This window comes from Psychrobacter fulvigenes, from assembly GCF_904846155.1.
In the GTDB taxonomy this organism is placed as follows: Bacteria; Pseudomonadota; Gammaproteobacteria; order Pseudomonadales; family Moraxellaceae; genus Psychrobacter; species Psychrobacter fulvigenes.
The window spans coordinates 749,730-980,415 of the sequence record NZ_CAJGZP010000001.1; the positions used below are offsets into that span (position 1 = coordinate 749,730).

At 44.0% G+C, this 230,686-nt stretch carries 199 protein-coding genes, 2 tRNA genes, 12 pseudogenes, 1 CRISPR repeat array and 1 other annotated feature (2 of these 215 only partly in view); of the genes and pseudogenes, 115 read left to right on the top strand and 98 right to left on the bottom strand.

What is annotated here, in order from left to right; all coding sequences use genetic code 11:
- From JMX03_RS03305 to JMX03_RS03315, 3 genes are all read left to right on the top strand, one after another.
- Positions 1–1,058, top strand: the 3' portion of a protein-coding gene (locus JMX03_RS03305) for a DUF58 domain-containing protein (RefSeq protein WP_227695235.1). 31 nt of this gene lie to the left of the window's left edge; only the last 1,058 of its 1,089 coding nucleotides appear in the window; its start codon lies beyond the left edge, outside the window; its stop codon occupies positions 1,056–1,058.
- Positions 1,055–3,292 (top strand): transglutaminase family protein, encoded by a 2,238-nt coding sequence (locus JMX03_RS03310; protein ID WP_201594462.1) that lies wholly within the window; start codon positions 1,055–1,057, stop codon positions 3,290–3,292. The genes JMX03_RS03305 and JMX03_RS03310 overlap by 4 nt, the downstream gene beginning before the upstream one ends.
- A 116-nt stretch (positions 3,293–3,408) precedes the next feature.
- Positions 3,409–3,485: transfer RNA gene (locus JMX03_RS03315), tRNA-Val, on the top strand.
- A 230-nt stretch (positions 3,486–3,715) separates the two neighbouring features.
- Here the strand turns inward: JMX03_RS03315 and JMX03_RS03320 are convergent.
- Positions 3,716–3,940 carry a helix-turn-helix domain-containing protein gene (locus JMX03_RS03320; protein WP_201594464.1) on the bottom strand — a complete coding sequence of 75 codons (225 nt, stop codon included), beginning with the start codon at positions 3,938–3,940 and terminating at the stop codon, positions 3,716–3,718.
- Positions 3,941–4,089: 149 nt separating this feature from the next.
- Between JMX03_RS03320 and JMX03_RS03325 the strand changes: the two genes are divergently transcribed.
- The 4 genes from JMX03_RS03325 to JMX03_RS03340 are packed head-to-tail and all read left to right on the top strand — an operon-like array spanning position 4,090 to position 6,134.
- Positions 4,090–4,305, top strand: a complete 216-nt coding sequence (locus tag JMX03_RS03325; RefSeq protein WP_011959964.1) for a hypothetical protein — start codon at positions 4,090–4,092, stop codon at positions 4,303–4,305.
- An 11-nt stretch (positions 4,306–4,316) separates the two neighbouring features.
- Positions 4,317–5,507 (top strand): Arm DNA-binding domain-containing protein, encoded by a 1,191-nt coding sequence (locus tag JMX03_RS03330; RefSeq protein ID WP_201594466.1) that lies wholly within the window; start codon positions 4,317–4,319, stop codon positions 5,505–5,507.
- A gap of 2 nt (positions 5,508–5,509) precedes the next feature.
- Positions 5,510–5,800 carry a hypothetical protein gene (locus tag JMX03_RS03335; RefSeq protein WP_011959966.1) on the top strand — a complete coding sequence of 97 codons (291 nt, stop codon included), beginning with the start codon at positions 5,510–5,512 and terminating at the stop codon, positions 5,798–5,800.
- A 13-nt stretch (positions 5,801–5,813) separates the two neighbouring features.
- On the top strand, positions 5,814–6,134 hold the full coding sequence (locus JMX03_RS03340; RefSeq protein ID WP_068037380.1) for a hypothetical protein: 321 nt from the start codon (positions 5,814–5,816) through the stop codon (positions 6,132–6,134).
- A gap of 108 nt (positions 6,135–6,242) precedes the next feature.
- Positions 6,243–8,251: a CRISPR direct-repeat array (repeat unit 28 nt; unit sequence TTTCTAAGTCACCTATGCGGTGATGAAG).
- Between the two features lie 178 nt (positions 8,252–8,429).
- Here JMX03_RS03340 and cas6f read toward each other — a convergent pair.
- The 9 genes from cas6f to JMX03_RS03385 form a co-directional block, all read right to left on the bottom strand.
- A complete protein-coding gene (gene cas6f / locus JMX03_RS03345) occupies positions 8,430–9,035 on the bottom strand; it encodes a type I-F CRISPR-associated endoribonuclease Cas6/Csy4 (protein WP_227695244.1) in 606 nt (201 codons plus the stop codon).
- 3 nt (positions 9,036–9,038) lie between these two features.
- Positions 9,039–10,049, bottom strand: coding sequence for a type I-F CRISPR-associated protein Csy3 (gene csy3, locus JMX03_RS03350; protein WP_201594468.1), 1,011 nt, complete (start codon positions 10,047–10,049; stop codon positions 9,039–9,041).
- Between the two features lie 68 nt (positions 10,050–10,117).
- Complete coding sequence (gene csy2, locus JMX03_RS03355; RefSeq protein ID WP_201594470.1) at positions 10,118–11,089, bottom strand: type I-F CRISPR-associated protein Csy2; 972 nt, start codon at positions 11,087–11,089, stop codon at positions 10,118–10,120.
- Complete coding sequence (gene csy1, locus JMX03_RS03360; protein WP_201594472.1) at positions 11,086–12,465, bottom strand: type I-F CRISPR-associated protein Csy1; 1,380 nt, start codon at positions 12,463–12,465, stop codon at positions 11,086–11,088. The genes csy2 and csy1 overlap by 4 nt, the downstream gene beginning before the upstream one ends.
- Positions 12,466–12,693: 228 nt before the next feature.
- On the bottom strand, positions 12,694–14,508 hold the full coding sequence (locus JMX03_RS03365) for a P-loop NTPase family protein (protein ID WP_201594474.1): 1,815 nt from the start codon (positions 14,506–14,508) through the stop codon (positions 12,694–12,696).
- A complete protein-coding gene (locus JMX03_RS03370) occupies positions 14,502–16,175 on the bottom strand; it encodes an HD domain-containing protein (RefSeq protein ID WP_201594476.1) in 1,674 nt (557 codons plus the stop codon). The genes JMX03_RS03365 and JMX03_RS03370 overlap by 7 nt, the downstream gene beginning before the upstream one ends.
- A gap of 3 nt (positions 16,176–16,178) precedes the next feature.
- On the bottom strand, positions 16,179–17,171 hold the full coding sequence (gene cas1f / locus JMX03_RS03375) for a type I-F CRISPR-associated endonuclease Cas1f (RefSeq protein ID WP_201594478.1): 993 nt from the start codon (positions 17,169–17,171) through the stop codon (positions 16,179–16,181).
- 697 nt (positions 17,172–17,868) lie between these two features.
- Positions 17,869–18,261: a Cu(I)-responsive transcriptional regulator gene (gene cueR, locus JMX03_RS03380; protein WP_036600606.1), complete on the bottom strand. Its 393-nt coding sequence runs from the start codon at positions 18,259–18,261 to the stop codon at positions 17,869–17,871.
- A 65-nt stretch (positions 18,262–18,326) separates the two neighbouring features.
- On the bottom strand, positions 18,327–20,804 hold the full coding sequence (locus JMX03_RS03385) for a heavy metal translocating P-type ATPase (protein ID WP_201594480.1): 2,478 nt from the start codon (positions 20,802–20,804) through the stop codon (positions 18,327–18,329).
- A 151-nt stretch (positions 20,805–20,955) separates the two neighbouring features.
- Between JMX03_RS03385 and JMX03_RS03390 the strand changes: the two genes are divergently transcribed.
- Positions 20,956–21,150, top strand: coding sequence for a heavy-metal-associated domain-containing protein (locus JMX03_RS03390; RefSeq protein ID WP_025646094.1), 195 nt, complete (start codon positions 20,956–20,958; stop codon positions 21,148–21,150).
- A gap of 192 nt (positions 21,151–21,342) precedes the next feature.
- Here the strand turns inward: JMX03_RS03390 and cadR are convergent, their stop codons facing one another.
- A complete protein-coding gene (cadR, locus tag JMX03_RS03395) occupies positions 21,343–21,753 on the bottom strand; it encodes a Cd(II)/Pb(II)-responsive transcriptional regulator (RefSeq protein ID WP_406947691.1) in 411 nt (136 codons plus the stop codon).
- Positions 21,754–21,904: 151 nt separating this feature from the next.
- Here cadR and JMX03_RS03400 point away from each other — a divergent pair, with 151 nt between their 5' ends.
- Positions 21,905–24,058, top strand: a complete 2,154-nt coding sequence (locus tag JMX03_RS03400) for a heavy metal translocating P-type ATPase (protein ID WP_191692465.1) — start codon at positions 21,905–21,907, stop codon at positions 24,056–24,058.
- 114 nt (positions 24,059–24,172) lie between these two features.
- Here JMX03_RS03400 and JMX03_RS03405 read toward each other — a convergent pair whose 3' ends face one another.
- On the bottom strand, positions 24,173–25,153 hold the full coding sequence (locus tag JMX03_RS03405) for a GlxA family transcriptional regulator (protein WP_201594482.1): 981 nt from the start codon (positions 25,151–25,153) through the stop codon (positions 24,173–24,175).
- 106 nt (positions 25,154–25,259) lie between these two features.
- Here JMX03_RS03405 and JMX03_RS03410 point away from each other — a divergent pair, with 106 nt between their 5' ends.
- From JMX03_RS03410 to JMX03_RS03420, 3 genes are all read left to right on the top strand, one after another.
- A complete protein-coding gene (locus JMX03_RS03410; protein ID WP_192993343.1) occupies positions 25,260–25,808 on the top strand; it encodes a cysteine hydrolase family protein in 549 nt (182 codons plus the stop codon).
- Positions 25,809–25,872: 64 nt separating this feature from the next.
- Positions 25,873–26,787 carry an MBL fold metallo-hydrolase gene (locus tag JMX03_RS03415; protein ID WP_201594484.1) on the top strand — a complete coding sequence of 305 codons (915 nt, stop codon included), beginning with the start codon at positions 25,873–25,875 and terminating at the stop codon, positions 26,785–26,787.
- Positions 26,788–26,880: 93 nt separating this feature from the next.
- Entirely contained in the window at positions 26,881–27,948 is a 1,068-nt protein-coding gene (locus JMX03_RS03420) for an LLM class flavin-dependent oxidoreductase (protein ID WP_007394859.1), read from the top strand.
- A gap of 122 nt (positions 27,949–28,070) precedes the next feature.
- Here JMX03_RS03420 and JMX03_RS03425 read toward each other — a convergent pair whose 3' ends face one another.
- Both JMX03_RS03425 and JMX03_RS03430 read right to left on the bottom strand, forming a co-directional pair.
- Positions 28,071–28,691, bottom strand: coding sequence for an NUDIX hydrolase (locus JMX03_RS03425; protein WP_201594486.1), 621 nt, complete (start codon positions 28,689–28,691; stop codon positions 28,071–28,073).
- Positions 28,692–28,916: 225 nt separating this feature from the next.
- Positions 28,917–29,045: pseudogene (locus tag JMX03_RS03430) on the bottom strand (plasmid replication DNA-binding protein); the annotation flags it as partial.
- 139 nt (positions 29,046–29,184) lie between these two features.
- Between JMX03_RS03430 and JMX03_RS03435 the strand changes: the two are divergent.
- Positions 29,185–30,404, top strand: a protein-coding gene (locus JMX03_RS03435) for an IS3 family transposase (protein ID WP_201594488.1) whose coding sequence is annotated in 2 segments (ribosomal slippage) — positions 29,185–29,470 and positions 29,470–30,404 — 1,221 coding nt in all. Because the reading frame shifts where the segments join, the coding sequence is not laid out codon by codon here.
- Positions 29,460–29,576 (top strand) — a sequence feature (AL1L pseudoknot). (Overlaps the previous gene by 117 nt.)
- A 39-nt stretch (positions 30,405–30,443) precedes the next feature.
- Here the strand turns inward: JMX03_RS03435 and JMX03_RS03440 are convergent.
- From JMX03_RS03440 to JMX03_RS03465, 6 genes and pseudogenes are all read right to left on the bottom strand, one after another.
- Positions 30,444–30,662 (bottom strand): annotated as a pseudogene (locus JMX03_RS03440) (type I-F CRISPR-associated endonuclease Cas1f); the annotation flags it as partial.
- Positions 30,663–31,309: 647 nt separating this feature from the next.
- Complete coding sequence (locus JMX03_RS03445; protein ID WP_201594490.1) at positions 31,310–32,251, bottom strand: lantibiotic ABC transporter permease; 942 nt, start codon at positions 32,249–32,251, stop codon at positions 31,310–31,312.
- A 373-nt stretch (positions 32,252–32,624) separates the two neighbouring features.
- Positions 32,625–33,906 (bottom strand): annotated as a pseudogene (locus tag JMX03_RS03450) (IS256 family transposase).
- 289 nt (positions 33,907–34,195) lie between these two features.
- Positions 34,196–35,952: pseudogene (gene tnpC / locus JMX03_RS03455) on the bottom strand (IS66 family transposase).
- A gap of 42 nt (positions 35,953–35,994) precedes the next feature.
- Positions 35,995–36,339, bottom strand: coding sequence for an IS66 family insertion sequence element accessory protein TnpB (gene tnpB, locus JMX03_RS03460; protein WP_201594492.1), 345 nt, complete (start codon positions 36,337–36,339; stop codon positions 35,995–35,997).
- Complete coding sequence (locus tag JMX03_RS03465) at positions 36,336–36,731, bottom strand: transposase (RefSeq protein ID WP_201594494.1); 396 nt, start codon at positions 36,729–36,731, stop codon at positions 36,336–36,338. The genes tnpB and JMX03_RS03465 overlap by 4 nt, the downstream gene beginning before the upstream one ends.
- An 81-nt stretch (positions 36,732–36,812) precedes the next feature.
- On the opposite strand from JMX03_RS03465, the pseudogene JMX03_RS03470 reads away from it, so the two are divergent.
- From JMX03_RS03470 to JMX03_RS03480, 3 genes and pseudogenes are all read left to right on the top strand, one after another.
- A pseudogene (locus JMX03_RS03470) lies at positions 36,813–37,252 on the top strand (recombinase family protein); the annotation flags it as partial.
- Between the two features lie 57 nt (positions 37,253–37,309).
- Positions 37,310–38,589 (top strand): annotated as a pseudogene (locus JMX03_RS03475) (IS256 family transposase).
- A 23-nt stretch (positions 38,590–38,612) separates the two neighbouring features.
- Entirely contained in the window at positions 38,613–40,055 is a 1,443-nt protein-coding gene (locus JMX03_RS03480) for a site-specific integrase (RefSeq protein WP_201594496.1), read from the top strand.
- Between the two features lie 272 nt (positions 40,056–40,327).
- On the opposite strand, the gene JMX03_RS03485 is transcribed toward JMX03_RS03480, so the two are convergent.
- Complete coding sequence (locus tag JMX03_RS03485) at positions 40,328–41,449, bottom strand: Fic family protein (protein ID WP_011960001.1); 1,122 nt, start codon at positions 41,447–41,449, stop codon at positions 40,328–40,330.
- 318 nt (positions 41,450–41,767) lie between these two features.
- Between JMX03_RS03485 and JMX03_RS03490 the strand changes: the two are divergent.
- The 3 genes and pseudogenes from JMX03_RS03490 to JMX03_RS14930 all read left to right on the top strand — a co-directional run bounded on the left by JMX03_RS03490 (position 41,768) and on the right by JMX03_RS14930 (position 43,894).
- Positions 41,768–42,515: pseudogene (locus JMX03_RS03490) on the top strand (IS5 family transposase).
- 429 nt (positions 42,516–42,944) lie between these two features.
- The gene (locus JMX03_RS14925; RefSeq protein ID WP_455233739.1) at positions 42,945–43,688 is read left to right on the top strand and encodes an IS256 family transposase, variant Zn-binding type; all 744 of its coding nucleotides are present in this window, start codon (positions 42,945–42,947) and stop codon (positions 43,686–43,688) included.
- Positions 43,685–43,894 (top strand): hypothetical protein, encoded by a 210-nt coding sequence (locus tag JMX03_RS14930; RefSeq protein ID WP_227695251.1) that lies wholly within the window; start codon positions 43,685–43,687, stop codon positions 43,892–43,894. Before JMX03_RS14925 ends, JMX03_RS14930 begins: the two co-directional genes overlap by 4 nt.
- Before the next feature lie 203 nt (positions 43,895–44,097).
- Here the strand turns inward: JMX03_RS14930 and JMX03_RS03500 are convergent, their stop codons facing one another.
- From JMX03_RS03500 to JMX03_RS03535, 8 genes and pseudogenes are all read right to left on the bottom strand, one after another.
- Entirely contained in the window at positions 44,098–45,603 is a 1,506-nt protein-coding gene (locus tag JMX03_RS03500; protein ID WP_201594498.1) for a tripartite tricarboxylate transporter permease, read from the bottom strand.
- A gap of 5 nt (positions 45,604–45,608) precedes the next feature.
- The gene (locus JMX03_RS03505; protein WP_201594500.1) at positions 45,609–46,064 is read right to left on the bottom strand and encodes a tripartite tricarboxylate transporter TctB family protein; all 456 of its coding nucleotides are present in this window, start codon (positions 46,062–46,064) and stop codon (positions 45,609–45,611) included.
- 97 nt (positions 46,065–46,161) lie between these two features.
- Entirely contained in the window at positions 46,162–47,193 is a 1,032-nt protein-coding gene (locus tag JMX03_RS03510) for a Bug family tripartite tricarboxylate transporter substrate binding protein (RefSeq protein WP_201594502.1), read from the bottom strand.
- 269 nt (positions 47,194–47,462) lie between these two features.
- A complete protein-coding gene (locus tag JMX03_RS03515) occupies positions 47,463–48,236 on the bottom strand; it encodes a sulfite exporter TauE/SafE family protein (RefSeq protein ID WP_227695253.1) in 774 nt (257 codons plus the stop codon).
- 911 nt (positions 48,237–49,147) lie between these two features.
- A complete protein-coding gene (locus JMX03_RS03520) occupies positions 49,148–49,390 on the bottom strand; it encodes a DUF3817 domain-containing protein (RefSeq protein WP_227695255.1) in 243 nt (80 codons plus the stop codon).
- A gap of 27 nt (positions 49,391–49,417) precedes the next feature.
- Positions 49,418–50,166 (bottom strand): annotated as a pseudogene (locus JMX03_RS03525) (IS5 family transposase).
- Positions 50,167–50,546: 380 nt separating this feature from the next.
- Positions 50,547–51,407 carry a glutaredoxin gene (locus JMX03_RS03530; protein ID WP_265090443.1) on the bottom strand — a complete coding sequence of 287 codons (861 nt, stop codon included), beginning with the start codon at positions 51,405–51,407 and terminating at the stop codon, positions 50,547–50,549.
- A 295-nt stretch (positions 51,408–51,702) separates the two neighbouring features.
- Positions 51,703–52,398, bottom strand: coding sequence for a hypothetical protein (locus JMX03_RS03535; RefSeq protein WP_201594504.1), 696 nt, complete (start codon positions 52,396–52,398; stop codon positions 51,703–51,705).
- Positions 52,399–52,589: 191 nt separating this feature from the next.
- Between JMX03_RS03535 and JMX03_RS03540 the strand changes: the two genes are divergently transcribed.
- A complete protein-coding gene (locus JMX03_RS03540; protein ID WP_201594506.1) occupies positions 52,590–53,003 on the top strand; it encodes a PaaI family thioesterase in 414 nt (137 codons plus the stop codon).
- Between the two features lie 143 nt (positions 53,004–53,146).
- On the opposite strand, the gene JMX03_RS03545 is transcribed toward JMX03_RS03540, so the two are convergent.
- The 3 genes from JMX03_RS03545 to JMX03_RS03555 form a co-directional block, all read right to left on the bottom strand.
- Positions 53,147–53,641, bottom strand: a complete 495-nt coding sequence (locus JMX03_RS03545; protein WP_201594508.1) for an META domain-containing protein — start codon at positions 53,639–53,641, stop codon at positions 53,147–53,149.
- A gap of 366 nt (positions 53,642–54,007) precedes the next feature.
- Positions 54,008–54,700: a VIT1/CCC1 transporter family protein gene (locus JMX03_RS03550; protein WP_201594510.1), complete on the bottom strand. Its 693-nt coding sequence runs from the start codon at positions 54,698–54,700 to the stop codon at positions 54,008–54,010.
- A 183-nt stretch (positions 54,701–54,883) separates the two neighbouring features.
- A complete protein-coding gene (locus JMX03_RS03555; RefSeq protein ID WP_201594512.1) occupies positions 54,884–55,633 on the bottom strand; it encodes a siderophore-interacting protein in 750 nt (249 codons plus the stop codon).
- Positions 55,634–55,939: 306 nt separating this feature from the next.
- Between JMX03_RS03555 and JMX03_RS03560 the strand changes: the two genes are divergently transcribed.
- A complete protein-coding gene (locus tag JMX03_RS03560; protein WP_201594514.1) occupies positions 55,940–58,000 on the top strand; it encodes a TonB-dependent receptor domain-containing protein in 2,061 nt (686 codons plus the stop codon).
- Between the two features lie 155 nt (positions 58,001–58,155).
- Here the strand turns inward: JMX03_RS03560 and JMX03_RS03565 are convergent, their stop codons facing one another.
- The 4 genes from JMX03_RS03565 to JMX03_RS03580 form a co-directional block, all read right to left on the bottom strand.
- Positions 58,156–58,914 carry an iron ABC transporter ATP-binding protein gene (locus tag JMX03_RS03565; protein ID WP_201594516.1) on the bottom strand — a complete coding sequence of 253 codons (759 nt, stop codon included), beginning with the start codon at positions 58,912–58,914 and terminating at the stop codon, positions 58,156–58,158.
- Positions 58,915–58,942: 28 nt separating this feature from the next.
- Entirely contained in the window at positions 58,943–60,088 is a 1,146-nt protein-coding gene (locus tag JMX03_RS03570) for an iron chelate uptake ABC transporter family permease subunit (RefSeq protein ID WP_265090444.1), read from the bottom strand.
- Positions 60,089–60,234: 146 nt separating this feature from the next.
- Positions 60,235–61,317 (bottom strand): ABC transporter permease, encoded by a 1,083-nt coding sequence (locus JMX03_RS03575; protein ID WP_201594518.1) that lies wholly within the window; start codon positions 61,315–61,317, stop codon positions 60,235–60,237.
- Between the two features lie 114 nt (positions 61,318–61,431).
- Entirely contained in the window at positions 61,432–62,469 is a 1,038-nt protein-coding gene (locus tag JMX03_RS03580; protein ID WP_201594520.1) for a siderophore ABC transporter substrate-binding protein, read from the bottom strand.
- 497 nt (positions 62,470–62,966) lie between these two features.
- Between JMX03_RS03580 and JMX03_RS03585 the strand changes: the two genes are divergently transcribed.
- The 7 genes from JMX03_RS03585 (at position 62,967) to JMX03_RS03615 (ending at position 70,460) form a co-directional block, all read left to right on the top strand.
- Positions 62,967–63,929 (top strand): energy transducer TonB, encoded by a 963-nt coding sequence (locus JMX03_RS03585; RefSeq protein WP_201594522.1) that lies wholly within the window; start codon positions 62,967–62,969, stop codon positions 63,927–63,929.
- A 120-nt stretch (positions 63,930–64,049) separates the two neighbouring features.
- Complete coding sequence (locus tag JMX03_RS03590) at positions 64,050–64,700, top strand: MotA/TolQ/ExbB proton channel family protein (protein ID WP_201594524.1); 651 nt, start codon at positions 64,050–64,052, stop codon at positions 64,698–64,700.
- 111 nt (positions 64,701–64,811) lie between these two features.
- Positions 64,812–65,213: an ExbD/TolR family protein gene (locus tag JMX03_RS03595; protein ID WP_201594526.1), complete on the top strand. Its 402-nt coding sequence runs from the start codon at positions 64,812–64,814 to the stop codon at positions 65,211–65,213.
- A gap of 504 nt (positions 65,214–65,717) precedes the next feature.
- Positions 65,718–66,878: a M20 aminoacylase family protein gene (locus tag JMX03_RS03600; protein WP_201594528.1), complete on the top strand. Its 1,161-nt coding sequence runs from the start codon at positions 65,718–65,720 to the stop codon at positions 66,876–66,878.
- Between the two features lie 82 nt (positions 66,879–66,960).
- Positions 66,961–68,274 carry a DUF3100 domain-containing protein gene (locus JMX03_RS03605; protein ID WP_201594531.1) on the top strand — a complete coding sequence of 438 codons (1,314 nt, stop codon included), beginning with the start codon at positions 66,961–66,963 and terminating at the stop codon, positions 68,272–68,274.
- 290 nt (positions 68,275–68,564) lie between these two features.
- Entirely contained in the window at positions 68,565–69,500 is a 936-nt protein-coding gene (locus JMX03_RS03610) for a DMT family transporter (protein WP_265090445.1), read from the top strand.
- A gap of 168 nt (positions 69,501–69,668) precedes the next feature.
- Entirely contained in the window at positions 69,669–70,460 is a 792-nt protein-coding gene (locus JMX03_RS03615; protein WP_201594533.1) for a SpoIIAA family protein, read from the top strand.
- Here the strand turns inward: JMX03_RS03615 and JMX03_RS03620 are convergent.
- Entirely contained in the window at positions 70,435–71,976 is a 1,542-nt protein-coding gene (locus JMX03_RS03620) for an ATP-binding protein (RefSeq protein WP_201594535.1), read from the bottom strand. The genes JMX03_RS03615 and JMX03_RS03620 overlap by 26 nt on opposite strands.
- A 130-nt stretch (positions 71,977–72,106) precedes the next feature.
- Positions 72,107–72,784, bottom strand: a pseudogene (locus JMX03_RS03625) (heavy metal response regulator transcription factor); the annotation flags it as partial.
- 319 nt (positions 72,785–73,103) lie between these two features.
- Between JMX03_RS03625 and JMX03_RS03630 the strand changes: the two are divergent.
- The 7 genes from JMX03_RS03630 to JMX03_RS03660 all read left to right on the top strand — a co-directional run bounded on the left by JMX03_RS03630 (position 73,104) and on the right by JMX03_RS03660 (position 82,957).
- Positions 73,104–73,730 carry a DUF411 domain-containing protein gene (locus JMX03_RS03630; RefSeq protein ID WP_201594539.1) on the top strand — a complete coding sequence of 209 codons (627 nt, stop codon included), beginning with the start codon at positions 73,104–73,106 and terminating at the stop codon, positions 73,728–73,730.
- 74 nt (positions 73,731–73,804) lie between these two features.
- The gene (locus JMX03_RS03635) at positions 73,805–75,508 is read left to right on the top strand and encodes a copper resistance system multicopper oxidase (protein ID WP_201594541.1); all 1,704 of its coding nucleotides are present in this window, start codon (positions 73,805–73,807) and stop codon (positions 75,506–75,508) included.
- Between the two features lie 25 nt (positions 75,509–75,533).
- Positions 75,534–76,661, top strand: a complete 1,128-nt coding sequence (locus JMX03_RS03640) for a copper resistance protein B (protein ID WP_058025616.1) — start codon at positions 75,534–75,536, stop codon at positions 76,659–76,661.
- Between the two features lie 95 nt (positions 76,662–76,756).
- Positions 76,757–77,233 (top strand): DUF305 domain-containing protein, encoded by a 477-nt coding sequence (locus tag JMX03_RS03645; RefSeq protein WP_037059145.1) that lies wholly within the window; start codon positions 76,757–76,759, stop codon positions 77,231–77,233.
- A 419-nt stretch (positions 77,234–77,652) separates the two neighbouring features.
- Complete coding sequence (locus tag JMX03_RS03650; protein WP_227695257.1) at positions 77,653–80,307, top strand: copper-transporting P-type ATPase; 2,655 nt, start codon at positions 77,653–77,655, stop codon at positions 80,305–80,307.
- 249 nt (positions 80,308–80,556) lie between these two features.
- Positions 80,557–81,300, top strand: coding sequence for a CopM family metallochaperone (gene copM / locus JMX03_RS03655; protein WP_201594543.1), 744 nt, complete (start codon positions 80,557–80,559; stop codon positions 81,298–81,300).
- A 361-nt stretch (positions 81,301–81,661) separates the two neighbouring features.
- On the top strand, positions 81,662–82,957 hold the full coding sequence (locus tag JMX03_RS03660; RefSeq protein WP_201594545.1) for an iron-containing alcohol dehydrogenase: 1,296 nt from the start codon (positions 81,662–81,664) through the stop codon (positions 82,955–82,957).
- A 206-nt stretch (positions 82,958–83,163) separates the two neighbouring features.
- Here JMX03_RS03660 and JMX03_RS03665 read toward each other — a convergent pair whose 3' ends face one another.
- From JMX03_RS03665 to JMX03_RS03685, 5 genes are all read right to left on the bottom strand, one after another.
- Complete coding sequence (locus JMX03_RS03665; protein WP_227695259.1) at positions 83,164–84,357, bottom strand: low temperature requirement protein A; 1,194 nt, start codon at positions 84,355–84,357, stop codon at positions 83,164–83,166.
- 193 nt (positions 84,358–84,550) lie between these two features.
- Positions 84,551–85,168 carry a YceI family protein gene (locus JMX03_RS03670; protein WP_201594547.1) on the bottom strand — a complete coding sequence of 206 codons (618 nt, stop codon included), beginning with the start codon at positions 85,166–85,168 and terminating at the stop codon, positions 84,551–84,553.
- 254 nt (positions 85,169–85,422) lie between these two features.
- On the bottom strand, positions 85,423–86,226 hold the full coding sequence (locus JMX03_RS03675) for an SDR family NAD(P)-dependent oxidoreductase (RefSeq protein ID WP_201594549.1): 804 nt from the start codon (positions 86,224–86,226) through the stop codon (positions 85,423–85,425).
- On the bottom strand, positions 86,226–87,332 hold the full coding sequence (locus JMX03_RS03680) for an MBL fold metallo-hydrolase (protein WP_201594551.1): 1,107 nt from the start codon (positions 87,330–87,332) through the stop codon (positions 86,226–86,228). Before JMX03_RS03680 ends, JMX03_RS03675 begins: the two co-directional genes overlap by 1 nt.
- 401 nt (positions 87,333–87,733) lie before the next feature.
- On the bottom strand, positions 87,734–88,642 hold the full coding sequence (locus tag JMX03_RS03685) for a LysR family transcriptional regulator (protein WP_201594553.1): 909 nt from the start codon (positions 88,640–88,642) through the stop codon (positions 87,734–87,736).
- Between the two features lie 200 nt (positions 88,643–88,842).
- On the opposite strand from JMX03_RS03685, the gene JMX03_RS03690 reads away from it, so the two are divergent.
- The 3 genes from JMX03_RS03690 to JMX03_RS03700 all read left to right on the top strand — a co-directional run bounded on the left by JMX03_RS03690 (position 88,843) and on the right by JMX03_RS03700 (position 90,598).
- On the top strand, positions 88,843–89,241 hold the full coding sequence (locus tag JMX03_RS03690; protein ID WP_201594555.1) for a DoxX family protein: 399 nt from the start codon (positions 88,843–88,845) through the stop codon (positions 89,239–89,241).
- 48 nt (positions 89,242–89,289) lie between these two features.
- Positions 89,290–89,844 carry an NADPH-dependent FMN reductase gene (locus JMX03_RS03695; RefSeq protein ID WP_201594557.1) on the top strand — a complete coding sequence of 185 codons (555 nt, stop codon included), beginning with the start codon at positions 89,290–89,292 and terminating at the stop codon, positions 89,842–89,844.
- 70 nt (positions 89,845–89,914) lie between these two features.
- Positions 89,915–90,598, top strand: coding sequence for a YoaK family protein (locus JMX03_RS03700; RefSeq protein WP_201597776.1), 684 nt, complete (start codon positions 89,915–89,917; stop codon positions 90,596–90,598).
- A gap of 95 nt (positions 90,599–90,693) precedes the next feature.
- Here JMX03_RS03700 and JMX03_RS03705 read toward each other — a convergent pair whose 3' ends face one another.
- Positions 90,694–91,029, bottom strand: coding sequence for a GNAT family N-acetyltransferase (locus JMX03_RS03705; RefSeq protein WP_201594559.1), 336 nt, complete (start codon positions 91,027–91,029; stop codon positions 90,694–90,696).
- 285 nt (positions 91,030–91,314) lie between these two features.
- On the opposite strand from JMX03_RS03705, the gene JMX03_RS03710 reads away from it, so the two are divergent.
- The 3 genes from JMX03_RS03710 (at position 91,315) to JMX03_RS03720 (ending at position 93,914) form a co-directional block, all read left to right on the top strand.
- Positions 91,315–92,022 (top strand): pirin family protein, encoded by a 708-nt coding sequence (locus JMX03_RS03710; protein WP_201594561.1) that lies wholly within the window; start codon positions 91,315–91,317, stop codon positions 92,020–92,022.
- A gap of 161 nt (positions 92,023–92,183) precedes the next feature.
- On the top strand, positions 92,184–93,122 hold the full coding sequence (locus JMX03_RS03715; RefSeq protein ID WP_201594563.1) for a pirin family protein: 939 nt from the start codon (positions 92,184–92,186) through the stop codon (positions 93,120–93,122).
- A 183-nt stretch (positions 93,123–93,305) separates the two neighbouring features.
- On the top strand, positions 93,306–93,914 hold the full coding sequence (locus tag JMX03_RS03720; RefSeq protein ID WP_201594565.1) for a nitroreductase family protein: 609 nt from the start codon (positions 93,306–93,308) through the stop codon (positions 93,912–93,914).
- 125 nt (positions 93,915–94,039) lie between these two features.
- On the opposite strand, the gene JMX03_RS03725 is transcribed toward JMX03_RS03720, so the two are convergent.
- From JMX03_RS03725 to JMX03_RS03735, 3 genes are all read right to left on the bottom strand, one after another.
- On the bottom strand, positions 94,040–95,110 hold the full coding sequence (locus JMX03_RS03725) for a helix-turn-helix transcriptional regulator (RefSeq protein WP_201594567.1): 1,071 nt from the start codon (positions 95,108–95,110) through the stop codon (positions 94,040–94,042).
- 158 nt (positions 95,111–95,268) lie between these two features.
- Positions 95,269–95,757, bottom strand: a complete 489-nt coding sequence (locus JMX03_RS03730; RefSeq protein WP_201594569.1) for a hemerythrin domain-containing protein — start codon at positions 95,755–95,757, stop codon at positions 95,269–95,271.
- Between the two features lie 63 nt (positions 95,758–95,820).
- A complete protein-coding gene (locus tag JMX03_RS03735) occupies positions 95,821–96,750 on the bottom strand; it encodes a LysR family transcriptional regulator (RefSeq protein ID WP_201594571.1) in 930 nt (309 codons plus the stop codon).
- A gap of 269 nt (positions 96,751–97,019) precedes the next feature.
- Here JMX03_RS03735 and JMX03_RS03740 point away from each other — a divergent pair, with 269 nt between their 5' ends.
- The 6 genes and pseudogenes from JMX03_RS03740 to JMX03_RS03765 all read left to right on the top strand — a co-directional run bounded on the left by JMX03_RS03740 (position 97,020) and on the right by JMX03_RS03765 (position 104,618).
- On the top strand, positions 97,020–97,409 hold the full coding sequence (locus JMX03_RS03740) for a RidA family protein (protein WP_201594573.1): 390 nt from the start codon (positions 97,020–97,022) through the stop codon (positions 97,407–97,409).
- A 154-nt stretch (positions 97,410–97,563) separates the two neighbouring features.
- A complete protein-coding gene (locus JMX03_RS03745; protein WP_201594575.1) occupies positions 97,564–99,027 on the top strand; it encodes an aldehyde dehydrogenase family protein in 1,464 nt (487 codons plus the stop codon).
- A gap of 187 nt (positions 99,028–99,214) precedes the next feature.
- Positions 99,215–100,204, top strand: a complete 990-nt coding sequence (locus JMX03_RS03750) for a membrane dipeptidase (protein ID WP_201594577.1) — start codon at positions 99,215–99,217, stop codon at positions 100,202–100,204.
- A gap of 398 nt (positions 100,205–100,602) precedes the next feature.
- Positions 100,603–101,969 (top strand): annotated as a pseudogene (locus JMX03_RS03755) (BCCT family transporter).
- Between the two features lie 153 nt (positions 101,970–102,122).
- On the top strand, positions 102,123–103,880 hold the full coding sequence (locus tag JMX03_RS03760; RefSeq protein ID WP_265090446.1) for a hypothetical protein: 1,758 nt from the start codon (positions 102,123–102,125) through the stop codon (positions 103,878–103,880).
- Positions 103,881–103,892: 12 nt separating this feature from the next.
- Positions 103,893–104,618 carry a DUF3726 domain-containing protein gene (locus JMX03_RS03765; protein WP_201594579.1) on the top strand — a complete coding sequence of 242 codons (726 nt, stop codon included), beginning with the start codon at positions 103,893–103,895 and terminating at the stop codon, positions 104,616–104,618.
- Between the two features lie 66 nt (positions 104,619–104,684).
- Here JMX03_RS03765 and JMX03_RS03770 read toward each other — a convergent pair whose 3' ends face one another.
- The 6 genes from JMX03_RS03770 to pstS all read right to left on the bottom strand — a co-directional run bounded on the left by JMX03_RS03770 (position 104,685) and on the right by pstS (position 110,513).
- A complete protein-coding gene (locus JMX03_RS03770; protein ID WP_201594581.1) occupies positions 104,685–105,047 on the bottom strand; it encodes an MliC family protein in 363 nt (120 codons plus the stop codon).
- Positions 105,048–105,222: 175 nt separating this feature from the next.
- Complete coding sequence (phoU, locus tag JMX03_RS03775; protein WP_201594583.1) at positions 105,223–106,017, bottom strand: phosphate signaling complex protein PhoU; 795 nt, start codon at positions 106,015–106,017, stop codon at positions 105,223–105,225.
- A gap of 77 nt (positions 106,018–106,094) precedes the next feature.
- Positions 106,095–106,853, bottom strand: coding sequence for a phosphate ABC transporter ATP-binding protein PstB (gene pstB, locus JMX03_RS03780; RefSeq protein WP_227695883.1), 759 nt, complete (start codon positions 106,851–106,853; stop codon positions 106,095–106,097).
- Between the two features lie 364 nt (positions 106,854–107,217).
- Complete coding sequence (gene pstA, locus JMX03_RS03785; RefSeq protein ID WP_227695261.1) at positions 107,218–108,120, bottom strand: phosphate ABC transporter permease PstA; 903 nt, start codon at positions 108,118–108,120, stop codon at positions 107,218–107,220.
- Between the two features lie 66 nt (positions 108,121–108,186).
- Entirely contained in the window at positions 108,187–109,140 is a 954-nt protein-coding gene (gene pstC / locus JMX03_RS03790; protein WP_201594589.1) for a phosphate ABC transporter permease subunit PstC, read from the bottom strand.
- Between the two features lie 209 nt (positions 109,141–109,349).
- Positions 109,350–110,513 carry a phosphate ABC transporter substrate-binding protein PstS gene (gene pstS, locus JMX03_RS03795; protein ID WP_201575336.1) on the bottom strand — a complete coding sequence of 388 codons (1,164 nt, stop codon included), beginning with the start codon at positions 110,511–110,513 and terminating at the stop codon, positions 109,350–109,352.
- 348 nt (positions 110,514–110,861) lie between these two features.
- Between pstS and ccmI the strand changes: the two genes are divergently transcribed.
- The 6 genes and pseudogenes from ccmI (at position 110,862) to torD (ending at position 118,031) form a co-directional block, all read left to right on the top strand.
- On the top strand, positions 110,862–112,112 hold the full coding sequence (gene ccmI / locus JMX03_RS03800; protein ID WP_227695891.1) for a c-type cytochrome biogenesis protein CcmI: 1,251 nt from the start codon (positions 110,862–110,864) through the stop codon (positions 112,110–112,112).
- Positions 112,113–112,814: 702 nt separating this feature from the next.
- Positions 112,815–112,988: a periplasmic nitrate reductase, NapE protein gene (locus JMX03_RS03805; protein ID WP_201575332.1), complete on the top strand. Its 174-nt coding sequence runs from the start codon at positions 112,815–112,817 to the stop codon at positions 112,986–112,988.
- A gap of 194 nt (positions 112,989–113,182) precedes the next feature.
- A pseudogene (gene torC, locus JMX03_RS03810) lies at positions 113,183–114,451 on the top strand (pentaheme c-type cytochrome TorC).
- Between the two features lie 165 nt (positions 114,452–114,616).
- Entirely contained in the window at positions 114,617–116,233 is a 1,617-nt protein-coding gene (gene torA / locus JMX03_RS15100) for a trimethylamine-N-oxide reductase TorA (protein WP_265090447.1), read from the top strand.
- A 30-nt stretch (positions 116,234–116,263) separates the two neighbouring features.
- Positions 116,264–117,157 (top strand): molybdopterin dinucleotide binding domain-containing protein, encoded by an 894-nt coding sequence (locus JMX03_RS15105; protein WP_265090448.1) that lies wholly within the window; start codon positions 116,264–116,266, stop codon positions 117,155–117,157.
- Positions 117,158–117,320: 163 nt separating this feature from the next.
- On the top strand, positions 117,321–118,031 hold the full coding sequence (gene torD, locus JMX03_RS03820) for a molecular chaperone TorD (RefSeq protein WP_201594591.1): 711 nt from the start codon (positions 117,321–117,323) through the stop codon (positions 118,029–118,031).
- A gap of 121 nt (positions 118,032–118,152) precedes the next feature.
- On the opposite strand, the gene JMX03_RS03825 is transcribed toward torD, so the two are convergent.
- Positions 118,153–118,572, bottom strand: a complete 420-nt coding sequence (locus JMX03_RS03825) for a hypothetical protein (protein ID WP_201594593.1) — start codon at positions 118,570–118,572, stop codon at positions 118,153–118,155.
- A gap of 384 nt (positions 118,573–118,956) precedes the next feature.
- On the opposite strand from JMX03_RS03825, the gene JMX03_RS03830 reads away from it, so the two are divergent.
- The 16 genes from JMX03_RS03830 to JMX03_RS03905 all read left to right on the top strand — a co-directional run bounded on the left by JMX03_RS03830 (position 118,957) and on the right by JMX03_RS03905 (position 131,876).
- Positions 118,957–120,246, top strand: coding sequence for a molybdopterin molybdotransferase MoeA (locus tag JMX03_RS03830; RefSeq protein WP_201594595.1), 1,290 nt, complete (start codon positions 118,957–118,959; stop codon positions 120,244–120,246).
- A gap of 213 nt (positions 120,247–120,459) precedes the next feature.
- Positions 120,460–121,560, top strand: a complete 1,101-nt coding sequence (gene moaA / locus JMX03_RS03835) for a GTP 3',8-cyclase MoaA (RefSeq protein ID WP_201594597.1) — start codon at positions 120,460–120,462, stop codon at positions 121,558–121,560.
- A gap of 76 nt (positions 121,561–121,636) precedes the next feature.
- Positions 121,637–122,167: a molybdenum cofactor biosynthesis protein B gene (gene moaB, locus JMX03_RS03840; RefSeq protein ID WP_201575323.1), complete on the top strand. Its 531-nt coding sequence runs from the start codon at positions 121,637–121,639 to the stop codon at positions 122,165–122,167.
- A 3-nt stretch (positions 122,168–122,170) separates the two neighbouring features.
- Entirely contained in the window at positions 122,171–123,007 is an 837-nt protein-coding gene (gene mobA / locus JMX03_RS03845) for a molybdenum cofactor guanylyltransferase (RefSeq protein WP_201594599.1), read from the top strand.
- Between the two features lie 20 nt (positions 123,008–123,027).
- The gene (moaC, locus tag JMX03_RS03850) at positions 123,028–123,549 is read left to right on the top strand and encodes a cyclic pyranopterin monophosphate synthase MoaC (RefSeq protein WP_201594601.1); all 522 of its coding nucleotides are present in this window, start codon (positions 123,028–123,030) and stop codon (positions 123,547–123,549) included.
- A 92-nt stretch (positions 123,550–123,641) separates the two neighbouring features.
- On the top strand, positions 123,642–123,923 hold the full coding sequence (locus JMX03_RS03855; RefSeq protein WP_201594603.1) for a MoaD/ThiS family protein: 282 nt from the start codon (positions 123,642–123,644) through the stop codon (positions 123,921–123,923).
- Positions 123,924–123,984: 61 nt separating this feature from the next.
- Positions 123,985–124,449 (top strand): molybdenum cofactor biosynthesis protein MoaE, encoded by a 465-nt coding sequence (locus tag JMX03_RS03860; protein WP_406947737.1) that lies wholly within the window; start codon positions 123,985–123,987, stop codon positions 124,447–124,449.
- Between the two features lie 17 nt (positions 124,450–124,466).
- Entirely contained in the window at positions 124,467–125,297 is an 831-nt protein-coding gene (modA, locus tag JMX03_RS03865; protein WP_201594608.1) for a molybdate ABC transporter substrate-binding protein, read from the top strand.
- A gap of 58 nt (positions 125,298–125,355) precedes the next feature.
- A complete protein-coding gene (gene modB / locus JMX03_RS03870) occupies positions 125,356–126,054 on the top strand; it encodes a molybdate ABC transporter permease subunit (protein WP_201594610.1) in 699 nt (232 codons plus the stop codon).
- Between the two features lie 145 nt (positions 126,055–126,199).
- Positions 126,200–127,063 carry a universal stress protein gene (locus JMX03_RS03875; protein ID WP_201594612.1) on the top strand — a complete coding sequence of 288 codons (864 nt, stop codon included), beginning with the start codon at positions 126,200–126,202 and terminating at the stop codon, positions 127,061–127,063.
- Between the two features lie 37 nt (positions 127,064–127,100).
- Positions 127,101–127,838 (top strand): SDR family NAD(P)-dependent oxidoreductase, encoded by a 738-nt coding sequence (locus tag JMX03_RS03880; RefSeq protein WP_201594614.1) that lies wholly within the window; start codon positions 127,101–127,103, stop codon positions 127,836–127,838.
- Positions 127,839–127,988: 150 nt separating this feature from the next.
- Positions 127,989–129,080, top strand: a complete 1,092-nt coding sequence (locus JMX03_RS03885) for an NAD(P)-dependent alcohol dehydrogenase (protein WP_201594616.1) — start codon at positions 127,989–127,991, stop codon at positions 129,078–129,080.
- 226 nt (positions 129,081–129,306) lie between these two features.
- The gene (locus JMX03_RS03890) at positions 129,307–129,846 is read left to right on the top strand and encodes a DUF924 family protein (RefSeq protein WP_201594618.1); all 540 of its coding nucleotides are present in this window, start codon (positions 129,307–129,309) and stop codon (positions 129,844–129,846) included.
- Between the two features lie 83 nt (positions 129,847–129,929).
- Positions 129,930–130,883, top strand: a complete 954-nt coding sequence (locus tag JMX03_RS03895; RefSeq protein ID WP_201594620.1) for an arsenic resistance protein — start codon at positions 129,930–129,932, stop codon at positions 130,881–130,883.
- A gap of 108 nt (positions 130,884–130,991) precedes the next feature.
- Positions 130,992–131,528 carry a cytochrome b gene (locus tag JMX03_RS03900; protein ID WP_201594622.1) on the top strand — a complete coding sequence of 179 codons (537 nt, stop codon included), beginning with the start codon at positions 130,992–130,994 and terminating at the stop codon, positions 131,526–131,528.
- Between the two features lie 57 nt (positions 131,529–131,585).
- On the top strand, positions 131,586–131,876 hold the full coding sequence (locus tag JMX03_RS03905; RefSeq protein ID WP_201594624.1) for a DUF4031 domain-containing protein: 291 nt from the start codon (positions 131,586–131,588) through the stop codon (positions 131,874–131,876).
- A gap of 162 nt (positions 131,877–132,038) precedes the next feature.
- Here JMX03_RS03905 and JMX03_RS03910 read toward each other — a convergent pair whose 3' ends face one another.
- Positions 132,039–132,554 (bottom strand): DUF302 domain-containing protein, encoded by a 516-nt coding sequence (locus JMX03_RS03910; RefSeq protein ID WP_201594626.1) that lies wholly within the window; start codon positions 132,552–132,554, stop codon positions 132,039–132,041.
- 412 nt (positions 132,555–132,966) lie between these two features.
- Between JMX03_RS03910 and JMX03_RS03915 the strand changes: the two genes are divergently transcribed.
- A complete protein-coding gene (locus JMX03_RS03915) occupies positions 132,967–134,757 on the top strand; it encodes a potassium/proton antiporter (RefSeq protein ID WP_201594628.1) in 1,791 nt (596 codons plus the stop codon).
- 16 nt (positions 134,758–134,773) lie between these two features.
- On the opposite strand, the gene JMX03_RS03920 is transcribed toward JMX03_RS03915, so the two are convergent.
- Positions 134,774–135,466 carry a haloacid dehalogenase type II gene (locus JMX03_RS03920; RefSeq protein ID WP_201594629.1) on the bottom strand — a complete coding sequence of 231 codons (693 nt, stop codon included), beginning with the start codon at positions 135,464–135,466 and terminating at the stop codon, positions 134,774–134,776.
- Positions 135,467–135,655: 189 nt separating this feature from the next.
- Here JMX03_RS03920 and JMX03_RS03925 point away from each other — a divergent pair, with 189 nt between their 5' ends.
- Complete coding sequence (locus JMX03_RS03925; protein WP_201575303.1) at positions 135,656–136,264, top strand: TetR/AcrR family transcriptional regulator; 609 nt, start codon at positions 135,656–135,658, stop codon at positions 136,262–136,264.
- A 146-nt stretch (positions 136,265–136,410) separates the two neighbouring features.
- On the opposite strand, the gene JMX03_RS03930 is transcribed toward JMX03_RS03925, so the two are convergent.
- Positions 136,411–137,064 carry a DsbA family oxidoreductase gene (locus tag JMX03_RS03930; RefSeq protein ID WP_201594631.1) on the bottom strand — a complete coding sequence of 218 codons (654 nt, stop codon included), beginning with the start codon at positions 137,062–137,064 and terminating at the stop codon, positions 136,411–136,413.
- 33 nt (positions 137,065–137,097) lie between these two features.
- Positions 137,098–137,652: a carboxymuconolactone decarboxylase family protein gene (locus JMX03_RS03935; RefSeq protein ID WP_201594633.1), complete on the bottom strand. Its 555-nt coding sequence runs from the start codon at positions 137,650–137,652 to the stop codon at positions 137,098–137,100.
- A gap of 776 nt (positions 137,653–138,428) precedes the next feature.
- Here JMX03_RS03935 and JMX03_RS03940 point away from each other — a divergent pair.
- From JMX03_RS03940 to JMX03_RS03955, 4 genes are all read left to right on the top strand, one after another.
- Positions 138,429–138,812 carry a rhodanese-like domain-containing protein gene (locus tag JMX03_RS03940; protein WP_201594635.1) on the top strand — a complete coding sequence of 128 codons (384 nt, stop codon included), beginning with the start codon at positions 138,429–138,431 and terminating at the stop codon, positions 138,810–138,812.
- 110 nt (positions 138,813–138,922) lie between these two features.
- Positions 138,923–140,302 carry an NAD(P)/FAD-dependent oxidoreductase gene (locus tag JMX03_RS03945; RefSeq protein WP_201594637.1) on the top strand — a complete coding sequence of 460 codons (1,380 nt, stop codon included), beginning with the start codon at positions 138,923–138,925 and terminating at the stop codon, positions 140,300–140,302.
- 250 nt (positions 140,303–140,552) lie between these two features.
- Complete coding sequence (locus JMX03_RS03950) at positions 140,553–140,900, top strand: hypothetical protein (RefSeq protein ID WP_201575299.1); 348 nt, start codon at positions 140,553–140,555, stop codon at positions 140,898–140,900.
- A 103-nt stretch (positions 140,901–141,003) separates the two neighbouring features.
- Positions 141,004–141,552 carry a Spy/CpxP family protein refolding chaperone gene (locus JMX03_RS03955; protein ID WP_201594638.1) on the top strand — a complete coding sequence of 183 codons (549 nt, stop codon included), beginning with the start codon at positions 141,004–141,006 and terminating at the stop codon, positions 141,550–141,552.
- 96 nt (positions 141,553–141,648) lie between these two features.
- Here JMX03_RS03955 and JMX03_RS15390 read toward each other — a convergent pair whose 3' ends face one another.
- Both JMX03_RS15390 and JMX03_RS15395 read right to left on the bottom strand, forming a co-directional pair.
- Complete coding sequence (locus JMX03_RS15390) at positions 141,649–142,089, bottom strand: LysR substrate-binding domain-containing protein (RefSeq protein ID WP_265090492.1); 441 nt, start codon at positions 142,087–142,089, stop codon at positions 141,649–141,651.
- Positions 141,987–142,526: a LysR family transcriptional regulator gene (locus tag JMX03_RS15395; RefSeq protein ID WP_265090449.1), complete on the bottom strand. Its 540-nt coding sequence runs from the start codon at positions 142,524–142,526 to the stop codon at positions 141,987–141,989. Before JMX03_RS15395 ends, JMX03_RS15390 begins: the two co-directional genes overlap by 103 nt.
- Before the next feature lie 195 nt (positions 142,527–142,721).
- On the opposite strand from JMX03_RS15395, the gene JMX03_RS03965 reads away from it, so the two are divergent.
- Positions 142,722–143,846: an S-(hydroxymethyl)glutathione dehydrogenase/class III alcohol dehydrogenase gene (locus JMX03_RS03965; RefSeq protein WP_201594640.1), complete on the top strand. Its 1,125-nt coding sequence runs from the start codon at positions 142,722–142,724 to the stop codon at positions 143,844–143,846.
- A 144-nt stretch (positions 143,847–143,990) separates the two neighbouring features.
- Here JMX03_RS03965 and JMX03_RS03970 read toward each other — a convergent pair whose 3' ends face one another.
- From JMX03_RS03970 to JMX03_RS04010, 9 genes are all read right to left on the bottom strand, one after another.
- The gene (locus tag JMX03_RS03970; RefSeq protein WP_201594642.1) at positions 143,991–145,730 is read right to left on the bottom strand and encodes an ATP-binding protein; all 1,740 of its coding nucleotides are present in this window, start codon (positions 145,728–145,730) and stop codon (positions 143,991–143,993) included.
- 3 nt (positions 145,731–145,733) lie between these two features.
- Complete coding sequence (locus tag JMX03_RS03975) at positions 145,734–146,444, bottom strand: response regulator (RefSeq protein WP_201594644.1); 711 nt, start codon at positions 146,442–146,444, stop codon at positions 145,734–145,736.
- A 131-nt stretch (positions 146,445–146,575) separates the two neighbouring features.
- Entirely contained in the window at positions 146,576–147,142 is a 567-nt protein-coding gene (locus JMX03_RS03980) for a PepSY domain-containing protein (protein WP_201594647.1), read from the bottom strand.
- 142 nt (positions 147,143–147,284) lie between these two features.
- A complete protein-coding gene (locus JMX03_RS03985) occupies positions 147,285–147,953 on the bottom strand; it encodes a class I SAM-dependent methyltransferase (protein WP_201594649.1) in 669 nt (222 codons plus the stop codon).
- A 369-nt stretch (positions 147,954–148,322) separates the two neighbouring features.
- Positions 148,323–148,928 carry a hypothetical protein gene (locus tag JMX03_RS03990; RefSeq protein WP_201594651.1) on the bottom strand — a complete coding sequence of 202 codons (606 nt, stop codon included), beginning with the start codon at positions 148,926–148,928 and terminating at the stop codon, positions 148,323–148,325.
- Between the two features lie 89 nt (positions 148,929–149,017).
- Positions 149,018–149,668 (bottom strand): hypothetical protein, encoded by a 651-nt coding sequence (locus JMX03_RS03995; protein ID WP_201575287.1) that lies wholly within the window; start codon positions 149,666–149,668, stop codon positions 149,018–149,020.
- 92 nt (positions 149,669–149,760) lie between these two features.
- Entirely contained in the window at positions 149,761–150,510 is a 750-nt protein-coding gene (locus JMX03_RS04000) for a PhnD/SsuA/transferrin family substrate-binding protein (protein ID WP_201594653.1), read from the bottom strand.
- Positions 150,511–150,513: 3 nt separating this feature from the next.
- Positions 150,514–151,008: a PAS domain-containing protein gene (locus JMX03_RS04005; RefSeq protein WP_201594655.1), complete on the bottom strand. Its 495-nt coding sequence runs from the start codon at positions 151,006–151,008 to the stop codon at positions 150,514–150,516.
- A gap of 108 nt (positions 151,009–151,116) precedes the next feature.
- Positions 151,117–151,479 (bottom strand): roadblock/LC7 domain-containing protein, encoded by a 363-nt coding sequence (locus JMX03_RS04010; protein ID WP_201575284.1) that lies wholly within the window; start codon positions 151,477–151,479, stop codon positions 151,117–151,119.
- Positions 151,480–152,127: 648 nt separating this feature from the next.
- Between JMX03_RS04010 and gdhA the strand changes: the two are divergent.
- A pseudogene (gdhA, locus tag JMX03_RS04015) lies at positions 152,128–153,473 on the top strand (NADP-specific glutamate dehydrogenase).
- Between the two features lie 593 nt (positions 153,474–154,066).
- The gene (locus JMX03_RS04020; protein ID WP_201594657.1) at positions 154,067–154,657 is read left to right on the top strand and encodes a PepSY domain-containing protein; all 591 of its coding nucleotides are present in this window, start codon (positions 154,067–154,069) and stop codon (positions 154,655–154,657) included.
- A gap of 101 nt (positions 154,658–154,758) precedes the next feature.
- Here the strand turns inward: JMX03_RS04020 and JMX03_RS04025 are convergent, their stop codons facing one another.
- The 6 genes from JMX03_RS04025 to hutU form a co-directional block, all read right to left on the bottom strand.
- Positions 154,759–155,265, bottom strand: a complete 507-nt coding sequence (locus JMX03_RS04025; RefSeq protein ID WP_201594333.1) for an IS630 family transposase — start codon at positions 155,263–155,265, stop codon at positions 154,759–154,761.
- Between the two features lie 44 nt (positions 155,266–155,309).
- A complete protein-coding gene (locus tag JMX03_RS04030; RefSeq protein ID WP_201594188.1) occupies positions 155,310–155,795 on the bottom strand; it encodes a winged helix-turn-helix domain-containing protein in 486 nt (161 codons plus the stop codon).
- Between the two features lie 76 nt (positions 155,796–155,871).
- Positions 155,872–157,203 carry an imidazolonepropionase gene (hutI, locus tag JMX03_RS04035; RefSeq protein WP_227695269.1) on the bottom strand — a complete coding sequence of 444 codons (1,332 nt, stop codon included), beginning with the start codon at positions 157,201–157,203 and terminating at the stop codon, positions 155,872–155,874.
- Between the two features lie 290 nt (positions 157,204–157,493).
- Positions 157,494–158,609 (bottom strand): formimidoylglutamase, encoded by a 1,116-nt coding sequence (locus JMX03_RS04040; protein ID WP_201594659.1) that lies wholly within the window; start codon positions 158,607–158,609, stop codon positions 157,494–157,496.
- Positions 158,610–158,850: 241 nt separating this feature from the next.
- Positions 158,851–160,413 (bottom strand): histidine ammonia-lyase, encoded by a 1,563-nt coding sequence (gene hutH / locus JMX03_RS04045; RefSeq protein ID WP_201594661.1) that lies wholly within the window; start codon positions 160,411–160,413, stop codon positions 158,851–158,853.
- Between the two features lie 55 nt (positions 160,414–160,468).
- Positions 160,469–162,184, bottom strand: coding sequence for a urocanate hydratase (hutU, locus tag JMX03_RS04050; protein WP_201597785.1), 1,716 nt, complete (start codon positions 162,182–162,184; stop codon positions 160,469–160,471).
- Positions 162,185–162,484: 300 nt separating this feature from the next.
- Between hutU and JMX03_RS04055 the strand changes: the two genes are divergently transcribed.
- The 4 genes from JMX03_RS04055 (at position 162,485) to JMX03_RS04070 (ending at position 165,903) form a co-directional block, all read left to right on the top strand.
- A complete protein-coding gene (locus tag JMX03_RS04055) occupies positions 162,485–163,216 on the top strand; it encodes a UTRA domain-containing protein (RefSeq protein WP_227695285.1) in 732 nt (243 codons plus the stop codon).
- 333 nt (positions 163,217–163,549) lie between these two features.
- Positions 163,550–164,368 (top strand): amino acid ABC transporter substrate-binding protein, encoded by an 819-nt coding sequence (locus tag JMX03_RS04060; RefSeq protein ID WP_201575276.1) that lies wholly within the window; start codon positions 163,550–163,552, stop codon positions 164,366–164,368.
- Positions 164,368–165,105: an amino acid ABC transporter permease gene (locus tag JMX03_RS04065; protein ID WP_307781399.1), complete on the top strand. Its 738-nt coding sequence runs from the start codon at positions 164,368–164,370 to the stop codon at positions 165,103–165,105. Before JMX03_RS04060 ends, JMX03_RS04065 begins: the two co-directional genes overlap by 1 nt.
- A gap of 54 nt (positions 165,106–165,159) precedes the next feature.
- Positions 165,160–165,903 carry an amino acid ABC transporter ATP-binding protein gene (locus JMX03_RS04070; protein WP_201594665.1) on the top strand — a complete coding sequence of 248 codons (744 nt, stop codon included), beginning with the start codon at positions 165,160–165,162 and terminating at the stop codon, positions 165,901–165,903.
- Between the two features lie 150 nt (positions 165,904–166,053).
- Here JMX03_RS04070 and JMX03_RS04075 read toward each other — a convergent pair whose 3' ends face one another.
- The gene (locus tag JMX03_RS04075) at positions 166,054–167,001 is read right to left on the bottom strand and encodes a DMT family transporter (RefSeq protein WP_201594667.1); all 948 of its coding nucleotides are present in this window, start codon (positions 166,999–167,001) and stop codon (positions 166,054–166,056) included.
- 300 nt (positions 167,002–167,301) lie between these two features.
- Here JMX03_RS04075 and JMX03_RS04080 point away from each other — a divergent pair, with 300 nt between their 5' ends.
- The 3 genes from JMX03_RS04080 to JMX03_RS04090 all read left to right on the top strand — a co-directional run bounded on the left by JMX03_RS04080 (position 167,302) and on the right by JMX03_RS04090 (position 169,650).
- On the top strand, positions 167,302–168,507 hold the full coding sequence (locus JMX03_RS04080) for an energy transducer TonB (RefSeq protein WP_201594669.1): 1,206 nt from the start codon (positions 167,302–167,304) through the stop codon (positions 168,505–168,507).
- Between the two features lie 131 nt (positions 168,508–168,638).
- Positions 168,639–169,232 (top strand): MotA/TolQ/ExbB proton channel family protein, encoded by a 594-nt coding sequence (locus JMX03_RS04085; RefSeq protein WP_201594671.1) that lies wholly within the window; start codon positions 168,639–168,641, stop codon positions 169,230–169,232.
- Positions 169,233–169,248: 16 nt separating this feature from the next.
- Positions 169,249–169,650 (top strand): ExbD/TolR family protein, encoded by a 402-nt coding sequence (locus JMX03_RS04090; protein WP_201594673.1) that lies wholly within the window; start codon positions 169,249–169,251, stop codon positions 169,648–169,650.
- Between the two features lie 210 nt (positions 169,651–169,860).
- Here JMX03_RS04090 and JMX03_RS04095 read toward each other — a convergent pair whose 3' ends face one another.
- Complete coding sequence (locus JMX03_RS04095) at positions 169,861–170,406, bottom strand: DUF2799 domain-containing protein (protein ID WP_227695293.1); 546 nt, start codon at positions 170,404–170,406, stop codon at positions 169,861–169,863.
- Between the two features lie 421 nt (positions 170,407–170,827).
- Between JMX03_RS04095 and JMX03_RS04100 the strand changes: the two genes are divergently transcribed.
- Positions 170,828–171,400, top strand: a complete 573-nt coding sequence (locus JMX03_RS04100; protein WP_201594675.1) for a hypothetical protein — start codon at positions 170,828–170,830, stop codon at positions 171,398–171,400.
- Between the two features lie 325 nt (positions 171,401–171,725).
- Positions 171,726–174,377, top strand: a complete 2,652-nt coding sequence (gene topA / locus JMX03_RS04105) for a type I DNA topoisomerase (RefSeq protein ID WP_201594677.1) — start codon at positions 171,726–171,728, stop codon at positions 174,375–174,377.
- Positions 174,378–174,485: 108 nt separating this feature from the next.
- Here topA and JMX03_RS04110 read toward each other — a convergent pair whose 3' ends face one another.
- The 4 genes from JMX03_RS04110 to lon form a co-directional block, all read right to left on the bottom strand.
- The gene (locus JMX03_RS04110) at positions 174,486–175,043 is read right to left on the bottom strand and encodes a superoxide dismutase family protein (RefSeq protein WP_201594679.1); all 558 of its coding nucleotides are present in this window, start codon (positions 175,041–175,043) and stop codon (positions 174,486–174,488) included.
- Positions 175,044–175,235: 192 nt separating this feature from the next.
- A complete protein-coding gene (locus tag JMX03_RS04115; protein WP_201594681.1) occupies positions 175,236–176,345 on the bottom strand; it encodes an META domain-containing protein in 1,110 nt (369 codons plus the stop codon).
- A 39-nt stretch (positions 176,346–176,384) separates the two neighbouring features.
- Positions 176,385–177,464 carry an META domain-containing protein gene (locus tag JMX03_RS04120; RefSeq protein ID WP_201594683.1) on the bottom strand — a complete coding sequence of 360 codons (1,080 nt, stop codon included), beginning with the start codon at positions 177,462–177,464 and terminating at the stop codon, positions 176,385–176,387.
- A gap of 147 nt (positions 177,465–177,611) precedes the next feature.
- The gene (lon, locus tag JMX03_RS04125) at positions 177,612–180,149 is read right to left on the bottom strand and encodes an endopeptidase La (protein ID WP_227695300.1); all 2,538 of its coding nucleotides are present in this window, start codon (positions 180,147–180,149) and stop codon (positions 177,612–177,614) included.
- A gap of 351 nt (positions 180,150–180,500) precedes the next feature.
- Between lon and JMX03_RS04130 the strand changes: the two genes are divergently transcribed.
- Positions 180,501–181,862: a Na+/H+ antiporter family protein gene (locus JMX03_RS04130; RefSeq protein WP_201594685.1), complete on the top strand. Its 1,362-nt coding sequence runs from the start codon at positions 180,501–180,503 to the stop codon at positions 181,860–181,862.
- Positions 181,863–181,962: 100 nt separating this feature from the next.
- Here JMX03_RS04130 and JMX03_RS04135 read toward each other — a convergent pair whose 3' ends face one another.
- Positions 181,963–182,835 carry a 5-formyltetrahydrofolate cyclo-ligase gene (locus JMX03_RS04135; RefSeq protein ID WP_227695309.1) on the bottom strand — a complete coding sequence of 291 codons (873 nt, stop codon included), beginning with the start codon at positions 182,833–182,835 and terminating at the stop codon, positions 181,963–181,965.
- Between the two features lie 131 nt (positions 182,836–182,966).
- Here JMX03_RS04135 and fumC point away from each other — a divergent pair, with 131 nt between their 5' ends.
- Together fumC and JMX03_RS04145 are read left to right on the top strand one after the other, a co-directional pair.
- A complete protein-coding gene (fumC, locus tag JMX03_RS04140; RefSeq protein WP_201594687.1) occupies positions 182,967–184,367 on the top strand; it encodes a class II fumarate hydratase in 1,401 nt (466 codons plus the stop codon).
- A 426-nt stretch (positions 184,368–184,793) separates the two neighbouring features.
- Positions 184,794–185,225 carry an ACP-like domain-containing protein gene (locus tag JMX03_RS04145; protein ID WP_227677801.1) on the top strand — a complete coding sequence of 144 codons (432 nt, stop codon included), beginning with the start codon at positions 184,794–184,796 and terminating at the stop codon, positions 185,223–185,225.
- 89 nt (positions 185,226–185,314) lie between these two features.
- Here the strand turns inward: JMX03_RS04145 and JMX03_RS04150 are convergent, their stop codons facing one another.
- Positions 185,315–186,109 (bottom strand): hypothetical protein, encoded by a 795-nt coding sequence (locus JMX03_RS04150; protein ID WP_201594689.1) that lies wholly within the window; start codon positions 186,107–186,109, stop codon positions 185,315–185,317.
- A 269-nt stretch (positions 186,110–186,378) separates the two neighbouring features.
- On the opposite strand from JMX03_RS04150, the gene JMX03_RS04155 reads away from it, so the two are divergent.
- Both JMX03_RS04155 and JMX03_RS04160 read left to right on the top strand, forming a co-directional pair.
- Complete coding sequence (locus tag JMX03_RS04155; protein WP_201575262.1) at positions 186,379–186,657, top strand: type II toxin-antitoxin system RelE/ParE family toxin; 279 nt, start codon at positions 186,379–186,381, stop codon at positions 186,655–186,657.
- Positions 186,658–186,715: 58 nt separating this feature from the next.
- Positions 186,716–187,015, top strand: coding sequence for a HigA family addiction module antitoxin (locus tag JMX03_RS04160; protein WP_201594691.1), 300 nt, complete (start codon positions 186,716–186,718; stop codon positions 187,013–187,015).
- On the opposite strand, the gene JMX03_RS04165 is transcribed toward JMX03_RS04160, so the two are convergent.
- The 5 genes from JMX03_RS04165 to JMX03_RS04185 form a co-directional block, all read right to left on the bottom strand.
- On the bottom strand, positions 187,012–187,881 hold the full coding sequence (locus tag JMX03_RS04165; protein WP_201594693.1) for a DMT family transporter: 870 nt from the start codon (positions 187,879–187,881) through the stop codon (positions 187,012–187,014). The two genes, JMX03_RS04160 and JMX03_RS04165, sit on opposite strands and share 4 nt — an antisense overlap.
- A 211-nt stretch (positions 187,882–188,092) precedes the next feature.
- Positions 188,093–188,902: a MipA/OmpV family protein gene (locus JMX03_RS04170; RefSeq protein ID WP_201594695.1), complete on the bottom strand. Its 810-nt coding sequence runs from the start codon at positions 188,900–188,902 to the stop codon at positions 188,093–188,095.
- A 112-nt stretch (positions 188,903–189,014) separates the two neighbouring features.
- Positions 189,015–189,938: a rhomboid family intramembrane serine protease gene (locus JMX03_RS04175; protein WP_201594697.1), complete on the bottom strand. Its 924-nt coding sequence runs from the start codon at positions 189,936–189,938 to the stop codon at positions 189,015–189,017.
- A gap of 120 nt (positions 189,939–190,058) precedes the next feature.
- A complete protein-coding gene (locus tag JMX03_RS04180) occupies positions 190,059–191,249 on the bottom strand; it encodes an alpha-hydroxy acid oxidase (RefSeq protein WP_201594699.1) in 1,191 nt (396 codons plus the stop codon).
- Positions 191,250–191,329: 80 nt separating this feature from the next.
- Complete coding sequence (locus tag JMX03_RS04185) at positions 191,330–191,644, bottom strand: glutaredoxin family protein (protein WP_201594701.1); 315 nt, start codon at positions 191,642–191,644, stop codon at positions 191,330–191,332.
- A gap of 294 nt (positions 191,645–191,938) precedes the next feature.
- Here JMX03_RS04185 and mtgA point away from each other — a divergent pair, with 294 nt between their 5' ends.
- The 6 genes from mtgA to JMX03_RS04215 all read left to right on the top strand — a co-directional run bounded on the left by mtgA (position 191,939) and on the right by JMX03_RS04215 (position 196,533).
- A complete protein-coding gene (mtgA, locus tag JMX03_RS04190) occupies positions 191,939–192,616 on the top strand; it encodes a monofunctional biosynthetic peptidoglycan transglycosylase (RefSeq protein WP_201594703.1) in 678 nt (225 codons plus the stop codon).
- Positions 192,617–192,816: 200 nt separating this feature from the next.
- Positions 192,817–195,012 (top strand): polyphosphate kinase 1, encoded by a 2,196-nt coding sequence (gene ppk1, locus JMX03_RS04195; RefSeq protein ID WP_201597792.1) that lies wholly within the window; start codon positions 192,817–192,819, stop codon positions 195,010–195,012.
- 308 nt (positions 195,013–195,320) lie between these two features.
- Positions 195,321–195,506 (top strand): hypothetical protein, encoded by a 186-nt coding sequence (locus tag JMX03_RS04200; protein ID WP_201594705.1) that lies wholly within the window; start codon positions 195,321–195,323, stop codon positions 195,504–195,506.
- Positions 195,507–195,620: 114 nt separating this feature from the next.
- Entirely contained in the window at positions 195,621–195,872 is a 252-nt protein-coding gene (locus tag JMX03_RS04205) for a hypothetical protein (protein WP_201594707.1), read from the top strand.
- An 86-nt stretch (positions 195,873–195,958) separates the two neighbouring features.
- On the top strand, positions 195,959–196,288 hold the full coding sequence (locus JMX03_RS04210; RefSeq protein ID WP_201575251.1) for a hypothetical protein: 330 nt from the start codon (positions 195,959–195,961) through the stop codon (positions 196,286–196,288).
- 44 nt (positions 196,289–196,332) lie between these two features.
- Complete coding sequence (locus JMX03_RS04215) at positions 196,333–196,533, top strand: hypothetical protein (RefSeq protein ID WP_201594709.1); 201 nt, start codon at positions 196,333–196,335, stop codon at positions 196,531–196,533.
- Between the two features lie 179 nt (positions 196,534–196,712).
- Here the strand turns inward: JMX03_RS04215 and miaE are convergent, their stop codons facing one another.
- Positions 196,713–197,423: a tRNA-(ms[2]io[6]A)-hydroxylase gene (miaE, locus tag JMX03_RS04220; RefSeq protein WP_227695311.1), complete on the bottom strand. Its 711-nt coding sequence runs from the start codon at positions 197,421–197,423 to the stop codon at positions 196,713–196,715.
- A gap of 843 nt (positions 197,424–198,266) precedes the next feature.
- Between miaE and JMX03_RS04225 the strand changes: the two genes are divergently transcribed.
- The 12 genes from JMX03_RS04225 to JMX03_RS04280 all read left to right on the top strand — a co-directional run bounded on the left by JMX03_RS04225 (position 198,267) and on the right by JMX03_RS04280 (position 213,969).
- Positions 198,267–200,477 (top strand): malate synthase G, encoded by a 2,211-nt coding sequence (locus JMX03_RS04225; protein ID WP_201594711.1) that lies wholly within the window; start codon positions 198,267–198,269, stop codon positions 200,475–200,477.
- 620 nt (positions 200,478–201,097) lie between these two features.
- A complete protein-coding gene (locus JMX03_RS04230; protein WP_201594713.1) occupies positions 201,098–202,132 on the top strand; it encodes a porin in 1,035 nt (344 codons plus the stop codon).
- A 209-nt stretch (positions 202,133–202,341) separates the two neighbouring features.
- Complete coding sequence (locus JMX03_RS04235; RefSeq protein WP_201594715.1) at positions 202,342–203,532, top strand: porin; 1,191 nt, start codon at positions 202,342–202,344, stop codon at positions 203,530–203,532.
- A 230-nt stretch (positions 203,533–203,762) separates the two neighbouring features.
- Positions 203,763–205,397, top strand: a complete 1,635-nt coding sequence (locus JMX03_RS04240) for a CTP synthase (RefSeq protein ID WP_201575246.1) — start codon at positions 203,763–203,765, stop codon at positions 205,395–205,397.
- 274 nt (positions 205,398–205,671) lie between these two features.
- Complete coding sequence (gene kdsA / locus JMX03_RS04245) at positions 205,672–206,547, top strand: 3-deoxy-8-phosphooctulonate synthase (protein WP_201597794.1); 876 nt, start codon at positions 205,672–205,674, stop codon at positions 206,545–206,547.
- Positions 206,548–206,647: 100 nt separating this feature from the next.
- Positions 206,648–206,893 carry a hypothetical protein gene (locus tag JMX03_RS04250; protein ID WP_201594717.1) on the top strand — a complete coding sequence of 82 codons (246 nt, stop codon included), beginning with the start codon at positions 206,648–206,650 and terminating at the stop codon, positions 206,891–206,893.
- Between the two features lie 99 nt (positions 206,894–206,992).
- Positions 206,993–207,217, top strand: coding sequence for a heavy-metal-associated domain-containing protein (locus JMX03_RS04255; RefSeq protein ID WP_201575243.1), 225 nt, complete (start codon positions 206,993–206,995; stop codon positions 207,215–207,217).
- 338 nt (positions 207,218–207,555) lie between these two features.
- On the top strand, positions 207,556–209,904 hold the full coding sequence (locus JMX03_RS04260; RefSeq protein WP_201594719.1) for a heavy metal translocating P-type ATPase: 2,349 nt from the start codon (positions 207,556–207,558) through the stop codon (positions 209,902–209,904).
- Positions 209,905–210,238: 334 nt separating this feature from the next.
- Entirely contained in the window at positions 210,239–211,555 is a 1,317-nt protein-coding gene (eno, locus tag JMX03_RS04265) for a phosphopyruvate hydratase (protein WP_201594721.1), read from the top strand.
- A 145-nt stretch (positions 211,556–211,700) separates the two neighbouring features.
- On the top strand, positions 211,701–212,009 hold the full coding sequence (locus tag JMX03_RS04270) for an FtsB family cell division protein (protein WP_201594723.1): 309 nt from the start codon (positions 211,701–211,703) through the stop codon (positions 212,007–212,009).
- 164 nt (positions 212,010–212,173) lie between these two features.
- Positions 212,174–212,920 (top strand): 2-C-methyl-D-erythritol 4-phosphate cytidylyltransferase, encoded by a 747-nt coding sequence (ispD, locus tag JMX03_RS04275; RefSeq protein ID WP_201594725.1) that lies wholly within the window; start codon positions 212,174–212,176, stop codon positions 212,918–212,920.
- A gap of 428 nt (positions 212,921–213,348) precedes the next feature.
- Positions 213,349–213,969: a BLUF domain-containing protein gene (locus tag JMX03_RS04280; RefSeq protein WP_227677793.1), complete on the top strand. Its 621-nt coding sequence runs from the start codon at positions 213,349–213,351 to the stop codon at positions 213,967–213,969.
- A 381-nt stretch (positions 213,970–214,350) separates the two neighbouring features.
- Here the strand turns inward: JMX03_RS04280 and JMX03_RS04285 are convergent.
- The 3 genes from JMX03_RS04285 to pyrC all read right to left on the bottom strand — a co-directional run bounded on the left by JMX03_RS04285 (position 214,351) and on the right by pyrC (position 216,934).
- Positions 214,351–214,426: transfer RNA gene (locus JMX03_RS04285), tRNA-Glu, on the bottom strand.
- A gap of 483 nt (positions 214,427–214,909) precedes the next feature.
- Positions 214,910–215,569, bottom strand: a complete 660-nt coding sequence (gene rnt, locus JMX03_RS04290; protein WP_227695904.1) for a ribonuclease T — start codon at positions 215,567–215,569, stop codon at positions 214,910–214,912.
- A 294-nt stretch (positions 215,570–215,863) separates the two neighbouring features.
- The gene (gene pyrC, locus JMX03_RS04295; protein ID WP_201594727.1) at positions 215,864–216,934 is read right to left on the bottom strand and encodes a dihydroorotase; all 1,071 of its coding nucleotides are present in this window, start codon (positions 216,932–216,934) and stop codon (positions 215,864–215,866) included.
- 504 nt (positions 216,935–217,438) lie between these two features.
- Between pyrC and JMX03_RS04300 the strand changes: the two genes are divergently transcribed.
- Positions 217,439–218,677: an argininosuccinate synthase gene (locus JMX03_RS04300; RefSeq protein ID WP_201594729.1), complete on the top strand. Its 1,239-nt coding sequence runs from the start codon at positions 217,439–217,441 to the stop codon at positions 218,675–218,677.
- A gap of 130 nt (positions 218,678–218,807) precedes the next feature.
- Here JMX03_RS04300 and JMX03_RS04305 read toward each other — a convergent pair whose 3' ends face one another.
- Positions 218,808–220,139: a hypothetical protein gene (locus tag JMX03_RS04305; protein WP_201594732.1), complete on the bottom strand. Its 1,332-nt coding sequence runs from the start codon at positions 220,137–220,139 to the stop codon at positions 218,808–218,810.
- 135 nt (positions 220,140–220,274) lie between these two features.
- Between JMX03_RS04305 and JMX03_RS04310 the strand changes: the two genes are divergently transcribed.
- Positions 220,275–220,790 carry a L,D-transpeptidase gene (locus JMX03_RS04310; protein ID WP_201594734.1) on the top strand — a complete coding sequence of 172 codons (516 nt, stop codon included), beginning with the start codon at positions 220,275–220,277 and terminating at the stop codon, positions 220,788–220,790.
- 183 nt (positions 220,791–220,973) lie between these two features.
- On the top strand, positions 220,974–221,594 hold the full coding sequence (locus JMX03_RS04315) for a nitroreductase family protein (RefSeq protein WP_201594735.1): 621 nt from the start codon (positions 220,974–220,976) through the stop codon (positions 221,592–221,594).
- 197 nt (positions 221,595–221,791) lie between these two features.
- On the opposite strand, the gene JMX03_RS04320 is transcribed toward JMX03_RS04315, so the two are convergent.
- The 4 genes from JMX03_RS04320 to JMX03_RS04335 all read right to left on the bottom strand — a co-directional run bounded on the left by JMX03_RS04320 (position 221,792) and on the right by JMX03_RS04335 (position 226,679).
- On the bottom strand, positions 221,792–222,721 hold the full coding sequence (locus JMX03_RS04320) for an IS3 family transposase (RefSeq protein ID WP_201597723.1): 930 nt from the start codon (positions 222,719–222,721) through the stop codon (positions 221,792–221,794).
- Positions 222,625–223,140, bottom strand: coding sequence for a helix-turn-helix domain-containing protein (locus tag JMX03_RS04325; RefSeq protein WP_201594307.1), 516 nt, complete (start codon positions 223,138–223,140; stop codon positions 222,625–222,627). Before JMX03_RS04325 ends, JMX03_RS04320 begins: the two co-directional genes overlap by 97 nt.
- Before the next feature lie 132 nt (positions 223,141–223,272).
- Complete coding sequence (locus JMX03_RS04330) at positions 223,273–224,847, bottom strand: CYTH and CHAD domain-containing protein (protein ID WP_201594737.1); 1,575 nt, start codon at positions 224,845–224,847, stop codon at positions 223,273–223,275.
- A gap of 245 nt (positions 224,848–225,092) precedes the next feature.
- On the bottom strand, positions 225,093–226,679 hold the full coding sequence (locus JMX03_RS04335) for an isocitrate lyase (RefSeq protein ID WP_201575231.1): 1,587 nt from the start codon (positions 226,677–226,679) through the stop codon (positions 225,093–225,095).
- Positions 226,680–227,299: 620 nt separating this feature from the next.
- Between JMX03_RS04335 and JMX03_RS04340 the strand changes: the two genes are divergently transcribed.
- Positions 227,300–228,289 carry a LysR family transcriptional regulator gene (locus JMX03_RS04340; RefSeq protein ID WP_201575230.1) on the top strand — a complete coding sequence of 330 codons (990 nt, stop codon included), beginning with the start codon at positions 227,300–227,302 and terminating at the stop codon, positions 228,287–228,289.
- A 281-nt stretch (positions 228,290–228,570) separates the two neighbouring features.
- The gene (locus JMX03_RS04345) at positions 228,571–229,959 is read left to right on the top strand and encodes an NAD-dependent succinate-semialdehyde dehydrogenase (protein WP_201594739.1); all 1,389 of its coding nucleotides are present in this window, start codon (positions 228,571–228,573) and stop codon (positions 229,957–229,959) included.
- Between the two features lie 238 nt (positions 229,960–230,197).
- On the opposite strand, the gene purN is transcribed toward JMX03_RS04345, so the two are convergent.
- Positions 230,198–230,686, bottom strand: partial view of a phosphoribosylglycinamide formyltransferase gene (gene purN / locus JMX03_RS04350; protein WP_201594741.1) — the 3' portion only. 225 nt of this gene lie beyond the right edge of the window; only the last 489 of its 714 coding nucleotides appear in the window; the start codon falls outside the window, past its right edge; it ends in the stop codon at positions 230,198–230,200.

Consider the following 230,686-nt stretch of genomic DNA (forward strand, 5'->3'; position numbering starts at 1 on the left):
CGCCAGACTCTGCTCAACCTAAAAAGGCAGCCTCGGAAACATCTGGCGTATTGGCGCGTTGGTTTGCCAAGCGCGCGCCCAAAAGCGATAGTGTTAAGTTGAACTTGCGCAATGTCTATATTTTCTTTAGCCGAGAAGGGGCGCTGTTCGCCTTACTATTAGTGATAACCTTTATCGCTGGTATTAACTATGGCAATAATTTGGTGTTGGGTTTGTTTTTTTATCTGGTCAGCGTTTGGTTGATCAGCTTTCATGTGACCTTTGCGCATATATCGGGTTTGCAAATCGATTTGCTTGACGTTACGACAGCAGAGGTAGGCTCAGCCGTCTGGGTGACGCTGCAAGTACGGAGTGAGAGCCGACAACCCAGACGTCAGCTAAGCTTTAGCTTTGAACAAGCGAAAAGTAACAAAAAAAACAGACGTAAGCGTAACGCTCAAAGTCAGCTCAACCTCAACAGCGAGACAAAAGTATTGCTACCAAGTCTAAAAGACCAGCAAATCATTCGCTTGCCTGTCATGACGGATAGGCGTGGCCAGCTTGAGCTGCCAAGACTGAAGATTAGCAGCGTCTATCCGCTAGGTATTATGCGTGCTTGGTCATATGTATACTTTGCGCGCCGCGCATGGGTCTATCCTAAACCGTTAGCGTTTGATTGGCAGGCGCAGTATATGACGGCCAGTGTCGATGATTTGCCTGTGGATGCGCATTATAGTCAGCATACTCAGGGTCAAGATGACTTTGAAAGTTTGGATAACTATATCGAAGGCGAGTCATTGGCGCGTGTATCTTGGGCGCATGTGGCACGCGGTCAGGGCATGCTTACCAAGCACTTTGCTGATCCAGTCGGTGTGGAGCAGGTGCTAGATTATGCAGACATGCCAGCTGCCCATCATGAGCAGAAGCTCGCGCAATTGGCGCACGGCGTCATTACCCTTGGTAAGCTTGGTGTGCCTTTTCAGATGCAGCTACCCAACGAAGTCCACTCTGTCGCTACCGTCGGTCAAGGTGAGTCGTTTGCACAGGTCTGCCTATTACGATTGGCAAAAGCACCATGAGCGATTCTCGTAATACTTCCAGTACAGCTACTTTTTCAAATTTGGCAAAACAGCCAAGCTTTGAGCAGTTGGCGCTCGGTCAGTATCAGAAGATAGATGATAGCTCAACCACAAATAAAAAATGGCATAGCAAGTTATTAGCATTACCAGCTTATTATTGGGTGCTATTGGCTCAGATCGTGGTGATATTTCCGCATGCGGCGCACCTGCCCTTATGGTTGATGGGCTTTGCGGTAGTCAGTATCATGGCTCAGCTACCACCGATTAAGGCCAGATTTAGACAAGCACGCCATCTAAAACGCCTTTATCAAGGCATGCAGATGCTTGGGTTTTTGTTAGGGCTGGCGGGTTTGTGGCTCACTTATAACGCAGCGTTTGGGCTGGATATGGGCGTGGCATTTTTGGTGCTGTGCTTGATTAGCAAGTTGTGGGAGCTGTATAAGCGCCGCGACGCCTATGTGGTATTGAACTTATCGCTGTTTGTGCTTGCGGCGCTGTTTTTGATGGATCAAGGGCTGATCACTACCTTAGAGGTCATCATAGGTACTGTCGTTGTGTTACTGGTCTTTATTGCTCTTAATGATGATGGCAATAGACGCGGTGATGGACGCTTGCGGACGCTTGGGGTATTAGGAATTGGAGCATTACCGTTATTAGTGGTGCTGTTTTTATTCTTCCCACGTTTGCCGCCGCTATGGTCAGTGCAATTATCAGGAAGTCAGGCGACTACAGGTGTCTCAGACAGTATGTCACCTGGCGACTTTGCCAATTTGGGTCAATCCACTGCGCTTGCCTTTCGGGTTGAGTTTGCAGAGGAGCGCCCACCTCAAGATGAGCTGTACTGGCGCGGCTTGGTGTTTAGCGACTTTGATGGGGTGACATGGCGACCTAACAGAAGTGCACAGCAGCAGTGGCAATCGCAGCAAACACAGCCGCAATGGCTGAATAGAGCACTGGCCACCGCACCCAGTAATGTGCAGCTTGAGCCCAATCACTACGAAATCATACTAGAACCAACTCAGCAGCACTGGCTATTTGGGCTGGATTATCCGTTTGCTCAGCGCTCAGATGTCAGTATTACCTCAGACTTTACCTTATTAAAAGATCAGCCTGTCACGCAGCAGCTGCGCTATGATGTATTGCGTTTTGCACCCATGCGTATCGATCCAGTGCTTGATGCAGCCTCTCGGCGTGTCAACTTGGCATTGCCTGACAATGGCAATCCACAAGCGCGCGCCCTTGCTCAGCAGCTATTTGCCGAGTCAGGCTCAGATCCTGTGCGCTATATGCAAGCACTTGAGCGCTGGATCAATCAGAGCGAGTTTCGCTATACGCTATCACCGCCACGGCTGAATGATAACCGTATCGATGAGTTTTTATTCGATACCAAAGCAGGGTTTTGTGAGCATTATTCTTCTAGCTTTACCTTTATGCTGCGTGCAGCTGGTATCCCCGCACGAGTGGTAGCAGGCTATCAGGGCGGTGAGCCGAGTCGGGGCGGCAGCGTGTGGGAAGTGCGGCAGATGGATGCTCACGCTTGGACGGAGGTATGGCTTGAAGGTCAAGGTTGGCTACGCGTAGATCCGACAGCTTTTGTCGCGCCTGAGCGGGTCGAGCAGGGGATGGACGCACTGACTCAGAGCCAAGGCGCGGCGATGTTTGGCGATGGTGCGGGCGCACAGCTCAGCTATCAGCAGTATCAAATGCTGCAAACTCTGCGCCGTTTCTCTGACCAAGCCAGCTACTATTGGCAAAAAGACATCGTCGGCTATGATCAGGACAAGCAAGCAGGCTCGCTACTCAAATGGTTCAATATCAGCTCGATCATGCAGCAGATTGTCTGGCTGGCTGCCAGTGCCGTGACCGTGGTCAGTATACTTGCGCTGATGATCTGGCAACGACGACGTAAGCGTTGGCATCCAGCAGACCTGCCACTAGTGACACTGTCTAAACGCTTGAGTAAACATGATCCGTTGTTGGCTCGTGATGAGAGTGAAGGGCAGCTAGCATGGCTTGAACGCTTAGCAGCTAGCCTTGCTGTCCCTGATAACTCTGACACCCTAGATAATAGCCTAGAGACAGACAACCTAGATGTGACTCAACAGCATATAGAGCAAATTAGACAGGATTATCGGCAGCTACGCTATGGGCGAATGAGTACGTTTGATGCTAATAGCGCTGAGTACCAACGACTACTTAAGCAGCTCAAAGAAAACGTACGTAAGCTATTGTAAATAGCCAAATGATAGTCGGATAATGCGTGATTTTGTGTTTATTTAATAATAAATCACAGTTTCGATAGAAAGTGCTTGCAAAGTCCCAAAAACTTGCTAAAATGCTCAACCTAAATAGGCGTATAGCTCAGTTGGTTAGAGCGCTACCTTGACATGGTAGAGGTCGCTAGTTCGAATCTAGTTACGCCTACCAGATTCGAAAGCCCCAATCTTTATGATTGGGGCTTTTTTTATGCCCATTTTATAGGGGTTGTAGCGCAAAACTTCTATTTGATTAGTGTTGTAGCTGCTCTATTTTTGTCAGCATTCTTTTTTCTTAAAAAAGCTCGGTGACCAAATGGTGACTAAAACGTGACCAACCTAAAATATCACTATCTCGTTTTCTCCGATATTTGACCTCTACTCCAAACTTTTCTGTACCGCCTATTTATCTTCTTCTGATGCCTCGTTAGGGACATAAGTAAATAGGTCTCCCACACCTACATCTAGTGCTTCACAAATCTTATCCATGGTTTCAAAATCTATTCGTGAGGTCTGCTCATTGTAGATTTTGTGCATCGTTGATTTACTGATGCCTGTCATCCTTATCAGATCAGCCACCTTCATTCTGCGCTCTGCTAATAAAACTGGCAAGTTAGACACAATCATAATAAAAACCTTTATTTCGTAAAAAGTACTTGTATCGAATAACAAATAGCAGCATATTAAGCACATCGAAGTACTTTGTTATTTTATAGAAGTACATTTATACTCGATAGAATCGTAAAGTAGCTTAATTAACTTACAAGGAATCTATTATGTCACATACTTACCTGACAACCCAAGAGCTTTCTGAGCGTATCAAATACAATCCGCGCACTATCCGTAATGAGCTTAAGGATAGCGTACTTATTGAGGGCATTCATTACATACGTCCTTTCGGTGGTCGCAAGATTTTATACGTTTGGGAAGAAATTGAAAAAGACATGCGCACTGGTATCACCGGTAGCATCAACGCCATGGCATTGCAATAAGGAGAAATATGATGGCTAGCATTAGAAGCAGGTATAAAAAGCTTGTAGTTGATTTTCGCTATATGAGAATACGCTGTAGGGAGACGACAAACCTTGCAGACACACCTGAAAATCACAAGAAGCTTGAGAAATCTATTGAGAAAATGGAAGCGGAAATTACTTTAGGTACCTTCAATTATGCTAATTACTTTCCAAAAAGTGATAAAGCAGAAGAGATGATGGCATTAAACGATCGAAAGGAGTGTATTCAAACGGACGTCCCTTCCTTCAAGCAGTTCGCAACACTATGGTTTTCTGAAAAAGAAATTGAATGGCGCGATACTTACAAGCGCAAAATACAGGAGATTATTGATATGTATTTGCTTCCTGAGTTTGGTACTAAACCCATTCATCTCATAAAAAAGACAGATGTATTAGCCTTCCGTTCATCGCTCGGCAAAGTAACGTACGGAAAAGCTAACAAACATCTGTCAGCGGCACGCATCAATTCTATAATGGTACCTTTAGGTATGATACTAAAAGAAGCCGCTAAACGCTATAAGTTTGATAACCCTTATTATGATATCAAGGCACTCAAACAGCCTAAAACTGATATTCAGCCTCTCACACTGGAGGAGGTTTGGACGTTTATTAATGGCGTGAGGGAGGATTATCGCCATTATTATCTGGTGCGATTTTTTACAGGTATGCGTACTAGTGAGATTGATGGGCTGACATGGGATAACGTTGATTTTAATCGTCGTGAAATTGTCATTAAGCAGGCGTTAGTCAAAGGCAAGATTGTTCCTCCTAAAACACAGGAGTCTTATCGTGCTATTCAGATGTCTCCATGGGTCTATGATGCGCTGAAAGAGCAAAAAGAAATCTCCTATAGTCGTTCGGATTATGTGTTTTGCTCACATACGGGTGAGCCATTGGATTATAACAATGTGAATAAGCGTATTTGGCATCCCACACTTAAAGTTTTACGGTTGAAGAAGCGTAACGCCTATCAAACACGCCATACGGCAGCGACTTTGTGGTTGGCGGCAGGTGAGAGTCCTGAGTGGATAGCCAGTCAAATGGGGCACTCAACGACTAAGATGTTATTTAACACTTATAGTCGCTATGTACCAAATATGACACGGCAGGATGGTAGCGCTTTTGAGGCGCTCGTAAATCGAAGCCAGATGGCTCAATTATCTACTGACAAGGAGACGTAAAAATGAAAATTATTGATTACGATAAGCTATTTGCCGAGTTTAAGCCTAATGGCTATGTCAGTGAGGATGCCCATACTATCGCTAATATGTTGATTTATGATTTGTGTATTCAACCTGGTTATAATCTAGCACGCTTTTTAGAAATCAAGCCTTGCTTTGATAACCATATGGCAATACGTATATGGGTACAGAAGCGCTTGGATGCGAGTCTTGGATATTTGGTTGATGATATGTATGTTCAACTACAAAGCGAGATTTACGAGCTACTACCGCCGTCTGGTTATGGCTACTAACGAGGAGAATATCATGAGTGTTAACTTTGTGTTCGACTCAAGCCTAGATGATGTAGCAAAGCGTTTGTGCTATCAGTATTGGTCATACGTATCACCCAATGACTATATCGCTCATCTAAAGATACTTTGCTACGATTACAATATAAGGTCTGATGAGTTGTTTGCTACGCTTGCAAAATGCCAGGTTTATTTGGGTGATATACATTGCGAGTATTGCGGTCGTCCTTATCAACTCGATGTGCCAGCAGATATCCCCCATGCAAGACAACATAAATCTTGGTTTTGTGATGGATGCATCAGTTTTTCTGGGGGACAGCTTACGGTTAGTAGGTAGGTATTTGATAATACTTGATAACCAGATGGCCTAGGCTGTCTGGTTTTTTATTGTTTGTTATTTTTTTCTATGTCAAAAGCTTAGCGTTTAATCAGTCTTTTTGCGAGACTTCTAAGTCACCTATGCGGTGAGGAAGCTAAGGCTGCTGAGTGGGGTGTTAAGCACGTTTTTCTAAGTCACCTATGCGGTGATGAAGCAGTCGTTAAAGCGCGGCCTTGCTCATCAGTTTTTCTAAGTCACCTATGCGGTGATGAAGGGGTGTGCTCTAACACTAGCTCGATAGTCTCATTTCTAAGTCACCTATGCGGTGATGAAGTCATGCCTTAATTGGTGTGGGCTTTTTTTGTGTTTCTAAGTCACCTATGCGGTGATGAAGCAAAGCTAGCGAAAAAACTAGGAATAACACAATTTCTAAGTCACCTATGCGGTGATGAAGCGGGGGCAAGATACGATAAATAGTTACACATATTTCTAAGTCACCTATGCGGTGATGAAGAAAGCGGAAAGTTTGCCCGTTTCTATGAGAAATTTCTAAGTCACCTATGCGGTGATGAAGGGCAAGTTGGCAAAGTGATGTTGGCGTTCGAGTTTCTAAGTCACCTATGCGGTGATGAAGACCCCACCGCTCATCATCGCAGACTAAGCTGCTTTCTAAGTCACCTATGCGGTGATGAAGAAAGCTATCTGAACGTATCGACCATTACACGCTTTCTAAGTCACCTATGCGGTGATGAAGAAGGGTCATAAATGCCACTAGATGCAGTGACATTTCTAAGTCACCTATGCGGTGATGAAGTTTGAACATTACATCAACATCACGCTTTACATTTTCTAAGTCACCTATGCGGTGATGAAGTTCCAAAGTGCATCGCAAGCTAAAGGTTTATTTTTCTAAGTCACCTATGCGGTGATGAAGGCGGCTGGTTGGTGCCGTCCATAGTTGGTATTTTTCTAAGTCACCTATGCGGTGATGAAGATCGTTAATCGTGTTGAGCGTGTTTTGCGTTCTTTCTAAGTCACCTATGCGGTGATGAAGGAGAAAAGAATCACGAAACAGGATTTATAACATTTCTAAGTCACCTATGCGGTGATGAAGGAATACCTTATTAAGCAGTTAGCATTTCAGCATTTCTAAGTCACCTATGCGGTGATGAAGCGAAGTAGGGCAGCGAGTCCACTCTATCTAATTTTCTAAGTCACCTATGCGGTGATGAAGAACCGCTATAACTACTAGGCAAACTATCATAATTTCTAAGTCACCTATGCGGTGATGAAGCTATCATGTCAATGTCAGAGCACTGGCTGCATTTTCTAAGTCACCTATGCGGTGATGAAGGTGAGCTTGTCGCACTGTGCAAAGCAGCATAATTTCTAAGTCACCTATGCGGTGAGGAAGTGTAGGGATTCGGCTGTGTCGAGACCCGCACGTTTCTAAGTCACCTATGCGGTGAGGAAGCATCGGTGAATGGAAAGTACCATCTATTATGTTTTCTAAGTCACCTATGCGGTGAGGAAGCTGTCACAAGTAGTCTTGCCTGATGCGGGACTTTTCTAAGTCACCTATGCGGTGAGGAAGAGCTGACGTATAGCGAGGTTAAAGTCGTCGGTTTTCTAAGTCACCTATGCGGTGAGGAAGAATAATCGCATGAGTACACTTAATGACATTAACTTTCTAAGTCACCTATGCGGTGATGAAGTCGTGCCGTCAAGACAATGAAGGCTTTTTATATTTCTAAGTCACCTATGCGGTGATGAAGATTGCTAAGAACAGGCAAGGACAGGTCGGCAATTTCTAAGTCACCTATGCGGTGATGAAGTTACTCGCTTAGTAATCGCTAATGAGGGTGCTTTTCTAAGTCACCTATGCGGTGATGAAGCATAATATCGGTGATGCCGGTCTAAACATCGATTTCTAAGTCACCTATGCGGTGATGAAGTTAGCGGCTGTCTGTATAAGATTATGATTAAATTTCTAAGTCACCTATGCGGTGATGAAGTGACTTTACTTGATGATCTTAGCTCTCAGATTTTTCTAAGTCACCTATGCGGTGATGAAGATGCTGAGCTGCTCATCACAGCTGGTGTGGACATTCTAAGTCACCTATGCGGTGATGAAGAGGAATTATACCTCAAAAAATTCAGTTACAACAAGGCGTGGAGAGTAAAACACCCTATTTTACCCTCCGTTTTTAACCCTATCGTAACTATTTGATTTTACTAAAAGTTTTTAAATATCTCAAAAAAAGGGTTTCTAAGCCCTTTTTTTGGGTAATTCGTCATTACCATTAAATTAGCTTACCAATGAGGTACAGTAACCTTATCTGCCACATTGTTAATGCCATAACTATTAAACGACCCTTGAGTTTCGTTATCTGCCATTTCTTGAATGATAGATAATGCGTAGGGTTGATTGTTGCTGATGCTCCTTAAGTTGATATAGGGATAGGGTTTATTATCCTGCTTATGTTTCGCGCAGTGTATCAGCGCCGTCTCCAGCGTAATGCCTTTATGCTCAGCGAATACTTCAGCTTGCTTGAGCACGTTTTTGTGACGGTAGCGCTTAACCACAACGTGCCCTTTGGATTTGTCACCAACCTCATTGATGCGCTTAACATGCACATAGTCGGTTAATCGCTCTAGCCATTTATCAAGATCTAAAGTTTCTAAATCCTGCTGACTGGGAGCAAAGACGCGAAGTTTTAGACCAAGCTTGGATGATTTTCCTTTTTTATCAAAATGATAATCAGGGAAGCTAACACCGATAGATTCGATGCTGTGCTTGTTTTTCATCTCCGCTAATGCAATATGAAATTGGGTAAATAGCTTACTCCAAATGAAGTAAGGCGCAATCTCAGGGTCAGGGATGATGGTGATTTCTTGGAAATGGGTCATCTGACTCATAAGTTACTCCTTGCCGCTGGCACCGAATACGCCGCCACGAATAAGTACGCCCATGACATAATGCTGCTGGTTTACGTCTGGCGATTCATCTTTTAATACCCAGTTATCAAACAGGCTGTAGAAGTCCATTTTATCTTTAGGTTGGCGAAACGCTGTACCCAAAGTCGTGACTGCACCATAAGGTTCGATAGCGATAGGGAACTCGGCTTCAGGATACCAGTCATCGATAGTGCGAATGGCATTGCTGACTTTTTGAGAGTGCATGCCTGCTTTGCCATTAATCTCATACAAGATTTTACTTTTGCTCTTGCCCGTATCGAGTACCAGTTCTTGCGAGGGATAAACTTCTTGACCGTAACCCATTATGGCAGCGGCTTTGACGTATAAAATGATAAAAGCGTCACCATTTAAGCCATTTTCAATCAGCTTAGCCAATTCATTGATTTTGCTATCGTCTGTATTGAAGTCTTTTAGTGAAATGGACTTTGCATCAAATTCGAAGTCGTGTTTAGTGCCATCAATATCACATTTAACATTAACCTTAATGCTTTCAGCGCCTACACGATTGCGCCACAACCAGCGGGCATTGGCAATATTACTAGCGTAGCGACGAGCCAACTCATTAACGCCTTGGTTATCCAAATAATCCTGTACCGTTGAGACTAAGGCCTGTTGATAATCTTGGTCGTTACAGACGCTAGGTTTACCGGTGAACGGCAACACCTTACAGCTCCACGTTACAATCAGAGTATCATTGGTTTCATCTAATGAGGCTGAATCTACCGTTTGTAGATTGGCTTTTTGAATTTCGGCATCGAGCTTGGCAGGGTCTTTAGCAATGGCGCTTTTTTGACGGTTGCTAATCGTACCTCTGACAGATTTTTCGTTAATGGTTACAGGACTAATTTTAGCGTTAACAGTTTGGCTGTCTGTTTGTGCAAAGAAACCATCTGAGATATCAAGGTTACGCTCGAAGGCTAGGACGGATGCGGTTTTTAGGGCTGTTTTTGACATGTGATTCTCCATAATAAAAAGGATTAAAAAGTTAAATGGAACGGGTTATTGATTAGAACAAAGTAAAATTAAAACTCTTCATTTTGGGTGACTAAATAAAGTGATTCATCGGCGTCATAGTGATAGCGCCAAAACGCATTAGCGATATCATCGTTACCACCGACACTATTTAAACGCTGCGGATAGACCCACTTGCCAAGGCTGTAGATGGCTTCGACATATTGGCTAGGATATTCTGGATTACGCACGTTTTGCATCATGCCAGCATCGTATAAATCAGAGATGCCTTGATAACCTATCGGCATAGGCACGAGCCAGCCATGACCGCTTTTACGTGAGGTAGTTAGCCACTTTGTTTCGCCGTTTTTTTGGGTTTCAGGGATATGATGCAACGCACAAACATCTATCAAAGCATCTAAAGACGTCGCGTCTGGATTGTCTGTTTGTACCTTATTGATAATCTCAGAAAAGTCTTCCTGCGCGTCCATCAACACAAAAGCAGGCAGTAACTGTGGAATGATGGAGCTGACGTCATCTTTATCAAAGAACTGCACCGGCTCAAACCTTGCCAAGCCGCGTACGCTACCACCAGCCATGCGCTGCTGTTGAAGCCACTGCTTGGTTTTCTGCATGGCATAATCTTGCTGCTCATGGCTTAAGGTATCTGTACCTAATATCTCGACCACAAAGGTCATCACCAATCGGCATTTGCCTTCTTCAATTATAGAGGCGGTTTTGCCATCTTTTTTGATGGGATTGCGCGTTTGGTTAAAAGTGTAGTTGTTATAACTATTAGGACGATACATTTGTGGTTGGCAGTCGTGACAGGCAAGCAGTGCACCGCCTAAGCAGACATCAGAGAGCAGCTCATCATCTGCCATTTTTCGTGACATCGCATGAAAGCTACCCAAAAACCCAGTGATAGCAGGGAAGCCATAAGTCAGCGGACTTGAGATAGTATTCGCTCCTTCAATGACGACCTTTTTAAACATCAAATAGCCAACCACACCAATACTATTGTCATCATCTATGCGGCTCATAAAAATACTCCTTTGCCTGCGCGCTCGTAGCGTTTTTTCATATCCTCAATCTCACGCTCCCATTCCAAATGCTCAGCATCACCAAAATCGCTGGCTATTTGCTTAAATTCAGCTTGCATTAAGGTATTGAGCCAACGCGCAAAACGATGAATAATTTGACTATGCCAAGCGTCATCTTCTTCACGTTCTGCTTTGAACTCAGCTTCACCATCAAGGTCGGCGCGTTTGGGGTCGAGCCAAAGCTTCTCAATGCGGTCAAGCTCATAGTCTTTTGACCAGCCAGCATGTAGGGTAGTGCGGATATCTTCTGCTGCGGCAAATATCTGATATAACACTTCATCGATAGCTCGTTTGCGCGCGTCTCTGACATCGACAATATTGCGCGTATCTTTAATGGACTTAAAAATATTTTGGATGGCTTCACGGGCGTTATATTCCATGCCAGTGCTAAAGATACTATTGGCAAATTTGGATAATTTAAAAGCGCGGTCTTGCTTGATGATTGGCGGCAGAGAGGAGAGGAGGTAATTACGGCCACCTTGTTTACTCATGAGCAGGCTGACGTTTTGCGGCTTAGTGCCACCAAGCTGAACGGTTGCCAAATTATTCAAGCTCACATAAGGACGCTGTTCGGCAGCTTTCTTAAAGCGATTATCGCGTGCGGCTTTATTCTCATCAGAAAATTTAAGATGATTGACGCGTTGGTAAACTTCATGGGTAAGTACAGAAGGATAAAGCGGGACGATATTAATATAATTAAGCTGCTCAATGTCGGTCTCTTCATAAGCGTTGGTCACCCATAAGGTCTGTTTATTACGCTCATGAGTGACAGGCTCAATAATGTTGTTTTGTAGTGCCTCTTTAAAGGTCTGTTGGTAAGTATTTGCAAGAGTCTGGTCACTGTTAAGTGAAGCAACAAAGTCAGTATTATCGTCTAGAATAAGATCACGAATTTTAGTTGTCTCATTTATTTCAAAATCGAAAAAAGCCGCAAGGGGCAGGGCAGCAGCATTACCATTAGCATCAATATAGCTACTATCTATTGAGTGCGTACCGACGATGGTTTCTGATAAATTATTTATGACTTCAAAACTGACGTTATCGCCCTTGGCGTCAGGGTGTACCCCTTTTGAGATATGCGTACCAAAATTTAATTGCTTTGCCATGCGCGTTGCAGCGTCAGCAATCCAATTATTGACGCTATATTTATCTTTAGCATCTGCTAAGGTTTCTTTTAACTCTGAAGCCTTTTCATGCTCCTTACTTTCAACGGCTTTAGCGAGCTGCTTTTGCTCGGTTTCAGTTTTTTTGTCGTATTGGCTAGCAAGAAAGGCGTTGACCGCATTGCTTGCTAGCTCTGGGGGTATATCGTTCATAAACAACATCCTAAATAGTTGTAGGCTGGGTTTTTAACCCAGCTTCGAAACTTTGCAAAAGCTAAATGCTGGGTTAAAAACCCAGCCTACGCCAAGAACGTTAGATAGTTGAGAGTGCAGCCATTCAAATTGTTAGTCTGTGATGCTGTCTTTAGCTGAAGTATTTGTAATTATTAGCAAAAAATAAAAAGTATTTACTTAGAATCATGCTTTTTCCATGCCAATAACTCACTCCCGCACAAAACCAAAAAACTCATGAAACGCCCAGCCGCGACTGTTATTAGCCTTGATGCTATCAAGTGACACTGACGAGTAGGTAATGGCTAACGAACGCAGACTCTTATCAGGCTGAGCCACTTTTAAGTCCTGCAAGACGTCATTTAATGAAGTGCTTAACCATGGCTTTATTTGCGCGTGTTCAAAGTTAAAATTCAGCGGCTGAATAGTTTTATTATGAATAGTAGATTTAACTAAACCTTTTTCAAATACATCTTCTGCATAATAAGCATCAAATCCTGTCGTAGGCGCGTCAGTTTCTTCGTCATCATTAACCATGCGCGGAATTAATAACCAATCGTCTTGCGGAGTACCCGCTCGAAAAGGACTGATTTGCTGTAAATGAGTATGCGCACGATTGGCTGTGGCTTTGCTATCCCAATAGGCATTGACGTAGTTGAGCTTGGGATTATTAAGTAGATGCCGCATAACTTGGTGTTCGAGGTCGCTCAGCGTTTCTACTGTTTTACCATGCGCTGCTTTAATTCTAGGTCTGGCATCAACTTGTGCTAATTGTTCTGCTGTCATTAGCTCATTTAGGTCATAGCTTGGTGATTTAAACAGCGTGGTCTCAAACCCTGGATGGGTAAAGATAGGGCGCTTGCCATTAGGGTGCTTAAAGTAGCGAATATTGTATTGCAGCAGTAAGATATTTGGCTCATTAGCAACCTTGTCAGGACGATGCCGCCACACACGCCCAGCCAGCTGAATAATGGAGCGTATGGAGGAAGGTTCTACGATTGCCCAATCATAATCATGGTCACGCCCGACTTCGGCAACAGGAGTGGCAAGCACCATAAAGATATGATTTTTGGCAGGGTTATTAGCAATGGCTTGCTTAATCTCAGAATGATCAAAAATACTAACTTTATTATCGCTACGGTCTAAAATTCTATCCAGCTTATTCTCTAAAGCATTGCGCAGTAGTAAAAGCTGCTTGGCGTGATAGCATGCCACATGTAGGACCGTGTCGTCTGGCACCGTTATGCCGTCTGCTTTAAATAACTGCATGGCGATATTGTTGATGTTATTAATATTGGCAACGCGAATGAGTCCAATGCTTGCCCGCACATCTTTATCAGTTTGAAGTTTATTATCAGACAATTCACGATGCTTATCGTGCAAGCCTATTGAAGCATCAACCAAAGTCTGCGCCAAACTGCCGTAAAACTGCGACGCTTTATCCTTTGTATAGTTGGCTGAAAAAGGCAGTATTTCTGCCTGTCGTCTAATAGGTTGCTGGGATAAATAGCTGGCACGTTTTTCACAAAATTGTTTATGAACGTCTTGAAAGTCATTAACGTCGCTGCATTGATCGGATAGCATCGCTTTGGGCTGCTCGTCATACCAAGCACAAACCACTTTTGGCGTAGGTTTATTCTGACTTTGATTAAACAATTTGCGCCCTTCCATATAAGCCTCAAACAATCCTGTTACCAAGTCAGGCGTCAAGGTTGCAGATGAAAGCAGCACTCGCGTACCAAAAAGTCCTGCTAGATGCACCAAACGCGAAAGCGCAGGCAAATCCGCTTGATCAAAGTCATCAGGCTCATCGAGTATCAAATCACTACTGAGCAGTCGCAGCATAGGAGCGATATATTTGCCGCCACGTTTGCACTCAGAGGCTTGGATAATATGGTCAACGGTGCAGGTCACAATAGGCGCAAATATTAAATCGCGTGCTTTAGAACTGGCGATGACGGTATCGAGATTCAGCGCCTCATAGTCTTGATAGTCAATGTCGCTATCAACGATTTCATTTAACAAATCTTCGCTAGATTCACTACCAAAGCTCGTAGATTCATTATCAGGTTCATCGTCCTCTTCATATTCACCGAAATATCAGTAATATCATTAGTCTTATTATCGTATGCTAGTTCAAACAGTTTTTTATTAGCACTGCCACCTACCAGTATAGCTAACTGGTCACCTGCCAATTTTAAATTTTTACGAAAACTTAAGCCGGTCTGCAAAGTTAGAATCCGCAGTCCTAAAGCGATAGTAAAGCGCGCCCCTTTTTTTGGATCAGCTAGAGCGTACATGATACGTGCATTACCGATGGTTTTACCTGCGCCTGTCGATGCCATATTAATTCCAAAAAACCCATGCTCGCGCGTGGCTTCTTGCAAACCATAAGTCATCTTGAAAGCTTGATTCTGCCATTTAAAACGTTCAATCCCAGTAGGTTTAGCTAATGGATCGTGATTACGTAGTGTTGGCATTTCACTGGCAATGATAGGAAGTGCACGACAAAAATGTGCTGTAAAAGCGCCAACACCTAGTAAATGTTCTTCAAGAGATTGTTTGACTGTTGGGGTGTTAGCGCTGCGGTCAGTATTAGCTGCTAGATTTTTAAAGCTGCTATCAACCTTGATGCAGCGAGAATCGTCTTCTTTGAGACTAGAATAATTGTGGTCACCTACCATTAAACACAGACGTGATAAATGCAATAAAAACGGGTTGCTGATGGCTTTATTATCATCAACCGCTTGTTGGCTTAATTGCATTAAGGTCGGGTCATTTAAGGCTTTTTTAGACCAACGCCTGATATTCTTTTGCCAAGCTGGACTATTAATGACTAAATGCTCAAATTGCCAAAAGTCCTTTAATTGCGCTTTGGTCATACCCTCTAACGACTTAGGATTTTTTACCCAATAGTCGAACGGCTCAATTTTTCCATAAAACTGATTTAAGTCTCTTTTAATCTCTAACGTATTTTGAGGTAATTGCAAACGTTGAATATCTTTGTAAGGGTAAAAAACCTTTTTGATAGGTGGCAAGCGGTGATGAGTGACAATCAGCCAAGCGACCCACTGTGCTAGGGGTGGCATAGCTTTTATATTGACGACATCTTTATTAGCATTAGATAGTAGATTTTCTATATTGTTATTTTCTAACCATTTATTTAAATTCATTAAATGATCAAGCCATGCTTCGTCAGTGCTGCAATCGCCAATCATTAGCTCAAACAGTTTTAATGATATCCATTCATGCCGATAAGAATCGCCTTGTTTACTACCGACAAGGAGTTTCTTTTGAAAACCAACCGTTGATTTGCCAATGTCGTGGAGTAATGCAGCAAGTATAGCGATAATTTGAATACTACTGGCATAACTCCATTCATTCTCCCACTCACTGTGCAGAATATTTCTTTTGGTACGGTTCACAGGAACCACCCCAACCTCATTAAACTGACGTTTATTACCTACCACCCATACCAGCTCCATCAGCTGACGAGTCTTATTACGATGACAGCTGACCGCCGTAGTTTTGGTCGCTGACTTACGCAAGAGCTGCTTAACCGTCTGTAGCCCATCCTCAGTAATAGCCGTCTGCCAAACGTTATCACCAATGCGGTTAGCAAAGGAGTCTAAGATACGCCGTGTGCGCTTAAGTGATTTTTTCTCACATTGGGAGACAAAGGTAACAATCATTTTCTACACCTTCCACTTAGTCATCGCTAACTGTTTAACCACCTCAAACTGATAATCCAGCGCTTTGTGCTTGGTAAACATATTAATGCACTCTTGGCGAAACTCTTGCTCGCTCATATTTTCACTAGCACAGATAAAGGCAAGGGGTAGCACTAACGCATCTTTGATGATATCTGCAATATCGAACACCAAGGCACCGCGTCGCGTCTTACCATGCATCACCGCGAAACCATGCGGAATGCCGAGTGTCCACGCTGTGGTTGCTCCAAGTCCATAAGCCAGATAGTTGCCATGATTTAAGAAACCATTGGCTTTATCAATACCTTCATGCTCACGAGTAAAGCCATCATAACCAGTATTTTTCGCTGCTAATTTATACAGCTGTTTGGTCAGGCGAGCTTCCAGTTGCAATAAATGCATGACCTCGGTCTGCTTATCGATTTGCTGGATATTATCATTAAGCAATATTTCTACCGCATCGATATTGCTATCAAAACCCCAGCGTTTAAAATCACTGTCTTTATTCCATACCGCTTGCAGATAAGCAATGCGGGCTATTTGCAACTGTTTGGCAGCGGCAAGACGTTTATCATCGTCCCACCACCAGCTCATCCAGCTTTGAACATATTCTGTTGGTCGATACTCGCTTTGCGGAGTCATCCATTCGACATAGACTTCACGCTCGCTGCCCATAAATAATGGCATGCCACCACCACCACAAAAGCCCACTAATACACCCGCTTGAGAAAGCAGGCGCATCGCTGCTTGGGTAATAGATGTGCCAGTACCAAGCAATAGTGAGGTAGTGTTAGCAATCGGAATGTTATAGTAGAGGTTCGCTTTATCATCTTCGGTAAGATACAACACACGCCCGTCTTTTTGCATGACTCGACAATGCGATAGATAATAGATATTGGCACGTTTAGAGTGCAAAATGGTTTTAAGGTCTGAAGAGGCAAAGCTATTATCAGTATAAGGGTTGCTAGGTTTGCTCATTATATTTCCATTTCGCGGCAAAAAGCCATATCATATGTATGGGTTTAATATAGTTAAGATAGTACTATTAAACAATAGTCAGTCAGAGATAGCACGACACTTAGTGTCGTTTATATTATGAGTGTTTACTAAGATTGGATTTTAGAATAGAGATACTACAAATTTAAAAGACTATAAATTAACTGAGTTTATGAAATAGAGAAATGATTAATGAAAATTCTCACACTTGCAGACCTTAGAAAGAGGTCCCTCCATGATCAACGTAATAGTACTGCGTTATTCACGCCCATCAAGGATCCGTGGATTTAAATGCTTAAGTCGGTCTATTTTTTCAACCAAAATCACATCGTTTGCATTAGCATTTTCGATCAGCTGCATCAGCTGCATCAGCTTTGGAAGTACTAGCTTTGCTCCTGATTTATTCTAGACATAAACGCAGCAATTTTATGATCATTAGCAAGATGTATAAGCTCATTTTTGGCACGCTTAGCGTCTTGTTCTTTGGTAGACGCTCGTAGATACGCTCTGATAAACATAAACATCTAAAATAGCCTGTTATAAGTGATTCCATTATAGCAGTCTGTTTTAAGTGGTTTGTTAATAGGTTTGAAGGGTCAAATAGCTGGTTCCCTTGGGGTATACGTTTTTCAGACTGATATATAGATAAGGAAATAGATAAGATCAAATGCAATTTATTTTATTCACCCTGTTCAAGATCTTCTAATATGGCGCACTCTGCGTTTTCATCACCTGAGCAATGATCAGCAGAAATCTGTAATAAGCTCACCATATCTTGCAATTGAGCTATTTTTTGTTTCAAAGTTGCGATATGTTGCAGTGTCAATTGTTTAACATCAGCACTCTGCCGATCTGTATTTTTCCACAAATTAAGCAATTCTTTCATCTGTTTGGAGGAAAAACCTAAATCACGAGCCTGTCTTAAAAAGCATAAGTTTTTTATATCTTGATTAGAGTAGATTCGATAACCTGAATTCGAGCGTTTGGCGGTATCAAGCAAACCGATTTGTTCATAATAGCGAATCATTTTGGGAGAGATTCCTGATCGCTCTGACGCTTGACCGATATTCATAACTTTCCTCCTGATATAAAAAGGGTTAAAGCCAAACGGCTACTTTAACCCTATCTTAATATAATCTATGCTTTAATCGCTGGCACCTGAAAGTACTTTAAACGTAAGGCATTACCTAGCACAAAAACAGAGGATAGCGCCATTGCTCCTGCGGCAAAAATGGGTGACAGCAAAATACCAAATGCTGGATATAAAACCCCTGCGGCAATTGGTATCAGGGCAATGTTATAGAAAAATGCCCAAAATAGATTCTGTCGAATATTTTTGATAGTCGCTTTACTTAAAGCAATCGCATTAGGGACGCCTTGTAGACTACCTGACATCAACACCACGTCTGCTGCTTCAATTGCCACATCTGTCCCTGTCCCAATTGCCAGACCGACATCCGCTTGAGCAAGAGCAGGGGCATCATTAATCCCATCACCAACAAAAGCCACTCGTCCATACTGTTGTTGCAGCTGACGTAGTGCATCTACTTTTCCATCAGGCAACACTTCTGCGACCACCTGATCAATATGTAGTTTTGCTGCAATTGCTTGGGCGGTATGCCGATTGTCGCCTGTAATCATTGCCACTTTTAAGCCCAGTTGATGTAAACCTGCAATAGCAGTATAAGTGGTATCTTTAATAGGGTCTGCAACGGCAATAATGGCTGCTAGCTTTTGGTCAATCGCGACATAAAGTGGGGTTTTACCTTCTTGTCCTAAGCGTGCAGCCTCATTTTCAAAAGGTGTAACATCAAGCTCTAATTGCTTCATATAACGATCAGCACCAATATGAATGGTTTGACCTGTCACTTCCGCTTTAATCCCTAGTCCGGTCACAGAGTCAAAGGCGGTAATCGGTAATAAGCTGATATTTTGTTGTTCTGCGGCTTGAACAATGGCTACGGCAATGGGATGTTCAGACTTTGCTTCAACCGATGCCACAATACGCAAGACTTGCTCATGTTGAAACCCTTGTTGGACATGAAAATCCGTTAAGGTTGGTTTACCTTCGGTCAAGGTGCCGGTTTTATCGACCGCAATGACTTTAACTTCCTGTAAAGCTTGTAACGCTTCACCTTTACGGAATAAGACGCCCATTTCTGCACCGTGACCTGTACCAACCATAATGGAGGTAGGGGTTGCCAATCCCATTGCACAGGGACAAGCAATGATTAAGACAGCAACGGCATTAACGAGACTAAACGTCAAAGCAGGCTCAGGACCAAGAACAAACCACACAGCAAAAGTCAGAGCTGCTAAGAACATGACCATGGGAACAAACCACATAGTGACTTTATCAACCAATGCCTGAATCGGTAATTTAGATCCTTGAGCCTGTTCAACCATGCGAATGATTTGCGCCAATACCGAAGAGTCGCCAATGGCCGTTGCCCGAAAATTCAAAGTTCCATTCTGATTGATCGTCCCTCCTACCACTTGATCACCCACTTGTTTTTTAACAGGAACGGGTTCACCCGTAATCATGGATTCATCAATATAGCTTTGACCTTCAACCACTTCACCATCAACAGGAACACGCTCACCGGGACGAATCTCAACGATCGTTTCTGTGGTTACTTCTGCAATCGGTACTTCATTCACTTGCCCATTATGGTGAACACGCGCTGTTTTTGCCTGCATACCCACTAGATGTTGAATGGCTTGAGAGGTACGTCCTTTGGCTTTTGCCTCAAAATAACGCCCTAATAAAATTAAGCTTACAATCACAGCGGCCGCTTCGTAATAAACATTCACAGTGCCCTCGGGTAGAACTTGTGGAATAAATGTTGCGACTAGCGAAAAACTATAAGCCGCCAGTGTTCCAACCGCCACCAATGAATTCATATCCGGTGCAAAACGCCATAATGCCGGAATACCTTTTTGATAAAAACGTCGCCCTGGAAAGATAAGAACCAGCGTCGTCAAAACAAATTGAATCAACCAGCTTTGTTGCGTGCCGATATTGTCCACGACCCACATATGAAAAGCTGGAATCATATGTGACCCCATTTCTAGAATAAAAACCGGAACGGCCAAAATCAAAGAGATGATTAAATCTCGTTTCAGCTGCTGCTGTTCCGTGGCTTTCTTGTCCTGTTGGTCACTTTGATCCTGCTCAACCAGCTTCGCATGGTATCCCGCTTTTTTAACGGCCTGAATCAGATCGCTACTCTGTACCTGAGTGTTGCCTTGTACCCATGCTCGTTCAGACGCAAGGTTGACGTTTGCTTGTTGTACACCCTCAACCTTTTTTAATGCTTTTTCTACCCGACCAACGCAAGAAGCACAGGTCATACCTTCGATTGAAAGCTCAATCGGCTGAGATGCCAAGATCTTATAACCGGCTCGTTCTACGGCTTTGGTTACTGCGATAAGGTCTAAAGGTTGAGATGAGGAAATCATGGCTTTTTCAGTCGCAAGATTCACCTCAGCATTTTCAACACCTTCAACTTTTTTTAATGCTTTTTCTACTCGTCCCACACATGAAGCACAAGTCATACCCTCAATGGGCAATGTCTCACTATAAAGATAAGACTTACTATTTTCTGAATTCATAACAGCCTCTATCATGTTCAATCTATTATCAACAGCATATAGGTTGACATCATGGTAAGGTCAAGTATATTTTTTCAAAAATGTGTTTGACCTTACCATTATGACAAGGCTTAAGCTTAGTGATGAAATAAAACTTATTTGGAGAAAGGGTATGAAACTATTGATTGCAAATATGAACTGTGGCGGTTGTGCCCGTGGTGTGACAGCAGCTATTCAGAATATCGACTCAAAGGCCAAGGTTAAGATTGATTTAGCAGCCAAAGTGGTCAGTATCGAAACCATCGCCAGTATTGAGCAGATGACAGCTGCTTTAGCAAAAGGCGGTTTCCCTGCACAAGCGCAATGAATCAGCCTTATAAACGCGCAGCCTATCTGTTTGACAGAAAGGACGATGGGCTGAATCACATCTGAAAATATTGACCAGTTGAAAAAAATCTGACATGGGCAACTGCATCTTAGTGATGCGTTTGCCCCGCGCCTTTGGTTATAGGTCTACTTTTAATGATAAAAAGTGGACAGTGTTATCAAAATGAATACTTTATCTATGACACGAGTTATCGGCAAGCGCATGCAATATTCCGCAGGATTCAGCTAGCGCTTCACTTGTGCATTTTTGCCGCAACGCTAGTAGATGTTGCTTTAATTGTATCAGCTCTTCGATACGTGTCTCTACCGCATCGATATGCTCATCCAATAGCACATTGACCTCACCGCAGTTTTCATCAGGTTTATCTCTATATTGAAGCAGGGTTCGTACTTCATCCAAAGTCATATCGAGCGTACGGCAGTGCAGGATAAATTGTAGACGCTCAAAATGCGCTTCATTATACAAACGATAGTTGCCTTGGCTACGCGCAGGTTTTGGTAATAACCTCTCTTTCTCATAATAGCGAATGGTTTCGACCGTCGCACCGGTGCGCGTGGCAAGCTCACCAATTTTGATTAGCATGTGTATCTCCTTAAATAGTATTTTCTATTATCTAAACAATAAAGTAACTATAAGGTTTGCTGATAAAAAATCAAACCTCTTTATCGTTAAAAGTCTTGACCCTAAAGTTACTATAGGGTTCATACTGCCTTTAACAAGAGGAGAAGTGATTATGCAATATCATATTGAAGGTATGGACTGTGCCAGTTGTGTTGGTAAAATCGAGCGGGCGTTAATGCGAATACCTGGTGTCTCTGAGGTTCAGTTAAACTTTGCGACTCAAAAGCTAGAGCTAACCTTGGCGCCTGATACGAATACTGGCGTTAAAGATATCGAGAAAACCATTAAAAGCCTAGGGTTTGGTGTGTCAGCGTTAACGGGTCAACAAAATGAGAGGGGCAATGATGGTAATCAATCAGCGGTGGACAATCAGCGCTGGTGGCAAACCATAAAAGGCAAACAGGTCATTGGTACGGGGCTTTTGATGGGTGCCGCATATGTATTGTCTTTAATTTTCCCTGAATATGGCGCATGGGCTTTTATTGCCGCTGTGGCTATCGGTGTCCTACCATTTGCTCGCAAAGCTTCTGCACTGGCGTTAGCAGGATCGCCTTTTTCAATTGAAATGCTCATGTCTGTTGCGGCTATTGGCGCGCTTATCATAGGTGAAGCTGAAGAAGCGGCTGCCGTGGTCTTTTTATTCTCGGTTGGGGAGCTATTAGAGAGTGTCGCAGCTAATCGTGCGCGCGCAGGAATCAGAGCATTATCGTCGCTTGTGCCAAAGACAGCTATTTTACTGGACGCGCAAGGACAACAACGTCAGGTGGCAGCGACTTCACTACAAGTGAATGATAAGGTGCTTGTGCGTCCTGGTGATAGAGTCTCTGCTGATGGCGTGATTGTTCAAGGTACGTCTAGCCTTGATGAGTCACCTGTGACGGGAGAATCTGTTCCTGTTGCCAAAACCATAGGCGATGAGGTCTTTGCTGGATCTATCAACGTTGATGGGGTACTACAAATACGCGTAGAAAAAACAGCGGCAGATAATACAATTGCTCGTATTATTGAGCTTGTGGAGCGGGCACAAGCATCCAAAGCACCGACTGCACGCTTTATTGAAACCTTTAGCCGCTACTATACGCCTATCGTTATGGCGATTGCGGCTTTAGTGATTATTATCCCACCTCTACTGATGGGAGCAGAATGGGGAGTATGGCTATACCGTGGTTTAGCGCTATTACTGATCGCCTGTCCTTGTGCTCTTGTGCTGTCAACACCTGCCGCTATTGCCTCAGGTTTGGCTGTCGGCACGCGCCATGGACTGCTTATCAAAGGAGGTAATGTCATGGAGTTGGTGGGTCAGGTCAACACTGTCGCTTTTGATAAAACGGGTACTTTGACCGAGGGCAAACCTCGAGTAACCGATATCATTGATTTTAAAACAGTACATGGCGATGCTGAGGGTCGCGATAAACTACTGTCACTGTTTGCAAGTGTCGATGCTACCTCCAGTCATCCGCTTGCTATCGCTATTGTGGATCATGCCAAAGCCGCTAAGGTAGTCATACCTGGATCCTCCAACGCCTTTGCGACCGCAGGTAAAGCGGTTCATGCAACGGTTGCTGGACGCTCTTTGGCCATCGGCTCACCAGTCTACGTCGCTGAGAAAGTGATGTTGCCAGCTGAGCAGCAGATTCAAATTGAGATGCTACAAAATGATGGTAAAACGGTTTCTATTTTGTTTGATGAGCAAACGAGGGAGGCGCTCGGATTGGTCGCTCTACGTGATGAGTTACGAGAGGATGCAAAGCAGGCCATTGCCCAGCTTAACAAGATGAACGTGCGCTCCGTCATGCTCACAGGTGACAACAGTCGTACGGCAAAAGCGCTTGCCAGTCAGTTAGATATAGAGTGGAAAGCTGAGCTGTTACCTGAAGACAAGCTACGTCTACTCAGTGAGATGCAAAGCAATAGTAAAATAGCGATGATTGGTGATGGTATCAATGATGCACCCGCTTTGGCAGCGGCAGACATTGGCATTGCGATGGGCAGTGGCACGGATGTGGCTATCGAAACGGCTGATATTGCCCTATTAAAAAGCCGCGTGATAGACGTTGCTAACCTTATTGCCTTATCCCGCGCCACCATGAGAAATATCCATCAAAATGTCATATTTGCACTTGGGTTAAAGGGCATATTTCTGATAACCACTGTGCTCGGCGTGACAGGGCTTTGGATTGCTGTGCTAGCGGATACTGGTGCTACAGTACTGGTGACGCTGAATGCATTGCGTTTACTGCGTTTTAAAACAAGATCTTCCGATTAATTATCATTAAAGGATAAGGCGGTCGCAACTACATTGGGACCGTTTTATTAAACCTATCTCCTGCCTACAAGCAGTCAATGCACCTACCTTTAATCCAGAAATCGCCTAAACCTATCACTCTTCATCCAGAGTAAATCTGCGCCGATATTCGCTAGGGGTCAAACCAACAATGCGCTTAAATATTTTACGAAATGCACTAACATCACTATAACCCACCTTCCACGCTATTTGCTCAACAGGCATTAAAGAGAACTGTAGAAAGTCTTTTGCACTACCAATGCGTAATCGCTGACAGTATTCTGTTGATGTCATGCCCGTCGCCTTATGGAAACGGCGCAGAAAAGTGCGCTCCTCTAACTGCGCACAACTGGCTAGGGTGGATAAATCAATAACCCGTGCTTCTGTTTTTTGTAGCCAATGCTGCACCTTTAATATGGCCGCGTCACCATGGGTGAGGTTGGGTGAGAACGCACTGTAATAGCATTGTTCACGCCTTGAGGGGTCAATTAACAATGCACGAGCGGTCTCATTCATCACTTGTGAGCCAAGAAAGCGATCTACCATTCTAAGTCCTAAATCTGTCCAAGCCATCGCGCCACCAGCGGTCACAATATCGCCGTCTTCGATAATAATGCGATCCACATCAAGATCCACATCAGAAAAGCGCTGCTTAAAATCCTCTGCATAACCCCAATGCGTAGTCGCCTTGCGCTTAGATAGTAGTCCTGTTTCGCCCAACAAAAAAGCACCGGCGCAAACAGATGACATTATCACACCTCCTGAATGATGCTCTTTTAGCCATTCAAGCCAAGGTGCTGCTGCTTGCTTTGCAGTAGGCGCCTCTAACGTGGGTGGAATGATGACGGCTTTTAATTTTCCTACACTATCGGGATTGCTCGAAAAAGTGCAGGTAGGCTGCTGCTCAGAACCCGTAATCTCCCAGTGACTGACCTGTAAAGGCAGATCGGTTGTATCTTGACGTTCGGCAGCGATTTTACTGGCCACCATCAGTAAATCAGTCAGCCCAAGGATGGCCGCCATTTGTGCTTTCTCATAGACAATTAAGCCGATTTCAATAGCATATTTTTGATTCATATGTCGTTATTAACCTCTTATGTGTCGATGTAGCCACTCGTTAGTGTAGCACAGAGCTTGTAAAATAGACGCCTATACAGTCACTTTGATAAAAAAAGGAATCATCATGAGCACAAAAGCACTGATCGTTGTCGATATTCAAAATGAGTATTTTCCGCAAGGTAACTTATCACTCGTAGGTATTAACGAAGCCGCTGCCAATGCGGCGTTGGTTATTGCGTCTGCTAGAGAAAAAGGCCATACCGTCATTCATATCCGTCATGAAATGCCTTCTGCTGACGCACCAATCTTTACGCCTGGTACTGATGGTGTAGAAATCAATGAGAAAGTAAAGCCTATAGAAGGTGAAGCCGTTGTTGTGAAGCATTACCCCAATTCGTTTCGTGAGACCTCTCTTAAAGATCTGCTTGATAAAGAAGACATCAAAGACGTTACCGTGATTGGCGCCATGAGCCACATGTGTATTGATGCAACCGTTCGTGCTGCGGTTGACTTTGGCTATACAACGACCACCATCCATGATGCCTGTGCCACGCTTGATCTTGAATTTAATGGCACGACCGTACCCGCAGCTCATGCTCATGCCACCATTATGGCAGCGATTGAGTTTCTATATGGCGAAGTGATTGATACCCAAACCTGGATTGCGCGTTAGTTATAAGTTTTTAAGCAAACCATTATTAACTCATAATATAGACTCATCAATAAGGCATCAAATTATGAATATAGCGAAATCGCTCACCAGTACCACGCTGTTAAGTGGCGTGCTGTTGTTAACCGCATGTACCACCTTTGCCACTCCAGCGGCTAATCCTAACGCTGACAAACAGACGGCGACTAATACGGTGGAATTTCAGCAAATCCGTAATGCCACGATTAAGCTTGATTATGACGGTACCACGTTTTTAGTGGATCCTATGCTCGCGGCTAAAAACGCTTATCCAGGGTTTGCAGATACGTTAAATAGCCAAATACGCTATCCAATGGTAGATTTGCCGGTATCTGTTGCAGAGGTGCTAAAGGCTGACGCCATTATTTTAACCCATCTACATGCGGATCATTGGGACGATGCTGCACGCAACCTGGTCCCTCGTAATATGCCAATTTTTACCCAAAATGAAGCCGATGCGGCAATCGTGCGTAAAGATGGCTTTACCGATGTCAGAGTGTTGACAGAGCAAGGGGTGGTGTTTGAAGGCACTAGAATCAATAAAACCATCGGACAGCATGGCACTGATGCGATGTACAAAGTTCCAGCGCTTGCTCAGGCACTTGGTAAAACGATGGGTATTGTGTTCCAAAAGCCAAACTACAAGACCGTCTATGTAGTAGGGGATACCATTTGGAATAAAGACGTAGAGAATGCGCTGACTCGCTACAAGCCTGATGCGGTCATCCTTAATACAGGCTATGCAAAGCTGTCTACCTTTGTCGATGACTCTATTATTATGGGTAAAGACGATGTATACCGTGCGTATCAATTCTCACCTAATGCTCAGATAATTAATGTGCACATGGATACGGTCAATCATGGCGCACTGTCGAAGGCAGAGCTGCGCCGTTTTATCGAAGAAAAACACTTAGACAAACAGCGTGCGCTTGTTCCTAATGATGGTCAAACCTATAAATTCTAGTTCTTTAGAAGTCAATTTTTAGAAGCTTCCCTGTGTGGCAATGCTCAAAGTGTGTTGCCACATATAATAAACACTGCATAACTGAGACAGTTTATGAATATGCCAAATAATTCTGGCAACGCACCTTTCGTTCTCTCGGTACTCGACAATGCCTTCACCGGCGTTGGCCACACAGTAGAGAACACCTTTCAAGAGATGATTGCGCTTGCGAAACTGGCGGATAAAAGGGGCTTTCAGCGGTTTTGGATGTCTGAACATCATGCCATGCCTGGCGCCGCGGTTCCTTCGCCACAGATGATGGTGGCTCGGCTTACTGGTGAAACCGAGCGCATTAGGCTTGGTGCAGGCGGTATCATGCTACCGAATCATGTGCCTCTGGTGGTCGCTGAGCAATTTGGTATGCTTGATGCGCTGGCGCCAGGACGGATTGATCTGGGTTTGGGAAGGGCACCAGGTACGGATGGCGCAACAGCTTCAGCTTTGCGTCGTCACCATGCGGCAAACGATGAGTTTCCTCAGCAAGTCGCAGAATTGTTGGGCTTTTTAGAAAACAGCTTTCCACAAGACCATCCTTATAGTGAGGTTCATGCGGTGCCAGGCCCATGGCAGGCCGAGCAAAACCGAGTACCCCCATCGAAGACTACTGCTGATGTTTGGATCTTAGGGTCATCGACTTATTCAGCGCATTTGGCAGCACAGCTTGGCAGACCTTATGCGTTCGCTTTGCAGTTTGGCAGTGCTGATGTTTTAAATGCCATGCGAATTTACCGAGAGAATTTCCGTCCATCAAAAATCCTAGCCAAGCCATACAGTTTGGTCAGCATTGGCGCTATTGCGGATAAAGATCCTGTAGAGGCACGTCGCCAGTCAACTTCGTCTGCCATGGCAATGTTGAGAATGTTCCAACGCAAGCCTTTTGCTTTACTGCCCCCTGATGAAGTAGCGGCTTTTCAAGGCAATACGCAAGAGCGCCAGATTATTGAGCAGTATACTGATCAAACCCTCCATGGTACTGCTGCCGAGGTCGCAAAAAGTTTGGAGAGCCTTCAGGAGCAGACAGGGGTCGATGAGATAATGCTGGTTGTTCAAGGCTATTCGCGACGCACCCAATTGCGCACTGTTGAACTAATCGCAGATCACTATAGTATGCCAAGTCACTAGATCTTGTTAAGATTAGCGATATTAAAAGGTTAGCAAAGAGCTTAATGCCTAACCATTAGGCTTGTTGTTAGGTATGCCAGCAGTAATCCTTATTCCTATAACAGCCATTATGTTAAATGGACTTAATCAAAGTAAGTTTTTTCTGGCAACTCTTCTAGATAATCGAAGAATTGTTGTATTTGATCTTCTGTAACTCGTGCTGTCGATATAGGAGGCAGTTCATCTCTTCCAAAAAAACCTACTTCTGGAGTTTCAATACTAGGTGCTAATTCACCACCTACAATCTCACACCAAAAAAATGCTTTATAAACGTGGAGAAACATTGGGGGGTGAGGATGCTTTCTTCTGTCTGTTAGAGCTAAAAGCTTAACTGCTTTAACTTCTAACCCAGTTTCTTCAAAAACTTCCTTTTCAGCATTTTCTGCTGCTGAGTACCCAACATCAGCCCATCCTCCAGGAACAGACCATAATCCATCTTGAGTTTCTCTAGCTAATAAAATCTTATTTTCTTTGAAAACTACAGCACGGACATCCATTTTTGGCGTTGCATAGCCGATATCCTGAAGCACATTAGAAGTGAAGTCTTTTGTGTCTATTTCTTTTAGGTCAATTAAAGTTCGCACATATTCAATTAACTGCTCATATCGTTCTTTATCATAAACATCTTTTGAATAGTACAAACCTGATTGTGCTAATCCAGTAATCTTGTTCAGAGTTTCAATCCATTCAACAGAATCTTTCATATCGTTTTTTCAATCTCGATGAGCAAAAGAATAAGTGTAGCACTATTCAATTTAGCTAAAATTAACATAATACACCTTATACGAAATGCTTGATATTTCTCTTTAAATATCAGTATATTAAAGTAAGCCGTTCTGGGGTATAGGGCACCAGAACGGCTTTTTATTGATTATTCACGTTCCACGCTTACTATTTGATCATTGTTCCACGACTTTGTGTAGTTCAGATTAACCATATGGCAGGAAAAAACGGCTCAGAAAGCCACGTTTTTTAGGCTCAGGCTCTACATGCTCAGGTACTGGGAGTCGCTTATTTTCAATGTGGCTATTGGTAGTCAATCCGTCATGTTTCGGCTGAGTTTGGATCTCCGCTTCTAAATGAGCTTCTTTTGATTTAGTAGTCAATCCATCATAGTTCGACTCACTTTGTGACCTATCGTCTGTTGTGAACCGCCCCAGTATTGTCGGAGACTCAACATTCTGAGAGAATACAACGATGAAAACACGACACTACACCCCCGAGATTAAAGACCGCGCCGTTCGCATACTGATTGAAGCATTAAGCGACTATCCTTCCACCTGGTCAGCTATTCAAGCAATTGCACCTAAGATTGGCTGTACGCCTGAAACCCTGCGGTCATGGCATAAAAAGCACATAGATCAAACTATTCCTGCCTCAGTGCAAGCCCAAAGCCAAGAGCAACGTATTAAAGAGCTTGAACGCGAGAATAAAGAGCTCAAGCAAGCCAATGAGATTATACGTAAGGCTGCTGCTTTTTTCGCCCAGGCGGAGAAGGGCCGTCCACCCAGATAATGGTTCAGTTTATTGATGACTATAGAGGTAGTTATGGGGTCGAGCTGATTTGTAGAGTACTACCGATTGCCCCATCAACCTACTACCGTGCTAAAGACTTAGAGGACTGCCCTGAGAAGCGCTCATTACGCAGTCAGCATGATGACTATTATCTCAGAGAGATTAAACGTATTTGGCAGGACAGTAAATGCCGTTACGGTGCGCGTAAAGTATGGCAGCAAATGAAAGCTGACGGGTTAAAGGTTGCTCGTTGTACCATAGAGCGTTTAATGAAGCAGTATGGTATGCAAGGCGTTTGGCGTGGTAAGGGTAAGATGACCACCACCAGCCGTGATGACCAAAAGCGCGCTGATGACTTGGTCAATCGTAACTTTAATGCCCGTCGTCTTAATCAGCTTTGGGTTGCAGATTTTACCTATATCAAGACACTGAGTGGCTGGGTTTATACTGCTTTTATTATTGATGTGTTCGCTCGTGCAATTGTGGGCTGGAAAGTATCCAATCGCATGAACACCGATATGGTGATGGCCGCGCTCAATCAAGCGATAGCAGATAGGAATAATCCCAAAGATGTGATTCATCACAGTGATCGAGGGGCTCAGTACTTATCTATTCGCTATACTGACAAGATGACGGACTCTGGCGTGATTGCCTCTGTTGGTACAACAGGCGACTCTTATGACAACGCATTGGCTGAAACGGTCAATGGGCTTTACAAGTCTGAGGTGATTCATTATTTAAAGCAGAACTGGACTGGTGTGAACGATGTTGAACTGGCAACCCTAGAATGGGTCGATTGGTTCAACAAGAAGCGTCTACATAGCACGATTGGATATGTGTCACCCTTTGAGTTTGAAAAGCAGTATTATGATAATTTAATCCTGTCAGGTGTTGCTGCCTGACTCAAGTAGATCAGCCTCCGATAAAGTCGGGGCGGTTCATGTGCCAGTACCAAGCAATAGTGAGGTAGTGTTAGCAATCGGAATGTTATAGTAGAGGTTCGCCTTGTCATCTTCGGTAAGATACAACACACGCCCGTCTTTTTGCATGACTCGACAATGCGATAGATAGTAGATATTGGCACGTTTAGAGTGCAAAATGGTCTTAAGGTCTGAAGAGGCAAAGCTACTATCAGTATAAGGGTTGCTAGGTTTGCTCATTATCTTTCCATTTCGCGGCAAAAGCTATATCAGATGTATGGTTTTACTATAGTCAAGATAATATAATTAAACAATAGTCAGGCTGGTAAAACACGACACATAGTGTCGTTTAGGTATGAGTATTTACTAGAATTGGCTTTTTAAATAGGAATAATACAAATTTAGAATGCTCTAAATAAACCGAGTTTATAAAATCGGGAAGTGATTAATGGAGAGCATCGCACTGTCAAATCTTAGAGATCACTTTATGATTAACGTAATAGCCTATGGTATTTACTTCTATCACGGGCGCGTGGATTTAGATAATTAAGTCTGTCTATTTGTTCAACCAAAATCACATCGTTTGCATGAGCAGCTTCGATCAGCTGCATCAGCTTTGGAAGTACTAGCTTTGCTCCTGATTTACTCTAGACATAAACGCAGCAATTTTATGATCATTAGCAAGATGTATAAGTTTATTTTTGGTACGTTTAGCGTCTTATTGTTTTATTGATGCTCTAAGATACGCTTTGATAAACATAATCACCTAAAATAGTCTGTTATAAGTGGTCTGTTAATACGTTTGAGAGGTAGAAGAACTGTTTTCGCTAGGGGATACCCAAAAAAATCCTCTAAACGATAACTTATCTGTAAGTAGTCAGGGCGATTCAGAAACCTGATTTTAAATCTATAGGTCGAGTCGTATGGCGTTTTGCCATATATTTGCCCAGTAAGGGTAAGCAAAACATTGGTAATTGAAAAGCACCCAGTAACGGTAGAAAAACCGCACCCATAAAGGGTACAGTTATGGTGTAAGAAAGTAATACATTGCGTCCGCCACACACCAGCGCCGCGACAATAGCATTCTCATAGCCAAGACGCCGATATATTATATAAGCGGTAAAATAAAATACCAATGCCAATACCGAACTTAGCACTAGTAATAACAACGCTTGCCAGGGATTGTGGTCAAAGGTGGTACGAAATCCTGCCATCAGTCCCAGTGGAAACAACATCAGCAGTAAAATATTAAACTGCCCAATTTTGGGATAATAACGTAACAAAATAGCAGGTGGAACGAACCGACGCACTCCCACAGCTAGTAGCATTGGCATAAAAATATAAACTAACAAGCGTTTGACATAAAGACCAACGTCTAAATTCGAACTTTCATTGCCTAATAGCCATAATACGCCTAATAATGTGAATGGCATAATGAGCGTAGCAGCGATAGTTTTTGCCGTTGCCAGTTGTGCATCAAACCCCACCGCATTGACCAACGCACCACTACCAAACAATGGGGCAGTGGCACCAAGACCTGCAATCGCCAATAGCCAATCGTCACGTACACCGAGTGCATAAGCAGTTACTATTAAAGCTAGACTCATACCTCCGCTTTGTAATAAGGCAAAAACCCATACATAGCTTGTCGCTATACGCTTTAACAGCGCATATTGATCAATGCCTAGTAAAGTAAAAAACATCAAGAAGAACAATATTTGGGATAAATATACTAATACGGCATTGGATAAGTTTGGAAAAACAAAGCCCACAATGGCGCAAACTGGCATAATTAATGTGCTATGGCGCGCAATAAAACTAAGAAGCATGGCCTTTCCTAATAAAATTTTTTTCTTCGATACGTATGTTGAACCACGCTGGGATTATTTGATATTCAACAATCTTAGAGAATATGAAAATACCGAAGTGTCTCATATGTCTGCCACATCGATGCAAGACCGTCGCATATTCCGTGTAAGTGTCACTTATCTTGTATCAGTACTTCCACAAAACTTAGAATACTCTGGAACTTACATAGTGAGCAAAGCTTTCGCAATGTATGTTTATGCAACCAGTTTTCGATAATGCTTATACAAACTGTTTTTGAACCTAGGTATGTCAATGTGAAAGTAGAACGGTAAGGTGTTCAACGGTCGTCAGGGTACGAGCTCGAGCCCATCCCAGATTCTGTGTAACTGCCCTTTAGATTAAATGCTTACTAATACGGTCATCAAACATAATCATAAAGCGATTCAAAGCAGACGTCCAGTTACGGATTGGCATCGACCACTTTTTGGATGCCTGCTGAGTTGCTAAGTACACCACCTTGAATGCTGCCTGATCGGAGGGAAACACCTTACGCTTATTCACCGCTGTTCGAATGACACTATTTAGCGACTCTATCGCATTGGTGGTGTAAATGACTTTTCTGATGTCTTTAGGGTACTCAAAGAACACCGTTAAGCCCTCCCAGTTATTGCGCCACGACTTAACTACGTGCGGGTATTGTGTACCCCAAGTCTCATCGAACCTCTCAAGGTTAGCTTTTGCAAGCTCTATAGTATTAGCATCGTAGATGGCTTTTAAATCAGCGGCTACCGCCCTTTTATCCGTCCACGGTACGAACTTCATTGAATAGCGCACCATATGCACGATACACAGCTGAACCTTGGCTTTGGGGTAAACGGTGTTGATGGCATCAGGAAAGCCCTTTAGACCGTCAACACAAGCGATTAAGATGTCTTGTACCCCACGGTTTTGTAGCTCAGTGAGAACGCCTAGCCAGAACTTAGCGCCTTCATTCTCTGAGAGCCACATGCCAAGCAGCTCTTTTTTACCATCAAGTCCCACACCCAGCGCCAAATAGATCGCCTTGTTGATGATCTGCTTGTCTTGACGTATCTTCACAACGATGCAGTCCAAATAGACGATAGGATAAACACTACTCAGCGGCCGGTTCTGCCAAGCGGTGATGTCCTCTAATATGTTGTCCGTGACTCTTGAAACCAAGCTGCTTGAAATGTCGACATCGTAGAGCTCTTTGATACTCTCTACAATCTCGGTGGTGGTTTGACCTTTGGCGTATGAGCGAGGATCAGCAAGTGTCTGGGAGACACTTGCCCGAAGCGCAAGACGGAAGGCTATGCCTGTAGTGAAATATGATCTTGTCATCAAGGCCACTAATACGGGTTTGATGCTTACGCACTAAGGCAGGTTCAAAAGCGCCATCACGGTCTCTTGGGGTGGATATCTCAAGATCGCCTGTGTCACTGCGGACGGTCTTTTTAGTGTGCCCGTTGCGCTTATTAGGTTTATCCGCCTTCTCATGTTTGGGATAGCCAAGATGGTCTTCCATCTCGGCTTCAAGAGCGGTGTCGATAAACGACTGCATGAGCTGCTTCTGAAAGTCTTTGATGTCATCGAAGCTGTTCATACTACCAGCCATTTGCTCGGCCAGTTTCTTGATATCGGATTGGTTAGTCATTGCTTATTCTCCTGTTAGGGGATTATAAGCAGTTACACACTTTTTAGGAAAGGCTCACGAGCCATCCATCACACAGAGGATTTAGAAACCAGTAAATAATTTAGCAATAACAATAGGTAACTTTATAGTTTACTAACAATCATTAAGACGTATCCCAAACCACGCTCTTTGTTCTACCTTTTATCATGGTTTTACCAAACCTCTAATCCAGTTACTCATACTTCTCAAAGCTCAATTCACGTACTCATTCGTAAGCATCCGTAAGCATCCGTAAGCATCCGACCATCCCCTATTGCGATGGCATCCAGAGATGAGGTAACAACTCATCTAGATCATCTTGAATAGGCAGGCGTCTTAGCACGTCTGTCAAATAGGCAGACACATCCAAGCCATTTAAGCGAGCGGATTGAATGATTGACATAATATTCGCAGCACGCTGCCCACTTCGTAGCGAACCGGCAAACAACCAGTTTTTACGCCCAAGCGCCCACGGGCGCATCTGATTTTCCGCCCAATTATTATCAATCGGCAACCTCCCATCATCCAAATAACAAGTCAGCGCTTGCCAACGTTTTAGGCAATAATCAATCGCCTTAGTAATACTGGCATTCTTAGTGGTTAACTGTCTTTTTTCTTGTAACCATTGGTGCAGCTTATCCGCAATCGGTTTGGCTTTCTCTTGCCTGATTTTCCGGACTATCTGGGGATCTCTTGGCATTAGGGATGTGTTTTTGTCAAATCGCTCATCAATCTCACGTTCAACCGCATACAACTGCCTAAATAACGCTAATGCGTCAATGCTAATAACACTTTGTCCAGTAACGTGCAATTCATGAAACTTACGCCGTGCATGGGCCATACAACCGATTTCGCTCACGCCTTGATGAAATAAAAACTTATATCCACTGTAATCATCGCAAATCAGCTTACCGTGCCATTTGTCTAAAAAGGCTTTAGGGTGCTCATTACGACGGCTCTGGGCAAAGTCATACACCACCGCTTTTAATGAGTTGTGCTGTGGCGTGAGATACGCCCAAATATAGCCTTTCTTTAATGATTTACTGCCGGCTTTCACAGGGTTTTTCATGATAGACACCGGTGTTTCATCGGCATGTAAGATAGGCTCAGACTGTAATAGTTCATGCAAGCGACTGACTAAAGGCTCAAGGGCAACGCCGCAGCGTCCTACCCAGTCTGCCATAGTAGCATCGGGGATAGTTACCCCACTTCGCTGATAGATAATATTCTGCCGATATAGAGGCTGATGGTCTGCATACTTACTAATGAGAATGTGAGCAAGCAGCTCAGGGGTGGCGATGCTCTTGTTAATGATTTGCTTGGGTGCCGCCGCTTGATGAATGATCTCACACTCACGGCATACCCATTTTGGGTAGATGTGACGCTCAATATAAAACTGCTTAGGGATAATGCCAAGTTTGTCCTGTTTATCCTCCCCAATTCGCTTCATTTGACAGCCGCAGTCACAGACGGTGGTGAGTGGTTCATGAACCCAGGTTTTCACCTCAAGGTTGTCAGGAATAACCGTGTATTTAGCACGCTTTGCTTTTTAGGCTGATCAGTGGCTGAAGCTGGCAGCTCATCTGTGATCTCTTTGGCGGCTTTAAGCTCACCCTCATTAATGAGGGTTTCTGCCTCAGTACGTTCAATCGCAGGCAGCTTGGCAAGCTGATCTTGGGTTAAGTCGCTGCGGTAGTCATCTCGGATTTGTTCTAGTGCAGATAAATCTTCTTGCGCAGCTTCCTGATTTAAGTGGGTTTGTTTGGCACTTAAGCCTTCGCTCTTTTGTCCATACAGTTGATGGATGAGCCGCTTTTGTTTTTCGATGAGTTCAAGCACTTGTTCATATAGCTTGTGGTTTTCTTCAACCACTTGGTTAAAAAGCTGCTGTAGTTGATCGTGGCTTGTGTTCGTTTGAACAATCTGTTGTTGCAGGTGCTCATTACGCTGTTCAAGCAGGTGGATTTTCACCAGGAGCTCGGCGTAAATGGGGTCTTTCGATAAGTCGGATAGAGTGGCAACAGTCATGGTGCTATGTTGCCAGAGTTTTATTTGCCTGTCATCGGGTATTTATAGGATGGGGGTCAATGTATCTTTGCCCATGTTACGCCAAGGCAATCCACTGATTAAGGCATTAAATTGCTCACGGTTGATGCTGATGCCGGTTTGAGTGGGGGTGAGCTGCTTGGTTAAGCCATGAAACTTGCTGTCGTCTAGCTGACGGCTGCAAAGCCAAACCCCAAGTCCGTCATGAATGAATACTTTTAGGCGTGTGCCTGCTTTGTTGTAAAACAGGTAGGCACAGTGAGGGCGGATGCCTTGGTGCTGGGTGATGATGTGCGCCAGTAGTTTGCCGCTGCCACATCGCATGTCCATGGGCGCGGTGGATAGCCAGATGTGAGTGATGGGTATCATTGTAGGCCTCGTAGTAGGTCAATCAAACTTTGGGTGTCTATTTGGGCAATAGTAAGGCTTATGGACCCAGGTCCTGGGGCTCTGATTTGCAGCTTGATGTTTTGTATGACGGAGGGTGAGGACAGATGAGTTGCTTGAGGTTCAAGGCGGATTGGGATAAAGCAGGGGTTTGGATCATGAGGACTGTTTATGGCAGCAGGTAATATGCCAGTTTGAGTCTTTTTGCGGTGATGCTGACGTTTCCAATTATGTAGAAGGTTCTGGTTGATGCCATGGTCTCGAGCGATACTGGCAATTGATCGCCCTGAACTTTCAGCTTCTTGTACTAAAAGTTCTTTAAACTCAGCACTGTAAGTTCTACGTTTGGGTTTGTTAGGTGGTTGTGTTGTCATATTAGTGTCCACGATTATTAATCGTGGACACTATCTCGCATTTTTTAAGTGAGGAAAAGATGGGATGGTCGGATGCTTACGTTAAAGGACGCTGAGCAAGGCGATATTCTGCTGGTTGAAAGCGTGGATAGATTAAGTAGATTATCTCAAGATGATTTTGCGATTCTAAAGCAGCGTATCAAAGACAAGGGTTTACGATTGGTGGTGGCTGATCTACCAACTACGCATACGGTAAGTAAAGGCATGACAGGTGAGATCCTAACAGTGATTAACCATATGCTGATCGACTTATTAGCAACGATGGCAAAGCTTGATAACGATAAGCGTAGAGAGCGTATTAAGCAGGGATTGGCTAACAGTGGCTATAAACCTACTGGAAAGAAAGCCAATGTAGCAAAACACAATCGTATTAGAGAGTTAGATAGTTAGATAGTCAAAACAATATGACAAAGGAGGAGATCGCTAAGGCAGTTGGTGTTGGGGTGGCTACCGTTTATCGAGTATTAAAGCAAGGAGGATGATGAGCCTTTCCTAAAAAGTGTGTAACTGCTTATAATCCCCTAACAGGAGAATAAGCAATGACTAACCAATCCGATATCAAGAAACTGGCCGAGCAAATGGCTGGTAGTATGAACAGCTTCGATGACATCAAAGACTTTCAGAAGCAGCTCATGCAGTCGTTTATCGACACCGCTCTTGAAGCCGAGATGGAAGACCATCTTGGCTATCCCAAACACGAGAAGGCGGATAAACCTAATAAGCGCAACGGGCACACTAAAAAGGCCGTCCGCAGTGACACAGGCGATCTTGAGATATCCACCCCAAGAGACCGTGATGGCGCTTTTGAACCTGCCTTAGTGCGTAAGCATCAAACCCGTATTAGTGGCCTTGATGACAAGATCATATTTCACTACAGGCATAGCCTTCCGTCTTGCGCTTCGGGCAAGTGTCTCCCAGACACTTGCTGATCCTCGCTCATACGCCAAAGGTCAAACCACCACCGAGATTGTAGAGAGTATCAAAGAGCTCTACGATGTCGACATTTCAAGCAGCTTGGTTTCAAGAGTCACGGACAACATATTAGAGGACATCACCGCTTGGCAGAACCGCCGCTGAGTAGTGTTTATCCTATCGTCTATTTGGACTGCATCGTTGTGAAGATACGTCAAGACAAGCAGATCATCAACAAGGCGATCTATTTGGCGCTGGGTGTGGGACTTGATGGTAAAAAGAGCTGCTTGGCATGTGGCTCTCAGAGAATGAAGGCGCTAAGTTCTGGCTAGGCGTTCTCACTGAGCTACAAAACCGTGGGGTACAAGACATCTTAATCGCTTGTGTTGACGGTCTAAAGGGCTTTCCTGATGCCATCAACACCGTTTACCCCAAAGCCAAGGTTCAGCTGTGTATCGTGCATATGGTGCGCTATTCAATGAAGTTCGTACCGTGGACGGATAAAAGGGCGGTAGCCGCTGATTTAAAAGCCATCTACGATGCTAATACTATAGAGCTTGCAAAAGCTAACCTTGAGAGGTTCGATGAGACTTGGGGTACACAATACCCGCACGTAGTTAAGTCGTGGCGCAATAACTGGGAGGGCTTAACGGTGTTCTTTGAGTACCCTAAAGACATCAGAAAAGTCATTTACACCACCAATGCGATAGAGTCGCTAAATAGTGTCATTCGAACAGCGGTGAATAAGCGTAAGGTGTTTCCCTCCGATCAGGCAGCATTCAAGGTGGTGTACTTAGCAACTCAGCAGGCATCCAAAAAGTGGTCGATGCCAATCCGTAACTGGACGTCTGCTTTGAATCGCTTTATGATTATGTTTGATGACCGTATTAGTAAGCATTTAATCTAAAGGGCAGTTACACAGAATCTGGGATGGGCTCGTTAGGATTACGGTACATTGATATAGAAGGCCTAAATTCATCGTCTCCGTCACTTGTTGTTCGTAGTAATCCTTATCGTGATTTAAAAACAGCTGGCAGCAATCGTAGAATCCCTATTTATGCTTTGTTGCAGCCAGACGAGTTGGCATTATTTATAAGATACACACAAAGTACTGTCGGTCTTAATCCTAGAAGCTTTATATTCACACTATCTTCTGAAAAGACGCCAATTGATGATCACGTACCGCTACAACTGCTAAGACGTATCTTACAGGACATCCCAAAAAAGCCAGGTAATAAGCCGGAGCAAACCTTTCATGCGTTTCGACATACGGCGGTTACTAATTTATCACTTGTACTATGTGGTGATACTGAGCTTGTTAAAGCTTTGACTGATTATAACGAAGAAGACATTAAACGGATCAAATATGGCGTTCTTGGTGAGCATCTTAATGCGCAAGATCGCTGGTACGCTCTATCTGGAATCATGGGTCATTTATCACCGCAGCGCAGTTTTGAGTATTACAACCATATCGCTGTTTTAATGGCAACTTATGCGCTAAGCGGCGCTAATATTAAGCTGCCAGTTGTTGCCATTAACAACGTCACTGGCATCAATAGAAAAAGGCTTAAAGAGAATGATGCCATTATCGACCATAACGACGTCAGCCTAACTAGCGTCCGAAAGTTGTTGTTTCGAAGTCTTAGTCAGCGCAAATATGAAGCGCCTCGCTTATGTATTAAAAACACGACCCTTTTAGTCGATTCACAAAGTAGGACAGAAACGTTATTTATGCGCTATGGCATGAATAGCATTTGGTTCTTATTACAGCAAAATGCTTTAGGCATAGCTTTAAACCAGGCTGCAATAATGGTTAATATTGATTTACACGACGCAGATATCATTATAAATCGAGCGCGAAAAGTAGCCAATGTGACCTCGAGCCATGATAACCCTAGATTCATTGGAACAAATGGCCTTCCAAAAAGTATTCAGTACAAAAGTGATTATAGATTACTGTCTTCACTGCAAAGCAGTGCTCAAAAACTACGAGATAACTCATTAGATGATTGGCAGTGGTTTATAGCTCTATGCCAAGAGCATCTATCTTACAGTAAGGCGTTTGTTCCTTTTTCAATCAAAGAAAAGAAAGCGTTACGACGTTTTATCAAAATTGCCAAACAATTACTGCCAGCGAAAAATTGGCTAGTTGCTCATCCTGCGGCATCACAAGTCCATCTTAATTTAGCTGATATGAAGGGATTGCGTAGCATCAGTAAAGATAGTATGGGTACGTTCAACATTGGAATCGCTTTGATTGATAACAGATCCTCTGTAAATGATAAATGGCAATTTTCTCCGTTGCTGCGATTTTTTGTTTATATGGTATTGATTACGGATGAAGAGTTAGTGATTTTAGATAATGCGTCATAAGTTATTTAAGTTTGCTTCGGTGTTCGACAGCGACGCCTAGAATTTAAAAATCAGTGAATCTACTATCAATAATGGGGTAGGCAGGGTTATGAGCAATGAGCTGAGTGAGCTATGCTGAAGAAACCGTAGAGGTAAACTTGGTAAACTAAGCGTATTAATCGGAGCTTACCAGAAACAAGAAAACTACCTCCCAGAGCCAAATTTAAGAATGAAGCTGTCAAGAAGGTTGCGGGAGGGTATAACTAGGACTAGCTGTCAATCAGTGCCCAAGCTTATAAAACAATCTCATAATTTGTACTACGCCCTGAAGCAGCGGACTTCTCTAACATTCCTTTTTCTATCAAATCATTGATATCTCGAAGTGCGGTATCAATCGAGCACTTATTAATAGTCGCCCATTTTTTAGTGGTCAACTTGCCGTAAAAGTCACTCATCAAACTATTAAGCATCTTAATCTGTCTATCATTTAACGCATGATGTCGATGCATCTGCCAAAAGTTGGCTTTATCCATAATTTTATCGGTGGTCGCTTGAGCTGCAAGTAAAGCGTCTTTCAGCGTTTCTAAAAACCAAACCAGCCACAAAGTAATATCGCGATCGCCTTTTTGTGTACGTTCCAACACCTTATAATAATCATTGCGCCGATTTAGAATTTGCGCGGACATACTATAAAAGCGCTGAGCGCTACCATCACTTTTTGCTAGCATTCGCTCCGTGATTGCTCTTGTCAGCCGTCCATTACCATCATCGAAAGGATGCAACGTCACAAACCATAAATGCGCGATACCCGCTTTAATGACCAAATCTAAATTATCTTGCTGGCTAGACGGCATATTAAGCCACTGTAAAAAAAGATCCAACTCATCAAAAATCCTGTCTGCATGAGGAGCAACAAAATGCACTCGCTCTCGGCCATAGCCTCCTGAAACTACTTGCATAGCGCCTTGACTATCATCCCGAAGCTTGCCAACTTTAATACGATAAAGCCCGCTATAGCCTTCTGGGAACAGAGCTCGATGCCAACCGAGCAAATCTTCTAACAATAAGGGCTTTTGATAGTGGAATGTTGCATCTAGCATCATCTCAACCACTGCATCAATTTCTCGTGAGGCTGCAGGCATATTATGGTCATCAACCCCTAAATGCCGAGCAACAGAGGATCTTACTTGATCTGTTTTTAAAATTTCACCTTCGATCTCAGATGTTTTAACGATTTCAAGAGTAACGGCGTCTAACTGAGCTTCAACATTTAAATCAAATCCTAGTGTCAGCAATTTTCCGAGAAGCTGACCTTGAAGCAATCGCACTTGGCTTACCAGCGGCAACAGTTTTTTATCTGACCATTGCCAATCTGTCCAATTGGGGTGTTCATGAATATAAGTAACGTGTTTCATAATAAGACCAAAACCTGCAGAAGTTAGAGGGCTATTCTCCTTATATTATGCAGAGATTAAACTTAATAAACAAGGAAAGTCATCGCCGAAATGATGAGTTAAACCTAGCCTTTTTAGTAAAAAGGACAGAAAAAGTGGAGAAAATATAGGTAATTAGCTCAAAAAACCGAGGAGGGAGTGGAGGTAAAAACACTATAATTTTATAGTGCCTATTTACGAAATAAATCTAATATGATTTTAGGGCGTGTCATCAATTAGCGTAGATATTTCAGAATAAGCTATACTTAGATCGTATTTAGGAATTTGAGCTCAATGACTATGACAAGACGACATGCCCTACGTGATGACCAATGGGAGAGAATTAAAGACATTCTACCTGGTAAACCAAGTGACGTTGGTGTTACTGCAAAGGATAACCGCTTGTTCGTAGAAGCGGTTCTGTACCGTTACAAGACCGGCATACCTTGGCGTGACCTACCTGAACGCTTTGGCGACTTCAGAGTGATTCATACTCGTTTTAGTCGCTGGTCAAAAAAAGGCGTATGGGAGCAGGTTTTTAATCAACTCTCTGAACAATCCGATGACGAATATGCCATGCTAGATGCCACGATTGTTAAAGCCCACCAGCACAGTGCTGGAAAAAAGGGATCAAGCCATTGGACGCAGCAAAGGTGGACTGACGACTAAAATACATACTCGAACAGATGCGCTAGGCAATCCTACTGGCTTTTATCTAACAGGTGGGGCAGCTCATGACCTGTGTGGCTCAGATGAATTGCTTGATGTCAGTATTAGCCAAACGTGGCTTGCCGATAAAGCTTACGATGCTGATGCCCGCGTTATTGAACCGATTAAAGCAGTGCAAGGTAATGCAGTTATACCATCTAAGTGTCATCGGCTGCAGCCAAGAGACTTCGATAAAGAGCTTTATAAAGCGAGGCACCTAATAGAGCACTTCTTTGCCAAGATTAAGCAGTATCGTGCGACTGCCACACGCTATGATAAGTTAGCCAGTCATTTCCTTAGTGCCATTCACTTAGTTTCTTGTGTCGTTTGGCTTAATTGATGACACGCCCTAAATAACTTTGCGTTTTCGTGAAGTTAAAAATCGCTGTAGGCATTATAAATAAAGGGATGTAATATAAGATACATTTATGGGTTTTGGTTGACCTACCTTGACATGGTAGAGGTCGTTGGTTCGAATCCGATTACGCCTACCAGATTCGAAAATCCCCAATCTCATGATTGGGGATTTTTTTTGCCTGTAATATAAGGGCTGTCGCGGAAAAATTCTGCTCGCAGCGCTTTGTAGGTAGGGGAGAGGTTATAGTAGTCGCATCTTACTTTGCTGATGCTAGCAACTAATGCAATTTTAATAAGAAACACAGATATCGCTATAGGATCGTTTGCTATTGCACTGACATTGCTAGATTTGATTATGAGGTGTAATGGACATTATTCATGCTGACACAGGGTCTAACGCTATATACTGTCTATATTTGCAAGGAATCAACGCTATGAATCAAAAAACTGCCCTTTTTGTAGTGATAAACACACTAAAAAGAATGGACGCAAACTAGGCAAACAACAGTACCAATGCCTATCTTGCAAACGGCAGTTTTTAGGGGGCACAAGACTCAATAACCAAATGCTTTGGACTGAATATACGCAAGGGAAACAGACGTATAAACAACTGGCTGACAAGTACCACTGTAGTCTTAAAACCATTCAAAGACGCTTAGACAAAGTGAGTATTGAGTACCAAATCAAACGACCTAAGCGTGCTAATATCATCATGGACACGACCTATTTTGGCCGTGGGTTTGGTCTCATGGTATTTATGGACAACGCTACTAGAATGGTTCTCCATTACGCTATAGTCAGTCATGAAACCAATAGTGCCTATAAGCAAGGGATTGATTACTTAAAGGTGCTAGGCATTGATATACAAAGCATCACCTGTGGTGGTAGACGAGGACTTAGAACGCTATTTACCAGTACTCCTTGTCAGATGTGCCAGTTTCACCAGATACAAATAGTGACTCGCTACCTGACTCGTCGCCCTAAGAATATCGCTAGCATTGAGCTTAGGCAGCTTACTTTGACCCTAACACAGCTTGATAAAGCCGCGTTCATAAAGTGCTTAGATCACTGGTACCTGACTTACGAAGCCTATCTCAGTGAACGTAGTACCAATGAGGATACGGGTAGAACTTGGTACACGCATAAGCGTCTTTGAATGGTGGTTATAGTAGCCTGCGAACCAACAGTGATTGGCTGTTTACTTATCAAGAATATGAGCACTTAGATATACCAAATACAACCAATACGCTTGAAGGTTTATTTAGTGAGCTCAAGCGGCAATTACACAGTCATCATGGCTTAAATGAGCACCGTAAGTTACGGTTTATTAAAGACTTTTTACTCTCAAAGTCACGCAAATAGCATGAATTATGTCCATTAGCGACTACCTTCTACTTTTTAGCATGAATTTTGTCCATTACACCGATTATGATGATACTGTTTTCAGGCTATACAGTAATTATGTTGATAGTAAGGCATGCAGTGACTTTAGCTAAAAAAACGGTGGTTATACATAGGGTACAACCACCGTAGAAAAAAAATTTAAAGAATAATATAACTTAAGCCTAAATGGCAGACTTCTTAAAGCGTTTACGATACATTTTACGAATGATAGGCATAAACACCATCATCAGAGCCAGAATCCATAATGATATGGTAATTGAGCTACTCCATAAAATAGACAGCTCGCCTTGAGAGATGGATAGCGCTCGTCTGAGGTTAGACTCCATCAGCTCGCCTAATACATAACCCAAAATAAGCGCTGATAATGGAAAGTTGAGCTTGCGTAAAAAATAACCAAATATGCCAAGAGCAACCATGAATACCAAGTCAAAGGTGGTACTGTTGATAGAATAAACCCCAACAAAACTAATAGCAGCAATGGAAGGTATAAGGATATAGTTTGGCACATCAAGTAATTTGGCAAAAAAACCAACCAAAGGTATGTTCATCACTAATAAGATGACATTACAAATAAACAAAGATGCGATAAGGCCCCAAACAATATCAGGCTGCTCAGTAAATAACTGCGGACCAGGTGTAATATTATATAAAGTCAAAGCGCCCATCATGACCGCTGTCGTACCAGATCCTGGTACACCTAAGGTTAGCATCGGTACGAATGAACCACAGGCTGAAGCATTATTTGCTGCCTCAGGTGAGGCCAAACCGCGCAGATCACCTTCGCCAAACTTGCCGTCATCGCCAGCGATTTTGCGTTCACTCGCATAAGTCATGGCACTGGCAATCGTAGCGCCTGCACCAGGTAAAATACCGACGACGAAACCCATTAGGCCACTACGTATCATGGCGCCTAAAGTAAACATCAACTCCTTTAAGTTGAATAAGCTACGCTTACCTTGTTCGACTACTTTTTGACCAGTACTGGTTCTTTCAAGTAGTATCAAAATCTCACTAATACTAAAGAATCCGATAACGATAGTGGTGAATTGAATACCATCAGAGAGATTGACGGAATCAAAAGTAAAGCGATAAATACCAGTAACGGCGTCGACACCGACAGTGGCAAGACCTAGACCTATCAGCGCTGAGACTGCTGTTTTGATAGGCTGATCACCTACTAAACCACTTAAACAAGTGATAGCAAATACCATTAATACAAAGTATTCAGCAGGTCCAAAGGATACCGCCCATTTGGCCAATAGTGGTGCAAACAGTACTACACCGATGGTTGCAATAGTGGCACCAACGAATGAAGCAACTGCTGATATTGATAAAGCAATACCTGCTTTGCCTTGTAGGGCGAGAGGGTTACCATCCAACGACGTCATGACAGCAGCTGCAGATCCTGGTACGTTTAGCAAAATCGCAGAAATACGTCCGCCATACTCACAACCAAGATAAACTGCCGATAGCAGAATTAGAGCACTCTCTGGTGGTAAGCCAAGTGCGAATGCGAACGGTAGTAATATCGCCACACCGTTAATAGGGCCAAGACCAGGTAACATACCTACAACAGTACCAATAAAAGCACCAATGAGGGCTATTAATAAGTTCTTGGGTGTCGATGCAACAGCAAAGCCTTGCATTAAAAAGTCAAAGGTTTCCATAATAGTTATCCCATTATTCCTGATAGTAATCCTAGTGGCAAAATGACATCTAAAGCCATATCAAACAGGGCGTACAAGGCAATACTAATTACAACTGAAAAGATAAGGCTTCTAATAGGATTACCTGCAAATAGTAAACCAATGGCAAAACACATCAATGTGGTGGCAATAACAAAACCTAAGGGCTCGAATATAAGACTATAAATTAGCAAGGTGATAACACACAAAACTAAATTTCTAAGAACTACCTTGTTATAGCCCAATTCAATAATTTTAGTAAATCGCGCGGGACGGAAGGCAATAATCAAGAACAAAAGCGCCATTAGAGAAAAAATCAAAATAGGATAAGGTCGGGGACCTATTGGATCATAGGCGACGGGGGCAACATAGCCAATGGCTAAGTATATTAAGAATAAGCTAAATAGTCCCATCACCCCAGAAAATGCGCGTTCCATTGTCATAAGGAGTACTCCTTGAGTTTTAGGGCAAAAAGGCTGACAAATAAATACATTGTCAGCCTTCAAAAAATACTATGAATACATAGTATTTGATCCATGGTTATTGGGCTTCAACAAGACCATACTCAGCAGACAATTCGCGTAGCTCACTAGTACGCTTATAGACGTAAGCTTGCAGCTCTTCTCCAGTCATAGAGAATGGTAGTAACTCCTGCTGCTCGCGTATTTCAGCGAACTTTGGGTCGGCAAGCATGGTATCAAAGCTCTGCTTCCACCAGTCATAGGCTGCAGGGCTAACATCTGGACCCATATAGAATCCACGTACTACTGGCCAAGTGACATCATAGCCCTGCTCTATAGCAGTTGGGATATCAGCCATAGAGCCGCCCAATCTTTCTTCTGAAAACACGGCTAGTACGTTTAATTTACCAGCACTGGCTTGTGGCATTAGCTCAGCGATACCAGCGCTAACAACGTTGACATGATTGCCCATTACTGCTGTGACAGCCTCACCACCACCTTCCATCGCGACATAGGTCATGTCACTAGGATTGACGCCAGCTGCTTTCGCTAAAATAGCTGTCTGCATCCAATCTTGACCACCAACACTACCACCAGCTGCGAAACTGACCGCTTTTGGGTCTGATTTGAGAGCGGACATTAGATCTGGCAGAGTCTTGATTTCTGACTCTGCATTGACAGCGATAGCGCCGTAATCAGTACCAACGCCCGCGAGCCATTTTACGTCTTGTTCAGTGAATTTACCGAATTTACCTTGAGATAAGTTCAAAATAGACCCTGTGGAAAAGGCAATAATAGCGTCTTCATTAGAGCGATCATTAGCCACGATTTTGTTGTAAGCCACAGCGCCTACACCACCTGGCATATAGGTGACCCGCATTGGGTCTTCTAGGATGCCAGTATCTTTCAAGCCCGCTTGAGCAAGCTTACAAGTCAAGTCAAAGCCGCCGCCTGGTTTTGCTGGAGCAATACATTCTGGACGTGAAGGCCCAGCAAACTCGCTTGAGCCATCTGTCGCGGCTGCATCTGTACTTGCAGTTTCATTGGCGTTATTACAGGCAGTCAAAGAAAGTATAGAAAGACCAAGGGCTAGATAGGATAGTTTTTTCACACGACACTCCTTGTGTGTATTAACATTCGATAGAATCTTTATTAAAATAATCTAATCGTTACCGTTGAAGTAAAGATTAGGTTAAAAAAGAGTTACTCAGCTACGTAACAGGATATTTCCTCTTCACTTTGCAAAAGTAACAGAATATCCTGAAAATAACAAGAAATATATATATACATATAGTTATAACAAGAAATAAAAGGGTTCAAAGACTCATTATGAAGTGGTTATTACTATAACTCGATAGGATAAGTAAGGTGATGTAGTGGTTACAGCAGCATATCGATGTTTCTAATAATCATGATGAGACCACTGATGACCATTAGTATGAGTAGCATGACTCTAAATTGGCCGATGCTCATTCCCGCCAAAAACCGTTTGCCAATGACATTGCCAATAATGGCACCTAGCCCTAGTACAAAGGCATACAACCAGAGCTTGGCAGTAAGTGCGCCAAAAAAAGTATAGCCACTGATTTGTATAATACCCACAAAGAAAGAGTTGGCGGTTTTGGTGGCGATTAGGGTTTCTTTTTCTAATCCTGCGTTCATATAAAAAGGGTTTAGTATAGGGCCGAGACCACCTACTAGGGTACTCATAAAAGCAATGAAAAAGCCCAAAGGAATAAACCCAGCTTTTGGCATATCAAAAGTTTTGCTCACTTTACCAAACTTATATTGGAAGATAGTAGATACTAAAAAGACGCCAACCAATAACTGAATCCAGTCTGCGTCCAAACGACTAAAAACCAATGCTGCCAGCCATGCCCCCACGGTAGCACTTGGTACGTAGTATTTGGTCAACGACCAATCGATATCATGCCAGAATAAATAAAGCCGTGAGGCGTTACTCATAAAGGTAGCCGAGTTAATTACAGGTGGGGCAACCGCTGCTCCTAGCATCCAAGAAGTGACTGGTATGAGTAGCATGGCACCGCCACCACCCGATATGGTGGAGATGATAAAAGCCACCATGCCAGCGATAAATAGGCCTACTAAATGCCAATTTGGGATGGCTTGCAATAGATCTAAAACAATGGACACTATGAAATCCTATTCTAGGAATTACACCAAGTAGTGATTTTTTACATAATCAATGTACGGCTCATAAAAAGCTTAGGCTGGCGGGAGATAGTTTTATTTGCCAGCTTAAATGTGGCTATCTGTTTGTTTCAAAGATTGAGCAACTCTATTCAGGTCAATTCCAGCTTATTAGAAGAAAGTTCTAGTAAGGTGGTGATAGAAAAATCATATCGCAATAATGAAAATAGTGAAGTGATATTTTTACCCTGTATTGAACCATGCCATTAAATTCTTCTGCATAGGTGTTATCGAGGGTGTTGGCCGAAGAGCAAGGTGAAAGGCTGCGAGCCTAAACTAAAATTAGTATACAACCTTTTAACGCTGCTCATAACTCACCTATGCGGTGATAGAGCCCTAAACTTAAAGTTTCTCGATAGATGATTATAAGTCATCGTTAAGCTTCCATTAATTTAATACACTGACAGTTAAATGGGTAGCTTGAAGCTGTTTTAATAGATAAGGCTGACCATAAATGAGTTAGTCAGGATGCTGCGCGTTATGACAAGCGGATAGAATGTTAACTTATAGCCATGATTTTCAGTAACTACTCTTTGAGTAGTTTATAACTTAATTAAAGTATTAGGAAAGGGCGCTATGTTATCTAGTTATAGAGAAGATAATTACTTTATTACCAGAGCACTCCCAGTCTTGGTAAGTTTATTAGTGATTTATGCTGTGCTTTTATTTTTAGTAGTTCCTGTTAATGCAGTAGCTTTGGCTATTTTATTATAGTGTGATCCCAACTTTTCTGCATGCAAACGTAGGTATGCTGCTTTTTACTTGGGTAGCAGTAGTCTGGTTTTTGAACTAGCTTTAGAGTGTTTAAAAGTCAGACAGGCTTTAAAAATAACCAGACCTCTTAAAGCAGCATTTTAAGAGGTTTTCTTCAAACTCTTTTTTAATAGATGATCGAATATAAACGGCCCAAAAGGTAAAAAGGAGCCGAGCACGCCTGCGGGCATAGCCCAGATAGGCATTTTGATTTTGGTGGTTGCTCCTAGCAGTATCAAGATGTAGGCGATGAATAATACACCGTGTGCCATACCGATATATTTGACAGCTTCTGGGATGCCCATCATGTACTTTAGTGGCATGGCAATGAAGAGTAATAACAAAAAAGAGGTGCCTTCTAGGGCGTGTCATCAATTAAGCCAAACGACACAAGAAACTAAGTGAATGGCACTAAGGAAATGACTGGCTAACTTATCATAGCGAGTGGCAATCGCACGATACTGCTTAATCTTGGCAAAGAAGTTCTCTATTAGGTGCCTCGCTTTATAAAGCTCTTTATCGAAGTCTCTTGGCTGCAGCCGATGACACTTAGATGGTATAACTGCATTACCTTGCACTGCTTTAATCGGTTCAATAACGCGGGCATCAGCATCGTAAGCTTTATCGGCAAGCCACGTTTGGCTAATACTGACATCAAGCAATTCATCTGAGCCACACAGGTCATGAGCTGCCCCACCTGTTAGATAAAAGCCAGTAGGATTGCCTAGCGCATCTGTTCGAGTATGTATTTTAGTCGTCAGTCCACCTTTGCTGCGTCCAATGGCTTGATCCCTTTTTTTCCAGCACTGTGCTGGTGGGCTTTAACAATCGTGGCATCTAGCATGGCATATTCGTCATCGGATTGTTCAGAGAGTTGATTAAAAACCTGCTCCCATACGCCTTTTTTTGACCAGCGACTAAAACGAGTATGAATCACTCTGAAGTCGCCAAAGCGTTCAGGTAGGTCACGCCAAGGTTTGCCGGTCTTGTAACGGTACAGAACCTCTTCTACGAACAAGCGGTTATCCTTTGCAGTAACACCAACGTCACTTGGTTTACCAGGTAGAATGTCTTTAATTCTCTCCCATTGGTCATCACGTAGGGCATGTCGTCTTGTCATAGTCATTGAGCTCAAATTCCTAAATACGATCTAAGTATAGCTTATTCTGAAATATCTATGCTAATTGATGACACGCCCTAGGTAACCCATAATCGTCAGGCTCTTTAATGTACGGTTTTGTTTGTTGGTGAGGGTGGGTATTTGTTCGAGAGTTGGCTGCGCCTGTAGCACTGTGTTTTCCTTTTATGATGACCAATCAATAACTTGGCGAGTGTTTCAATGTCGCGTTTCAATGTCGGTATGATACGGGATATGCTTAGCGCTTTGAAGGTTTAATTGATTGCAGCTGTCACTGCTTATGTCACGCCTTACTCGGATGGTTTTGAAATACTAGGACTATTCTAAGAAGGCGGCTTCTCTTTAAACGTTTTTTAGCACTTTTATATAAAGGCTCGAAGCAACATATAACTGCCCATACCAAACATCATGACATTTTCTGTTAAGGAGATAGCACCCAAGGGCACCTTGCTGTCGCCGCCCATACAGGCACAGGTCAGCTCGCGCTTATCAATGTATACCGCTTTAATAACTGAAATGCCGCCTATCAGACCGATAGTCAGCGCTACCGCACCCGCTATTGGATTGAGCCACGGCTGATTGGCAAGCATGGCGATACCTGCAAAGGCTTCAAAAAACGGATAAACATAGGCATAACGAACTACCCGCTGAGCCAATAAATCATAGCCCAAAAAGCTGGTGGTAAAGCTTTCTAAATCTTCTAGCTTTTTGATGGCGAGCACACACATAGAGAGCGCTACGAACCACATGAGCGCCTGCATCGACAGGACGTTGACAGATAGCGCCCAACATAATGCCAAGGTCATTAAGGCAGTGACAGAAAATATGGCAATGACTGGTGTGTAAGTCTTTTCATCTTCTGCTTTTGGCTCGCTATTGCCCAAAAATACCTGCAGCTCATCATTGCCACCGATGCGCTTGCCATCGATAAAGGTTTGCGGTGTGGTCTCAACGCCTAAGTTGTCTTTGACTAAGCTGTTTTGCTCGTCATTGGTGATATGACGATCGATGATATCGTAACCTGCGCGCTTGAGCGCATCTAATGACTTTAGGCCAAATGGGCATAAATGATCGGACATCACCATGCGAAAGATGATTGCTGATTGACCAGCATCTTGCGTGATATGTTCACCAGGCAGGGTTTCGATAAGCTGCTGTACTTTAGGATCATGGCTATCAGCAATAGGCTGGCTAGCAGACGATTTATTAGCCTCTGTAATCATGGCAGACCTCCCTTCTGTTTTATCACTCGCTACTCGTTATTTATCACAAGCTACTGATTATTATGAGCTACTGATTATTTACGAGTTGCTCACTATCAGCCTATAAGCGTGTCTAACTATAGTCTTTACCAATCTTGTTATTTTTCTTAGGTTTCATGATAAGCAAAACACCGATTCGTTTTTTAAGGCAGTAACTTATTTTTAAAACAAGAATAAGGGGGCTAAATCAATTGATCTAGCCCCCTTATTTCATACCAGTAGCACTGTACCTATTTTAAAGTGTGTTAACTATAGATTACTGTTCGGTAAATACTATAGCTTTAGTACCTTCAGCAGTGGGGAGGTTAATAGTCAGCCTGCTCGTCAAGATATCGCCTCGGGCATTGATTTTGTAGCATTCTGCCGTTGTTCCCTTAGGCTCAGCACCTAGCAAAGCATTTTCTGAGCTATTGATACAGAACCATGCCGTGTTGTTGCTGTCTCGCGTCAGAGACCAGTCTTGGCTATAACTGCCTATCTTGTTACGTTTGCTGCTATCGCTATAGACATTTTCCGTGATCAATTGATCGGAGTCGCCGACCTGAGCCATCTTGGGTATGGTACTCGTTTGAGTGGCCAGCGAGTACTCGCCTGAGCTGTCAGTGTAGCCGTGGAATACTAAGGGGTTCAGGGTGAAGTAGTTGATAGCGACTGATTGATCGGTGATTTGATTGTTCGACTTAGTGATGGTGTTTATCTCGCTACCTTGAACTTGTTTATTATTGAACAGCATATTGCCTTTGGGCGTGACTTTTATCTCTGCTGTAATGGTTTGGTTGCCTACCACCGAGACCAAATTTTGCTGACGCTCTTTGGTATAGATATTGAGCATGGCGGTCTCAACAGGGTACTGAGTCACGACTTGACTGCCAGTCGTTGTTCCACTATTCATACCTGTTGCACAAGCGCTTACGCTTAGTCCAGCCACAATACACAATCCTAGTGCTTTCATTGTTTAATCCCTCAGTTTGTTTGAATTAATGCTATAGTCGGAGCACTTTTAAACCGCTACAGTGTTATCCGCCCTAGATGTACTTAGTGTACTATCTGTGGTCGGTCGCCTTGTAGCGATTTTAAAATTCCTTGACTATATAAATGTCTACTATAATAGAATTTTAGGATAATGACACTAAAGGAGTAGGTATGTCTGCGAGTAAAGAAGAGATTGTTGCCTTTTTGGCAGCGGAGTTTCCCCAAACTAAATGCAAGGTCGAGGCAGTAGGGGAGAATGGCGCAACCTTGTCGCACGATATTGGGATAGACGAGCTGCGTCCGGGTGGCACGGTCTCTGGCCCTGTATTGATGAGCATTGCCGATGTCGCCATCTATGTAGCGATACTCGGTCGGATTGGTATCGTACCCTTGACCGTGACGACGAGCTTGTCTATTAATTTTTTGCGCAAACCCTCTGCAGCAGCCCGCATCATTGCAGAATGTACTTTGATGAAAGTGGGGCGTACGCTCATCGTCGGCGAGGTGGCTTTATATTCAGAAGGTTCTAGCGATATGGTCGCACACGTGGTCGGCACCTATTCTGTGCCACCCAAACGTGACTAAGTGGCTGTCAGACAAGATGGCAGTTATGTACATTCACAATAACGCCCCACGTAGTCGTGAGGCGTTATTTTTTATTATTATCCAAGAGACACTTTATCAAAGAGATATTTTGTCTTGTCTTTCAGTGAGCAGTTAATGTACTGCTACTGGGTTTTTGCGACTGCTTTAAACTGTACGACTTGGTTTGCGTTGGTAATGGTTAATACTGGCACGTTGTTAGCATTTTTACCCAAGCTGTATTTACCATCTACGGTAGCAAGGGTGGCGGTATCAAAGCTGGCTTGTGGCTCTGGGCATGCCATCATCGTGCTTCTGCCGTGACCCAGCTGTACATCACCATTTACCACCTCATAGCTAGCTGCTATGTTGTTGCAAGTGTTCATAAAGCTGACAAGGTTGTTGCCATCCACTTCCATAAAGTTTAGCGTCAAAGGTTTGGCGGGATCATAAAATAATTGAGAAACCTTTTCGCCATTGCTACGTTTTGCGTCGACAAGTTGCCAATTATGAGCCTGTAGGATATCTGAAGTGATGGGCTGTGTACTTGGTGTGGTAGAGCCAGGCGTCGTTTGGCAACCCGCTGCCAGCGCACTAATAGCAAGGGTACTGGCCATTATTATTTTAGTCATGTTTTTCATAAAGATCCTCTTAAAAGTATTAATTTATTATTTTTGCATAAATGCTCGTTATAAATTTTTGCTAACAACGATTGCTAACAACCAATGACCAAAAGCATAGTTAGGCGCTACTGTGTAGGCGCTGATGCTGTTGTTAAATGTCGGCATCGTTGTTAAGCGCCTGCATTCTTGCAGAGGTGTCAGCGAGATACAAGGAGGAATTACTTTTTGAATACCTTAATAGGTCTTTACTTACAAACGCGCGCTGATACAGACGTATCGTTCTAGGATGCGTTACGAAAAAGTAATGAGCGCTAAAAATAAACTGGGCTCTAAACCGTTCTAGTCATTTGAAAATAAAACTGTCATACTTTTAAATTGAATCTGCTACACCCCAAGTAATCGCCCAATAAGTGATGTTGCGACCATGGCCAATACACCCCACACGACGACGCGAGTGACAGCAGGGAGAGTGGGTGCACCGCCCAAGCGCGCCGATACCATGCCAAGTAGGACTAAGCCGACTATGGTCAGCGCGGCCAATGACCAAACAAGGATCTGGGCTGGAAACACCAAGATGCCGATGACAGGAAATATGGCACCAGTAATAAAGGCCAATGCGGAGGCAATGGAAGCTTGCAGGGGCTTTGCTTGACTGATTTCGGTTAGCCCTATCTCGTCACGGGCATGAGCTTCAAGTGCATCGTGCTCAGTTAGGGCGACGGCAACTTGATGTGCTAATTCTTGATCAAGTCCACGCTGCTCATAGATTGTTGTCAGCTCGACAAGCTCCCGCTCAGGATTATGCGTCAGCTCGTAAAGCTCTTTTTTTAAATCAGCCTTTTCAGTATCTGCTTGTGAGGACACAGAGATATACTCACCAGCCGCCATCGACAAAGCCCCTGCAGTCAGTGACGCCAATCCTGTCAGTAATAAGGTTTGGCTGCTCGCGTTTGCGGCGGCAACACCAACCAGTAAACTGGCGGTAGAAATGAGTCCATCATTGGCGCCAAGTACCGCTGCTCTGAGCCATTGACTTCGGTTACTTAGGTGCGGCTCATCGTGAATAGAGTATGACATAGACATCCTCAAAAAATACAAACGCTCAGAGGACAGTTTAACCTGTAACGGATCACAGGGTTAGAGCGTGTTGCATATTTTGTATGAATGTTTGTATGAATGAGCGCTTCAGCCGTATAATTTTTTTGCCACCTCTGTAATTCTTCGCCGCTACTCCAAACAATTTTAACGAGCCCCTGACTGTTAATTCAGCAGCTCGGTCTGCGCATCCTGACGCTTTTCTACTTTATGCTGATCTTCGGTGTTGTCGACTTTCCAGTAGCTCGATATGTATAAATGCGTTTTGGGCAGTTGTTGGATGGTTTTAAAGTAATGCCTGAGCGCGCGCATGCTATGGAACTCGCAAGCTGCCCACACCGCAGGTTGTCCATCAAGCCAAGCAAGCGCTTTGACACGCTCAAGCAAAGGACAATCGTTAGCATTGGGGCTGGCATTGATAACCCAATGTATCTCCATGTTTTTCGGTTTATTTAATATCTGCATGTCCAATTCAGTGGTTACTTCCAGCACTGCATACCCTCGTGCGTCATCGGGCAATTGAGCAAGGTTGACCGAAATAGCTGGTAGCGCCGTCATATCTCCTGCCAACAAAAACCAGTCTGCCGCATTATTGATGAGCTTCTTTGGCCCAGGGCCACCCACCAATATTTGCTGACCAGGCTGAGCATTGCGTGCCCACATCGATGCAGGGCCTTCAGCGTCATGAAGGGCAAAGTCGACATCTATCGCGTCATCGCGTTGCGCGCTTACGGTATAGGTACGCATCAGTGGTCGCGTGTCATTAGGTTGAGGAAACAGCAGTTTGATATAAGCGCTTTCTTGATCTTCTGGAAAGTCTGATAATCCGTTCCCGCCGAGGGTGACGCGGCGCATATTTGGCGTGATGTATTTAGCATCAAGCACCTCTAGCATTCTGGGTGTCGGTTTTGCCATCTTAAGGTTTTCCTTTATTTAGGGGTGAGCGTTTGCTGTATATGAAAGTTTACCTAAGGCATGAGTGCAACCTTATCGATACAGCGTGTGTTACGCATGATTTATTGTGTTAATTCTTACAAGAATTTTATTACGCTTATTTTTCTATTGAAATTTTAATAGCGTTCAGTTATTATCTGCAACGGTCATTATAAATGATAATCATTACTATTAACATTAATATTTGTTTTTACGTGATTTTGACAGTAATTATTGCTTGATAATTTCTAACGCTTATATATAAGCCCTATTACAGAGTGAGTTTTTATGCATAATTCATTACCCAGCCGTCTATCGACATTAACCTTAGGTGTTGCCACTGCTATGTTTGCGCAAGTTGCAATGGCGAATGACACGCCGAGCATGACCGCGCAAACCATTACGGTGACCGCCAATAGTTCAGTCCGTGAAAACATGCAAGAGGATTCAGTTTATATCGATGACTACACGCCAGCGGCGCAAGCCAGTCATTTAAGTGACTTTTTGGACGTCGTACCAGGGGTAACCGTGGGTGGCACATCAACCGTGAACCAGCGCGTGCGCGTACGTGGCCTTGACGATACCAACCTAAAAGTCACGATTGATGGCGCCCGTCAAGAAGGCGCGATGTTTTACCATATGGGTGATATCACGATCGATCCAGATTTATTAAAACAAGCAGAAGTCGCGGTCGGTAATAATTCTGTGACTTTGGGTAACGATGCTATTGGTGGCGCCGTGGCGTTTGAGACGGTAGATGCTGCTGACTTGCTCAAGCCTGGTCAAAAAATCGGTGCAAAAATACATGCAGGCTATGGCAGTAACAACGATGAGCTATTAACGTCAGCAACGGTCTATGGCGCACCGTCTGATAATGTGGATTTATTGGCCTATTACGGCAAGCGTGATGCAGATTCTGGCGAAGATGGGGAAGGCCGTGAGCTTTTTGAAGACAGTAAAGGCGAGAATGTCTTATTAAAAGCAGGCGTTTTTATCCTCGATGATCACCGCGTAGGCGCAAGCTTTAGCCGTACTGAAAAAAAGGGTATCTTTCCGTTTCGTCCAGACTTTCCGAGTTTGAGTGACGAAAGAATCCCGCAAAAGGTAAAGCGAGATACTTATACAGTGGATTACAACTTTAATCCATTAAACTCTCTGATTGATGTTGATGCCAATATTTATCAAACCGAAACAGAAATTTCGCGTAACAATAGTGCTGATATATCGTCAAATTATGATTGGAACGCTAAGGTAAAAACCACTGGCGCCAAAATTGAAAACACCAGTGTGATTGATACTGCTACCGGTAGCCATAAGTTGATCGCAGGGGCAGAGCACTACAAAAAAGAGTCGGAGATGGCACGAGACAATCAGGGTGCAAACAGTGACAGCGCAAAAAACACCTCAGTGTATTTAGAAGACCAGTGGCAAATGGGTAAATTTACCCTAACGCCAGGCGTGCGTTATGACCGTTACGAATCACCTGAGTTTGTGTCAGGTGGTAAGACCTATGACAATGTCGTTGGTGCCTTGGCTGCCAGCTATGAGATTGCGCCGCGTACGCAAGTATTTGCCAGCTATACGCAATTGTTTAATGGTCCTGACTTAGGACAGGCTATATTCAATAGCAATGGCGAAGGTATTTATGTCAATAATGATCTCAAGCCAGAAGAAGGCTATAACTCTGAAGTGGGTATTGCCACGACACTGCGCGGACTAACGACCGCTGATGATGCCATGCAATTAAGCGCAAAATACTTTAAGTCTAATATCGAAAACTATCAGCAGTTTGTCAGAACAGGGGATCGTGCAGGTCGCTATGGTCTAAACTGTAGCACTGGCGAGCGCGGTTCGGCAGGCAACCTGCAAGACTGCCAAGGTATGATCAACAGTGATGAAGACTATGAAATCAAAGGCGTTGAGCTGGCAGCGAACTATAGAATGGATAACTTTGGTATGGGTCTCAGCTATTCACGTGCCCGTAGTGAAGGTAGCGAAACAGGCGATAGCATTCCATCCGTAAGCGGCAGTAGTGCTGACTCGGGCGACCGCTACATGGTGAACCTGAACTATGAACCAAGTGATGAGCTAGGGCTTGGCTGGCGCAGTACCTATGTGGCATCCATCACCGATAATAGTGGAGATACCAAGCCAAACTATGATGTGCATGATGTGTATATGAACTATTCACCACGTCAGCTTGAGGGTGTGAAAGCTACGGTTGGGGTCTATAATCTGTTCGATGAAACTTATGCTAGCCACTCATCGCGCTTAAATATGGCTGATGCGACGGCTACTGACTTTGAAATGGGTCGTAATATCAAAGCGTCACTAACCTATCAGTTTTAAAGAGTAATTATAAATAGTTCTAAAAAAACCAGCCATCTAACATTTAGGTGGCTGGTTTTTTATGCAGCGTTTTATCAAGGTTTTGTTATTAAGGGCTTGTTATTGAGAGCTTTTTATTAAAGAGTTTTTGATCAAAGTCTCTTTGTCGAGAGAGTTTAAACCGTATCCACAATGACGGGGCGACCATTGTGCGTCAGCACAGTAACGTCTACGCCATATAAGTCATCGATGGCGTCATGAGTCAGTACATCGGTAGGGTGACCGGTCTGGATAATTTTGCCTTCCTTCATCATGACCACGGTATCGGCAAACTGCGCTGCTTGATTGATATCGTGCAAGACAATGACCACAGTTTTGCCCGCTTGATGCGTCAGCGACCGCAGCTCACGCATCAGCCTGCCGGCATGATACATATCGAGGTTGTTTAGTGGCTCATCGAGCAGTAAGTAAGGTGTATCTTGGCAGACAATCATGGCGATCAATACCCGTTGCCGCTGTCCACCAGAGAGGGTAGAGAGAAAGCGCTTGGCCATGTCGAGCAGCTCAAAACGCGCCATAATGGTTTGTACCATTTGCCGATCCTTATCTGTAGGGCGGCCTTGGTGATAGGGATAGCGGCCAAACATCAACAGCTCTTCTACCCGCAATCGTCCTTGAATGTGGTTTTCTTGTGCCAACATGGCGACGGTTTTGGCAAGGGTCTGGCTATCGGTGCTTTCGATATCATGCCCGTCAAAGCTGACAACGCCTTTTTGTAAAGGTGTCAGCCGTGACATTAAGTTAAACAGGGTCGATTTACCCGCACCATTGGGTCCAATAAGGGCGATGACTTGGCCTGTCGCTAGGGTTAAATCCACATCATCGAGGATGGTGTGTGAGCCAATACGATGGCTGACGTGAGAGAGGGTTATCATAATGACATTCGCACTTTATATGAGTAATTTATACGGGTGATTTATGTTGACGGAACTGACTGAAAATTAACGCGATAAAGACAATGCCTCCTAGCAGCTCAATAACGACTGAGAGCACACCTGCCATACCTAATATGCGCTCGAATATGGTCTGACCCAATACCAAGCAGAGCATGGCCATAAAACTCACCAATACCAAGCGTTCGCTGTGGTGCATGGTTTTGCAAATACGATTGGTCAGCGCGCATACCAGCAGTCCTAAAAATATCACGGGGCCGACAAACGCCGTTGCCGTCGCGACCAATACGGCGATGACTATTAATAAACGCATCGCTAACGATCGGTAGTTGATACCTAGATTGATGGCATGTGCTTGCCCCAACATCAGTACATCCACTTGATGCCGCCACCGCCAAATCAAAACCGCACTCACCAGACAAACGACCAAACTTGCCATCATCATCGCTGAATTAATCGTATTGAATTGCGCAAAGCTGGCTGATTGAATAACGACGTAATCTTCAGGGTTGATCAACCGTGCGACCAAAGACGATAAACTGCGGAACAGCACCCCAAATACGATGCCGACCAGAATCAACCTTGCCAAATCATGATTGGAGCGTGTAAAAAGTAAGCGAAATAATAGCAGTGATGCTCCTACCATTAACCCCACTTCCAAGGCAAATTTTAGCAAAGGCTGGCTGCTAAACAGATTGCTGGTGCCCAAAAAGAAAACCAGCAGGCTTTGGATGAGCACGTAGAGAGCGTCAAAGCCCAGTAGAGAAGGGGTCAAAATAGGATTGTGCGTTAAGCTTTGAAATAGCAGAGTTGAGACGCCAATCGCATAGCCAACAATTAATAGTGCTAACAGTTTTTTGCCACGGAATTCGAGTACAAAATCCCAATTACCATTGGCACCGATAGTCATAAATAAGACTGAACTGACGATGAGTAGGCCAAGGACGATCATTACAGGCTTGGTCCATATCTCGTTAGAAAGTAGCTTTGATAGCCGCTTTGATGACTGCTTTGATGACTGCTTTGATGACTGCTTTGATAGCTGTTTTTGTAATAGGGAATGCTTGCTCATGGCTTGCTTAGAAGCTTTTCGACTGTCTAAAAAGTCATGGTCAGTATTATCAGAATGGATGTTGTGGTCAGATGATGTCGTCATTGGCTTGATTCAACGTGGCTATGATAAGTTCAAAAAAAGAGGCGTACTTCTAAAGGGAAAGTCACTTCAATAGTGCACTGCTACTGTTATGGGTGTATGGGTTTTCTCGCTTACTGTGCGTTTTTTACTCCAAAGACTTCGAAAAACTAACTGGCTTTGGGTTGACGTAATAGCAACCATAAAAACACTCCCGCACCAATAACGCCAAAAATAGTCGCCACTGGCACCTCATAAGGATAGCGAATACTGCGCCCGATGATGTCGCATAGCAGTACAAAACTCGCTCCCATCAAAGCGACCGCAGGCAGACAATGGCGCAGCTTATCGCCCATGATTCGGCTAATGATATTGGGCACTATTAGCCCCACAAATGGAATGGCGCCGACGGTCACCACGACCACTGAGCTAATGATGGCGACGGTCATAATGACAAACCAAGTCATCAGGTTTTTATTGACACCAAGATTGATCGCAATGGCGTCGCCAAGACCAACGATGGTCAGCCGATCTGCTAAGATATAAGCGCCTATCGCTAATGCCCCTGTCAAATACAGCAGCTCATAACGACCTGCTAAGATAGTAGAGAAGTCCCCAAAACGCCATACTGAGAGCATTTGTACCGATTCAGTCTGATAAGCAATAAACAACGTCACCGCTTCGATGATGGCACCAAACACAATACCGACCAACGGCACCATCAAGTAATCAGTCGGCGGTAAGCGCTTAATAAGGCGCATAAATATCACCATACCAACCACCGCACATAGCGTAGCCACTAGCATCTTGTTCAGTAAGCTGCTAGCTGGCAGGTATAGACTGATGAGTAATAACCCTAAACCAGCACTTTGAGTCGCCCCCACCATAGAGGGCTCGACAAAGCGGTTTTTTAGTACGGTTTGCAAGATCATCCCTGCGACCGCCAACGACGCTCCAGTCAAGATAATGGCAATGGTGCGCGGTATACGGCTGACCATTAACAGCTGCATGTCAGTACTGGCTGCTTGGCTGATGGTTTGGCTCGCCGTGCCACTATTGAACATGGCGAATAAAGGCGAGGCACTATCGACAAGCCATTGCCAAAACCCTTGCCACGAAAAATCAGCGACGCCAATAGACAAGCTCAGTAAAATCAAAGCAAATAGCAATACCAAGCTGAGAGCATTTAACAGCCTTGGTGATAAAGACCATGATAATCGCGGAGACTGAGTGAGCGGTACGCTGCGTGCCATAGGGATATCTACACATTACATAACTGGCTAACGGTTAACTAAAGATTTACGTAAAGAGTTAAGTCAGCCAGCGACTTGTTTGCTTGTTAATAATTTTACTTATTAACAATTAATCTATTGGGTGCTGTCTGCCTGAGTAAACTTTTCGGTGACAAGATTGGCATCTTTTAGCCATTGGTAGTAACCACCAAACGCTAAGTAAGAGTCTGGGCTAAGATAAACGATGTTGTCGTTTTTCCAGGCGGTGGTTTGATGCACCAGTGGGTTATCTAGCACCACGTCTGCGCCATCACCTTCTTCACCAATGGCAGAGGTTCTGTCTAGTACAAACAGCCAGTCGGGATTGATTTTTTGTAGGTACTCAAAAGACACTGGCTGTCCGTGTCGGGCCTCTTCAATCTGAGCGTCTGCCACCGGAATATCAAACACGGTGTGTATAAACCCAAAGCGTGAGTCTGCACCATAAGTTGAGATTTTATTACCGTTGACCAGTACCACCAAGCCATTACCTTTGCCTGCGCTGGCAGTCTTGGCTTTTTCGATAGCATCATCGATGTCTTTTTGTAGCGCTTGTGCTTTATCCGCTTTACCAAACAAACGGCCCAAATCCGCTAGGCGCTGCTTGCTGGATTCGTAAATATTGGCGGTATCTAAGGTAAGATCTAGCGTCGGTGCCATTTGGCTTAAGGTGTCGTATTTTTCTGCCATACGTGAGCCGACCAAGATGGCTTTTGGCTGCATCTCGTTCAAAGCTTCCATATCTGGCTCAAATAATGTGCCTATTTTTTTGCTCTCTGGATTTTTACTCTCTGAAGTATCAACAGCCATTAAGTTGTCTAAGGGTAGATTGTCAGGCAAGCCATCGACGGGCACGCCCAGCGCTGCTAAATCCTGCATCAACGTCATGTCATAGACAGCGATAGGGTGAGGGTTAACAGGCAAATCCACATCACCACGAACGGTATCAATCGTGACCACTGTATCGTCACTAAGTGCAGAGTTTGCTTCTATATTGCCATCTGCGTTAGTCGATTGGGTTTGTTCGGTGTTAGTTATAGCTTTGGCTTGATCCGTGTTTTCTGTTGGTGTGCAGCCAACAAGGCTGGCGCTGACGGCAAGTCCAATTAGAGTCTGTTTTATTTTAAGGGTCATATGGCAGGCCTATTGTTTATAGATGTTGTATCGGTACAACGAATAAGGTGTGATTTATTAAAATAAAAGGCCTATCATACGCTAAAAATACTCATAATGAAATGAATGCCGTAAACCTTTTTCCCTCCACGATTTTTTTATAGTTATAAAAAACCATCTATATCAATACTTTAATCTTGCTGTTTTAAAGTATTGATATAGATGGTTTTTTATAACTATAAAAAAATCGTGGAGGGAAAAAGGTTTACGGCATTCATTTGATTAGGAGTAGTTACAAGATATTAAAATGATAATAATAATGATTCTTATTTACATTGCATGAGTTTTATATTATTATTCTTCGGACTAGGGTGAGATATGACCTTAGTACATGAACGTATAACGCTTATGAGTCATCATAACGTCAGGCATCATGCGACGCTACTAACCGTATGTGTTAAAAGTAGGTTTTGATTCTCACAAACTTGCCAGTGCTGTCACGATTAAAAAGTGCTTCTATGACCAAACAATATAGCCACAAAAAAAGTCTCACAACATTTAATGTCGCCACTGCGATCGTCGTCGTCACTTTGCATGGGGTTACTGCTGCTGCGTTAGTAAATATGAATAGCCCTAAGCCGCCTGATCAGCAACCTGATGACATCTTGCCTATGGAAGTTCAGCTGATTAGTCCTCCTGCTGAATCAAAGCCTGAGCCAGAAGCTGAGCTAAAACCAGCGCCTAAACCAGACACAGCACCGAAAGTAGTCACCAAAGCAAAAGTTGAGCAGGAGCCCAAACCGAAAGCTAAGCCAGTGTTTGAGCCTGAGCCTGTAAAACCACCTGCAGAAAAACCTCCGCCAGAGCCAAAACCCGAACCAAAGACAGAGCCAAAACTACAGCCAAAACCAGCCCCTAAACCAGAGGTGAATACTGTAACTGTTGATAACAGTAACAGTGAGATAAAACAGCAAGCTGCAAGAGAACAGGCTGCAAGGGAACAGGCTGCAAGAGAACAAGCTGCAAGAGAACAAGCTGCAAGAGAACAAGCTGCAGGAGAACAAGCTGCAAGAGAACAAGCTGCAAGAGAACAAGCTGCAAGAGAACAGGCTGCAAGAGAACAGGCTGCAAGAGAACAGGCTGCAAGGGAGCAAGCTGCAAGAGAACAAGCCGCTGCCAGTAATACACCAATATCGGTATCAGCCTCTGAAGCAAGTTGGCAACGCGCCCCTAATATTAGCTTGTCTAAAAGAACCAGAAGCAAGGTATTGCCAGGTGACTCTTATAGCGTATTGCTAAAAATGACGGTTGATAAGCAGGGCAACATCCAAAACGTGGCAGTAGTGTCTTCATCGGGCAATGCTTTGGTCGATAAAGATGCTTTAAAAGCAGTTAATCGCGCTAAGTTTAACCCTTTTAAACGCAATGGTATGGCTGTGGTTGGGATTGTTGAGTTACCCATAAATGTTAACGTCGATTGAACAGCACATGGCAAAATGTATCATTTTTATTTAGCATCGACTAGACCTAACAAAGAAGAGTAGCTAAGAACAGTATTTGAATAATTAAGGCATATATTTTATAAAACACGAGGATTGGTCATGGACTTCGCAGAATACTGGCAATATACCGATGGTGTCACTAAGTTTTTGTTTTTTACCTTACTGGCATTGTCAGTCGCTTCTTGGTTCACCGGTATCATTCGTCTTTACCAAAGCTATCAGTTAAAAAAAGCAGTGGCAGGGGACTTGGTAAGAGCGGTTGATTTGCAGTCTACAGAGCTTGAGAGTCTGAGTAGCGCAGAGCGTAAAACGGTCACTGAGCAGACGCTCATGCAACAAATCGGTCGTTACCGTGATAAAGGCGAGCAGGGTATGTCCATTCTTGGAACGACGGCAGCCATTGCGCCATTCATCGGTTTGTTTGGCACAGTCTGGGGAATATTTCACGCCCTACATAGTATCGGCCAGTCGGGGCAAGCAGGTCTGAGTCAGGTAGCAGGCCCTGTCGGTGAAGCGTTGATCATGACTGGCTTGGGTCTAGCTGTTGCCCTCCCTGCGGTGATTTTTTATAACATCGCCCTTCGTCTCAATCGCCGAACTTTATATGTGGCCAATGATACTGCTTATGGGCTGCTCAGAGAGACCGCCAAACAAGGTGGTGTTAGTACGCCTGATACCAAACAGACGATAGCACAAGTGAATAAAAACAAATCGTATGTTGGCAGTATGTCTGCATCAACGGCGGGCTAAATCAATCTTGATTATGCGCCTCATAGATTTGCTTTGAGCAAATAGCGGCAACATCCACAAAAGTATTAAATAATCAGACCTTAGACTCTAAAGAGACAGTAGGAAGTTAAGATGGCGTTTCAATTAGGCGAAGATGACATGCAAGGCATGAGTGAAATGAACCTCATTCCTTTGATTGATATCATGCTGGTATTGATGATTATATTTTTGGTCACGGCAACCGTATTAAATCCGTCGGTGCCCTTAGACTTGCCCAAGACCAGTGCGAGCGTACAAGAGCAGCCACCTGAAGTCATTCAAATCAGTGTGGACAAAGATGCGGGTGTGTACTGGGATGATGCTTCTATTTCATTAGAGGAGTTAGAAAAACGACTCATAGCGCAGTCAGGCCTTGAAACAGAGCCAACGATACATCTGCGGGCAGATAAAGATGCCAGATATGATACGGTCGCACAAATATTGGCGCTTGCCAGCAAGGCACAATTAAGCAAAATTGCTTTCGTTAATGAGTAGTGGTGGATTACTACTTGAGATTAAAAATTTGCATTGAATAATTTAGGAGTTTAAAGAATAAGCCATCGTTTGATGGGCAATAGATATAACAATAATAATAGTCAGTATGAATGCTATTCTCCACGCCCTGCTGGTGTCATCACTGGCAGGGTTTTTTTTATGATGAATATCTGATGGTTAAGTCATTCAGGTTTTGTCTTAATAGTAGATGAAAGCTGGTCGTAGATTTATAAAAAATCTAGACAAGCCAGATCGTATCGCAGAGCGGTATCTGAATGGGAGAGAATAGGCTAGAATAGAGTATTACAAAAAATATAGAAGCCGTCCACCGCTCGTCATAAGCAAATAAGCCATTCTATGTGGCTTATTTATTTTGAAAGTACTGATAAGTAAAAAGTGTATGTTTAAACGTGATGAAGGATGTTTTCATTGTTCAATAGACCCTAAGTTCAACAGAAACAGACCCTTATAACTCCCTCAAAATAATCTTAAGGAAGCAAGCAGATGTTAATCAATGAAGAACTGTTAGCTGATGTCAAACAATGGCGTCAACATATTCATAGCCAGCCTGAGCTTGGTTTTAAAGAGTTTAAAACCGCCGCATTCATCGTCGAAAAACTACAATCTTTCGGTATCGAGGTGCATCAAGGGCTGGGCGGTACTGGCGTGGTTGGCACATTGAAAAATGGCTCAGGCCCTACGATTGGGATACGCGCGGATATCGATGCGTTGCCGATAGAAGAGCAAAGTGATATTGATCACAAATCTACTCATACCAACTGTATGCATGCCTGTGGTCATGACGGTCACACCTCTATGTTGTTGGGTGCTGCCAGACATTTAAGCCAACACAAAAACTTTAGCGGTACGCTGCATTTTATATTTCAACCTGCTGAAGAAGTCTTGGGCGGTGCCAAAGCCATGATTGATGACGGGCTGTTTGATCAATTCCCCATGGATGCCGTATATGGCCTGCATAACTGGCCAGGCTTGCCGCTGGGTGAGGTGGCAGTCAATAATGGGCCTATGATGGCGTCCTTTGATACCTTTGAGATTACGTTGACGGGTAAAGGAACACATGCTGCCATGCCGCATCTAGGCGCTGATCCGATAGCAGCAGGCGCGGCCTTGATTACCAATATCCAATCTATTATTTCTCGCCGAGTATCGCCATTGCAGTCAGGGGTGATTAGCGTGACGCAGATGAATAGTGGCGATACCACCAACGTCATTCCTGACTATGCGATTCTAAAAGGGACGGTTCGTAGCTTTGATATGGATGTGCGCCAATCGATGCAGGATATGCTCACAGAGATGGTAACGACTTTGCCGCCTTTATATGGTGTCAAAGGAGAAATAGACTATCACATTCGCTATCCGGTCACTATCAATGACGCTCAGGCATATCTTGAGATTAAAGAGGCTGCGACCAAAGTGCTGGGCGCTGATAAAGTAAAAACGGATGTAGAGCCGTCAATGGCATCTGAAGACTTTTCATTCATGAGTCAACAGGTCAAAGGCGCTTATTTTTGGTTGGGGGTAGATGGTAGTACGCCTTCTAAACCTTTGCATAATGCACATTATGATTTTAATGATGATGCCATCGAGATTGGTATTAAGGTTTGGGTATCTTTGGTTGAGTCTGAGCTGCCAAAACAGGCTTAACTGACTGAGCTATAGTCAGTCTCAAATAAAAAAGAGACGGCCATTAAAGCGTGCAGTAGCACTAAAAATAAAGGGAATTGATATGAATGATAAAAGCGTGCTGTCATCTACCATGACCAAGCACCTACTTGATTGGAAGCTACATTTATTAGTGATAGCGGTGTCACTACTGGCAGAGTGGATAGGCATCATTAAGATTCCTATCGGAATTGGTACTTTGGTCCTACTGCCTTTGTTATATGCTTTCATTTTTGCCATATTACTCAACCCCAACGTCATCCCTTCGATGAAAGCGGTCATAACCAAAAAGCGGGCAAAGTTTGCCAGTTATGCGGTTCTGTTAAGTATCATGCCTTTTATTGCCAAATTCGGCGTCGGCGTCGGTCCTAATATCGATGAGATCATAGCGGCAGGGCCTGCACTGTTACTACAAGAGCTTGGTAACGTTGCTACTGTCTTGATAGCACTACCAGTTGCAGTATTGGTATTTGGTATGGGGCGAGAAGCTATCGGTGCCACTCACTCCGTTGCTCGTGAGCCGAACGTGGCTTTGATCGCTGATAAGTATGGCTTGCAGAGCGCCGAAGGTATCGGTGTCATGGGCGTTTATGTGATGGGCACCTTATTTGGTGCGATCTATTTTTCATTGCTGGCAGGTGTCATTGCTTCTATGAATATCATGGATGTGCGCGCACTGGCCATGGCTTGTGGTATCGGCAGTGGCAGTATGATGGGTGCGTGTTCGGCTGCGCTTGCAGAAGCTGTGCCTGCGCAAGAAGAAACGATCACCGCATTTGCAGCGACTTCTAACTTACTCACTTATGCGACAGGCTTGTTTGTGAGCTTATTTATCGCCCTGCCTTTTACCGAGTTTTTGTATAAGATGGTCAGCAAGTTTAAGAAAAAAACCGTGGATGTCGCTACCGAAACAGACTTCGGTGCGGTGATGCAAGAGCAGGCGCCTTTGTCGACAGTACAGTCTTTTGCATTACTGGCTGTAATATGTGTGGTGCTATTATTAAGCAACTGGGTGGGACAAGGCGTCGGTCCATTCGATGCTTTACCCGCGATGCTTATTCTATTCGCCTGCTGTGTGGTTGGGATTTTATTAAAACGAATTATCCCGTTCAATGTCCCAGCGATTGCTTGGATATCCATTGTGGCTATCTTGATATCGTTACCACAGTTCCCGTTCAATGCCTATGTCTTAGAAGAGACGGCTAAGCTTGGTGTATTGCAACTGCTGACGCCAGTGCTGGCTTATGCAGGCTTTGCTATCTCGCAGATGGAAGTGGATCTATTCAAAAAGTCTGGCTTTAAGATTGCTATTGTTGCCATCCTTACCTTTACAGGGACTTTTTTAGGGTCGGCACTCGTTGCTCAAATCATGCTATAAACCGCTGGTCTTTATAGTCAGTTTTTAGTCTTATTAGCCATATCACAGATATTAGTCAAAAGAGGAGGGGCTTAGCAGTTTATAAAACTGCTAAGCTCATTTTTTTTCAGCTCGTTTGGACTGGCTTACCGTTCTGGCTTACCGCTCTGACTGCCCAGCAGTATGTCAGCATCTTTGTGCTTTTTTATTTTGAACCTGCCTCTTTTAACGTCAATCAACTATGGCTAGTAGCGCTCATCGTTAGTAGACTGTTTGAGCAGGATTGATATGATCAGCCATTAAGATAATTTGTGAGTGCATCTATGCAGCAGGTCTCTAACAGTAAACAGTCGTGGCTGGTTCCGTTCACCTGTCTTTTAGCGGGCGGCGCATTAATAGGCATCTCTACCAATCTCGCCAAATATGTAGGCGAAGTAGGGCTGACACCATTGGCTTTTTTGTTTTGGTCTATTACTGGCGCTGCCATCATTCTGTTGCTGGTTTCCTTTTTACGCCAACAGCCACCGCCACTCAGTGCGCGTAGCTTTGAGTATTATTTTGTCGCGGCACTGGTTAGCGTGGCAGGTTCCAACTTGCTGCTTTTTTCAGCGATTCCTCATGTTGGCGCAGGTTTCGTCGCGCTTATCATTTCTCTACCACCACTACTGACGTATCTTGGTGCCTTGGTCATGCGGATAGAGCAGTTTACGGTTATGCGCGCTTGCGGGGTAGTGGCAGCACTGATGGGTGCAGGGGTACTGGCCATCCATAAGTTTTCTGCGCCAGATGCGAGTGTCTTTTGGATTGTGATGGCGCTCTGTGGCCCTGTACTACTCGCGATTGGCAATATCTATCGCACGTTACGCTGGCCAGATAATGCGTCGCCGAGCGCACTGGCACCAGGTATGTTGATTGCGGCTGCGCTATTGCTAGGCATGATGGGTGTTTTGCCAAGTTTCTCGGTAGCTGTGCCGCTAGGAGAGCTGCTGCCGCTAGGTTTGATCCTAGCGCAAGCTTGTATATTCGCTGGCCAGTTTTTACTGCTGTTTTTATTACAAAAAACTGGCGGTCCAGTATTGCTGAGCTTGCTTGGCTCGGTAGGGGCGGTCGTCGGGGTGCCTGTGGCTATATTCTTACAAGGTGAGGCCCCACCAGAAGGACTTATCTTGGGCGCTTCTCTGATCGCGCTTGGTATCGCTTTGGTCACATGGGGCGGGGTAAAAATGGCAACGGCGCCTTCAAAATAGCAAAATATCCAAAAGAACAAAAAAAGTAGAGGTAAAGTAGCTGTAAACGCATCACTTTTTGGTTATATAAGTGCCTATTAAAGCAACACTTAAAGGGCCAGTGCTATGCTAAGTTAGAAGTAGAGTCATTAGCGTATCTAAAAACTTAATCAAAATAAGGACAGAGTGATGTTAAAACAATTATCTGCTCCAAATCATGTCATTGCATTCACGATTGATGGGGCATTGAGCGCTGAAGGTGTCCAAGAATATCGCAGTATCTTTGACGAGAAACGACAACAGTATGAGCAAATTGGCCTCTATGTTGAATTCTTAGAACTTGCTGATATCAATGCAAGCACATTATTAGAAGGCGTCAAGGCTGATATTGAATTATGGCGTCATCTTGATCAGCTGAGTAGATGTGCGATTGTATCGGATAAAAAATGGCCACAAACATTAGTCTCTATTATAAAGCGCATAGTTCCTAAGCTTGAGATGCAGGTTTTTGCTACAAGCCAAAGTGCAGAGGCCTTGCAGTGGGCAGCGACCATACCAAAAAAACCAGCAGCCAAGCGCGCTGCTATTCACTTTTTGCCAACCAACAAAGCCAATGTACTGGCTTTCGAGATTGACGGTACAATGTCTGCAGACGAGATGCCCGAGGTGATAGACAGTCTAGAAAGCTTTTTTGCCGATCACGAAAAGGTGCGTTTGCTCAATCGCATGACGCATTTTGCAGGTTTTGATCCAGCCATTCTTATTCAGAGGCAGGGCTTATTTTCAATGAAGCTTGCGGCGATAAAAAAGGTCGAGCGTTATGCGATAGTCGGCGCACCTAATTGGATGAGTAAACTGATTCATGCCATGCAGCCAGTCTTTCCTAATATGCAGATGCAGACCTTTGCTGCAGATCGTGAAGATGAGGCATTACAATGGCTCGAGGCTGAGCTGATTAAGACGGATGAGCTGATGACGTAGCCAATAACTGCACATTAACTTGAAATTCGTAGTCATCTTTGATGGTAATACTGACCTTGCCGTTATGGGCATGTGCGATCGCTTGTACGATAGATAAACCCAATCCTGTACCCGAGTGCTGACTGTTGCTTTTGTCATGACGATAAAAACGCTCAAACAGTTTATTGGCTTCTGCTTGCGTAAGAGGTTCGTTTAAACGATTGGTAATGGTGATTATTGATGACGGTTGCTGCATGGTTTCTTTTAGCACGTGCGTATTGTTTGTAATGACGCTATCAGTGCTAGAGACTGCCGCAATAGTAATGACGCTGTCACTGGCGGCATAGTAAATCGCATTGGATATCAGGTTAGCAAACAGCCTTTGTAATAAGCTCTCATCACCCAACACCGCATCAAAGTGGCCTTTTTTTTCAAAAGATATACCTCGCTCTTCGGCTATCAGCTCAAAATAATCAATAAGCTTGGCCATCAATGACTCGGTATCGACAAGATTGAGCTGTGAGTCATAGAGTCGTTTTTGGGTTTTTGCGAGCAACAGCATGTTATTAATCAAAGCCGATAGCTGCTCGAGTGTATCGTGTTGATGATGGAGCTGTTCGACATATTCCTGACTGTCTCTGGGCTTACTGAGCATTACCTGAGTCTGAGTGCTCAAGGTCGCCAGTGGCGTGCGCAGCTCATGAGCGATATCGTCTGAAAACCGCGATAGCGAGTCAAAGTTGTGCTCAAGCTTATCCATCATGGCATTGTAAGCGTTAGCCAATGGGCGCAGTTCGCTAGGCATCTCGGCGACGATGATTCTATCGTCTAGCTGTTCGGCATTGATGCGAGTCATCTTGTGACTGATGGTAGATAAGGGCGCAAATCCCAGATACACACTAAGCGCCGCCACTGACACCAATATCAAGGTAATCGCACTGAGTATCAGAATGAGATGGCGATTGAATTGTACAAGATACTGATGATGCACATCAATCGGTAGCACGATTAATGCTAAGCGCGTGGAGTGCTCAATGACGATGGCGCGGAAATGACGGTTATCGAGTTGCAAGTCAAAGGGTTGGTCGTGGTGCTGCTGCCATAATTCTTGTACCAATCGGCTATCATTGAACGTATTAACAAAATTTGTCGGCAGACTGCTAATCACTTGTCCGTTAAGGTCGGTGATGACAGTCTTGACCTCATAGCCCAGCCCAGAAGTTTCTAACGCTGATGGCTGCCTATTAATTGGGTTATGCTGGTCGTTTAAGTTATGTAAGTTAGACGGGCTGGATGAATCTGTCAGGTTGGATAAGTCGCTAGAGGTCTGGTCATCGGGTGAGATGTCCATGATATGTTGGCGCAAATTAAACGCTGCATGAGTCAAAATCTCTGCGTCCATTTGTTCAAAGTGGTCGTTAACCGAGCGCTGTATCCAGGTGTATAAAAAGACTTGGGAAATCAGTACGCATACCGTCAGCAGTAGGATAGTGCGCCACAGTAATGATAAGCGTCGATTATGCGAGTGATATCCCATGCTACTTCACTTCAGGGTGATTGGTTTTAGAGGCTAGGTTGGTATCCATAGAATTAGTAGCGTTAGTAGTATTTATATTGCTTTGAGTATTTTTATTATTGTTGGCTTCATTAGTCGTTTTAGAGTCGACATCGATAGCTTCTAATTTATAACCCATGCCGCGTACGGTATGAATGAGCTTAGTTTCAAAGTCATCATCGATTTTGATTCGTAAGCGTCTTATGGCAACGTCAATCACATTAGTATCGCTATCAAAATTCATATCCCATACTTGCGAGGCGATCACAGAGCGCGGCAATACCTCGCCTTGACGCTCAAGCATAAACTGCAATAGAGCAAATTCTTTTGCGGTTAATTTAATGGGCATCTCACCTCTCTGTACGCTACGCTTAGCGATATCCATCTTTAAATCAGCACTATGCAGCACTGTGCTGGCGTAGTCTGCTTGATTGGCACGGCGCAGTAGGCTCTTGATTCTAACCAGCAGCTCAGCGAAGGCAAAAGGTTTGGTCAGATAGTCATCACCGCCAATCTCAATGCCTTTTATGCGGTCGCTGAGGTCATCTTTTGCGGTCAAAAACAATACAGGAGTGGTGTTACCCGCTGCTCGATAATTACTGACTAACTCGAATCCACTCACATCAGGCAGCATCACATCCATCACCACGACAGTGAAGTCTTCCGTCATAAGGGCATGATAACCATCTAAGCCGGTTGTTTTATGCTCAACGAGAAATCCCGCCTCGCTTAGACCTTTCTTAATATAGTCGCCAAGCGATAACTCATCTTCGACTAACAATACTTTCATAGCATACTCGCGCCGATTGTTTGGGGTGATATCAATATATGTGCCAATTGTTATAGTGAATTCTAAATAAAAAGAGTACAGCTTTTACAGCGTGCTACTGGTATAAGTTTTCTTTGCTTGCTGTGCGACTGCGTCACTCCAGAGGCTGCAAAAAACTCATCCCAGTAGCACTGTATTTATTTCATAGTGGATCGACTATATTTATGATAAAGCAATATTCAGCGCTGGAAGATGACAAAATTGTCATCTTGGCGTCATCTGCTTGTCAGAGTCATTCTGCTAATTTGACTTTATATTAAATAACTCATGAGAAGTGACCATGATGCCTTTCGCTACTAAGTCTACTTTGAAATCTGATAGTCATATGCCCAAGCTTATTCGAGGGTCAGCCATTTTATTAACCGCTGCCATATTATCAGCTTGCGGACAGTCTGACATCAATGCGGCTAGTGGCAGTACTTCTAATGCTAGCACTGCTGAGACAAACTCTCTACAAGTAACGCAAACCATGACAAATACTCAGGTCATCAATCCAGGCTTATTAAAGAACGTATCAGCCACTGTTTATAAAGATGCCAATTGTGGCTGCTGTAAAGAGTGGATAGGCCACGCAGAAGACAATGGTCTAAATGCAACGGCGAATGATGTTGCAGATTTGGCATTGTTTAAAGACCGCTACGGTGTGCCGACTGATATGCGCTCTTGCCATACCGCGGTTACCACCGATGGGTATGTATTTGAGGGCCATGTCCCTGCTAAGTATGTGGCTGAGTTTTTGGCCAATCCGCCAAGCGATGCCATTGGGCTGGCGGTACCTGGTATGCCAGTCGGTAGCCCTGGTATGGAGTATCAAAACCAATTTATGCCGTATCAAATTATGCAAATTAATAAAGACGGTACGACAAGCGTTTATGCTGATGTTGAGTCGCCGCAACAGCAATTGTAGTTTGATTGATGTTTACAGTAGCTCGTTTGGTACAAACTCAATTCCCATTTTATGGATTAAGTTAGGTCATCATTATGAATAATAAAAACATGCTTAACCGTCGACGTTTTTTGACAGGGTCATCTACGCTACTTGGCGCGTCTATGCTATCGACGTTACCAACCATTGCCAATAGTGCGTTGGGTGCAAATCAAAAAAATGCCGTCATTAACAGTGACAAACCCGATCATAAAGTACCCATACTGACAGGCAAAGAGTTTGATCTTTATGTCAGCAAAAAACCCATCATTGTTGATGGCAAGTCAAGCACGGCGACGCTCATTAATGACTCATTACCAGCGCCAACGCTAAAAATGCGCGAGGGCGATACGGTAGTGATACGCGTCCATAACCAAATGAATGAGTCGACCTCTATTCATTGGCATGGTCTACTAGTACCGTTTGAGATGGATGGCGTGCCCGGCATTAGTTTTGATGGTATACCAGCAAATAGCACCTTTACGTATAAATTTACGCTGAAACAATCTGGCACTTATTGGTATCACTCGCACACTGGATTCCAAGAACAAACCGGTATGCGCGGGGCCATCGTCATTGAGCCGAAAGGGCGCGAACGTCATCCTATCGAGGAAGACCATGTCATTTTGCTCAGTGATTGGACGCACCGTGACCCGCACAACTTGGTTAAACTATTAAAGCAACGCGCAGACTTTGATAATTATCATTTACCAGATTTTAAAAAGCTACTGTCCGATATTGCCGCAACAGATCTAAAAGCTGCTTTTGATAAGCGCAAAATGTGGAATCAGATGCGGATGATGCCGACAGACTTTACTGATCTGTCTGGTGAAAAAACCTTTACCTATCTGATGAATGGTAAAACCACAGCGGCTAACTGGACGCAACTTGTCAAGGCTGGACAGCCTGTCAAACTACGTTTTATTAATGGTTCAGCGCAGACGATATTTGATGTACGCATCCCCGGCCTAAAAATGAAAGTCGTCGCGACGGATGGGATTGATGTCAGTCCCGTCGATATCGATGATTTCCGTATTGGGGTGGCCGAGACTTATGATGTCATCGTGACGCCCACTAAAGACGCGCATACCATATTTGCTCAAAACATAGATCGGTCAGGCTATGTTGCGACAACGCTTGCTACCAAAAAAGGTGCTCGTCCTGCGATACCTGCTATGGACAAAATCGAATGGCTGACGATGGCCGACATGATGGGCGCCATGGGATCGAATGGCTATAACGCTAAACATGCCAAAACAGAATATGACTTTAAGTCTGATATGCGTGTGGACAGTCCGCGTATGAACCTTGATGACCCTGGTATTAATCTACGTAACATTGATAGAAAGGTTTTGAATTATAGTCAGTTGCGCTCTGTCGGCGATGAGATAATGGCAGAGCAGCGCAAACCCACCAGAGAGATTGAAATACATCTGACGGGAAACATGGAGCGCTATATTTGGGCTCTAGACGGGGTTATGTTCAAAGATGCCGCACCGGTCAATATTAAGCCCAACGAGCGCGTACGTATTACCTTAGTCAATGACACCATGATGAATCATCCCATGCATTTGCATGGTATGTGGAGCGATCTGCGGATGCCTTCAGGTGAGTTTCAAGTACGTAAGCATACGATAATGGTACAGCCTGCACAAAAGATAAGCTTTGATGTCACCGGAGAAGCTGGCAGATGGGCATGGCATTGCCACTTGCTCTATCACATGGAAGCAGGGATGTTTAGAGAAGTTGCCGTTGTTTAATAAACCTTCGAATATGAGCCTTATTATGAAAATATATAAAGTAGGTCTACCGTTTATTGGCATGTCATCTTTGATGCTACTAATGTCACCTTTAGCAAACGCTGCTGAGATGTCGAACATGGATCATGGCAGTATGGACATGTCTGGTATGGATATGTCAGATATGGATCACAGCAGCATGGATATGTCGGGCAATATGTCAGATATGGACCATAGTGGCATGGATATGTCAGGCGATATGTCGGATATGGATCATAGTGGTATGGATATGTCAGGCGATATGTCGGATATGGATCACAGTGGTATGGATATGTCAGGTGACATGTCAGATATGGATCATAGTGGCATGGATATGTCGGGCGATATGTCAGGTATGGATCATAGTGGCATGGATATGTCGGGCATGGATCATGGCAGTATGGACATGTCAGGAATGCAAGGTGGCGAAGCACCAGCCGATGCTCGAAGCCCTGACTACTCGAACGGTGTTCCCTATGGTCGCTTTGGTAAGCCTGTGATGATGGGTAGCTTACCGTTATGGGGCGTATCAGTAGACGATTTGGGCTATCAATTTGACGATGATCAAATCAATTATGAGTTTGATACGTGGTACGGTACAGACAGCAACCGCGTAACGCTACGTAGCGAAGGTAGTATCCAAACTAAAGATGATAAAGAAATTGATAGCTTAACCTCACTATCTTACTGGAAGCCACTTAGTATTTTTTGGAATGGGGAAGCCGGTGTTGCTTATGATACCGAAAATGATAAATCTGCCGTGATGGCTGGTATTGCAGGCACTGCACCTTACTTCATCGAAACCGATGCTAGAGCTTATTTATATACTGATGGGCAAGTTCGTCTAGATCTAGGTGCGGAGTATGAGTGGCGCTTAGATCAACATTGGGTAGTGATTCCAGAAGTAGAGCTGACGGCATTTAGCAAAGATGATACAGATAACCATATTACTAAAGGCTTTAATGAGTTTGGGGCTGACGTTAGGCTTACTTACGAGATGTTAAGTCGTCAGCTCGCGCCTTATGTGGGTATCAGCTATGAGACCGCTTTAGGCAACGCAAGAGATTTGCGACGTCAAGAAGACGAAGCTGTTGATTCTAGTAGCGTTACAGCTGGTGTGAAATTTTGGTTCTAGTGTTAACCATGTAAGTAACAACAGTTTATAACACTAGCTCTAAAAAAAGGCACCTCTTTATTTAGGTGCCTTTTTACTAAATTAAGGACAAGAATATGAATAACCATATGGATAATAAACAGAAGCAAATGAACCCTTATGTAAAGTTCACAATCATGATTTTAACATCGACAGTCGTGATGTTTATCATGATGTATTTTAATACTTATCAATGGGATCATGTTTATTTTAGCGAAACCAGAGCTTATATGGCGTTATATATGGGCGCTATGATGGCTATTATTATGCTCGCCTTTATGACCAATATGTATAAAAAGACTAAGGTCAATCTAATGGTTTATGGGATTAGTGTCGTGCTATTTGCCTTTGGTTTATGGGGCGTTAGATCACAACAAACGGTAGATCAAGTGGATTGGATGCAGGCGATGATACCGCATCACTCGATTGCTATTTTGACCAGTTCGCGTGCTGATATCGAAGATCCACGTGTACGTCAGCTTGCTGATGACATTATCGAAGCACAAAAGCGTGAAATCGGTGAGATGCAAGCACTTATTGATGAGTTGGAATAGGCAGTCACAAATTTTGAGCACTTTGTATTAGGCGTTATTAAGTAAGCAGACTATTGAGAGGTGTACGTTCACACACTAGCACATATCATTACTTATACTAAGGAAATAACAAATAAGGAGTCCTTGTAATGGTTATTATGATGCACGGTATGATGAACGCGCCTATGCACGGTATGACGAATGGATCAATGCATGGTATGGGTTGGGGAGGATCTATTGTCTCCCTATTGTTTACGGTACTGGTTTTTGCGGTACTGATATTAATTATTATGTCGCTGATCAAATATCTGCGTAAACCAGACTAAGTCTTATGCTTAACTAAGTTGTTAGGCATGTAAAGCAAGAGTAGAGACAACGGCTATCAGCGGTTGATATAACTGATTCAAAATCTCTACTCAGGGTCTTCAAGGAGTGGTTTTATGAAACATATTGACGATACAAAGTCTATAGAAGGTGGACAGTACGATAAAGTACCTGTTGGCTATAATGGCACAATCTATACCTGCCCGATGCATCCTGAGGTTAGGGATATTGAAGATAGTGGCTGTCCAATATGCAACATGGCACTCAAACCTGAAGACGAAGTTGTTAAAGAATACGAAGTTGTTAAAGAGGTCACTGACTCCAAAGGCAATGAAGACAGTCATGCGCATGGTCACAGAGCGGATGCTACTAATAATAGTGCTGAGGTAAAGTCTATCAAAGGAAGTAAATACGATAAAGTACCGGAAAATTATAACGGTACGGTCTATGTCTGTCCCATGCATCCTGAAGTCAGAGATGTTGAGGATAGCGGTTGTCCGATATGCGGTATGTTTTTACAACCTGAAGATAAGGTCGCTAATTCAGACCAGCATGACCATACCCACTGTCACGGAGATACCGAAGGCGGTGACATAAAACCCGTCAAAGGTGGCAAATACGACAGAGTGCCTGATGATTATGATGGCACGGTTTATACTTGCCCGATGCACCCTGAAGTTAGGGATGTCAGAAATAGTGGTTGCCCGCTATGCGGTATGGCGCTTGAGCCTGAAACCATCACAGCAGGTGAAGAAGATACCGAAGAGCTTGACGACATGACTCGTCGGTTTTGGATTTGTACCCTGCTGACCCTGCCGCTATTTATTTATGCCATGGGCGAGATGGTCGGTCTTAACTTTGATCAGATTGGATCACTGGATCTTTCGGGTCAGCTCGGTCAAATAATACAATTAGTGCTCGCTACTCCGGTTGTACTTTGGGGCGCCGCACCTTTCTTCGTTCGAGGCTGGCAGTCTATCAAAAGCCGCAATCTCAACATGTTTACCTTGATTGCGCTAGGCGTCGGTGCTGCTTATATTTTTAGTATTGTCGCGACCTTTTTTCCTAATATTTTTCCAGACAGCTTCAGAGACGCTAATGGTCAAGTCGGTGTGTATTACGAAGCGGCAGCTGTCATTGTAACCTTAGTACTGTTGGGTCAGGTATTAGAGCTCAAAGCTAGAAGTCAAACTTCAGGTGCGATTCGAGCGTTACTTGAGCTCGCACCACCAACCGCAAGACGTGTCGATGAAAATGGCAACGAAGTCGAAGTCTCACTTGATGAGGTCGTCAGTGGTGATCAGCTACGGGTCAGACCCGGTGAGAAGTTACCAGTAGATGGTACGGTCATCGATGGCAATAGTAATGTTGACGAATCAATGGTTACGGGTGAGCCTATTCCAGCCTCAAAAGTAGCAGGAGATACAGTCACTGGCGGTACGGTGAATGGTACTGGCACGCTATTGGTCGAAGCGGTCAATGTCGGAGCAGATTCGGTATTATCCAAAATTGTGCAAATGGTCGCCGAGGCCCAGCGTAGCCGAGCCCCTATCCAGCGGTTGGTGGATCAGGTGGCTGGCTGGTTTGTGCCCATTGTGATTGTCACCTCCATCATAACCTTTATTGTGTGGGCGACATTTGGACCTGAGCCGGCTATGGCCTATGCACTGGTCAACGCTATCGCGGTACTCATTATCGCTTGTCCTTGTGCGCTCGGACTTGCCACGCCAATGTCAATCATGGTTGGTACGGGTAAAGGCGCGCAAAATGGCGTCCTCATCAAAAACGCTGAAGCGCTTGAGACGATGGAAAAAGTCGATACTATTGTTGTCGATAAAACCGGCACACTAACCGCGGGTAAACCTGAACTGACTGCGATTGATGCGCTGGCAGGTCAAGATGAGGACGAGTTCCTCGCGCTAGTAGCTGCCGTAGAAAGCGCCAGCGAGCATCCTTTAGCAGAAGCTATCGTGAGAGCCGCGCAAGATAGATCACTCATTATTCCTAAAGCTCAAGACTTTAATTCGACTACCGGTGAAGGCGTACAGGCCGTGGTCAATGGTAAACAGGTCGCTATCGGTAACTCAAAGCTTATGGAGAGTTTAAACAGCTTCGATCAGGATTTATCTACTAAAGCCGACGTCCGTAGAAAGGACGGTGAAACGGTAATGTTCGTGGCTATAGATAGTAAAGCTGTTGGTATTATTTCAGTTGCTGATCCTATTAAACCAAGCACCAAAGAAGCTATTTCACTGCTTCATGACGCGGGACTAAAAGTCGTTATGCTAACGGGCGATAACGAAAAAACCGCGCAGGCAGTCGCCAATAAATTAGGTATCGATGAAGTCCATGCCGACGTCTCGCCAGAGGACAAAAACCGCATCGTTAAAGAGATGCAAGACAGCGGTAAATTGGTCGCTATGGCAGGTGACGGTATTAACGACGCGCCCGCACTAGCGCAAGCGAATGTTGGTATCGCTATGGGTACCGGCACTGATGTAGCAATGGAGAGTGCAGGGATTACCCTACTAAAAGGTGATTTGATGGGTATTGCCAAAGCCTATAAGCTTAGCCACGCAACTATGCGCAATATCAGACAGAACCTGTTCTTCGCCTTCATTTACAATGCGCTTGGTGTTCCAATTGCCGCAGGTGTGCTCTATCCCGTATTTGGGCTTCTTCTTAGTCCTATGATAGCAGCGGCAGCTATGAGCTTGTCGTCAGTATCGGTGATTGGTAACGCGCTGAGATTGAGTCGTTTGGAGCTCTAGATTCCAGAGTGGAAAATCGTAAATAAAGGAGATGCAATCGTTGATTGATGAGCTAGAGTAGTCACCTTAAAGCCTTGCTTTTAAGAGCTTTTAACTTTCAAGAACTTTTAATACATAACAAATTGAATGAATTTTTTCCTAAGCTGACCAATCTTAATCGATTTGTCGGTTTTTCTTTGAGCTATTACGGTTAAACATAATAACTGAATTTAGTAACTAACTCTATTAATTAAAAATTAAGGATGTACCATGAAAACCCTAAAAAATTCATGTCTCGTCGTTCTTACTGTCAGCATCAGTGCGGCACTCATGCTTAGCGCTTGTCAGTCTGCCAACGATGCAGTTGAGACCACCGATGCAAGTACAACAACAGCCACTACAACCGAAAACGTGGCAGCAGCGGATAATGCTGCTACAGATGCGCATGCCAGTCATGATATGACAAGTGGGTCGATGACAGCCATGCATAAAGAGTACAATGACTCCATGACGGTGATGCATGATGAGATGATGGTTGGCATGGGATACAATGATCCTGATGCTGCCTTTGCTCAAGGCATGCTCGGTCATCACATCGGTGCCGTCGACATGGCAGAGATTCAGCTAAAGTATGGCACTGATGCCGAGATGCGTCAGCTCGCACAAGAAATCATAGATGCGCAAAAAGCTGAGATTGAGCAGATGCAGACTTGGCTTGCCAGCAACCCTGATGCTGCTGAACCAACGGCTGATACTGCAGCCATGCAACAAGCTTATGCTGACGGCATGGATGCAATGCATGATGATATGATGGCTGGTATCGCTGATCCTAACCCTGATATGGCATTTGCTCGCGGTATGTTGCCACATCACGTTGGGGCGATCGATATGGCAGAAGTACAGCTTAAATACGGTAAAGATGCAGAAATGCGTAAATTGGCAGAAGAAGTTATCGCTGCACAGAAAGCTGAAATTGAGCAAATGCAAAACTGGATTGCCACTCATAGTAGTTAATTACTTAGTGGTTAATTACTGAATGATTATTTTTAATCTTTCTTCTTAGAAGGTTTGGCATTGTTAGAAAGTATAAAGCAGCACTCTAAATTTTAGAGGGCTGCTTTTTTATGGTCATCATAAAATGGCTATTTTATGAGAACACATCAGTCATTAGTAATAGCGACATACCAAAAACTTTAATGGCACAATAAGACTATATCAGTAGCCAATGCTTTTATCTGCCGAAACGCTTGTCAGCGCTTGCTTCACACAGTCGCTATTATTTTACTATGGTTTTTTAATATTTTTGACAGCTCTGGTAGATAGGCCATAAGACTGTTTTTATTGCCCTAAAAAGCCTCATCAAAAAGGATTTTCTATGCTCATAAATAACCCGACCAGTATTGCTAAATTAATGAACAATGACACTTTGCATCATGCAGGCTACTTAGCCGTTGCTAAGACTCGTGCAAAGGTACTCAAGGTGTTCTCACTTGTCATTCCTATGCCGCGACCTTTGTTATTCGTCGGCGAAAATGCTTGTGATGAGCTGTGTGACATGATCATCAATGAAGGCGCTAGCAATGTATTCATCGTCACTGATGCGGTACTAAACAAGCTGGGCGTCCCCTCAAAAGTGACCGACTACTTAGATAAAAATAATATTCGCTATCACGTTTATGATGGCATTACTCCAGACCCTACTTTTGAAGTGGTCAATGATGGGCTGAGTGAATCTGTCAATGCAGGCTGTGATGCAGTACTCGCGATTGGTGGCGGCTCGGTGATTGATGCCGCCAAAATGATTGCGATGGCTCAAGGCAATAAGTGTCAGCCGAAGCAGCTTATCGGACTGTTTAAAGCCAGAAAGCCGTCTGTGCCTTTATATTGTATTCCTACCACAGCAGGCACAGGATCAGAAGCAACGATTGGCGCTGTGGTATCAGATGATAAAACCCATCAAAAAGAAATCGCTATCGATCCCAAGATGGTGTCACTGGCAGCGGCCATTGATCCAAACATCATGAAAGGCATGCCTGCCCACATTACAGCCGATACGGGTATCGACGTGCTCACCCATGCGCTAGAGGCATGGATGAGCGTAAACGCTGGTGCTGAGACAGATTATTACGCTGCCTCTGCTGCCAAAGCGGTGATGCAATATCTACCGACTGCCTACAAGAATGGTGATGATCTTAAAGCAAGACAAGAGATGGGCGTGGCGGCGCACTATGGTGGCATTGCTTTTAACAAAGCGGGTCTTGGCTATGTCCACGCCATCGCGCACCAGTTAGGCGCACATTATAGTATTCCTCATGGTCGTGCCAATGCCATTGTGTTGCCTTATATCCTTGATCTAAACCGCAAATCAAGTGAAAAGAGACTGGCAACTTTGGCAAAAAAGATTGGTCTTGTGAAAACGGGGCAAGCGGGTAGTAGTGATGGTGAGTTAGCAGACCATCTGATCGCGCAAGTGCGAGAGCTGCTAGAGACAGTAGGCATTGATCCGACGGTTAAAGGCATGCAAGAAAGCGACTTTGACAGCATCGCAAAAGCCGCCGCCAAAGAAGTCAGCGATACCTACGCCGTTCCGACCTATATGCAAGCATCAAAAATCAAAGACATCTTGATGAAGATTAAGACCGCCAGTGATGAGCGTGCTGATAAAAGCTAAAGATGGCTTTTCGTGACTGGTTTTTAAATGAAGTGCATATGACCGCTAAGGTGGTATGCGCTTTTTTTTGTTTTATGCAGTCGATCTACTATAAAATAAACACAGTGCTACGGGGATGAATTTTTTGCAGCCTCTGGAGTGACGAAGTCGCACAGCAAGCAAGGAAAATTTATACCCGTAGCATGCCCTAATAGGCTAAGTGCTTTTTATGCCAACCAGTGCTTATTGTCTTGAGTAAAATAACCAATCATCACCACAGGGGCTAGGATGCTCAGCCAAACGCCATAGGTAATCGGCAAGCCCAGTACGACAGCGATATAACTAAAGCCAATGAGTGCGGCTGCGATGGTCATAGCAAGGATATTATGGCTGGACTTGCGGCAAATCAGCGAGCGCAGGGCGGTTAAGGTGAGCAAAAACGCGAGCAACATCGCCATCAGCAAGCCCATTGCGTAGGGCTGCAAGACCGCTTGCTTAGCAACGTCAGTATCAACGGCGTCGGCAACCAAGTTAAGCGCACTGCCGAGGCCTGCTAGCGATGCGAACACAAAAAAGTGTCCATAGCCAAATAAAAACAAATCATGGCGGCGGCGTTGATTGGCCAAGATAGTATCAAAAGGAATGGTGAAATATAGCCACCATAAGGCAAACAACAAAGCTACTAAGCTTGAGCCTAGCAAGATAATGGCGTTGGCTGGATAGATGGAGTTGACCATAAAGTGATGAATAGTATTACTCACACCCAGTACACCCTCACCCAGTACAATAATGGTCAACAGACCATAACGCTCAGCGATATGCTGAGGGTGCCAGTTATTAAATTGCTCTGTGCGTGCCCACAGCGGCATCAATAGCTCAGCGGAAATAAATAAAAATAAGGCAGGAGTCTGTAGGGAAGTTGGTAAAAATAACCAACTTATCCATATAGCCTGCAAGGTCAATAGCCCGAAAATACTGCGTTTAGCGATCTTTTGATGCCCTGGCACCTGCCGATATACTCGCCACCATTGACTGCAGCTGGCCAGACGCATAATAGCGTAACCCGTCACCCCAACCCATGTCAGCCCTTGTTCAAAAAACTGATTGATATTGGCCGCTATCATCAGGGAGCCAAACATCTGCATCATGACCGACAGACGATAATACCAGTCGTCAGGATCATAGCCTGAGGCAAACCAAGTAAAGCTGGTCCACGCATTCCACAAAATAAAAAATGCCACGATAAAGGTCAAAAAACCTGAAAAATCATGCTCACTTAAGCGCTGATGAAAGCCGCTTGCCGCTGCAGAGACCGCAATGACATAGACCAAATCAAACAATAGCTCAAGTGTGGTTGAGGTGCGGTTTGGCTCGTACGTATCTCGCGCTTGGATTTTTTTGACGGTAGGCAGAGCAATCATGTGGTGTTTTCCGGCAGGCTTTAATAAAGATCAGATGACTAGATAGTTTAAAGTACAGGGTATTTTAAAACATAGGGCAGCAAACAAAAAGGTCAAGAAAACAAAAAGCGCCACTTTTAAGTAGCGCTTTTTGCGTCAGTTAGATAGGGTACCTCTAACTTATAACTTAGTTTTTCAGGACCAACAGATACCGTTATTTACTGTCGTCTTTTACACTGGCTTCTACCTGAATGACCAGTTTGACGTCTTTCATGATACCGCCATCTGTAAAGGTATCGATACCCCACTTAGTTCTGTCGATAGTGGTTTCGAAGTCACCACCACAAGCCTCAGTACCGAGTACAGGGCTGTCGTAGCAGCCGAACTTGGTGGCTGTTAAAGTGACAGGATGAGTTTCATCAAGTAGGGTCAAGTCACCTTTGACAGATTTGACTTTATCGCCGTCAAACTGCCATTCAGTTGACTTGAAGTAAGCGGTTGGATACTTTTCGACATTAAAAAAGTCAGCAGATCTGAGGTGTTTATCAAAGGTTTTAATCCCTGTGCTCAAGCTGCCCATAGGAATGGTGATGCCTATAAAGCCTTTTTTATCTTCAGGAGCGTATTCAAGAGTCCCTGATAAATTATAAAAACCGCCTGCGTTGGTAGAGGTGCCAAAGTGATCTACCGTAAAGCGTGCGGCTGTATGATGAGGATCAATCTCATAGGTAGCAGCGTGACCTACAGCACTCAGCATACCCAATCCGCTAATAGCGGCAATAGCGATGGCGCGATTTGTTTTTTTAAGAAAAGCGTTTTTTGATAGAGCCATGGTAAATAATCCTTATACAGTAATTAAAAAGTGCAGTAAGTAAAAAGTACAGTGAATGAACAATCGAATCAAATTGTTAAGCATGTCTTATACAACAAGCCACTTAGTTTAGCAAATACTCACCCTATTTGATGCCAGATTATATCAAGAAATGTGTGTTTCCGTTATCTTTTGGTTACTGTAGCCAATCTTAAGCTTTAGTCAACATAGCTTGTTTTCTCGTGGCTTACTTTTATGCCTTACTTTCTCATGCTTTATTTTTTCATAGACAGGGCTACCGCAGTATTGCCTATCCAGTTCACCCATTTGACTGGGAAAAAGCGCAATTGTAGCCTGATTAAATTTGCCATTACTCCAGGTACGACCAAAAACTCGCGGTTTTCTACGCCTTTTAGCATGGATTTGACGGCTTCCTCAATCTTTAGCTCACCGGCCAGTTTTTTCATGCCGACCCCCGCTTTGGACATCACTCCGACTTCAGATTGGGTGAGTGGCGTGTCTATCGGTGGCGGCGCAAAGACGGTGATATCAATACCCAATGGTTTCCATTCAAAACTTATCGACTGCATCATGCCCCAGATGGCAAACTTCGACGCACTATAAGAGCTGTAGCCATAGCTACCAGTAAACGAAGACATGGAAGCGGTCACCATTACCTGTTTGCCACGTGACAAAAACGGTCGCACGGCCGCCAGTACATTGCGCGTCCCAAATAAGTTGATGTTCATCACCCGCTCAAACTGCTCTTGACTCATGTCATCAAATGTCCAAGGCACTGTAATTCCAACGAAGTGCATCAAGATATCTGGCGATAAGTCGCTTGCAGCCGCAGCGATTTGCTTGGTGGTCTTACCAGCATCGGTCACGTCCAAATCATAGCTGGCAATCGACGCATCGTGTTTATTCATGGCTTGTAGGGTCGATACGACCTCATCAAGCGCTTGTACATCAAACAGCACAAGGTTAGAGCCTTGTTTGATAAGCTGCTTGGCGGTCTCAAGCCCAATACCTGAGGCGGCACCCGTGATATAAACGGTCTTTTTAGAAAAATACCCCATTAGCCACCTACCTTTTGTGCTGAGCCTGTTTGTAATGAACCAAACTTGGCTTCTCCGATTAAGTGGCTGACTTTGTGACCAGGAATCAGCCAATAAGGCGTGGCTTCACTGCTCGACGCGCAATTGGGGAAATCAGGGTTGCTTGAGGGGCCAGCGATGGTTTTTTCAACGACCATAGAGATATATTGGTCATTACTGCCTTCGAGAGTATTGCCATTTAAGATGACCTCCATACCTGTCTCTTTAGCATAACGACGGATGGCGTTAACTTTTGAGTTCATCGGCGCATAAGCATCTGCGCCTACGCCATTCTCAGAAGTCACTCTGATGCCGTCTGGTACGCGCGCAACTAAGGAGTGATTGCCCTCGGTATGACCTGGGGTATGTACCAGCGCCAACCCTTCACCTAACTGGATGCTGCCAGTAAACTTAATCACTTTATCAGGATCAACACCTTCGATACCGTTGGGGCAGTACCAGTCTGCTTGTACTGGCAATAACGAAGTTGTACTGAGCCATTCTTGCTCGTGAATGAGCAGCTTGGCATTGGGGAAGTAGGCGGGCTTGTCTGTCGTAGCAGTGCTGGTACCGAGCCAGCGGCGTATGTCTTGGGTGTGCAAATGATCATAGCTAATATAGTCAATGTCTTCTGGCGTCAGTCCTGCTTTGGCAATGGCTTCAGTCACATCTTGCATGACGGGGGCGACCACGCTCTCAAGCGGCGACCAGTTTGGCATTTTGTCCGTCAAACGCTTAAAAAATGGCGTCTCACGGTCAGCATCAATGTCAGAGGGAGAGAATAGCAACGTCTTTAATTCGCCCAAAAAATCATGATACTGAATGATAAAGAGACGATTTAGAATGTGTAAGTAGGGAAATTTATAGGTGCTTTGGGTATAAACCCCGCTGTAAGCGTACCACGTTGGGTAGGGCACTCTGACCATATTGGCGCTTTGATAAAACGGCACACACGGCTCATTCATAAAGCGCTCTCTGAATGTCTCGGCTTGCGTGCGTGCTGCCTTTAGACGCTTTTGGGGTAACGGGCTTTGACGAATGTCATCAAACTCATGAATGGCTTTCATGCCTAGTGCTTGCAAATCCATAATGCATTTCCTTATGATTGATGGAGGTTTTTAGAGAGTTTTAGGGCGTGTCCTCATTTTGAAAATGATGATAAAAATGAGATAAATTGAAGTCAAACAAGGAAAATAACGCAGATAATATCGGGATACTAGCCAGTTATTTGACGCCGTTTGGCAAAATTTAGCCATTTTTAGTCCATTTAGATGCAATCGTTCAGATTGAGGACACGCCCTAGTTGTTGCCTTAATGGTTGCCTTGCTGATTGCCTTAATGCTCGATTGATAGGCTACTTGACAGATGAATGAGGTCATCTAACTATCAGCGTAAATAGGGCTTAAACGATAGTAGCAATATTGTTTTAAGCTTGGTAGTCGCTTTAGAGTACTCTTTAGTTTTTTAAAAACAGTATTCTAAAAAAGGCCTAATCAAGCTGATCCCAGTAGGGATTATCACCAAAACGCTCAGCAATAAAATCAATCAGATAGCGGCAGCGCTGCGATAAAAAACGATTTTTTGGATAGACGGCATAAGCGTTTAAGGTGGGCAGTTGATACTGCTCAAGTATGGGTACCAGCTCACCACGTGCTATCTCTTGATAAGCTATGAAAGTCGGTATAAAGATAATGCCATGGCCTTTGACCGCCATATCGACTAAGAACTCGCCATTGGTGGCTTTGATTTTGGCGTTTATCGTGTGGTTATGCTTTTTTCCTTGGTCATCTATCAATTCTAGATTGCTTGTCTTGCTAAGACCATACTGCAAAAACTCATGTTCCTCTAACTCTGCCAGTGTGCTCGGTGTGCCATTCTTACTTAGGTACTCAGGGCTGGCACAGAGCGCGTAACGAATCAGCGCTAAGCGTTTGGCTTGATAGCTCAAGTCTTGCAGCTCTCTGATACGAATGGCCAGCTCATAACCTTCTTCTACCAAGTCAACGTGCCGATCGGAGAAGTCCAGCTCAAAGTTCAAGTGCGGATGCAAAAGGGCATACTCATCAATCACTTCACCGAGGTGCATCAGACCGAACGACAGCGGTGCCGTCATCTTCAGCGTGCCTTCGATACGAGTGGGGGTGCCGCTGGTTTGTTCATTTAACTCATCTACGTCATTCAAGATGCTGTTTGCCCGCTGATAGTATTGCTCACCCGCTTCGGTTAAGTTGGATTGACGGGTGGTACGGTTGATTAATTGACTGCCCAAGCGTGTTTCCAAATCCTTTAGCCGCCTGCTCACGGCAGATTTGGCGATATTGAGTTGCTCAGCGGCTTTGGTAATGCTACCTGCATCGACAATACGTACAAACATTGCCATGTCTTCTAATTGCCCCATATTGGCTGCTCCTTTGCTGATTTTTACGATTGCTTTTTATACTGACCTGCCGATATCACTGCTGCGGTATAGCTGACTCATTGTTGCTTATAATAGAACTATTAATTGTAATTATTGCTGTTTATTGAAGCACAGTCAACGAATATAATAGCGCCATAATTTGATTGCCCGCTTATTCAAACCTTTTTTGGAGAATACTTATGAACAAGTTACAAGCGCTTAGTGCCCTAGTTGGTCGTGTGTTTCTATCACTGATTTTTATTGTGTCAGGGCTTAATAAGATTGGTGGCTACGCTGCGACCCAAGGTTATATGGAAGCCATGGGCGTACCAGGATTTATGCTACCTTTAGTCATTGTGCTTGAGTTGTTTGGTGGTATCGCTATTCTTATCGGCTTTAAGGCGCGGTTGGTTGCATTGCTATTTGTTGGCTTCAATATCGTATCTGCTATTTTATTCCATAACTTTTTGGCAGATGCTTCAGAGATGAATAACTTTATGAAAAACATTGCAATGGCAGGTGGGTTTTTACTGATATTTGCTCATGGCGCAGGGGCTTATGCCATAGATAATCGCAATACGTCAAAAATATCGTCATAATGACGCTTGATTAACGCCTGAATACATCCTCACTAACAAGGAGTGACTATGACCGCATCAACGAATATTGCCCTAATCATCGGTAGTTTGCGCAAAGCGTCGATCAATCGCAAATTTGCAGAGCACATCGTGTCACAAATACCGAATAGCATCAGGGTATCAGAGGTCAATATCGCAGATTTGCCGCTTTATAATCAAGACTACGATGATACGACGATCGACAGTTATGAGCGTGTACGTGCGCAACTAAAAGCGGCTGATGCGGTACTGATTGTCACACCAGAGCACAATCGTACCATGCCAGCCGCCCTAAAAAACGTGGTCGATATCGCTTCTAGGCCTTTTAAAGAGAGTGTGTGGACGGGCAAAAAAGTAGCGTTAGTGACGGCATCACCGGGCAGTTTCGGCGGCATTAATAGCGGGCTTGATGTGCGTAAAAGTATGCAAATGCTCTCTGCGCAAATGATAATTAACCCTGAGATAAATCTAAGCCGAGCGACTGAAAGCTTGGATGAACAGGGTGTCAGCAGTGAGAGAACGCAAAAATACTTGCAAAGATTTGTCGATGAATTGGTAGAGTTTGTGGGAAACACAGGTGCCTAATTCTAATAGCTCCGTACAACAGCACAACTCTGAACAGAGTAATAATCCAAATGACAGTCAGTCAACGCAGTTGAGCTTTTGGCAGCGTTATCAGACGCCTGTGTTGCTGACGGTCGTTGGCGGTGCCATTGATACCATTGGTTTTATCACTTTATTTGGTTTCTTTACCGCGCATGTCACGGGTAACTTGGTGATGGCGGGTAGTGGGCTGGTTAAAGGGGAGGACGGTCTGTGGATTAAGCTTGCTGCCTTACCGCTGTTTATCTTGACCGTCATGGTGACCAAGGTATTCATCGACAAAAGTAAAAAGCAGCACTTGATACTGAGCCATCTGTTCTTAGCTGAAGCGGTATTTTTGACGGCCTTTATGGTCGTGGGCTTATACTTTCAACCCTTTATTGATGCTGGAGATATCACCGTGGCCATCACTGGTGGCCTAGGTTTGATTGCGCTGGCGATTCGTAATACGGCCAGTAAAACGGTGATTAAACACATGAGCCCGACGGTGCTGATGACCGGTAATACCACGCAATTGGGGATTAATCTTACCGATTACTTGGTCAATCGCAGCGCCAAAAACGCCAATGATCTGGGACATAGCTCGGCCTTGGTATTGAGTTTTTTGATAGGCGCACTGGTGGGTGCTTTGCTATATATTAAGCTCAGCTTTTGGGCGGTCGGGGTGTTTGTGCTGCCCGTATTGTATTTATCTTTTAAAGCACGCGACAAAGCCTTTTTAGAACACATTGCTTAAGGCTTTGCGATACTAAAATATTTTGCTCATTATAAAAATAGAACCGCCACGCTTGTATTAAGCTTGGCGGTTTTTTAATGCTCTAAAAATATCAGTTAAGCCTTTGCGTTATGAGCCACAGAGATATCCTGATATTCAGGATGCTTATCGATATAAGATTTGACATAAGGGCACGTGGGTTTGACGACCAGACCCTTAGCGGCAGCGTCATCCAAGATATGCTTGACCAAGTAGCCGGCAATACCTTGTCCACCAAGCTCTTTTGGTACTTCGGTATGCTTATATTCGATACCTTTTTTGCCTTCTGAGCTGGTAAAAAACTCGTAATCTTCGAGCGCGATTTGCTCACCAATATGAATCTCAAAACGTTGTTTGTCGGTATTATTGATGACGTCATAGTTTAGTGGCTGTTTGTTTGTATCATTTGACATGGCTTGTCTTCCTTGTTGTTAAGTGTCTTATTATTCATTGACTTGTTGATTGGCTCATTGATTGTACGAGTGATCACACTTTATAAGCGCTGTTTTAATGAGCACCAGTCATGTTAGCAGCTAATGCTAATCGCCGTGTTATAACAATATTACGCTATCTTTATTCCTTCATTGTTCTTATTATAAGAATGGTTAATTGCTATTTACCGTATTTATCTGCTTTTGAACAACAATTATAATGGTTCCATTGTTTTAGACAACCCGATTAAAAATTAAGGACACATTATGCAAACGATTTATCATGCAGCAGACTCTCGTGGCAACGCCGATCACGGCTGGTTAAAAAGCCGTCATACCTTTAGCTTTGCCAACTACCACAACCCACAGCGCATGGGCTTTGGCGCATTACGAGTGATTAATGATGACTTTGTCACGGCAGGCCAAGGCTTTGGTAAGCACTCACATCGTGACATGGAAATTATCAGCATTCCTTTATTAGGTAAGCTGGCGCACGGTGATAGCATCGGTAATGAAGGGGTTATCGAGACTGGCGAGATTCAAGTCATGTCTGCGGGTACAGGTATTATCCATAGTGAGATGAATGGTGATAACGAAGAAGCGGTTAAGTTTTTACAAATTTGGGTCATGCCAAACAAAATGAACGTAGAGCCACGCTATCAGCAGATACGCATGGATGACCTCATGCAGCCAAATACGTTCAATCAAGTATTGTCACCAAACGCTGATGATGCGGGTGTGTGGATTCATCAAAACGCTTGGTTTAGCATGGGTGATTTTGATAAAGGTTTGACCGAGACTTATCAGCTAAAAGATCCTAACAACGGTGTCTATATATTTGTCATCAGCGGTAAAGTCGTTGTAAACGGTAACACTTTAGATACTCGTGATGGGCTTGGTGTTTGGGATACTAAGAACTTTACCATGGATGTAGAAGAAGATGCTAAAGTGCTACTAATGGAAGTACCTATGTAGGTTTATGTGGTAGGTTTATGTGAATTTTAGTAGCAAACTCTAGCATTAAGTCTTAGGGCTAGCTTAGGTTGGGTCAAACGCCCAGCCTTGTATCTTGACTAGATGCTAAAACATATCATTAAAAAATACAGTAATAAAAAACAAGTAAGGAGAGCTGAATAATGAGTATCGAAATCCTAGAACCACGGTTAGCAGATGTTGGTGGTATTCCTATCGCGCGTCTTTTACCGAATAAAGGCAAAAAGCCAATTGGTGCTTGGTGCTTTTTGGATCATGCAGGCCCTGCTGAGTTTGGTGAAGATGAGTCAGGCATGCAAGTTGGCCGTCATCCGCATACTAACTTGCAAACCTTTAGTTGGATGTTGAATGGCGAAGTGCTGCACAAAGACAGCTTTGGTAATGAGCAAGTCATTACCAAAAACCAAGTCAACGTCATGACCGCTGGTACAGGACTCAATCAAGGCATCAGTCATACTGAACAAAGCGTCTTTCCAGATACTGGTGGCTCACCAGATTCCGCACGGGCACTGAGCATGGTGCAGTTGTGGATTGCGCTACCGACGGATCAGCAGATCGAACGCGGTTTCCATCATTATCCAGAGTTGCCAACTTGGACGGAAGATAGCGTCGAAATGATATTGACGACGGGAAGCTATACCAGCGTCTCAGGCGAGCGTTATGAAGCACCGACGATACAGTACTCGAAGATGGTCGGAATCGATGTGTATTTCCTGCAAGACGGTGAGGTCACGCTCAACCTAGAGCCAGGGTTTGAATACGGTATCTTGGTCACAGAAGGCGAGATCGAGTCTGAAGGCAAAGTCTGTCCGCAAGATCAGCTACTACGCTTCCATGATAGCGATGTTGCTAATAATGAAAGCATCAAGCTGGTCGCCAAGAAGGGCACCCGTGTGATGTTTATCGGCGGCGAGCCATTGAATAACCAAGTGCTGCTGTGGTGGAACTTTGTTGCTGATAACAAAGAAGAGATTGAGCAATCTATCATCGACTGGAACAATGGTCATGAGCGCTTTGGTGAAGTTGATTCTGATATGAAACGTCTAGAAGCACCAGCATTGCCTGAAGGTTTTAAAGGCTAGGTGTTTAATATGGCTTTTATAATTGTTTTAATTATTAAGTTTCATTACAAAAAAAGAATACGGGTTCTATCCATTTATTCTTATACTAAAGCAGATTAAAGGGTATGGTTACTTGAGGCAACTCATTCAACCTACCTCCTTATTTTTACTTATTTACATTCATTCATATTTTGGAGAAAGTCTATGTCAGATTTACAAACACTACAACAACTTGCTGAGAAGCGTCGTTCTATTTATGCTTTGAGCGATCAATTACCCGTATCAAATGACGAGATTGTAAAGTTGATTGAGCATGCAGTATTGCATACCCCATCAGCGTTTAATTCACAATCATCGCGTTTGGTGGTCCTGTTTGGTGAAGAACATAATAAACTGTGGGACATCACTGAAGAAACATTAAAGGTTATCGTTGGCGATGACGAGAAGTTTCAAGGTACTAAAGATAAAATCGCAGGCTTTAGAGCGGGAGCGGGTACGGTATTATTCTTTGAGGACAAAGGTGTCGTTAGAAACATGCAAGAAGCCGCGCCTTTATATGCTGACAAATTCCCAATTTGGGCGCATCAAACCAGCGCTATGCATCAGTATGTGATTTGGACAGCATTGGCGAGCATTAATGTCGGCGCAAACTTGCAGCATTATAACCCTGTGATCGATCAGAGAGTCGCTGAAGCATGGAATATCGATAGCGATTGGGAGCTGAACGCACAGATGGTATTCGGTGCTATTGAGCAGCCAGCAGGCGACAAAGAGTTTAAGCCTATCGAAGAACGCATGGAAGTGTTTGGTTAGTCCTTTAGCTTGTGTCAATACCGTATAAAGTACGGTATTGATGACAATCAATGTGCCGCAGTAATATGAGCGATACCCCGTAAGTTGGATACAGCTTATGGGTTTTTTTATAGGTAATTGTCGTTCTATTTACGATCTATAAGATTGTTTTGATAGGTTTTTGGTGTTATTCCAAACCAAGTTTTAAAAACTCTGAAAAACTGACTATGGGATTTGTAGCCTAGTAAGTATGCGACATCGGTGGTTGATAAGTTTTTTTCAGTCAAATACAGTTTGGCCAGTCGCTTCCTAGTTTCTTCTAGAACCTCTTGAAACGAGGTACCTTCTTCATCGAGCCTTCTTTGCAAAGTACTGACGCTGATGTTCATCGACTCTGCGACATGAATACGAGTTGGAGGGATCATACCTATCACTGTCTCAATGACTATCTGACAGCGCTGTTTGTAACTAAACCCAGAAAACTGAGTGGATAGCATGTTAAATAAGGGATTAATAAAAAACTTTCTACCAAGTTCCTCTTCAGATTTTATCAATAAACCAGTCGCGTTTTTATAATGATTGTTACACTTTAAATCATAGATCAAGCTTGTTCTATCAGCAGGTTCGGCAGGTACACCAAAGATGGATTGGTAATACTCCAACTCGTATGTGCTATTACGCTGCGCCACAGTTATTTTTTTCAAAACATTAGGGCAAAAAGTTTCTACGATTCTATAAACCAACACCATAACGCCATCAATTTGATGTTTATTCATCAAGCTTGGATCATTAGGAACAAAATCAAATCGAAGCAAGCCTTTCTCTGGAATAATTTTGAGATTAATAGACTCCGTTATTAGAAAGAAAAAACGCAGTACGAGTCGACTGACTAATAAAAAGGGCAGTTCATTATTTGTATGGGTGAAAGGTCTGACACAGTCGCTAATAGCTTTATAAAAAGGCAATGATTCAATATTAACCAATGAATGTAGTTTTAAGCCCAAGTAATTATCTTGTAATACACTACATAGATAGTCGACTTCCTCAATAATAATAGGAATAGGGATTCTGTCGCCCCTATAGTTGTCAACTGTTGAAAAACACTCTGAGATTTTGGGGATATCTTCTTCACGGTTTTGATCTAATAAGTATAACGCCACTGCCTCTCTGACAGCCAGAACCATACTTCTATGAGCACTATATCCAGCTTTTATCATTCCATTTTCAACTCAATTACGATCAGCCATTACTTGTCTTGGTTTAAGTCCAAACCACAGACCTTAACCTCTCAAACGGTTAGTTTAAATAACTTTAGCTGTCTATGATAGCCCCAATCTTATTCTAAAAAGTACTGTTCTAAGCGCCATTCTTTATCTTAACGCTCCTCATCCATGCGCTTAATACTGTCTGGACTGGCAGCATAAATAGCATCTAACTCCTCTTCTGTTAAATAGCGCTCAACGATAGGAAAAAGCTCGCGTTCTTCGAATCGTATGTGATCGTATAGCAAAGTGCCAAGCTCTTTGACTTCAACGACCGTCACCTCACTATTTTTACTATCTTTGGCTGCTGTTGATGTTTTGATTTTCGCCATGAACTCATATAGTGACTTATGCTGCTTCTCAAGCGTTTCAAGGACTGAGGCTATCTCTGACTGAGTCTCTTTATAAGGGAGTAGCGCATTGGCAATCAGAGTATCTTCAATATGGAAGTGTTCATGCATGTCGCTGAGATAAGCGGTTAGGGAGCTCCAGTGCTTCGTAATGGCTGTATGATCATCAGGACACTCTTTGGCGTGACGAGCGATGTTTAGGCCAAGGTGATGTTGGCGTGATAAGGGCTGTAATTGATTGGCACGTTTCATGGGTAGATACCTCGCTGTGTGGATAAAAATGACGATAGCTGTTCACAAACTATAGCAGTATTTTTATAGCAAATAGTGATCCTGAACATAGGCAATACATAACTCATAAAAGGCTTGCGCTGGCGGTGAGATAGTTTTATTCGCCAACTTAAAGATACCAATTTGCCTGTCCAAAGCTGGCTCAAGTAGGTCAATCCAAACCAGCTCTGGCTCATTAGCAGGGAAGGCCAGCTTGGGCAAAGTCGTGATACCAAGGTCATTGCGCAGTAGTGAAAATAAGGATGTGATGTTTTCGACCGTGTAGCGCGCATTGCGATTGAGCACTTCTGCAGGCGTGTTTTCAAGCAAGCGGCAAGTACCATTATAAATAAAAGGCTGCGCGACCAGCTGTGGCCATTTAAGCCCTTTTTTTCGTTGGCTGTTTGTCTGACTGTTTGTCCGACTGTTTGGCTGGTTTTTTAATTGGTTTAAAGAATTACTTTTTAAGTAAACCACACCGATTGGGTCTGATAGTAGCAGGGTGAAATCTATATCTGCCTGATCCATACTGGTACAGTTGCCCAGTGCTAAATCCACCTCTCCTGTCAGCAGCCGATTGGCTACTCCGACAGCGTTATCATCTATCAATACAATCTCAATATCTGGGTATTTCTTGGAGTATTCGACCAGTACACTGGGCAACAGCTTGGTCACCAATGAGGGCACACTGGCAATCCTTATTTTACCCTTGCCACCTGCTGCCGCTGCCTTTAGGTCCTCTTCTAATGCTCGATAGCTATTGAGGAACTGTTCAATCTTTGGTAAACAGGTTTCGCCAAAAGGGGTCAGTGTGGCTTTATTACCACTTTCAAACAAACGCTGACCGAGTGTTTTTTCCAGCTCTTTGATAGACGCTGACAACGCTGCTTGCGTGCGATGGGCATGGTGAGCGGCGGCACGAAAACCGCCTTCTTCTACCACCAATAAAAAATGCCGTAATTGCTGTAGTTTCATGATTGTCTCACCTGTCTGTGATTGCTTGTCTATGCTGTCTCATTTTTAATTTTGAAAACTTCTCTGGTATTTATTATTTGTTACTTATCAAGTGCTTAAGAATTGACCTAAGCATTCGGCACTCAAAAATAATGATAGATTTAATCTATCATATCTAAAGTTTAATTAGTTAGATTTATCACTGGTAATTGCGTAGGATAAAGCACATACCAAATGAACAGGCTAAAACAAAGATTTGGTGCCACCAGTTATTGAAAGGATAAGACAGTATGGCGACTCCCTCAACCAAGCAAGCGGTTAACACCTCACTTTATGCCTCTAAGTCACCGTTAGAGTGGGCGATTACTCATAACGGTACGTTGTATACCGCACAGATTCCTATCGATGAAAATGGTGAAGTGGTCGCAGGTGGTATCGAAGCGCAAACTCGGCAAACGCTAGACAACCTTAAGCACACACTAGAATGTGCGGGTATTGGAATGGATGCGGTATTGCAGGTCCTTATTTATGTGACCGATCGCGAGTATCTAAAAACCGTTAACCAAGTGTATGCTGAATATTTCACCGCACCTTATCCAAACAGAGCGGCTCTAGTGATATCAGGACTTGCTCGTGAAGAGATGCTGGTAGAGCTGGTCGTTTATGCCGCTGTGCCTTAAGCTTTGAAAGTCGGTGAACACTAAGTTTTTAATTCAATATGAGCTGTTGTAGGCTGTGGCTTTAGCCCAGCTTAAGACTTTGTACAATAACAATGCTGGGCTAAAGCCACAGCCTACGCCTCAAACTTTTAACCACTTCATTAAGGATTCTATTATGTCAACTCAAGCCCTCAAACAAGACCCAACTAAATCAATCTATATCAATGGTGAATGGCAAGCGGGCGTCGATACGATTGCCAATATCAACCCATCAGATACCAGTGAAGTCGTTGGTGAGTTCGCACAAGCCAGTCAGGAGCAAGTCAAAGATGCTATCGCTGCTGCGCGTCAGGCCCAGCCAAAGTGGGAAGCGACGCCACTCGAGAAGAGACAGTCTATTCTGCAAGCGATCGGCGATGAAATGATTGCCCGCTGTGATGAGTTGGGTACATTGCTCTCACGTGAAGAAGGCAAACCATTTGCGGAAGGTCGCGGTGAGATTTATCGCGCGGGTCAATTTTTTCATTACTACGCTGCCGAAGTGTTACGCCAAATCGGTGATACGGCAGATTCAGTTCGTCCTGGGGTCAAAGTGGAAGTCACTCGTGAAGCCGTCGGTGTGGTCGCAATTATCTCGCCTTGGAACTTCCCAACCGCGACAGCCGTATGGAAAATCGCGCCCGCTTTAGCCTTTGGTAACAGTGTTATCTGGAAGCCTGCGAACTTAACGCCTGCCAGTGCGGTGGCGTTAGCTGAGATCATTCATCGTCAAGGCATGCCAGAGGGTACGTTTAACCTCCTATTAGGCGGCGGCTCTAGCGTAGGTGATGCGCTTATCAATTCAAAAGATATCGATGCAGTCAGTTTTACAGGTTCTGTCGCCACAGGTCGCAAAGTCGCTGCTGCTACCGCTCCGAACTTCATCCGTTGCCAGCTTGAGATGGGCAGTAAAAACGCTTTGGTCATCGCTGATGATGCTGATTTGCAACTTGCCATTGATATGGCGGTTTCTGGTGTTTTTGGTGGTTCAGGCCAGAAGTGTACCGCTTCTTCTCGTCTCATCGTCATGGACAGTATCCATGATGCCTTCGTCGAAGGTGTGGTCGCAAAAATGAAGACGCTAAAGGTCGGTCATGCGCTTGAAGACGGCATCTTTATGGGGCCTGTGGTTGATGACAAGCAGCTGGCGTCAAATATGGACTGGGTCGAAAAAGCCAAGCAATCTGGAGCCAATTTAGCTTTTGGTGGTGAGCGTTTGGAGATGGCGCATGATGGCTATTATATGGCGCCGACCTTGTTTACTGAGACCGATAATAGCTGGGATGTCAACCAAGAAGAAGTGTTTGCCCCGCTTGCTTGTGTCTTGCGTGTCAATAGCTTGGAAGAGGCGATCGCGATGACCAATGATACACGCTTTGGTCTGACTGGCGGCATTATTACTCAGAGTTTGCGTAGCAGTGCGATGTTTAAAGAGCAAGTACAAGCGGGCTGTGTCATGGTGAACTTAGCAACTGCTGGTACCGATTATCATGTGCCGTTTGGTGGCCGTAAAGAATCGAGCTTTGGCCCGCGTGAGCAAGGTCAGTATGCCAAAGAGTTTTATACCATCGTCAAAACCGCTTATCAAAAAGCGTATTAGTCTATAACGGATAGTAAAGGTGATTTTGCGTAGGGTGGGTTAGTTTTTCAAACTCTTGCAAAGAGTGCCGACAAAACGTAACCCGCCACTTTAAATATAAATTGTCAAATATCGGCGGGTTACGCTACCGCTAATCCACCCTACGACAGAGTTCAGTCGAAAAACGAGTCATAAGAAGGATAACAAGATGTACCAAGATCATATCGTCATTGACGGATTACAGTATAGCCATTGGGATCGCGACTACTTCAAAATGCTAAGAGATAGTGGTATCAATGCGGTACATGCCACCTTGGTCTATCACGAAGATGCGCGTCAGACCATGACCCGCTTCGCTGAATGGCACGCGCGCTTTGAGCAAAATAGCGATTTGATTTTGCCTGTGTATTCGACCAGTGATATCAAAACGGCAAAAGAGCAGGGCAAAGTCGGTATCTTTTTTGGCGCGCAAAACTGCTCACCAATTGATGACGAAATCGGCCTGATTAGTGTCATGCGCCGCTTGGGTCTACTGATTATGCAGCTGACGTATAACAACCAAAGCTTACTAGCGACCGGCTGTTATGAGCAGAACGATAGCGGCGTTACGCGCTTTGGTCAGCAAGCCATCGCTGAGATGAATCGCGTTGGGATGATTATCGATATGTCGCACAGTGCTGAGCAGTCTACGCTTGAAGCGATAGAAGTCTCCTCACGTCCGATATGTATCAGCCATGCCAACCCGACCACGGCGCATGATGCCTTGCGTAATAAATCGGATACGGTCATCAGCGCCTTAACCAAAGCGGGCGGGCTATTAGGCTTTAGTTTATATCCGTTCCATTTGCCCAATGGTAGTGACTGCACGCTTGATGATTTTTGCAGCATGATTGCTAATTGCGCTGATAAATACGGCGTCGAGCATTTAGCCATTGGCAGTGATTTGTGTCTCAACCAGCCGCAAGCGGTACTTGAGTGGATGCGCAATGGACGTTGGTCAAAAGCGATGGATTATGGTGAAGGTAATGCCAGTAATTCAGGTTGGCCGGATACTTTGCCGTGGTTCGCTGGCAAGGACGGTATGGAAAACATCTATAACGGTCTGCTCAAGCATGGCTTTAATGAAAGTGATGCTGGAAAGATCATCGGTCAGAACTGGTTTGATTTTTTGGAGCAAGGCTTGAAGCCTTTGGCTTAAATATTAAGACTCTAAAGCTCATTTTTGAAGGCTCGTTTTTCAGAGGTTCGTTGTTCAAATATGAGCTTTGCAAGCTATCACTCGAAAGCGCTATAAGACGAACGACGTTTTATAGCGTTAAACCTCCTTTCAGATAGAAAGGTAATGAGATTACTTAGATATATCCAAATAATATAACGCCTGATTTAAAACGTAACGTTAGCATATGGAGCCGCATCATGGCCGATTTAAAGGGATTTAACAACGATGAGCAAGGACGCTCAGCTGCCGCCAATATAGCAGCAGATAGCGCGCATCATGTATCGCCCCCTATACAGACAGAGACCGAAACCGATACTTTAGGGCTCAAAAACCCAGCGTTTTGGTACAGTGGTGGTTTTATTGTTGCTTTTGTTCTGATGGCTATCTTTGCAGAAGAGCGCTTGGCAAAAATAGTGGAAGTGGGTTTTGCTTGGTCGGTCAATATCTTTGGTCCTTTTTGGCAAATACTGCTCCTAGCGACCTTTGTGATTGCGTTAGCCGTTGGCGCTGGTCGTACTGGACGTGTCATTTTAGGCAACTTACCTGTGCCTGAGATGGATAGCTTTAAATGGATGGCTATCTTGTTTTGTACGCTACTTGCTGGCGGCGGGGTATTTTGGGCAGCTTGACCGCTATTGTGGTGATGCATTTGCACTACGACAAAGGCTTGCCGCTGAAACCGCGTACCCTGCTTTATCCTATGTTTGGCGAGCGCGTGCTCACAGGTCAGACGGGCGCGATCATCGATGCTTGTTGTATCGTCGCGGTTGCTGCTGGCACGATCGGCCCTATCGGCTTTTTGGGTTTACAAACCAGCTATGCACTCAATGCTTTGTTTGGTATTCCTGATACCTTCACTACCCAGCTGATTATTATCATCTTCGCTATTGTACTTTATACCATTTCAGCGATTAGTGGGCTGGCTCGTGGTATGCAGCTCCTTAGCCGCTTTAACGTCATATTGGCCTTTGCGCTGATGGTCTTTATTTTAATCTTTGGACCAACCAATTTTATTGTCAACGGCTATATTCAAGGTATCGGCACCATGGTTGATAGCTTTATCCCGATGGCAACTTTTCGCGGTGATGAAGGCTGGCTCAGTTGGTGGACGGTGTTCTTTTGGGGTTGGTTCTTGGGTTATGGCCCGATGATGGCTATCTTTATTGCCCGTATTTCACGTGGTCGTACCATTCGAGAGCTTATTACCACCGTTTGTATCATTGCGCCACTGGTCACCTGCTTTTGGTTCACCATCGTTGGTGGTTCGGGGCTTGCGTTTGAGATTGCCAATCCCGGTAGTGTCAGTAGCGCTTTTGAAGGCTTTAACTTGCCAGGCGCGCTATTAGCGGTCACGCAGCAATTGCCGTTTCCATTGATTACCTCGATACTGTTCTTGATTTTGACCACCGTCTTTATCGTAACTACTGGTGACTCGATGACTTATACCATCAGTGTCGTCATTAGTGGCGAGCGTGAGCCGAACGCTATGATTCGTACTTTCTGGGGCATCATGATGGGGGTTACCGCTATCGTGTTAATCTCGCTTGGTTCGGGCGGTGTGACGGCGTTGCAATCGTTTATCGTGATTACCGCTGTTCCCGTTTCTTTTGTATTGCTGCCGTCGCTATGGAATGGGCCGCAGATCGCCCAGCAAATGGCACGTGATCAAGACTTATATCGTCCGAATCGAGTTGAGACAAATTATAAAATCACTCAAGAAAAAATCTTGAAAGGGGAAGAGTGAGATGATGACGCACTGCCTGTCAAAAGAGAGGACAAGTAGTGCGTCACAAAAAGCCAGTAACTAAATTATTGATTGAAGTCGTAAAATGGCCATCACGGGTTAAAAGTAATCACCAAGTTGCTGGCTTAATATATTATCTAAGGTGGTGAGATTATGAACATGTTTTATGCAGCAGATGAAAGCATTGACGTAGCGAAGCAGACTCTACTCAGCGCTAATTTAAGATCGCCAGATATAGTCATGAATGCTGAAAGACTGGGCGCCATGCACCAGACGCGCATCAGCTTTGTGCGTACTTTATTACGTAAAATTGATAGAGAAAAATGGACGCTGAGCACGCATCTTTGGGATTTGGATGACAATGGTTATGGACAAGTCATTTATCGCCTGCAAACACCAGAGCACAAGTATCATCTGGTGGTATTCTGTAATGAGCTGGCGGATGACGAGCGTAATGATCGGGTGATAGCACAAAAGTGGGATGTCACCTTTGGTCTCGTTTTTGGGGAGATTGGTCAGGAGCTGCTCGATAATCTCAAAGCCAATGTGCCGCTACAAGAAGCAAGTCGCAACTCCAATATGGTGATGGTGTTGGCACGTGCGAACAAAAGCGTGCGCGTCTTTGATCATATTGTCAGTGCGCTCGCTGAAGGCAAGCAGCCAGACCTTGAGGTACTCGCGCAAGTCGGATATATCCTGCGTACCACAGCAGTCTATGGCAATGGCAAATTTGGTATTTATGACTTTAAGCCCTTAGATCATAGCGAAGACTTTAATCAGTCGTTTCGAGCGCAGATGTGTGCAGTTTATTTACTGCGCGAGTTTAGTCTTGATTGGGTTGATTTTTTGGCCAAGAAAAAGGGCGGTAGCAAAGCGGTCGCGCTGCATCCAGAGATTAAGCGTTATCTCGGTATCGGTAATGCCACGGGTCTGGGTATGGCGCCGTATCTTATCAATCATCCTTGTGTCGTCGATCAGTGGCTCACCACTCGTGAAGAAGCCGTGCAAGCGACTTTGGTCTGTGATATTGAAGCGGAAAAAGCGGCGTACTTTTCCAGCTTACTTGCGCGCGCCATTCAGCACTTTACCGAAATCGTTACCATCAATGAGCAGCAAGCAACATTAAACGCGACCGTCGTTACAGAGTTGACCTCATTACAAAGTACCTTGATGACGACGATTGAAGATTACACGACATGGGCAGAGTTCCTGCAAGCTCATGATCATTTAAGTTTGGAGAGCCAAGAAGTCATCATCTCTTGCTTGATGGAGCTGTATCCTGAACGTGTGGATGCGTTTCAAGAAAAAGTCAACGCCGATGAAAACTTAACCCTACCGAAAGGCAAGGTGATTCAAGATTTGCTTGACGTCTTAGAGGCGCGCTATCAATGGGCAATTACTATTGATTTTAATGAACCTGAAAATAGCTATTGGTTTTGGTATCGATCGGTGGATAAAGAAGAGCCACGTATGGGTGTGCGCGGACAAGAGCCTGGCGACGATCGAGAGCTGGCATTGGACATCGCACGGCAAGCAAAAAATCTGTACTTGGCATTACAGCAAGCTGATCCACAGCAGCTGATATCTGAGTTTATGTTAAGCAAACCTAAGTACCGCTCTATCGCTCGGCGTGTATGGACCATGGGTCACAAAAAAATGGGTGATATCCAGATGAACGTCTTGCATAAGACCGCATTACCCATGCATCTGCTACGGTGTAAGCTATCGATGTTTGGCGCGACCAAGTTCGATCCCAGATCTGATCGCTGGGTGCGAATCACTTTGTTCCAAGGGGCGCCTTTATTTAGCGAGGTGCATAGTGATGAATGGCTGTTTCCTTTACTGCCCAATTTGTCAAAAAAAGCTTCGTCAAAAGAAGTTTCGTCAATAAAAGAGTCATCTACACAATAGGGAGGTTTGGACATGATTGTATCGCATAATGAAATCGTAGCAATGGTGTATAAAGCCTTTACTGGCATGCACCGTGAAGTAGGCGAAGCTGATGTGATCGCTTCAATGGTGGCTGAGCTGGAGATGGCAGGACTCGACGGTGTACGCCACTTTAACAATGCCAGTCCATATATCTTAACTGAACAAGATACGCCCATTGATATCGTCCATCAAGAAACAGGCACGATTCGCTTTGATTTGCATGGCAGCAGTTTGATTTGTCACTTGCCTGCCATCATGGACTACGCACTAGAAAAAATGGGCGATCTGGATCATTTTCAAATTTATATAATGAACTGTCATAATCGCTGGTTGGCTTATAGTGAGCTGGTGAAGCTCGCTGATAATGGTATTGCCTGTCTGGCGAAATGGGATAATGGTACAGCACCCAAGCATACTTTATTTACGCTTAATCAAGGCTTTGTCTATCCTGATTTGTACTTTTTTAATGAACCACAAGACAATTATAATACCAACGATATGATCATTGAGCTGGCGACTGCTAACTTCGATATTGAGCAAGACATCGAACATTTCGATCATAAGATATCGACGGATGAGCTGTTTGAGACCCATCAGCGCTCATGGAAAGAGGGCATTCATGTCGATGATGAACAGTGGGCGATACTCAAAAAAACAGCTGCGGCTATATTGGTAGAAAACAGCGAGGCGTCTAGTAAAGGCGCAGGCGGAGTGTAAAAACTCATGCTTATTAACCGCTGTAAAAGCCATTAATAAGCATGAGCCGTAACAACTAGTAGACGTCTATCTTTTTAGAGTACAGTTGACCTTGTATACACGGTCATTTACTGAGCGGATACTTAGGATGCCAACTTTGGCTTTAGTCTGCCACTCGTAGCTGGCTGTAGAGCTTGACTCTTTAACATAACGAGCACCAGAGCCTGATACTGCTTGTTTAAGACTGACTTTTTGATTTTTTATACCGAGTCTGGGTAGAGTCAGGCTTAAGTTAGCGACTTTGCCATTGGCTACATAAGCGGCGGTCACTTTAGCGTTATCATCACAGGTAAAGGTTTGAGCTTGCGTGCTACTACTATTCATGGGTGCGTTCGTCGCGCAGGCTGCTAGTAATAAAGCAACAGGGGTGACAGCCAGTAACTTTTTCATAATATTCCTCAACGGTACTAATAATTCATCAGAGTAACGAAACGAGGCATATATTACATCAAACTGGGTTTTTTCTTGTTGTGATTTGGCTGAGTGATTGTCACAATCAAAGCGCTGAAGACGAAACAAAAGAGTAGTAACTGTTTGAACAATCCTGATTGGCCTGATTGTCTTGTCAGCCTTCGCCAGTATTTGACGAATCAAAGTCAACTATCGCCATGCTAGCTGATGTAGTACTGACTTGGCGTGCCGCCATTCTTTCATTGGCTTCTTGCACGGCTTTTTCGACCAAAGCATAGTCCGAATGGCGTACATCTTGCCCGCTAATATAGTTAATCACCAGCTCGGCGACGTTCTGTGCATGATCGCCAACACGCTCAAGCGCGCGCAATACCCACATGATATTAATGACCTTTGAGACGTGCCGTGCATCCTCCATGATATAAGTCATCAAAGCACGAATCGCCGATTGGTATTCTTCATTGACCATACCATCATTACGCATGACTTCAAATGCCTGCTCCGCATTCGACTGGCTAAAGGCTTCTAGCGCATTGTGTAGCATAATACGAACCTGATTGCTGAGATGCTGAACCTCAGCGTAACCGTATGATGATTTGCTTTGTGCTGCAATTTTACTTGCCATTTGGGCAATTTTGACCGCTTCATCGCCGATACGCTCTAAGTCAACCACGCCTTTACTAATGGACATGACCAAGCGCAAATCACTGGCAGCTGGCTGGCGTTTGGCGACCAACAATAAGATATGCTCATCGAGCTCAACTTCCATGCGATTGATATCGAAATCCATGTCGATGACCTCTTGTGCCAGTGTTTCATCTTTATCAATGAGGGCGTGGATGGCCTTGGCGACTTGGTTGGCAGCGCTATCACCCATGTATAAAAATAAGCGAATGGCTTCATCAAGATCTTGATCAAAACTTTTAGAGATATGCTTGTCACTTTGCATGAGAGGTATTCCCTGAATATCCGTATTTTATGGCGTGATTTTCTTAATATGCGTAAATAATTTTAATCAGCTCAACGTTAACCATAACGGCCGGTAATGTAGTCTTCTGTCGCTTTTTGCGCAGGCGTGGTAAACATCTGATCCGTCTCGCCCATCTCAATCATATCGCCCAAATACATATAGACCGTATAGTCTGACACGCGCGCCGCCTGCTGCATGTTATGGGTGACGATGGCAATGGTGTAGTCGTTTTTTAAATCTTCTATCAAATCTTCGATTGCGCCCGTTGAGATAGGATCCAATGCAGAGGTTGGTTCATCGAGCAACAGTACTTCAGGCTTGGTAGCGACACTACGGGCGATACAGAGTCGTTGCTGCTGTCCGCCTGATAAAGACAAACCTGATGCTTTTAGCTTGTCTTTTACTTCTGGCCATAATGCAGATTTTTTTAGCGCCCATTCCACGCGATTATCCAGCTCAGCTTTGCTTAGCTTTTCGTAGAGACGCACACCAAAGGCGACATTGTCGTATATCGACATCGGGAACGGAGTAGGTTTCTGAAAGACCATACCGACTTGCGCGCGTAGCAGGTTGACATCGACGTCTTTACCTAAGATGTTTTTGCCATCAAGATTGATATTGCCTTCTGCACGCATGCCTGGGTATAAGTCATACATACGATTGAAAGTACGTAGTAAGGTCGATTTTCCGCAACCTGATGGGCCGATGAAGGCAGTGACTTTTTTATCAGGAATGTCGATATTGATGTTTTTTAGTGCCTGAAAATCACCATAATAAAAACTCAAATCACGAATCTGCATTTTTGCCGCAGGCATGTTTTTGGGAATATCATGCAGTGTTTGCTTGGTTAAGTTTGCCGCATCTGGCTGCTGCATTTGCGCTGACGTCGACATAGGTCTGTTTAGTAGATTACCTGTTGGGGTCTTGAAGTTATTCGTATCAGTTTTTGTACGGATTTTGCTTATGACGTCATTCATAATGTTATCCAACCTAGCTTAATGAATATAAATTTAAGTAAATGGTGTAGTTGATCTAATTTAAAAACGACCCAGTGTTGTTGGAATATATTTTGCGCAGCCTCTGTCGGCGTAGGCACAGCAAGTCAGTGAAATTTATTCCAGCAACACATGTCAAAAACGCATCATTTTTATTTAGTACAGCTTTTATTTGGTTTGTCTACTACTTGGTTTGACCGCGACTGCCAATGAACCTTGCTAAGACATTTAATACCAATACCGAAGCAGTAATCAGCAGTGCCGCTGCCCATGCGAGTGCATGCCAATTGTCATAAGGGCTCATAGCAAACTGATAAATGGTATTAGGCAAGTTAGCAATCGGCTGGCTCATATCGGTACTAAAGTATTGGTTATTCAAGGCCGTAAATAGTAACGGCGCCGTCTCACCAGTGATTCTGGCAAAGGCCAACAATACGCCTGTGGTCAGCCCCGCTCGAGCCGCTTTAATAGTCACTTGCGTGACCATCTTCCACTTCGGTGTACCCAGTGCATAAACCGCTTCACGAATGCTATTGGGCACCAAATTAAGCATGTTTTCAGTCGTGCGCACAACCACAGGAATGACAATGAGTGCCAATGCCAGTGCGCCGGCCCAACCAGAAAAGCTTTGGCCTTTTACCATCAAGGCATAAATAAAGAGACCAATCACAATCGATGGGGCAGAGAGCAAAATATCGTTTAAGAATCGCGTTACTTTGCCAAGCATGCTGCCCTGAGAGAACTCAGATAAATAAATCCCTGTCATCAGGCCAATGGGCGCACCGATGAACAATCCCGAAAACGCCAACATCACTGAACCAACAATGGCGTTGCGTAAACCGCCTGCGCTCATCGGCGGCGGAGTGTCGGCAGTAAAGATAGGCATTTGCACCATGCCTTGGAAACCTTCAACGAAGAGCGTAAATAAAATCCAAAACAACCAAATTAAGCCGAACACCATCGCTGACATGGCAAAGCCTAAACCAAGCTTGTTGGCCCAGCGCCGTTTGTTATAAAGACGCTTGTTATAACGATCTTTAAAGTTGCTCTTAGCAGGTAACGCTGAATTCATAGCATCAGTAGGCATAACACTCATTTCCCATATTTTTATCAATACCAATAACCATCAAAATCTGTCAAAAAAATCGAGCTACTATCGATTACCTGCTTTATGATCCATGCGCATTAGCATCAGCTTAGCCAGTGACAGCACGATGAAAGTGATGACAAATAGAATTAAGCCTAAATGTAATAACGACGCCAGATGTAGCTCACTAGAGGTTTCTGCAAATTCATTGGCAAGGGCTGAGGTAATGGTGACCCCAGAAGTAAATAGACTGGGACTGATATTAAAGGCGTTGCCGATAAGGAAGGTCACTGCCATGGTCTCGCCAAGGGCACGACCCAGTCCCAAGATGACACCACCAACGACACCAGCTTTGGTATACGGCAAGATAATCTTGAACATGACTTCCCAAGTCGTCGCACCCATACCGTAAGCCGATTCTTTTAATAAATCCGGCACCACGGAAAAGACGTCGCGCATGGTGGCCGCAATAAAAGGAATAATCATGATGGCAAGCACCAGTGAGGCGGTAAACATACCGAGTCCCATTGGCGCACCCGTAAACAGCTTACCGATGATGGGCAGTGGGCCAACATGTTCGATAAACCACGGCTGAATGTGATCGCCAAAAAAGGGCGCAAATACAAACAACCCCCACATACCGTAGATGATAGAGGGAATACCTGCCAGCAGCTCAATGGCGATACCGAGGGGCTTTTTTAAGAAATTCGGGCACATCTCGGTCAAAAATATGGCAATGCCAAAGCTGACTGGCACAGCGATTAAAATAGCGATAAACGAAGTGACCAGCGTGCCGTAAATAGGCGCTAGCGCACCGTACTCATTGGCGACCGTATCCCAGTTATTACTGGTATAAAAGCCGAGACCAAATGCTTGAATGCTTGGCCAAGCGCCAATGATTAGAGAGACTAAAATGCCGCCCAATGATAAGAGAACGAGGATGGCAAAAGCCTTAGTTGCATTGACGAATAGCGCGTCGTAACGTTTTTGTTTAGCCAGTTGGGACCTTAGGTCATTCATAAGTGTCTCAGCATTAAATAGGGTTAGATCAAAAGTTTTAGAGAGTTTAATCAAGTCTTATCACAGCAAACTAAATCTTAATCAGTAGTGCTATTAACGGTAATTAATCACTCTACTTTTAAATTTGTTGTGATAAAACCTCTTAAACAACGACTGGAGAATAATTGTTTAAGAGGGTAACTCTAGAATCATTACAGGGTTTTTAAAAACTACTGAGCTGGGGTGTAGACTGGCTGACCATCGCTGCCTTTGACTTCATTCCACTGCGCTTTAAAGAGCGCAACAGCGGTATCAGAGAAAGGAACATAATCAAGGGCTAAGGCATCATCATCGCCTTGAGCGTAAGCCCAGTCGAAGAAGTTCAACACGCCAGCCACTTGCTGTGGGTTTTCTGGCTGCTTATGTACCAAGATAAAAGTAGCAGCTGCGATTGGCCATGCTTGCTCCGTCTCAGAGTTGGTGATGACTTTATAAAAGCCTGCTTGCTGTGACCAATCGATATCACCTGCCGCTGCAAAGGTCTCAGCAGATGGCTGCACGAAGTTGCCAGCCGCGTTTTTTAGTGCCGCATGTGCCATGTTATTTTGCTTGGCGTAAGCATACTCAACGTAGCCAATAGAGTTTTTCATACGATTGACGTAACTTGATACGCCCTCGTTACCTTTACCGCCTGCGCCAGTCGCAGAGGTTGGCCACTTGACGGTTTTATCAACACCGACGCTGTCTTTCCAGTCAGTTGAAACTTTGGCCAGATAATCGGTAAAGTTAAACGTCGTCCCTGAACCATCTGAGCGAAATACGGTGGTAATGGCAGCATCAGGCAGGGTTAAGTCTGGGTTTAGGTTAGCAATAGCAGGGTCATTCCAGTTGCTAATTTTACCCAAATAGATGTCAGCTAAAGCCGCACCGTCCAATTTCAGCTGGCCTGGCTCTACACCATCGATGTTTACAATCGGTACGACGCCACCGATAACGGTCGGAAACTGAATAAGCCCTGCTGCATCCAGCTCTTCAGGGGTCATCGGTGCATCAGACGCACCGAAATCTACCGTTTTTGCTTCGATTTGTTTGATACCACCAGAAGAGCCGATTGATTGGTAGTTCACCTGACCGCCAGTCGCGGCATTGTAGTCATAAGACCATTTGGCATAGATAGGTTGCGGGAATGAAGCACCTGCACCGGTGATATTCATGGCGATGTTTTCAGCAGATTTAAAATCAGTCGCTGTAGTAGACGCTGTACTAGTGGTGGTTTCAGCCGCTGTTACGGCGCTACTGCTATCAGCAGCTGAGCTTGAGGGGTCGGTCGATTTATTACAAGCTGTGAGTACTAAGGTACAACTAACGGCGACTGCTAATAACGAATAACGCATGTAGGACTCCTAAAGTTTGACAAGGGTGCAAGACGTATTACCTGTGAGATGTGTCGCAGTTTGCCAAGCTTTGATGACAGTTTGATGACAATAGGAAAATCTTATGATTAATAAAAGGTCTTTTGTCCAAACGATTGAAAATATTGGTGTTTTTTATTAGGTATAAATAGAAGTGTGATAAGGCGTTAAGAAGTAAGCGTCATCTTCCAGTGTTATTTTACAAACTCAGGACAGAGTCAGAATTAGTGCTAAAATAGCAGCCACGAGCTAAGCCATCCACCAATCGATTGAACAAACACGCGATGAAGAGAAGTTTTTATAAGTGCGTTTTCTAATTTTGGCTTATTTATTACTTTAAGCCTGCTAATCTCAATAGTGTTGGCTTTGATAGTCATTGCACCTTGGCTGCGTCTAAAAAAACATCCAGATGCTGTGGTAGACAATCAACTCATCGATATCAATATTGATGTCTATAAATCAAGACTGCGTGAGCTAAGTACTGATAAACAAGAGGGAGTCATCAGTGAGTCCCATTATCAAGCGCAAAAAACAGAGCTTGAGCGTCAATTATTGGATGCTGAGCAAGTGACGACAGCCATGCAGCCCCCGAGTTTGGTCAGTCGTTTGATGCTCATACTCTGGATACCTGTGCTGGCTGGATCGGCTTATATGATTATCAGTGACCGCAGCAATGTGTTCACTTTATGGCAAGAGCAACAAGTCGTCGGTCAAGTAGCAGATGATTTGCTCATGGGCAAGATTGACGAACCGCCAGAGTGGGCGATGAAAGAAGGGTTGGCGCTTTTTTCTGCGATGCAGACCAACGTCCACCACAATGCGCATGACCCACAGCGCTGGTTAAAGCTCGCTGAGATGTTTTTGTCATTTGGGGCGACCGAGTCAGGTCTAGAAGCGCTATCGAGGGCTTATAGATTGTCTCCTGATAATGAGGATGTTGCGATGATGTATGCTCAGACCAGCTTCTTTGCTCTAGGTGGTAGCTTGGATGATAATATCCGCCGTACTTTGCAAGGCGTGCTTGATAGTAGCCCAAACAAAGAAGAGGCGCAGATGATGATGGCAATGGGTGAGGCGCGCGCAGGTAATTATGAGCAGGCACAGGAGTGGATAGCTAAGATGCGCAGCAGCTTTGAGCAAAGGGCAGGAGACTATAGTCATGAAATAAGTGGTTTAGACAATCTGGCCGCTGATATCACTAATCAACAAGCGCAGGCAGCTGACGGCTTTGATGTGACCGTCACCGTGATACCAAGCTTATTGCCTTTGATAGTCGCCGAGGATGTATTGTTTGTTGCTATTCGGGCAGCGGAAGGCGGAGCGCCTTATGCGGCAAAACGTGTACCGATTAGTAATTTAAAGCAAGGCCGCATTGCGGTAAGTCTAAGCAATGCAGATGTGATGATGCCAGATCGAACGTTGCAATCGGCGCAAGCGTCAGGTGAGCAGTTGGTCGTGACCGCCAGAATCAGTCGTTCTGGTAGCGCAAACTCTCAGTCTGGTGATTTATCAACCAATCCAATCATGCTAGCAAACGAGCAGCAGCAAGTGAATATCGAAATCAATCAGCAAGTGCCTTAAATATTAGAAGCTCCTAAGTAATTGTCACTTGGTACTTAATATTTCAACATAAGCACTAACCATCAAATCAGACATCGGTTAAGAGGTTTTGTAATCAAACACCTTTAATCGATGCCACGCCTTTTTATCTACGAAATTCCTACTTATTTACGGTACTTTTTTTATCCTTAACAATCTAAACACCTATCGCAATAGCGTTTTTTCCAAACTATATTAGCCATTTTCTAGCCAATATGGTTTTTGGCTTCTTATGACTTTTGATTTATGAACAGTCTTTTTTAAGTGTACTATTGTGTACTTATATTCAAAGTTTTTAGCATTAATGGGTCTTCAATTATTTTAAAGTGATACATATAAAAAAGGTTTGATGTTTTCTGAGTGGAGTAATGCTAAAGAGAATAAGTTTCCCTCCTTTTTTAGACTAAATGTATCTAGTTTGTCACAAAATAATAAGATTTTATATTATCCTCAATATGTATAGGGAATTAGTTTTTCATCTAGAATCTGACAATGATTCTCAATGACTTAAACGGTTTGAAACATCCTATATTGGATAATGGTTATTTAAAAATAAAGCATACAACCAGTCATAATCGTACTTAAAAATAAACAAAAGTTTGCGTGTTTTTATATCGTTTATAGATATCTTGCATGAATTTATTTAGGCTCATTAGCTATCGTGAACATATTGAGAGGTGTGCTATGCCACATGAAAAGCAACTGAAGCAAAAAGACCAGCAACCAGTCAAGCGTCAATGGCTCAGCGCTTTGGTGATGTCTTTTATTGCCTTGCCAATTATAGCTGCGTTATTTTTAGCGGCTTATGGCTTTATCGTTTGGTTTGGGCAAATGTGGTTCTGGGGACCACCGTCCTAATCTATTATTAGACCGTCTATTTGGGGCGGTCTTTCCGTATATTTAGTCTCTTCATCCAGAGTGCTAAACACATTACCGCATACATTATTATGAAAAATGGTAAGGATATATCATGAACGCTATTAAACGCCTACTTATACCAAACCCAAAAAGTGCGATTAACTTTGTCAAACTTGCTAAGCCTACTAGGTGTAGTGCTTGCGCAGGTTTTCCGCGTTACTCTAATTTTTGGAAATGGTATTAGCTGGCTGCGTCGTCTTCTGTTTAAACCTTCAACACAAATCGGACTAGGCATTTTGGTCATCATCGGGTTTGCTGGTGGTGTTTGGTTCTGGGCAGGTTTTACAACAGCACTTGAGGCGACCAACTCCGAAGAGTTTTGTTTATCTTGTCACACGATGGAAGATAACATGCTGCCTGAGCTACAAAAAACAGTGCATTGGCAAAACCGTACTGGTGTCCGAGCTGAGTGTCAGGACTGTCACGTACCACATGAATTCACCGATAAAATGGCGCGTAAGATGCAAGCCTCACGTGAAGTATTGTCACATGTGATGGGCGACATCGGCACTCGCGAAAAATTCTTGGATCATCGTATCGTACTGGCGCAGCGCGAGTAGGATCGTTTTAAGGCCAACGACTCAAAAGAATGCCGTGCGTGTCATGACTATGACAGCATGGACTTTAGCAAGATGCGAGTCACCTCACAGATGATCATGCGTAGCGCCGCTGAGCGTGATGCTAGCTGTGTCGATTGTCATAAAGGTATTGCGCATGAGCTGCCTAATACTGAGGGTATGCACAACCCAGCGTTTGATTCTCTGCTCTCTGAAGCAGGAAGTGTCAAAGCCAAAGAAGGCGGAACATACTTCAACGTCATTCCGCAAGCTCTGTACACCACCAAGGATAAAGACACTCAAGCAGGTACTATTGAGATTGCGACCCCGGTAAAAGTCATTGCTCATGAAGGCGATATGACTCAGATTGAGCTTGATATGTGGCGCAAAAACAAAGGCTTTGGCCGTGTTTGGTACACATACTTTGGTCTAAATATCCCTGATGTCACCATCAATAAAGACTTAGCTCGTGATAAAGACTTAGTGACTGTCACAAGCTCTAAAGAAGATCCGTTGACGGGTCTTGAATGGCAAAAAGTCAGTGGTACATTCTGGGTCGCTGACGGTGGTCTGATGGAAAGTATCGAGCCTGCATGGGACATAGCGAGTCAGACTTACGAGGACAACTGTAGTACTTGTCACCGTCAACCTGCACCAAGCTCACACGACGCCAACCAGTGGCCTGGTCTGTGGAGTGGGATGGTAGGGTTTACCAACCTAGATGACGAGACTGGCGCATTGGTTCTAAAATACCTGCAGCTGAACTCATCAGACTTCGGTGAAGCCTCTGAAGGTGGTTTGATTGAACACACCATTCAAGATGCCAGACCAGGGATATCTAAGTAGTCTAAGAAGTAATGCGCTAACCGGCTAAGCAGTCGGTTAGCGACATCAAATACTAGCTAAATACTTGCTAAACAAACATAGTCAAATGGCAACTGGATTGAAGGAAAAATCAGCCTGACGACACAAAAGCATATTGCAAAGCGTCATCTTGTAATTGGAGAAAGTATGATGAAGAACATGAATCGAAGAGGGTTTCTAAAGTCGTTAGCAGCCTTGTCAGGGACTGCGTTACTGCCGATGCCTCTACTGGCCAAAGACAGTATTGTGACCAGTGTCGTCACCAGACCAAATGGCGAAAAAGTCGATATCAGTAGCTGGAAAATGTCAGGTGCTCATTGGGGTGCTTTCCGTGCAAAGGTTGAGGCAAACAGAGTTGTTGAGATTTTACCCTTTGAGTTTGATCAGTATCCTACTGATATATTGGATGGCACACTAGGCGTTATCTATAGCCCATCGCGGGTACGCTATCCCATGATACGTCTTGATTGGTATAAAAACCGTCATAAGAGTGATACCAGTCAACGTGGTGACAACCGCTTTGTGCGTGTGGGCTGGGATGAAGCGTTAGATCTGCTTTATGAAGAGCTTGAGCGTGTGCAAAGAAACCACGGTCCTTGGGCGCTACATACAGCAAACGTCGGTTGGCGCTCAGTGGGCAACGTCCACAGCTGCGGTAACCATATGTTACGTGCCATTGCGATGCACGGTAATAGCGTTGGTACGGCAGGGGATTACTCTACTGGTGCTGGTCAGGTTATTTTGCCATATATCTTAGGATCAACAGAGGTATACTCGCAAGGAACCTCTTGGCCATTGATTCTTGATAATTCAAAAGTCATCATCTTTTGGGCCAATGACCCTGTCAAAAACTTGCAAGTAGGTTGGAATACAGAAACGCATGAAGCTTATGAGTACTTAGAAAAACTGCGTGATAAGGTCAGAGACAAAGACATTCAAGTGATTTGTATTGACCCAGTTAAGAGCAAAACTCAAAACTACCTAGATTGCGATCATCAATACATCAACCCATTGACCGATGTCGCATTTATGCTCGCGATTGCCCATACTTTATATACTGAAAAGCTCTACGATAAAGAGTTTTTGGACATGTATGCGCTTGGCTTTGACGATTTTACCCCTTATCTAATGGGTAAGACCGAAGACATGGTAGAAAAGACGCCAGAATGGGCGGCGCCGATTTGCGGGGTTGATGCAGATCGTATTCGTGAGCTTGCCCGTTTGATGGCCAGTAACCGTACGCAGCTTGTCTTTGGTTGGGCAATTCAACGTCAGCAGCATGGCGAGCAGCCTTATTGGATGGGAGCGATTATCGCCTCTATGCTCGGTCAGATAGGCTTGCCTGGTGGCGGCATCAGCTATTCGCATCACTATAGCTCTGTTGGCGTACCTGCCTCTGGTGCCTCTATGCCAGGAGCTTTCCCACTGAACCTAGATACAGGACGTAAGCCAAAGTATGATAATAGCGATTATCAAGGCTATAGCTCTGTTATTCCGGTGGCGCGATTTGTAGACTGTCTCTTAGAACCTGGCAAAAAAATCAACTTTAATGGTCAAGAAGTTACCTTGCCACCATTTAAGATGGCGGTTTTTTCAGGAAGTAACCAATGGCATCGCCACCAAGACCGCAACCGTATGAAAGAGGGTTATCGCAATATCGAGACAGTCGTTTCAGTAGATTATAACTGGACAGCGACTTGTCGTTTTGCGGATATTGTACTACCAGCTTGTACGCCATACGAGCGTAACGACCTTGATGCCTAGGGCTCATACAGTAACCGTGGCGTGATTGCCATGCACAAACTGGTAGATCCTCTTTTCCAGTCAAAATCAGACTATGATATTTGGCGTGAATTCAGTAGACGTATGAACCGTCACTTAGAATACAGCCGCCAAATGGATGAGATGCAGTGGGTCGAGCAGATCTATGAAGACTGCCGTGGAGAGAACCTCAAAAAAGACTTCTATATGCCGCCATTTGCTGAGTTTTGGGAAAAAGGGTATGTGCTGTTCCCAGAAGGTGAAAACTGGGTGCGCCACGCTGACTTCCGTGAAGACCCTGAAGTGAATGCACTGGGTACGCCTTCAGGCTTTATCGAGATCAGTAGCCGTAAGATTGCAAGCTATGGCTACGAAGACTGTAAAGGCCATCCGATTCGGATGGAGAAAATTGAGCGCTCACATGGCGGCCCTGGCTCTGATGAATATCCTCTCTGGCTACAATCTGTGCATCCAGACAAGCGTCTGCACTCACAGACGTGTGAGTCTGAAGCACGGCGTGAGGTTTATACAGTGCAAGGCCGTGAGCCTTGTTATATAGGTCCTGAGGATGCTAAGGCTCGCGGTATCAAAGATGGCGACCTTGTACGAGTCTACAATGACCGCGGTCAATTGCTTGCGGGTGCGGTGATTTCAGATAACTTCCCGCCAGGGATTATTCGTATTCAAGAAGGTGCGTGGTATGGTCCTACAGGTCCTGAGATTGGGGCAATAGATACTTATGGTGACCCCAACACAGTATCATTGGACGTCGGTACTTCAAGCCTTGCCCAAGGCCCAAGTGCCAATACTTGTATCGTAGAGATAGAGAAGTTCACTGGTAAAGCACCAGCGGTCACCGCCTTTGGTGGTCCTAAATATGTCAATCCAGATGGCAGCCCAGAGACGGCAGATAGCTATTCGTCATAGATGAATGGTCAAAAGCTGTTTTATTAAATATGCCTTTGTATGTCATATTCATTATATCGAGCGATTGATAATGAGTGTGACTTATGAAGGCATTATTTTGTATTCTAGGTTGCAAATTTTATGACTTTATTTTGTCAGAAACCCTGTATAAATTGGATATAACATGACCCTCTCAACAGACTCAACTTCAACAGACTCAACTTCAACAGATAAAACGACAGATACAGCGACACAGTGGCAAGCTGCTAATGCTGCCCGCTCTGCACTCTATCGCTGGTTTGCCGATGTTTTCGCTCGTGAGCTTACCAGTGATACTCTCAATGACTGGCAGAACAACCAAACCTTTGATGGCATCCATGAGGCTTTTGTCAGCTTGGATCTGGAGCCTTATAGTGCTCGTGTCAAAAAAGCCATTGACGATCTTGAGCAGCTGCCCAAAGAGCATAGAGCGCTTGAGCTTGCTGCTGATTTTGCCCAGATCTTCTTGCTAAGTGGTGATGACAGTGCGCCACCTTATGCTTCTTATTACTTGAGTGAAGATAAGCAGCTTTATAATGAGCCTACCAAGCAGATGCATCAGTTTTTAGCCAGTCAACACCTAAAACTGCATGCTGAGTTTCATGAGCCTGATGATCATGTGAGTGTTTACTTTATGGTCATGAGCTTGTGGATTGATAGTAGCATGGAGCAAAATATTGACATGAGCGATGTCGCGCAAGAGCAAGTCGAGTTTTTGGACACTGCACTGCTAAGCTGGCTATCTAAATTTAATGAACGTTGTCAAAAAATCCGCGTAAAAACCGATGTGTATCCAGCTTTGGTCGCACTGGCCGAGCAGTTTGTTTTGGCAGATCGGGAAGCGTTAGACTTTTAAGCTTGGCTACTACGCCATTGAGTTTTGTGCTGTGAAATTTTTACAGTTAGCTGATAGCTGCTCAGACATGCCACTATTTGCCTGAGCTTCTATCAGTGTAATAAAGACACGTAGCGTAAAACTAATAAGCCGACTCTTCTGCATCTATAGCACCATCTACTGACTCAGCATCATCGGTATTAGCACTGCCTACAGTGGTGTTCGCTGCATCATGGCTTACGGTGTCTGCTGTTTCAGCGACAGCGCCTGTATTCGCCGGCTCGTCTTGACTAGGCGCTATGGGATTGTCTTCACGATCAACAATCATAGGTGCATTAGAAGCGGCAACTTCAGCGGCAGCTTCTTCTTCGGATGTTTGAAAGTCAAACTCATGAACCGAGCTTTCTTGAGCCTCTTGGGTACAGGCACCAAGCGCCAATGCTACTGTGACCAAAGAGAGACTAAATAGCTTTTTATACTTAAGCTGGTGAGCAAGTGACGGTTTGCACGTAGTGGATTCTATTGTAGTAGTGTCGGTGCTTTTGACAGTAGCTCTAGTCATTTTATGCTCCATTATTCAATGTATTTGATAGTTAAGGTTAACTATGATTGACGCTATATGTATATCGTAGTTCTGTTAAGTGGCTATACAGCACCGCCTTAAGCAAATCTTATTGAGCTTAGATATAGTCAGTTGAAAATAAAACCGTTATATAAATTTAAACGCGCTACTAGTATAAATTTTACTTGCGTGTTGTGTTCCCAGAGGCTGCGTAAAATTCATCCCAGTAGCGCTGTGTTCTTTTTAGAGTGCATCGACTATAACAGCCAGATAACAGGGCCTACTAGATAGCTGATATAATGAGGTAATAGGTATAAACCTAAACTAAGATGACGGGTTTTGCCACAAATAGTATTGTCACAAATAAAAAAAGAGTATGTCACTATGATTACCGTTGAACAGCTCCAAGACGCTATCATGCAGCGTATCGATAGCTTTAATCAAACAGACTTGCCGATAGAGAAAAGAAATCATAAAACTTGTGCGTTGTTAGACAGCAAAAACCACATATTGGCAAAGAATATCTTGTCACCATTCAGTGTGCCTAGGAATGACTTGTCTGCTATGGATGGCTATGCCATTGCTCAAGGTAGTGACCTCTCACAAGGCAGTAAGATCGATATCGTTGGCGAGTCGCAAGCGGGTAGCCCTTATATCGGTGAGATAAATGTAGGGCAAGGAGTGCGTATCTTTACTGGTGCGGTAGTACCTAATGCCTGTGATACAGTTGTCATGCAAGAAAACACAGACTTCGATGACATAAAAAACATGATTGATAAGTCGCAATCTTATCGCATAACCCTGACTCAAGATGCCAACATCGATAGCAATATTCGCAAGCAAGGTGAGGAGATTGAGTCTGGTGAAATCGTACTTCAAGCTGGCAAGCGCATAAACCCTGCAGATATTAGTTTAATCGCCAATCTAGGTGTTGATAGCGTTGAGGTCTATCAGCCACTGACTGTCGGGGTGCTGGCGACTGGTGATGAGTTGGTAGCATTGGGGTCGCCACTTAATAGCTCGGCACAAATTTATAACTCTAATACGCCAACGCTCAAGACATTATTGGCAGACTTGCCAGTAGTCATCAAAGATTATGGCATCATTGCTGATGACTTGAATGAGACCAGCAGCACGGTTGCCAAGGCGATGCAAGAGTGTGATGTGCTTATCTCTACCGCTGGCGTGTCCGTAGGTGATTACGACTTTTTGACTACCGTGATTGAGCAGTTGGGTCAAATAAATCATTATAAAGTAGCGATGAAACCTGGCAAACCTTTCGTCTTTGGTGAATTAAATAAGTCGTTGGATAAACCAGTCTTGTACTTTGGGCTTCCAGGCAATCCTTTGTCCACCATAGTCGGTACATTGCAATTTGTAATCCCTGCTTTATGGCAGCTATCGGCTGCGCGCACTACTGAAGTACCACTGACGCTAAGCATGCAAGCCACCCTAACAAACGATGTCAAAAAATCAGTAGGGCGGATGGATTTTCAGCGTGGCATCTTGTCACAAGATAGTAAAGGACAGCTACAAGTCGAGAGCTTTGCCGTACAGGAATCGCACCGTATCAAGCAATTTAGCCAAGCCAACTGTCTGATTGTGTTGGCAAAAGATGAAGGCAACCTAAGCGCAGGTGCGCACGTACAGGTAAAACCCTATCCTTGGTCATAATAAAGCTATGGCGTGTCAGTGTCGGGGTTTGAGTCGATGCATCAGCTACTACTAAGGTGGTAGTTGATTACCTAAGGGTTGCATAGGCTGCAATCATAAAGATGCTATACTAACAACAGAGTAGAAATCGATAGTAATCTTCTCTCATTTTTCATTCACAACCTGAGGCAACGCTTAGAGCACACATCATATTCAATATTAACGGTAATTATTATGAATCATCTCGCCCCAACTATAGGGAATGCCACTGTGTATTCACCCCTTGTTCCTGACGGGTATCAACCTATCACGCCTTCTATTTCGCACGCCTCACTCATAAATCCTAATACGCCGCTTACGCAGCCATTAACAGATGGTTTCGCTCGGCGTCTGACGTATCTGCGTTTGTCTATCACAGACTTCTGTAATTTCCGCTGTGAATACTGTCTGCCTAATGGCTATCAAGGCAAGCGTCCTGATGACGAGCTAAGCGTGCCTGAGATTGCTACCTTGATACGCGGCTTTGCCCAAGTGGGTACTAAAAAGGTTAGAATCACGGGCGGTGAGCCATCCATTCGCCGTGATGTGGTAGAGATTATTCAAACCATCAAACAGACACCAGGTATTGAAACCGTCGCCATGACCAGTAATGGTTATAAGCTTGGCAAGCACTTAGCGAACTGGCAGGCAGCTGGGCTGAACCAGCTCAATATCAGTATGGACAGCTTTGATGCCAGCACCTTTCATAAGATGACAGGATTTGATACCTTGCCACAGCTAATGACGGATATGGATAAGCTGTTAGAAACCACCGATATTAAGCTCAAGATAAACAGTATCTTGATGGCAGAAACCGCCTTTGAAAACTTGATGAATGCCATCGACTACGTCAAAGATAGGCGAGTGACTTATCGCTTTATTGAGTTCATGCAGACCAGTGACAACAGCGATTTATTCTTTGCACAGCATGCTCAGTCGGACATCATCACGGATTACTTATTGGTGCACGGTTGGCAGACCCATGAGCGTGGCAGTACAGATGGGCCAGCGATAGAATACAGTCACCCAGACTATCTTGGCCGTATTGGTATGATTGCACCTTATGCTGCCCATTTCTGTGACAGCTGTAACCGTCTGCGGGTGAGCAGTAAAGGCAAAGTGCATTTGTGCTTATTCGACCAAGGCAACTATGATATCCGTGAGCATCTACAGCAAGACGATATTGCAGGTCTAGTCGATACTTTGCATAGCTTTATGCCGATTAAACCTGAGCATCATCATTTGCACGACTCCAACAGTGGCATCATGCACAACTTATCTTTAATCGGTGGTTAGAGATTGGTGGCTAGGCTTTATCCTCTTTATTTTATCGTTTTTAATTTTTACACATGACATATATTAAGGACTATCCATGAGCAAACCTGCAGCTGAATTTATTCCGCTTAATATCGCCATCCTAACTGTTTCTGATAGTCGTACGCTTGCAGAAGACACTTCAGGGCAGTACTTAGTTGATCAGCTGACGGCAGCAGGTCATAAGCTGGCGGATCGCGAGTTAATTATCGATGATATCTATAAAATTAGAGCAGTATTGAGTCGTTGGATTGCAGATCCAAGTATCCATGCGGTCATTACCACCGGCGGCACAGGTTTTTATATCAGAGACAGCATGCCAGAAGCGGCGAGCGTATTGTTTGATAAGTCGGTTGATGGCTTTGGTGAGATGTTCCGTTTAATCTCAAAAGACGATATTGGTATGTCTACTATCCAATCTCGAGCGATTGCAGGTATGGCAAATGGTACGGGGATATTCTGCTTGCCGGGCTCATCAGGTGCATGTCGCACAGGTTGGGAAGGCATATTAAAAGAGCAGCTAGATAGTCGTACGCGTCCGTGTAACTTTGTGCCACACTTTATGCGTACCAATCCTAGCCATGATTGAGTTATGAATACTGGTAATGTAGATGACTCAGATGTATTGAGTGCATCAAAGGATTTGGCAGCGGTTGTGATCTTGGCGGGCGGTGCCTCTAGTCGTATGGGCACGCCTAAAGCCACGCTCACTCTACCGACAGGTGAGCGCTTGCTAGACTATCATGTTAGGCATGCGCTTGCTTTGAGTATGACTAACAACAATGCTCCAATTATGATTGCGGACAACGAGCGTGGCTTTACAGTCAGTTCAGATCTGAGTGCCAATCACCCACAATCACCTATCATTCATATTGCTGATTATGGTGATAGCAGTCGTTATAGCCAGGCCAGTGAAGAGCAGAAAAGTACAGAACAAAAAGCCGACGGTCAGATTGATACAGGCGGAGCTTTAGTTGCTATTGAGTCAGCTTTGCAAGCAGTACTGGATTTAAATCAATCAGCCAACTTGCAATGTAAGCAATCATCGTGGCTGTTGGTCATTAGCTGTGACAGCTTGATACCTGCCACCGCTTTATGGCAAAAACTACAGCTTTCAGAAATTCAAGCAACTGATAGCCAAGCTACCGAAAGCGAAACAACAGATATCCAAAAAATAGAAAGCCAAACAGTTGATAAAAAGGTGATTTGCTTGACCGATGATAGCCATTTATATCCATTGTTAGGACTTTATCAATTAAACGTTGAGCCTGACTTAAAAGCATATATTGATAGTGGCGGGCGCCGAGGAATGCAATTCATCAAACCTATTGTACAAGCCGTACCCTTTGAAAAAAACTGGCAGCATTTGACCAATTTTAATACGCCTGAAGAGTTTAAGCGGGCCTGTGCATCGTTAAGCGACTTATAAAAATGTAAGAGAAACTATAAATGAATAGCAAGAGTCAGAAAAATAACCAAGCTGCTGTAACTCAACCTAACTTATCGCATTTAGATAGTGACGGTGATATCACCATGGTCGATGTCAGTGGCAAGACCGCCAGTACCAGAGAGGCAAGTGCACAAGGACAAGTACGTTTCCCAAGCGCGGTTTATAAACAAATCAAAGCCGCTGATGGTATGACTAAAAAAGGCAGCATTACCCAGACGGCTCATATCGCAGGCATCATGGCAGCCAAGCGCACCCACGATCTTATTCCACTGTGCCATCCATTACCATTAGATAAGATTGGTTTAACCTTTGAGTATGATGATGCGCTGAATAGTATTGTCGTCAGCGGCACTGTAAAAGTCACCCATAAGACAGGGGTTGAGATGGAAGCGCTAACGGCTGTGAGCATTGCCTGCTTGACCATCTATGACATGACTAAGGCGATATCGCACGACATTGTCATTGATAATGTTCATCTCGTTAATAAAACTGGCGGTAAGTCAGATTATAGTCATGCTTAAAAGAGTAAATACGTTTTGGCAACCAACGATATTATGCACGATGTTATGCAATAGAGCTAAAACTGGATAGTTTGACAAGAATAGAGAATATAATGAGTACTTTAGAAGTAGCAACCAATACCGAAGCAACGATGAATATCAATGTCTTATACTTTGCCAGCTTGGCTGATGAAGCCAACTGCCAAGAAGAGAGCGTCAGCGTGCAGCAGTCGACGTCATTGACTGAGCTGTATCAGCAGCTTAGTCAAAAGCATCGTTTTAGCCGTCCGCAGTCAGAGCTGCGCGTGGCGGTGAATGATTATTTTGCTAACTGGACAGACCAGATTAATGATGGTGACAGTGTGGTGTTTATCACCCCAGTCGCTGGTGGTTAAGTCAGGGTTTAAAAAAAATAGATAGAGACAACACATGACAGACAATGTACATAGTCATTCGATGACCATCAAACGTAGCGTCGATGACGTCTATGCAATCGCAGAGCGTGATGGCTTTGCTTTGTTAGACGTTGCTATCGATGAAAAGAGGCTCAAAGGCACCCTTGATGATGACAGCTGCGGTGCCTTTGTTTGCTTTGAAGGCCGCGTGCGTAATCATAATAATGCCACCAGCGTTGATCGCTTGACTTATTATGGCTATGAAGACTTAGCATTGAATCAAGGCCGCGCCATTATTGAGGAAGCCAAAAAGCGTTTTGAGATCACGCATGCCATTGCTATCCATCGTATTGGTGCGCTAGAGATTGGCGATGTGGCGGTATGGGTTGGTGTCGTCTCTGCCCATCGTTACCCAGCTTTTGACGCTTGTCGCTGGATACTCGATACGATTAAGGCGGACATTCCTGTGTGGAAGCAAGAGTATTATGAGGACGATTCCTCTAAATGGCTGAGCAATAATGGCTAGAGTGAAGGGCGAAAATAATGATTAAGATAACAGGAGCAGTTTCTATATCTGCTTGCTTATTACTGGCTTTAAGTGCTTGTACGCAGGAGAGCACTACAAATACCACTACTGCTGCTGAGAATACTGAACAAGCCCATACGCTACGTATTGCTGCCGCTGCTAATTTGTCAGATGTCTTGCCTGCCATTGTCGAAGGCTATAAAGCAGATAAAGGCTTACCTAACCAAGATATTGACATTACCTTTGCCTCTTCTGGTAAATTGTACGCGCAAATAACGGCAGGTGCGCCCTACGATATATTTTTATCTGCCAATCAAGAATTCCCTGCTAAGCTGGCTGTTGACAGCTCTCAAGCCGAAATGTCTCATCAACCTTTTACCTATGCGCAAGGCCAACTGGCGCTCTATAGTGTCACTAGGTCTTTGGCTGCGCTGAAACCAGCGGCACTGACTGAACTACTCATGAGTGACGCGAGTAGCAAAATAACCATTGCCAGTCCTGAGCTTGCGCCTTATGGCGCATCGGCAAAATCTTATCTGCAATCGCAAGGTGTTTATGAGGCTCTAGAGCAACAAAAGCGCTTGATACAAGCGGAAAATATCGGTCAAGCCTTTCAATATGCACATACTGGCAGTGTCGACTATGGCTTTGTCGCGCAATCACAAATTACGGCAATTAAAGCCACCCCTGAGCAGTTTATTACCTTAGCGCCCGAGTCTTATCCAGCTATCCTGCAAGATGGCATAGTCATCAGTGACGTGTCTACTGCTACAGACTTCACCGATTATTTACGTTCTCCTGCAGGACAACAATACTTCTCACAAGCAGGCTATCTCACGCTTCAATAGTGATTCTTAAATAGAATCAACCCTTATTAATGCAAAATAAGCAACGAGCAATGACATCATGATATCTCCATCCCTTATGTCAGACATGCTCAGCCCGTTCTTAGTCAGCATCAAGCTTGCTGCTGTCACCACCTTATGCTTATTGCTCTTTGCCACTCCTGTCGCCTATTGGCTCGCCAAACCGAGCCGTGGGCACGTTATTGGACGTCTTAAAGTTGTGCTCATGGGCGTTATCGCCATGCCACTGGTATTGCCTCCTACCGTCATTGGGTTTTATTTGTTGCTATTGCTAAGCCCTAGCGTGGGTATTGGCAAGTGGCTTAGTGAGCACAATATTAGCCCCGTGATCTTTACTTTTGAAGGTCTGGTCATCGGCTCCATCATTTATTCCTTACCTTTTTATATCCAGCCTGTCTATGCCCAGTTTTTACGTATACCGCAAAGCGTCATGGAAGTGGCGCATTTATTAGAGCCTAGCCGTCTAAGACGTTTTATGCGAGTAGCACTGCCACAAGCGCGCGTTGGCATTATCCTTGGTAGCTTAGTCAGCTTTGCCCATACTATTGGCGAATTTGGGGTGGTACTGATGATAGGCGGCAGTATCTCCGGTGAGACCAAAGTGGTGTCGATTGCGATATATGAGCAAGTTGAGGCGCTTAACTATGAGGCTGCGCATATGATGTCTGGTATCCTCATTATCATGGGTATGATCATGGTGGCATTGATTGCCAGTGTGAATAAGCTGAATCAGCGCTGATCTTAGCAGCTCATAGAAATACATCTTGAAATGGTTAACAAATGTCAGAAGTGCTATGCTAAATAGTATGTACTAGGTGCAATAGCGTTATTGACGCGCATCGATAACTCTATCCATTTAATAATTAAAAAATCAAGGAAAGGTTATGACTACAGAACAGCACATTTTAGCCTGTATCGATGGTTCAACAGTGACTGAGCCAGTCTGTGACTATGCAGCATGGTATGCCAGTAGATTGGGTTTGCCAGTGGCACTGCTACATGTCAGTGACGTACCCGTGTCGACCAGACGTGATCTATCAGGAGCGATAGGAATCGATAGCCGCCAGTTTTTGTTAGAAGAGTTGACGCAGTTGGATGAGCAACGCGCCAAAGTTGTCAACAGTTATAGCAATGCCTTGATACAAGATGCCAAAAGCTATCTACAAAGTAGCTTTGAGGGGATGGAGGTCAGTACGTATCAGCGCCGCGGCAAGCTGCTACCTGCTATTGAGCACTTCAAAGAAAAAAACCGTGCCATCATTATGGGACGTCGCGGCGAAGATCACAAAAACAGACGAATTAATATCGGTAGCCAAATAGAAACCGTGGCACGAGCATCAAGTATACCTGTCTTGATTTGCTCAGAGCCGTATAGAGAGCCGAAGTCGTATATGGTGGCATTTGATGGCAGTAAAACAGCGATAAAAGCCACCCAAATGGTTGCAAAGAGTGAGCTGTTAAAAGGGTTGCAAGGCCATATCGTGATGGTAGGGAACAAGAGCGATGCCTTCAAAAAAAGCCTCGCTGATGCTGTTGAGCACATAACCTCAGCAGGGTTTACGGTAGAAGCTCATCAACTATCTGAGCTAGATGCCGTTGATGGGTTATTGAGATTTCAGTTAGAAAACGACATCGATATCATGGTGGTTGGTGCCTATGGCAACTCCAAGCTGCAACGGTTCTTTTTGGGTAGTACAACGACAGAAATCATTGCCAGCACACTGTCACCAGTTATATTAGTGCGTTAATAACGCGCCTGATAAAGCAATAAAAAGGAAAAATAAAATGAAATTAAAAGAGAGAGTGGCCATCGTATTTGGTGGGACATCTGGCCTTGGAGAGGCGACTGCTAAAGCTTATGCCAATGAAGGCGCAAAAGTAGTCGTCACCGGCCGAGATGAAGCAGATGGCAATCGCATCATTAATGAAATAAAAGATAAAGGCCAGCAAGCTATTTTCATTGAAGCAGACGTCACGCAAGCTTTGGAGATTCAAGCCGTCGTAGACAAAGCGTTAGAAGCGTTTGGGCAAATCGATATTCTATATAACGGTGCAGGCATTCATGATGCTTACAAGACAGCGCTGGAGTTAGAAGCAGACGAGTACGATAAATTAATGGCTATTAATGTCAAAGCTCCGTATCTGGCTGCAAAAGCAGTGATTCCGCACTTTTTGGAGAGAGGGAAGGGCGCTATCATTAATGTTGGCTCACAAGCGACACAGATGGCGGGGCCAGGCGGCTCAGCCTATATCACCTCAAAGCATGCCGTCTTAGGTTTTACCAAGCAATTGGCCTTTGATTTCGGTAGCAAGGGCATCAAAGTAAACATTCTCTCTCCTGGATTTATAGAGTCGCCAATGACCGAAGGGATTGAAGATGAGCGTTTGAATAACATCCCAGCACAGCGCGCAGGCAAGCCGGAGGAGATTGCAGCACTTGCTGTATTCCTCGCCTCTGATGACTCTAATTATATGCACGGTGCCAACGTATTTATGGATGGTGGTTGGGTGCTCGGTCGATAAACAGCGCGTTAAAAAATTAAAAACAGCTTTAGATAAAAAGGATATTCAAAAGAGATATAGAGGTAGACTGGCCTTTATATCTCTTTTAGCAATCAGCAGTGCCTATTTGTGTATGTTTAACACGCTCTAATAATGGAAGAGGGAATACTAATGGATATCAAAGCAGCAGTCACTCATAGCCAAGGCGAAGCGTTTAAATTAGAAAAGGTCAAGCTTGCAGCGCCTGAAAGTGACGAGATTCGAGTTCGAATTGTGGCGGCTGGTGTCTGTCATACCGATGTGGTTGCACGAGATTTGGGCATAGCGCCATTTCCGATTGTACTCGGTCATGAAGGCTCTGGTGTGGTTGATGCGGTCGGTGCAAGCGTGTCTGATCTGCAAGTCGGTGACCATGTGGTGATGTCGTTTGCACACTGCGGCAATTGTGGCCATTGCTTGACAGGTCATCCAACCGTTTGCGACACTTTCAACGAGCTGAACTTCGGTGGTGCGATGGATGATGGCAGCCACAGGCTCGCACAAGATGGAGAGGCACTCGCTACTTTTTTTGGTCAATCCTCATTTGCCACCTACGCGATTGCCAAGTCTAGAAATGCGGTAAAGGTTGATCCAGAGGTGGATCTAGCACTACTTGGGCCACTTGGCTGCGGTATTCAGACTGGTGCTGGCACCGTCTTAAATCGTCTGAAACCAGAGTTTGGTTCTAGCATCGTGATTTATGGTGCGGGCGCCGTCGGTCTAAGTGCAGTCATGGCCGCCAAAATTATTGGATGTCAGCACATCATTGCCGTTGATGTGCATTACAGTCGTCTTGAGCTGGCAAAAGCGCTTGGTGCGACTCATGTATTGAGCGGCAAAGACGTTGATGTAGTCACAGAAATCAAAAAAATAACAGACGGTGGCAGTCATTATGCTATTGAAACCACAGGTGTACCTTTGGTCGTAAAGCAGTCACTGAATGCCTTACGACCCTTGGGCACCGTGGCGATAGTTGGTATCACACCTGAGATGAGCATTGATGTTCACAATGACTTGATGGCCGAAGGCAAAAGCATGATCGGCGTCATTGAGGGCCACTCCATTCCTCGAGTATTTATTCCGCAGCTGATTGCTTACTATAAAGCGGGGCAGTTCCCGTTTGATAAGCTGGTTAAGTTCTATGACTTTGAGGACATTAACCAAGCGTTTGCAGATTCGGCAAGTGGCGTCACCATTAAGCCAGTTTTGAAAATAGACGGATAAGGATTTAGCCAATATGATGAGTTGTGCTCCCATCACAGGTGTCTGTTTGCTGCCTAATGCAGAGCAGTCTCCGAGCCCTGTCGGCAGTGGGGCGTACGCTCCTTTCCGACACTGCTGCTAGAGCACGCCGTAAAAGCTGTACTCTTTTTATCTAGGATTCACTATAGATAATTAGAGTGAGGGCATTGAAGTTATAAACTATAAAAAAGTATAAAAGGATGCATTAATGGTTAAGCAGATATTGGATTTTTGTTTTCATGAAGCGGGCAGTCAAAAATTCTTTGAGAAGGATGCAGATTTTGATCAGCTCCTTATAGAGCGTTTTAGTGAGGTACTGCAACAAGCTGCTGCGGCAGAGCTCTATACTTGGCGTACCAGTGCTGAGGGGCGCTTAGCGGAGATTATTGTATTAGACCAGTTTTCACGCAATATTTATCGTGATACTGCAGCGGCTTTTGCCCAAGATGCGATGGTGTTGGCACTCGCTCAAGAGGCCGTTGCAAGCGGCATATTAGAGGGGTTTGAGGCTTTAGAAAAACGTAAATTTATTCTGATGCCTTATATGCATAGCGAATCAAAGATCATCCATCAGCAAGCTGAGCAGCTCTTTAAACAGTACACTGACGAAGAAACTTATGGCTTTGAGATGAGACATAAGGTAATCATTGACCGCTTTGGGCGCTACCCTCATCGTAATGAAGTCTTAGGCCGTACTTCTACAGATGCAGAAATAGCGTTCTTAAAACAGCCAGGTTCATCGTTTTAACTATAAAGCGAATAAAAAATACGGGCATAAAGTACTAAGCCTACTCAGGTTTGATACTTTATACGGCTTAATAGGAATGATTCATGAAGTATCTGACTTGGTTAAGTAAAAACTTAAGTTTGAGTATTCCCTTATTTCTCATACTTGGGCTGATCGCAGGGCAAGTGTTTCAGACAGATAGCATGAAAATGCTGATCACACCGCTGACCCTGCTGATGGTCTACCCAATGATGGTTGGCATGAAGCTAAGGCAGCTATTGCAACCAGGAAACAACGCGGTACAGTTGTGGGCAGTTGCTATTAACTTTCTGCTCATTCCATTCATTGCTTTTGGCCTAGGTCGCTTGTTTTTTGCTGATCAGCCAGCGCTGGCATTGGGTTTGTTACTCGCCGCTTTATTACCGACCAGTGGCATGACTATTTCGTGGACTGGATTTGCCAAGGGTAACGTACCTGCTGCTATCAAAATCACTATTATTGGTTTGTTTTTGGGCTCGTTATTGACACCGTTTTATGTACAGTTTTTGATGGGTACCGAGATACCAGTAGAGCTATTAAAAGTATTCCAGCAAATTATCTTGTTTGTCATTGTTCCGCTCATTGCAGGGCAAATCACACGTACAATGCTGGTACGAAAACACGGGCAACAAAAATTCCAGAGTCATTATGCGCCGCGCTTTCCGCCCTTTTCGAGCTTGGGTGTACTCGGTATCGTCTTTGTCGCTATGGCGCTAAAGAGTGATGACCTACTGCGCTCCCCAGAGCTGATTTTGAGCATATTGATACCCTTGCTGATCTTGTATGTACTGAACTATGTGATTAGCACGGTCATTGCACGTAAGGCGCTCAATCGCGGCGATGGTATTGCGCTGGTGTATGGTACGGTGATGCGTAACTTATCGATAGCGCTGGCACTTTCTATGACTGCATTTGGTGAAGCAGGCGCCCAAGCGGCTATCCTTATTGCTCTGGCTTATATCATTCAGGTGCAATCAGCGGCGTGGTACGTGAAATATTCTGATAAGCTATTTGGGTAACAGGGTTTTTTATTAACAGAGAATAGACACTGTGTAGCTGTGCTAATTTATGCTGAGATTTGGTATTATAGTCGCTCTTAGGTGGCTGTTATTTATAAAAGGTGATGTATGGACAAGGTTCAACCAAGTGTGACTCAGGTCAATAAGTGGTCTGTGATGAGTCGAGTGTTTCATTGGATCAGCGCCCTGTTATTGCTCGTAACCTGGGCTATGATTTTTTTGTATGGCAATACCGATAACTCCTTGTATATCAATCTGCACAAGGCTTTTGGTGTCAGCCTGTTGTTTTGGATGCTTGCGCGAGTGATCAATCGAGTATTTACCAAAGCGCCACCAGCGGTAGCGATGCCTAAATGGCAAGTAGTCATATCGCAATTGACGCACTTTGCTCTCTATGCATTATTGATAGCCATGCCAGTAGCAGGTCTGTTAATGTCTATCTATGGTGGTCGTCCTGTTGATGTGTTTGGTTTGTTTCAAATCCCAGTTTTTGTTGAGATAGATCGTAGTGCCGCACGCTTTTATAATGACTTGCACACGGATATTATTTGGCCGATGATTCTCGTCTTTACCGTCGCGCATATCGGTGCTGCGTTGTTTCATCAATTTATTCAAAAAGATAAATTAATCAACCGTATATTGTAGATGTTAATGGCTTTATATCAGGTTTTTTAATTTAGAGTGATTCAAAGGTTTGATGATATGGCGGTATATGTGGACTTTGCGCGTATAGAATTCAAAGGGTACAGATGGTGCCATATGTTGGCAGATACTCTGCAGGAGCTGCATGAGTTTGCTGAACTTATAAATGTGAATAAACGTCTGTTTCATCGCAATGCCAGTTATCCTCACTATGACATTACTGTAGAGATGCGTGTCATCGCCATTGAATACGGTGCGATTCCAGCGGATAGAAAAAAGATCATTGAGTGCGCAAAGAAGTTAAAAGTAGAGCTAAATAGTCAGATGGTTATATCTGATCATTGTGAGTGACTTTTATTTTGCTATAGGCTCATGTTTGTGACGTTATCTGAAGGGCGTATTAATTAAAGGTTACGTTATTCAAAAGCTATTTGGTGAAATCTAGTGAAGGTAAGGTGGATTGTGTTTTTACCAATCCACCTTATTTATGTGTTTCATTCTTCTGTTCTATGTCTATTTGGCAATGGCTGCCTGACTGATACCACTTAGCGCTTTCGAGATGTTGTCGATGGCTGTGTCACAACCTTGAATATCATGACGTGTTTTTAGGTAGTCAGGGTTGTTGTAAGACAACCAAACCTTGTTATCTGCATCTTCGCTGATTAGAATCTTTTGTGGTAGATCGATGGCGACACTTTGCTCGCATTGCATCAATGGCGTGCCAGCTTTAGGGTTGCCAAACATAATGACCTGTGTTGGTCGCAACTCCAGATTCACACCTGCCGCATTTTTTTGATGATCCACTCTAGCAAAGACTGTCATGCCTTTGCTTTCTAAGATAGACGCCAGTTTATCGGCCGTATCTTTCACGGAATGATTGCTCTGTAGAGTCACCAAGCCTTTTTCGGCATTGATAGTAGTGGTGGTCTCTTTTGAGGAGTTGCTGTCAGGCGAGTTCAAGATGTTTTCGACACTGGCGCAAGAAGCAACAGCCAACGCCAAAGCGGCGATTGAGAGTACTTTAATCATAATCTTCCTTGTTTATTGTTGTTAAAAGTAATGGTGCTAGACCATCATTGTGCGTAATAGAGAGGGCTATTGCAATATAACCCCTGTTTTTTATGTACAGAGCACAATATTGATATAAATGAGCATTTATTAGTGACCAATTTATGATATAAAATACAGTCTGCTTTCCGTGTTTTTATGCTTACCTCAGGTTATTTAACTTAGGCAGCTTTGATATATCATAGTCGGAGGACTTTTAAACCGCTACGGTGTTACCCGCCCTAGATGTACTCAATGTACTATCTGCGGTCGGTCGCCTTGTAACGATTTTAAAATTACTTGACTATAGTTTATTGGCACAAAAGGGCTAGAACCTGCAGGAGGGTAAAGCCAACATTCTCGTAATAATTATTAAAAATAGGGTTTAAAATAGATGGATACCTTAAATATCCTATATCTGGTAGGGGCATTGTTAATATTTGCCAGTATTATGGCAAGTACGCTGTCGGCTCGTTTGGGTATCCCCTTGCTATTGCTGTTTTTGGCAGTAGGGGTGCTGGCGGGCGAGCAAGGTATCTTAGGCATTGAGTTTTCCCAATATAACATCGCCAACTTCGTCGGGCAGGCAGCCTTAGCTTGTATCTTGCTAGACGGTGGATTGCGCACTTCTTTTAAGTCTTTTCGAGTAGGTCTGAAACCCGCGATTACCTTAGCCACTTGGGGAGTACTGGCGACTGTCATGGTGTTAGGAGTATTCGTGACGTGGCTGCTGGGCGTGGATTGGCGCGTTGGTATGCTCATGGCTGCGATCGTAGGCTCCACCGATGCAGCAGCGGTTTTCTCTTTACTACGTAATGGCGGCGTCAAGCTTAACGATCGCGTACAGGCCACGCTTGAGCTAGAGTCCGGTGCCAACGACCCTTTAGCTATCCTATTGGTGACTGGGTTAATTGCGCTCAATGTTGACCCTGCAGGGCAAACAGCACTTGCGTTTTTAGGACTACTGTTTCAGCAACTGAGCGTTGGCTTGGGGATGGGTTTACTCTTTGGTTATTTGCTCTCTAGGCTATTGCCTAAGGTGCATTTGGCAGAGGGTATGTATGCTATTTTGATATTATCGGCTGGTCTGTCAGTGTTTGCTGCCACCAACCTGCTTGGAGGTAGTGGGTTTTTGGCGGTTTATCTGGCGGGTGCGCTGATTGGCAACTACAAAGTACGCTCTACTGAGCATGTGATGCGGGTGATGGATAGCTTTGCGTGGCTATCACAAGCGGTGCTTTTTGTGGTGCTAGGGCTGCTTGTGACGCCATCTAACGTTATCAATGTTTGGCACTACTCAGTTGCGATTGCTGCCTTTATGATCTTAATCGCTAGGCCTATTGCCGTCTATACCAGTGTCAAACCCTTTAAGTTTAAGGACAGAGAGATTGGCTTTATCTCTTGGGTCGGCCTTCGCGGGGCTGTTCCTATTACCCTTGCTATTTTGCCCATCATGGCAGGAATAGATGAGGCCTTTTTGCTGTTTGATATTGCCTTTGGGGTCGTTGTCTTGTCTTTGATATTGCAAGGGATGACCATTCCTATTATGGCGAATTTGTTTAAAGTGCGTATTCCGAATAATAAAGATCCAAAAGAAGAGCATGAAGTTTGGGTATCGGATAAAGCGAGCATTACCTTGTATGAGTTTGAAGTAAAGTCAGGAGCGTTTGCCATTGGTCGCCATCCTATGGGTATCTCTAAGCGCATCAGCCCTGATGAGATCAGTGTTTTTGCTCTGGTGCGTGGACAGCAAGTAATGGTGGTTGAAGAAGATACGAAGCTAAAGTTTGGTGATAGTGTGTGGTATGCGATGCGGGGTAACTACGCCAGTAAAATTGCCAAGATATTTAATGACACCACTTTAGATCGCAAAGCCATCGATGACTTTTATGGTGATTGGTTGCTATCCCCGAGTGTGAAGCTTGGAGACTTGCCATTTTTTACTGGCGTGATGACTTCTGACTCTCTGGTAGAAAAGCTGAAATCCAAACCAGAAGATCCTTCAAAAAGCATGTGGCAACAAACGGTCGCTGAGTATGTAAAAGGCAGTCTAGGAACTGCGCCAGTCTCTGGTGATACCGTCGCAATCAATGATGAATGGTCACTGGTGGTCAAAGAAGTCGATGATAAAGGCAAGCTTAGAACCATTGGTCTAAAGCAGCAAGAGGTGGCAGAGCCTGCTTGATTGGACTGTTATTTACTCACTTACTGCTATCAATGATTTGCTCAGCAAGGGTGACAAGATCTGCGGCCATAAAGCCAGGTGTTGGTACCTTGGCTGCAGGCAATAAGGCGTTATAAGGACGTTTGACAAACGCCCCTTGGCAGCCAGCGGCTTGCGCACCAATCGTATCCCAAAGATGACAAGCCACTAGACAGAGGTCTGACATCGCGACAGACATCTCTTCAGCGACCATCTGATAAGTCTCAGGCGCAGGCTTGAACTTTTCTACTGTCTCAACGCTAAAAGACTGCTCAAAGAAACCATTCAATCCAGCCTTCTCAAGTGGCGTATTCGATGCGTTACTCGCTGAGTTGGTCAGCGTAACCAACCGAAACCCTGCCGTACGTAACTTCGTTAACGCTGGTATGGCATCGGGGTGGGCGGGCATGTCAGCCATGCGCTGCTTAAACTCATTGATATCGTCATCTGTGAGTGTGACTTGATGGATATCAGCTGTCATCTGCAATGCACCGACACCCAGCTCGCCAAAGGATGTATAGAGACCCGATAAGGTCATGGTTTGTGAATAAAGTACCAACTGGGCGAACCATTCTCTTAATATTTTATCGTCACCGAACAGCCGAGCAAATAAAGGTGCGAGGGTGTCGATATCGAGTAGCGTCTCATTGACATCGAACACGATGATGGAGGGCGATGGTTTAGAAGACATGAAAATTCCTTTTTATCGTGATAGGTTATGTCAGCGAGACCTATCATTTTAATGATAGCAGTGACAGTGATTAACCTTACTTTAACTAGACTTGAGTAATCATTCAAGATAAAATTGAGTAGTCACTCAAACTGTATGGTGTGCTCATCTCATCAGTTGAGGTCACAGTTTTAAAAATTGGAATATATTATGTCACGTACCGCACTTTATAACCGTTCAGAGGCTTTGGAGCGTGCTCTACAGCTGTTCTGGCAAAAGGGCTTTCATGCCACCTCAATGAAAGATATCGAACAAGCACTGGATATGCGCCCAGGAAGTATCTATGCCGCTTTTGGTAATAAGGATGGACTGTTTCAAGAAGCACTTGATCATTATGCTCAAGCTGGACTGACAGCGCTTGAACGCATACTGGCCAGCCATGAATCGCCTTTACTGGGTTTGGCTGCTTATCTGCGAGAGCTTGGCGGTATCCGTGATCGAAACATACCGAGCCAAGCTTGTATGTTGGTCAAAAGCTTGCTTGAGCTTGGGGCTCGTGAGCAGTCAGCACTGGAAAAGGTTGAAAAGCTGTTGGCTGGCATGGAGGCGCGCTTTATAGAGTGTTTTGTGGAAGCGCAGAGGCTAGGGGAGCTTGATGATGAGCTTGATCCTACTAGGCTTGGACGTCGGCTGCAGGCTGAGATTATGGGGATACGCGCCTTCGCTCAGCGTGATGTCGATAGTGCTGCGGTACATGCGCTGGCAGATGATATGGCGTCCTCTATAGAAGCAATGCGCAATGACGCGCTTGCTGACTAATGGATTTGTATTAGGGTCTGTTAAACATTCAACTTTGAATGGACGAAAAATCGTTAAAGTTTTGTCAAACATAAAAAAGGGCTACTCGAATTTTCAAGTAGCCCTTTTTATATCTAGATTTTAACAGTTTGTTTTTGGGCTTGGTATTACTCTGGTAGCTCTGACAACTGCTGCAAGATACTTTTAAAATTCTCGACCCCTTGTGCGCCGCTAACCAAGTGTTTTTGGTTAAAAATAACAGAAGGCACACTTTGAATGCCTTGCTGACGCCACTGCTGCTGCGCTGTACGTACTTCATTAGCAAAACGTTGATCTGCTAGCACTGCGAGTGCCTCGCTACGATCCAGTTCGATCTCTGCAGCGATATCGGCGAGCACTGTATTATCGGAGATATTTCTGTTATTGGTAAAGTGCGCGGCAAACAATGCTTGCTTTAACTCATGCATGCGCCCTTGCTGATCTGCCCAATGCAAAAGCTGATGCAAATTAAAAGTATTGTGCATACGTGTGTCATCAGTGAAGTTGAACTCAAAACCAACCTCGCTACCCGCTTCATTCATTCTAGCTCGGCTTGCATCGGACTCTTGCTTGCTCGAGCCGTATTTCTCCATAATATGCTCACGCAGGTTTTGACCCTCGGCTGGCATGTCAGGGTTTAGCTCAAACGGGTGCCAGTGTATCTCATAGGCAGTATTGGTTTGCTCAAGTGCTTGTGCCAACTGTCGATAACCGATGACACACCAAGGGCAGACAACGTCTGATACGATGTCTATTCTGAGTGGGGTTTGTGGATTGGTCATAATCTCTTCCTTTGTTTTTTGTATCAATAGCTTTTAGTCTGCTTTTTGCCATTCAAACTTTTGGAATGGCTTATCAATTGGTGTGTTGGCCAAATGGTTAGTGTAGTTACTCATAACCTTTTGCGCGGCAGCAAGCACGACTTCTAAAATCTGGCGCTTGCTAAAGCCTACATCCAAAAATGCTTGTACAGCGTCATCATCAACATTACCACGACCACGGATGACAGAGAGCGTGAAGTTACGTAAGGCTTCTAACTTTTTAGTCGGTAATGGCGTCTCGTTACGCAGGGCATCAGTGATGGTATCATCGACTTTCATACTCTTGGCAATACCTGTGTGAGCGGGCACGCAGTAATGGCACTCATGCTCGACGTTAATGGTTTGCCACACGACGGTGGTCTCTTCATCGTCAAAGCTGCTGTCCAAAAACAGCTGATGCAGACGCTGATAACCTTCTAATAGCCCAGGTGCTTCTGCCATCACAGCATGCAAGTTTGGAACCATACCAAAGGCACTGATAGAAACATCAAGCAGCTCTTTGCTATCTGCTGGTGCGCTTTGCTTGTCGTGTAAAGTAAATTCGGTCATGTAAAATCCTTATTGTGAGTATAAAAGTTACGTGGTTTATATGCATTTAAGCATGATTACCAAAATTGAGTGATTGCTCAAATTAGATGACAATATTTGCTTAAATCCGTCAACAAACACCACTATAAATCATTTTGAGCGTTCGTTCAAATATAAGTTGAACGAACGCTCAGGTTTTTTGTAAACATTGTGAATGGATAGGGGTTTGCTACCAGTCAAACTTCAGCTTTAAATGTGTAGATAGACTTATTTATTCTGAAGGCTATTTATCATTACCTATTGTTGTTTCGATGCCAGTGCTGAATTATCGTAATGAGCAGCTAAGTTACTTGCTTATTTGGTTACGACTTCTTCATATCAGGATGTATCCTCAATTTGAAAATTAGCTTTTAAATGGGCCAAAAATGGCCAAACTTCTGCCAAACTGCTAGCTCCCTTCATATCGACAGCTCAATGCTTGTAAAGCAGATCTTATACGATTTACATTGATCTTGTGGTACTCGCCATCTATTGCTATGGAAGTAATTGTCTCTAATTAATACGATATACAAATAAATATATTAATATATGTGAAATATTGTGGACATATTATACTAAATGACATATTATTTTTAATATATGCACTTTTATTTTATTTAGATACTGACAGCGTTGTGTCCTATAGATTGAATATTGATTGTACTTATTAGATATTTTGTTGTATTTATAAATAATAGCTTATCAATATACCGCTTTTTAACTGTAGTGATTCAACCACCATATTTTGAGGATTTATGATGAAAACCGCACATGACTTAGTAAGCGCTGCTAAAGAGAAAATTACTGAAGTATCATTGGCACAAGCAGAAGATGCTTGTCGCAAAGCCGATATAGTGATTGATGTACGAGAGCCAGCTGAGTATGCAGCAGGTCATATTGCAGGAGCGCTATCAGTACCACGTGGCGTATTAGAGTTCAAAGTAAATGACCTACCTGCTATTAAAGGGGCTGATACAAACATCTTAGTTTATTGTAAAACCAGTGGCCGTGCAGCGTTGGCCGCACAGTCACTAGAAGTGCTGGGTTATAAGCAAGTGGTTTCGATTGCAGGCGGTTTTGAGGCATGGATTGAAGCTGGCAAGCCAACTGTCAGACCACATGATGGCGTTGATTTTGGTTAGTGCTTAGTACCTTGAATCAAGTATCTTGAGTTAGGTGCTTTGAATTAGGTGCTTTGAATGGCAATATGTTTTTTGGGTGAAGGTAAGCTTAAGCAGCTAGGGACAGTACTATGAAAAGACTTTTTAATGATTTATCAAATATATCAAGCCAAGTGACCAGTCATGATCCAAAGACTGAGTCAAAAAATGGTCTTAACCGTCGTCAGTTCATTGGTGCTGGGGTAGCAGGTGGGGCAGTCGTAGGTAGTATGGCGATGACAGGGTGCTCAAGCTTACCCACTCATCAAGACAGCCCCAGTATCGTAGTCGTAGGTGCTGGCGTCGCAGGGTTGGCAGTTGCCAATCGCTTGAGCCGCCAATTACCCAATGCCAAGCTAACGCTGTTAGATGGCCGTAAAAATCACTATTATCAGCCTGGTTACACGCTGTTGGCGACTGGTGTGTGGAAGAGCGCTGATAAAGTTATCAACAGTAACGCTGACTTGCTACCTGCTGGCATTGACTGGGTACAAGAAAACGCCCGTGAGTTTTTACCCGATAGTAATCAAGTCGTGACCGACAGTGGCAAAAACATTGGCTATGATTATTTGGTGATAGCCACTGGTTTAAGATTGGGTTTTGAGGCCATTGAGGGTCTGGACATCGCAGAAGATATAGGCTCTGACGGTATCGGGAGTGTGTATCCCAGTCCAGAGGTTGCCCTAAAGACATGGCAGCAGATGGATGAGTTCCGCCAAAAAGGTGGACGTGCGGTGATGACTCTTGCACATACCGATATGAAGTGTGCTGGAGCACCACTAAAAATGACCTTTATGCTGCATGATAGGCTTACTCAAGCGGGCACACGTCAAGACAGTGATGTGCAGTTTTTTAGTCCTCATGGCACAGTTTTTAGTGTGCCTTTGGTCAATGAAAACGTACTGTCGCGCTGGGCATCATATGATCCACCAATCGGTACCAATTTTCATCAGCGTTTAACCGCCATCGATAAAGGTGCTAAAGCTGCTTACTTCACTGATGAAGCTGGCAAGCAGACTCGTCAGGATTATGACTTTATTCATGTCGTGCCGCCCATGTTTGCAGTAGATAGCGTATTGAATAGTCCGCTGGCTAATGACAAAGGCTGGCTGGATGTCGATAAATATACACTACAACACAAGATTTATGACAATGTCTTTGGTGCTGGCGATATCAATGGCACGCCAAAAGGAAAAACAGCCGCAACGGTCAAACTCTCCGCACCGATAGTGGTGAACAACCTCATCGATGTAATACAGGGTAAGGCGCCCAGTCAACAATTTAATGGTTATACCTCTTGCCCGATGCTAGTAGAAGAAGGTAAAGCGATGTTGGTTGAGTTTGATTATGAAAACAACCTGACTCCTAGCGTCCCTTTGATTGACCCTTTAAAAGAGAGTTACTTTGCTTGGTTCTTGGAAGAGATGATGCTAAAACCTGCCTATATGGCGGTTGCCAAAGGCCGCGTCTGACCTTTTATAAGAGTCAGTAGTGCATAGCAGTATGATTAATGTCATTGCGTTATGATTATATGAACTATTACATAAACCAGAGTTAAATAAACTACCCGACTCTCAACTACTTAAATATGTTGTTGTAGGCTGTGGCTTTAGCCCAGCTTAAACCTTTGCGAAAGCAAAATGCTGGGCTAAAGCCACAGCCTACGATAATCCATACTATGTTGAGAGTCGTGTACAAACTAGAAATTTCAAAGGATTGACCATGTTACTTTTAAATCAAGCGTTCATGATGTTATGGGAAGCCATACTAGAAAACGCTACCTTGGTAATAGCATTAGTGCTGATATTACTGGTGGCGTGGGGGTATTGGGTTGCAGTCGGTAGAAGCAAGCGACTCGCTTATCGTCTGGCCGCTATGTCGGCTATCGTGGTTGCGATTATTGGGTTTTTTGCATTACCGATATTTTTTAAAGCTGGCTTATCAGACATGAGCTACTGGGTAGACTGGGCGTTTCATCTGGCGACGGTGCTCGCATTGTTGGTATATGCTTACTTGGTATTGCTGCCATTGATGACAGGATTGGCGGGTTCGACTAAGTATAGAGCTTAGCGTAGAGACTAAATTATCAGTGCTATCTATCATAATTAGGCTAGCAGAATAATGCCTATGCTTATCATGTTTTATTTATTAATCAAATCATTAGGAGAGTAGGATGCAAGGTGTCAATAGATTGAAGTCGTTGAAAGCCCCAGTATTGTTAGTGGCAAGTAGCTTATTGCTAGGCGCATCATTAAGTGCGTGTCAGAGTACCATACCGACTTACAACACGGCACATATGCCAGCTTCGCCGCAATCTTCAGTAGACCTGTTGGCAGCTCCGGTTGCAGATACTGGGCTGAGTGTCGATGCCGATAGCAGCTTTCCTATCGTAGAGTTAATGCCATTCATCGTTGGTCAAGCAGATGCACTGGCGTTAACGCCTGCACAAGTAAAAGTGTTTGCTGATTATCGCAAGATGGCTATGAAAAACCGTATGGCACTGCAGGCTAATGAAAAAGCCTTGCGTGGGCAGTTGCGCACAGCGATGATGACAGGCGCTGATGATGCAACGACGACGGCACTGATGCACCGTATCAGCGAAACTGAGATGGCGCATATGAATCTACGCCATGAATGTCTTAAGAACGTCCGCAACACCTTAACGCCTGAACAGTTTGCAACGCTCATGCAAATGTATAAGCGGTCACTGCAGCGTTCTTAGCCGTTAATATTGTTAATGGCAGGATGGTTAATGAGCTAATGACCGAAGCTTGTCATGGGTTTGCTTGGCGTGGGTTTGGCTACCAAAGCCGCCACGCTAAACCAAACGCTCTGTTAGATAATCTACCAGCAAACGAATCCTTGGGGATAAGTGGCGGTTGTGCGGGTAGACGGCCCAAATGCTTTCCTCAGGCTCTCTATAGTTATCCAATAAGCTAACTAGTGCACCTGATGCCAAGTGTCTCTGCACATAGTAATCAGGCAGCTGCACGATACCCAAACCTTTTAATGCCGCATCGACTAGGCTGTGACCGCTGTTATATTGCACAGTACCAGACACTCGCATGTTTCGTTCTTTACCCGCTTTTTTATTGTTCTCTATAAAGTGCCAGTAATCACGGGTGCCAAGCAGACAGTTATGTTCACTCAACTCGCTTAGCGTATATGGTGTGCCGTATTTTTTGAGATAAGCAGGCGCAGCGCAGACGAAGTTGGTACGACGGCTGAGTTTTTTGCCATCATCGTTGAGTCGCTTAATTTGCCAATGCGAATGGCCAAATCATAGCCACCATCAACCAAGTCAATTTTCTGATTACTCAAAAATGCCGTTACTTCGATATCAGGATATTGCACCATGAAGTCATTGACCAGAGGCAATAGTTGCTGTTCGCCATAAGTGACAGGGGCGGTCAGTTTAATCCTGCCTTGCGGTTTGGATTGCAGATTACTCACGGCTTGCTCAGCGGCGTCTAAGCCATCAAGGACACTGCGGCAATGCTGATAAAACACGCGGCCTTCTTCAGTCAGTGTTACCTTACGAGTTGTACGATATAGCAATTTAATATTGAGACGTTTCTCTAAAGCGCTTACTTGGCGGCTCACTTGCGCAGTGGATATCCCTAATTCTTTTGCAGCACGCGTAAAGCTCTCGTATTCTGCGACGTAAACAAACTCACTAATGCCATCCCAGCGCATGATTATTACCACTGTGTAAAAGAGATTTGCAAATATAGCACATTGTTATCACAGCAGAAACAACTATAATGGTCAGTATAAAATTAAACGTCTTACAAGCTGCTACAACTGCCGCTTGCCTATACTAAATAAGCCATATAAGCTGAATAGGTCTGTCTTCAATACGCGATAAATCCATTAAAAAGAGAGAATATTATGTCAGATAAATTTATTAAATCGAAAGCCGCCATTGCTTGGGGCCCAAACCAGCCACTATCTATCGAAGAAGTGGATGTCATGCTGCCACGCAAAGGCGAAGTATTAGTAAAAATTATCGCCAGCGGCGTTTGCCATACCGATGCTTTCACGCTATCTGGTGAAGATCCAGAAGGCGTATTCCCAGCAATTTTGGGTCATGAAGGCGGTGGTATCGTTGAGCAAATCGGTGAAGGCGTGACCAGCGTCCAAGTCGGCGATCACGTTATTCCTTTATACACCGCAGAGTGTGGCGTCTGTAAATTCTGTACTTCAGGTAAAACCAATCTGTGCTCAGCCGTACGCGAGACGCAAGGTAAAGGCCTGATGCCAGATGGCACCACGCGTTTTTATAAAGACGGTGAGCCAATTTATCATTATATGGGCTGCTCAACCTTCTCTGAATATACGGTATTACCAGAGATTTCTTTAGCTAAAGTGGATAAAGAAGCACCGTTAGAAAAAGTTTGTTTGCTAGGTTGTGGCGTGACCACCGGCATGGGCGCGGTTATGAATACCGCTAAGGTTGAAGAAGGAGCTACCGTTGCTGTTTTCGGCCTTGGTGGTATTGGCCTCGCCGCTATCATCGGTGCAAAAATGGCAAAAGCCAGTCGTATTATCGGTATTGATATCAACGAAGATAAATTTGAGTTGGCTAAAAAGCTTGGCGCGACTGATTGCATCAATTCTAAAGACTATGACAAGCCTATCCAAGAGGTCATCGTTGAGATGACTGATGGCGGCGTAGACTATTCGTTTGAATGTATTGGTAATGTCGATGTCATGCGTTCAGCGCTTGAGTGCTGTCATAAAGGCTGGGGCGAGTCGGTCATCATCGGTGTCGCTGGTGCAGGACAAGAGATCTCAACCCGTCCATTCCAGCTAGTGACTGGTCGAGTCTGGAAAGGTTCAGCATTTGGCGGCGTCAAAGGCCGTAGCGAATTACCAGGCTACGTCGATCGTTATATGCAAGGTGATATCCCATTAAATGACTTTATCACTCATACTATGCCATTAGAGGACATCAACGAAGCCTTTGATCTGATGCATAAAGGTGAGAGTATTCGTACGGTTATTCATTTTTAAGAGATACTTTTTAAAAGTAGTAACTAACGATATTGGTTTTGAATTTAGCGTTATAAAATAAAGATGCCGCTCCTAATAGGAGCGGCATCTTTTTAGCCTATGTCATTGATAAGGTTCTGAGGATAAAGTCGCGTCCTAATGAGTTTAATCTGTAAACACCAAAGTTACACATAAGCCAGTACTGTCTTGAACGTTCACGCTCTCTAGAGTTGATGCACTCAAAAACACGTCAATGCCTACCTGTTCGCAAATGGATTTTACGATAGACAATCCTAAGCCAGTACCGTCAATAGTCTCCGTCTTGCCACCAGCACTGTCTGAGCGCATCAAGCGAGAGTCTTTATTTATTAAATTAGAATTGTCATTAATAAAGGCAGAGGTGTCTGAAGGTTTGTTAGAGTGACTGAGACGCACAAAAGGCTCAAATATAGCCTCATAATCTTTAGGACTGATCCCTCGGCCAGTATCCATAACTTGCAGGGCAAGTCGATTATCAAGCCAGCGACTGGCTTTGCTATGTTTGTCTAATTTGCTTGTTTTATCTGATTTTTTGGCGATAGGTGCTGCACCAGAGTGAATCACATGGCGGCCTAAACCAAATTTATTATCATCCTTATTATTAATATAATCGTTATCCGTCTGTATGAATTCAGATGTGAGATGAAACAGCTTAATCGCTACTTGACCATGATCAGGCGTATAGACAATGGCGTTTTGAATGATGTTTTTAATCACTAATAATAATGAGGTTTCATCTATATTTACTTGCTCATCAGCCAATAGATGAACAGTCAGCTCAATATTTTTATTATCAATGATGGGAATCAATAGACTGATGACTTCTTCGATCACCGCTTTGACAGAGATGAGTGGGCGGTTTTCAATGTTACTGCTATCAATATGATCATTGAGACTGCCAACACGTGCGAGCGTTAACAGCTGCTCGACCAGTTGCTGATTGCGCTTTAGGCGCATGGCAAGCTTATCCAAACCCTCTGTCATCACTGTATCATTGCTAATGCGCTGCAATCTTTGTAATTGTAATGAGATGGCGGTCAGTGGGGAACGTAACTCATGGGCAGCATCGGCGATAAAGCGCTGTTGACGTTCGATACTGGTTTGTACTAATAGAAGTAGCCTATTTAAAGATGCCACAAACGGTGATAGCTCAGTAGGCAAATTATCGATGGGCAGGGGTGTCAAATCATTCTCACGGCGTTGATCAATGTCATGGCGTAATTGGCGTACCGGCCTTAGCATGTGCCACGTAATAAATGGCAATAATAATGTCAAAAAGGCCATGCCAATAATGAGAGGGAAAAATGATTGTAGGGCGCTGGACTTGGCAAGCTCATCCTGAAACTCTGTGCGCTGACGGACAATAATCACATTGTCAGCGCTATCGTTACGATAGATGCGCCAAGTGTCATCGTCAATAACTTTGGTGCTGATACCTACGGGGATGGCTGGTAGATCTTCAACAGTAATGTAATCATAGTCTTCGTCGCTGTGAGACCTAATATTGTCCTTGTTCTTAACATCACCATCATCGTTATTGTCACTATTATGAGAGGAGTAATTGATTACTGGCATTGTCAGTTTGGTATTGATAATATCAACCGTTATGCTGCCATCCTCATCATCGGTATCAAAGTGAATATTGGATTCGAGCAGAGTATTGTTATCTACTGCACCGAGATGAATGGTTTGTTCGATGAGTGCCGACATACTCTCAAGGCTGTCATCTTGAAACTCGTTTAGCTCTTTATAGTTATACCAAAACCCATAGCCGCCTGCGACTATTGCCAAGAGCAGTAGCGCTAACACTGACCAAAAAATCAGCTGAAACTGCATAGACTTAAAGAGTTGGCGCATAGCTGACATAGATTAAGCCCTAGGATGATTGGCGTCACTGTTACTAGTAGCATTGCTATTAGCAGTATTGTTGCTGATATACCAGCCCAGACCTCGGACATTTTTAATCCTAGCTTGTCCAAGTTTTTTTCTTAAACTATGAATTAAAAATTCCACCGCATTACTCTCGACCTCACCGCCCCAACCGTATAACGAGTCCTCTAGCTCAGTCTTTGACATCACCTTTTCGGGCGATAACATAAACTTGGTCAGCAGCATGTACTCTTTTGCGGTCAAATCGATAGGCGCTGCGTTCATCATCACGCGTTTATTGGTGGTATCTAAGCTCAGATTACCCACGGTTAAATGATTGTCGGCTTTACCCTGTGCACGGCGGATGAGTACGCGCATTCTGGCAAATACTTCCCCAAGCTCAAAGGGTTTGACCACGTAGTCGTCTGCTCCTGAATCGAGCCCTGCGATACGATCTTTGATATCATCACGCGCTGTTATAATCAATACGGGTGTATCGATTTTGGCATCTCGAATGGCAGTTAATACTCCCATACCGTCAATCTCAGGTAAGCCTAAATCTAATAAAATAATCTCATAAGGCTGCACCTTTAAGGTCAGAATAGCTTGGCGGCCATTTTTGACCCAATCGACGATATAAGTCTCATCTTGTAATGCTTCACTCAAGCTCTCACCAATCATCAAATCGTCTTCAACCAGTAATACTCGCATAAAGTATCCTTACGTTTTTATATTTTTTTAACCATAAAAAAGGCTCTAACCGATACCATAGTAACGCTTAGAGCCTTTGTTGAGTAGGGTTATAACAGAAGTAAGCTATGAAAGTCTCGCTGACTGTAGTGCTAGTCGTCGTTGTCTAAGCGTGTGCTAATCACTTTGCCAGTCATGGCATCAATCATGACCTTGTGGGTTTGATTGCCTTTGGCGACTTTGATCTCATACACGGATTGACCATCATCATTATCGAACTCGGCTTCAAAGACTGTGCCACCGACGCTGCGAGCCGCGGTTTGCATCGCTTGATTTAGATTAACCTTAGCCTGTTTCATGGCTTTGTATTCTGCTATGTCTTTATTATCAAGCTTTTCTTGCTTGGTCTTTAATACCTTGCCGCTATCAGCATCGATATCTATTTCATATTCGGTGTTATTGGCAATGACTTTAACTTCATATTTACCGCCTGCTGAGTAATCGTTTTGATCAAATTCAGCACTGACAATGTCACCTTTGACGGTTTTTTGCGCGATATTAAGGGCTTGCTCAAAGCTGACTTTACTTTGCACGGCAGCCATTGCCTCGCTGCCTTGGCTCTTGGTAGAAGCCTGTACAGTCATCATGCTAGCTGTGCCGAGTCCTGCGATACCTAGCGCCATAACCATAGATTTGCCAAACGTTGATAAGTTTTTCATAGTGTTTATCCTTTTAACGTTAATCAATATGACTGTTTATTAATAACAGCATTTGTGTTGATGGTTTTAGTATATAAAAGAAAACATAGGAGAAACTTAGCGCAAACCAAGGGTTGAATTAGATTTATTTACTTTATATGAGTTATTTATCAGACCTAGAAAACGTCAAAATATGTCCTTTAAAAGGCTGATCTAGATAAGTAGTATCCTCAGGCTTGACGTGTTTACTGCTAAAGCCATACTCAACCATCTTTGCCGTTATCTTGTTTTTGCGTCCGCGACCGGGGTCAACGATGATCACTTCACATTTTGGCAACGCATGACGCTCAATAAATGCCGCCAATATATCGATATGCTGATCTTCATAGAGTAAGTCGCTACCGATAATCATATCAAAGCGCCCAAGGCTACTGTTGTCCTCGCTCCAGTCTAAGCGCTCAAAGTTAATTTCTTTATTATTATTGAGCGTGGTATTACGATCCAAAAAGTACTCGACCGTTGGGTGATAGTCCGTCGCTGTGATATCCGCGTGGCGATGATTGAGCAATAAACTAGATAATGCCATGCCGCAGCCAACCTCCAAGATACGTTTGCCTGCAATATCGTAGTCGAGCATATGATTGGCAAGCACCAAACTTGAGGGCCAAATGACGCCAAACAATGGCCAAGAAGCCGAGCAAATGCCCAAATTTAGCGCCTCATCATCTGGGTCACTGAATTGTTGATTGTCACGCAGGGTACAAATATGAATGTCTGTATTGCCAATTTCAATCGTTTGATAACGCACGCGCACAGTAGTTAGCGAAGTCATAAACCATCCTAAAAAATAAGCAAAAGTGCAAGGTTTGGCAAAGGTTGCCACGATCAGGAGTTAGAGGAAAGATGAGTTAATAGTTTATATAAAAAAGTGAGATTGGTTTAATACCAGTATGCCTGATAGCTTGGTGAGTTATTGTTACTTAGTAGGATATTATCATTAAGAGTATTACTGAGGGGGAATCTCATAGAATGGCTAGGTTTTAGAGAAAATAACTGTAGAGAGGATTGTAGAGCGGAGAGTATGCAAAAGTGATTGAAGTGAAAGCTGAGGTGATAAAAATACAAGTGCATCTGGTCTTGTGACAGATGCACGATAGGTTCAGTTGGTTATAGAAAGCTGGTTATGAGCAGAAAGTAAGCTCTAGCTATCAAACTTAAGCCCAGAGGTTTTCAGAGCCCAAATCAATTCGATAAAGGCACGATTATTGGTCAAGGGTTCGCCATCGATGATGAGAGCATAGCCGCTCCCGTCAATCCATAAGAACACAAAGCTGGTCTCAGGAATGAGCAGATCTACTTGCTGAAAGAATGATATCGCTTGGCTTTCAATTGCCCAGCCGCGCTGCTTTTGACGTATCATAAAACCAGAAAAATCTGCCGCTGCCACACTGAGCATGTCGGCTTCTTCTTGAGTATAACCAATACGTGCTAAGCAAAACCCTTCATCTGAGGCAATAGCCGCACGGCGCTTACCTGATAAGCTTGCCACGACGTAGGGCAAAAACTGATCAAGTGGCAGATTGGGCGCTGGCAAGAAGGTCGATAGCTTTTCAATAAATCCTTGCTCAACGAAGCTTTCTAACCAAAGCTCTGAGTACCTTTCCAGCCAATCTGCTACGAGCAAGGTCTCCCGACCTGACAATAGAGCTTGTAGTGCCAGCTGCATGTCAGTTGGCTCACTTTGAGAAAATGCTTCAAACACGCCAGCAGGAGTTAGAGTAATATACGTTTTGTGAGACGTGGACATGAGAGCTACCTTGTAAGTCGTTAAAAGAAAAATAATCTATGATCTATGAACATGCAAAAACCAGGCCATAAGGGCGATGTGTTATTTTCTTAGTTTATACTTAAGGGTTCACTTTCTGCTTGATGCTCAGTATCAATCTGCTCTAGCTGTCGTTGACAATGACTCCAGCGCTCATCAAACTGCCAATCGCTTTTACCTAAGCGAAACCAAACAATAGAAAAGGCCAGACGATCATTACAAGCCAGACAATGAGCAAAAAACTCACGTTCAACTTGTTCGATGATGTTCCAATCACCTGCATCACGCGCGCTCATCAGCTCGTTGGTAATATTTTTGGCGATCTCTTTAGCATCATCGCTACTGATACGTAGTCGATGAGTTTGTACGTTAAGGGATGGCGTGACCAGTACGCTCCAGCGTGTCGCAAACTCACTGCTGTGTCTTATGTAATCAAGTTTATTAATACAATTATGAAAAGCTTGCTCTATCTGTGGATGCAGACGACCTTGGATACGAGCAAACACACTCTTAATATCATAAGGTATATCATACCAACAGCCAAAGAAAAAGTCAGCGACAGCGCCTTGCAAAGGCTCTTTTTCATTCAGTAACAAAGCCGCATTGATACGCTGTTCGTGGTAGTAGCGGTTATTGGGTGCTGAAAAAATCTTGCGCGAATAGTAGCGAAACACGCGGCGTGCTTCCCTCTCATTTTCTTTGATAAGATCTATGTCAGGCATAATAGAGTCCTTTAGGTCATGTCACTGTTGCTACTGCGCTGCGACAGGTCATGACCTAACTAAGCAAGTTGCAGAAAGATGCAAATAAGCGTCTAGTCGAGTAAGGTTTGCATCAAATCAATCATAAACTCGGCGTCTTCTTCATTCATTGCCTCAAACCCTTGAGGCATACCAAGCTCGGCCAACGCCTCTTTACCATCCTCATCGTTATGCAAATTAAGAATGGCATCCATGAATACTTCGGTATCAGGAAAACCCTCTTTGATGAGTAGGACATGGCTAATATCAGCGAGGTCACTTTCGATAAGCACGGATAGCTGGGCTTTGGTTAAGCGTGAAAAGCTGTGAAATACCTCTGCCAAAAAGAAAGCGGCTTGCGCATCACCTTTGATAACTTTTCGAGCGGCAGCTTGATAGTTCTCTGTGACATCCCAGTTAAGATCAGTCTCTTCTATATCAACGGCCTCTAGTAAGCGTAAACCAATCAGCTTAACATCACGGTTATCTGCCATAGCAACGGTTGCACCAGCTTTGATGTCTTCTAAGCTATTGATGTCGCTATTTGCGGCAGCAGCAATCACCATCTCATCGGACTTACCGATAGGGCGGGCAACCGCTTGGTAGCCTTGTTCACGAATAAGTGTCGCTGCATCAAAAGGGTTGGCATAAATGACCTGAATGTCCTCAGTGCCAATCACTTGCTCTTGCTCGGCATGTGAGGCAGGGATATTTAGGTGCATATTTAGATTGGCGCGCTTTTGAATCAAAGTGTTGAACATGTGCCAGCCTGCAAAACGCTCGGGCGAAAAATCAGGAGCGATTAACATATTGTGTGTCGTCATGATTTAATCTTCCTCATTTTGTTTCATGTCAGCATATTGGACAATAGCGGCTTCGATTTTGCTGCGAGAGGGCTTACGACGTACAGACGTATAGCCTACGGTTTCACCGCGACGAACATTAGGCACTACAGTGGCATAAACCCAATAGTGGCTGCCATCTTTGCATAGGTTTTTGACATAGCCATGCCATTTTTGACCCGCTTCTACGGTATCCCACAGGTCTTTGTAAGCTGCTTTTGGCATATCAGGATGGCGCAAAATAGATTGTGGTTGACCGATGAGCTCGTCCACACTATAGCCACTAATCTCGACAAAGGCATCGTTGACATGGGTCAGAACACCATCTAAATCTGTACGCGAAACAATGAGCTTGCCATCAGGGTAGGGACGTTCGATATCAGTATCATAGACAGTGCGTGAAGTACCATCATAATAGGTCAGAGTGATTTGCTCAGCTGGCATATCAGGACTAAGTGCATCAGGAATTGGAGAGCACATAATAATCTCCTATAATTGTTATTATATTTAAGTCAAATCATCAGTTTTTGGTCGCTATTTATTTGTTACTACTTAATAGCTTTACTGAATAATCCTGACGTTTGTCTGTTAGATAAGTTTTGAAAGCGCCTCTGAAGCACGCTTAATATCTAGAAAGATAAGGCCAAGTTTGGCATTAGGTTTTGCCAAGATCGTTAGTACAGCTTCTTTACCTGCTGAAGTCATGATGACGTAGCCTTTTTCACCTTGAATCATAATGCGATCAATACTGCCACGAACCAGCTCACGACCTGCTCTTTCACCCAAAGACAGTAAGGCTGCCGACATAGCACCAACACGATCCTCATCAATTCCTGTTGGCAATGCTGAAGCAATCATTAAACCATCGTTTGAGATTAGAGATGATGCTTCAACATCTGCTGATGAGCTGTTTAGGTCTTCTAAAATTTGTTGGAAAGAATCTGTACGCATGTGATGTCTCTATAATTTATTATTGAATGGATACAAACCATATATTGATAAAACTATAAAAAAGCTATAGTGCTAAGATTCGCATTATAATACCTTACTGATTATATTGATATGGCTAAACCAAAGTATTTTTTAAAAATAAAACGATTTTATGCCTTTTAAGCTATGTTTAATACCGTTCATATTAGTTTATGGACTATATAAGCGACTAAATGCTGAGGATAGAGACTTTTTGCATTTCGTCTATACCTATAGCCATTCATAATTAGTAGCATTTATATTGCAATATGGGATTGACTTTTTTGAGCAGCAAGGTAAATTAAATGGGATGGGTTAAGTAACGAGTTGTATCTAATCCTATGATAAAGCTGCTCACTGTCTGCACGATCTATGTAATACTGTCTCAATCCATGCAAAATCGGCAGTTTTAAATTGATATGTAAGAAGCTTAAGAGTGATATGGTTATTCACCATGCGCCATCGCGGCTGCTCAGCCCCTTAGCCTGTCAAGATCCAATCCCGCCTGTTTTTATGTACTAAACGCATAAAAGCATCCGTAATCATGCATCGACAATATTATTTAGAGTAATACGATATTGTGCGGATGTGATCCAGCAACACCACCTGTATTATCGTTAAGGAAGCTATATGAGTATCAGCCAGGCCATCGAAAATATTGAAGCACGCTATGCGCATCAATCTGAGTTTGTTCAAGCCGTGAAAGAAGTCGCGCTTACCATTGCACCTTTATATGAAGCCCATCCTGAGTATGAAGAATTCAAAATATTTGAGCGTTTAGTAGAGCCTGACCGTGTCATTGGTTTTCGTATCAACTGGGAAAATGATAAAGGTGAAGTTCAGGTAAACCGTGGGTGGAGGGTGCAATTTTGCAACGCTTTAGGTCCTTATAAGGGCGGTGTTCGTTTCCACCCCACTGTCAACCAATCAGTCTTAAAGTTTTTGGGTTTTGAGCAAATCTTCAAAAATGCCTTGACGGGCTTGCCAATGGGCGGCGGTAAAGGTGGCTCAGACTTTGATCCTAAAGGGAAGTCTGACAGTGAAATTCGCCGTTTTTGCTATGCCTTCATGCGCGAGTTGCACCATTATGTAAACAAAGACATTGACGTGCCAGCTGGTGATATCGGTGTTGGTGGCCGTGAAATCAGCTACATGTTTGCGATGTACAAGAACCTAACCCATGAATATGGCGGTGTATTGACAGGTAAAGGCGTAGGCTTTGGTGGTAGTTTGATGCGTACTGAGGCAACAGGTTATGGTGCGGTTTATTTTTTAGAAAACATGCTAAAAGCCCAAAACGAAAATATCGAAGGAAAACAGTACTCATCTCAGGTGCTGGTAACGTCTCACTGCATGCTGCTGAAAAAGTCTGTATGTTGGGTGGTCATGTGGTGACTGTTTCTGATTCGCAAGGTACCTTGTATGATGAAAAGGGTCTCAATCAAGAAAAAATCGATTGGCTAAAGAAGCAAAAAGAAGACAGTAAGCCATTGGCTGATTATGTCGGCGTATATGGTGGTGAGTGGTTCCCTAAGCAAAAGCCATGGCATATTAAAGGCGACATCGCTATCCCATCAGCGACGCAAAACGAAGTCAATGAAGATGATGCCAAGCTTATGGTCGAAAACGGTATCAAATATGTTGTCGAAGGCGCTAATATGCCGTTGACTGCTGATGCCGTTGATCATATCCGTCTGCACCGCGTGCATTATGCACCAGGTAAAGCGGCCAATGCTGGCGGTGTGGCAGTATCTGCACTTGAGATGTCACAAAACTCAGTACGTCAGTATAAAACCTTTGAGCAAATAGATTTGCGTCTTAAAAATATCATGAGAAATATTCATGACTGTGCAGCTGATGCTTCAGAGGAATATAACCAAACAGATAATGGTTATATTGACTATATGGCAGGTGCAAATATCGTAGGCTTCAAACGTGTGGCCGATGCATTGTGCGCGTATGGTATTTTGAACTAAAATACTTAATACCTTTGATCGGCACTCAGATTGCTATCAAGATACAGTTAATTATCAAGGCATAAGTAAGTTGAGCAATTAATATTCATACCTGCTTTATAATAGCTTTATCAAAAAAACCGCTTCTATCATGTTTATGGAAGCGGCTTTTTTGTGTTGTAAATATAAATTATGCCAAACCCAAAAAGTGCGATTAACTTTGTCAAACTTGCTAAGTCTACTAGGTGTAGTACTTGCACAAGTTTTCCGCGTTACTCTAATTTTTGGAAATGGTATTAATACGCTAAAATCGCTCTATTCGTTATAAAAATCTAACCAATGCAATGAGCATTACCTACAGTTTTTACTTAGACTAGATCGGTTTTAGCTATCAGCAGTGCTCATTTGTGAATGTTCAACAGACCCTAAGTAAAATCGTACAAATTAAAATTCTAACATTCAATAAACCCTATTAATCATAGAATGTTTTTAGTACATATTGCTACATTTAGATACTTTTATATCCCAAAGCTGTGTTTATTTAATCGTAAAATAAATATAAATCCATACTGTTTGTAAGGTATAAGGATAATAGTCTCATCAAGGAGAAAACGATGAATAAGACATTGAAGCGCCTTCAAGTCACTACACTAGGAACTTGTCTGGCTCTAGCTTTAGGCACAGGTGTGATTAGTACCACTGCTCATGCCGTTTCAGCAGCAAAAGTACGTGCCGCTCAATCTGTCAAGATTAGCTTAAGACAGGCGGTTAGTGTGGCTCTAAGAGATGTTCTTGATGATGTTTCTGTCATCCTAATCAATGCAGACTTCGACTATGAAGACAACGACTCTACCAGTGGCGGTGGGGTGTATGATCTTGAGTTTACTGATGGTAAGGCTGAATATAAAGTAAAAGTCGACGCGCGCACGGCTCGAGTGGTTGATACGGATACCGATAGTCTAGATGACAGTGAGGCAGATGACTACGAAAGACAAAAAAGAGCAAAGATAAATATTAAAGATGTTATTAATACCGTAGAAGATCGAGCCGATAGCCTTGTTTTGGGCATTGAATTCATACACAGTCAAGATTATCCTCGACATCCTACCTACTATCAGGTAGACAGGTTAAGAGGCGACCAAATTATGGAACTTAAAATCAATGCCGAAACAGGCCGAGAATTTGAGCGTAAAATCAAGAGATAAATCAGCGCCTATCAATCATAAAAACCTGCTAATCCTGTTAGCAGGTTTTTTTGGGTAAGCAAATGACATCAATAGCCCGAAAATAATACCAAACCCAACAATTAAAGTTGCGCCCAGGTACGAGCAGTTAACGACCGAATTCTTTGTGGCTGTTTAAGCAAATTATTCCAAGCCAAGCAAGTGGCATCGACAATAGCCTCATAACTGTCATAACAACGATTAGATAGCTCATTTTGCTTAAGGTACTGCCATACTCTCTCAGAGGGATTGAGCTCAGGTGAATAAGGCGGTAGTTTAAGCATAGTGACATTAGCCTGATTCAAGCTTGGTTGATGCCATAATGCGCCGTCCATCACCACCACCGCATGACGTCCTTTTGGAACGGCTTTACTAATCTCTTGCATATGCAATAACATGGTGTGTTTATTAACGAAAGGCAGTACTAAGCCGACAGCCTTCTTTGTCGCTGGACAAAAGGCACCAAACAGATAAGCGGAATGAAACTGTTGCTGCTTGATCAGTCGAGGTCGCCCACCGCGGTAATGCCAAACTCTGGTCAATGAGCCTTGTTGTCCTATTCGAGTTTCATCTTGAAACCAGATGTCCACTTGATCTAGGCTCACATCAGTAGGCAGTGACGCCTTAACCTGTGCTATAAAGTTTTTTTAAAAGCGTCTTGAGCTTGTGGGTCGGCTTTTGGATGCTGACTACGAGCACTTATCCAACTCATATCAATACGCTTGAGTAGCTCGTAGATACCGTTAACGGTGTAGTGAGCGTTGTAGTGTTCTTTAGCCAATTGCTGAATGTCTTTGCCGGTTAGACGACCGCCAGCGCGCTTTTCTTGTTCAGAGACTATCATGGCTTTAAAAGCGGCTGTGTCTGCTTCTGCCAATTTGCTGCGACGACCTCGACGATGACGATCGTAGAGACTCTCAAGTCCTCGTTCATAATATCGCTTCAATGTCCGTCTGGCAGTTTCAGGATGTATGCAGAGGTCTTTGGCAATATCGTTGGTGGCTTTGCCTATACTATATTGGTATAAGATGAGCAGGCGTAGTCGGGCTCTGGGATTGCGCTCAGTCTTTGAGTGTTTGCCAAAGTCATGGTCTTCTAGGTTATGTATTGGTATAGTCATAAGTGGATTATACTATATATTTTGGGTTTGGTATAACATTAATTTATTTTCGGCACAAGCTTTAATAGAAACTCTACTAACGCCATTGCCCCTGATACATTACTCCTTTAATAGGATTTAGCCCTATTTGATAAGCAAGGTCAGCAGGGCGCGCGATATCCCATAATGCTAAATCAGCATCGTAACCCACTTCTATTTTGCCTTTTTTGGCGAGACCTAACGCTTGTGCCGCATGAACAGTTGCCCCTGCCAATACTTCTTCAGTAGTGAGATAAAATAATGTACAGCCCATATTCATCGCTAATAACAGCGACGTCAATGGCGAAGTGCCGGGGTTGCAATCTGTTGAAACGGCAATCGGAATTTGATGTTTGCGCAATGCTTCTATCGGTGGCAGCTTAGTATCACGCAAAGTATAAAAAGCACCTGGCAATAGCACGGCTACCGTGTTGCTTGCGGCCATTTTTTTAATATCGTCTTCTGCTAAATGCTCAAGATGGTCGCTTGATAGTCCTTGGTATTCTGCTACCAAAGCACTAGCGCCTATGTTTGATAACTGCTCGGAATGCAACTTAACTGGTAAGTCTAATGAACGAGCGACTTCAAAGACGCGCTTAATCTGCTCAGCAGTAAAGGCGATGTTTTCACAAAAGCCATCGACTGCATCGACCAAGCCCTCGCTATGCAAGATTGGTAACCACTGGCAAACTTGCTCGATATACGCATCGGCATTGTCTTTATACTCTGGCGGTAACGCATGGGCGGCCAAATAAGTGGTGCTAACATGAATGTTGTGTTTGTCGCCGAGCGCGCGGGCGACTTTCAGCATTTTACGTTCAGTTTCTAAATCCAGTCCATAGCCAGATTTGATTTCGATACTGGTCACGCCTTCTTTGATGAGCGCGAGCAGGCGTTTTTCACTTTGCGCAAACAATTCTTCCTCATTCGCTGCGCGGGTGGCGCTAACGGTTGAGACAATGCCGCCACCTTGTGCCGCGATATCTTGATAACTGGCACCTTGCAATCGCGCTTCGAACTCGTTGCTGCGGTTACCGCCATAAACGATATGGGTATGACAATCGATGAGTCCGGGCGTGACCCAGTTGCCGTAAACATCTTTGATTTGATCGCTTTTATAATGAGTAAGATGCGGCTTTATTTGCTCATGCGTACCAACCCATGCAATTTTGCCGTCTTTGATACCGATAGCGGCGTTTTCTAACTGACCATAAGGGGTGCTTTTATTTTGATCATTGCTTTGATTGGCGCTTTGGTTGTCGCGATAAATATCAAACCCGTATTGTGCTGAAAAGGTGGCAAGATTGGCATTGATAATGAGGTGGTCAAATGATATCAAAGTGGAATCATTTGTAGGCATTTGGTCTGTAGGATTTATTGTATTAGTCATAATGTGCTCCTGCTTATTAGTATAGATTTAGTGCAGCCATCCATAGTCCGTTTACTTTAAAACAGACATTGTGTCGTTGGTAAAAACGCTTCTTGCTGTGGTGCTGCTGACAGAGGATGTGCAAAATTTACTTCAGTAGCCTTGTACGGTTGGTTTATTTTAAAAATGCTATAGCGTGACTGGTACAAATTTTACTCGCTTGTTGTGCGCAAGCGAGACAAAGGCTTCGCAAAATTCATTCCAGTCACTTGTATAAATATTCATAACACTTTTATTCTGTATCGATTTATTTATACTAAAAGTAAATGCTGCTCGATAATAGTCGCCAAGAGGCGAGCGGCAACTTTGCAGCTGCGCGCATCAACATCAAAGGTTGGATTAATCTCGGCAATGTCAGCCATTTTTACTTTGCCTGATGCCATGATACGTTTGACCGCGCGCTCAACGAAGCTCAGCTCAATACCATAGGCGGCTGGCGCACTGACACCAGGTACGATGCTCGATGGCAAGCAATCCATATCAATGGTTAAGTAGATCACATCAACGTCATTGATAAAATTTTCTATTTGAGCAGCAATTTTTTTCCACTTTTTGTTGGTGCAATCTTCGTCACTGATAATGTGTACGCCTAACTGCTCAGCACGGTCGAAGAGCGCGGCAGTATTGGAAAACCGACTGACGCCAATACAGCAATAGTTAAATGGCTGATCCTGTTCATTAAGGTGCTCGGCTATTTGGCGAAATGGCGTACCAGACGTGGCGACATCAGATTGGCGAATATCTAGATGAGCGTCAAAGTTAATCACCCCGATGGTAGGCATTGTGCTTGCATGGCTTTTAACATGGCTTTCAACATTATTTTCAAAATAGTTTTCGACATTGCTAACGTTATTAGTAGGCTGATCGGTTTCTGATGACAGCGCCTGCCATAATCCTACAAAACTGCCATAAGCGATGGCATGACCACCACCAAGCCCAATAGGTAGGCCGCCTTGCTGGATAATATGACTTATCTTATCGGCATATTTTACTTGAGCTTGCTCAAGAGTACGCTCGGCAAAATCATCATTATCATGACAATGGATATCGCCAGCATCACCTAGTAGAGTCGGCAATTGACCATCAAAGCGTTGTTGTAACTCAGCGATGACTGGCAGCGCTGCAAAAGCCTGACGAATCAAGGGCGGAGCCGCTCTGGCACCTACGCGTCCTTGATTGCGTCTGACACCTTGGTCACAAGCGAATCCGACCAGTCCAATGCGCTGACCGTTTTGCTGACTGGTGCTATCAAAGTCATAAGGCTGAGCTATTTGATACCAGTAGCGGGCGCGCGCAGTTTCAAACGGCTCAGCACGGCCTGTCCACCGACTCATATCAGCTGCAGTGTGGCTAACGGCTATTGTCATTGTTGACCTCCTTTCATAATATAAAACCTGACTCTCAATTTAGTATGGCTTATGCCAATAAAGCTAGATGGTTGAGAGTGGGTTTTATATATAAAATTTGGTGGTGTGTCAAAAAGTATGCTGATTAAAATTTGAACAATTTTTGAAGCCTTGAAAGCCCTATAGAATCAGAGAACTTAGCATAGATTTCGTATTGACTTTTATCGCCAGCATACTTTTTAGAACACCACCTAAAATTTTTCTATTTAGACTCATACCAATCACTACGCAGTGACTGCCAATATTCGGTGAGCGTACCATCTAATACCAGCTGCTTTGCGGCTTCGATATCAGGCGCTAGGTAGCGATCTTTATCATAAAAAGTGACTTGCTCGCGTAGTTTCTGATGCGCTGTCTGTAATGGCTCTGAAGTATCTAGTCCACGATGGAAGTCGATACCTTGACCAGCAGCCAATAGCTCAATACCAACGATGGTAGCGGTATTTTGCGCCATCTCATATAGGCGGCGCGCACAATAGGTTGCCATCGATACATGGTCTTCTTGGTTGGCAGAAGTTGGAATGCTATCAACGCTGCCAGGATGGGCGATAGACTTGTTCTCTGAAGCTAGCGCCGCTGCGGTCACATGGGCAATCATAAAGCCTGAGTTTACCCCCGCATTATCCACCAAGAATGGCGGTAGGCCACCTGACAAGGTTGCATCAATTAATAAAGCCACACGGCGCTCAGACATAGAGCCAATCTCGGCTATTGCCAATGCTAAAATATCTGCAGCAAAAGCAACTGGCTCAGCATGAAAGTTACCACCTGAGATAGCCACTGGGCCATCATCGTTAGTGAAAATCAGCGGATTATCGGTCACCGCATTAGATTCAATTAATAAAGTCTTGCCTGCTTGGTTGATGATATCAAGGCAAGCACCCATGACTTGTGGCTGGCAGCGTAAGCAATAAGGGTCTTGTACTCTATCGTCTTGCTCACCATCATGGGAGGCGCGAATAGCACTGCCTTTAATCAGCTGACGATGCGCTTTAGCGATTTCAATTTGCCCATGATGACCACGCACTTCATGAATACGTGCGTCAAATGGGGCATCCGAGCCTTTGGCGGCATCAATAGACATGGAGCCGACGATGGTGGCTGTCTCAAGTAAATCTCGCGCTAAGAAATAACCGCGCAATGCCAGTGCGGTGGATACTTGGGTGCCGTTAATCAAGGCAAGACCTTCCTTTGCCGCAAGAGTAATGGGCTCAAGACCATGCTGCGCTAATGCCTCAGCAGCGGGTACTTTTTTGCCGCCAACATAGACGTCGCCTTCGCCCATCATGGCCAGCGTCATATGCGATAAAGGTGCTAAGTCACCAGAGGCGCCAACGGAGCCTTTGGCAGGAATGTTTGGCGTAATTTGATTATTAATTAAGCCAAGTAAGCTATCGACCACAGCGCGTCGGACGCCAGAGACGCCCTGCGCGAGGCTAGCAACTTTCATCACCATAATTAGCCTGACCACGTTGTCTGGTAGCGCCTCGCCAGTACCCACTGAGTGAGAAACAATAAGGTTACGCTGCAGTAGCTCAAGCTGATCATCACTGATACGGGTTTTTGCTAATAGGCCAAAACCGGTATTGATACCATAAGCGCTTTTATCACGCGCAATAATGGTACGTACATCTTCATGCGAGGCATCTATCGCCTCATAAGCACTGTCGGGTAGCGTCAATATGACAGGTTGCTCATAAATATCGCGCAACATCTCAAAGCTTAATTGGCGTGGGTGTAGGGTTAGTTTTTTGATATCAGTCATGCGAGTTATCCTAGTTATATAACTATTTATTTTTATAGTGTAAAAGTGGTTTGTTCTATTTAATCATCGGTAGATTTAAGCCGTAGTCTTTCGCTGTTTTGATAGCCAGCTCATAGCCTGCATCCGCATGACGCATCACACCTGAGCCGCAATCATTGACCAGTACTCGCGCCAAGCGCTTGGCAGCCGCATCTGTGCCGTCAGCGACGATGACCATGCCAGAGTGCTGCGAGTAACCCATACCTACGCCGCCGCCATGATGCAATGACACCCAAGTGGCGCCGCCTGCGACATTGAGCATGCCATTTAATAATGCCCAGTCAGACACAGCGTCCGAGCCATCTTTCATACTTTCTGTTTCGCGGTTTGGGCTGGCAACAGAGCCAGTATCCAAATGGTCACGGCCGATAACGATAGGACCTTTTAGCTCACCATTTTTAACCATCTCATTAAATGCCAAGCCTGCTTTGTCTCGTTCACCAAGACCTAACCAGCAGATACGCGCTGGCAAGCCTTGAAATTGAATACGTTCTTTCGCCATGTCTAGCCAGCGATGAATATGCTGATTTTCAGGGAACAGCTCTTTAATTTTTTGATCGGTTTTGTAGATATCTTCTGGATCACCTGATAATGCGACCCAGCGGAATGGGCCTTTGCCTTGGCAAAACAGCGGACGAATATAAGCAGGAACAAAACCTGGGAAATTAAAGGCGTTTTTTACCCCTTCATCAAAGGCAACTTGACGAATGTTATTACCATAATCAGTCGTTGGGATACCCATTTCTTGTAGATCTAGCATGGCCTGCACGTGTACGGCACAAGATGCGGCGGCATCTTTGGTTAAGGCGGCATGTTGGTCTGGATTTTCTTGTGCTGCTTTCCATTCTTCAACTGTCCAGCCACTTGGTAGATAGCCATTGATCAAATCATGAGCAGAAGTTTGATCAGTGACTAAGTCAGGTTTTATCTCGCCTGCATTGGCACGCTTGACCATCTCAGGCAAGATGTCTGCAGCGTTACCAAGTAGCGCGATTGAGACCGCTTCACCTGCATCCGTATGCTGCTTAATCAGCTCATAAGCATGGTCAAGATCGTCTGCTTGCTTATCGACGTAACCAGTACGCAAACGGAAATCAATACTAGACTGCTGGCACTCGATGTTTAGAGAAGTCGCGCCAGCAAAGGTCGCCGCTAATGGCTGTGCGCCGCCCATACCACCAAGACCTGCGGTCAAAATCCAGCGTCCGCTCCAGTCGCCATCATAATGCTGGCGACCTGCTTCGACAAAGGTCTCGTAAGTGCCTTGCACGATGCCTTGGGTGCCGATATATATCCAGCTACCGGCAGTCATCTGACCATACATAAATAGGTCTTTGCGATCCAGCTCATTGAAATGCTCCCACGTTGCCCAGCGCGGAACAAGGTTGGAGTTGGCAATCAATACGCGCGGTGCATTTTCATGAGTTTGAAAGACGCCAACCGGTTTGCCTGATTGCACGAGTAATGTCTCATCGTCTTCTAGTTCTTTGAGTGACGCGAGTATTTGATCATAGCTTTCCCAGTTACGGGCTGCACGTCCGATACCGCCATACACAACCAAGCTTTTTGGGTTTTCAGCGACGTCAGGGTGTAGGTTATTTTGCAGCATGCGATAAGGGGCTTCGGTCAGCCAGCTTTTGCAATTCAGCGTACTGCCAGTAGGCGCAGCAATATTACGACTCTCATCACGACGCGTAAATTCATTATTGTTGCTGGTGCCGTTGTTGCTCATTTCATTGTCAGTAATCATGATCATATCCTTGTGATTGTCTATACAGTTCGCTGGTGACATTTTAGTAGTAGCATTATTTGGTATAACGTAAGTTGTATATACAAATTATCAAAGATTATTTTCTCATGCAAGCATTTTTTTATAAATAGTTAAATTATTTATGAAGTTGCTTTGTTAGATAGGCTGTACTCATGGTGATTATGATAATGGTCATGATATTATGTCAGCACTTTTATAGCGGTATAGTGACACAATCGAAGACGACGGTTGAAGACGAGCATGACAAAGGTGAAGCGTGACATGACAAAAACAGTCCCAGCATATCAGCGGATTAAAAACGCAATATTGGATAATATCCATTCTGGAAAATGGCAGGCGGGCGAAGCTATCTCTACCGAAATGGCGTTGGCAGAAGAGTTTGGCGTATCGCGAATGACAGTAAACCGCGCCTTAAAAGAGTTAAGTGAAGAGCGGGTATTAGAGCGTCGGCAAGGGTCGGGGACATTTGTCGCACAGCAGCAGTTCAATCATACCTTTGTAGAAGTGCGTAATATTGCTCAAGATTTAAAGTCGGCCAATCGCGATTATCAAGCACAAGTGCTGAGCAAACGCGCTATTACCGCGAGCATGTTAGATGATGAAATGCGCCGTAAATTTGATATTGATGCACATGAAGTTGATAGTACTGAAGCGGCTATTTTATATGAAGTAAAAATCATTCATTTTGCCGATGGTCAGCCGATACAGTTTGAAGAGCGTTGGGTAGATGCGACAAAAGTACCAGCGTTCATTGAGCAAGATTTTAGCGTGGTGAATACCAGCGACTATCTCATTGCCGAAAGCCCACTTGAGCGTGGTAACTATACCATTCGAGCCTTAGCAGCACCTGATGAGATCGCTGATGCGCTACAGATTGCACCGCAGTCACCGACGTTAGTGCTACGTCGTCAGACTTATTCAGCAGGGAAGGTATTGACCTTTGTGAAGATGTGGCATGCAGGGGATCGCTATCAGTTTTCGGGAGAGTTATAACGATTTTACGCATGCTCACTTTTTTTGTACGGTTATTCTTGTCGCAGTAGGATAGTATATGAGCTATAGCTAGTTGAAAACGAAACTGTCATAAGTTCAATAGCACATCCTCATATTTTTGCTTCTTCTATTTAGGACTAACCATACATCTAATTTTACTGTGAAGAATAATATAAAATGGTATTGAAAAAATGCTCAATATCCTCAAATCGGGCAATCAAAGCCAGGTATTATAATGAATATTTTATTGTAGTATTTTGACTATAGGGTCTTATCCCATTTTTTATGCCTGATATACTTTTGCATCACTCACTTATCATATAAGGACGCCTTATGAAACGTCGTACTCTTTTAGCCCTTGCTGCCAGTACTGTATTACTTGCCGCTTGTGGTCAGTCTGGTAATGAAGCCAATGACAGTGCCGCGGCTGGTTCTGATTTACTGCAACGTATCAATAATGGCGGTGTTATCAACGTTGGTACTGAAGGTACGTATCCGCCGTATACTTATCATGACGAGAGCGGACAGCTGACTGGTTATGATGTCGAAGTGACCCGTGCGGTTGCAGAAAAACTAGGCGTTGATGTCGAATTTAAAGAAACGCAGTGGGATGCCATGCTGGCAGGTCTAGATGCAAAGCGTTTTGATATGGTTGCTAACCAAGTCAGTCTAACCACCCCAGAGCGTCAAGCTAAGTACGACATCGCTCAAGCATACAGTTGGTCAGGTGCGGTGGTTTTGGCGCCCAAATACGATGAGCGCTATAGTTCGTGGGATAACTTAAAAGGCTTACGTACTGCTCAATCGTTGTCGAGCAACTATGGTGAACTAGCAGAGCGCTATGAAGCCGAGATTATCCCTGTTGATGGGATGTCACAGGCGATACAGTTAGTGAAACAAGGCCGTGCTGACTTTACGATGAACGATCAGCTTGCGATACTCGATTATCTAAAGAAATTCCCAGACAGTGGGCTTGAGATTAAGCTGGTTGCGCCTGCCGATGAACAGCGTGGTTCAGGCTTAGTACTGCTCAAAGGTGATGACGCTGTCGTGGCAAAGCTAAACGAAGCGATGGGTGAATTACAAGCAGACGGCACACTGACGACGCTGAGTGAAGAGTTCTTTGGTGCTGATATAAGTCAACAAAAATAATGCTGGCTTCTATAACGTCGGTGCTGGCTGAGCTGCTGGCACTGTTGCCATTCATGAGTCCAGATCGGGCACAGATTGTTATCAGTTCATTTTGGCCAATGCTAAAGGGTGGTATCTATTATTCGATACCGCTCGCATTGATCTCGTTTGCGATTGGTATGATGATTGCGCTGACGGTGGCACTGATTCGTATTGTGCCCCGTGCTGGCTGGTTTCATGAGATTGTTTACCGGCTCGCTCGTATTTATGTGTCTGCGATTCGCGGTACACCGATGCTCGTGCAGCTGTTTATTATCTTTTACGGTCTGCCCAGTGTTGGCGTTAAGCTTGATCCATTCCCTTCCGCCATTATTGCCTTTTCACTGAATATCGGTGCTTATGCGTCTGAGACGGTACGCGCCTCGATTTTGTCCATTCCCAAAGGCCAATGGGAAGCCGGTTCAACGGTCGGGCTAACGTATTTACAAACCTTTCGCCATGTGATTTTGCCGCAAGCGCTACGGGTCTCAGTACCACCATTATCCAATACTTTTATAAGTCTGGTAAAAGACACTTCTTTGGCATCATTGGTACTCGTCACTGAGCTATTTAAACAAGCTCAGATCATCACAGCGCGTAATTATGAGTTCATGCTGGTCTATACCGAAGCAGCATTTATCTATTGGGGTATTTGTCTGATCTTGACCTTTATTCAAGGCAAGCTTGAGACCAGACTTGATCGTTATGTGGCCAAGTAGCTCATCGACTCATTCACGGGCAGTTTTAGCACTATCTGGACAACAGGAACGGTTATGATTCAAGTCAGCAATATCCACAAAGCCTTTGGTAGCAATCAAGTGCTCAAAGGCATCGATTTGACCATTCACAAAGGCCAAGTCGTGGTGATATTAGGGCCGTCAGGGTCAGGTAAAACCACCTTTTTGCGTTGTCTGAATGCGCTTGAGATTCCTGACCAAGGTGTTATTACGTTTGACGATGGTAGCTTGACGGTAGACTTTGCTACTAAGCCTAAGAAAAAAACCTTGCTAGCATTACAACGTAAGGCAGGCATGGTGTTTCAGTCTTATAATTTGTTTCCGCACAAGACGGCGATTGAAAACTTAATGCTAGGGCCAACAGTCGTGCAAGGACAAAGCAAAGCGCAGGCTCGAGAGCAGGCTTTAGCATTACTCAAAAAAGTAGGTCTCTCGGACAAAGCAGATTTGTATCCGTTTCAACTATCTGGTGGTCAGCAGCAGCGCGTGGGTATTGCGCGTGCGCTCGCCATTGAGCCGTCGTTACTGTTGTTTGATGAGCCGACCTCGGCGCTCGATCCAGAGCTGGTACAAGATGTGCTTGGAACCATGAAGCAGCTGGCCTCTGAAGGCTGGACGATGGTTGTCGTGACTCATGAGATTAACTTTGCGCGTGATGTCGCAGATCACGTGGTGTTGATTGAAGATGGTCACGTGGTCGAAGAGGGCAGCGCGCAGCAGTTGTTTGAGGACTCAAAACATCCGCGTACGCAGGCGTTTTTGCAGCGTATTGAGCAGTAGTAGATTTATAGTCATTCAAGTCATCTATCAAATCTCTACAGCACAAGCCTTTCATTTTTAGCAAAATAAAGCCCCAACTGTGATGTCATGGTTGGGGCTTTCTTAGGGTCTATTGAATGTTCAATAGACCCTAATAGCGAGTAATAAAAACTACACTTTTTGTCGTCTTCTTAACCAACGCGGTACACGCGTGGTCGTACCGTTTAATACAGCGTTTAACAAAGCGGCTAGTAGGATAAGTACCACGCCCATATACTGAATCCACGAAAGTGCTTGATGCAGCAGCAGTATAGAAAGGGCAATGGCGGTTAACGGCTCAAATATCGTAAACACTGAAGCGCGGGTAGCTGGTAATTTCTCCAGCGCTTTCATATAAAGAGCAAAAGGCACGACCGTTCCCAATAAGGACAGTCCTAAGACGTAGCCCCATGTAAGCAAAGGCAAGGTCAATAACTTCTCATAAGTTTGGTAGCTCTCAGGCAGTAATAGCAGCACACCAGCACTAATAACAATAGAGGTGAAAAACACCAAAGGGGCAGGATGCGCATAGTGCATCGCGCGCTTGCCGAGGACTCCGTATAGGGAATAGCAGACACCTGACAATAGCCCTAAAATAATACCCCAGTTGGCTTGCGCCTGCTCACCTAACATCGTCAGGCCAACGCCAAATACTGCCATTAATGCCAGCAATGCTGACTGCCGTGTAATGGACTCATTCAGAAAAAATGCTGAAAATAATAAGCTAAAAACGGGTGCCGTATAAAGTAGGGCGACAGCGGGGCCAGCACCAACATAAATAACAGCGAAGAAATAGCATACCGACATACTGAGTACACCAATCAGAGATTGGAGTACCAGTCCAAGCCATTGTTTTGGACGCAGCTTAATCAGATGTGGCCATAACTTTGGCAGCATGACGAGGATAAGAAAAGCGGCGGTCACGATGCGCAAAATGGTAATTTGCCAACCACTAAAGCCAATTTGGTTAAGGTAGGTCGAAAATATCCCTAAAGTACCCCAACAGATAGCGGCGGTGATAATTTGTATGGTGCCTATCCATGATTGCCGTGCTGACATTGCGCTATCTGTGTTTGCCATATCGTTCTCTTTTTTAGTATCTTATTGAAGCAGTTTTTTACGAAGTTTTTAATTAATCAAGATGTCTGAGCAAGAGTGAATTATCATTTCCAAAAGTAATACTGAAATAAGAAAAGACAACCCGATTGAGGGCTGTCTTTTTGTGTTATGTCAGTCTAGCACTAAAATATATATTTATTAAGGGTCAAAGGGATAACAGCTGTACAACAGCAAAAACAAAGGTATAAGGATTATAATATAGCGCAGATAAAACGATAAAGGCGCTCTTAATAAAATTTTCTTAACATGTATTGGGATATTATGAGATCAACGGATTTCAACACGCCGTCGCTTAAATTGATATTAATGGCTCTTCTTGTCGCTGTGGGGCTGCACGTGGTCACAGCAGTGGCGTTAATGAATGTCAAAACATCCACGCCAACTGTTGAACCAATCCAAACTTCATCGCCGATTGAAATCCAGTTGCTGACACTGCCGCCTGTGCAGGTGGAAAACTCAAAACCAGAAAGCCCTCGTTCATCAGAGACCATAAAAGAGGACTCACAAGCAAAGTCTGAGCCCGCACCAGTAGAAGATTCTAAGCAGAAAGAAGACTTGCAAGCAATAGACGAGCCTAATCAAGAAGTGCCTAATCAAGAAGAGCCTGAGCAGGTAGCAGCGTCTGAAGAAGTAGAGAATTTTGAGCCGATAGAGGAATTCACTCAAGTACAAGACTCTGAACAGGCAGAAGATATCAATCAAGTACAGGATTCTAAACCAGACGAAAATCTTGATTCAGCATCCAAAACCAATACCAGCACAGTAGAGCGCGCAGCCACAACAGTTACGACAGTCACCACGGTAATAAAAAAGTCAGACAGTGAGGCAGGGTCTGGCTCAAAAGTCACAGAGTCATCGCCTGTGTATGATAATACTTACACAAGCCATTCAACCAATCCCTCTACCCCAAACACTATGGTAACAGGGGTTTTGGGAAACAATAGTGAGGGTGGGAATAGAAGAGGAGGAGCTAAGCCTCCTACTATAGAGTCGACAGCACAAACTCCTAAAGACATAAGTGCAGTAAAAAATGCAGCAGGGTTAGCGGCACAGAAGGATTTTAGCCAAGAAGGGCGAGAAACAGACACTACCAAAGAGGAAAAAGCTGCCCAGCAGAAAGTGACAGCGCAATCCAAAGAGTCAGTAATGAATGATTCAGCAGTGAATGACCCAGTAGCTACTTTTGACACTCGCGATGCCGAATGGGTGTCCACCCCTAAGTTTCATTTTTCGGACAAAGCGAAATTTGGTCTAGAGTCTAAGCAGACACGTACCGTACTATTGTCTTTAATGGTGAAAAGGGACGGCAGGATAGAAAGTGTAAATAGAGAACAGCCATCAGGCAATACTGTCTTTGACAGAGAAGCAATGCAGCAAATAAAAAAGTACCAACTACAGCCGTTTATGAAAAACGATGTTGCAGTCAGAGGAAAAGTCATCATTCCAGTGGAGTATGAAGCACCTTAACAAACAGCAGTTTTATATCATTTACTTCATAAAACTGAGTTCATAAGAAGCTACTTTTGAGAAGGTACTTTATAGTATTACCCAATCAGTCAATGCTGCTAAATTAAGCAATAAAAACTAAGGAATCTGAGATGGACTTGGCAAGCTACTGGCAATATAGTGATGTGGTTACCAAAAGCCTATTTTTTCTGCTCCTAATACTATCCATTATTTCTTGGGTAACAGGCATTGTGCGCATTATTCAGAGTCGTAAACTGGCAGTCACTGTCGGCGATGATTTGAGTCAGCAGATTCAGGCGAAACGTCCTGAATTGATGGGCTCTGATGCTGCTACTCGTCGTTTGGTCACAGAGCAGGCATTATTAAAACATATCGGGCGCTACCGTTTTGCCAGTGAGCGTGGACTACCTATCTTGGGGACAACGGCGGCGATTGCTCCGTTTATTGGGCTGTTTGGTACTGTATGGGGTATCTTTCATGCGTTACATAATATCGGTGCAAGCGGCCAAGCAGGACTTGAGCAAGTCGCAGGGCCAGTAGGTGAGGCGCTGATTATGACTGGGCTTGGTATTGCAGTGGCTATTCCAGCCGTGGTGTTTTATAACCTTGCTGTGCGTATTAATCGCCGAGTAATGTACCATGCCAATGATAGAGCACATGACTTGTTGGCACAGTCTGCCGAGCTATCAGCTAAGCAAAGCGTAATAAATAAAGCAGCCGACTAAGACACTGGGAATAATGATGGCATTTCAGTTGGGCGAAGATGACGCAGCAAGCATGAATGAGATGAATCTCATTCCGCTGATCGATGTGATGTTGGTACTGATGATCATATTTTTATTGACCGCAACAGTGCTCAATCCCACGGTGGCACTCAATCTGCCGCAGACCAGTGCTGAGGTCAGCGAGCAGCCTGTAGAAATCATTCAAGTCAGTATTGATAAAGACGCAGGCATATTTTGGGACAGTGAGGCGATTAGCCTCGAGGAGCTAGATGAACGTCTGCAGGAGCAAGCGCTGGTGGGCAACGATCCTTCTATCCATCTACGCGCAGACAAAGACGGCAAATACGATACAGTCGCCCAAGTATTGGCTTCTGCCAGTCAGGCGGGACTCAGCAAAATAGCATTCGTCAATGAGTAGCGTTCGTCAAAGAATAGAGTCAGCAGTAAATCAGTCAGTATTGATACGCTGTTATTCACATGAACAAGCTTACCAAAAAGACTAATAAGCCCACCAATAAAAAAATAACGACGACAATGAGAAGAATGATTAAAAGAATAAAAGTTTTCTCCCATCATGTTTAAGTAAGCCTGCAAGGTTTTTACCTCTACCCTATATAGCTTCTAATACTTACCAGCCATAGCCGAATGGGCGGTAACCAAAGCGTCCATATCCATAGCCGAAAGGATAGGGAGAGCGCAGGTAATCAAGGTCACGTTGACGGATATAATAGTAGCGCCCTTGAGAGTAGGCCTCTTCTAATTTTTCGATACCTTCAAGTGGACAGACAGGCTGCCAGTCATAACCTTCACGCCCAAGCTTATAGGCGTTTAGCTCTGTACAATAGCGCTTGAGGCCTTCTTGGCGTCCTTGCTCCCACAGGATACGATTGGGAGCTGCACCCGCCACGTTGGCACAGCTATTGGTATAGTAACCAAAGTAAGCGCCTGAACGGCCTTGAATGCCGTCTGCATAACCGAGCTCTTGCCAGTTACTGGTCTGGCACTGCTGCGGTGTCAAGCTTTGAGTGGTGGCGCAGCCTGACAGTGCGAGTAGGCCAGCTGCCATAAGCGATAAGGTGCTGGTCGATTTTATGGTAGGTTTGAGAATAGGCTTAACGAGCCTTTTAATCACGAGAAGGCGCGATAAGGGATTTAGTTTAGAAAAATAAGTCATAATAAACCTGCTCGTGTCCGAAGTTATGGTTTATCATAGCATTTTTTTATGCTAACGACTTTTTCATCCTATTATTGAGTTTATTTATTTTTGCTTACTAAGCTGCTGATATTGCAGTGCTTATGCTAGAGAAAAACATATAGGACATGAGCCGTCGCTTGATTTTTTGCATAAGGTCACGATACTAGGGTCTGTATAGACTTGACCGCGACGCCTTGAAATAGTGGTGTGGTTGGACAATATAGTGACGTATAGTCGGAGCACTTTTAAACCGCTACGGTGTTATCCGCCCTAGATGTACTTAGTGTACTATCTGCGGTCGGTCGCCTTGTAGCGATTTTAAAGTTCCTTGACTATAGCAGAATGGCGATACATATATTGTTGTTAGACGTTCTTTATTCATTTATAAGGTCGGGTTGTCATGGGTGTATGGATTGCAATTGCCATTGTACTGTTTGTATTAGGTAATATGATGGCACTCAAACCTAACGGTAGTGACCAGCGCATAGATAACCTGCGTATGACGGCTCGTGGTCTGCAACTGAACCCCAAGCTTGTGACTTGTCCAGACTGGGTCAAAGGTAAAGACAACGAGTATGGCAAAGGCATGATTGGACAATACGCTTTAGTATTAGAAGGGGTAAGGTTCCCGCATGCACGCTATCAGCCAATTAATGGTGAGTGGCGGCCGGATAGCAGTGTCATTAGTAGTACAGAGAGCGACGGCTCAGCACACCCGCTCAATTTTGTTTTGGATAAAGTGCCGCTAGATCTGCCGTCGACGATTGAGCCTTTTGTAAAAGCGTTATTGATAAAGGCCAATTGTATTGTTATCTATTGGGAGGATGCCGCTTATGTCCGTCCCTCAAGCAATCCAAGCTTTCATACCCGATCTATAGAGCCTGATTTGACCGTACTAAAGTCGCAGCTTGAGACTTGGGCACTAGCAATGCAGGCAAGCTTACAGCGCAAGGAAAAATCAAGTCATTATTGAATACAGTAAGTTTTTGATAAAAAATGAACGATGAATCAAATAGCCATAAAGTGGCTAAAAGCGTTATAAATCAGACGTTATTCGAGCTGTTTTGTGCCATACCTTATTTTTACAGTTGACAGTTTGACGCTTAGCAGTGTAACGTCAAGACAAGTTTTAGCTCGTTTTGTGCATACGTAACGGGTTTACGGTTGTCGTTTTAAACGATCTTTATTATAAATAAGTCATTAATAATTTATTAAAAGTCACTAAAAACTATCACAATAAGTGATAACACTGCAGAATTTTATTCACATTTAATCAGTTTATTATGGTGTCGTCACACATGGCAAAAACCACAAGTAAAAAAAGCACTCCTACTACCGATACTACCAAAGGTAAATCTTTGGTGATTGTCGAATCACCTGCCAAGGCAAAAACGATCAATAAATACCTTGGCAATGATTTCATCGTACGCTCAAGTATTGGGCATGTACGCGACCTTCCTGTAAGCGCCAGTAAAAGTGCTAAAAAGACGGCTAGTGCTAAAAAAGATGATAGCCTTAGCAAAGAAGAAAAGGCGCAGCAAGCACTCGTACGCCGTATGGGCGTAGATCCCGAGCATGGTTGGGCGGCAGTTTATGAAGTACTGCCGAACAAAACCAAGGTTATTAAAGAGCTCAAGGCATTAGCCAAAGACGCGGATAAGATCTATCTCGCAACGGATATGGATAGAGAAGGGGAAGCCATCGCTTGGCACCTAAAAGAAGTCATCGGCGGGCCTGACAGTAAATATCAGCGTGTGGTGTTTAACGAGATTACCAAAACCGCCATTCAAAATGCCTTTAAAGAGCCGTCCAAACTGGATATCGACCGCGTCAATGCACAGCAAGCTAGGCGGTTCTTAGATAGAGTCGTCGGTTTTATGGTGTCGCCATTGCTGTGGCAAAAGGTCGCCCGTGGCTTATCAGCAGGGCGTGTCCAATCTGTTGCCATGCGTCTGGTCGTTGAGCGTGAGCACGAGATTCGTGCCTTTATCCCAGAAGAATACTGGCAGATCCATGCCGATACCCATATTGCCAATAGCAATAAAGATGCTGAGCAAATTGGCATTCGTTTAGAAGCCACCAAACAAGCGGGCAAGACCTTAAAGCTAGGTAATAAAGAGCAGACCGATAAAGTATTAGATGTTTTAAAGTCTAATGATTACATCGTCAAAGAACGCGAAGAGAAGCCCACGCAGTCACGTCCAAGTGCGCCGTTCATTACCTCAACCCTGCAACAGGCTGCCAGCACGCGCTTAGGGTTCTCGGTCAAAAAGACCATGATTTTGGCGCAGCGTCTCTATGAAGCCGGTCATATTACCTATATGCGTACTGACTCGACGTTTTTGTCTGGGGACGCGCTTGCTGCTGCTCGAGGTTATATAGAAGACAGCTATGGCGCAAAATATGTGCCCGAAAAGCCTAACTTCTATGGCAATAAGCAAAGTGCACAAGAGGCGCATGAAGCGATTCGTCCGTCAAATGTCCATATGAAGTCGACGCAGCTCAAAGCCGTGGAGCGTGATGCTATTCGTCTGTACGAGCTAATCTGGCGACAGTTTGTGGCCTGTCAGATGCTGCCAGCCAAATATCTGTCGGTGAATTTATTTGTCGCTGCAGGTGATGTTGAGCTAAAAGCGCGTGGCCGTACCATGACCTTTGATGGTTATACCAAAGTGATGCCACCTGCAAAAACCGACGATACTTTGTTGCCTGATGTCAAAAAAGGCGATGAGCTGACCCTAGATAAGCTTGACCCAAGTCAACACTTTACCAAGCCGCCACCGCGTTATACTGAAGCCAGCTTGGTCAAGGAGCTTGAGAAAAAAGGTATCGGTCGTCCTTCAACCTATGCGTCTATTATTTCTACCATTCAAGACCGCGGTTATGTGAAACTTGAAAATAAGCGCCTATTCGCTGAAAAAATGGGCGATATCGTCACTGATAGGCTGACCGAAAGCTTCCCAGACTTGATGGATTATACCTTTACTGCGGCGCTTGAGGACAAGCTGGACTACGTTGCCACTGGCGAGCGTGACTGGAAAGATGTCTTAGATAATTTTTATGGCGACTTTAAAATCAAGCTCGACAAAGCCAAAGATAAAGATGGCATGCGTCCAAACGATCCTACCGACGTGCCAGATGTGCACTGTGATCTGTGTGATCGTCCGATGCAGCTACGTACGGGCTCTACCGGTGTATTCTTAGGCTGTACGGGTTATAACTTGCCGCCAAAAGAGCGCTGTAAAGGCACCAAAAATCTGATGCCAGTGGAAGCTTTTGCCAATCTTGATGACTCAGAAAGTGACGATGAAGCAGCTGAAGTCAGAGACCTAATGGAGAAAAAACGCTGCCCGAAATGCGGTACGGCGATGAATGGTTATATCGTCGATGGTGGTCTCAAGCTGCACGTTTGTGGTAATAACCCCGACTGTGATGGTTACATTTTGGAAGAAGGTAAGTTCGAAGTCCCAGGCTCGGACGCTCCGACCATCGACTGTAACAAGTGTGATGGGCAGATGGAATTAAAGACAGGACGCTTTGGCCCTTACTTTGCTTGTCAAAAATGTGATAACACTCGTAAAGTGTTAAAGACTGGTGAAGCAGCACCGCCGCGTATGGATCCAATTCATATGCCAGAGCTCAAGTCGACTAAGCATGATGATTATTTCATCTTACGTGAAGGGGCGGCTGGTATGTTCTTAGCAGCGTCTAAATTCCCAAAAGTGCGAGAGACGCGGGCGCCAAAACTGGCAGAGATACGAGAAATCAAAGATAAGATGGAAGAGAAATTCCAATATCTGTTTGAAGGGCCAGACGAAGATCCTGACGGCAACCCAACCATTCTACGTTGGTCTCGGAAGAAAAAAGAGCAATACATTGGCTCTGAGAAAAACGGTAAAGCCACCCGCTGGGGGGTTTACTGGCGTAAAGGTGAGTGGGTAGAAGAATAACTGTTTGTTGTTATGGGGTTATATCTTTAATTCTTTAGATCATACTATTTTAAGCCACAAAAAAACCTCTTAGATACTCTAAGAGGTTTTTTATTGCTTACGATACTATTAGTTCTTTTCGATAATACCACAAGCGATACGGTCACCTGCGTTACCTGCGGGCTGGCTAGTGTAGTCATCAGCACCAGCATGAACGATAAAGGCACGGCGATAAACGCTGTATTTACCTGCTTCGGCAGCAGAGATTTTCTTATTTACATAGTTTATGGTAGCAACACCATTTTCATTTGCTGTTAGATTTGGCAAGTCGCCAGCATGGCCATCCATATCATCTGGGTTTGAGTGTGGCTTGTTGTCAGGATTGAAATGACCACCTGCAGCCTTACCCATATTGGCACAGCTACCCGTCTCATGGATATGTAGCGCAACCGTCGCCCCTGGTGTCATATTCATCAGCTTACCATAAACCTGTACACCACCGTCAACAGGGCGCAAAAACAGCTGTCCTACTTCACTATTAGAGCCATCTGTTGTGGTAAGGGTAGATTTTAGCGCAGGCTGAGCCAGTGGATTACCCGTCTGCATCTGTCCTTCTACAGTCTGACAAGCACTCAACGCTAGGGCTGAACCACATAATAAAGTAGTTGCGAGCATCATCTTTTTCATTATTCTCTCCATTTGTTTTTAGTAGTCTTAATTGCGAAATAACTGCGAATGTTTATCGTTATAATTTCATTGAACCGTACATCAACAATCGTTAATGTCGCAGTTAGTATAGCCAAGCACGGAACATGGTTGTTCATCAAATGCGCAACAATCGGTTAATAATTGTAAGTAACGTATGGGTTTGAAAGTCGATTACGGTATTTTCTTTGCTTCGTTTTGCCAGACCAAGGTTTCGCCTGTTTTCATCGTTTGCAGTAAGTTATAACGAGGCGTATTTGTCTGATTGTTTGCCGTTGACGATATTGGCTGTGAGGGTTTTAAGCTTAATGTTAGCTGACTGCTGCTATCACGCATCAAATCAAATAAAGCGCTTTCAATGCGATTGCCTGTCTCACCGCAGCCCATGACAGTGCTGATGATGGTGCCAACCTTGAAGATATGATTATTTAGCAAAAAATAAGGTGCCCTAGAGCCATTACAGTCTGAGCTAAAAGCGGCGTATTGATTGTCAGGCCAACTCTCAAAGCTCGCTGAAATAGGGTGATCAGGATGATAAAAATTGCCCATAGGTTTTCTAACTAACTGACCATTATCATTGTAAGTATTACTGACAGCGCTTACCAGCTGCCAATGATATTGCTCCAAAAGCTCATTGGTGATGGGTAATCCAGTGGCAGCAGGTAAGTCTTTGGCTACGCCTGTGAAGACTAGGCGCTTGCCATTTTCGATATTAAGTACCAAGCGTTTAGGGGCAGCTTTTGTATCGACTGGTGCTGATCCTGATATTGAATCTGAGTATGGCAATAATTCAAAATTAAGTCTGACAGGCGCGTACTTAGCAAATAACGATTGAATACTATTATCCTCTTTAATCGCCGTTTTGTTATCAGAGTTAGTGTCGTCATGACAATTTATGGGTGCTTTAGCAAGATGAGAATAATAGGGGTAAGGCGGCGCGGACAGCGCATGAAAATCCATTCTATACTGCTCATAGCCTTGATGCAGACTGATTGAGCTAGGATCTACTTGTAAGGTAATCGGCGCAAAATCATTTATATCGACAGCTTTACCGTTTTGATTCATCACTTGTGCCAACTGCCAATCATAATGAGCTGACCATTGCATCAGTTGCGCTTCTTTGATAACAGCCTTTTCAGTAGGATTGACTGTGTCAATGCTAGGGCTATGCACTGTATCGGTTTGCTGTGAGCTTTTAATAGATGCGGACTGACAGCTTGCTAGCCCCATTGTTACAAACAAGCTGATAATAGTTAATGAGCGTTTTATAGTTGGCAGGAGCATTGTAAAATCCTTTTTAAAAAACATGAAAATGAATAGGGGCTAAGGTGTTTTCTTTACTTCATTCTTCCAGATAAGCGTTTCTCCAGAATCTAGCTCTTGAGTGAGTAAGTAGCCAGGTATAGGTACGCTAGAAATATTAGATATCGATGTAATATCTGAGTGAGTCAGGGTTAATTGACTAGAACTGTTGTGCATAATGCGATCAAGATAATCTTCAATCCCATTAATTAAATCACCGCATCCCATCAAGGTTGAAGGAGAAGCGCCAATCAATAAGGTTTGATTAGTGGAGAGCGCGTAAGACCCACCAACGCCGTTACATCCCGTAAAAAACCCAACGCTTTGACTAAAAGCCCCTTGTTGATAATCGCTATGATTATATGAGTCAATATCAAAGCTTGCAGTAATAGGTACGTTTGGATGGTTTAATTGGCTAATAGGTCTATTGGTATGGTCAGTAGCACTAATAAGATGCCATTGATAGCGCTCTAATATTTCATTAGTAATGGTTAGTCTAGAGACGGCTCGTTTAGGCATAGCAGTGCCAGAAAAAATGAACATTTTGCCTTTATCGGTCGTTAAAGCCAGTTGTTTCGATGCTTTTTTAGAAAAGAGTGGCGATGAAGGCAGTACAGGATCAAACCTAAAATATGAATCTGAGTAAGGCGCAAATACAATTTCTAAAGCTCGTTGAATGTCGCCCTTATTTAAGTCACTGCCCGAATGAGAAATAGCTATACAATTATCAGGTAAGTCTCTTATGTCAGGCAATGAGTAGGGATAAGGCAAGGGACGCATAGCCTTAAAAGAACCCTGATAACGATGACAGCCTTCTTCAAATAATAAAATATCGGGGCGGACTTGCATTATCAAAGGTGGTTTATGATTAAAGGACTGAGTTTGACCGTTTTCATCAGTTACGTGTGTCAGTTGCCACTGGTATTTGGTAATCGTTTGCAAAAGTCTAGGTTTGGGCGTAGAGTCTGACCAATTGTCGTTGTCTACAGCAGGATTAGTAAATTCCGTGCTATTCAAACTAGTAGATTGGCAACCAAATAAAACTACTGAAGATAATAGACCAATCGTTAAAAGTGGACTAATTAAACGAATTAAAGTCATGATTGTCTGCTCGATAAACATTTGTCTAAAATATAGCACAAACGTCTAATCAGAACGGGTTTTTAAATAATCACAGAATAAAAAAGCCGCCCATCATGACGATGAGCGGCTCTTTAATTTGTAAGGCTGGATTAGTAACTAATCAGATTAGTTATGCAGTGCTTTACCTGAGGTTTTATCAACCGTTACTTTAGCAGGCTTAAGCGGCACTGGCATACTGACCAAGGCAACTTTTAACACTTCGTCAATCGTCGCTACGGGCTGAATGGTTAGACCTTCTTTGACATTATCAGGGATGTCAGCCAAATCACGCTCGTTAGACTCTGGAATCAACACATGCTTGATACCACCGCGATGTGCTGCGAGAAGTTTCTCTTTCAGGCCGCCGATGCGTAGGATCTTGCCGCGCAGTGTAATCTCACCTGTCATGGCAATGTCTGGACGAATGGCAATACCAGTCAAAGCAGATACCAACGCTGTCGTCAGTGCGCCACCAGCCGATGGGCCGTCTTTTGGCGTGGCACCTTCTGGCATGTGCACGTGGATATCCGTCGTCTTGACTGTTTCGTAGTCAATACCCAAGCTATCACCGCGAGCACGTACCACACTCATGGCAGCGCGAATCGATTCTTTCATCACGTCGCCTAGTGACCCTGTAAAGCTCAGCTCGCCTTTACCTTTCATCGCCACCGCTTCGATGGTTAATAGCTCGCCACCGACTTGTGTCCAAGCAAGACCAGTCACACGACCAATCTCAGGCTCTTTTTCAGCCAGACCGTAGTCATACTGATGCACTCCTAGATAGTCATCGATGTTTTTATCGTCGACTGTGACCAATTCACGTTCTGCCTTTTTCGGAGCACGTGCGCCATGTGTCTCGACCGAGCCGCGAACGACTTTACGGCAGATTTTATTGACTTCACGCTCAAGGTTACGCACGCCCGCTTCACGGGTATAATTGCGTACGATGCTGTGCAGCGCCGCTTCGACAATCTCAATCTCGCCTTCTTTGAGGCCGTTTTGCTTGATCGCTTTTGGTACTAGGTATTTCTGCGCAATATTGACCTTTTCTTCTTCGGTATAGCCCGGCAGACGAATGACTTCCATACGGTCAAGCAGGGCAGGCGGAATATCCATGCTGTTGGCGGTACAGATAAACATCACTTGCGACAAGTCTAAGTCCATATCCAAATAATGGTCATTAAACGTATCGTTCTGTGAAGGGTCTAATACTTCAAGCAACGCTGATGCTGGATCACCACGGAAGTCTTGCGCCATCTTATCGATTTCATCCAATAAGAACAGCGGGTTTTTGACTTCGACTTTCGCTAATGACTGCACGATCTTACCTGGCATTGCACCGATATAAGTACGGCGGTGACCACGAATCTCAGCTTCATCACGCACGCCGCCTAGCGCCATACGCACATATTTACGACCCGTTGCACGTGCAATCGACTCACCCAATGAGGTTTTACCGACACCAGGAGGACCGACCAGACATAGAATCGGACCACGAAGCTTTTTTACCCGTGACTGTACCGCTAAATATTCTAAGATGCGATCTTTCACGTCTTTTAGGCCGTAGTGATCTTCATCTAGGACAGCTTTGGCTTTATCCAAATTGATAGAAACCTTGGTCGTCGCATTCCACGGCGTATCCAAAATCCACTCAATATAGTTGCGTACGACTGACGACTCACTCGATGCAGGCGGCATCATTTTGAGCTTTTTCAGCTCTTGCTCCGCCTTTTTGCGTACATCGTCAGGCAGGTCAGCATCTTCTAGGCGTTGTTCAAGCTCGCCCACATCATCTTCACCATCAAATGCACCGTCACTCATATCAGACAGCTCATTCTTAATGGCTTTTAGCTTCTCGTTTAAGAAGTATTCGCGCTGGTTGTCTTCCATTTGCTGACGCACAGCATCTTGGATGTCTTGCTCGATGTTTTGTTCAGCACTTTGTTTGACCAGATACTCAGTCAAAGTATTAATATGCGTTTTGATATCGTCTTCTTCTAAAAACGACTGTTTGACATCAAGGTCCATCGATACGCGGGTAGAGATGAAATACACTAGCTCCAGTAAGTCATCGATACGCTTCGCCACGCGCGTCAGCTCACGAGCATTACGCAGACGCGAATCCGCATAGCTTTCAAACAAAGTGGTCAATGCTTGAATGGTATTTTTTTGCTGGCTCTCATCCATACTGACATCAAGATCAGCACGTTCGAAGCTCGCCATCAGTACTTCTTCGTGATCTTCTAAGCTATCGACACGCGCACGGTACTGACCTTCGATCAGCACTTTGATGCAATTCTCATCACTGTCATGCGGCATGGTGCTGACGATGCGGCACACGGTGCCATACTGATACAAGTTATCTTGATCAATGTCTTCGGTCAGCGAGTCTTTTTGCGCCACGACCAGTACCTTGTTGCCATACTCAGCCTGTGCCAGCTCAACGGCTTTTACCGAAGGAACACGACCGACAAATAGTGCTATCTGCATATGCGGATAGACTACCACGTCGCGTAGTGCTAGTAATGGCAGATAGTTTTCTGACGCAGTGCTTTGTATATTATCTGGCTCATTTTCTGACGATGTATTTGGCGCACTGTCATCAGTCATGGCAGTTGACACATCGATGTCGATGTTGTCTTTATCTATTTTATGTTCACTCATATATTTCTTCCTCGTTCACCAGACTTGTAAAGTCAAGTTAGTGGTTCATGTTAGGTAAATGGTGTCCTTAGAAAAAATTGCAAGGCCTTATGGCTCAACAAGGTAGAGAATAATGCGAGTTTGTTGGTGCACTGGCTAATGGCTGCTCCGTTCTGAGCATAGGCTTTATAGCGAAAATCAGGTAAACTGACGCGCGTCTGAATGGCTACGGCAGCGTTCAGTGGGCATGTCAGGCTACAAAGATGTCAGTGATAAAGTGATTTTCAGGCACTTTTAAAGCATTTTTAAGACATTGGAACGATATCAATAGACCAAACATAGGCGAGACAATACAGGGTAAGGGGCAAAAGTATGACAATCAATGCGGTGCTACTGGCGGTAGTCATCATGTTGGGGCTGTCGTTGGCACGAGTGCATGTGGTGCTCAGCTTATTAATCGGTGCGTTGGCGGGCGGCTTAATCGCTGGTTTAGGCATTACGGCGACTTTAGAAGCCTTTCAAGAAGGCATCCAAAACGGCGCGGGCATTGCGCTCTCTTATGCGCTGCTGGGTGCGTTTGCCGTTGCGATTGCGCATTCAGGTCTGCCGCAATCCTTGGCAGGAGCAGTGATCAAGCGTATCGATGCGGGTGGCACGAGTGGCATGATTAAGTACATGCTATTTGCAGGCTTGGTAGTGATGAGCTGCTTTAGCCAAAACCTAATTCCGATTCACATCGCTTTTATTCCGCTACTCGTACCGCCATTATTATTAGCGTTTAACCGTATGCAGATTGATAGACGCCTCATCGCTTGTTTGATTACTTTTGGTCTCGTCACCACTTATATGTTTATACCATATGGCTTTGGTGATATTTATCTCAATCAAATCATGCTCAAAAACGTCGGTGAAGCAGGCATTGATGTCAGTGATATTTCTGTCGTCAAGGCAATGGCTATTCCAGCTTTGGGGATGTTTATAGGCTTGTTAACAGCAATATTTATCAGCTATCGTAAGCCGCGTCAGTATCAACAGTTGACCATCAATAAAGAAGAGCGTGATGCTGTCGTAGAAGGCAACGACTTGAGCAAAAAGGCCGCTGGTGCGCAAACGCAAAGTAAGATGAAAACGCTAGTCGCTGTCGCTGCGATTGTCACCGCCTTTGTGGTACAGCTTTATACGGATTCGTTGTTGCTCGGGTCGATGTTTGGCTTTGCCGTCTTTATGGCAACAGGTGTGGTCAAGTGGCGCGAGGCCGATACGGTGTTTAATGACGGTATCAAGTTAATGGCGATGATTGGATTTATCATGATTACCGCGCAAGGTTTCGCCGAGGTCATGAAGACGACGGGTGAGATTGCGCCACTTATTGACGGCGCGACCAATTTATTTGCTGGCAATAAAGCCATTGCGGCCTTAGTCATGCTGGGTATTGGTTTGGTGGTGACCATGGGCATTGGCTCGTCATTCTCTACCATTCCCATTATTGCTGCTATTTATGTGCCTTTGTGTATGTCTTTAGGGTTTTCGCCACTCGCTACGGTGGCTATTATTGGTACCGCTGGCGCGCTTGGTGATGCAGGTTCTCCTGCTTCTGACTCAACCCTTGGGCCTACTTCTGGTCTCAACGTGGATGGGCAGCATGACCATATCAAGGACAGTGTGGTGCCGACCTTTATTCATTACAATATTCCATTGTTGGCGTTTGGTTGGATTGCCGCGATGGTGCTTTAATGGGTCTTATAGACTCTTAGAGATGTAAAAAAGGCGAGTGATTTTATAATCATTCGCCTTTTTAGTTTGGCTGTTAGATGTTTTTGGCTCAAAGCTACTATTAGTCAAAGTTATCTATTTCACCTGATAAATGACTCAAAAACTCGTCACTTTGTGCCAGCAACTCATTTAAACGCGCTTCATTGATTACGCTCGATAGCTCATTAGAACTAAAGGCTTGTTCTTGACTATAGTAGAGCATCTCCCTAGCGTCATCGTTTCCTAATGTTTGTAAGTAGGTATCAACCGTATCGGCGCTAGAGGCTTTTCCCTCAGCGCTATCATGAGCGGTTACATTATTATCAAACCATATTATACCGCTTGGGGTTATTACACCATCTAAGGGCACATCCCACGGTTGCCGAGTTAATTCTTCAACCACTTGAAAATCATAGCACCAGCCGATTTTGAGCGGCTTGGCAGCACCTGATCGATGGCTTTTACCCAGAGTTGTATCATAAAAGCCGCCACCCATGCCCATACGGTTGCCGTTCAAATCTACTGCCACGAGCGGACAGATAATGACGTCTAACTCTTGCGCCCATAGCAATCTACGACTGTGATTCTGCTTCATACCTAAGCGATGGATGCGAGACGGTATGTTTAATAGTTTAGAGTGATAAACCGGCACAAAGCGCAGACGCTTATCGTCATTTCCCTTATCATCACGACCGAGCGAGCCAACGACTGGCAAATAAGCCTGATAGCCTAAACGCAGACACCAATCGAGCAAGGGCTGCGTGGGCAGCTCACCAAACCCATCATAATACAGACCAATACGAGCGTTCGGTGGTAGGCGCTGTTGCAACTTAATTAACTGTAGACTTGCCGCCCGACTACGCTGTCTGCGCTCGCTCGCCGTCAGCTGACGACGCTGGCGAGTGAACTGGCGTCTGGGTGGATTAGTAGTGGGCATTATTTGGTTTTTTGACATCGGTTTCTCTCGCAGTCGTTGAGAAATTTTTGATAAGTCATGCTATCATAATGACGCTTTACATCCTATTCTCCTTTATGTGCAGCATGCGTTGCACTTTCTATGGATAAATAAAACCAAAGAGGACCGTTATGTCACAGAATCAGGCAACTCGTACCGAAAAAGACACCATGGGCAACGTGGAAGTCCCAGCTGATGCTTATTGGGGCGCGCAAACTCAGCGTAGCCGTGAGAACTTTAAAATTGGTGGCGAGACCTTGCCACGTCCGATGATTGAAGCGATGGCGCTGGTCAAAAAAGCCGCTGCCATCACCAATGCGAGCCTTGAGCGCATCGAAGCTGACAAGCGCGACTTGATCGTACAAGCCGCTGATGAAGTGATTAACGGTGGTCTCACCGATCAGTTCCCACTCGTCGTCTGGCAGACCGGTTCTGGTACCCAGTCAAACATGAACATGAACGAAGTGCTGGCCAACCGTGCCAACGAAATCGCTGGTTCTGAGCGTGGTAGTTATACACCAGTCCACCCGAACGATCACGTCAACCATGCACAGTCGACCAACGACAGCTTCCCAACCGCCATTCGTGTGGCGGCTGCTCGTCAGATTAACAGCTTGCTTATCCCAGCAGTAAAAGCGCTACGTGATACGCTAGACGCCAAGGCCAAAGAATTCGATAGCATCGTAAAAATCGGCCGTACGCATCTACAAGACGCCACGCCATTGACCTTAGGCCAAGAGTTTAGCGGCTATGTCAGCCAGCTTGATCATTCGCTCATTCGTATTGATAATGCGCTACAAGGGCTATATGAATTGCCACTGGGCGGTACTGCGGTCGGTACAGGTCTTAACTCACACCCAGATTATGCGGTAAAAGCCGCTGAGCAGTTGGCTGAGTTAACTGGCTTGCCGTTTGTGACCTCTCCAAACAAATTCGAAGCCCTAGCGGCGCGTGATGCGGAAGTATTTGCTTCTGGCGCCCTAAAAACGCTGGCAGCAAGCTTAAACAAAATCGCTAATGACGTACGTTGGCTCGCGTCAGGTCCTCGTTGTGGTTTGGGCGAGCTGACGATTCCTGAAAATGAGCCAGGCTCATCTATCATGCCAGGTAAAGTTAACCCAACTCAGTCAGAAGCCATGACCATGGCTGTGGCGCAAGTGATGGGTAACGACGCTGCCATTAGCTTTGCTGGTGCCGCAGGTAACTTTGAGCTCAACGTTTATAAGCCGGTCATCGCTTATAACTTATTGCAGTCAATCAAGCTACTTGGCGATTCTTGCAACAGCTTTAATGACAACTGTGCGGTAGGTATTGAACCAGTCAAAGAAAAAATCGACGGCTTCTTACACAACTCACTGATGCTAGTGACTGCGCTTAATCGTCATGTTGGTTATGAAAACGCTGCGAAAATCGCCAAGACCGCTTATAAAGAAGACAAAACGCTTAAGCAAGTGGCGGTTGAGATGGAGCTGATGACTGAAGCTCAGTTCGATGAGTGGGTCATTCCTGCTGATATGGTACATCCTAAGTAAGTCGTAGACCAAATAGTGACCTGCTACGGTGTCAGACTTGCTTAAGGTACGATAGGTACAATTTGCGTGCGTCTTGTAGCAGTGTCATATTTGTTGCACTAAGAAGTAAGTTATTTGAAAAACCTTGTCATGTCATGTGGCAAGGTTTTTTTTATCTATTGAATGAACCACATACATAGCGCGAAACAATGTCTTACGCTCAGACGACAAGCCAACTAATATTTATAACAGCACCAACAAAAATTTTGGTTAAAATGGTCGCATAGGTAAGAGCTGATGAATAACAATTCTCAAATAACAGCCATAAATAACAACAAGGACAATAAGAGCGAGCAATTAGCACAACTATAAATAGTTCGCCGATACAGTCCGTGTTTATATTTTTCTTATCTATAACCCTTCTAATAATTTAATTGAGGTCATATTATGAGTAAATTAACTGCTGCACTTTCATCTGCTGGTATTATGCTGGCTGCGCTTAGTTCTGGTTCAGCGCTCGCTTATTCAGATCAAGTAATGGAACCGAGTGAGAGCTATGACACTGCTGTCAAGCACAGACAGGTGAACTATACCTGCCAAAACAACAAGAAAATCAGCGTGACTTATGGCTTTAATAAGCAGTATTTACCGACGTTTGCAGAAGCCAATCTTAATGGCAAAAAGAGATTTTTACCCATTAACCTCGCTCGTAGTGACAATACGATGACGGTATTTGGTGAAGAAGATAATTTCAGTATTATGACTGGTGAGCTGCGTTTAAATAACTATCATAAATCATCGGCTAATATTCAAAATGCTAGCAGTGAGATTCTTTATAAAGGCTGCAATGTCGCCTCTATTGTGAAAACTAAAGGCTAGTTTGTAGTAGTCTGATAAATTTAGAGAATTAAAAAGACCTTGTCGTCCTTTATTTTAGGGGTGGCAAGATCTTTTTTTAACTGCGTTCTTTATATAAGTTTTTGATTATAAAGCTCATAACATTTTTTGCCATAATCTTCCATGATAGCACCTGTTAAACCCTGCTGAGCAAAGGAGTGAGCAATACCTGCCTGAATCTGATGTCCTTTATGATTCAAAACCAAACGCGAAAACCTTGCTTTGTTTTTTGATAAAGAGCCATCAGTTTTTACCAAATTAAATTCATAATCCTTTTTTTCTTGTGTATAGTTTTCTAATAGCTTCTCAAAAACTTTACCGCAAAAAATCACATAATCACGATCAGCTTTAGTAATGGTATCTAATAAGAGTTCTACGTAAGGTTGCAACGCCTTATGAGTCATCAAGTCAGTCTTAAATGAGCTTGAACCAAACGGAACCAGCTCAAGCTGTAGTTTGTCATCTATGACGCGCTGTAAGTTTATAAACTCATCTTCATGGTCTAAATCAAGTACATTAAAAGGCTTGATAAAGTGAACCTGCTTAGTATCAAACTTTGATTTGCGTCTGTTTTTTAGAGGTTTGCCGTAGTGGTTTTCGCCAAACTGCTGATGATAATCAACGTAATTTTTAAAATCTTGAAATTTAAACTTACCTTGATAGGTTGTATCTAAGTTATTGTCTTGTTTGGGATTTAAGTGAATCAAAACAAACTTAGCATCAAGGTCACCGAAAAAATACTCAGGGTATTCGTTATGATTTACATGCATGCCAGTCTTTCGTGTTAACGCTTTAGCGCGCTCAACTTTTCCAGTACTATGAAACTCATCAAAGTCGCGTTTCATTACACTTAATAAATCAGTCATATTCACTCCGTATTATTTACAACAAAAAGTAAGTAGGGAGGGTTAGCAATACATAGGCCGCCAATCCAAAAAAACAAATCGGTGGGTTACGTCTAGTCTTTACTCTCTACGAGGACTTGAAGAAACTAACCTACCATACAAATCCAGTTAGTGCAGAGGGCGCTATTATATATTTTTTACATATCATTATTGATATTTATCGGTTATCGATATACAATAAGTACCATAATAATGTATTTTAAAAATAAATAAAGGGTATCGAGACTTGTATGATCATCAACTTTAAATGCAGCGATACTCAAACTCTTTTTTCTACTGGAAAAACAAAGCGCTGGTCAGCCATTAAAAATGTTGCAGAACGTAAATTACTACTGCTGGATAATGCAACTATGCTAGAAGACTTGAAAGCTCCACCTGGCAACCGATTAGAAGCTTTACGCGGTGATAGGGGAGGTCAACACAGTATTCGCATCAATGCGCAATGGCGACTTTGTTTTACTTGGACAGATCAAGGCGCTATACATGTAGAAATTGTCGACTATCATTAATTTCATAAGAAATGGTATCTGAAATATAGAATATAGAATATAGAAGAGAGAAAGCACTATGACTAAAAACGGTATGCGCCCCATTCACCCGGGCGAGGTGTTGCGAGAAGATTTTTTAGAGCCGCTCGATATGAGCGCCAATGCATTGGCGATAAAGCTTGCTGTCACTCCTGCACGTATCAATGAAATCATACGTGAGAAGCGTGGCATTACAGCAGATACTGCCCTGCGTTTAGCCAAGTATTTTGGTGGTAGCGCTCAGTTTTGGCTAAATCTGCAATCCACTTATGAGTTGCGTCTGGCTGAAACCGATGATTTGCAGTTCTTAGACGACATCGAGCCTATTGAATACGCTTAACTTCCCAATCGAGCAATACCATTTTTATCTACTTTTCTAGAGTAGATATTTACCGAATTACCAGCGACTATCAGCAGCATGCCAAGTACCAAAGCCACGCTAAAATGCTCAGCATATAAGAGTACGCCAATGAGTGAGATAAGCGGTAATCTAAACATATCCATAGTCACCACGAATGTCACTTCTGCGTATTGCATGGCTTTGGTCATACAGTAATGTGCTGACAATGCTGTCAATCCTATAATGGTAAGCCATAGCCACTCTACGCCTACTGGCGTTGTCCATCCTTCTATAAATAAAAGCAGTCCCAAAGGCGCTTGTATCAGACACATCATAAAAATAATGGTTAAGGGATGTTCCGTATTAGAGAGTGACTTTGTCGCCACATGGGAGAAAGCATAACAAATGGCGGCACCCAAAACGATTAGTGACCCATAATGGGCTACCTCTAAGCTTGGCTGTACGATGACTATTACGCCCAGAATACCTAACAATACCGCGATAATCTTTTTCACGGTTATCGATTCTTTTAAAAACAGGTATGAGATGATGATGGTCCAAAAGGGGACGGTAAACTCAATAGCAAAAACGGTTGCCAAAGGCAGCAGCCCTATGCCCAAGAACCAGCCGTATTGTCCTGCGAAATGAAATAAATTTCTGACTATGTGTAAGTTAAGACGCTTGGGAAATAAAAAACCACGTTTCTTGGATAAAAGTATGATTGGGAGTAATACTAGCAAGCCTACGATACTGCGGAAGAATAAAATCTGAAACACACTGATTTGGCCATTCAGCTCACGTGCACCCACTGCCATCAAACAAAATGAAGTCAGCGCTCCAATCATCCAAAGGGTAGAACGAATCATAATGAGAGTAGTCCTTTTTATAAAGCCCTAGACCTTGTGTCCATGTTATTAGACCTTGTGTCCATGTTATTAGACCTTGTGTCCATGTTATTAGACCTTGTGTCCATGTTATAGAGTAGGGTCTGTCAAAAAACGGATAAACAAAAATAAAAAGCTGGACAAAATGCCCAGCCTTTCTATATTTCAGATTAAAAATCACAATTTAAAAACTCTAAAACTTATACAATAAACCTAGCGTCGTTGTCGCATCAGTACGCGAGTCAACCATAGGGCTATCGTATTGCTCATTCGGCAAGTAGCTCAAGCTTTGATTGAAGAATCCTGCCCAGTTTTCACTGAAGTCGTAGTTAGCGCTGATATTTATATAAGGGTTCAAGCTTGCATTAGAGGAATAAGCGTCAATGCCCGTGTTCGCAGATTCTTGATCACTGACCCCGTAATAATATTGGTTGTAGTCCTCATCATGATACTCAAAGCCAAAGCTAGGATAGACTGTTAGCTTGCCTTTAGTAACTTTTGCCAGATACGTCAAGCGAGCAGTATTCCCACCACTATGATCTAAGATATCAGTAGCCGCTTGAAGACGGAAACCACCAATAGGGGTACGACGTAGATAAGTCAAACCAGCAGCGGCTGATGATTTGCGTTTATCAAGACCTTGAAGCGCACCATTCGCATCTTCAGGATCAAACTCTGAACCTGACAATTGAGCATAAGCAGACAGCTGATTGGTGCCATCATTATGAAGGTACACGCCGGCTTGAGCACCACGCGCATAGACTCTATTATTATCATAAAAAACGCCCGGTAATACCCGAATCTCAGTGTTGTCTTCTAAATCATAGGCTGACTTAACTGCCATGACATTGACACCAACGCTTAGTTCAGCATCTTGGTCAGTAGGTAGGTTGTTAAAAAGTGCTGCACTGGATACGCTGGCTACGCTGAATAGTGCAGTAGCCGTTAAAGTACTAAGCAAGGCGCGCTTAGAGTTAATAGAGAGCGCTGCAAGTTTGAACATAATTGAATCTCATAAGTGAGTGGGAATGATTGGGTAGAAAATCGAGTAGGGAAGAATAAACGACTATGCTGTTTACATAATCTATTTATCAATAATAAATAAGTATGACGGTTTACTCAATGATTTTTAGTACTTCTAATATTTGCAGGTGAATATCTTGCCACCACCAGCCAAAGCCAAAGGTGATGAGTAACATCATCATCCATGGTAGCAGTCGCCAGATCATTGCAGGCTTGGCAGGTATGTTTGACTGGGCAGAGATAGTACGAACATCGTAGGGGTTTATAGTTGAGTCAACGGGAATGTCGCTGCCAATATTGCTGCTAGTTGGCGAATCAATATAGTCGGTTTGCTCGGTCGGGTAATGGTTTTGATAGACAGGCATGCTAGGGATATTCTGCTGCATGGCTGCCATGCGTTGACGATAGGCGACTGCGAAAGCCAGTGCAATCAGCAGTCCTGTGATAGCCCCGCCTATATGACCCGCATTATCAATACCCGGTACGGCAAAGCCATAAACCAAGTTGATGCCCATGATAAATACCAAGCTTCTAAGATTGAGCACCAAGCCATTCACTGATATCTTGAACAATGCTGCTATCAATAATGCCGCGCCGATACCCATGATGCCACCAGACGCACCCGCTGAAAGCCCAGGTTGTCCAGTACCATCCAAAATGCCTAGCCACGTGATATGATTATTTAGTAAGTTACCACCGATCGCTGCTAGTAAAAACAATGCCAAAAACTTATCTGAGCCAAACATGGGCTCAGCGACTTGCCCAAAGAAGTACATGGCAAAGCCGTTAAACAATAAGTGCATCAAGCCAATGTGCAAAAACGCACTACTCACCAGTCGCCATGGCTGATCGCCCATGGTAAAGGGCAATGCATTAGCGCCCCAGTGGATGAGCGCTTCAGTCGAGGGGTTGTTAACATCGACGCCTGTCAGCACTTGCATGACAAACAGCCCAATGAAGCTGACTAAGAGCAGCGCAGTGACAGGCGCAGTTTTTAACAGTTGTTGGAGGGTCATAAATCCGCATATCAATTAAAGGTTATAAGGAGAGTATAAAGGTGTCGCCAGTATAAAGAAAACTTCAGCGTCTAAATCTTGTATGATAAGTATCAGCCTATATATCAAAAATATGGGAGGTTAAAAAGGTGAAGCGAGCTTGAGCTGCTGATAGGTACCGTTGACCAAGATATCTTCTGTTACCTTTTGAATATCGGTATGGCCACAGAACGCCATCGATAGATCACATTCTCTATAGATGATTTCAAGCGCACGGCGTACACCGTCTTCGCCATAAGCACCAAGTCCGTACAAGAATGAGCGACCAATCATCGTACCTTTTGCTCCAAGCGCCATAGCTTTGAGGACATCTTGACCAGAGCGAATACCACTGTCTAACCAGATCTCAATATCGCTATTTTCTGCCTGTACCGCTTGTACGATGTCGCTCAAAGCAGCAATGGAAGAGGGCGCACCGTCTAATTGACGGCCGCCATGGTTTGATACCACCATGGCATCTGCACCGCTGCGGGCAGCCATTATCGCATCTTCTGGCTCCATGATACCTTTGATGATTAGCTTGCCGCCCCACATATCTTTGATACGTGCCACATCGTCCCAACTCAGACGTGGATCAAACTGCTCCTCTGTCCAAGCGGTTAGCGATGAGAGATCATCAACTCCTTTAGCATGACCGACGATGTTACCAAAGCTATGACGTTTGGTGCCGAGCATATTCATACACCATTGTGGCTTTGTCATCAGGTTCACGATATTGGCAAAGGTAGGTCGTGGTGGCGCAGAGAGACCGTTTTTGATGTCTTTATGACGTTGTCCCAATACTTGTAAATCAGCCGTTAAGATGAGCGCCGAGCACTTTGCATCTTTGGCACGCTGAATCAGATTGGCCACATAGTCCTGATCGCGCATGACATATAGCTGAAACCAAAAAGGCGCACTGGTGTGTGTCGCCACATCTTCAATAGAGCAAATACTCATGGTTGAGAGTGAAAACGGCACACCGAACTTCTCTGCTGCCCGTGCAGCATGAATCTCGCCGTCTGCCCACATCATCCCAGTAAAACCAGTCGGAGCGATGGCAACTGGCATTTTGACTTGTTCGCCAATCATCTGTGTTGCAAGGCTGCGATTGTCCATATTTACCAATACCCGCTGACGTAGCTTGATACGGTCAAAGTCGGTCTCGTTACTGCGATAGGTAGTCTCGGTCCATGAGCCTGAATCGACATAATCATAGAACATACGTGGGACTTTGCGCTCAGCGACACGGCGCAAGTCTTCTATTTCTGTTATTTTTTTCAAATCTTTCATAAGTTTCTCATTATTACTATTTTATGATGAGGTCAATGCTACTGAGTTTACTATTATTATGACTACTATTATTATGATTACTATGGAGCTAATAGCCGCTGCAAATCCATGACTGAAAACGGATAGTTCACTCTTTTTGAGGGTGTCAAAATGACGGGGATAGTGGTGGCAAACTCCATCATCAGCGCCTCATCAAAGTCTGCAATATCGACATGCAGATACTCAATAGGTTGTACGGCTTGGAAACGTGATAACAGCTGCTCCGCAACCTCACACAAATGGCAGTTTGAGGTGCCAAGTAACCACCATTTTTGAGTGTTATCAGGCGTATCAAGGCTTGGGTTTGCCTTAATAATCTCTGCCCGCAATGCTTCTATATTATTATCATGAGACATGCTGACTCTCTTTTCTTTATACTTGTCAAAAATTACTTCTTATTAGGGCGTATCCTCTTTAAAAATGGTGATAAAAATGAGGACACGCCCTAGAAGTTTAATTGAAAATATCAATATAAACGTGACTTTAATACATAATAAAGAAGTGGAGTAAATAATGACAGCGATTGTGAGATTAGGTAAGATGACCTGCTATTTATAAATACCCACTTAACTTATTTATACTCACCTAGTTTTATAGTTATCCTATCTACTTTATCTTATTATCTTTTTAACCACTTGGATATCGCACGCATGACAAGCTTTGGCAAATTTATCAAACGGTTTTTATTGGCGTTCATGCTATTGGTGGTCGCTTTTCATGTGTTGGTTGCAGGCTTGCTGCTGATTTGGAAGACGCAACCGATTAATAATAGCATGTTTATGCTGACGCATCGTTTAACGGGCGGTACTGTCACCCAGACATGGGCAGAATATGATGCCATTGCAAAATCTGCCAAACAAGCCGCGATTGTAAGTGAAGACTCAACGTTTAGTCAGCACAATGGCTTTGATCTCAAGGGTATTGAAGCGGCGCGTAAGAAAAACGAAGAGACAGGCAAGATGTCTGCTGGCGGCTCCACGATTACTCAGCAGCTGGCCAAAAACCTGTTTTTGACCTCGCATCGCTCGTATATCCGTAAAGGCGAGGAAGCCATCATCACCGTAATGATCGAAGCCTTATGGGATAAGCAGCGCATCTTGACTGCCTATCTTAATGTGGCAGAGTTTGGCAATGGTATTTATGGGGTTGAGGCGGCAGCTCAGCATTATTTTAATAAATCGGCTGCCAAGCTAAATCGCGATGAATCGGCGTTATTAATCAGTATGCTGACCAATCCAAAATATTATCAAGACAACCAAGGTGATAGACGCTTGCGTAATAAGCAGCGTATTGTCAAAAAACGCATGAATAACGCAGTACTGCCATAAGCGCATGAGTTATTTTGTCAATGAGGTTAGTGGTAGTAGAGTAGATATAGGGTTGCAGCGCTGCGTAGTTACGGTAATATGGATATGAACCATTGCTAGCGACCAATAGCGATTGGCAGTGATGCATTATAATAAGGAGCAGTGGCATGGCACGGGCAAAAACCAACCAAAACAATGACACTCAAATGAATGAGAAGCGCATGCAAAATAGCAACGTTCAGTCAACCCAGACAGAGATCAACGCCAGTCGTACAGCAGACAGCATAGCAAGTAGCAGCCAGACCCAGATTGCTTGGCAACGTTCAGAGGATGGCAGTTATTCGCCCAGCAGCTATATCCATCGTGAGTTGTCTTTATTAGACTTTAATAAGAGGGTTTTAGCGCAAGCTGCCAGTCCCTTGCATCCACTACTTGAGCGCTTGTTCTTTTTGATTATATTTTCATCCAATATGGATGAGTTCTTTGAGATTCGAGTGGCAGGTCTCATGCAAAAGCTCAGTTTGGGCGACGTCGCCAGCAGTCCGCATGGGATGCGCCCGAGTGAGATTTTAAAGGAGATATCAAAGGTTGCTCGCGAAGCCATTGATGAGCAGTATCGCATTTTGAATGAAGAGGTGTTGCCTGCGCTCGCTGAGGTAGATATCCGCTATCTCAAGCGTGACGAGCTAAACGCTGAGCAGTCAGAATGGATGCATCGCTACTTTACCGAGCAGGTTTCACCAGTACTGACGCCGATCAGTATTGACCCCTCACACCCGTTCCCGCGTCTGGTCAATAAAAGCCTGAACTTTATCGCAAGTTTAGAGGGCAAAGACGCCTTCGGTCGCGATATCAATCTCGCCATTGTGCCGGCGCCGCGCAGTTTGCCACGAGTGATACGCCTGCCTGATGAGCTGACAGGTGGTAAAGAGCATCACGTCATGCTATCGGCGGTGATTCATGAGCATATCGGTGAGCTGTTTCCCGGGATGAATGTCACTGGCTGTCATCAGTTTCGGCTCACGCGTAATGCAGATTTAGATCTGTCCGATGACGTCGATGATCTTGCCAAGGCGCTGGAGGGTGAGCTTGAAAACCGCCGCTTTGGTGACAAAGTGCGTCTTGAGGTCACAACCGACTGTCCTACTGAAATCAGCGATTATTTGCTCAATGAGTTTGAGCTGCATGACAATCAGCTGTACCGCGTCAATGGGCCTGTCAATTTAACCCGCTTGTTGTTTGATTTTAATATTCCAGCTTTACGTTATCAGCCGTTTAGCCATGTAATACCCAAAGCCTTTCGCCGCGATGTCGACAAGATTGATACCGCTACCAGTATGTTTGCCGCTATGCGTGAGGGTGACGTCCTTGTGCATCATCCTTTCCACTCTTTTTTACCCGTTATCAATCTGTTGTGGCAAGCTGCCAATGACCCCAAAGTATTGGCCATTAAGCAGACGCTATATCGCTCTGGCACCAATTCAGAAGTGGTCAAAGCCCTTGCTGCTGCCGCACGCAATGGCAAAGAGGTCACAGCCATTATCGAGCTGCGCGCGCGTTTTGATGAGGCGTCCAATATTGCCGTTGCCAACTTTCTACAAGAGGCGGGCGCAGTTGTCGTGTATGGTATCGTAGGCTATAAAACCCACGCCAAGCTGATGCTCATTGTGCGCCGCGAGAACGACCGCATCCGTCGCTATGTGCATATGGGTACGGGCAACTATCATGCTGGTAATGCCAAGTCATACACCGATTACGGGCTATTTACGGCAGACCCTGATATTTCGGAAGATGTACACAAAATCTTCCAACAGCTTACTGGTATGGGCAAGCCTGCTCAACTCAAAAAACTACTGAATGCGCCATTTACCTTGCATGAAAAGCTCATGAGCTTTATTGATGATGAAATCGCTCATGCCAAGGCTGGCAAGCGTGCCCATATCATTGTCAAAGTGAATGCCCTAACGGAACGTCGATTGATTGATAAGCTTTATGACGCCTCACAGGCTGGGGTTAAGATTGAGCTGATACTGCGCTCTATCTGCTGCTTGCGTCCACAGGTAAAAGGACTGTCTGAGAACATCACTGTCCGCTCTGTGGTTGGCCGCTTTTTAGAGCATACGCGTGTTTATTATTTCTATAACGATGGTGATGAGCGCATGTATTGTGGCAGTGCTGATTGGATGGATCGCAACTTATTTCACCGAGTGGAGGCTGCGTTTCCTATTGAAGACAAAAAGCTGTTTAAGCAGATTTATGAAGATGGTCTACAAAACTATCTACGAGATAATGTGCAAGCATGGACACTCGATGGTGCTGGAGTTTGGACGCCAGTTCAGCCCGCAGCAGATGAACCAGTGCATATCGCACAAGAACACTTATTAAAAACCATTAACCGTGTGGGTGAAACCTCGTAATGGGCAACAGACCCTAATTAACTCACGCTTTCACATCATTTGATTACGAATTGCCAAGCATAGAATCTATCTGTGCTTGGTTTTTTGTTTATTGAGTTTCGAAATTGAGTGTCGAATAAGTTACAAACTTTGTTTTATCCTCACATTTATTCACATATTGATACGGCCGTACACTGGTCTAGGCATAAAAAAGCTCCCTATAATAGAAGGCATCTTACGCAAGTATAAGCATTTAATAAAATATGGCTGATTGATAGAAAATAAATATAAGCGATTGATTAGCAAACATAATACATAGGAGTAATCTGATGAGCGATACCCAAAAAGACACCTCAGACATCAAAGCCGCAGCAGAGCAGGCGGATAGTCAGCAAATTGAAAAAAACCTAGAGAATAATAAAGCAGAGGACAGTAAAAAGGTTCATACACCCAAAAAGCTGACAGAAGAAGAGCAGACCTCTTTTATTAACGATGACTTGCGCACTGATAAGTAGATATTGCTCTGAGACTAACACTAATATAGACATCAAAAAAACGTAAAAATTTACCAAAGCACTTTTATATACTTTTATATAAACTTGACTTAACACCAATGCGAGGGACACGCCATGACAGACAACAAGCAACCAGATAATGAAGAAAAAGTAGTTGTTAATGATCCAGCAGCATCTCATCCACCAAATCCAGAAGGCAGCTACGAGGGACGCAAGCATCAGCCAAACATTGATGGTCCTCAGCAAGCTTCTCAAGAGACAGATGAGATATATGCTGACCCACGCAAAGAAGAAGATCTGCCTGCAGGTGGTAAGAATGTTGGTGATCTGAATGCGCATGATCTCAGCAAAGAAGGCAATAAGTAGCTGTTATTACCACTGCTAGGATTAGGGCTAACACCTTCTATACTCTGAAAAATATAAGAAATGCATAATATTAAAAGGACAAGATAATGCAAAACAAAGACCCAGCGCTTACCAAAACATTGATTACTGATCATGACAAGACTGATCACGACAAGATAGAAGACAGTACCACCGTCAATAAGGGTACCGATACTTTTGAAGAGGGTGTGGTTGATACTGAGCATGTCAATGAAAAGGACAACCCAGCACGTCAGCCAGACCGCCGCGATCAAGAAGGTGGTGCGTTTGATGGAGGCATCAATGAAACTACTGTCGTCAGTGAAACGCCCAATAGTGAAGATTTAACAGATGAAAACCGTTATGCCAATGTCGATAATGCGCAGAAGCGTGTGTTAAATCCTGATGAAAAAGATTAACTTTTCATCATAGTTAGATAATATACAGCAGATAAGGAATGCCAATGAGTACATCAAAGGACAATGATGCGAACAAGGATTATGAGCTAAAGGATGCAGACGATAACAACGGCATTGTGCCTGATGATGCATTACAAAAGGTCAATCCTGCGGCTGCTGAGCAAAAAACCAATGATCATGATCCACATAACGTCGCAAAAGGCAGTAAAGAGTATGACAGCACTTTGACGCAAGACAAAAGCTAATGCTGTTATAATTCCAATCTATGGATTAGTAGGCACAAATTAATAAGCAAAAAAGCGATCATCGGCTATATTATGGCTGATGCTCGCTTTTTTTAGTTTTGTAATTATGTTTTTAAATAGGTTTTTAGATAAGTTTTTAGATAAGTTTTATTGAGCTCACGCTTAAATTGAATTCAAGCTCAGGCAGGCACACCGCTATGAAAGCGCAGCTCAGTATCTGGACTAGAGATAAGCTCAGCTTCCACTGCTTTAAAGAACGCCACGCGCTCATCGATGTTATCTTCAGAGAGCGACTGCGCGAGTGCCAGATAATCTTCAAAATGTCGGCTCTCTGACTTGAGCAGGTAGCGATAATATTTTGCCAAACGTTCATCATCGATGACCGCTGCCAGCGCCGCAAAGCGCTCACAAGAACGTGCCTCAATGAATGCGCCAATGATCAGCACATCTACCATCGCAGCCGGCTCATAAGTGCGTTTGTGCTTCAGCATGCCTTTGGCATAACGCCCCGCGCTGAGGTATTCCCACTCCTGACCACGCTCGTGCATGATGCCCAGTACTTGCTCATAATGCAGCATTTCTTCACGTATCAGCTGGGCTAATTTACACTGTAAGTCGTAAGAAAATTCATAGCGAAAGATAAGGTTCATCGCCGTGCCTGCTGCTTTTTTTTCGCAGTTGGCATGGTCTTGAATGATAAGAGGCAAGTTCGCAAGAGCAGCATCGACCCAAGCTTGAGTGGTGCGACTGCCCAAAAACTCATAAACAGCAGACAGGTCTACTTTGAGCGGTGTGCGTAATTGGTTGATATCGACGCTGTCTTCTGTCGTATCTTTTGCCTTGAACTCTGAGGGCGCTTGTTGATCTGAGAGGTGTTGATTGTTAGTCATAGTGTTATTTGGCTTTCTATTGTGAGTGTTTATAAGAGTGGCATTATGGTAGTTGTCGTTTGATGTTTTTTTTCTGACGTCATGGTCATATGGGCATATTATATAATGGTTAAGACTTTTAAATCACCAAGCTTGCAAACCCGCAAGCTTTTAGCCTAGTACGGTATTGATAAGCCATAGATAACCATTATGCATTCATTTGTCTTGTAATGATTACTTACAGTTTTCAGATGGTTGAGAGTTTCATCAGTTACTCATTGCCAATACAACCTCTAAGGCAGATGCTACATAGAGTATCATTAATATACAGCCCCAACATTTAGTATCTAAATGGTATTTTCTTGTTTATTTTATTATTTGATAGTAGGATGATATTTTGCTTTTGAGACATTTTGTCTTATATTGATTGTCAGTTGAGCAATCTATGGTTGGTCATTAGCGGATATGGCTTCTTAATTGCTTATAGTTAGTTAGCTATTAGCTACTATTAATGAGTATTAATATATTAACCGCAAACGCTGTCTCAAAATATAAGAATATAGAATTAAGAATATAGATAATGACTTTGCACAGTGGATCAGTCACAACAACTAGCCAGATAGGTAGCATGTAGTCAGTCCTAGCAGTATGAAGCGCTACGTTATGACCATTCAAATAGTTGTCTAATGACAATTTATACTGTGCATTATCTTATATTGTGCATTGTCACATTTGCTTGGCGCTGTATTCAAATTTGGAATGAATAGTCAGCACTAAGCAATTAATCGTTGAACATCTACTCGTTCAAACAGTTACCGTAGTAAACCAGTATCAACCCTCTCACGAACAGATAAGGACACCACTATGAGTCAGGCTTCTCACGCCAATCGTATCCAAAAAGGCATTCTTGCAATTGACCAACAGCTGTATGACTTTATTGAAAATGAAGTGCTAGCCAAAGTTGGCGTTGATTCGGATAGTTATTGGTCAGGTTTTGAAAAGGTCGTCAAAGATTTTACGCCACGTAATAAAGAGCTGCTGGCCACCCGTGCCAAGATCCAAGAGCAGATCGATCAGTGGCATCTAGACAACCCTGCCAAAGACGGCGAGATTGATTATCCTGCCTATAAGGAGTTTTTGAAAGAGATCGGCTATCTGTTACCAGAAGGCGATGACTTCAAAGTAAGCACCCAAAACGTCGATGACGAGATTGCTCACATTGCAGGCCCGCAGTTGGTCGTACCAGTACGTAACGCCCGCTATGCATTGAACGCTACCAATGCACGTTGGGGCAGCCTATATGATGCACTATATGGTACGGACGTCATCAGCGAAGAAAACGGTCAAGAAGTCACCCGCGAATACAATCCTACTCGCGGTGCAGCGGTCGTCGCTTATGCCAAACAGTTCCTAGATGATAACTTTGCCTTGGCTTCAGGTTCGTACAATGATGCGACTGGCTTTAAAATAGTCGATGGTACTCTTGAGATTGTGCAAGGTGATAGCAGCACTCAGCTGCAAGACCCAGCCAAGTTCGCGGGTTTTGTTGGCTCAGCAGACAGCCCAACAGGCATCCTACTAAAAAATAATGGCTTACATGCTGAGATTCAAATCGACGGCAGCCATCCAGTAGGTAAGGATGATCCAGCAGGCATCAAAGACGTGCTACTTGAGTCAGCAGTTACTGCTATTCGAGACTGTGAAGACTCTATCGCTGCTGTAGATGCAGAAGAAAAAGTCGAAGTATACCGCAACTGGTTTGGCCTAATGAATGGCGACCTAGAAGAAACCTTCGAAAAAGGCGGCAAAACCCGTACCCGTAAACAAAACCCAGACCGTGAATACACTACTCCTGATGGCGGTAAGCTGGTATTACCAGGCCGTTCACTTTTGTTGATTCGTAACGTCGGTCACTTGATGCAAAACCCTGCCATCCTAGTCGATTTGGGTAATGGTCAGGAAGAAATCTTTGAAGGGTTGATGGATGGTTTGATTACGCCGCTATTGTCGCTCAATGATCTAAAAGGCAAAACCGAGCTATCAAACTCACGCAAAGGCTCTATGTATATCGTTAAGCCAAAAATGCACGGCCCTGACGAAGTCAAAATGGCCAATGACTTATTTAACGCCTCAGAAGACCTATTGGGTCTAGAGCGTAATACGCTAAAGATCGGCATCATGGACGAAGAGCGCCGCATGACGGTCAACCTAAAAGAAGCCATTCGCCAAGCACAAGAGCGCGTTATCTTCATTAATACTGGTTTCTTAGACCGTACTGGTGATGAGATGCATACCAGTATGAATGCAGGTGCATTCGTACCAAAAGGCGAGATGAAGTCGCAAGCATGGCAGCCAGCCTACGAGCAGTGGAACGTAGACATCGGTCTAGAGACTGGTCTGCAAGGCCACGCGCAGATTGGTAAAGGCATGTGGGCGAAGCCTGATGAGATGAAAGAGATGATGGATACTAAGGCAGCACATCCAAAAGCGGGCGCTAATACCGCATGGGTACCCTCACCGACAGGCGCAACCTTGCACAGCATGCACTATCATGAAGTGAGCGTTGCTGATGTCCAAGACAGCCTAAAGTCACGTGAGCGTGCCAGTCTCGATGATATCTTGACCATTCCACTTGCCAAAAACACCAACTGGAGCGAAGAAGAGAAGCAGCAAGAGCTAGAAAACAACGCTCAGGGCATCTTAGGATATGTCGTACGCTGGGTGAACCAAGGCGTCGGTTGCTCTAAAGTACCTGATATCAATGATGTCGGCCTGATGGAAGACCGTGCGACTTTGCGTATCTCAAGTCAGCATATCACCAACTGGCTACATCACAATGTGGTCAGCGAGCAAGAAGTGATGGATGCTATGAAGCGTATGGCAAAAGTCGTTGATGAGCAAAACGCTGGCGATGCTGACTATCAGCCGATGTCTACTGACTTTGAGAACTCTCATGCGTTCAAAGCAGCCTGTGATTTGGTATTCAAAGGCCGCGAGCAGCCAAGTGGCTACACTGAGCCTTTATTGCATCAGGCCCGCTTAGATCTAAAAGCACAGCTACCTTGCAGAGCTTAATAGGCTAAACAGAGTAGGGTGGAATCAGGCCTTGTTAGGCTAATAATTGAGCGCAAATCAGGGAATGACTCATGAGTAGCGCTCAATATAAAGCGATTAAAATATATTTATTCATATATTTATGGCCAGTTATGAGTAATAATTGGTTTAAATAAGTTGGCTTGAATAAATAGTTTTGAAACGTATCTTTATTAGTAGCACCTCTATCTGCAATGGCGGGTAGCGGTGTTTTTTATGGCAGTTCGCCGAATGTTGCTAGATTCTCACTGAATATTAACGTTGAGTTCACTAAGTATTAAGCGGGCTGCAAAGAAATAAAAAAATATGTTGCAAATTATGTCAAAGTTGTTATGATTATAGCCGAAGTATGAGTTTGGTAACGGATGTTACATACTAGAGCGTTAAAGACCTACGTTTACATGATGGTTACATCGGTAGTCCCAGTTATGTAAGTCATGGTTTTTTTCATCTTACGGTAATAGAACTTCGCCACACTTGTTTCTGACTAATCTCGGTAGCCAGTTACACATTATATCTTTGAGGATTTGTGACGATACCATTTTGGGCACTAGCTAATAATAGCGCGCTCATTATTAAAATTGTAAAGTGGAGATACCCCCATGAAAAAACTACTTTTAGCTACAGCAGTTGCTGCTCTATCTGTATCTGCAGCCCAAGCCGCTCCTACTGTTTATGGTAAAGCATTTGTGGCTGTCGACTATGAAGATATCGATAAAAACATTGGTGAGGATGAAGATTCACTTCAGATTAACTCTCATGCTTCACGTATCGGTTTTAAAGGCTCTGAAGCCATGACTGCTAACACTGATGTAATCTATCAGTTAGAGTATGGCATTGATATCGATGGTGGCGGGGACAAAACCTTTAAAAGCCGTGATACCTATCTTGGTTTGAATAACAATACCTTTGGTGAGTTCCGTTTTGGTCGTAACCAGTCATCACTTGATCGCATTAATAATGCTATCACTGCTGATGGCGGTTATTGGGACAACCTAGGTGATGATAACAATATGGTCGATAGTGGCCGTATTGATAACTCAATGATCTGGACTGCACCTAAATATCAAGATCTTCCATTAGAGTTCTCAGCCATGTATGCGGCTTCTGAAGATAATGATAGTGACGGTTGGGGTGCGGCATTGATGTTTGACCAAGGCACTGGCTTCACTGCGGGTGTTGCATATGACAAAGACTTAAATATCGGTAATGGTGCTTATAATAACACTACAGGTGACATTATTCGTGGTACGGCTACTGTAGATCTTTCTAAGTTTACTACTGTACCTGTAACGCTTGGTGCTTTGTATCAACAAGCTGACTTTGACGTTGCTGGTAGTAAGAAAGAGAAAGGTTATATTTTAAGTGCTGCGATGGGTCTGCAGAACTTCGCTAAGCCAGCCACTGTTTATGCTCAATATAACAACACTTCTAACCTACGTGGTTCCGATGGTTTAGACTCTGATCAGATCGTTGTTGGTGGTAAATACTTCTACCAGCCAAATATGATCATGCATGCGTATGCTGGTTGGAATGATAGTGATGCTGAAGTAACTAAACTGGATGATGCTAAAGTTTACACAGCCGGATCTACTGAGACTTTTGCTATCGGTACTGCTCTAGAATACAAATTCTAATCTAACCATTAGAATTCGATTATAAAAACTCATCCTTCGGGGTGAGTTTTTTTATGCCTGTTGCAGTATTTTGCCAAGCGTATTTCAACCGTTATAAGAGAAACGCTAAGCAAGCTTATAGTGTTAATGATATAATGATGGGCAGCAGCTGATCATATTTTGCTCCTTCGTATAACTGTAAAAACCATAAAGTAAAGGTAGATATATCTATGAAAAAAATACTTTTAGTGACTGCAATGGCGGCTTTTTCACTACCTAGCGCACAGGCAGCCCCGAAGTTTTACGGAAAAGTGTTTTTGACCGCGGATTATATCAATGCCAAAGCAGATATGAACACGCGGCTTGGCGTCAATGAAACCACCAAAGTCTTAAGTGCTTATGATGAGGATGTCGTAGAGCTAACCTCGCACTCTTCACGTTTGGGAGTCAAAGGCTCTGAGGCCATGACGGATAATACGGATGTGGTCTATCAGCTAGAGTATCGCATCAGTGTGGACGGTGATGATAAAAGCTTTAAAAGCCGTGATACGTATTTAGGACTGGCTAACAAACACTTTGGCGAGTTTCGCTTTGGGCGTAACTCATCAGTACTAGGAGAGGTGGACAAGGCCATCGTCACCGAAGGCTACTGGGATAACTTGGGCGACAGTAAGCTCAAAAGCAATAATAAGCCCAGAGCACTGAACATGCTTGATGATTCACGGCAGGATAACTCCATGGTATGGATTGCGCCTAAGTACAAGGACTTACCTTTAGAGTTGCGAGTGCAATACGCCCTTGATGAGAGCAGCGCAGCTGACAGCAATGACAGCCAAGACGGCTTTGGGGCTTCTTTAATGTATAAGGCAAAAGCTGGTTATACGTTAGGTCTTGCCTATAGTAAGGATATGGATATAAGCGATGACATCAATATCTTAGACCTGACAGATCCAGATGAGCCACGTAGGAGTAAAGTTGATTACGGTGGTGACGTTATCCGCGCTGAGGTGACGGCTGATTTAGACAAGTATATGGCAGTGCCAGTCACTTTAGGGCTGCTGTACCAGCAAGCTGACTATGATTTTACAGGCTCCAAAAAAGAAAAAGGTCTGGTGGTTAGCGGTGAGATGGACTTAAAAAACTTTACCAAGCCAGCTTCTGTCTATCTGCAGTACAATAAGACAGACAATCTAAATGGTTATAATAATTCCAATTCAGAGCAAATGGTGCTTGGCGGTAAGTACAAATTTAAGAAAAACATTACCGCTCATGCCTATATCGGTAAAAACTCAGCTGACTATGTAGCCGTTGGCAAAATTAAAGGCGTGGATGTGAATGATAAAAAATACGAGCGCTATGACAATATTGAATCAGATATAGAGGTGTTTGCTTTTGGTGGCGGCTTAGAATACAAATTCTAAATTAGGGGCTATATAAATGCTATAATAGTAGAAGTACGATAAAGGCTTATCTTTCGCTGATAAGTCTTTTTTTGTTGCTTAATGTTCAACAGATCCCAAAGTAAGACGAAATTCAAAAGCCAATGTTTTGAGCGGCTTTTCAGTAAGTTTAGCCAAGTTTTATCTTTTGCCCTATATTTTGTGGCGTATTTTTAGTAAAATCCTTCTTTACCAATTACCGAAAGAGTACTATGACCAAGTTTATATTTGTGACCGGTGGGGTAGTGTCCTCACTAGGAAAAGGTATTACCGCAGCCTCTCTTGCTGCGATACTTGAAGCCCGCGGCGTCAGCGTAACGATGACCAAGATGGATCCATACATCAACGTCGATCCAGGTACCATGAGTCCATTCCAGCATGGTGAGGTATTCGTGACCGAAGATGGCGCCGAGACAGATTTGGATTTGGGCTATTATGAGCGTTTTTTACGCCATTCAAAAATGAGTAAGGGCAACAACTTTACCAGTGGTCGTATCTACCAAAACGTCCTGAATAAAGAGCGTCGTGGTGAGTATCTAGGTGGCACGGTACAGGTAATTCCGCACATCACTGATGAGATTAAGAGCAAAATCTTGGCCAGCGGTGAAGGCTATGATATCGCCATTATCGAGATTGGCGGTACGGTCGGTGACATCGAGTCGCTGCCGTTTATGGAAGCCGTGCGCCAGATGCAAGTAGAGCTTGGCCGTAATAGAGCCATGCTGATGCACTTGACGCTAGTGCCTTATATTGCCAGTGCTGGTGAAACCAAAACCAAGCCCACTCAGCATTCGGTGAAAGAGCTGCGCTCTATCGGTCTGCAGCCTGATATCTTAATCTGCCGCTCTGATCATCACATCTCACAAGACAACCGCCGTAAGATTGCGCTATTTACCAACGTCGAAGAGCGTGCGGTCATCATGTGTGAAGATGCCGAAAGCATCTATCAAATACCGCGCACGCTGCATGAGCAAGATCTCGATGATCTGATCTGTGAGCGCTTTGGTCTGGATGTGCCAGAAGCAGATTTGAGCGATTGGGATAAGGTGGTTGAAGCTCAGCTCAATCCTGAAGCGACTGTCACAGTTGCGATGGTCGGCAAATACGTCGAGCTGCCTGATGCTTATAAGTCTATCAACGAAGCCTTGCTACACGCGGGTATCACTCACAAGCTCGCTGTCAAGATTGACTATATTGATGCTGAGTTTTTGGAAACTGATGACAAACTAATGGCGCAGCTAAAAGAAGCTGATGCTATCTTAGTGCCAGGTGGTTTCGGTGAGCGTGGTACGTTCGGTAAGATTAAAGCCATCACTTATGCTCGCGAAAACAAAGTTCCATATTTGGGTATCTGTCTTGGTATGCAGCTGGCAGTGATTGAATATGCGCGTAATGTACTGCATATCGACGCCAATTCTTCTGAATTTGATCGTAAGGCGGCTGAGCCTATCATAGGCCTCATCACTGAGTGGTTGGATGAGCGCGGCGAGTTACAAATCCGCACGGATGATTCAGACCTTGGTGGTACCATGCGTCTGGGTGCACAGCAAGCCGAGCTGGTTGCTGGTAGCAAGCTCAGCCAAATCTATGGCGCGAGCAATATCACTGAGCGTCATCGCCATCGTTATGAGATGAACAACCGCTATATTGAGCCACTGGAGCAAGCGGGTATGAGCATCTCTGGCTACTCTGCCAAGCAGCATTTGGTTGAAGCGGTCGAGATTGCCGATCATCCTTGGTTTATCGCGGTACAGTTCCATCCAGAGTTCACTAGCTCGCCACGTGGTGGTCACCCGTTATTTAATAGCTTTGTCAAAGCGGCAAAGACTTATAGCGATAAAGGATAGGGTTTTTTAGCGTGCTATTTAGCATAATATTAAGCTGATTATTTTTTAACGCGCCATGATAAAAAAGACTGATCTTCGGATTGGTCTTTTTTGCTTTTAGTGGGTGGGTTCAACTTTCTGACGACCGCAAGTTTTGTGGTCTGTTACTTATGATGACAGCTAATTACGCTTGTACACTTTTTTTTCTTAGCCTATCGGTTACAATGTCAGCTATCAGTATCAATGACGATAATATGAATAACAATAAAGAGGACAGCCTTGCATGGATAAACAGATGGATAACCTATTAACCGCACAATCACATATTCAGCTCAGCACTCCTGATAACCACAGCATCAATATCGGCAATGATCAGCCGTTTGTATTATTTGGTGGTATGAACGTTTTGGAGTCAAAAGAGCTGGCCTTTGAGATTGCTGAGCAATATATCGATATTTGTCAGCGTTTGGGTATCGGTTATGTGTTTAAGGCCAGCTTTGATAAGGCCAACCGTTCAAGCTTGCACTCGTTTCGTGGGCCTGGGCTTGAAAAAGGTGTAGATTGGCTCGGACAGATCAAAGAAAAGTATAATGTGCCTATCATTACGGATGTCCATGAGCCGTACCAAGCTGAGCCAGTGGCTGAAGTGGCTGATATTATTCAGTTACCTGCTTTTTTGTCGCGTCAGACAGATCTGGTGCATGCGATGGCCAAGACAGGCGCAATCATCAATATCAAAAAAGCCCAGTTTTTAGCGCCGCACGAGATGCGCCATATCGTCAATAAATGCTTAGAAGCCGGTAACGATAAGCTGATTCTTTGTGAGCGTGGTAGCGCCTTTGGGTATAATAATCTGGTCGTGGATATGCTCGGCTTTGATACCATGAAGCAGATGGATGTGCCGGTATTCTTTGATGTGACTCACAGTCTACAGCAGCCAGGCGCACGCAGTGACAGCGCAGGTGGCCGCCGTGAGCAGATTACCACCCTCGCACGTGCAGGTATGGCGACAGGTCTGGCAGGACTGTTTTTGGAAGCGCATCCGAACCCTGAAGCTGCCAAGTGTGATGGTCCCTGTGCGCTGCGTATGAGTCAGCTAGAGCCATTCTTGCGTCAGCTGAAGCAAATTGATGAGCTGGTAAAAGGTTTTGAAGTATTGGATACTCAGTAATCAAAGCAGTCATGGTAAAAGCTTATGCAGCCACTTAGCTAGATAAAGACAAATATAGGCGATAGACAAATAAGTGATTAGATAATAAGAGGGCAAGATAATGGCGATTCAAGTAGCACAAGTGAGTATCGAAAATATCGATGATGCTGAGGGTCTAGAAAGCGTAATGGTCGCCCTACAGAACATCACAGGCGTGATCGCTATTGAGCTTGATCCTGCTAGTAACGTCGCCACAGTACGTTACGAGGATACTGATACCAGTATCCATGCTCTGACTGCTGCGATTAGTATGGTGGATTATGTCACTCAGCCGTTTCCTGTTGATGCACCGCAAAACCCAGATTAACTTTGGTTAGATTAACGTTAGTCAGTTACGAACCTGTATAATAGTAAAACGCTAACGACTTTTATAAATAACAAAATACACAATAATAAGGAGCCTAACATGGCAAACCAAACTCGTATTATAAAAATTGATGGCATGACTTGCGGCGGCTGTGTCCAAAGTGTTCACAATGCCACTGCTGATATCGACGGCTTAGAGACCATGACGGTAGAGCTGGCTGATAATCAAGCCACGGTTACTTTTGATGATAGCCTGACAAGCGCGGAAAAAATCGCTGAAGCTATCGAAGACGCAGGCTTTGATGCGACAGTTGCAAACGCTTAAATTTATATCCTAGTTGCAGGGCGTGTCCTCAGTCTGAATGATGTACTCTAAATGGGCTAAAAACGGCTAAATCTTTGCCAAACCGCGTCAAATATCTTGCTAATATCCTGATACTACCTACGCTATTTTCCTAGTTTGGCTGCAATTTATCTCGTTTTTATCACTATTTCCAAAATAAGGACACGCCCTAGTAAAAACCAGCTGCTATGGCTGGTTTTTTATATAGATCGTATCGATATGTAGGTAGGTATGACAGACAGTCAGTAAGCCTATGCTGTCATCGCCACAATCTTTACATTCAATTTTCTCTTTTATCATCGCCATCATGAGCTTTATATATGAATGATTTCACCAAAAAATCGACACATCAGGCCAATGAAGTGGAAACTGAAATCACAGCTGCTAATCAGTCGCAGCCACAGCAGGCGCATTTGCAGCTAGCGATTGATGGGATGACGTGTCAGGCGTGTGCCTCACGAATCGAAAAAGTGCTGAATAAAAAATCTGCCATCCATCAGGTCAACGTCAACTTCGCAGGCGAAACAGCCAACGTTGACTACGACTCTACGCAGACCACTCCCGAAGAGATTACCGAGTGGGTCAATAAAACGGGCTTTGTCGCCAACTTGCAGGCAGGTGATAGCTTGTTTGCGCAGACTGACAAGGATACAGCCACTGAGTACCCGTGGCGATTGATAGGCTTATGGATTTGCTTGGTGCCGTTCTTAGTCGGCATGGCAGGTATGCTTATCGGTCAAGGTATGGCATGGATGCCACCCGTGTGGATCCAGTTTATTTTGGCGACGATTGTACAGTTTGGCTTGGCATTGCCGTTTTATAAAAGCGCGTGGGCGTCGATCAAAGGCGGTCTTGCCAATATGGATGTCTTGGTGGTCATCGGTACGGTCACTATTTGGGCATACTCGACCTATCTATGGTTTGCGCATGGTGATGGCAGCTTCGGCAGTCTGTTCCAAAGCTCAGGCAGTCATGATGGCCCTCCTGTTTATTTCGAAGCAGGGGTAATGGTGATTGCCTTTGTGCGTACTGGCAAGTACTTGGAAGAGCGCACCAAAAAGCACAGTTTAAACAGTATAGATCTTTTATTGTCATTAACGCCAGACGAAGTCGAGCAGCAGCAGCCAAACGGTGACTTCCATAATGTCGCACTCAAGGACGTACAGGTCGGTGATATCTTACGTGCCAAGCAAGGCAGTCGCGTGGCGACAGATGGTACTGTCACTGAGGGCAGTGGTTGGTGTGTAGAGAGCCACTTAACAGGCGAGTCCGTACCACTCAAAAAAGAACAAGGCGATGAGCTGTTAGCGGGGGCGTTAGTCGAGAATGGCAGCCTGTTATACCGTGTACGAGCCAAGGGCAGCGATACCAAGCTTGGAGATATGGTACAAGCGCTGAGCGATGCGCAAGGTTCAAAGTCTAACTTGGCACGTCTAGCAGACAGGGTGACGGCAGTATTCGTCCCTGTCGTCGTTGCTATCGCTATTGTCACCTTTATAGTGACATGGTGGATCACGGGTACAGTCAGTACTGCATTGATGCACTCTGTCTCTGTGCTAGTGATTGCCTGTCCCTGTGCGCTTGGCTTGGCCACGCCTGCGGCAATTATGGCCGGTATGGGCGTAGCGGCGCGTCATGGCGTCTGGTTTAAAGACGCTCAAAGCCTTGAGGCAGCAGGTGATATTGATACCGTGGTACTCGATAAAACCGGCACATTAACCATCGGTAGACCCACTATCGTGGACGAGGTGATGGTTGATAAGTCGCTTGCGGCCGATGATGTACTGCAGATCGCTGCCAGTGTCGAAGTACATGCCAGTCATCCGCTTGCCACTGCTCTGATTAATGCGGCAAAAGATCGCGGCTTACCGCTACTGCCTGTTACTGATGTTAGCGTGGTCAAAGGTGCTGGTATTCAAGCGAATATCGAGGGACTTGGTACGGTAAAAGTCGGCACCGCAGAGTTTGCCAGCTTGACCCTACCAAAGCTAATGCCAAAAGTATGGCAGATCGCCAGTACTGTTGCGATTAGTATCAATGATGAGCCGTTGGGTGCTTTTGCTTTAGCGGATGACTTAAAGGCGGACACCCCGCAAGCTGTTACCGCACTACAAGATGCTGGTATCAAAGTCATCTTGATGAGTGGTGACAAACAATCAGTCGTCGACCATGTGGCAGGGCAACTGGGTATCGAAGCTGCTTATGGGGGAATGAGTCCACGTGACAAGGCCAGCCAAATCGCTGTATTGCAAACAGCTGGTCACAAAGTGGCAATGGCAGGTGACGGTGTCAATGATGCGCCAGCGATGGCCACAGCTGATGCTAGTTTTGCGATGTTTGAGGGAACGGATGTAGCACAGCATAGTGCCTCTGCACGCTTGATGGGTGAGTCGCTTATGCATATCGATGCCGCACAAAAAATCGCTCAAGCAACGCTACGCAACATCAAGCAAAACTTATTCTTTGCCTTCCTTTATAACACGCTGGGTATACCGCTTGCTGCATTTGGCTTTTTAAGCCCGATGATTGCAGCAGCAGCCATGGCGCTTAGCTCTATTTCGGTATTGATGAACGCCCTGCGCTTAACGCGATTCAAGACAGCGGTTGAGTTGGAAAATACAGTATCTAAACCTACCGCTGAGACTCAAAAATTAGCCGATGGTCAGTGACCCTATTGAAAGGTTAATTTGAGTCATAAAAGCTGCTGCCTAATGCGCGGTTTAAATGAATTTATGCTATGATGCAAAATACAATAGCCAGAATATTATTTGCTCAATAAAGCGTTCAGCCTAACGTTAGGTTATGGCTTTTGTAAGCAGTCAATGGCTGCAAAAAAGTCTAACTAAAAAAAGCGTGGCTGATGAGTTTTTTAAAAACTGGTTATAAGAATCTTGAATTTCTATTTCAATTTATACAGATCTGACTATATCGTTTCATTTTTATATTTTTAAGTCCCTTTTTTATCCCACACACTTGGCATGACCAAAGGAATTAACAGACATTATGTACGCTGAAGAAATCAAAAACGCCACCGAAATTAAAGACATCCGCGCACGTGAAATTCTGGACTCGCGTGGCAACCCAACGATTGAAGTTGATGTGACTCTAGCTGACGGTATTATTGGCCGTGCAGCCGCACCAAGTGGTGCCTCGACGGGCTCACGTGAAGCTCTAGAGCTACGTGATGGCGATAAAGATCGCTATATGGGTAAAGGGGTCAAAAAAGCCGTTGCCAACGTAAACAGCCAAATTCGTAGTGCCCTGATAAATACAGATGTGACTGAGCAGCAGCGTATCGATGATGCGATGATTACGCTTGATGGCACGGACAACAAAGAAAGCTTGGGTGCCAATGCTATGTTGGCCGTATCGCTAGCAGTTGCAAAGGCGGCTGCTAAAGCACAGAGCCTACCATTACATCAGTATATTGCCAACTTACGCAATCAAACGTCTCTTACCATGCCAGTACCAATGATGAACATCTTAAATGGTGGCGAGCATGCGGACAATACAGTAGATATCCAAGAGTTTATGATTGAGCCAGTAGGGTTCACGAGCTTCTCAGAAGCATTGCGTGCTGGTACTGAAATTTTTCATAGCTTAAAGTCTGTACTTAAGTCTCAGGGACTAAGCACTTCAGTAGGTGACGAAGGTGGTTTTGCCCCCAATCTACGCAGTAACGAAGAAGCCATTACCGTTATCATGCAAGCGATTGAGCAAGTGGGCTATAAGCCAGGTGATGACATTCACTTAGCGCTTGACTGTGCGGCCAGCGAGTTTTATAAAAACGGCCAGTATATCTTGGCAGGCGAAGGCAATAAGTCATTCGATAGCCAAGGCTTCTCAGACTACTTAGTTGGGCTGGCGCGTCAATATCCTATTATTTCTATCGAAGATGGTCTTGATGAGTCGGATTGGGATGGCTGGAAGTACTTGACTGAGCAAATCGGTGATAGCGTTCAGCTGGTCGGTGATGATTTGTTTGTGACCAACCCTGCTATCTTGCAAGAAGGTATCGATAAAAAAGTTGCGAATGCGATTTTGATCAAATTTAACCAGATTGGTACGTTATCAGAAACATTAGACGCCATTTATCTGGCGAAGAAAAATGGCTATGCAACGGTTATCTCGCATCGTTCAGGTGAAACCGAAGACAGCACCATTGCAGATTTAGCGGTCGGTACGGCTGCTGGTCAGATCAAAACAGGTTCGCTATGCCGCTCAGATCGCGTAGCAAAATACAACCAGTTGTTACGTATTGAACAACAAGTACGCGCCAGTTACCGTGGCCGTGAAGAGTTCATCGGTCTACGTGGTTAACCAGCTGAGCTGATAGCTAAAGCTAGGCAATATATCAACGATTGTATTATATAAATCATTGTATATTGTCTAGCAAGCTTTATCAGTATCTAACCCAATACCTCTATCTCATTTGGCATTTCTATCTTATGTATGTTGCGATCTTATGAAATATCTTAGCCAGTTTATGCTACTTGCTCTAGCCGTTGCGGTGCTGTTGGGACTGCAATATCAGTATTGGCTGGGTGAAAATGGACGTTTTGAGCATTATAACTTGCTAACCGAAATTGAAGAGCAGCAGCGCTTGAATGACAACCAAGTCGCCGCAAACAATCTGCTACGTGCTGATGTGCAAGATCTAAAAAATGGCCTTGAAGCAGTAGAAGAGCATGCTCGTCTAGACTTAGGTCTGATTAAACCCAATGAGACTTTTATACAGGTATCAACCGCACCCACGACTCACAGTCGTAATTAATGCTTTTACTATACGCTTTTCTTTTATATGTCATTTCTAGTAATGATATAGCCCATTTTAAGTTTTACAAACCTCCCTTTTTACTCTTATTGCCATGGACATCCAACCATGAGCACCAAGCTGTGAACCCTAATTTATGAACAACAAGTTATGAACAACAAGTTATGAACACTAAACCTTGTGTACATGCCATGATCGTCGCTGCTGGGCGTGGTAGTCGTTTTGGTGCGTCTATAGCCAAGCAATATACAATGCTACAAGGGCAGACACTATTACAGCATAGTGTCGCAAGGTTAGCATCTAGTGGATATATCAACGAGTGTCTATTGGTCATTGCTGCAGATGATAGTATCGCGCAAGGGTTGGATTTTGCCTTACCGATTCATTATGCTGTTGGTGGCGCTGAGCGTTGGCAGTCAGTACAAGCAGGCGTAGAAGCGATCATGAAGGCAGGCGCTGATGACTCAGATTTGGTTTTGATACATGATGCAGCGCGCTCTGCTGTGTTGAGCCATGATATTGATCAAGTCATCGAAGCCGCCATGCTAGAGCCCTATGGCGCTATTTTAGCAGCCCCTGTCGCTGATACACTCAAGCAGTCTCAGCCTATCACTCCTGATACCCAATCAAAATCTGCAACCACCAGTAGTTCAAACGATTATATCGCGCACACGGTTGACCGTAATGGGATGTGGCAGGCACAGACCCCACAAGTCTATCGGCTCGATCAACTGTATCAAGTACTGACCCATGTCGGTGAGCAGCAGCTTGCTATTACCGATGAAGCCAGTGCGTTCGAGCATATGAATCTGCCCATTCGTTTGGTGACAGGCAGTCGCCAAAATATCAAACTGACTTATCCTGATGATGCACTCTTGCTAGAGGCAATCTTAACTGCTCAGAATAAATGAATTATGCTGAGGCATGCATAAACTGAGTTTCTATTTGACTCATTGCGTCTCTCCCTTATTCATTGTTTCAATAACCAGCACTTAGCTCAATTCTTGTGTCATTGCACCCTCATTAACATCTTTATTGAGACTGTTATTGTTGCTACAAATATAGCGGCAGATTTTCTGCCGTCCTGCACTTACAAAATTCCGTTTTTTAGATATATGATTAGCGGCTACAGGCAGCTGATATAAAATAAAAGTCACCGTCATATTCTAAAAAGTTGCTTTGTTGACGTAACTAACCTATGATGTAACCAAGTTTATACAATAAAAAATAAGTCTTATAATATCAGTCATATGCTGAGCCGATTTTACATCGATAACTGTCTTGCTTTTATATTATTAGTAAAAATAAGTGTTTTTATTTCATCGTAAGGAGAAGTCGATTGCCAGAGGTTACTGATACAAGAGATGCAAAAGTAATGAATCTCTTCCAGTTCGTATATATTAGCCGTATCACTTCTACTGGAATGTCAGGCTCTAGTACGCTTAATGATATTGCTGAAGTCTCTATTAAAAATAATAAAGCCAATAATATCACTGGTATTCTTTGCTATGGCAATGGGTACTTTTTTCAGTGTGTGGAAGGGTCAGAACAAGCATTAACGAATTTAAAAAATGGCTTGTTGATGGATGATAGGCACAAAGACTTACAAATCCTAAATTTTTCTCAAATTGTTTCACGCCGTTTTAGCATCTGGTCAATGCGTTCTATTGTGCTTGAGCGTTGGATGGTCAAGGATCCTAAGGCAAAAGCACTCATGCCATTCAAACCTTTTGATTGGACGGCTGATAAATGGCAAGGATTTCTAGAGATTTTACATGGCTACTATGAAGAGCAGAAGGACAGCGATGAGATCGATGCACAGCCTATCAAATACAATGCTCTGGGTGTAACGCTAGGTAAAGTGGTAGGAGAGCACCAAGCGTTCTTTTTGATTCAAACTGTCCTTGGTGCACTTATTTTATTGGCATTGCTATGGTTTATGCTATCCGATAAGTTTTAACGACAGAACCAAAAAGTCTCGTTAGCAAAATATCGTTAGCTGTGTCAAAACTGCGGTGTCCACTAAATGTATTACTGCCACTCGTTACTCTTGCTACTCTCATTTTTGTGCATAATATAAATACTCTAAGAGTAAAAAGAGAGCTTGAATATAAAAGCCAGCAAATTGCTGGTTTTTTTAGTCTTATAACTTCTGATAATAAAGATAAACGAATACCGCTGCTCTACAGTCATTTGTAGGTTTAACAGATCTTTGAGAGTTAAACAGACCCTAGGAAGAAAAGCGTAGAGTATTATAGGCATAAAAAAGACCCGTAAAACCTTATAGATTTTACGGGTCTCATAAATGCTAAAAATAACAACTGATTAGCACTTTAATATGTGGCGTCCCCAGGGGGATTCGAACCCCCGTTACCGCCGTGAAAGGGCGGTGTCCTAGGCCTCTAGACGATGGGGACTAGGTACTACGCCTTCAGCTGCTTTCACCATTTGTGCTGAAGTGGGCATATTCTAATGGCGTCTGCGTTTTCTGTCAAGTCTTTTTCTTCGTCTTTTCAAAATTAAGTATCTTTTTTTGATAGCACGTTTTGGATGTAGGTCTTTACGCTTTAAATGATGGCGAATCCATAAAGAGGTACAGGCACTAATGGTCATCGCAAGCAGCATATAACCGATGATAGTACCCCATAATTTGAATTGTGGATCCATAGCAAAATCCCTCTGTAGTTCCCTAAATAGCGTATTGTATATGCTATTTGGGGTATGAGTAACTTAAGTCATCTCAGACAGACGGGAGCTATAAAAAGTAAGGGAACCATCTATTTTATTAAGATAATAAAATATACCAACTTTGGGTGACAGTTATCTTGCTTGTCATTTATCAGCCATATCCTTATTGATTATAAAGTCAAGATGGCGAAGTCATTTTAAATGCTAACGGCCTAGGTGGCATCGTTCTCATTTAACTCTACATTGGTTGGCTCGTTATGTAAAGCATTGGGCAACATAGGATAATGATTGAGGATATGACAAAACAATTCGGCTGTTTTTTGAGTGTCGTATAGGGCAGAGTGCGCATTATTACCATCAAAATCAAGTCCCGCTGCCTTACAAGCGCGTGCCAGTACAGTCTGACCAAATGCTAACGCTGATAAGGTCACCGTATCAAATACAGAAAACTGATGGAATGGGTTATGGTTTTTGCTATTGGTACGCAGTATGGCCGCATTTAAAAAACCTAGGTCAAAGTGAGCGTTATGACCGACCAGCACACATTGGCGACAGCCTTCGCTACGGCGTACTTCTTTGAGACCTTTAAAGATACGTCTGAGCGCAGTTTTTTCATCTTCTGCAATCGCCTTGCGCATGGGGTTGTTTGGATCGATACCTGTAAAGGCAAGGGCGCTTGCTTCTAAGTTAGCGCTTTCAAAGGGCTCGATATGAGCGTTTAGCGCCTCACCTGGATAGAACACCCCGTGTTCGTCTAGCAAGATAGGAATACAGGCAATCTCTAGTAAGGCGTCGGTATGCGAGTTAAAGCCAGCTGTCTCCACATCGACAATGACAGGCATAAACTTTCGAAAACGTTCTTTTAGCGTCATAGGTGCTGACGCTTCTTGTGCTGATTCCGTCTCATCGTTATTCACATTACTACTCACGTTTTCACTCATATTTTTAATGACGCTGTCACTCTTATTAATACTATTGGTGTTGGTGTTGATATTAAGGTTAGTACAGATGTCACTGTGCTGTTTAGCGCTGATGTCTGTCGTATTGTATTCGGTGGTCATAGCAGGTCAAATCACTTCTATCGATCGTACAAGGATGTTGAGATTATGCAAATATCCCGTGCTATCTACAATCTATAGATAGCACGGGGTAATGTGGAATGTTGTCTATGCTTTGAGAGACCAAGGCAAGCTGTCACCAGCCAGCAGTGGGGTCAGGGTCTGTCCATCAAAGTATGGATAGCCAGTAGGTACTTGCAGAGGGGTTTTGATCAAGGTAATGGTGCTTTCATTAACCGGTAGTCCATAGAACTGGGCACCAAAGCGGCTAGCAAAGCCTTCTAACTTATCAATTTTGCCAACACTATCAAAGGCGGTGGCATATAAAGGCATGGCATGGGCGGCACTATAGCAGCCGGCACAGCCACAAGCGGCTTCCTTCTGATCTGTCGCATGCGGTGCTGAGTCAGTGCCCAAAAAGAATTTTGGGTTACCACTGGTCGCCACATCTAGCAGCACTTTTTGATGCTTTTCACGTTTTAGGATGGGTAAGCAGTAAAAATGCGGCTTGATACCACCAAGAAGTAGGTGGTTGCGGTTGAACATCAAGTGCTGCGGGGTAATAGTAGCAGCAATCTGATTGCCCTGCGCCAACACAAAGTCCGCGGCATCACTGGTAGTAATGTGTTCCATGACGATCTTTAGCGTTGGGAATTTAGCAATTATCTGAGCGAGCACTTCTTCCAAAAAGCGCTTTTCACGATCAAAAATGTCGACATGATCATGAGTCACTTCACCATGGAGTAATAGTGGTAGATCATATTTTTCCATCGCTTCAAACACATCGACACAGGCATTGATATTGGTCACGCCGTCAGCAGAGTTGGTGGTTGCACCAGCAGGATAAAGCTTCACTGCTTGAACGACACCTGATTTGGCCGCTATTTCAATGTCTTTTGCGGTTGTGTTATCCGTCAGATACAGTGTCATGCGCGGATCAAAAGCAGCTTTGCGCTCGTCGCTTAAGTCACTGTCTTGTAAGTGTTGGAGGATGCGCTGACGATAAGCCAGTGCTTCATCGGCATTTTTGACAGGCGGTACTAGGTTGGGCATACAAATAACCCGATTAAAACTGTTGGCGGCATGTGGTACAGTCGTTGCCAGTGCTTTATCGTCACGAAGATGAATGTGCCAATCATCTGGCTGCAAGATGGTTAACTCTGGAATTGAATCAGTCATAGTTTTCATATCTTCTAATAAGGAAGTCAAAGAAAGGGATAGTGCTTGTTTAAGTATTATCTGGAACTGTTTGAATGTTCAACAGACTCTAATCAGTAGCAGCTATATATAAATGTATAAAGCTTGTGAATGCAAAATACGCCTGAATGATTGTTTAACATATAATTTATTTGAGTTTAATTTGTTATTGTTATGGCCTTGAAAGCGTTTTTATTATCGATGGATAAGCGACTGTTAATGACAGTATTTACTCAAGCTATCATAACAGGTTTGTTGGCATGACTAAATATCTGGCGGGTGATAAGTGTGCAAATAGTCGCACGTGACAGTATATCTGACGCTAACGACTCTAAAGTTTTGGCTAAAACTTAGCTTTGCACGGGCGTTGCACTTTTGCCGATAGTGAATATGATGTACACTGAGCAGGCAATCTATCTTTTGACTCATTATCTGTGTTTTACTTAACAATAAAATATCATACTATTTTCATACTAGGAGTTATCTATGGCTCAGCTTGATCCAAAAAATATCAATAAAATTGTGTTAGCGTATTCTGGTGGTCTTGATACGTCAATCATCGCTAGATGGCTACAAGAAACTTATGATGCAGAAGTGATTACTTTCACCGCCGACATCGGTCAAGGCGAAGAAGTCGAGCCGGCACGCGCTAAAGCTGAAGCAATGGGTATCAAACATATCCACATTGAAGACTTGCGTGAAGAGTTTGCTCGCGATTATGTGTTCCCAATGTTCCGTGCCAATGCTATCTATGAAGGCGAGTACTTACTTGGTACTTCTATTGCGCGTCCACTGATTGCCAAGCGTTTGGTTGAAATTGCAAAAGAGCATGGTGCTGATGCCATCAGTCATGGTGCCACTGGTAAAGGTAATGATCAAGTACGTTTTGAGCTGGGCGCTGTGGCATTGTCGCCAGATGTGGTCACTATTGCTCCTTGGCGTGAATGGGACTTATCAAGCCGTGAAAGCTTGATGCAATATGCCGAAGAGCATGACATTGCTATCGATTATGCCAACAAAAAGACCAAGTCACCTTATTCGATGGACGCCAACTTACTGCACATCTCGTATGAAGGTGGCATTCTAGAAGATCCGTATGCTGAAGCAGAAGACGATATGTGGCGCTGGTCAGTCAGTCCAGAAGAAGCGCCTGATGAGGCTCAGTATTTGGAATTAGAGTATGAAAAAGGTGATATCGTCGCCATTGACGGTGAGCGTTTGAAGCCTTATGAGATAATGATCAAGCTCAATGAGATTGGTGGTCAGCATGGTATCGGACGTTTAGACATCGTAGAAAACCGTTATGTCGGTATGAAGTCACGTGGCTGTTATGAGACACCAGCTGGCACGATTATGCTAAAAGCCCATCGTGGTATCGAGTCGCTCACGCTTGATCGTGAAGCCGCGCATCTAAAAGATGAGCTCATGCCGCGCTATGCAAAGATTATCTACAACGGCTACTGGTTCAGCCCTGAGCGTATGATGCTACAGGCTTTGATTGACAAGTCGCAAGAGTATGTCAATGGTACGGTCCGTGTAAAGCTGTACAAAGGTAGCGTCAGTGTGGTCGGACGTAAGTCAGATGACTCATTGTTTGATGAAAAAATCGCCACCTTTGAAGATGATGCTGGTGCCTATGATCAAAAAGACGCAGAAGGCTTTATCCGTCTAAATGGTCTACGTCTGGCTATCGAAGCCAGTCGCGGTCGTGATTTATCAAAATAAGATTTTTGATCGTTTTTAATTAAGTAGTTATTTGAATGCAAGACAAAAACAGAGACCTATCTATAGTGTCTCTGTTTTTTTATGGCTAGTTTTTATGAGTGCTAAAGACTGTCTTTCGTCAGTCACTCTGTTATTCAGCTGCGGTTGACTCTAGGCTATCATCCTCATCGACTTTGACGATGGCCACATCTTGCTGCTGGCGTTCTTCGGCCGAAACCTGTTTCACTATTGGTTCTGCTTGAGAAGCGTTGTCAGACTTTTGCATTTGATATTTCAAAGTGGCAAGTGCGCCAAGTCCACCGATGACTAAGATGATCAATAGAATGACAGGATTCCTCCAGAGAGGCTTTGGTGCGTCGTATTCAATCGGTGTCTCACTAGTAGTCACTGGCGTATTGTCACTATTACCCCCGAGTAACCCTAAGCTCACAAAAGGTGGCGTGGGCGGAGTCGCAGGTTCAGAGGTAATGCGTAAACGGTTGCGACTGAGATAGATATCAGAGATTTTTGCGAGCTGTAATAACCAACGTTGATGTGGCAGGGCGATAGCATGCATTTGTGCAAATACCAGCATGTCATTATGACGGCCTTGCTGCAAGTTATCAGATGAGCGCCCGATTGCTTTGAGATAGTTGGAAGTGGCTTGCTGCATATCTTGTACCGCAAGATCATGCTTTGGTTCAAAGCCAGTGAGCTCAAACCAGTAAGTATCAAAGGAAGGCGGAGTTAGAGTCAGCGCTGCAGCTTCTGTGGCAGTTTCTGAAGTTATATCTTCTAAGTGCTCATTCTCTGATGCGATTTCTTGATGTTGATGCTGCTGTTTATTGATATCGTCTGCATGAGCCGTATTTTTATTGTTGGCACTATTTTGGCTCGCTTCATTGGTATCATTGGTATCATTGGTATTTTCGATTAATGCAGGCGTGGTTGTTGGCACTTTTTCATCAAAGCGCTGAGCGGACAAAAACTGCGGCTGTAAGGTAAACCATTTATCCAGCTCCTCATTGTCGAGCTTGCTATAGTCGGCTAAGATGGCAAGCTCTCGGAGCACGATGACGCACAGACAGGTAAGTAAGGTTTGTACTTGTGCCGTAGTTGCATCAACCTGCGTGGCAATATACTCACTGGCCTTGACAACGCGTGCGTTATCACCAAATATGGCGTCGGCCACATCATGACGATGGTACAAGGTTGCATTGATAGTCGCAAAGTTCATGGAGTTGTGTTGACGTAGTTCTTTGACTGCTCCACGATTGAACAGCTTTTTATTGACTGTTTGACCTTGATGGCGCTGTTGATAAGCAAGTAAAGCGCTTACGATAGCCTGTAAGCTGGCACTAAGGGCAAGACGGGTCTGTGGTAGTGACAGCTGAGCTGCATCAGCCAATAACGACACCATGGGCTGGGTATCTTGGTACAAAAAGTCATACATCGACACACGTGTCGGTGAAATAGTCGTCATAATCTGCTAGCATCAAAAAAGTGTGCCTATATATTACGGTGCCAACTGCCTTGATACAATCCCCTAACATTAGAATTTTTATTATTTCTTAAATTGCGCCACAGATACTCAATAAGTAACAGCTGGGAAAATAAAATGACCAAAAATGAAGCCGCTGCCACGCAGATAGTGATCAATATCGCTCAGCAAACACTAGCGGTATATCAGCAAAATAAAAAAACAGTTCACTATACAGTGTCTACTGCCAAAAACGGCAGCGGCAGTCAGCAAGATAGTGGCTGTACGCCGCTTGGTAAGCATGTCATTGCCAAAAAGATAGGTGGCAACGCGCCCATCAATGCCGTGTTTGTCGGGCGCGTGCCCACAGGAGAGGTATATGATGCTGAGCTTGGAGCGTTACACCCTGAGCGCGATTGGATATTGAGCCGTATTTTATGGCTAAGTGGTCTTGAGGAAGGAAATAATAAAGGTAGCAATAGCCAAGGCGGCTGTGATACTTATCAGCGTTATATTTATATTCATGGCACGCCAGATACCGAACCAATGGGCATACCACTCTCACATGGCTGCGTGCGTATGCGTAATGACGATATAGCTGAGCTATTTGAGCAAGTTGTAGAGGGTACAAGGGTAACTATAGTTGCTGATTAAATAATAGGTCACTAAAAAACCTGAGTAAAACAGAATAACTTTATAGAGTTATTGATAAAATCAACTTAATATGGACTGGTTATTTTTAAGTATATTGCTATAATGACGTCCTTATAAGCGGATGAAAATTTAACGCTAAAATTGCTCACTTAATATTTAATGGTATTAACAAGGATAATTATAATGTCTAAAACGACTCTTGCAACTGTGCAACAAGCCTTTAATGATCGTCGCTCTATCTATGCTTTGGGCAGCGATTTGCCAGTAAAGCCACAGGAAATTCTTGATGTTATTGAAAGTGTGATATTGCATACGCCTTCAGCTTTTAACTCACAGTCATCACGTATGGTGGTGGTGTTTGGTGAGAAGCATCAGCAGCTGTGGGATATCACAGAGGCCAAAGTACGTGAAGCAGTTGGTGATGGCGACTTTACTGCCAGCAAGCAAAAGATTGATGGCTTTCGTGCTGCCGCTGGTACGGTTTTGTTTTATGAAGACCACAAAGTTGTCCAATCGCTGCAAGAGCAGTTTGCGCTATATGCAGACAGATTTCCTATCTGGGCGCAGCAAACGTCAGGCATGCATCAACACGCCGCATGGACAGAGCTAAGCGCGCTAGGTGTTGGGGCAAACCTGCAGCATTATAATCCATTGATTGATGAAGAGGTGGCTGCGGCTTTTTCAGTGGAAGACAGTTGGGAGCTGGTTGCGCAAATGCCGTTTGGTAATATTGTCCAACCTGCGGGCGAGAAGAGCTATCAGTCTGTCGATGAGCGTGTGAAGGTAATCGGACTAGACAGCTAGTACCAAACCCAAAAAGTGCGATTAACTTTGTCAAACTTGCTAAGCCTACTAGGAGTAGTACTTGCGCAAATTTTCCGCGCTACTCTAATTTTTGGAAATGGTATAAGATCCATAGTCTAAAACAGTTTAAATGCTAATAGTTTAAACAATAAAAAAGACAGCCGTTATTATGAACTGACCCCCTAAACTTGGACTGTTTAAGTTTGTATCAAGGACTGAGTTCTGTATTTCACAGGGCTCAGTCCTTTTAGTTTCATCTGAATTCTCTCATGATTATAGTAGTGAATATACTCATGAATCTGTTGCTCTAAGTCCTCAATAGTTTCTGGTTTCTCAATATAAATCGTCTCACACTTCAGCGTACCGAAGAACCCTTCCATCAATGCATTGTCTAAGCAATTCCCCTTACGGCTCATACTTTGCTTAATATGATTCGCTTTAAGCGACTTTGCAAACGGCTTCATCTGATAATGCCAGCCTTGATCTGAATGTAGTGTTAGCTGCTCCTTGCGCTTTTTAGGTATGCCTTTAAGTGCACTATCTAGCATCTGTTTCACTAAGTCATATACCGGTCGTCTTGAGAGCGTATAGCTGATGATCTCATTGTTATAGCAATCTAGTATAGGAGACAGATACAACTTATCCTCGCCCACTTTAAACTCAGTAATGTCAGTAAACCACCTGCGATTAGGCGCACCCGCCCTGAACTTGCGCTTGACTCTATTCTTAGCTATGACGCCGCACTGTCCTTTGTAGGATCGATACTTCTGTTGTCTGATTCTAGCAGTCAGCTTAAGCTCACTCATAAGCCGTGCGATGAGCTTATGGTTATACCTTAACCCTTCACTCTTAAGTGTTTGAGTGATTCTACGATAGCCATACCGACCTTTGTGCTGATGATAGATATCCCTGATGCGCTGTTTGAGATCGGCGTATTTATCTTCACTCCAAAGCTGTGCTCTATGATAGTAGAAACTACTCCTTGCAAGCTTTGCTATGGTGAGTAAGTCAGATAACGCGTGCTTTAGTCTTAATCCTTCGATGAGCCTTGCTTTGTCGCGGCTTGTTCCTTTTCCCGAAGCAAGGCATCGAGCTTTTTTAGATAGGCGTTCTCCGCACGCAGATATTGCAGTTCACGCTTGAGCTCTGCTAGGGTCTTTTCATTATCAGGTTTGTCTGTGATAGGAGATGCCATAGAGTGACTACCTTTATATTTGGATGTGAGTCCAGACATACCGTAGAAGCGATAAGCTTTGTGCCAGTGGCTAATAAGCGCAGGTGAGCTGATGTGGAATTTAAGGGCGGTTTCAGATTGGGTTAATCCTTCTATCAACATCGCTTCAATCACTTTGTACTTAAACTCGCTACTGTATTTAGCTTTACTGGTCTTAGGTTTAATGGCGCCTATACCACCGCTTTGATATTGTTCAATCCATTTGCGTACAAACCTTGGATTTACACCAAACTTTTCACCTGTCGCACTGCTACTATGTCCTTCTTTGTAGTATGCAATGACTTTGATCTTAAAGTCTAGATCGTAACGCATAAAAACACCCCCAAAAGTTGTGTCCAACTTATGGGGGTCAGTTCATTAAAGCGGCTGTCTTTTTTTATCTTTACTCATCTGTTCGCTCATTCAGAACTTATCGTTCAGATTGAGGATACGCTCTAGCCATTATTACCAAAAGGTAGTGCTGCTGCGGGCTTTTTCTAAGCGTTTTTGATAGCGTTTTTCACGCTTGACCAAAGTTGCAGAAAACCAACCAGCACCATACAAGGCATTGGGTTCAGTAGCTGATTTTTGCAAATAATAATCTTTATGATTTAGGTTGTCGAGATATTGCCCCAGTGCTTTTTGGGCTTTGGCTAAGCGCTTTATCCAGCGCTTGCTTTGTTTTTTAGAGTATAGAGGCGCAGCAAACTCACTGATATAGCGTAAGCTCTTTAGATGACTATTTAGATGATTGTGCAGCTTATGCTGAGCCTTTTGCTCATCATTACTATTTGAGCTGACATCGCCTGCGTTATCGATGTCTAAATCATCGAGATTGTGCTCGGCTTCGAGCAGCTTGGTATGATGTTTGGATAATATTTTTGCCAATTTATCTATGGCAAGCTTGTCCGCTTGCGCTTCAGTACTAGGATCACTCATACTAAAGGCGATCAGCTCAAGTAAGGTCAGTTGGAAGTCGTTGGCCTGCACCGCATCAATAGGGGATACCTTAATGTTTTTTAGCTCTGCACTCCAATCTACAGTGGGAGCACCTTGCTGCTTAAGCTTGGGCTGTACGGTATGCGCTAAATAAGCCACTTCACGGTATTCATCCAATAAAGTAGCAGTTTGCTTAAGAATAACTGACCATTCAGGATTGAGCTGATCTGAGAAATTATTGAAAGCCTTTAAGGCAGATTGAAGCCGCTGAATACCGATACGCAGTTGCAAGATATGACCATCATCTTCGCTGCCTTCGGCGATAGCGCTACTATTTGGTAGTATTTGCAATAAGCAGTTATTTACTACTGCGCGGACAAAAGCAGGTCTACTACTGTCTTTATGAACCTCAAGTTGGCTAAGATTGGCACTGACCGCTGGACTATACGCTTGCTCTGTAATCAGCAAACCACCACGCTCTGCCTTAGTGACTGTAGACAGGCAGAGCTTATAGCGCTTGCACCAAGTCTTGGCAGTGGCGAATAAAAAGTCCAAATCTCCCGATACCAACTCGAACTCAATTTCTTCAATGGCTTGGCGCTGAGCATCGTCCTTACCATGGATGATCTTACCATGGTCATATGCCACTTCTATACTGCTTTCATTTTTATAGTTTTTATCATCTACTAGCAGGCGAGTAGTGCGCTCTACATCAGTAACATATTGACGAGTTAAATTTTTGGCAAGTTTCTTTAGTTTAAATTTAGCCAAAGCTGGGGCGATAGCTGTGTCTTTATAAATGGTTAAATCTGGCATTAAGGCATTATCGTTTAGCATGGCTTGGACATGCTCATGATCCAAGGTGGTATTGTGCTCTAGATGTGCAGCAATGCCGTCACCACGGGCTTTGATGGTCTGTACCCAGTTATTGCCTTCTTTACGAATACGTAAGCCAATACCTGCCTGAGCCAGCTGCTGATCTGGTGTATCGTAATAGTGGGCTGCTAATTGAGTCACTTGTGAGGATTTTACTTTTGCTTGACGCATCAGACCTTTTAGACGTGCTGGTGGTATCAAAAACCTCAGTTCTATCTCTTGCACGGTCGAATCCTCCTTTGCAATTCTATTAATTTGTTACTGGTTATAGACCTACTATGTCTTAAATCAATGCATGTGACAAGGGTATCTTTTATAAAATCGCATGCAGTTAGATTGTTTGCAGCGATGGTTAAAGGGTTTTTTTAATGTTTTTTCACAAGCATGCGCCCTTTTATATAAACGTAAAAAAGCCGCCCTATATTATAGGACGGCTTTTCTTGTAACGTGCAGTTATAGATTGTCGGTGATTAGAACTGGTTCATCGTGTTCTTGCCGCCGCCAGCTTTAAGTGCGTTGTCACCAGAGAAGATTTCTTTGTGGTCATCGCCAAGGTCAGAGCCAGCCATTGCTTGGTGCTTAACACAGTCGATGCCTTCACGGATTTCTTTACGTTGTACGCCAGCAGCATAAGCAAGCATACCGTCTTCACCGAAATAGCCTTTAGCAAGCTCATGCACGCTAAGCGCTGTAGTGTGGTAAGTAGGTAGCGTGATCAAGTGATGGAATACACCCGCTTCACGTGACGCATCACGCTGGAAGTTCTTAGCAGCGATATCAGCAGCTTCATCAAGCTCAGTACCGTCGTAATCAGCACTCATCAAGTCATCCTTATTGTACGCTGAGATGTCTTTGCCTTCTTCTTCCCACTGAGCGATGATTTGCTTACGGAAGTTAAGCGTCCAGTTGAACGATGGGCTGTTGTTATAAACAAGCTTCGCTTTTGGCTCTTGCTCTTTAATACGATCAACCATCATTTTGATGTGTTCAACGTCTGGAGTCGGTGTTTCGATCCATAGTAGGTCAGCGCCGTTTTGCAAGGCAGTTACACAGTCAAGTACAACACGGTCGATGTTCGTTTCTTCACGGAACTGATATAGACCGTTTGGCAGACGAACTGGGCGTACTAGTTTGCCGTTGTGCTTAAGCAAGCTGTCGTTTTCTTTTGCATCTTCAAGAGTCACTTCTTCCATTTCGATGAAGTCAATGTACTGAGAAGCAAGGTCGCCTGGCTCTTCTGATACTGGAATTTTTTGCGTGAGTGATGCGCCTTCAGAGTCAGTACGTGCAACGATAATACCGTCTTCAACGCCAAGCTCTAGGAATGCATAACGAATCGCGTTGATTTTTGCGATGTAATCTTCATGTGGAACCGTTACTTTACCAGCTTGGTGACCACACTGCTTAGCGTCAGATACTTGGTTTTCAACCTGGATAGCACAAGCACCTGCTTCGATCATTTGCTTGGTTAACAAGTAAGTCGCTTCTTCGTTACCGAAACCAGCGTCGATGTCAGCAATGATTGGCACAACGTGTGTTTCAAAGTTTTCGATTTTTTCTAGGATAGCTGAAGTATCTTGACCAGCTTCTTCTGCAGCGTTTAGCTCACGGAAGTAGTCGTTTAGTACTTTAGCATCGGCTTGACGTAAGAAAGTGTAGATCTCTTCGATTAGCTTAGGTACTGAGGTTTTTTCGTGCATAGATTGGTCAGGTAGAGGACCGAACTCAGAACGAAGGGCCGCAACCATCCAACCTGATAGGTAGATGTAAGTTTTAGACGTCGTACCGAAGTATTTTTTCTTAGCGTACATGGTTTGCTGGGCAACAAAACCATGCCATGCACCTAAAGACTGCGTGTACTGAGACGTATCATTGTCATAGTCTTCCATATCTTGACGCATGACTTTTGCAGTATATTTTGCGATATCCAAACCAGTTTTAAAACGGTTTTGTGACATCATACGTGCCGCATCAGTCTCGCTGATATTCTGCCAGTTACCGTGCTTTTGCTTAAGTTCACGTACTAAATCGATCGCTGATTTATATGCAGTTGACATCTATAGTCTCCTTGGTGGGGTGTGAAAAATTAACGAACAAAATCAATTGGTAAAATGATCATAACTATATTTGCGTGGGATTCGCAGGGATTACAATATGGTGGCATTGATTATATCGAAGCGTCATTGCTGGTAGCATGACTAAAAATGTAGTGAGATTAGAGTAATAAACAATAATCCGTCATAAGCCTCAGCTTCATTACACTAAACAAACTTACGGATAAACACAAGGATATACTCAATAGTGCTATCATTACTTCTCGATAAGAAGTGATACAATAACCTAGTATGAGCTCAAAAACGTGTCACCAAAGTTAGGTGTGGTAGTCAGTTGATATGAGCTTTATAATCTGACCTTCGATTTGCCTACACAGGTCACTATAGCGGTCTTACTAGGATTTATCTAATTTATGATAGTTATCTTTAGTATTTTTTAAATGTATAGTGTAATAAAAACAAGTACTTAACCAAGTTGTTTTGTAGCGTGGCAGGGATGGGTTTGGTAGATCGTCAGTAAAAATCAGGGTTTGATTATACAGTTTTAACGTATATAGATCACAATAGCGGGTAAAGTCGCCAATTTTGATAGGGCGTTTATTTTAAAGCAAAGAGAAATATGTATGAATTTGCAGCGGGTTGATTTGAATTTATTGGTACATTTAGATGTATTGTTACGAGAAAAAAACGTCACACGAGCTGCTGAGCAATTAGGCATCACCCAGCCTGCGATGAGTAATATTTTGCGGCGTCTGCGTAAGCTATTCAACGATCCGCTATTGGTACGATCTTCTGAAGGTATGACGCCGACTGAGCGTGCCTTAGAGCTGCAGCCGCGGATTCGCGAGATACTCGCGGACTTAACCCAAGTACTCGAACCACGTACTGAGTTTCGCCCTTATACCACCTCGCGTGTCTTTCGTATCATGACCTCAGACTATGCTGAGGCAACCTTGGTGCCAAAGTTAGTTAAAGCATTACGCTCTGAAGCGCCCAATGTTATCTTAGACTTTTTGACCCCATCTGATGTCTCTTATCGTGACATGGAGCAAGGCCGAGTTGATTTGGCGATCAACCGTTTTAATGAGATACCGCAAAGCTTTCATCAAGTATTGGTCTGGCGAGATACTTTTAGTTGTTTATTGTCAGCTGATAGCCCTATTGCCAATCGCTTTAACTTAAAAAACTATCTCAAAGCGCAACACGTTTGGGTGTCAAAGACGGGTATGGGTGTGGGTTTTGGTGTCAACCCAGAGAAATCTGGCGGTCTTGGCTCTATCGATCAAGCGCTGCAACGTCTGGGACAAAAGCGCCAAATCAGTGTCTTTACCCGTCATTACCAAATGCCGGCCATGCTCGCTGCTAATAAAGATTTGATAGCGACGCTGCCCACACGTGTGGCGAGAATGCAGGCAAATAACGATAGTATAGTTATGAAAGAGCCACCATTTTTTATCCCTGAGTTTGAGCTAACGATGGCGTGGTCACCATTACTGCAACATCATCCAGCCCATCGCTGGTTAAGACAGCTGATCATGCATGTCGCAAGGCAAGTGGTTGCGGATGAAGAGCATCAACCGCAGGAAATTCCAGTGATCAACCATTTGTTTTGATGCGTTGTTATTTGCTTAAGCGATATGCTTAACTGTCAGATATATAAATGAGATAAATAAAAAGGACCAGCCGATGCGTTGGTCTTTTTATTGTCTTGATTCTGAGTTCAAGGGCACAGTCACATTCTTAACATCTTACGCACACTTCTTTATAACTTGTAAACCTACTCAGTGCGCATTTTGTTATGCTTAAAGGACATAGAGAAACAATGAACATCAAGAAGAAGACACGTCCTAATCAAACCAATTCAAAAATACTCTAATAAATAAGGATAATAATCATGGCAGATATTACTACTGTGAACCCAGCGACGGGTAAAGACATTAAAGATTATAGCTATATGAGTGATGATGAGGTCAACAAAATCATTGACGCATCGCATAAAGCGTTTTCGGAGTGGCGTTTGGTCAGTTCAGAAGAACGCGCTAAAGTCATCAATTCTATCGGCGATACGCTGATGAAATACAAAGATGAGCTCGCAAAGCTAATGACTGAGGAGCGTGGTAAAACGCTAGAGGCAAGTTTAGAAGAAGTTGACTTGTGTAAAGCCATTTGTGATTTCACCGCTGGTGAAGGCGTTGCAGCACTGGCGCAAGATGAGCGCGATATTGAAGGCATCAAAAAAGGGTTAGTACGCTATGACCCCATTGGTATCATCTATGGTATCCAGCCATGGAACTTCCCAGCTTATCAAGTGTTCCGCTATACCATTGCAAACTTGATGGCAGGTAACAGTATTTTACTTAAGCACGCCTCGAACGTCACAGGCTCAGGCTTGCTGATTGAAAAAATCATGCATGAGTCTGACTTACCGAACGATTTATTCCGTGCTCTAATCATCAGTCATGCTCAGTCTGAGCAGGTGATTGAACATGAAAAAGTACGCGGTGTAACGCTGACAGGTAGTGATGTGGCCGGTAGAGTAGTGGCACAGCAAGCAGCCAAAGTGCTGAAAAAGACGGTCATGGAGCTTGGCTCTAACGATGCTTTTATCGTATTAGAAGACGCAGACCTAGACTTAGCAGCCACAACTTGTGCGCATGCTCGCCTATACAATAACGGTGAGACTTGTATCGCTGCCAAACGCTTCGTGGTAGTAGATAGTGTCTATGATAAGTTCCGTGATTTAGTAATTGAGAAGTTCAAAGAATATAAAGTAGGCGATCCGATGGATGACTCTACTGATGTAGGCCCTATGTCGAGTAGTAAGCAGCGTGATAACTTGCATGAGCAAGTTCAAGAGAGTGTGAGCAAAGGCGCAACGATTACGCTCGGTGGTGAAATCCCTGATAAGGCTGGTGCTTTTTATCCACCAACCATCTTGGAGAATATCAAGCCAGATCAGCCAGCGTATAAAGATGAGTTATTTGGTCCAGTTGCTTCTTTAATTCGTGCCAAAGATCAAGAAGATGCATTCCGTATCGCCAATGACAGCCGTTATGGACTGGGCGGTGCTATCTTCTCCAAAGACGAAGACAAAGCCATCAGTTTGGCTCAAGAGCACTTCGATACAGGGATGGTCTACATTAATGGTTATAACTTAGTTCATCCAGCATTGCCATTTGGTGGTGTCAAAGATTCGGGTTATGGCCGTGAACATGGCGGCTTTGGTATCAAGGAGTTTGTTAATATCAAAGCAGTACACGTCGTAGGTAAAAAACCTGCTTAACTTCTACAACTATCTGTAACGTTTATAGTCATCTATAAATGCAAAAACACCCCGTTGCTAAGCAGCGGGGTGTTTTTATTGGTAGGTCATTATAAAAAACATACCCTTTAACAAAAACATACCCTTTAACTTAGTATAAACCGTCGTAGGTTGGTGCTTTTAGCCCAACATTTTGCTGTCGCAAATATTTAAGCTGGACTAAAAGTATCAGCCTACAATAAGCTTTCACTCAATCACATCAGTCATTTAACCAAAGCTTTAAAGGAAGGGCGGGTAAGTTGGCAGACTTGGTGTCATCATTTTGAGTGGTTAGCTGATTGATATTCAATATACCCTTTGCGATAAGCATAATAGTCCATGGTAGCAGTTGATGCTCACCCTTTTGTACACGTACTTGCAGGCTGTCCGCTGTATCTTTATGGTTGATTTCTAATAAAGCTTGGGTCAAAACAGCACCCGCATCGAGCTCAGCTGTGACCACATGAATGCTACAGCCATGGTGACGCTCACCTGCTTGGATGGCACGCTGATGAGTATCCAGACCTTTATAGACAGGTAGTAATGAAGGGTGCAGGTTAATCATCGGTGCTGGCGCATTGTCGATGAATCCAGCGCTGAGTACACGCATAAAACCAGCGAGCACAATTAGATCAGGCTGCCATACCGTCAATTGGTCATTAGCGTGGCTTTCGAAGGTTTTGATACCCATGCGTTTGCCATTAGCAAC

What these genes read in the sequence shown, in the direction of transcription:
- JMX03_RS03310 (WP_201594462.1), top strand. Translation starts at nt 1,055, where the DNA reads ATGAGCGATTCTCGTAATACTTCCAGTACAGCTACTTTTTCAAATTTG.
- JMX03_RS03320 (WP_201594464.1), bottom strand. Translation starts at nt 3,940, where the DNA reads ATGATTGTGTCTAACTTGCCAGTTTTATTAGCAGAGCGCAGAATGAAG.
- JMX03_RS03325 (WP_011959964.1), top strand. Translation starts at nt 4,090, where the DNA reads ATGTCACATACTTACCTGACAACCCAAGAGCTTTCTGAGCGTATCAAA.
- JMX03_RS03330 (WP_201594466.1), top strand. Translation starts at nt 4,317, where the DNA reads ATGGCTAGCATTAGAAGCAGGTATAAAAAGCTTGTAGTTGATTTTCGC.
- JMX03_RS03335 (WP_011959966.1), top strand. Translation starts at nt 5,510, where the DNA reads ATGAAAATTATTGATTACGATAAGCTATTTGCCGAGTTTAAGCCTAAT.
- JMX03_RS03340 (WP_068037380.1), top strand. Translation starts at nt 5,814, where the DNA reads ATGAGTGTTAACTTTGTGTTCGACTCAAGCCTAGATGATGTAGCAAAG.
- cas6f (WP_227695244.1), bottom strand. Translation starts at nt 9,035, where the DNA reads ATGAGTCAGATGACCCATTTCCAAGAAATCACCATCATCCCTGACCCT.
- csy3 (WP_201594468.1), bottom strand. Translation starts at nt 10,049, where the DNA reads ATGTCAAAAACAGCCCTAAAAACCGCATCCGTCCTAGCCTTCGAGCGT.
- csy2 (WP_201594470.1), bottom strand. Translation starts at nt 11,089, where the DNA reads ATGAGCCGCATAGATGATGACAATAGTATTGGTGTGGTTGGCTATTTG.
- csy1 (WP_201594472.1), bottom strand. Translation starts at nt 12,465, where the DNA reads ATGAACGATATACCCCCAGAGCTAGCAAGCAATGCGGTCAACGCCTTT.
- JMX03_RS03370 (WP_201594476.1), bottom strand. Translation starts at nt 16,175, where the DNA reads ATGATTGTTACCTTTGTCTCCCAATGTGAGAAAAAATCACTTAAGCGC.
- cas1f (WP_201594478.1), bottom strand. Translation starts at nt 17,171, where the DNA reads ATGAGCAAACCTAGCAACCCTTATACTGATAATAGCTTTGCCTCTTCA.
- cueR (WP_036600606.1), bottom strand. Translation starts at nt 18,261, where the DNA reads ATGAATATCGGTCAAGCGTCAGAGCGATCAGGAATCTCTCCCAAAATG.
- JMX03_RS03385 (WP_201594480.1), bottom strand. Translation starts at nt 20,804, where the DNA reads ATGAATTCAGAAAATAGTAAGTCTTATCTTTATAGTGAGACATTGCCC.
- JMX03_RS03390 (WP_025646094.1), top strand. Translation starts at nt 20,956, where the DNA reads ATGAAACTATTGATTGCAAATATGAACTGTGGCGGTTGTGCCCGTGGT.
- cadR (WP_406947691.1), bottom strand. Translation starts at nt 21,753, where the DNA reads ATGCTAATCAAAATTGGTGAGCTTGCCACGCGCACCGGTGCGACGGTC.
- JMX03_RS03400 (WP_191692465.1), top strand. Translation starts at nt 21,905, where the DNA reads ATGCAATATCATATTGAAGGTATGGACTGTGCCAGTTGTGTTGGTAAA.
- JMX03_RS03405 (WP_201594482.1), bottom strand. Translation starts at nt 25,153, where the DNA reads ATGAATCAAAAATATGCTATTGAAATCGGCTTAATTGTCTATGAGAAA.
- JMX03_RS03410 (WP_192993343.1), top strand. Translation starts at nt 25,260, where the DNA reads ATGAGCACAAAAGCACTGATCGTTGTCGATATTCAAAATGAGTATTTT.
- JMX03_RS03415 (WP_201594484.1), top strand. Translation starts at nt 25,873, where the DNA reads ATGAATATAGCGAAATCGCTCACCAGTACCACGCTGTTAAGTGGCGTG.
- JMX03_RS03420 (WP_007394859.1), top strand. Translation starts at nt 26,881, where the DNA reads ATGAATATGCCAAATAATTCTGGCAACGCACCTTTCGTTCTCTCGGTA.
- JMX03_RS03425 (WP_201594486.1), bottom strand. Translation starts at nt 28,691, where the DNA reads ATGAAAGATTCTGTTGAATGGATTGAAACTCTGAACAAGATTACTGGA.
- JMX03_RS03445 (WP_201594490.1), bottom strand. Translation starts at nt 32,251, where the DNA reads ATGCTTCTTAGTTTTATTGCGCGCCATAGCACATTAATTATGCCAGTT.
- tnpB (WP_201594492.1), bottom strand. Translation starts at nt 36,339, where the DNA reads ATGATACCCATCACTCACATCTGGCTATCCACCGCGCCCATGGACATG.
- JMX03_RS03465 (WP_201594494.1), bottom strand. Translation starts at nt 36,731, where the DNA reads ATGACAACACAACCACCTAACAAACCCAAACGTAGAACTTACAGTGCT.
- JMX03_RS03480 (WP_201594496.1), top strand. Translation starts at nt 38,613, where the DNA reads ATGGGCTCGTTAGGATTACGGTACATTGATATAGAAGGCCTAAATTCA.
- JMX03_RS03485 (WP_011960001.1), bottom strand. Translation starts at nt 41,449, where the DNA reads ATGAAACACGTTACTTATATTCATGAACACCCCAATTGGACAGATTGG.
- JMX03_RS03500 (WP_201594498.1), bottom strand. Translation starts at nt 45,603, where the DNA reads ATGGAAACCTTTGACTTTTTAATGCAAGGCTTTGCTGTTGCATCGACA.
- JMX03_RS03505 (WP_201594500.1), bottom strand. Translation starts at nt 46,064, where the DNA reads ATGACAATGGAACGCGCATTTTCTGGGGTGATGGGACTATTTAGCTTA.
- JMX03_RS03530 (WP_265090443.1), bottom strand. Translation starts at nt 51,407, where the DNA reads ATGATTACAGAGGCTAATAAATCGTCTGCTAGCCAGCCTATTGCTGAT.
- JMX03_RS03535 (WP_201594504.1), bottom strand. Translation starts at nt 52,398, where the DNA reads ATGAAAGCACTAGGATTGTGTATTGTGGCTGGACTAAGCGTAAGCGCT.
- JMX03_RS03540 (WP_201594506.1), top strand. Translation starts at nt 52,590, where the DNA reads ATGTCTGCGAGTAAAGAAGAGATTGTTGCCTTTTTGGCAGCGGAGTTT.
- JMX03_RS03545 (WP_201594508.1), bottom strand. Translation starts at nt 53,641, where the DNA reads ATGAAAAACATGACTAAAATAATAATGGCCAGTACCCTTGCTATTAGT.
- JMX03_RS03550 (WP_201594510.1), bottom strand. Translation starts at nt 54,700, where the DNA reads ATGTCATACTCTATTCACGATGAGCCGCACCTAAGTAACCGAAGTCAA.
- JMX03_RS03555 (WP_201594512.1), bottom strand. Translation starts at nt 55,633, where the DNA reads ATGGCAAAACCGACACCCAGAATGCTAGAGGTGCTTGATGCTAAATAC.
- JMX03_RS03560 (WP_201594514.1), top strand. Translation starts at nt 55,940, where the DNA reads ATGCATAATTCATTACCCAGCCGTCTATCGACATTAACCTTAGGTGTT.
- JMX03_RS03565 (WP_201594516.1), bottom strand. Translation starts at nt 58,914, where the DNA reads ATGATAACCCTCTCTCACGTCAGCCATCGTATTGGCTCACACACCATC.
- JMX03_RS03570 (WP_265090444.1), bottom strand. Translation starts at nt 60,088, where the DNA reads ATGACGACATCATCTGACCACAACATCCATTCTGATAATACTGACCAT.
- JMX03_RS03575 (WP_201594518.1), bottom strand. Translation starts at nt 61,317, where the DNA reads ATGGCACGCAGCGTACCGCTCACTCAGTCTCCGCGATTATCATGGTCT.
- JMX03_RS03580 (WP_201594520.1), bottom strand. Translation starts at nt 62,469, where the DNA reads ATGACCCTTAAAATAAAACAGACTCTAATTGGACTTGCCGTCAGCGCC.
- JMX03_RS03585 (WP_201594522.1), top strand. Translation starts at nt 62,967, where the DNA reads ATGACCAAACAATATAGCCACAAAAAAAGTCTCACAACATTTAATGTC.
- JMX03_RS03590 (WP_201594524.1), top strand. Translation starts at nt 64,050, where the DNA reads ATGGACTTCGCAGAATACTGGCAATATACCGATGGTGTCACTAAGTTT.
- JMX03_RS03595 (WP_201594526.1), top strand. Translation starts at nt 64,812, where the DNA reads ATGGCGTTTCAATTAGGCGAAGATGACATGCAAGGCATGAGTGAAATG.
- JMX03_RS03600 (WP_201594528.1), top strand. Translation starts at nt 65,718, where the DNA reads ATGTTAATCAATGAAGAACTGTTAGCTGATGTCAAACAATGGCGTCAA.
- JMX03_RS03605 (WP_201594531.1), top strand. Translation starts at nt 66,961, where the DNA reads ATGAATGATAAAAGCGTGCTGTCATCTACCATGACCAAGCACCTACTT.
- JMX03_RS03615 (WP_201594533.1), top strand. Translation starts at nt 69,669, where the DNA reads ATGTTAAAACAATTATCTGCTCCAAATCATGTCATTGCATTCACGATT.
- JMX03_RS03620 (WP_201594535.1), bottom strand. Translation starts at nt 71,976, where the DNA reads ATGGGATATCACTCGCATAATCGACGCTTATCATTACTGTGGCGCACT.
- JMX03_RS03630 (WP_201594539.1), top strand. Translation starts at nt 73,104, where the DNA reads ATGATGCCTTTCGCTACTAAGTCTACTTTGAAATCTGATAGTCATATG.
- JMX03_RS03635 (WP_201594541.1), top strand. Translation starts at nt 73,805, where the DNA reads ATGAATAATAAAAACATGCTTAACCGTCGACGTTTTTTGACAGGGTCA.
- JMX03_RS03640 (WP_058025616.1), top strand. Translation starts at nt 75,534, where the DNA reads ATGAAAATATATAAAGTAGGTCTACCGTTTATTGGCATGTCATCTTTG.
- JMX03_RS03645 (WP_037059145.1), top strand. Translation starts at nt 76,757, where the DNA reads ATGAATAACCATATGGATAATAAACAGAAGCAAATGAACCCTTATGTA.
- JMX03_RS03650 (WP_227695257.1), top strand. Translation starts at nt 77,653, where the DNA reads ATGAAACATATTGACGATACAAAGTCTATAGAAGGTGGACAGTACGAT.
- copM (WP_201594543.1), top strand. Translation starts at nt 80,557, where the DNA reads ATGAAAACCCTAAAAAATTCATGTCTCGTCGTTCTTACTGTCAGCATC.
- JMX03_RS03660 (WP_201594545.1), top strand. Translation starts at nt 81,662, where the DNA reads ATGCTCATAAATAACCCGACCAGTATTGCTAAATTAATGAACAATGAC.
- JMX03_RS03665 (WP_227695259.1), bottom strand. Translation starts at nt 84,357, where the DNA reads ATGATTGCTCTGCCTACCGTCAAAAAAATCCAAGCGCGAGATACGTAC.
- JMX03_RS03670 (WP_201594547.1), bottom strand. Translation starts at nt 85,168, where the DNA reads ATGGCTCTATCAAAAAACGCTTTTCTTAAAAAAACAAATCGCGCCATC.
- JMX03_RS03675 (WP_201594549.1), bottom strand. Translation starts at nt 86,226, where the DNA reads ATGGGGTATTTTTCTAAAAAGACCGTTTATATCACGGGTGCCGCCTCA.
- JMX03_RS03680 (WP_201594551.1), bottom strand. Translation starts at nt 87,332, where the DNA reads ATGGATTTGCAAGCACTAGGCATGAAAGCCATTCATGAGTTTGATGAC.
- JMX03_RS03685 (WP_201594553.1), bottom strand. Translation starts at nt 88,642, where the DNA reads ATGGGGCAATTAGAAGACATGGCAATGTTTGTACGTATTGTCGATGCA.
- JMX03_RS03690 (WP_201594555.1), top strand. Translation starts at nt 88,843, where the DNA reads ATGAACAAGTTACAAGCGCTTAGTGCCCTAGTTGGTCGTGTGTTTCTA.
- JMX03_RS03695 (WP_201594557.1), top strand. Translation starts at nt 89,290, where the DNA reads ATGACCGCATCAACGAATATTGCCCTAATCATCGGTAGTTTGCGCAAA.
- JMX03_RS03705 (WP_201594559.1), bottom strand. Translation starts at nt 91,029, where the DNA reads ATGTCAAATGATACAAACAAACAGCCACTAAACTATGACGTCATCAAT.
- JMX03_RS03710 (WP_201594561.1), top strand. Translation starts at nt 91,315, where the DNA reads ATGCAAACGATTTATCATGCAGCAGACTCTCGTGGCAACGCCGATCAC.
- JMX03_RS03715 (WP_201594563.1), top strand. Translation starts at nt 92,184, where the DNA reads ATGAGTATCGAAATCCTAGAACCACGGTTAGCAGATGTTGGTGGTATT.
- JMX03_RS03720 (WP_201594565.1), top strand. Translation starts at nt 93,306, where the DNA reads ATGTCAGATTTACAAACACTACAACAACTTGCTGAGAAGCGTCGTTCT.
- JMX03_RS03725 (WP_201594567.1), bottom strand. Translation starts at nt 95,110, where the DNA reads ATGATAAAAGCTGGATATAGTGCTCATAGAAGTATGGTTCTGGCTGTC.
- JMX03_RS03730 (WP_201594569.1), bottom strand. Translation starts at nt 95,757, where the DNA reads ATGAAACGTGCCAATCAATTACAGCCCTTATCACGCCAACATCACCTT.
- JMX03_RS03735 (WP_201594571.1), bottom strand. Translation starts at nt 96,750, where the DNA reads ATGAAACTACAGCAATTACGGCATTTTTTATTGGTGGTAGAAGAAGGC.
- JMX03_RS03740 (WP_201594573.1), top strand. Translation starts at nt 97,020, where the DNA reads ATGGCGACTCCCTCAACCAAGCAAGCGGTTAACACCTCACTTTATGCC.
- JMX03_RS03745 (WP_201594575.1), top strand. Translation starts at nt 97,564, where the DNA reads ATGTCAACTCAAGCCCTCAAACAAGACCCAACTAAATCAATCTATATC.
- JMX03_RS03750 (WP_201594577.1), top strand. Translation starts at nt 99,215, where the DNA reads ATGTACCAAGATCATATCGTCATTGACGGATTACAGTATAGCCATTGG.
- JMX03_RS03760 (WP_265090446.1), top strand. Translation starts at nt 102,123, where the DNA reads ATGAACATGTTTTATGCAGCAGATGAAAGCATTGACGTAGCGAAGCAG.
- JMX03_RS03765 (WP_201594579.1), top strand. Translation starts at nt 103,893, where the DNA reads ATGATTGTATCGCATAATGAAATCGTAGCAATGGTGTATAAAGCCTTT.
- JMX03_RS03770 (WP_201594581.1), bottom strand. Translation starts at nt 105,047, where the DNA reads ATGAAAAAGTTACTGGCTGTCACCCCTGTTGCTTTATTACTAGCAGCC.
- phoU (WP_201594583.1), bottom strand. Translation starts at nt 106,017, where the DNA reads ATGCAAAGTGACAAGCATATCTCTAAAAGTTTTGATCAAGATCTTGAT.
- pstB (WP_227695883.1), bottom strand. Translation starts at nt 106,853, where the DNA reads ATGCCTGCGGCAAAAATGCAGATTCGTGATTTGAGTTTTTATTATGGT.
- pstA (WP_227695261.1), bottom strand. Translation starts at nt 108,120, where the DNA reads ATGCCTACTGATGCTATGAATTCAGCGTTACCTGCTAAGAGCAACTTT.
- pstC (WP_201594589.1), bottom strand. Translation starts at nt 109,140, where the DNA reads ATGAATGACCTAAGGTCCCAACTGGCTAAACAAAAACGTTACGACGCG.
- pstS (WP_201575336.1), bottom strand. Translation starts at nt 110,513, where the DNA reads ATGCGTTATTCGTTATTAGCAGTCGCCGTTAGTTGTACCTTAGTACTC.
- JMX03_RS03805 (WP_201575332.1), top strand. Translation starts at nt 112,815, where the DNA reads ATGCCACATGAAAAGCAACTGAAGCAAAAAGACCAGCAACCAGTCAAG.
- torA (WP_265090447.1), top strand. Translation starts at nt 114,617, where the DNA reads ATGATGAAGAACATGAATCGAAGAGGGTTTCTAAAGTCGTTAGCAGCC.
- JMX03_RS15105 (WP_265090448.1), top strand. Translation starts at nt 116,264, where the DNA reads ATGCACAAACTGGTAGATCCTCTTTTCCAGTCAAAATCAGACTATGAT.
- torD (WP_201594591.1), top strand. Translation starts at nt 117,321, where the DNA reads ATGACCCTCTCAACAGACTCAACTTCAACAGACTCAACTTCAACAGAT.
- JMX03_RS03825 (WP_201594593.1), bottom strand. Translation starts at nt 118,572, where the DNA reads ATGACTAGAGCTACTGTCAAAAGCACCGACACTACTACAATAGAATCC.
- JMX03_RS03830 (WP_201594595.1), top strand. Translation starts at nt 118,957, where the DNA reads ATGATTACCGTTGAACAGCTCCAAGACGCTATCATGCAGCGTATCGAT.
- moaA (WP_201594597.1), top strand. Translation starts at nt 120,460, where the DNA reads ATGAATCATCTCGCCCCAACTATAGGGAATGCCACTGTGTATTCACCC.
- moaB (WP_201575323.1), top strand. Translation starts at nt 121,637, where the DNA reads ATGAGCAAACCTGCAGCTGAATTTATTCCGCTTAATATCGCCATCCTA.
- mobA (WP_201594599.1), top strand. Translation starts at nt 122,171, where the DNA reads ATGAATACTGGTAATGTAGATGACTCAGATGTATTGAGTGCATCAAAG.
- moaC (WP_201594601.1), top strand. Translation starts at nt 123,028, where the DNA reads ATGAATAGCAAGAGTCAGAAAAATAACCAAGCTGCTGTAACTCAACCT.
- JMX03_RS03855 (WP_201594603.1), top strand. Translation starts at nt 123,642, where the DNA reads ATGAGTACTTTAGAAGTAGCAACCAATACCGAAGCAACGATGAATATC.
- JMX03_RS03860 (WP_406947737.1), top strand. Translation starts at nt 123,985, where the DNA reads ATGACCATCAAACGTAGCGTCGATGACGTCTATGCAATCGCAGAGCGT.
- modA (WP_201594608.1), top strand. Translation starts at nt 124,467, where the DNA reads ATGATTAAGATAACAGGAGCAGTTTCTATATCTGCTTGCTTATTACTG.
- modB (WP_201594610.1), top strand. Translation starts at nt 125,356, where the DNA reads ATGATATCTCCATCCCTTATGTCAGACATGCTCAGCCCGTTCTTAGTC.
- JMX03_RS03875 (WP_201594612.1), top strand. Translation starts at nt 126,200, where the DNA reads ATGACTACAGAACAGCACATTTTAGCCTGTATCGATGGTTCAACAGTG.
- JMX03_RS03880 (WP_201594614.1), top strand. Translation starts at nt 127,101, where the DNA reads ATGAAATTAAAAGAGAGAGTGGCCATCGTATTTGGTGGGACATCTGGC.
- JMX03_RS03885 (WP_201594616.1), top strand. Translation starts at nt 127,989, where the DNA reads ATGGATATCAAAGCAGCAGTCACTCATAGCCAAGGCGAAGCGTTTAAA.
- JMX03_RS03890 (WP_201594618.1), top strand. Translation starts at nt 129,307, where the DNA reads ATGGTTAAGCAGATATTGGATTTTTGTTTTCATGAAGCGGGCAGTCAA.
- JMX03_RS03895 (WP_201594620.1), top strand. Translation starts at nt 129,930, where the DNA reads ATGAAGTATCTGACTTGGTTAAGTAAAAACTTAAGTTTGAGTATTCCC.
- JMX03_RS03900 (WP_201594622.1), top strand. Translation starts at nt 130,992, where the DNA reads ATGGACAAGGTTCAACCAAGTGTGACTCAGGTCAATAAGTGGTCTGTG.
- JMX03_RS03905 (WP_201594624.1), top strand. Translation starts at nt 131,586, where the DNA reads ATGGCGGTATATGTGGACTTTGCGCGTATAGAATTCAAAGGGTACAGA.
- JMX03_RS03910 (WP_201594626.1), bottom strand. Translation starts at nt 132,554, where the DNA reads ATGATTAAAGTACTCTCAATCGCCGCTTTGGCGTTGGCTGTTGCTTCT.
- JMX03_RS03915 (WP_201594628.1), top strand. Translation starts at nt 132,967, where the DNA reads ATGGATACCTTAAATATCCTATATCTGGTAGGGGCATTGTTAATATTT.
- JMX03_RS03920 (WP_201594629.1), bottom strand. Translation starts at nt 135,466, where the DNA reads ATGTCTTCTAAACCATCGCCCTCCATCATCGTGTTCGATGTCAATGAG.
- JMX03_RS03925 (WP_201575303.1), top strand. Translation starts at nt 135,656, where the DNA reads ATGTCACGTACCGCACTTTATAACCGTTCAGAGGCTTTGGAGCGTGCT.
- JMX03_RS03930 (WP_201594631.1), bottom strand. Translation starts at nt 137,064, where the DNA reads ATGACCAATCCACAAACCCCACTCAGAATAGACATCGTATCAGACGTT.
- JMX03_RS03935 (WP_201594633.1), bottom strand. Translation starts at nt 137,652, where the DNA reads ATGACCGAATTTACTTTACACGACAAGCAAAGCGCACCAGCAGATAGC.
- JMX03_RS03940 (WP_201594635.1), top strand. Translation starts at nt 138,429, where the DNA reads ATGAAAACCGCACATGACTTAGTAAGCGCTGCTAAAGAGAAAATTACT.
- JMX03_RS03945 (WP_201594637.1), top strand. Translation starts at nt 138,923, where the DNA reads ATGAAAAGACTTTTTAATGATTTATCAAATATATCAAGCCAAGTGACC.
- JMX03_RS03950 (WP_201575299.1), top strand. Translation starts at nt 140,553, where the DNA reads ATGTTACTTTTAAATCAAGCGTTCATGATGTTATGGGAAGCCATACTA.
- JMX03_RS03955 (WP_201594638.1), top strand. Translation starts at nt 141,004, where the DNA reads ATGCAAGGTGTCAATAGATTGAAGTCGTTGAAAGCCCCAGTATTGTTA.
- JMX03_RS15395 (WP_265090449.1), bottom strand. Translation starts at nt 142,526, where the DNA reads ATGCGCTGGGATGGCATTAGTGAGTTTGTTTACGTCGCAGAATACGAG.
- JMX03_RS03965 (WP_201594640.1), top strand. Translation starts at nt 142,722, where the DNA reads ATGTCAGATAAATTTATTAAATCGAAAGCCGCCATTGCTTGGGGCCCA.
- JMX03_RS03970 (WP_201594642.1), bottom strand. Translation starts at nt 145,730, where the DNA reads ATGTCAGCTATGCGCCAACTCTTTAAGTCTATGCAGTTTCAGCTGATT.
- JMX03_RS03975 (WP_201594644.1), bottom strand. Translation starts at nt 146,444, where the DNA reads ATGCGAGTATTACTGGTTGAAGACGATTTGATGATTGGTGAGAGCTTG.
- JMX03_RS03980 (WP_201594647.1), bottom strand. Translation starts at nt 147,142, where the DNA reads ATGAAAAACTTATCAACGTTTGGCAAATCTATGGTTATGGCGCTAGGT.
- JMX03_RS03985 (WP_201594649.1), bottom strand. Translation starts at nt 147,953, where the DNA reads ATGACTTCGCTAACTACTGTGCGCGTGCGTTATCAAACGATTGAAATT.
- JMX03_RS03990 (WP_201594651.1), bottom strand. Translation starts at nt 148,928, where the DNA reads ATGTCCACGTCTCACAAAACGTATATTACTCTAACTCCTGCTGGCGTG.
- JMX03_RS03995 (WP_201575287.1), bottom strand. Translation starts at nt 149,668, where the DNA reads ATGCCTGACATAGATCTTATCAAAGAAAATGAGAGGGAAGCACGCCGC.
- JMX03_RS04000 (WP_201594653.1), bottom strand. Translation starts at nt 150,510, where the DNA reads ATGACGACACACAATATGTTAATCGCTCCTGATTTTTCGCCCGAGCGT.
- JMX03_RS04005 (WP_201594655.1), bottom strand. Translation starts at nt 151,008, where the DNA reads ATGTGCTCTCCAATTCCTGATGCACTTAGTCCTGATATGCCAGCTGAG.
- JMX03_RS04010 (WP_201575284.1), bottom strand. Translation starts at nt 151,479, where the DNA reads ATGCGTACAGATTCTTTCCAACAAATTTTAGAAGACCTAAACAGCTCA.
- JMX03_RS04020 (WP_201594657.1), top strand. Translation starts at nt 154,067, where the DNA reads ATGAATAAGACATTGAAGCGCCTTCAAGTCACTACACTAGGAACTTGT.
- JMX03_RS04030 (WP_201594188.1), bottom strand. Translation starts at nt 155,795, where the DNA reads ATGACTATACCAATACATAACCTAGAAGACCATGACTTTGGCAAACAC.
- hutI (WP_227695269.1), bottom strand. Translation starts at nt 157,203, where the DNA reads ATGACTAATACAATAAATCCTACAGACCAAATGCCTACAAATGATTCC.
- JMX03_RS04040 (WP_201594659.1), bottom strand. Translation starts at nt 158,609, where the DNA reads ATGACAATAGCCGTTAGCCACACTGCAGCTGATATGAGTCGGTGGACA.
- hutH (WP_201594661.1), bottom strand. Translation starts at nt 160,413, where the DNA reads ATGACTGATATCAAAAAACTAACCCTACACCCACGCCAATTAAGCTTT.
- hutU (WP_201597785.1), bottom strand. Translation starts at nt 162,184, where the DNA reads ATGAGCAACAACGGCACCAGCAACAATAATGAATTTACGCGTCGTGAT.
- JMX03_RS04055 (WP_227695285.1), top strand. Translation starts at nt 162,485, where the DNA reads ATGACAAAAACAGTCCCAGCATATCAGCGGATTAAAAACGCAATATTG.
- JMX03_RS04060 (WP_201575276.1), top strand. Translation starts at nt 163,550, where the DNA reads ATGAAACGTCGTACTCTTTTAGCCCTTGCTGCCAGTACTGTATTACTT.
- JMX03_RS04065 (WP_307781399.1), top strand. Translation starts at nt 164,368, where the DNA reads ATGCTGGCTTCTATAACGTCGGTGCTGGCTGAGCTGCTGGCACTGTTG.
- JMX03_RS04070 (WP_201594665.1), top strand. Translation starts at nt 165,160, where the DNA reads ATGATTCAAGTCAGCAATATCCACAAAGCCTTTGGTAGCAATCAAGTG.
- JMX03_RS04075 (WP_201594667.1), bottom strand. Translation starts at nt 167,001, where the DNA reads ATGGCAAACACAGATAGCGCAATGTCAGCACGGCAATCATGGATAGGC.
- JMX03_RS04080 (WP_201594669.1), top strand. Translation starts at nt 167,302, where the DNA reads ATGAGATCAACGGATTTCAACACGCCGTCGCTTAAATTGATATTAATG.
- JMX03_RS04085 (WP_201594671.1), top strand. Translation starts at nt 168,639, where the DNA reads ATGGACTTGGCAAGCTACTGGCAATATAGTGATGTGGTTACCAAAAGC.
- JMX03_RS04090 (WP_201594673.1), top strand. Translation starts at nt 169,249, where the DNA reads ATGGCATTTCAGTTGGGCGAAGATGACGCAGCAAGCATGAATGAGATG.
- JMX03_RS04095 (WP_227695293.1), bottom strand. Translation starts at nt 170,406, where the DNA reads ATGACTTATTTTTCTAAACTAAATCCCTTATCGCGCCTTCTCGTGATT.
- JMX03_RS04100 (WP_201594675.1), top strand. Translation starts at nt 170,828, where the DNA reads ATGGGTGTATGGATTGCAATTGCCATTGTACTGTTTGTATTAGGTAAT.
- topA (WP_201594677.1), top strand. Translation starts at nt 171,726, where the DNA reads ATGGCAAAAACCACAAGTAAAAAAAGCACTCCTACTACCGATACTACC.
- JMX03_RS04110 (WP_201594679.1), bottom strand. Translation starts at nt 175,043, where the DNA reads ATGAAAAAGATGATGCTCGCAACTACTTTATTATGTGGTTCAGCCCTA.
- JMX03_RS04115 (WP_201594681.1), bottom strand. Translation starts at nt 176,345, where the DNA reads ATGCTCCTGCCAACTATAAAACGCTCATTAACTATTATCAGCTTGTTT.
- JMX03_RS04120 (WP_201594683.1), bottom strand. Translation starts at nt 177,464, where the DNA reads ATGACTTTAATTCGTTTAATTAGTCCACTTTTAACGATTGGTCTATTA.
- lon (WP_227695300.1), bottom strand. Translation starts at nt 180,149, where the DNA reads ATGAGTGAACATAAAATAGATAAAGACAACATCGACATCGATGTGTCA.
- JMX03_RS04130 (WP_201594685.1), top strand. Translation starts at nt 180,501, where the DNA reads ATGACAATCAATGCGGTGCTACTGGCGGTAGTCATCATGTTGGGGCTG.
- JMX03_RS04135 (WP_227695309.1), bottom strand. Translation starts at nt 182,835, where the DNA reads ATGTCAAAAAACCAAATAATGCCCACTACTAATCCACCCAGACGCCAG.
- fumC (WP_201594687.1), top strand. Translation starts at nt 182,967, where the DNA reads ATGTCACAGAATCAGGCAACTCGTACCGAAAAAGACACCATGGGCAAC.
- JMX03_RS04145 (WP_227677801.1), top strand. Translation starts at nt 184,794, where the DNA reads ATGAGTAAATTAACTGCTGCACTTTCATCTGCTGGTATTATGCTGGCT.
- JMX03_RS04150 (WP_201594689.1), bottom strand. Translation starts at nt 186,109, where the DNA reads ATGACTGATTTATTAAGTGTAATGAAACGCGACTTTGATGAGTTTCAT.
- JMX03_RS04155 (WP_201575262.1), top strand. Translation starts at nt 186,379, where the DNA reads ATGATCATCAACTTTAAATGCAGCGATACTCAAACTCTTTTTTCTACT.
- JMX03_RS04160 (WP_201594691.1), top strand. Translation starts at nt 186,716, where the DNA reads ATGACTAAAAACGGTATGCGCCCCATTCACCCGGGCGAGGTGTTGCGA.
- JMX03_RS04165 (WP_201594693.1), bottom strand. Translation starts at nt 187,881, where the DNA reads ATGATTCGTTCTACCCTTTGGATGATTGGAGCGCTGACTTCATTTTGT.
- JMX03_RS04170 (WP_201594695.1), bottom strand. Translation starts at nt 188,902, where the DNA reads ATGTTCAAACTTGCAGCGCTCTCTATTAACTCTAAGCGCGCCTTGCTT.
- JMX03_RS04175 (WP_201594697.1), bottom strand. Translation starts at nt 189,938, where the DNA reads ATGACCCTCCAACAACTGTTAAAAACTGCGCCTGTCACTGCGCTGCTC.
- JMX03_RS04180 (WP_201594699.1), bottom strand. Translation starts at nt 191,249, where the DNA reads ATGAAAGATTTGAAAAAAATAACAGAAATAGAAGACTTGCGCCGTGTC.
- JMX03_RS04185 (WP_201594701.1), bottom strand. Translation starts at nt 191,644, where the DNA reads ATGTCTCATGATAATAATATAGAAGCATTGCGGGCAGAGATTATTAAG.
- mtgA (WP_201594703.1), top strand. Translation starts at nt 191,939, where the DNA reads ATGACAAGCTTTGGCAAATTTATCAAACGGTTTTTATTGGCGTTCATG.
- ppk1 (WP_201597792.1), top strand. Translation starts at nt 192,817, where the DNA reads ATGCAAAATAGCAACGTTCAGTCAACCCAGACAGAGATCAACGCCAGT.
- JMX03_RS04200 (WP_201594705.1), top strand. Translation starts at nt 195,321, where the DNA reads ATGAGCGATACCCAAAAAGACACCTCAGACATCAAAGCCGCAGCAGAG.
- JMX03_RS04205 (WP_201594707.1), top strand. Translation starts at nt 195,621, where the DNA reads ATGACAGACAACAAGCAACCAGATAATGAAGAAAAAGTAGTTGTTAAT.
- JMX03_RS04210 (WP_201575251.1), top strand. Translation starts at nt 195,959, where the DNA reads ATGCAAAACAAAGACCCAGCGCTTACCAAAACATTGATTACTGATCAT.
- JMX03_RS04215 (WP_201594709.1), top strand. Translation starts at nt 196,333, where the DNA reads ATGAGTACATCAAAGGACAATGATGCGAACAAGGATTATGAGCTAAAG.
- miaE (WP_227695311.1), bottom strand. Translation starts at nt 197,423, where the DNA reads ATGACTAACAATCAACACCTCTCAGATCAACAAGCGCCCTCAGAGTTC.
- JMX03_RS04225 (WP_201594711.1), top strand. Translation starts at nt 198,267, where the DNA reads ATGAGTCAGGCTTCTCACGCCAATCGTATCCAAAAAGGCATTCTTGCA.
- JMX03_RS04230 (WP_201594713.1), top strand. Translation starts at nt 201,098, where the DNA reads ATGAAAAAACTACTTTTAGCTACAGCAGTTGCTGCTCTATCTGTATCT.
- JMX03_RS04235 (WP_201594715.1), top strand. Translation starts at nt 202,342, where the DNA reads ATGAAAAAAATACTTTTAGTGACTGCAATGGCGGCTTTTTCACTACCT.
- JMX03_RS04240 (WP_201575246.1), top strand. Translation starts at nt 203,763, where the DNA reads ATGACCAAGTTTATATTTGTGACCGGTGGGGTAGTGTCCTCACTAGGA.
- kdsA (WP_201597794.1), top strand. Translation starts at nt 205,672, where the DNA reads ATGGATAACCTATTAACCGCACAATCACATATTCAGCTCAGCACTCCT.
- JMX03_RS04250 (WP_201594717.1), top strand. Translation starts at nt 206,648, where the DNA reads ATGGCGATTCAAGTAGCACAAGTGAGTATCGAAAATATCGATGATGCT.
- JMX03_RS04255 (WP_201575243.1), top strand. Translation starts at nt 206,993, where the DNA reads ATGGCAAACCAAACTCGTATTATAAAAATTGATGGCATGACTTGCGGC.
- JMX03_RS04260 (WP_201594719.1), top strand. Translation starts at nt 207,556, where the DNA reads ATGAATGATTTCACCAAAAAATCGACACATCAGGCCAATGAAGTGGAA.
- eno (WP_201594721.1), top strand. Translation starts at nt 210,239, where the DNA reads ATGTACGCTGAAGAAATCAAAAACGCCACCGAAATTAAAGACATCCGC.
- JMX03_RS04270 (WP_201594723.1), top strand. Translation starts at nt 211,701, where the DNA reads ATGAAATATCTTAGCCAGTTTATGCTACTTGCTCTAGCCGTTGCGGTG.
- ispD (WP_201594725.1), top strand. Translation starts at nt 212,174, where the DNA reads ATGAACACTAAACCTTGTGTACATGCCATGATCGTCGCTGCTGGGCGT.
- rnt (WP_227695904.1), bottom strand. Translation starts at nt 215,569, where the DNA reads ATGACGCTAAAAGAACGTTTTCGAAAGTTTATGCCTGTCATTGTCGAT.
- pyrC (WP_201594727.1), bottom strand. Translation starts at nt 216,934, where the DNA reads ATGACTGATTCAATTCCAGAGTTAACCATCTTGCAGCCAGATGATTGG.
- JMX03_RS04300 (WP_201594729.1), top strand. Translation starts at nt 217,439, where the DNA reads ATGGCTCAGCTTGATCCAAAAAATATCAATAAAATTGTGTTAGCGTAT.
- JMX03_RS04305 (WP_201594732.1), bottom strand. Translation starts at nt 220,139, where the DNA reads ATGACGACTATTTCACCGACACGTGTGTCGATGTATGACTTTTTGTAC.
- JMX03_RS04310 (WP_201594734.1), top strand. Translation starts at nt 220,275, where the DNA reads ATGACCAAAAATGAAGCCGCTGCCACGCAGATAGTGATCAATATCGCT.
- JMX03_RS04315 (WP_201594735.1), top strand. Translation starts at nt 220,974, where the DNA reads ATGTCTAAAACGACTCTTGCAACTGTGCAACAAGCCTTTAATGATCGT.
- JMX03_RS04325 (WP_201594307.1), bottom strand. Translation starts at nt 223,140, where the DNA reads ATGCGTTACGATCTAGACTTTAAGATCAAAGTCATTGCATACTACAAA.
- JMX03_RS04335 (WP_201575231.1), bottom strand. Translation starts at nt 226,679, where the DNA reads ATGTCAACTGCATATAAATCAGCGATCGATTTAGTACGTGAACTTAAG.
- JMX03_RS04340 (WP_201575230.1), top strand. Translation starts at nt 227,300, where the DNA reads ATGAATTTGCAGCGGGTTGATTTGAATTTATTGGTACATTTAGATGTA.
- JMX03_RS04345 (WP_201594739.1), top strand. Translation starts at nt 228,571, where the DNA reads ATGGCAGATATTACTACTGTGAACCCAGCGACGGGTAAAGACATTAAA.